We start from the raw sequence: 228317 nt of genomic DNA on the forward strand, positions 1-228317 counted from the left end.
GATGGTGACGAGAAAGCCGGCGCTCAGGATGACGGCCAAGCCGTTGCCGATGCCATAGCGGGTGATCTGTTCGCTCAACCACACCAGCACAAAGACGCCACCGACCATCGAAGCCGTCGCCGTCACCACGAACCAACCGTCGGGATTCCTGACGAGGCCCGGAATGGTCGTCAAGGTCGAGGCGATGCCGAAGGCCTGAAAGGCAGCAAGTGCCAAGGTAATTCCGAGCGTGGCCCGCGCGATCTTGCGTCGACCTCGCTCGCCCGAACGCTCGAGCGAATTCAACCCGCGCCACACCACAGACAGGAGCCGGACGAAAATCGCTGCGGTGAGATAGGGAATGAGGCCGAGCGCAAAAAGCGAAAGCCGACTGATGAAGTCGAGCACCGGCGAGTAGCTCGAGAGATTCAGTCCCGCGACCGGGATCTGCGTGCCGAGCCTGAAAAGGAGCAGCGCGCCAATCGTGAAAGCGATTCGGCGCGCAAGCTCCCTACTCATCTACGGCGGCCGCGCAGCTTCGACTTCCGGATCAGGCCTTCATACTGATGGGCCAGCAGATAGCCCTGCACCTGCGCCACCGTGTCCATGGTGACGCTGACGACGATCAGCAGCGAAGTGCCGCCGAAGTAGAACGGCACCGAGGCGTAGGAGATCAGGATCTCCGGGATCAAGCAGACGATCGCGAGATAGATGGCGCCGAGCACCGTGATGCGCGACAGCACGTAATCGATGTATTCCGCCGTGCGCTCGCCGGGACGGATGCCCGGAATGAAGCCTCCGTGCTTCTTCAGATTGTCCGCGGTCTCGGTCGGGTTGAACACGATCGCGGTGTAGAAGAAGGCGAAGAACACGATCAGCGCCAGATACATGAACAGGAACAGCGGACGGCCGTGGCCGAGCTGGGTGGTGATCCACTGGAACCATTCCGGGCCGCTGCCCGCGTTGAAGTTCGCAACCGTGGCCGGCAGCAGCAGCAGCGAGGACGCGAAGATCGGCGGGATCACGCCCGAGGTGTTGAGCTTGAGCGGCAGATGCGAAGACTGGCCCTCGAACATCTTGTTGCCGACCTGGCGCTTCGGATACTGGATCAGCAGGCGGCGCTGCGCACGCTCCATGAACACGATGAAGGCGATCACGGCGACGGCCATGATGATGACGACCAGAATCAGGCCGGTCGACATCGCGCCCTGACGGCCGAGCTCGAGCATGTTGGCGAGTGCTGCGGGCAGCTCGGCGACGATGCCGGCGAGAATGATCAGCGAGATGCCGTTGCCGATGCCGCGCGAGGTGATCTGCTCGCCCAGCCACATCAGGAACATGGTGCCGCCGGTCAGCGTGATCGCCGTCGACAGGCGGAAGAACATGCCGGGGTCGCTGACGACGTTGCCGGCGCCCTCGAGGCCCACGGCAATGCCATAGGACTGGAACGCGGCCAGAATCACCGTCAGATAGCGGGTGTACTGGTTCAGCGTCTTGCGGCCGGCCTCGCCTTCCTTCTTCAGCGCCTCGAGCTGCGGCGAGACGGTGGTCAGGAGCTGGATGATGATCGAGGCCGAGATGTACGGCATGATGTTCAGCGCGAAGATCGCCATGCGGTGGATGCCGCCGCCGGCGAACATGTTGAACATGCCGAGGATGCCGCCCGCCTGGGACTTAAACACCTGCTCCCAGATGTTAGGATCGATGCCGGGCAGCGGGATGTAGGTCCCGAGCCGATAAACGAGCAGCGCACCCAGAGTGAACCAGATGCGCTTCTTCAGTTCGTCGGCCTTGGCGAACGCACCGAAATTGAGATTGGCTGCCAGTTGTTCCGCTGCAGAGACCATCTTGGACTTTCTCCCGCCGCCTGTTGCGCCGTCATGCCCGCGGCCGGGCTACTTTAGCGGACGCCGGACATTATCTGGGGCTCGGCTTCGATAAGTCCACGTCCCGCATGCGTAAAGGCCCGCGGGGCGCGGGCCAATGACGCAGTTGTTACGCCGCCTCGCCTTCTTCCTTGGCAGGGGCGAGAATCTTCACCGAACCGCCGGCCTTCTCGACCGCCGCGATCGCGGTCTTGGTGGCACCGTGCACTTCAATGTTGAGCTTGGACTTGAGCTCGCCGCGGCCGAGCAGCCGCAGGCCGGCCTTGGCGCGGCGCAGCACGCCGCCCTTCACCAGGGCCTCGACGTTGATGACGCTGCCGGCGTCGATCTTCTTGGCATCGACCGCTTCCTGGAGCCGGTCGAGATTGATCTCGGCGAACTCCACGCGGAAGATGTTGTTGAAGCCGCGCTTGGGCAGACGGCGATGCATCGGCATCTGGCCGCCTTCGAAACCCTTGATGCGCACGCCCGAACGCGCGGTCTGGCCCTTGCCGCCGCGGCCGGACTGCTTGCCCTTGCCCGAACCGATGCCGCGGCCGACGCGCATACGCTTCTTGCGCGAGCCGGCGTTGTCGGCGATATCGCTGAGCTTCATCGCCCTTCTCCTTGTGTCTTGCGCACGATCTTCACCGAAAATCGGGATCGCGCGCCGTTTCTTACTTCTCGTCGACGATGCGGACGAGATGGTGAACCTTCTCGATCATGCCGCGGACAGCCGGGGTGTCCGGCAGTTCGCTGGTGCGGCCGATCTTGTTGAGCTTGAGCCCGATCAGCGTCGAACGCTGCGAGTGATGGCGGCGGATCGCGCTGCCGGTCTGCTCGAGCTTGATCGTCTTTGCGGCCTTGGCCATGGGAGTCTACTCCGAAAAGCTTCCGTTAGTCGGCAGCCGCCTCGGCGTCGCCGCCGATACGGCGGGACTGGAGGGTGGATACCTTGATGTTGCGGCGGGCAGCGACCGAGCGCGGCGAATCCTGATGCTTCAGCGCGTCGAAGGTCGCGCGAACCATGTTGTACGGGTTCGACGAGCCGATCGACTTCGCCACCACGTCCTGGACGCCGAGCGTCTCGAACACGGCGCGCATCGGACCACCGGCGATGATGCCGGTACCGGCCGGGGCGGCACGCAGGTAGACACGGCCCGCGCCGTGACGGCCGGCGATGTCGTGATGGAGCGTACGGCCCTCGCGCAGCGACACGCGGGTCAGGTTGCGCTTGGCGGATTCGGTCGCCTTGCGGATCGCCTCGGGCACTTCGCGCGCCTTGCCGTGACCGAAGCCGGCGCGGCCCTTCTGATCGCCGATTACGACCAGCGCTGCGAAACCGAAGCGCTTGCCGCCCTTGACGACCTTGGCCACGCGATTGATGTGTACGAGCTTGTCGACGAACTCGCTGTCGCGCTCCTCGCGCTCCCTGCGTTCACGTCCGCCGCCGCGTTGATCGCGTCCACCACGTTGTTCGCGTTCTGCCATTTTTCTAATCCTTCAGAGGCTTACGCCTCAATCCTCAAATTCTGTTAGAAGCTCAGCCCACTCTCACGCGCTGCATCGGCAAGAGCCTTGACGCGCCCGTGATAGAGATAGCTGCCGCGATCGAACACGACTTCCTTGACGCCCTTCTCGGCAGCGCGCTCGGCCAGCAGCTTGCCGACCGCCTTCGCCGCATCGATGTCGGCGCCGGTCTTGCCGCCGTCGCGCATCGACTTCTCGAGCGAGGAGGCGGAGGCCAGCGTCTCGCCCTTCAGGTCGTCGATGACCTGGGCGTAGATGTGCTTGGACGAGCGGAACACCGACAGACGCGGGCGGCCGCCACCGGAGCGGCGCAGCTTCAGCCGCACACTCCGCTTGCGCCGGGCATTCGTAACCTTGGCTTTGGACATGACCGGCTCCGTTACTTCTTCTTGCCTTCCTTGCGGAAGATGAATTCGCCAACATACTTCACGCCCTTGCCCTTGTAGGGCTCCGGCGGGCGATAGGCGCGGATCTCGGCCGCAACCTGGCCGACGCGCTGGATGTCGCTGCCGGTCACCGTGATCTCGGTCGGCTTCGGCACTGCGATCGTGATCCCTTCCGGGATCGGATAGATCACGTCGTGGCTGTAGCCGAGCGCGAGCTGCAGGTTCTTGCCCTGCATCGCAGCGCGGTAGCCGACGCCGGTGATCTCGAGCTTCTTCTCGAAGCCCTTGGTGACGCCTTCGACCAGATTCGCGACCTGGGCGCGAGCGGTGCCGTACAGCGCCCGCGCGCGGTTCGTCTCGGCCCGCGGCTTGACCTTGATCTGGCCGCTCTCGAGCTTCACCTCGACGTCGTCATGAACGACGAACTGAAGCTGGCCCTTCGGCCCCTTCATCTTGACGGTCTGCCCATCGACGGTCGCGGTCACACCCGACGGAACCGCCACAGGCCTTTTGCCAACACGTGACATGGATCAAAAATCCTTCTCAGAACACCGTGAAGAGGACTTCGCCGCCCACATTCGCGTCGCGCGCGCTGTGGTCGGCCATGATCCCCTTCGGCGTCGACAACACCGAAATGCCGAGCCCGTTGTTGACCCGCGGCAGGTTCTTCACCGAGGCGTAGACACGACGCCCGGGCTTGGAAACACGTTCGATCTCGCGGATGACGGGCTCGCCGTCGAAATATTTCAGCTCGATCTCGATCTCGCTGCGGCCCGAGGAGTGCTCGAGCGTGGCGTAACCGCGGATGTAGCCCTCGGACTTGAGGACCTCGAGCACGTTCTCGCGCATCTTCGAGCCAGGCGTGGAGACCTTGGTCTTCGAGCGCATCTGCGCGTTGCGGATACGGGTGATCAGATCGCTGATTGGATCGTGCGTAGACATCTAAACGACCCTCCTTACCAGCTCGACTTCACGAGGCCCGGGACCATGCCCTTGGAGCCAAGGTCGCGCAGCGCGATACGGGACAGCTTGTTCTTGCGATAGTTCGAGCGCGGGCGGCCCGACAGCTCGCAACGCAGGCGGATGCGGGTCGCCGACGAATTGCGCGGCATCTCCGCGAGCTTCAGGGTAGCGGCGAACCGCTCTTCCATCGGCAGCGTCTTGTCGGCGATGATCGCCTTCAACCGCTCGCGCTTCGGGGCGGCGTTCTTCACCATCCGCTTGCGCCGGTTGTTCTTCTCGACTGAACTCTTCTTTGCCATGCTTGGCTCCTGGGTATCCGCGTTTGAGAGGCTTTAAGTCAGCGTCTCACTGCCGGAACGGGAAATTGAAAGCGGTCAACAAGGCCCTCGCCTCTTCGTCGGTCTTGGCCGTGGTGCAGACGGTGATGTCCATACCGCGGGCTTCCGTGACCTTGTCGAAGTCGATCTCGGGGAAAATGATGTGTTCCTTGATGCCGAGCGAGTAGTTGCCGCGGCCGTCGAAGCTCTTCGGGTTCAGGCCGCGGAAGTCGCGGACGCGCGGCAACGCCACCGTCACCAGGCGATCGATGAACTCGTACATGTGGGTCTTGCGCAGCGTGACCTTGCAGCCGATCGGCTGGTTTTCACGCAGCTTGAAGGTCGCGATCGCGATACGCGAGTAGGTCACGATCGCCTTCTGGCCGGCGATCTGGGTCAACTCGGCGGCGGCGGTCTCGGCCTTCTTGCGGTCGTTGACGCTGTCGCCAACGCCCATGTTCAGCACGACCTTGTCCAGGCGCGGAACCTGCATCACGTTCTCATAACCGAACTTCTCGGTCATGGCCGTGCGGATCTTCGCGTCGTATTCCGCGCGCAGGCGCGGGGTGTAAGCGGCCTCAGCCATCGATCTCAGCTCCCGAGCTCTTGGCGATGCGGACCTTCTTGCCGTCCGCCAGAATCTTGAATCCGACGCGGGTCGGCTTTCCGTCCTTGCCGACATACGCGATGTTGGACAGTTGGATCGGCGACTCCTTCGAGATGATGCCGCCCTCCTGGGCCTGCGTCTGCTTCTGGTGACGCTTGACCATGTTGATGCCGCGCACGAGCGCGGTGCCGGCGTCGGGGCGAACCTCGAACACCTCGCCGGTGCGACCCTTGTCGCGGCCGGTCAGCACGACGACCTTGTCGCCCTTGCGGATCTTCGCAGCCATCACAGCACCTCCGGCGCGAGCGAAATGATCTTCATGTGGTTCTTGGCGCGCAGCTCGCGCGGCACGGGCCCGAAGATACGGGTGCCGACCGGCTCGGCCTGGTTGTTGATCAGGACGGCGGCGTTGCGGTCGAAGCGGATGACCGAACCGTCGGCGCGGCGGATGTCCTTGCGGACGCGCACCACGACGGCCTTCATCACGTCGCCCTTCTTCACCTTGCCACGCGGAATGGCTTCCTTGATCGAGACGACGATGATGTCGCCGATCGTGGCGTAGCGGCGCTTCGATCCCCCGAGCACCTTGATACACATGACACGGCGTGCGCCAGAATTGTCGGCCACGTCGAGGTTGGTCTGCATCTGAATCATTGATGCACCTCGTCCTCTTTCTAATGCGCCAGCCCAGCCGGCGCTCAACATTTCCCTGAAGTCAGCCGGCTAAAGCCAACAGATCAGGCGCTTTTCTTGTGCTCGCCCCGGATCACGACCCAGCGCTTCAACTTCGAAATCGGCTTCGATTCCTCGATCCACACCACATCGCCCGGCTTGAACTGGTTGCTCTCGTCGTGCGCGTGATAGTTCTTCGAACGGCGGATCGTCTTCTTGTAGATCGGGTGCGTGAAGCGGCGATCGACGCGCACCACGATGGTCTTGGCTTGCTTGTCGCTGACGACCACGCCCTGCAAAGTACGTTTCGGCATCTTCGTAAGCCTCTTACTTCTTCTTCGCGCGCGTCTGCGCGGCGACGGTCTTGATCCGGGCGATGTCACGGCGGGCCTCGCGCAGGCGCGAGGTGTTCTCGAGCTGCCCGGTGGCGCGCTGGAAGCGCAGGTTGAAGCGCTCCTTCTTCAGGTTCAGGATGGCGTCATCCTGCTGGTCGGGGCTCATCGCGCGGATATCTTCGATCTTCATCTGGGCCATGGCCATTACTCCGCAATGCGCTCGACGAAGCGCGTCTTGATCGGCAGCTTGGCCGCCGCCAGGGTCAGCGCCTCACGTGCGGTCTGGGTGTTGACGCCGTCGATCTCGAACAGCACCCGGCCCGGCTTGACGCGCGCGACCCACAACTCCGGCGAACCCTTGCCGGAGCCCATGCGGACTTCGGCCGGCTTCTTCGAGACCGGAAGATCGGGGAACACCCGGATCCAGACACGACCAGCGCGCTTCATGTGGCGGGTCAACGCGCGGCGGGCGGCTTCGATCTGGCGCGCGGTGACGCGCTCAGGCTCAGTCGCCTTCAGGCCGTACTGGCCGAAGGCCAACGTCGCGCCCGAAGACGCAACGCCGTGGATGCGGCCCTTATGCGCCTTCCGGAACTTCGTTTTCTTAGGTTGCATCATGGCTTTAAGCCCTCAAATTCCTGTGCGGCTTTAGGCTGCGGCCGTGTCGCGGCGCTGACGGCCACCACGATCACTGCTGCCGCCGGTCTCGCCTTCGGCCATTCTCTTGTCCTGGGCCATCGGATCGTGCTCGAGGATCTCGCCCTTGAAGATCCAGACCTTGACGCCGCAAGTGCCGAAGGTCGTGAACGCGGTCGCAACGCCGTAGTCGATGTCGGCGCGCAGGGTATGCAGCGGCACGCGACCTTCGCGGTACCACTCCATGCGCGCGATTTCCGCACCGCCCAGACGACCCGAGCAGTTGATGCGGATGCCTTCCGCGCCGAGGCGCATCGCCGACTGAACGGCGCGCTTCATGGCACGGCGGAACGCCACGCGGCGCTCGAGCTGCTGCGCGATCGACTCGGCCACCAGCGTCGCATCGAGCTCCGGCTTGCGGATCTCGACGATGTTGATGACGACGTCGGACGAGGTGATGTCCGCGACCCGCTTGCGCAGCTTGTCGATGTCGGCGCCCTTCTTGCCGATCACCACGCCCGGACGGGCCGAGTGGATGGTGACACGGCACTTCTTGTGCGGACGCTCGATCACAATGCGGGCGACGGCCGCCTGCTTGAGCTCCTTGTGCAGGATCTCGCGGATCTTGACGTCCTCGTGCAGCAGCTTGCCGTATTCCTGCTTGCCGGCGAACCAGCGGGAATCCCAGGTCCGGTTGATGCCGAGGCGCAGACCGATCGGATTGATCTTTTGACCCATCGTGTTCTCCTGCGCCTTAAGCGGCTGCTTCGGCTTCGACCTGACGAACGATGATCGTCAGCTGCGAAAATGGTTTGTAGACACGGCCCGAACGGCCACGGCCGCGGGCGGCGAAGCGCTTCATCACGAGGCCGTTGCCGACGAAGGCCTGCGCCACGACGAGGTCATCGACGTCGAGGTCGTGATTGTTCTCGGCATTGGCGATAGCCGATTCCAGGCACTTCTTCACGTCGACCGCGATCCGCTTGCGCGAAAACTGCAGGTCGGCGAGCGCGGCAGACGCTTTCCGGCCGCGAATGAGCTGGGCGACCAGGTTGAGCTTCTGCGGGCTCACCCGCAGCATCCGGGCGACCGCCTTGGCCTCGTTGTCCGCGAGGCTCCGTTCGCGCTTAGGTTTGCTCATCGTTTAATCCTCAAGCCTTCTTGGCTTTCTTGTCGCCGGAGTGGCCATGGAAGGTCCGGGTCGGCGAGAACTCGCCGAACTTGTGACCGACCATTTCCTCGTTGACCGCCACCGGCACGTGCTTCTGACCGTTGTAGACGCCGAAGGTCAGACCGACGAACTGCGGCAGGATCGTCGAGCGACGGCTCCAGATCTTGATGACGTCGTGACGGCCGGACGCGCGCGCGGCATCTGCCTTCTTGAGCAGAGAACCCTCGACGAACGGGCCTTTCCAGACTGAACGAACCATGTCCGGCGTTCCTTACTTCTTCCGCTTATGGCGGCTTAGGAGAATGAATTTGTTAGTCGACTTGTTGGTGCGGGTCTTCTTGCCCTTGGTCGGCTTGCCCCACGGGGTGACCGGGTGGCGACCGCCCGAGGTACGACCTTCACCACCGCCGTGCGGATGGTCGATCGGGTTCATCGAAACGCCGCGGTTATGCGGCTTGCGGCCCAGCCAACGGTTGCGGCCGGCCTTGCCGATCGAGGTGTTCATATGATCCGGGTTCGACACAGCGCCGATCGTGCCGCGGCAACGGCCGTGCACCAGGCGCTGCTCGCCCGAGTTCAGGCGGATGATCACGTAGTCCTGATCGCGACCGACAAGCTGGGCGTAGGTGCCCGCGGAACGAGCGAGCTGGCCGCCCTTCCCGATCTTGACCTCGATGTTGTGGATGATCGTGCCGACCGGCATGTTGCCCAGCGGCATGACGTTACCCGGCTTCACGTCGACATAGTTGCCGGCGATGATGGTGTCACCCACGGCCAGGCGCTGCGGCGCCAGGATGTAGGCCTGCTCGCCGTCCTGATACTTGATCAGGGCGATGAAGCCGGTGCGGTTCGGATCGTATTCGAGCCGCTCGACGGTCGCGGGGACGTCGACCTTCTCGCGCTTGAAATCCACGGCGCGCAGCGTCTTCTTGTGACCGCCGCCACGGAAACGCACGGTGATGCGACCAGTGTTGTTGCGGCCGCCCGACGAGTGCTTGCCCTCGGTGAGCGCCTTGACCGGCTTGCCCTTGTAGAGGGCCGAACGATCGACCATGACCAGCTGGCGCTGGCCCGGCGTCGTGGGATTGAATTTCTTCAGTGCCATCGTCGTACGACCTTACAGACCGGTGGTGACGTCGATCCGGTGGCCCTCTTCGAGGGTCACGATCGCGCGCTTGGTGTTCGACTGCGAACCGAGATTGCCGCGGAAGGCCTTGACCTTGCCCTTGCGGACCAGCGTGTTGACGCTCTTGACCTTGACGTCGAACAGCTTCTCGATCGCTTCCTTGATCTGCGGCTTGGTCGCCTTCGCGGCCACCTTGAACAGCACCTTGTTGTGCTCCGAGGCGATCGTCGCCTTTTCGGTCACGACCGGCGACAGGATCACGTCGTAATGGCGAGGCTCGATGTTCTTCGTCATTTGAAGCGCGCCTCCAGCGCATCGATGGCAGCCTTGGTCAGAACGAGCTTCTGACGGCGCAGGATGTCATAGACGTTGATGCCCTGGATCGGCAGCACGTCCATGTTCGGGATGTTGCGGGCCGCGGCGGCAAAACCGTTGTTGAGCTCGGCGCCGTCGATGATCAGCGCATTGGTGAGCCCCAGGCCCGAGAAGTGACCGAGCAGCGCCTTGGTCTTGGCGGCTTCCAGCGCGGCCTTCTCGATCACGACGAGATCGCCGTCCTTGGCCTTGGCCGAGAGCGCATGCTTCAGCGCGAGGGCGCGGACCTTCTTCGGCAGGTCGGTGGCGTGCGAACGCACCACCGGACCGAAGGCGCGGCCACCGCCACGGAACTGCGGCACGCGGGCCGAGCCGTGACGAGCACCGCCGGTGCCCTTCTGCTTGTACATCTTCTTGCCGGTACGCCAGATCTCGGCGCGGCCCTTGGCCTTGTGCGTGCCGGCCTGGCGCTTGTTGAGCTGCCACTGCACACAGCGTGCGATGATGTCCTCGCGCGGCTCGAGACCGAAAATGGCGTCGGAAAGCTGGACCGAGCCGGCTTCCTTACCTTCGAGGGTGGTGACCTTCAATTCCATCTCACGCCTCCTGCGCAGCCGGAGCGGCTTCCGCGTCGCCAGCAACCTTGAACTTGCCGGGCTTCGGAGCTTCCTTCGGCAGCGGCTTCTTGACGGCGTCGCGCACGCGGATCCAGCCGCCCTTGGAGCCGGGAACGGCGCCTTCGACGAGGATCAGGCCGCGCTCGACATCGGTCTGGACGACGCGAAGGTTGAGCGTGGTGATGCGATCGACACCCATGTGGCCGGGCATCTTCTTGTTCTTCCAGGTCTTGCCGGGGTCCTGACGGCCACCGGTCGAACCGATCGAGCGGTGCGAGATCGACACACCGTGCGTGGCGCGCAAACCGCCGAAGTTCCAGCGCTTCATGCCGCCGGCGAAGCCCTTACCGACCGAGGTGCCGGTGACATCGACGAACTGGCCGACGACGAAGTGGTCGGCCTGGATCTCGGCGCCGACCGGGATCATCGCGTCCTGGGAAACGCGGAATTCCTCGACCCGGCGCTTCGGCTCGACCTTGGCGACCGCGAACTGGCCGCGCTCTGCCTTGGGCATGTAAACGGTCTTGCGGCTGCCAGAACCAAGCTGGAGCGCGACGTAACCGTTCTTCTCTTCGGTGCGGTGGCCTACGACCTGGCAATTGCCGAGCTTCAGCACGGTCACGGGGATATGTTCGCCGGCCTCCGTAAAGACCCGCGTCATCCCGACCTTTTGTGCGATCACTCCGGAGCGCATCGGCTTGCTTCCTGTTCTTTCTGTCCTTGCGGACTAGCTAATCTTCGTTGTGGGCAAGACCCGGTCCGAGAACCGGTGCCCACTTCTCGGGGTCTTGCTCAGAGCTTGATCTCGACGTCGACACCGGCGGCCAGATCGAGCTTCATCAAAGCATCGACGGTCTGCGGGGTCGGATCGACGATGTCGAGCAGACGCTTGTGAGTGCGCATCTCGAACTGTTCGCGGCTCTTCTTGTCGACGTGGGGCGAACGGTTGACGGTGAACTTCTCGATGCGGGTGGGCAGCGGAATGGGTCCGCGGACCTGCGCGCCGGTGCGCTTCGCCGTGTTCACGATCTCGCGGGTCGACGTATCGAGGATACGATGGTCGAACGCCTTGAGACGGATACGAATGTTTTGGCCGTTCATTGCCGAATCTTTCTTAGTGAGTGGCGAGTAGCGAATAGCGAATAGAAACTATTCGCCACTCGCCATTCCCTATTCGCGTTGTTACTCGATGATCGAGGCGACGACGCCGGCGCCGACGGTGCGGCCGCCTTCGCGGATCGCGAAGCGGAGCTTCTCTTCCATCGCGATCGGCACGATCAGGTGCACTTCCATCGCGATGTTGTCGCCCGGCATCACCATCTCGGTGCCTTCCGGCAGGTGCACGACACCGGTCACGTCGGTGGTGCGGAAGTAGAACTGCGGACGGTAGTTGGTGAAGAACGGGGTGTGGCGACCGCCCTCTTCCTTGGTGAGGATGTAGGCTTCCGCCTTGAACTTGGTGTGCGGCTTGACCGAACCGGGCTTGGCCAGAACCTGGCCGCGCTCGACGTCCTCGCGCTTGGTGCCGCGGAGCAGAGCGCCGATGTTGTCGCCGGCCTGGCCCTGATCGAGCAGCTTGCGGAACATTTCGACGCCGGTGACGGTCGTCTTCTGGGTCGCACGCAGACCGACGATCTCGATTTCCTCGCCGACCTTGACGACGCCGCGCTCGACACGACCGGTCACCACGGTGCCGCGGCCCGAGATCGAGAACACGTCTTCAACCGGCATCAGGAACGGCTGGTCGATCGGACGCTCCGGCTGCGGGATGTACTCGTCGACGTTCTTCATCAGCTCGAGGATGGCGTCGTGGCCGAGCTTCTTGTCCGAATCTTCGAGAGCGGCCAGCGCCGAACCCTTGATGATCGGGATCTTGTCGCCGGGGAATTCGTACTTCGAGAGCAGTTCGCGGACTTCGAGCTCGACGAGCTCGAGCAGCTCCGGGTCGTCGACCATGTCGCACTTGTTGAGGAACACGACCAGCGCGGGCACGCCGACCTGGCGGGCGAGCAGGATGTGCTCGCGGGTCTGCGGCATCGGGCCGTCAGCGGCCGACACGACCAGGATCGCGCCGTCCATCTGCGCGGCGCCGGTGATCATGTTCTTCACGTAGTCGGCGTGGCCGGGGCAGTCGACGTGGGCGTAGTGGCGGTTCGGCGTCTCGTACTCGACGTGCGCGGTCGAGATGGTGATGCCGCGCGCCTTCTCTTCCGGCGCCTTGTCGATCTGGTCGTACGCGGTGAACGTCGCGCCGCCGGCTTCGGCGAGAACCTTGGTGATCGCCGCGGTCAGCGACGTCTTGCCATGGTCGACGTGACCGATGGTGCCGATGTTGCAGTGCGGCTTGTTACGTTCAAACTTTGCTTTGGCCATTTGACTCTCCGTTCAATCGTCAGCTTGAGACCGACGACAATCAGGCAAACTTCTTCTGGACTTCTGCCGACACGTTGGCCGGCGCTTCTGCGTAGTGGTCGAACTGCATGGTGAAGGTCGCGCGACCCTGGCTCATCGAGCGCAGGTTGTTCACGTAACCGAACATGTTCATGAGCGGCACCATCGCGTTGATGACGTTGGCGTTGCCGCGCATGTCCTGGCCCTGGATCTGACCGCGCCGGGAATTCAGGTCGCCGATGACCGAACCGGTGTAGTCTTCCGGGGTCACCACTTCGACCTTCATGATCGGCTCGAGCAGGACGGACTTGCCCTTCTGCAGCGCTTCGCGGAATGCCGCGCGCGATGCGATTTCGAAGGCGAGCGCCGACGAGTCGACGTCGTGATACTTGCCGTCGACGAGCTGAACCTTGACGTCGACCACGGGGAAGCCCGCGACCACGCCAGAGCTCATCACGCTGTTGAGGCCCTTTTCAACGCCGGGGATGTATTCCTTCGGAACCGCACCGCCGACGATCTTGGACTCGAACTCGTAGCCCTTGCCGGGCTCGTTCGGCTCAACCACGATCGACACTTCCGCGAACTGACCGGTACCGCCGGTCTGCTTCTTGTGGGTGTACTTGACCTCGGCCTTCTTGGTGACGCGCTCACGGAACGCAACCTGCGGCGCGCCGATGTTGGCGTCGACCTTGTAGGTGCGCTTGAGGATGTCGACCTTGATGTCGAGATGGAGTTCGCCCATGCCCTTGAGGATGGTCTGGCCGGACTCCTGGTCGGTCGACACGCGGAAGGACGGATCCTCCGCGGCGAGCTTCGCCAGCGCCACGCCCAGCTTTTCCTGGTCGGCCTTCGACTTCGGTTCGATCGCGATCTCGATGACCGGCTCGGGGAATTCCATCTTCTCCAGGATCACCTGCTTGTCGGGATCGCACAGCGTGTCACCGGTGCGCGCTTCCTTCAGGCCGGCCAGCGCGACGATGTCGCCGGCATAGGCTTCCTTGATGTCTTCGCGGTTGTTCGCATGCATCAACAGCATGCGGCCGATGCGCTCCTTCTTCTCGCGCGTCGAGTTGACGACGCCGGTGCCGCTCTGGAGAACACCGGAGTAGATGCGGCAGAAGGTGATGGTGCCGACGAACGGGTCGTCCATGATCTTGAACGCGAGCAGCGCGAGCGGCTCCTTGTCGTCCGCCTTGCGCACGACCTCGTTGCCAGCATCGTCGGTACCCTTGATCGCGGGCACGTCGATCGGCGACGGCAGATAGTCGACGACGGCGTCGAGCAGCGGCTGCACACCCTTGTTCTTGAAGGCCGACCCGCACAGCACCGGATAGAACGCGCCGGTCAGCACCGCCTTGCGGAGCAGACGCTTCAGGGTCGCCTCGTCCGGCTCCTTGCCGTCGAGATAGGCAGCCATGGCGTCGTCGTCGAGCTCGACGGCGGCTTCCACCATCTTCTCGCGGTATTCCTTGGCCTGGTCGACCATGTCTTCCGGAATGTCCACGTAGTCGAACTTCGCGCCGAGCGATTCATCGTTCCAGATGATGCCCTGCATCTTCACGAGGTCGACGAGACCCTTGAAGTTGTTCTCGGCACCGATCGGAAGCTGGATCGCAATCGGCTTGGCGCCGAGACGATCGACGATGTCAGCCAGACACTTGAAGAAGTCGGCGCCGGTCTTGTCCATCTTGTTGGCGAAGACGATGCGCGGAACCTTGTACTTGTCGCCCTGGCGCCAGACGGTCTCGGTCTGGGGTTCGACGCCCTGGTTCGAGTCGAGCACGCAGACGGCGCCGTCGAGCACGCGCAGCGAACGCTCGACTTCGATGGTGAAGTCGACGTGGCCGGGAGTGTCGATGATGTTCAGGCGCTTGCCGTTCCAGAACGCGGTGGTCGCAGCCGAGGTGATCGTGATGCCACGCTCCTGCTCCTGCTCCATCCAGTCCATCGTCGCGGCACCTTCGTGCACTTCGCCGATCTTGTGGCTCTTGCCGGTGTAATAGAGGATGCGCTCGGTGGTCGTGGTCTTGCCGGCATCGATATGCGCCATGATACCGAAATTGCGGTAGTTCTCTATGGCATGAACGCGAGGCATGGGCTGTTCCTTAGATTCCGTGTGTCGCCGTTACCAGCGATAGTGCGAGAAGGCGCGGTTGGCTTCCGCCATCCGGTGCACATCTTCGCGCTTCTTGACGGCGTTGCCGCGGTTGTTCGAGGCGTCCAGCAGCTCAGCCGAGAGCCGCTCAGTCATCGTCTTCTCGTTGCGCTCGCGCGCGGCCGAGATCAGCCAGCGGATGCCCAGCGCCTGGCGGCGGGTCGAGCGAACTTCGACCGGAACCTGGTAGGTCGCGCCGCCGACGCGGCGGGAGCGAACCTCGATCGTCGGCATGACGTTCTCGAGCGCCTGCTCGAACACGCCGAGCGGGTTCTGCTTGGTCTTGGATTCGATGATACCGAACGCACCGTAGACAATGCCTTCGGCGACCGACTTCTTGCCGGCGTACATCACCGAGTTCATGAACTTCGTGACGATGATGTTCCCGAACTTCGGATCCGGGAGAACTTCGCGCTTTTCCGCTGAGTGGCGACGAGACATAGGCTTGGTTCCCGCTTACTTCGGACGCTTCGCGCCGTACTTCGAACGACGCTGCTTACGGTTCTTGACGCCCTGGGTATCCAGAACGCCGCGGAGGATGTGGTAGCGCACGCCCGGCAAGTCCTTGACGCGACCGCCGCGGATCATGACCACCGAGTGCTCCTGGAGGTTATGGCCCTCGCCGGGGATGTAGCCGATCACCTCGAAGCCGTTGGTCAGGCGCACCTTGGCGACCTTACGAAGCGCCGAGTTCGGCTTCTTCGGGGTCGTGGTGTAGACGCGGGTGCAAACACCACGCTTCTGAGGCGACTGCTGCAGCGCCGGCACCTTCTTGCGCGACTTCTGCACTTCCCGCGGTTGAGCGATCAGCTGGTTGATCGTCGGCATCCTGGCCTTACCCTTTGTTCTGCCGCGGCCCCTTCCGGGTCCGCTGTCTTGCCGCGGCCCGTTGCCGGGACCGCAATTTTTTTCGAGCCACCCGCCCGACTGGGCCGCCTCGCGCGGATCAATCCGCACAAAGCGAAATTGCGCCAACCGCTCCATCAACGAGCGGAAAGCGCTTCGACGCCACAGAGGACCGCAGTATTGAGACCGATCAGCGTAATGCCGCGGTCCGCGCACTGAGGTCATGCATCCGAGTTCGATCTCAAGAGAACGTGCTCAAGAGAACTAAAATCGCACTGGCATTGCCTAGCTATGATCGACAGCGTTTGAGCGGCATTCGTCGAGGTTGGTGCCCGCCTTGCGACCCCTTGCGGATCTAGTCCTTGGGGATCAAACGGGTGGCCCGTTCCGACGTTGGCGATGCTCACCGCCTGTCGTTAAGTGAGGCGCTTTCTATAAGTGAGAATCGGTCAAGTCAAGGTGAAACGACAGTCACAAAGCGCTTCTGGCGCCTGTCGAAATCGCTGTTTCCCACCCTCGCCGCGCCTTCCCATATGGGTGCAGAACGCCGCTTGCGCCAGCTTCAAGGCAATTTTTATCCGGGTTAAATATACTTTTACTTCGAAAACCTTGGCGGTTGTCTGGCCGATGCACGAATCCGCGGCCTGCGTGGACCTCCAAGAGCGACGATACCGGTCTCGCGGGTATCGCTGCGGCGGCGCTGACCGATCTATGGACGGCCGCCCCGGTCCTCCAAAGGGTCAAAAAAATCCGCCTTCGGCGCGGCCGAGGTCTCACACCCCAGGAATTACCGCATCCTTGGGAGGCAAAGAATCGGGACGAAGCATTCCCGCCGGCGCCTGACGTTTCCGCTCAATCCTCGTCCTCGCCTTCCTCGTCTTCATCGAGGTCGTCTTCATCCTCGTCGTCATCGTCGCGGTCGTCCGCGTGAGCCACAGCGCCATGCGGCTGGTGAATCTGATCATTCCATAGCTTGCGATAGGTGCCGTTCCGGGCAAGCAGCTCGGCATGGGAGCCGCGCTCGATCGCCCGGCCCCCCGAAATCACGATGATCTCGTCCATCTCGACCACCGAGGTCAGGCGATGGGTCGACCAGATCATGGTGCGGCCCTTGGCAACCTTCAGCAGGGTACGGTTGATCGCGGCTTCCGTGGTCTGGTCGAGCGCCGAGGTGGCTTCGTCCAGCAGCAGCACGGACGGGTTACGGATGATCGCGCGCGCGATCGCGATACGCTGACGCTGGCCGCCCGAGAGCGTGTCGCCGCGCTCGCCGACCGGCGTATCGTATCGCTGCGGAAGGCTCATGATGTAGCGGTGGATCTCGGCCTTCTTGGCGGCCTCCTCCACCTCTTCGTCACTCGCCGCCTCCTTGCCGAGCCGGATGTTCTCGCGGATCGACATGTTGAACAGCATGTTCTCCTGAAACACCACCGCCATGCTCTGGCGCAGCGAATCGAGCGTCACCTTGCGGACGTCGACGCCATCGATGGTGACCCGGCCTTCGTCGGGCACGTAGAGCCGCAAGATGAGATTGAGCAGCGTGCTCTTCCCGGAGCCCGAAGGGCCGACGATGGCGATGCGCTTGCCGGCGTTGAGCTTGAGGCTGAGATTGTCCAGCACCGGCGTCTGGCTGCCCTCGTACTGAAACGTCACGCGGTCGAAGGTGATGTCGTTGGTGATGCGCGGCAGGTCGGGCGCACCGGGCCGATCGGCAGCGCGCGTCGGTACATCCAGCAGTTCCTGGATGTGCCGGATCGCGGCGGCCGAGGAAATCGACACCGGAATGAAATGCATCACATGGGCGATGTTGTAGGAGACCTCCCAGAACGCGCTCTCGAAGGTGACGAAGGTACCGATGGTGATCCGGCCCGTTGTTGCCAGATAGGCGCCGATCGCGAGCACCACGAGGTGCAGGAGGAGAACCGATATGGTGACCGTGCGCTCCACCATGGTCGAGAGGAAGGTGGCCGAGGCGATCCTGTTGCGGGTCTCGTCGTTGCGGAAGCGGAAGAAGCCGAACATCTTGCGCTGCAGGCTGAACGCCTTGATCACGGCCTGCGCCGCCACGTTCTCCTGCACCATGCCGAGCAGCGCGCTCTCGTTCTGCTTCTGCTCGTAATTGGCCTGCACGGCCTTCGGGGTGAGGATGCGCGGCCCGATCAGCGTGATCGGAAACACCAGCAGAGCGACCACGGCGAGCTGCCAGTTCAGGAACAGCATCAGGATGATGCCGGCGATCAATTCCAGGAACGGCAGCGCCGCGCTGTTGACAAAGGTCTTGACCGAGCCTTCGACGGCCGAGAGGTCGACCGAGAAGCGCGACAGGATCTCGCCGCGCTTGGTGCGGCCGAAATAGGCCGCCGGCAGGTCCTGGACGTGAACGAACAGGCGCGTACGGATGTCCGAGATGATGCAGGCAGCCAGCCGCGCATCCCATCGCTCGTACCAGATCGCGACGATCGAGGTGAAGATGCCGGCGACGGCGAGCACGCCGAGGATCTTGTAGAGCGCCTGGAAGTCCTCCTCGCCGAGCGCGTCGTCGATCAGGTACTTCAGGCTGAGCGGCATGATGACGTTGAACAGCGTCTCGACGAAGACGCCGAACGCCACGTAGGACAGCATCCGTTTGTAATTGGTCAGATAGGGCCTGACGAAGCCGACGATGGTGGCGAGCGCCCCGGCAGCCTCGCGCGCGGTGAAGACGACGAGGTCCTCGTCCTCATCGTCGTCATCGAGCTCGTCCTCACCCTCGCCCTCGTCCTCGTCCTCCTCGTCGTTTTCGAGGTCCGGCCTGGCGGCGGCGAGCTTGTCGTCGAGCTCGGCCGCCTCTTCCGCGGCAAGCTTCTGTTTGTCGGGCGGGAGGGGCTTGGACGCCATGAAACCAATCGATGCTGACGGCCGACATGACCGCAGAGAAAGCAGGAATAGCGTCAACCGCTATTGCACCGATTCTATGCGATCAAGATGAATTCGGCAAAGCAATTGGCAAAACAGCCGGGCCCCACGGCCCAGCTAGTCATCGTCCTCGACCTTGTCGAAGAAGGAATAGCGCAAGCTGTCGGCGTCGGCGTACCACTGGCCCGGCCCCTTGTTGGCGGCGAGCGTCGCCTCCCAGAGCGCATCGGTGCAGTCCTTGCGATGCATCGACAGATCGAAGCCGTTGCCGAAAAACAGTTCGGACCATTCCCACCAGGTGCCGAGCTTCTTGACCCCGCGCAGCAGGTCGTAGCGGTCGATCACCACTGAAGCCATATCCGAGGTGATCGAGCCGAACACGAGACCGGACTTGACCACGCGGTTCAGCTCCCGGATCGCGCGGACCACCTGCTTGGGGGAAACGTGGCAGAGGCTGGTCTCGAACACGAAGTCGAACGAGGCGTCCTTGAACGGCATGTCGGTGATCGAACCGAGCTTGTTGTACTTCTTTAGCGCCTTCGGCGTCTTGGCGTGGATGGCGCGATTGTTCTCGATGCCCCATGCATCGATGCCGCGATCGCGCAGCGCACCGACCAACTCGCCGCTGGCGGAGCCCGCGACCAAGAGCTTGGCACCCTTCGCGTTGCCCCACACGATGCCGATCAGCCTGGTGAGATAATCGGGATCCGTGAAGTGGCGCCACGCCTGGTGGTAGGGACCGAGGCCGCGATAGTTCTCGAAAAACTCGCGATCGATCTTGTCCGAGAGCGGCTTGTCGTCCTGCGCACGCTCGCGGCGCAGACGCATCATCTCGGTCAGGATGATGTCGGTGGCCGCGTCCGAGGAGTCGAGCAGGCCATTGAGCGTCGAGTCGAACAGATAGTCGCCGACCACCACGATGCCGGGATGCTCCTTCGGCTCCGGCCGGTGATTGGTCATGACGTCGCGCACGGGCAGACCGCCGGGAATCGCGTTCACCGACGACAGCCAGCGGTGGATCTTGCCCTCCACGAAATGCGAACGCGCGTCGCCGAGCGAGGCCGGCAGCGACTTCAGCGCGGCGTCGATCAGCTCCTGGTCCGACAGATTGGCGAAGGCCAGCGCGTCGGAGCCGGGAATGAGCCAGTTCAAGACGCCGTGCTTGCCGACGTCGTGACGCGCGCCCTCGTTGTAGACGCAGCAGCCGCCAAAGGCCTCCGACATGAACCAGGCGCCGGGAATCTTCTCGCCCCAGAACGGACTGTCGAACAGGATCGAGACGCGCAAGTAGTGGGCCGGACGGTCGAAATAGGAGACGTGCTTGACCATCGACTTGCGCAGCTGCTCGCCTTCCCAGCCGACGGTGGTGAGCCACGAATGCGGCAGGCAGACCAGCACGAGATCGAAATCGCGTGTCTCGGGCCCCTTGCCGTTCATCATCTTGAGCTGGTAGCGGCCGGTCGGTGCCTTTCCGACGGTGAGCACGCGATGATTGAGCTGGACGTCGGCATTGACCTCCGACTGCAGGCACTCGATCAGCTGCTCGTTGCCGTTCTGGATGGAATAGAGGCCGATATAGCCGTCGACATCCATCAGATAATTCTTGAGCGCATTGAGGCCGTTGGTGTTGTGGCTCTCGGTCGCGATATCCGAGCGGGCCATCACCTTGAAGAAGCGCTTGGCCGTCTCGTCCTCGACCTCCTCGTCGAGCACCTGCTCGGCGGTCTTGTAAGCCCAGGGATTCTCGTTGTCGTGCGCGCCGACGCCCTCGTAATATTGGATCGGCGACATCATTTCGGCACAGCGCTTGCGGAACGTTTCGATCGCGGCCGCGGTCTTGGCGCCGTATCTGCGGCGCATGCCGGCGACATCGTTGAGGAGCTCGCCGCCGAACTGCACCTGCTCGGCGTCCATCGGAATGGTCTGGAGCCCGAAATGCTGGATCAGCTCGCGCAGCGGATCGGGACCGGTCATCGAGTAGTCGTAGATCTCGGCAACGCCGGCTTCATACATGGCCGGCGCCGAATCGAATTTGCGCGTGACGATCTTGCCGCCGAGCCGGTCGGACGCCTCGAAGATGGTGACGCGGCAGAGGTCGCCGAGCTTGCGCTTCAGATACCATGCGCTCATCAGCCCGCCGGGGCCGCCGCCTACGATTGCGAGATCAAGCATGTGAGTTCCGTGGTCTCCGGCCCTGCCCCCGTCACGGGACCACCGGTCTAAGTTCCCTTAGCAGAAGCGCTTTTGCGGCTGAAGGAAAGATGAACAAAGGTTGATCCTGCATCGCAGCAAGCAAACAAAGCAGCAAAAAGGCCGGCTTGCGCCGGCCTTTTCATTGTCCTCGGTATTCCTACGGATGAACCATCATTCCGCAGGCGGCAGCGCAGGAAGCTCCGCTTCCGGCGCGGGCGACACGACGGCCGCCTGCTTCTCGCGCTCGTCGAGGATCAGCTTGTCGCGCTTCATGGCGACTTCGCGGATCTTGGCCATGGAGGCGCCGGTGCCCGCCGGGATCAGCCGGCCGACGATGACGTTCTCCTTGAGGCCTTCGAGCGGATCGACCTTGCCGTTGACCGCCGCTTCCGTGAGGACGCGGGTGGTCTCCTGGAACGAGGCCGCCGAGAAGAACGAGCGGGTCTGGAGGCTCGCCTTGGTGATGCCGAGCAAAACCGGCGTTCCCGTGGCGGGCTTCTTGCCCTCTTCCTTGGCCTTCTCGTTCAGCGCATCGAACTCGATCTTGTCGACCTGCTCGCCCGAGATCATGTCCGTGTCGCCCTGGTCGGTGACTTCGACCTTCTGGAGCATCTGACGGACGATCACCTCGATGTGCTTGTCGTTGATGAGCACGCCCTGGAGCCGGTAGACCTCCTGGATCTCGTTGACCAGATAGGCCGCGAGCTCCTCGATGCCCTTGACCGCAAGGATGTCGTGCGGCGCCGGGTTGCCTTCGACGATGAAGTCGCCCTTTTCGACGACGTCGCCGTCCTGAAGGTGGATGTGCTTGCCCTTCGGGATCAGGTACTCGCGCGCCTCCTCGGTCTTGTCCATCGGCTCGATCGAGATACGACGCTTGTTCTTGTAGTCGCGCCCGAACCGGATGGTGCCCGCGATCTCGGCGATGATCGCCGCATCCTTCGGACGCCGGGCCTCGAACAGCTCCGCCACCCGCGGCAGACCGCCGGTGATGTCGCGCGTCTTGGCGCTTTCAGTCGAGACACGGGCGAGGATGTCACCCGGGTTGACCTTGGCTCCGACGTCGACCGAGAGAATGGCGTCGACCGACAGCATGTAGCGGGCATCGCCGCCACGAGGCAGCTTGAGCACCTTGCCGTCCTTGCCCTTGACCACGATGGCCGGACGCAGGTCCGAGCCGCCACGGGTCGAGCGCCAGTCGATGACCACGCGCTTGGCGATACCGGTCGCCTCGTCGAGCGTTTCCGAGATCGACTGCCCCTCGACCAGATCCTCGAAGCCGATCGTACCTTCGACTTCTGTGAGGAGCGGACGGGTGTAGGGATCCCACTCGACGATGCGCTGGCCGCGCTTGACCATGTCGCCTTCGTCGACGTGCAGGCGCGAGCCGTACTGGACGCGGTGCGTCGCACGCTCGGTGCCGTCGGCATCGACGATCGCCACGACCATGTTGCGCACCATCGCGATCAGGTGACCTTCGCTGTTGCGGGCGATGGCCTTGTTCCGGATCACGATCTTGCCGTCGAAATTGGCTTCGACGAAGGACTGCTCGTTGAGCTGCGCCGCACCGCCGATGTGGAAGGTGCGCATGGTGAGCTGGGTGCCCGGCTCGCCGATCGACTGCGCCGCGATGACGCCGACCGCTTCGCCGTGGTTGACCGGCGTGCCGCGGGCGAGGTCGCGGCCGTAGCACTTGCCGCAGATGCCGTTGACGAGTTCGCAGGTCAGCGCCGAGCGGATCTTCACCTCCTGCACGCCACCCTGCTGGATGGCGTCCAGATGGCTCTCTTCCATCAGCGTGTCGCGCTTGATGATCACCTTGCCCGAGCTGTCACGGATGTCTTCGCAGGCCGTGCGTCCCAGGATGCGCGAGCCGAGCGAAGCGACCACGGTGCCGGCATCGACGATGGCGCGCATCTTGATGCCGAGCTTGGTGCCGCAGTCCGACTGCGTGATGATGCAATCCTGCGCCACGTCGACGAGACGGCGGGTCAGGTAGCCCGAGTTCGCGGTCTTCAACGCGGTGTCCGCGAGGCCCTTGCGGGCGCCGTGGGTCGAGTTGAAGTACTCGAGCACCGAGAGGCCTTCCTTGAAGTTCGAGATGATCGGCGTCTCGATGATCTCACCCGACGGCTTCGCCATCAGGCCGCGCATGCCGGCGAGCTGGCGCATCTGGGCCGGCGAACCGCGGGCACCGGAGTGGGCCATCATGTAGATCGAGTTGATGTCGGCGTCGGCTCCGCTCGCCGTCTTCTTGGTGGCAGAGATCTCCTTCATCATCGCCTTGGCGATTTCTTCGGTGGCCTTCGACCAGGCGTCGACGACCTTGTTGTACTTCTCGCCATGGGTGATCAGGCCGTCGTTGTACTGCTGCTCGAAATCCTTCGCCAGCGTACGGGTGGTGTCGACGATCTTCCACTTGCCGTGCGGCACGACCATGTCGTCCTTGCCGAACGAGATGCCGGCCTTGAACGCGTTGTAGAAGCCGAGCGCCATGATGCGGTCGCAGAAGATCACCGTCTCCTTCTGGCCGCAGTGGCGGTAGACCTGGTCGATCACGCCCGAGATCTCGCGCTTGGTCATCAGCTTGTTGATGATCTCGTACGAGATCCGCGGGTTCCTCGGCAGCAGATTGCCGAGCATGACGCGGCCTGCCGTGGTCTCGATCCAGCGCTTGGAGACCTTGCCGGTCTCGTCCATGCCTTCCCACCGGTACTTGATCTTGGTGTGGAGGTGGATGACCTTCGCGTGCAGCGCGTGCTCGAGCTCGGCCATGTCGCCGAACACCTTGCCCTCGCCGGGCAGGCCTTCGCGCATGATCGAGACGTAGTACAGCCCCAGCACGATGTCCTGCGACGGCACGATGATCGGCTGGCCGTTCGCCGGATGCAGGATGTTGTTGGTCGACATCATCAGCACGCGCGCTTCCAGCTGCGCTTCGAGCGACAGCGGAACGTGCACGGCCATCTGGTCGCCGTCGAAGTCGGCGTTGAACGCGGAGCAGACCAGCGGGTGAAGCTGGATCGCCTTGCCCTCGATCAGCACGGGCTCGAACGCCTGGATGCCGAGGCGGTGCAGCGTCGGCGCGCGGTTGAGCAGCACCGGGTGCTCGCGGATCACCTCGTCCAGGATGTCCCAGACCTCGGGCCGCTCCTTCTCGACCAGCTTCTTGGCCTGCTTCACGGTGGTGGACAGGCCCTTGGCGTCAAGCCGCGAATAGATGAACGGCTTGAACAGCTCGAGCGCCATCTTCTTCGGCAGGCCGCACTGATGCAGGCGCAGCTCGGGACCGACCACGATCACCGAACGGCCCGAATAGTCGACGCGCTTGCCGAGCAGGTTCTGACGGAACCGGCCCTGCTTGCCCTTGAGCATGTCGGCGAGCGACTTCAGCGGGCGCTTGTTGGCGCCGGTGATGACGCGGCCGCGGCGGCCGTTGTCGAACAGCGCATCGACCGCTTCCTGAAGCATGCGCTTCTCGTTGCGGATGATGATGTCCGGCGCGCGCAGCTCCATCAGCCGCTTCAAGCGGTTGTTGCGGTTGATGACGCGGCGGTAGAGGTCGTTGAGGTCGGAGGTCGCGAAGCGGCCGCCGTCCAGCGGCACCAGCGGACGCAGGTCCGGCGGGATCACCGGGACCACGGTCATGATCATCCATTCCGGCTTGTTGCCGGAGTGGCGGAACGCTTCCACGATCTTCAGGCGCTTGGCGAGCTTCTTGTGCTTGATGTCGGAGTCGGTCTCCTGCATCTCCGCACGCAGAGAGAGCTCGAGCTTCTCGAGGTCCATGCCCTTGAGCAGCTCGCGGATCGCTTCCGCGCCGATCATGGCGGTGAAGCTGTCCTGGCCGTACTCGTCCTGCGCCTTCAGATACTCGTCTTCCGACAGCAGCTGACGGTCCTTGAGCGCGGTGAGGCCGGGCTCGAGCACGACGTAGTATTCGAAATAGAGGATCCGCTCGAGATCCTTCAGCGTCATGTCCAGCAGAAGGCCGATGCGCGAGGGCAGCGACTTCAGGAACCAGATGTGGGCGACGGGGGCTGCGAGCTCGATGTGGCCCATGCGCTCGCGCCGGACGCGCGACAGCGTGACCTCGACCGAGCACTTCTCGCAGATGATGCCCTTGTACTTCATGCGCTTATACTTGCCGCACAAGCACTCGTAGTCCTTGATCGGCCCGAAGATGCGGGCGCAGAACAGGCCGTCGCGCTCGGGCTTGAAGGTACGGTAGTTGATGGTCTCCGGCTTCTTGATCTCGCCGTAGGACCAGGACAGAATCTTTTCCGGAGACGCGATCGAAATCCGGATCTGGTCGAAGACCTGAGCCGGCGTCGTCGGATTGAAGAGATTCATAATTTCTTGGTTCATCGTCTTCTCCTCGCGTGCCGGTCGCCTCCGGCCGCAAATTCGAAAATCACTTAGCGGGGCGCCCTGCCCTCAAGGCCTCGGGAGGGGCGCCAATGCCCGGCCGCGACGGCCGGGCATGAACAGGTCGAATTACTCGGCCGCTTCCGACGTCGGCGCCGGTCCCATCTTGGAGTTGTGCAGGTCGACGTTGAGACCGAGCGAGCGCATTTCCTTGACCAGCACGTTGAACGATTCCGGAATACCGGCCTCGAACGTGTCGTCGCCGCGCACGATCGCCTCGTACACCTTGGTGCGGCCGGCGACGTCGTCCGACTTCACCGTCAGCATCTCCTGGAGCGTGTAAGCCGCGCCGTAAGCCTCGAGCGCCCACACCTCCATTTCGCCGAAGCGCTGGCCGCCGAACTGCGCCTTGCCGCCCAGCGGCTGCTGGGTGACGAGCGAGTACGGACCGATCGAACGCGCATGGATCTTGTCGTCGACGAGATGGTGCAGCTTGAGCATGTAGATGTAGCCCACCGTCACCTTGCGATCGAACGGATCGCCGGTGCGGCCGTCATAGACGGTCGACTGACCCGAAGCGTCGAGACCGGCGAGCTTCAGCATCTCCTCGATGTCGGCTTCCTTGGCGCCGTCGAACACCGGCGTCGCGATCGGCACGCCGCGGCTGAGGTTATGGCCGAGCTCGATCAGCTCGTTGTCGTTGAGCGTCTTGATCGTCTCGTCCTCGCCGTAGACCCTCTTCAAGGTTTCCTTCAGCGGCTTGATGTCCTGCTTCGACAGGTAGGCATCGACCGTCTGGCCGATGCGCTTGCCGAGGCCGGCGCAGGCCCAGCCGAGATGGGTCTCGAGGATCTGTCCGACGTTCATGCGCGAGGGCACGCCCAGCGGATTGAGCACGATGTCGGCATGCGTGCCGTCTTCGAGGAACGGCATGTCCTCGATCGGCACGATCTTCGACACCACGCCCTTGTTGCCGTGGCGGCCGGCCATCTTGTCGCCGGGCTGGATCTTGCGCTTCACCGCGACGAAGACCTTGACCATCTTCATCACGCCGGGCGGCAATTCGTCACCGCGCTGAAGCTTCTCGACCTTGTCGAGGAAGCGCTGTTCCAGCCCCTTCTTCGACTCGTCGTACTGCTTCCGCATGGCCTCGATCTCGGCCATCAGCTTGTCGTTGGGCGAGGCGAACAGCCACCATTGCGACTTCGGGTACTCCTCGAGCACCGCGCGGGTGATCTTGGTGTCCTTCTTGAAGCCCTTGGGACCTGCAATGCCCTGCCGCCCCTCGAGCAGCTCGGCAAGACGGTTGTAGACGTTGCGGTCGAGGATCGCCTGCTCGTCGTCGCGGTCCTTGGCCAGACGCTCGATCTCTTCCCGCTCGATCGCCAGCGCACGCTCGTCCTTGTCGACGCCGTGACGGTTGAACACGCGCACTTCCACGATCGTGCCCTGCACGCCCGGAGGAACGCGCAGCGAGGTGTCGCGGACGTCGGAAGCCTTCTCGCCGAAGATGGCGCGCAGGAGCTTTTCTTCCGGCGTCATCGGGCTTTCGCCCTTCGGCGTGATCTTGCCGACGAGGATGTCGCCGGCGCGCACTTCCGCGCCGATGTAGACGATACCGGCTTCGTCGAGGTTCTTCAGCGCTTCTTCCGACACGTTCGGAATGTCGCGGGTGATTTCCTCAGGTCCGAGCTTGGTGTCGCGGGCCATCACCTCGAATTCCTCGATGTGGATCGAGGTGAAGACGTCTTCCTTCACGATCCGCTCGGAGAGCAGGATCGAGTCTTCGAAGTTGTAGCCGTTCCACGGCATGAACGCGACCAGCACGTTCCGGCCGAGCGCGAGCTCGCCGAGATCGGTCGAGGGACCGTCGGCGATGATGTCGCCCTTCTTGACGACGTCGCCGACCTTCACCAGCGGACGCTGGTTGATGCAGGTCGACTGGTTGGAGCGCTGGTACTTCATGAGACGGTAGATATCGACGCCCGACTTGGTCGGATCGAGATCTTCCGTGGCGCGGATGACGACGCGGGTGGCGTCGATCTGGTCGATCACGCCCGAACGGCGCGCCGCGATCGCGGCACCCGAGTCACGCGCGACCACGCCTTCCATGCCGGTGCCGACGAACGGCGCCTCGGCGCGAACCAGCGGCACCGCCTGGCGCTGCATGTTCGAGCCCATCAGCGCGCGGTTGGCGTCGTCGTTCTCAAGGAACGGGATCAGGGCCGCGGCCACCGAAACCAGCTGTTTCGGCGACACGTCCATGTAGTCGACCTTGTCCGGCGTCACCGGCAGGACTTCGCCGGCGTGACGGCAGACCACGAGGTCTTCGGTGAAGCGGCCCTTCGGGTCGAGCGGCACGTTGGCCTGCGCGACCGTGTAGCGGCCCTCCTCCATCGCCGAGAGGTACACGACCTCGTCGGTGACGCGGCCGTCCTTCACCTTACGATAAGGCGTCTCGACAAAGCCGTACTTGTTCACGCGCGCGAAGGTCGCGAGCGAGTTGATCAGGCCGATGTTCGGACCTTCCGGCGTCTCGATCGGGCAGATGCGGCCGTAATGCGTCGGATGCACGTCGCGCACCTCGAAGCCGGCACGCTCGCGGGTCAGACCGCCCGGTCCAAGCGCCGAGAGGCGACGCTTGTGGGTGATCTCGCTCAGCGGGTTGGTCTGGTCCATGAACTGCGAGAGCTGCGAGGAGCCGAAGAACTCGCGCACGGCGGCGGCCGCCGGCTTGGCGTTGATCAGGTCCTGCGGCATGACCGTGTCGATATCGACCGAGGACATGCGCTCCTTGATCGCGCGCTCCATGCGCAGGAGGCCGATGCGGTACTGGTTCTCCATGAGTTCGCCGACCGAGCGCACACGGCGGTTGCCGAGATGGTCGATGTCGTCGATCTCGCCCTTGCCGTCGCGCAGGTCCACCAGCGTCTTGATGACGGAGAGGATGTCTTCCTTGCGCAGCGTGCGCTGGGTGTCGGGCGCATCGAGGTCGAGGCGCATGTTCATCTTGACGCGGCCGACCGCGGAGAGGTCGTAACGCTCGGCGTCGAAGAACAGCGACTGGAACATGGCCTGTGCCGATTCCAGCGTCGGCGGCTCGCCCGGACGCATCACGCGGTAGATGTCGAACAGCGCGTCCTCGCGCGTCATGTTCTTGTCGGCCGACAGCGTGTTGCGGATATAGGCGCCGACATTGACGTGGTCGATGTCGAGCAGCGGCAGCTCCTTGTAGCCCTGCTCGTTGAGCGCCTTCATCAGCTTGTCGGTGATTTCCTCGCCGGCCTCGGCATGGATCTCGCCGGTCTTCGGGTTGACGAGGTCCTCGGCGACGTAGTTGCCGACCAGCTCCTCGTCGGCCATGCGCAGCGCCTTCAGCCCCTTCTCCTGGAGCTGGCGGGCGGCGCGGACGGTGAGCTTCTTGCCGGCTTCGAGCACGACCTTGCCGGTATCGGCGTCGATCAGGTCGTTGATGGTCGAATAGCCGCGGAAACGGTTGGCGTCGAACGGAACGCGCCAGCCTTCCTTGGTCCGCTTGTAGAGAATCTTCTTGTAGAAGGTGGACAGGATCGCCTCGCCGTCGAGGCCGAGGGCGAACATCAGCGACGTCACCGGAATCTTGCGGCGACGGTCGATACGCGCATAGACGATGTCCTTGGCGTCGAACTCGATGTCGAGCCAGGAGCCGCGATACGGGATCACGCGGGCGGCGAACAGCAGCTTGCCCGAAGAGTGGGTCTTGCCCTTGTCGTGATCGAAGAACACGCCCGGCGAACGGTGCATCTGCGAGACGATGACGCGCTCGGTGCCGTTGACGATGAAGGTACCGTTCATCGTCATGAGCGGGATGTCGCCCATGTAGACGTCCTGCTCCTTGATGTCCTTCACCGACTTCGCACCGGTTTCCTCGTCGATATCGAACACGATGAGGCGCAGCGTCACCTTGAGGGGCGCAGCGAAGGTCATGCCGCGCTGGCGGCACTCGTCGACGTCGTATTTCGGCTGCTCGAACTCGTAGCGGACGAATTCCAGCATCGAGGTGCCCGAGAAGTCGGAGATCGGAAACACCGAGCGGAACACCGCCTGCAGACCCTCGTCGAGACGGCCGCCCTGGGGTTCGTCGACCATCAGGAACTGATCATAGGACGCCTTCTGAACCTCGATGAGGTTCGGCATCTCGGCGACTTCCTTGATGTGTCCGAAGAACTTGCGAACACGTTTGCGACCGGTGAATGTCTGCTGCGCCATCGTGGCCTCTCATTTCGTCGCCCGCTCTGGGCGCGCCGTCCGGAACGCGGCTGCCACCGCTCCCCGGGTTGAATTTTTCGAACCCGTCTTGGGGGCCGGAAGCTCAGTTTCAGGCTGGGAATGTCCTGAATCTGTTCTTCAGACCTTCAAAACGCAAAACGACGCGCGGGGCGCAGAAGCGCGCCCGCCCGTCACAACCATCCTCTTCACGGACTGCAAAAGCCCGAAATAGCCTGCTCTCCCAACGGCTTACAGGGAAATCCGGCATCCCTGCCCACCGCGCTTTCGTGCTGTCGACCCGATATGGGGCGACAATAGTGGAGATTCGAGGAGTAAACCCTCAAATCCCCACACTTTTTCGTGTTCAGCCTGCGTCGGGACGTTCCGTCGCACGCCTTTTGCATCTCATCCACCCCGTGATGACGAGCGGACCAAGATCCCGGGCCGCGCTGACGCCGCCCGGAACCTCGCCAGTAAGCTGTGCTTACTTGAGCTCGACCTTGGCGCCAGCCTTCTCGATCTGGGCCTTGATCTTCTCGGCTTCTTCCTTGTTCACGCCTTCCTTCAGCGGCTTCGGAGCACCCTCGACGAGGTCCTTTGCTTCCTTCAGGCCGAGACCGGTGATGGCGCGGACTTCCTTGATGACCTCGATCTTCTTGTCGCCGGCGGCGGCGAGAACCACCGTGAACTCGGTCTTCTCTTCCGCCGGAGCGGCGGCAGCGCCACCAGCAGCCGGGCCGGCCACGGCGACAGCCGCGGCAGCCGAAACGCCCCACTTCTCTTCGAGGAGCTTCGCGAGTTCGGCAGCTTCGAGCACGGTGAGGCTCGAGAGGTCGTCAACGATCTTCTGCAAGTCAGCCATTGTTCAGTTTCCTTGAGTGTAAGTCTGGTTCGGGTTTGAGTTTTGCGAAGGGCGTCAGGCCGCTTCGCCCTTTGAGGCATGAGCCTGGATGACGCGCGCGAGCTTGCCCGCGGGCGCGTTGGCGAGCTGAGCGAGCTTGGTCGCCGGGGCCACAAGTAGGCCGACGATCTTGCCGCGCAGTTCGTCAAGCGACGGCAGCGAGGCAAGTGCCTTCACGCCGTCGACATTCAGGACGGTCTTACCCATCGAGCCGCCGATGATGACGAACTTTTCGTTCGCCTTGGCGAATTCGATGGCGACCTTCGGCGCCGCTACCGGATCGTTCGAAGTGGCGATCACGGTCGGTCCCTTCAGCATGGGGCCGATGGCAACGACGTCAGTGCCTTCAAGAGCAATTTTGGCGAGACGGTTCTTCGAGACCTTCACCGAGGCGCCAGCCTGCTTCATCTGCGTACGCAGCTTCTGCATCTGGGCAACGGTCAGGCCGGAATATTGAGCAACGATCGCGACGCTCGTGGTCTTGAAGACCCCATTGAGCTGTTCGACCGCGTCCTTTTTTGCCGCTCGTTCCACAGCAAGCTCTTTCCGGTTGGCGGTCATCGCGAAAGCGGGACCGCCGGGTTGCACCCATCGTCCCGCCCAAACCTGAACCTCGGGGCCAAAACCCTTCAGACACGCCGGGCAAGACGACAATTCAAAGCCTGCCCTCCGGGAGCCCATGGGCCCACGGCGTGTCGAGGTCCGAACCAGACCCTTTCCGCAAGCCAGCCTTCAAAGCTGGATGCGAAGTGAAATCCGGTCTTCACCCGTCTATGCAGGCCATGCGATTAAGCCGTTGAGAAATCGAAATTTCCCGCGGGCGCCTGCAGTCTTGGACAGGACAAGGTCAGCCGGCGAACCGCCTGACCTCTGCCCGCACCCCCACCCAACCGATGAATTTTCCTTCCTTTTCGGGCTAATCCTTGCGGACGTCCTGAAAAGGAATGAACTCCTACATGTCGGGTTTTCGGAATGCGTGCACGAACGTGCCAGCCGAGGCCGACGCGTCCGGAGGCGGTTCTTTAACCGCTCTCGGCCTGCTTGCCAAGAGCAAAATTCGCACCAGTTCCAACCCGTTGCCGACGAGGCTTGACCAGGCCCGATAAGGACCGATTCAGCCCTTTTCGACCTCATAGGGCAGCGGCTTGCCCTCGAAAAAGGCGCTCAGGTTCGCCAGGACACAGCCTTGCATGGCGACGTGCGAGTCCAGGGTGTGGCCGCCGATATGGGGCGCGAACACCACGTTGGGGAGTTCGGTCAGGGCGTCGGGGGCGTGTGGCTCTTTCTCGAACACGTCGAGGCCGGCCCCCGCAATGGCCTTGTCGGTGAGCGCCGCCACCAGGGCCTTCTCGTCGATGACCGAGCCGCGGGAGATATTGACGACATAGCCGTCCGCGCCGAGGCGCTTCAGAATGTCGGCATTGACGGCGTGCTGGGTCTCGGCCCCTGCCCGGACCGCGATCATCAGCACGCTGCTCCAGTCGGCCAGCGCCTCCAGCGACGGGAAATACTGGTAGGGCAGATCGTACCTGGTGCGGCTGAAATAGCCGATTTCGCTCTCGAAGGCCGCACAACGCGTCGCGATCTTGCGGCCGATCTCGCCCATCCCGTAGACGCCGATGCGACGGCCGGGCATGCCGGACTGTGGGCGCATCATCGGCGACTGTTTTGACGCGGCCCAATCGCCGCTGCGGACATACTGGTCGGCGACCAGGATCCGCCGCGTCGTCGCCAGCATCAGCGTCATCGCGATATCGGCGACCGAAGCCGCATTGGCGCCCGGGCTGTGACCGACTGCGATGTTGCGCGCGGCGGCCGCCTTCAGGTCGACGCCGTCATAACCGGTGCCGTAGCAGACGATGGCGCCGAGCTTGGGAAACAGGTCCATCGCCTCCGCCCCGAGCGGCGTGCCGCCCGCCGTCAGCACCGCGCGGATGGCGCCGATCTCTTCAGCCGGAAACACCTCGCCTGCGGGCTTGCCACCGGTGTCGAGCAGCTCGAACCGCTCGGCGAAGCGCGCCATCATCGTCTTGGGAAAGCGCGAATAGATCAGGACCTTGTCAGCCATTGTTCTTGTTTCCGGTGAAAGCCTTCACAAACGACGAGGGGCGGAATCGGTTGCCCAATTCCGCCCCTCGCTTCATGCAATTTCCAAATCTTAGCCGAGAATGGTGCCCGGCTCGACCTTCACGCCGGGACCCATCGTCGAGGACACTGCAACGCGCTGGATGTAGGTGCCCTTGGAACCGGCCGGCTTCGCCTTCGAGACAGCATCGGCGAGAGCCTTGATGTTCTCGACCAGCTTCTCCTCGGAGAACGAGGCCTTGCCGACGCCCGCCTGCAGGATGCCGGCCTTCTCGACACGGAACTCGACCGAGCCGCCCTTGGCACCCTTCACCGCACCGGTGACGTCCATGGTCACGGTGCCGATCTTCGGGTTCGGCATCAGGCCGCGCGGACCGAGCACCTTACCGAGACGGCCGACCAGCGGCATCATGTCGGGGGTGGCGATGCAGCGGTCGAAATCGATCGAGCCGTTCTGCACCTTCTCGACCAGGTCCTCGGCGCCGACGACGTCGGCACCTGCGGCCTTGGCTTCATCAGCCTTGGCGCCACGGGCGAACACGCCGACGCGGAGCGTACGGCCGGTGCCGTTCGGCAGGGTCACGACGCCGCGGACCATCTGGTCGGCGTGACGCGGATCGACGCCGAGATTGATCGCGACCTCGATGGTCTCGTCGAACTTCGCCTTGGCGCGTTCCTTGACCATCTTGATGGCGTCCGCGAGCGGGTAAAGCTTTTCGCGATCAACACCTTCGCGGGCTTTGTTCAAACGCTTTCCGATTGCCATGACCGCTTACCCCGCCACTTCCAGACCCATCGAACGGGCAGAGCCCTCGACCATCTTCATGGCCGATTCGATGGTGTCGCAATTGAGATCCTTCATCTTCTTCTCGGCGATCTCGCGCACCTGTGCCTTGGTCACCTTGCCGGCCTTGTCACGGCCCGGCGCCTTCGAGCCGGACTGGATCTTGGCAGCCTGCTTGAGGAAGAAGGACATCGGCGGGGTCTTCATCTCGAACGTGAACGAACGATCGGCGTAGATCGTGATCACGACGGGAATCGGGGTGTTCTTCTCTTCCTTCTGGGTCTGGGCGTTGAACGCCTTGCAGAACTCCATGATGTTGAGACCGCGCTGACCGAGCGCGGGACCGATCGGGGGCGAAGGATTCGCCGCGCCGGCCGGGACCTGAAGCTTCAGGTATCCGGTCACTTTCTTTGCCATGTATCACTCCTGTTGTGCCGGCATCTCGCCGGCGGTTTCAGGTTCGTGGTCTGGGTCGGATGCGGCTGGCAACCGCCCTCTCCCTCCCACGGCCTCTCTTTGCGCGAAGCTTTTCAGCTTCACGCGCGACCCGATCAGACCTTCTCGACCTGACCGAATTCCAATTCGACCGGCGTGGCGCGGCCGAAGATCGACACCGCGACCTTCACGCGCGAGCGCGCCTCGTCGATTTCCTCGACGACACCCGAGAACGAGGCGAACGGGCCGTCGGCCACGCGCACGTTCTCGCCGATCTCGAACGACACCGACGCCTTCGGCCGCTCCACGCCCTCCTGCACCTGGTGCAGGATGCGCATGGCCTCGCTCTCCGAGATCGGCATCGGCTTGTTTTCGGCGCCGAGGAAGCCCGTGACCTTCGGCGTGTTCTTGATCAAATGAAACGCCTCGTCGGTCAACTTCATCTTCACCAGCACGTAGCCCGGGAAGAATTTGCGCTCGGCGTCGATCTTGCGGCCGCGGCGCACTTCCGTGACCTTCTCGGTCGGAACCAGCACCAGCTCGAACAGCTCCTCGAGCCCGCGCTGCTTGGCCTGCTCGCGGATCGATTCGGCGACCTTCTTCTCGAAGTTCGAATAGGCGTGGACGATGTACCAGCGCTTGTCGGACAATTGAGCGGTTGCTGTTGCCATCAGTGAATGCCCAGAAGGAAAGTGATGAGGTAGCGGATGATCTGGTCGGCGGCGAAGAAGAAGATCGAGGCCACGGCAACCATGACGAACACCATGATGGTGGTGATCGTGGTCTCACGACGGGTCGGCCAGGTGACCTTGGCGGTCTCCGAGCGCACTTCCTGCAAAAACTTGAACGGGCTGACTGCCATCGCTTGATGTCCAACGTCCGTCGCAAGACGGCTACTGATTTCAAAGGGATCCGAACAGCCGCCTTTGGCCCAGCCCTCGTTTGAAGGATGAGCCGGAAACCGGGCTCGATTGTTCGGGGATTTCAAAGCCGCGCCGGAAATCCGCGTCTAACGGGCCGGCTGCGAGTGCCGGGTAGATACTGCGGATGGGGCCAAAGGTCAAGATATAGAGGGGTCGCACTGGGAAGCCGGCGTCCTCAGCAACGTTGCATAGCCCAAGGAGGATCAAGGGCTTATCCACCCGCCCCCTCGGAGGCGAGATCCAGCTTCCGCTCCGGGAACTTTCTAACCGACCCGGCCCGGGTCAGTCGGCCCGGTCGACCATGGAAATACCCGGCAACGGCACCACGAATTTTCCGCCGTCGGCGAAATAACGGGCATGCTTGGACCGGATCGGGTCGACGTAACGCCAGGCGAAGACGACGACGAACGCCGGCTTGCGCTCATACAGGGCCGCAGGCGGCAGGATCGGGATGTCGTATCCCGGTCCGGCCATCACGTTCCCCTTCTTGGGATCGTCGTCCACCAGGAAGTCGATCTTGTTCTCGAGGCCGAACTGCGGCAGCAGCGTCGTGGTGCCGACCGAGACGCCGTAGCCGGCGACCAGCTGGCCGCGGGCATGGGCGGCATCGGCCATCGCGACCAGCTCGTCACGGATGGCGGCGATCCGCTTCACATAGGGCGCATAATAGGCCGGCTGATCGACGCCGAGCCGGTCCTCCTCGGCGATGAACCGCGCGACCTCCGCCGACGGCTTCTTGGCACCGCCCGCGCGCTGGACCGTCACGCGGATCGAGCCGCCCTTGGTCCAGATATGCTGGACGTCGATCACTTCCATGCCGAGCCGGGCGAAGAAGCGCGTCAGCGGCTTGATGTTAAAATACGACAGATGCTCGTGGTAGACGGTGTCGAGCAGGTTCTTCTCGGTGACGTCGACGCCGTATTGCGTTTCGAAGACGAACAATCCGTCCGGCGCGAGCACGTCGCGAACCCCGATCACCAGCGGATCGAGATTGTCGACATTGGCGATCATGTTGTTGGCGATCACGACGCTCGCCGCACCGTGGCTCTGCAGGATGCGGCGCCCAATGGCATCGGTGAAGAAATCGCCGATGGTCTCGATGCCGGCTTCCGTCGCACGCCGCGCAATGTCGACGGCGGGATCGACGCCCAGCACCCGCATGCCGCGCTCCCTAAAGAAGCCGAGCAGCGAGCCGTCGTTGCTGCCGAGCTCGACGACCAGCGAACCCGGCGCGACACCGAAGCGGCTGACGACGTCGTCGGCATAGCCTGCGAAATGCTCCCGCAGACCGAGCGACAGCGAGGTCGTGTAGACGTAGTTGCGGTACTGGATCTCGGGATTGCCGACATGGAGGATCTGGAGGTGGCCGCAATCCCTGCACAGATGCAGCGCCATCGGTACCGCAGCCCGGAAGACGGGATCGTCGACGCTGGCGTCCGGCACCTGGAAGTTCGGCGTGCCAATGGGCATGCCTGCCATCGGGACGACGAGTTCCTGCTTGTCCGAGTGACAGAGTCGGCAGGTATGGCGGACGTAGAACAGGTTTTTCATCATGGGACCGAAAAATGAGATACGCGAGCGAGTGAGGCAATCTCACCCTGTGATGATCGGATCGGCAATGGGCTCGAGCGGGTCATGGGTGGCTCGAGACTTCCTTGCCCCGCCCCAGCGCGAAGCCGGGCGTCTCCTCGGCCGCCTTGGCGGCCTTGTCCGCCGAATACGAGCCGCGCTCCCGGCTCGCCAGCCAGATCACGCCGCCGACGAGGCCGATGATCACGCTGACGGCGCCCAGCAGGAGCGAAACCGACAGCGCTTCCTCGGACGACACCCCTGCCAGACCGAGGCAGGCGACCATCGCCCCTTCGCGAACGCCCCAGCCGCTGATCGAGATCGGAACGGCCGTCAGCAGCACCACCGGCGGAATCAGGATGGCCGCGTCCACCACGGAGAGCTGCGCGCCCACGCCACGCGCCAAGGCATAGCAGGCCGCCGCCGTCACGAGATGGATGAGGAGCGCCGATCCGAACAGCAAACCACGGCGCTCGGATTGCAGGAGAAGAAACCTGACCAGCGTCCCGAACCGGACGAAGCTTGCGATCGCGGGAAGCGCGATCAGGCGTTTCGGCAGACGGTCGAGAGTCAACAGAACAACCGTGCCGGCGACACCGGCGAGCGTCAGTCCGCCGATGGCCAGGATCGCGGCCTGATTGGACACGCGTGACAGCAGGAAGGGCAACCCGGCCACCATCAGCACGATCAGACCGATCAATGCCGTGAAACGGTCTGCCGCGACGCCTTTGACGGCCTCGGGCCACTGCACGCCGCGCTGCCGCAGCAGCCACATCCGTACCGCATCGCCGCCGACCGACGACGGCAACACCTGATTGAACCAGAGGCTGATCATGAGGATGCGCCAACCGGCGAGCCAGTCGAGCGACACGCCGAGCGCGCGCATGATCAGCTCCCACCGGCCGTTCAGCACGAAGGTCTGAAAGAAGATCAGCGCCAGAGCAAGGACGAACAGGAACGGATCGACGGAGACGAGATGGTTGCGCAACTGGCCGAGATCGAGACCGCGCGCGATGTACACCAGCACCGCGACCGACAGCAGCAGCTTCACCGAAAACAGGGCCGCCTGCTTGAACCGCGACTGCATCGGGAGCCCGCCTCAGGATGCCGGATATTCGGCGCGACCGATGACGAGGTCGATCGCGGCCATCATCCAGAACTGGTGCGTGGTCTCCACAATGTTGTAGCTGCGGCTGTCGACCCAGAAATTGACGTCGCCGAGATTGCGCAGGGGATTGTCCGCATTCATGCCCGACAGCGTGATCACGTCGAGCTTCATCGTGCGCGCCTGCGCAACCGCATTGAGGATGTTCTTCGAGCGTCCCGACGAGCTGATCGCGACGAGACAGTCGCCGGCGCGGGCGCTCAGCCGCACCGCATGCGCGATCCAATCCTCGAACCCGTAGTCGTTGGCGAGGCACGACATCATGCTTGCATCGCTGAAGCAGAGTGCAGGCACCGACGCGTTCTTCGCCAGATCGATCGCCAGATGCGAGGCGATGCCGGCGGAACCGCCATTGCCGATGAAGATGACGCGACCGCCCTGCTCGCGCGTCCGCAACCAGGTCGCGCGCGTGGCGGAGATGCTGGCAAAGACGGCGTCATCGACCGCGGTCGCGCGATGCAGGCGCCCCATGTAATCGGCGAGGAAAGCCTTGTGATCGGGATCGACGGACTCGGCAGGCATGGGCTGGCGGCTCGACTGCAACATGCGGCCCTGATACCGGCTATTACCAGGGATTGCAAAGGTATAATGCTTGCAAAAGCGGCGAGCGGCTGGTAGTCGGCTTTTCGGGTTTCACTCAACATTGGCGGCGCCCGCAGGGCATTCGCGCTACGGATGTTCCCTATGAAGTGCATCGTTACTGGCGGCGCCGGTTTCATCGGCAGTCACCTCGTCGATCGCCTCCTCGATGACGGCCACGAGGTGATCGCGCTCGACAATTTCGTCATCGGACGCCCCGAGAATCTCGCCTCGCGCGCCAAATCGGACCGGCTCAAGGTCGTCCGGGCCGACGTCACCGAGCCGGACTCGATCGGGCCGTATTTCCACGGTGTCGACTGGGTCTTCCATCTCGCGGCGCTGGCCGACATCGTCCCCTCGATCGAGTCGCCGATCCCGTATCACCGCGCCAATGTCGACGGCACGGTCAACGTGCTCGAAGCTGCGCGGCACGCGGGCGTCAGCCGGTTCGTCTACGCGGCGTCGTCGTCCTGCTATGGCATTCCCGACGTCTATCCGACGCCCGAGAGCGCCGAGATCCGGCCGATGTATCCCTATGCTCTCACCAAGAATCTCGGCGAACAGTGCGTCATGCACTGGTGCCAGGTCTACAAGCTTCCCGCCGTGGCGCTGCGCCTGTTCAACGTGTACGGGCCGCGCCACCGCACCACCGGCACCTATGGCGCCGTGTTCGGCGTGTTCATGGCGCAGAAGCTTGCGGGCAAGCCCTTCACGGTGGTCGGCGATGGCGAGCAGACGCGCGACTTCACGTTCGTCAGCGACGTCGCCGATGCCTTCGTGACCGCCGCCCGCTCCGACGTCTCGCACGAGATCTTCAACGTCGGTTCGGATAACACCTACAGCGTCAATCGCCTGGTCGAGCTTCTCGGCGGCGACAAGGTCCACATTCCCAAGCGTCCCGGCGAACCCGATTGCACTTACGCCGACATCACCAAGATCAAGCGGATCCTGAAATGGGCGCCGAAAGTGAAATTCGAGGACGGCGTCGCGACGATGCTGAAGTCGATGGACCAATACAGGGACGCCCCCCTGTGGACTGTGGACAAGATCGCCGACGCCACCAAGGACTGGTTCAAGTATCTCGGTGATGGCAGCGATGCGGCGTCGGGCACGCCGCAGAAGGCAGGCCGTTGAGCAGACCTGTTCGACCTCAACGTCCGTGCCGCCAACCGATCATTTCCGGGCCGGCCAGACCGACCCGTGCTTTGGATAATTCACATGGGTAATGCTCCGACTGACCAGCCGGCCGTCCATCCGGCACCGCATCTGAAGATCAAGACTATCGAGGAACTGGGCGAGATCGCGCGGGCCGCGCAGGCCGAGGGCCGTACCGTTGCGCTCTGCCACGGCGTGTTCGATCTCGTGCATCTCGGCCACGTCCGGCACATCCTGGCGGCGCGCAACGAGGCCGACGTGGTCATCGTGACGATCACGGCCGACCGCTTCGTCAACAAGGGCCCGGGACGACCGATCTTTCCGGAGAGCATGCGCGCCGAGATGCTCGCCGCGCTCGGCACGGTCGACTGGGTCGGCATCAACCGGACGTCGAGTGCCGAGCCGATCCTGGATACCGTGCGGCCCGACATCTACGTGAAGGGCTCGGACTACGAAAACCCCGAAGACGACGTCACCGGCAAGATCGCCACCGAGCGTGAGGCGGTCGAACGCCACGGCGGGCGCATCGTCTTCACACGCGACGTGACCTTCAGCTCGTCGTCGCTGATGAACCGCTACTTCGACATCTACGACCCCCCTCTGCGCGACTACCTCCAGAAGGTACGTGAGAGCGGCGGCGCCGAACGCCTGCTGAAGCTGATCGACAAAATCCAGGACATGCACGTCGTTCTGGTCGGCGACACGATCATCGACGAATACCAATACGTCACGGCTCTCGGAAAAGCCTCGAAGGAAAACATCGTCGCGACGCTGTTCAAGAACGGCGAGCAATTTGCAGGCGGCGTGATTGCCGCGGCCAATCACGTGGCGAGTTTCTGCAAATCGGTCGAGATCGTTACGACGCTGGGTGGCAAGGACTACCCCGAAGAGTTCATCCGCGCGCACGTCCGCCCGAATGTCACGCTCACGCCGATCCGCATTCAGGGCCGTCCGACGACCCGCAAATTGCGGTACGTCGAGATGGGCTATCTGCACAAGCTCTTCGAAGTCTACACCATGGACGACACGCCGCTCGACGAGACCGAGCGCAAGGAGATCGACCGTGTCACCGCCGAGCGCGTGCGCGGCGCCGACGTGGTCATCGTCACGGATTTCGGTCACGGCATGATCGCATCCAGCACGATCGACACCCTGATCGCGAACTCCAAGTTCCTGGCGGTCAATGCCCAGAGCAACAGCGGCAACCACGGCTACAATCTGATCACGAAGTATCCGCGCGCCGACTACGTCTGCATCGACGCGCCGGAAGCACGCCTGGCGGCCACCGACAAGTTCAACGACATCGCATCGGTGATCCAGAACGGCCTGCACGCCAAGATCGATTGCGACAACATGATCATCACGCACGGCTCCTTCGGCTGCTACCCCTTCTCGTCGAAGACCGGCGTTGCGCGCGTACCCGCCTTCACCAAGACCGTGGTCGACACGGTCGGCGCTGGCGATGCCTTCCTGACGATCACGGCGCCGCTGGTGGCGGCCGGCGGCAATATCGAGGACGTCGCCTTCATCGGCAATGCGGCAGGTGCGATCAAGGTCGGCATCGTCGGCCACCGCAGCTCGGTCGAAAAGGCGCCGCTGGTCAAATTCGTCACCGCGTTGTTGAAGTGACGCGAACCGGAAAATCTGGAGAACGACAGTGATCGATCAGAAATGGAATGTGATGGTCACCGGTGGCGCCGGCTATGTCGGCAGCGTTCTGGTTCCCCGGCTGCTGGCAGCGGGACACAAGGTCACAGTGCTCGACCTCTTCATGTACGGCGACGACGTCTTCAATGCCGTTCGCGACAATCCGAACCTGCGCCTGATCAAGGGCGACATCCGCGATGAGGCCGCGATCAACGAATCCCTGCGCGGCAACAATGCGGTGATTCACCTCGCCTGCATCTCCAACGACCCATCGTTCGAACTGGACCCGGGCCTCGGAAAATCCATCAACTACGACTGCTTCCGGCCGATGGTGCGCGCCGCGAAGAAGGCCGGCATCAAGCGCTTCATCTATGCTTCCTCGTCGAGCGTCTATGGCATCAAGGACGAGGCCGAGGTGACCGAGGAACTGTCCTGCGAGCCGCTCACGGACTACTCCAAGTTCAAGGCGATGTGCGAGACCGATCTTGCCGACGAGGCCGCGTCCGGCTTCGTCACCTGCACGGTTCGCCCGGCCACGGTTTGCGGCTACGCTCCGCGCCAGCGGCTCGACGTCGTCGTCAACATCCTGACCAACCTGGCGGTCAACACCGGCCGCATTCGCGTGTTCGGCGGAACGCAGAAGCGGCCCAATCTGCACATCGAGGACATGTCCGCGGCCTATCTGTTCCTGCTTCAGCAGGACGACGCGAAGATCGACGGCAAGACCTACAACATCGGCTACGAAAACCACTCGCTGATGAAGATCGCCGACATCGTCAAATCGGTGGTCGGAAACAACGTCGACGTCGCCGTCGAGCCGACCGACGATCTGCGCTCCTACCACGTCTCCTCGGAGAAGATCCGCCGCGAGCTCGGATTTGCGCCGACGCACACGATCGAACAGGCCGTGTCCGGACTCGTGGACGCCTTCAGGGGCGGTCGCCTGCCGAACTCGCTCAACGATCCCCGGTATTTCAACATCAAGATGATGCAGAACATCAGCCTGAAGTGAGCGGCGTGCGGATCGGCATCGATTTCGACAACACGATCATCTGCTACGATAAGGTCTTTGCCGCCGTCGCGCGCCAGCGTGGGCTGGTGCCGGAAGGATGGGAGGGGCTGAAGACCGACGTGCGGGATCATCTGCGGTCCCGCGCGGGTGGCGAGCTTGCCTGGCAAGGCCTGCAAGGCTTCGTCTACGGCAAGGGAATTGGCGGCGCCGAGATCTATCCGGGCGTCCGCGAGTTCCTCTCAGCGTGCCGCGAGGCCGGCGCGAGCGTCTATGTCGTCAGCCACAAGACGCAGTTCGGCCATCAGGACCCCGACCGCGTCGACCTGCGCGAGGCCGCGCGCGGCTGGTTGCGAACCGCAGGCCTGACCGACACCGCCGGGGCGGCGCTGGCCGCGGGCAACATCTATTTCGAGGATACGCTTGCGGCCAAGGTGGAGCGGCTCGCGAGCCTGGGGCTCGATATCTTCATCGACGATCTCGTCGACGTCTTCGAGCAGCCGCATTTTCCGAAGGCGACGCGATCGATCCTGTTCACGCAGTCGCGGCCCCCTCACCCCGCCCATTGCGAGCCGTTCGCGACCTGGGCCGATATCTGCCGCGGAGTGTTCGCGGCATGAGCGAGCCGGACATCAGCGCGCAGGATGCGGTCTCGATCGGCAGCCGCTTGGCCGGAGCGCGGGTCGCGGCCGCGCAACCGGCGCGGTCCGGCGGCAACAACCGGGTGTTTCGGCTCGAGATGGCGGAGGGATCGCCGCTCGCCCTCAAGCATTATCCATCCGACGGGCGCGATCGCCTCGGACAGGAATATGACGCGCTCTCGTTTCTGTCTCGCCACGGCATCACATCGACACCGCGGCCGATCGCGAAGGACGCAAATGCCTTCTGCGCGCTGTATCAATGGTTCGACGGCGATGCGGCCGTACTGCGCCCGCAGGATGACGATGCCGACCAGTTGGCCGATTTTCTCATCGAGCTTCAGAAGTTGCGCGAGGCCGAAGGCGCGCAGACTTTGCGAAACGCCTCGGCCAGCATCTTCTCGCCCGAGGCGGCCATCGCCCAGTACGAGCAGCGTCTGGACGACTTGCAGCACGCATCGCAGGATCACCCGGACTTGCGCGCGTTCGTGGAGAAGAGCCTGGTTCCCAGCACGGCCATCGCGATCCGGCAACTCCGGAGACGCTATGCGGAACTGGGCCGGGATCCCGCAGCGGACCTGGCGCCCGCACATCGCGCCTTGAGCCCGTCGGATTTCGGACTGCACAACGCGTTGCGCGCCGATGACGGCAGGCTGCGCTTCATCGACTTCGAATATTTCGGCTGGGACGATCCGGTCAAGCTCGTGTCCGACACCGCAATCCATCCGGGCAGCGATCTGCCCGAGGCCAGCGCAAATCGATTGATCGAACGGCTCTCGCGTGCCTTCGAAGCTGGGGATGACGCGTTTGCGATCCGCCGTGACGTACTGTATCCTGTGTTCGGGGCGATTTGGTGCCTGATTGTCCTGAATGCCTATTTGCCGGAAAGCCGCTCCCGGCGTGCCCTGGCTGCGCAAGGTGGTGATCTGACGGTCCGCCTTGCCGGCCAGCTCGACAAAGCCCGCCGGCTCCATCAAACGATTTGCCAACGTGATCCAGATCTCACCCCACGCTGAAGCCGCCCTCACCTGCACGCTGGACGAGCGCAGCCTTTACTTGCGCCGCCTGGTACTCGGTTCTGTCCGCTCGGCGGGACGCGGACATGTCGGTCCTGCTCTGTCGCTGATCGAGATGGTCCGCGTGCTCTACGACGACGTGCTGCGGATCGATCCGAAAAATCCGCGCGATCCCCATCGCGATCGCGCGATCCTCAGCAAGGGACACGGTTGCCTGGCGCTTTATGCGCTATTGGCCGATCGCGGCTTCTTTCCGTTGTCGGAGCTCGACGGCTTCTGCGGCCCCGACAGCATCCTGGGCGGACATCCCGAATACGGCATGGTGCCCGGAGTCGAGGCCTCGACCGGCGCGCTTGGCCATGGCCTGTCGATCGGTGTCGGCCTCGCGCTCGCCGCACGCATGCGCGAGCGTACCTACCGGACCTTCGTGCTGCTCGGCGACGGCGAGATCAACGAGGGATCGGTGTGGGAAGCCGCCATGGGCGCGGCCAAGCACGGGCTCGACAATCTGGTCGCGCTGATCGACTACAACAAGCTGCAGAGCTACGGCCCGACCGACTACGTCCTGCCGCTGGAGCCGCTCGCGGACAAATGGCGCAGCTTCGGGTTCGCCGTGCAGGAGCTGAACGGCCACGACGTCGGCGCCCTGCGCACTGTCCTCAAGCAGGTTCCGGCCGTTCCGGGCAAGCCCACGGCGATCATCTGCCATACCGTCAAGGGCAAGGGTCTGCCGCCGGCGGAATCCAACGCCGATTGGCATCACAAGAACAAGCTGACCGACAGCGAGCTCGACGCCATTCGCGTCGCCGTCGGCGATTTTTGATCGGCTCCCCATGCGCAACACAGCCATGAACATGGTCCACAAGCTCGCCGCGCGCGACGAGCGGGTGCTTTACATCGGCTCCGATCCCGGCGCGGGCACCTTGCGCGCGATGAGCAAGGAGTTTCCCAAGCGCCATCTGATCGAGGGCATTTCGGAAGCGCACATCATCGGCATGTCGGCAGGTCTCGCGATGGAGGGCTTCGTGCCCTACGTCAACACCATCGCGACCTTCCTCACCCGCCGCTGCTACGAGCAGGTGGCCGTCGACCTCTGCCTGCACAACCTTCCGGTGCGGCTGATCGCCAATGGCGGCGGGCTCGTCTACGCGCCGCTCGGCCCGACCCACCAGGCGATCGAAGACATCGCGATCATGCGGGCGCTGCCGAACATGACGGTGATCTGCCCATGCGATGCCGACGAAGCGGCGCGCATGATGGAGCAGACGCTCGACTGGACCGGCCCGATCTACATCCGGCTCGGCAAAGGCGGCGACGCCATCGTCTCCAAGGCCGAGCACGGCTTCGAAATTGGCAAGGCCATCCTGATGCGGCCGCCGGGCGACGTCCTCATGGTGACGACAGGCATCATGCTGCAGCGGGCCCTCGCCGCAGCCGACCTGCTGGCCGCGCAAGGCATTCGCGCCGGCATCCTGCACATGCACACGGTGAAGCCGCTCGACACCGCGGCGCTGCTGCAAGCGATCCGCGGCGTCAAGCTGGTGGCAACGCTGGAGGAGCACGTGCCCTCCGGCGGCCTCGGCAGCGCTGTCGCCGAGGCGCTGATCGACAAGCTCGGTTCGGGTCTGCCCGCGATGCTGCGGCTGTCGCTGCCGGACCGCTTCATGCACAATTATGGTTCGCAGGATTCGCTGCTGAAGAAGCACGGCCTTTCCGCGAGCGCCATCGCGACCTCGATCGAGCGGACGCTTGCCGGCTCGCCCACCTCTTCCCCTCAACTTCATTCCACCTGACGGGTCACATGTACGACGTTCGATATTCCTATCTGCTCGAGCAATTCGCCGACCCCGCTCCGATCCTGGCCGAGATCGGCCGCCTGGTGGCGACCGGCGATTTCACCCTTGGCAAGCCGGTCGCCGAATTCGAGCGCCGCTTTGCCGAACTGATCGGCGTGCGTCACGCCATCGGCGTCGGATCGGGCACCGACGCGCTCAAGCTGCCGCTCAAGGCGCTCGGCATCGGCCATGGCGACGAGGTCATCACGGCCGCCAACACGTTCATCGCGACCGTCGGCGCCATCGCGGAGACCGGCGCAACGCCCGTGCTGGTCGACTGCGACGATTCCTTCTGCATGAACGTCGACCAGGTCGAAGCCGCCATCACCAAGAAGACCAAGGCGATCATGCCGGTTCAGCTCACCGGCGAGGTCACCGACATGGGCAAGCTGATGGCGATCGCCCAGCGCCACAATCTCCCGGTCGTCGAGGACGCCTGCCAGGGCATCCTGTCCGAGTTTGCCGGCAAGCGCTCCGGCACCCACGGCATCGCCGCGGGCTTCTCCCTGCATCCGCTCAAGAACCTCAACGTCTGGGGCGATGCCGGCGTCGTCGTCACCAATGACGACGGGATGAACGAAAAGCTCCGCCTCATCCGCAATCACGGCATGAAGAACCGCGACGAGATCGCGATCCTCGGCTGCAATTCGCGGCTGGACTCGCTCCAGGCGGTGGTCGGCAATTGGCTGATCGGCCAGACCAGCGAGATCACGCGGCGCCGGATCGAGAACGCAGCCTATTACGATGCGGGCCTCGCCGGTCTGCCCGGCCTGCGCATCCCGCCGCGCCGGCCCAACGTGAAGCACGTCTACCACCTCTACATGGTGTTCGCCGAGCGCCGCGACGAGCTCTACAAATACTGCCTGGACAACGGCATCGAGGCCAAGATCCACTATCCGATCCCGCTCTATCAGCAGGAAGGCCTCAAGCATCTCGGCTACGCCCCGGGCACCTTCCCGGTCACCGATCGCCATGCGAAGGAAGTCATCAGCTTCCCCGTCGACCAGCATCTGGCACGCGCGCAGCAGGATCGCGTCATCGAAACCGTTCGGAAGTTCTGCCATGGACGCTGACACCGGCCACCGGCGCATCGGTTACGTCAACCTTCCCGCGCAATTCGAGGAAGAACGCGCCGAGATCATGCAGGCAGTCGAGGGCGTGTTTTCCCGCGGCGACTTCATCGGTGGCGCCGCGGTCGGAAAGCTCGAGGAGGAGTTGTCCGCCTATCTCGGCTCGCCGCATGTGGTGACGCTGAATTCCGGCACGGACGCGCTGATCCTCGCCATGCGGGCGCTCGACATCGGCCCCGGCGACGAGGTCATCACCCCGCCGAATTCGTTCGTGGCATCGACCGCCGCGATCATCGCGGTCGGCGCCACGCCGGTGTTTGCGGACGTGCTGCCGGACCAGAACATCGATCCGGCCGCGGTCGAAGCCGCCGTCACCCCGCGGACCAAGGCGATCATGCCGGTGCACCTGACCGGGCGCATGGCCGACATGAACCCACTGATGGCGATCGCGAGCAAGCACGCCCTCGCCGTGATCGAGGACAGCGCGCAGGCCGTCGGCTCGACCTACGACGGCCGCATGAGCGGCACCATGGGAACGTTCGGCTGCTTCTCCGCGCATCCGCTGAAGAATCTCAATGCTGCGGGCGACGCCGGATTTCTCGTCACCGCCGACGCAGAGATGGCCGCGCGCATCCGCCGCCTCCGCAATCACGGCTTGATCAACCGCAGCGACGTCCAGGAATGGGGCATCGTGTCGCGGCTCGACACGCTCCAGGCCGAGGTGCTGCGCATCCGCCTGCGCCACCTGCCCTCCGTGATCGAACGCCGGCGGCGCAACTCCGCGCAATATCGAGCAGAGCTCGACGGCTTACCGCTGTTCATTCCGCCCTGCCGCAACATCGAGTTCAATACCTTCCACACCTTCGTCGTGCAGACCGACCGTCGCAACGACTTCCAGAAATATCTTGCCGACAAGGGCATCGAGACCGCGATCCACTATCCGGTACCGATCCACCTCCAGCCCTCGGCGGCGCATCTGGGGCACGGACGCGGCGCGTTCCCGGTGACGGAACGGCAGGCGGATCAGATCCTCACCCTCCCGATCAACCAGTTCCTCTCGGCCTCCGACATCAGCTATATTTGCGCGACCGCTCGGGAGTATTTTGCATGACGGATACGGCTTTCCTCCAGGCCGACGAGCAGGCGCTGGCGCAGCGTTTCATCGACGACGGCTTCGTCACCACGCCGGCCGACGACCGCGCCGGGCTTGACCGGATCCAGCGCCGGGCCGCCGAGCTCGCGGCGAACTATCTGAAGCTGCCGCACAGCAACGACCCCTACGCGATGCTGGACACCATCCATACGCGCGTGAGCGTGGACGATCTCAACGGACTGCGGCTGCACGTCTTCAACGGCCTCAATGCCGAGCCCTGGTTCCGGCCGACCTATTTCCGCCTCGCACGCTCGACGATCGAAACCATCGTCGGCAACGAGCTCTGCATGCAACGCCGTGTCAACCTCAGCATCCAGATGCCCGGTGACGATTCCTCGCTGCTCGCCACCCATTCCGACGTCTGGTCCGGCGATTCGCCCTTCGAGGTCGTGGTCTGGGTGCCGCTGGTAGACGTCCACCGCACCAAGGCGATGTATCTGCTGCCCCCGTCCCTGAACGGCGACATGCAGGACCGGATGGCAAGCCTGCGCAGCGCCGAGGAGCTGTACAAGACGATCAAGCCGCACGCGACCTTCATCGAGATTCCCTACGGTCACGTGATGCTGTTCAACCAGACCCTGATGCACGGTAATCGCATCAACGAGGAGCCCGGCACCCGCTGGAGCATGAATTGCCGCTTCAAGAGCATCATGTCGCCCTACGCGGACAAGCGCTTTGGCGAGTTCTTCGAGCCGATCCTGCTGCGCCCGGCGACACGGGTCGGCATGCAATACAAGCTGCCGGGAGGCTTCCATGGCTGAGCGAGCCGGCCATCGCGGCTACATCGGCGCCCGGCCGCTGAACGGCAGCCGCACCCCACAGCACGTCCAGAACATCGTGATCCGCGACTACGCGCGGCGGAAAAACCTGCAATACCTGCTCAGCGCCGTCGAACACATCATGCCCGGCAGCTACATGGTGCTCGAGGACATCGTGGACGAGCTGCCCCGCCTGAACGGCCTGATCCTCTACAGCATCTTCATGCTTCCGCCCGAAGAGGCACGGCGGCGGGAGATCTACGAGCGCGTGCTGCGCGAGGGCTGCAATCTGCATGCGGCCGTCGAGGAGATTTCTCTTTCCTCGCGGAACGACATCCAGGCCGTCGAGGACATCCTGCTCGTCAACAAATTCGCGACCATCCTGTGACGATGCTGCGGACCGGTTGACGATCATGGCCGAGATCAACCTACTCCAGCCGATGCACGCATCGACCAAGCGCAACTACGTTCAGCGCGTGGTCGAGCACGACAAGGCCGAATCCGCCACCGTGGCCCGGCAATGGGGCCGCGACTATTGGGACGGCGACCGCCGCTATGGCTATGGCGGCTATCGCTACGACGGACGGTGGCGACCGCTCGCGCAGACCCTGATCGACCGCTACGGGATCAAGCCCGGCATGAGCGTGCTCGATGTCGGCTGCGGCAAGGGCTACCTGCTCTACGAGTTCAGTCAGCTGGTGCCCAACCTCACCATCGCCGGCATCGACATCTCCGACTACGGCATCGCGAACGCCAAGGAGGAGGTGCGGCCGCAATTGCAGGTCGGCAGCGCGGTCGAGCTACCCTACCCCGACCACAGCTTCGACCTCGTGGTCTCACTCGGCGTGCTCCACAACCTTCCGCTCGAGGACGTGTTTCGCGCGGTGACGGAGATCGAGCGCGTCGGGCGCGGCGCCTCGAAATATCTGATGGTGGAATCGTTCCGCAACGAGAGCGAGAAGGCCAACCTGCTCTATTGGCAGCTCACTTGCCTGAGCTTCCACGGTCCGGAAACCTGGGCCTGGATCTACGACAAATGCGGATACCGGGGCGACCATGGGTTCATCTTCTTCGAATGAAGCCGGCCTGCGCCGGCCGACCTCGCTGCGCGCGCAGAATCCGGAAGTCTATTATTCGGACGACGTCATCGTCACGGCGGACGACGCCACGATCGCGGAACTGAAGCGCATCGCCGCCGGCAATCCGCGCCTGCGCAGCCGGCTGTGCACGCATCCGGACCCTTCGTCCGGCCTGCACGAGATGCTGATCGTGCATCATCGCGAGGCCTATGTCCGGCCCCACAAGCATTTTGGCAAACCTGAATCGTTTCACCTGATCGAGGGCACCGCCCAGGTCGTGATCTTCGAGGATGACGGCCGCATTCGCGACGTGCTCGATATGGCGCCCTACGGCCAGGGCGCCCTGTGCTATTATCGGATGCCCGAAAAGGTCTTCCATTCGATCCTGATCACCTCGGAGTGGCTGGTGTTTCACGAAACCACCGCCGGCCCGTTCGATCCCTCCCGGACCGCCTTTCCCGACTGGGCCCCCGACGGCGGCGATGCCGCCGCCGTCCTGGCTTATGTGGCGAAAACTGGCATGCTCGCTGCCGAGCATCTGGCGAGAAAATAGATTTCGACCGCAATCGCTGCCTGATGATTCCGCCGTGAACGATCGAGGACGACACCAGCCCGATGAAGCCGCCGGCAAAAGCACTGGTTACTCTGGCCAAGTTCGCCGTCTCGATCGGCATCCTGGTCTTGCTCCTGCGCAGCCAGGACTTGTCGTCCCTGAAAGCCGACCTCCTCGCCGTCAAATTGGACATGCTGGTGCTTGCAGTGCTGCTGCTGTTCGCCCAGACCTTCATGCTCTGTCATCGCTGGATCCTGATCCTGCGTGCGATACATGTGCCCCTGGATTGGCTGGCAGGTTGGCGCATTCTCATCGTCAGCACGTTCTTCAACCAGGTGCTGCCAGCAGGCGGCGACGCGGTCCGGATCTGGATGTTGCGGCGGCACGGCGCGCAATGGTCGCAAACGATCGGCAGCATCGTGGCCGATCGCTTTCTGGCACTGCTGGCGCTCGGTGCCGTCATATTGGCGGGAATGCCGTTCCTGCTGTCGCGAATCGGTGACAAGTCCCTCCTTTTCGCGATCGTCATCGTTCTTGCATTTGCTTGTTTCGGCCTCGTGGCCCTGGTCACGCTGGATCGCTGGCCATCCCGTACGATCGCCATTCTGCCGGCCCGGATCATGCAATTCGCGATGTTGGTCAGGGCTCCGCTAGCGGCTGAGGGGCGCGGGACGCTGATTGCGACTGCCATTGTCATCCACCTGATCACGGTCGCGGCCAGTTACGTCCTTGCGATCGGCCTCGACGCGCCTCTCTCCGCGCTTGATGCATTCGTCCTTGTTCCGCTTGTCATTCTGTCGTCCGCGGTTCCGATCTCGATCGGCGGATGGGGCGTGCGAGAAGGTGCCATGGTTGCTGCGCTCGGCTTGGTCGGGATCGCTTCCGACAAGGCACTCGCGATATCGGTCTTGCTGGGCCTCGGCGGCCTCGTCGTCGGGCTGTTTGGCGGCTTGGTATGGCTGGTGGCGCCCGAGCGCACCAGCTTCAGCGTAGACCGGGCCCGGGCCGCCAGCGAACGAACGGACGCGGCATCGGTCTAGCCATGGCAGAGATGGATTTCGCTCGAACGAACTTGCGCCGCATCGCCGAAGCACTCGTCTGGCGCGCGCTCATCCTGGCGCCGGCCGTCCTGTCCATTTGGTGCTTGAACCGAAGCGGCACGTACCGAGCACTGATATTCGACGGCGGATGGACGACGCGATTCTATGTTCTCGCCTGGATTGTCCTCACGCCCTATCTCGGCTGGATCGTGATGGCTGCCGGACGCCTCACGTTCTCCCTCATCAAGCACGATGCCGCGCGGCGCATCGATGAGTTCTTCGTTGGCGCATCGACCCTCATACTGGCCGGCCTGACGCTCGGCGCATTTTCCATCCTGTATCCGCAACTCGTTCTTGGCTCCATGCTTGCAATCCTGTTGTGGGATACGCGCAGCTTCAGACAGCCGAAACGAACTGCGACGAACTACGCACTGTTGTTGGTATCGTTGGTCGGCTTCGTGGCTTTGGGAATGGTATTTCTCGATCGCGCGGCAATGCCCGACGTCGTCTCGACCGACGTTCAACAGCTCTATGCGCCCTATCTGGCAGAAGTAGCGCGCAACCACAGCATCTGGCTTGCCGCCGACAATCCGATCTTCTCCGATTTCGAGATCGGCCACGGAAACGGACTTCATCTGTTGATGGCTACGTTTCTGCCTCCCCAGGTGACCCAGATCATTTCATTTCTCTACTACGTCGCAATCGGCGGGGTCATCTTTGAGTTCGCCCGGATGCTCGCTCCGTTGGAGATGTTCGGCCCCCAATGGGACCGCGTGGCAATACCGATCGCGCTCGGTATTGCCATTCTCGGGCTCACGTGGGCACCAGGCCTGCACATCATGGAGTTCGGGAAGTATCATCTTCAGACAGCGGCATTCTTCTCCTATTCGCTGCTCGTTGTCGCCCGATCTCCCAAGGGCCGCGACCAATTTGGCGCCGGGATCTGTGGCTTGGCCCTCGCAGTCTCCTACCCGCTCTATGCGGCGTATATGGTTCTGATCTCGGGATTAGGAGCGTTCACCAAACTGCTCCGTGGAGATCGATCCGGCTTCATCACCAGCGTTACGCTTGGAGTCGGAGCGGTCGCCGGTTGCCTGCTGATTTTTGCCGTCAACTACATCTATCTCGGAATTCCAGCGACCAACCCCTACTCGATCTTCCGCCACGTCGCTTCGACGAACCGCTTTTCACAGTTCGGCAGCCTCGACATCCTTGATTTCTTTGTGTTGTCCCAGTCGCTGGGAGTAAGCGACTTCTCCATCAGAAATGGATGGATCTCCGCAATCGGGCAGGTGAAGGCGCTTGTCAAAGCTGCCTCCCTGCTCGCCATGACTTCTTTGGTTGTCGCCTTCGCGGACTCAAAACTGTTTCCCGCCCGATCGTCTCTATCCAAGGCCGGGCCGACGGGTATGGTGGCGGGGATTTTCATCCTTGTTGCTTACCTGGCCAGCGTCCGGTTTCTCGATTCAACCCTGCAGATCCCGAGCCTGCAAAGGTTGTCCATCCATGTGAGCGCGTTGATCCCGGTTGCGATCATCGCAATGGCCTTCTTCGCGCTGACGATGGCGTGGCGATTGGCACCAAATTGGTTCACCGGCCGCGCCGCTCCGCACATAGCCGTCCTGGGCCTCTCGGTTGTCTGCGCTTCCGTGATTCACGCAGTTCCCTGGAGAAGCTTCCAAGCCGATGGCACTTCGCTCTTTGTCAATGGGCGTCCGCTTGACCAAATGCCCCGCGTCACGCTCGACTGGAAGCGGTGCGACGAGCTACAGCAATCAACAGGTTCCGATCGGGTTCTTGCCCTCAACGGTTACCGGGCGATGGTGCCATGCTATTTCTCGTCGTTGCTCACGCGAGGCAAGATCATTCATACATACGAGAGCGACGTCGCGCGCAATTTCACGAAGATCGCGCTCGGCGACGCCGACACGGCGGAAGCCACGCTTCGATCGCTGGGCGTGAAGCTGTTCTACGTCCAGAAAGGCAATTGTGACTTTTGGCTCAACGGCTTCTCCGACCTGTTCCAAAAGGATGAATTGACGCGACGCTTTGCCATTCATCGAGAGTCCCCGGACTACTGGATATTGACGTGGAAGCACAGCGATCAACCATTGAGTTCTGAGGCTGCGATCGGAATATCGGCGCTAAGGACAAGATCGAAAGATATCTATCAGGAGGCTTACGGCGTGGATCCATTTGAGGTGGTCAAGCACCATCTACCACCGAACGGCAGGCGTGGAGATCTCACGGTCCTCGAACAGCTATCTCGGTGCCACTAATGCGCGGTAGCTGCCTCGACGTCAGCGGAGACATGCTCGAAAAATCGCGGGTTCTCGCTCGACCAAGCAACTTAAGATAAGAATTGTGGCACGGCCCATTGCGCTATATAGGCTTCAAACTGCACCGGGTATTGCCCGGGACGCCGATGTTCCGCTTTCCTGCAAAGAGCTAGACCCGTGACCGACCATTGCCGCCTTTGCCATTCGACCGACCTGCGACCCGTCATCGACCTCGGACCAATGCCGATTGCGCACCGACTTCGGCATAGCCGAAACGCGCAGGAGGAACGGTATGCGTTCGAGGTGCTGGCGTGCGGCGAGTGTGGCCTGCCGCAGATCGTCAAGCCGATCGATCCGGACATCCTGTATCGGCAGTTCAACTACAATTTCAGCAGCTGGAAGCCGGAGCCGCATCAGGTCGACGAGCTCGACACCATCGCGAAGTTCTCGAAGCATCAGTCCGTGTTCGAGATCGGATGCAACGACGGCCTGTTCATGGACAAGCTGCGCGAACGCGGCGCGAAGGTCTTGGTGGGCGTGGAGCCCAACCCCGTGTCGGGCAAGATCGCCCGCGAGCGCGGCATCAAGGTCTATTCCGACATGATCAGCCCGGCGATGTGTCACGATGCGGTCGCCGAGGCCGGCAAGTTCGACCTCGTCGTCTCGCGCCAGGTGCTGGAGCATATCGTCGACTTCGAGAATTTCTTCGACTGCGTGAAGATCGCGCTGCGCGACGACGGGCTGCTGTTCATCGACGTTCCCGATTTCGCTCCCGGCTCGACGGCCGGAGACCTCTCCGTTCTCTGGGAGGAGCACGTCAGCTATTTCACCGAGCCGACCCTGCTCGCGCTGCTGGCGCGCCATGGCTTCGAGGCGGTGTCCGTGAAGAAGTACAATTTCAGCGGCGGCAGCCTCGCCATCGCGGCGCGCCGCGCCGCGCGCGACGTGACGCCGCCGCCTGCTCCGTCCGGGGTCGGCGAGAAATTCGGTCAGCGCGCCAGGGAATACGGCGCGCGTCTGCGCCCGATCCTCGCCAGCGCCCGTACCAATGGCGCAGAGATCGCCATCTATGGCGCCGGCTGCCGCGCCTGCACCTTCACCAATGCTCACAAATTGGCGGATCTCGTCGACCTCTCGGTCGACGACCAGAAGGAGCGCCAGGGGCTGTTCCTGCCCGGCACCGGCATCCCGATCCGCTCGCCCGAGGATCTTGCCGGCAAGTCGGATCCGCTGATCTGTCTTCTGGCCGTGAACCAGGAGAACGAGACCAAGGTCAGCAGTTGGCTGCGCGAGAGCGTAAAGCGCCCGCTGCACATCGTCTCGATCTTCGCGCCCTCCGACATCTGGAGCGAGCTCGATCGCCTCGAGGCGGCCGCAGGATCGCGGCATGGCTGAGGACAAGCTCTTCAATTACTACGAACGTCAGAACGTTCTGCCGACGTTTGGAAATTTCAAGTCGTCCGCCGAACTCGGAGCCTATGCCGGCCAGAGGCGCGAGCTGTTTTCGGACAAACTGATGCTTCCGCAGCCGCTGTTTCGCGACGCCGAGGTGCTCGAATTCGGTCCCGATTCCGGCGAGAACGCGCTGGTGTTTGCCGGCTGGGGCGCGAACATGACGCTCGCCGAGCCGAACCGGCACGCGCACGAAAAAATCCAGGCTTACTTCGCGCATTTTGGCTTGACCGGACGTCTTCGCGAGCTCGCGCTGTCCGATGTCGAAGGGTTTCGCGGCGATCGTCGCTTCGACCTGATCGATGCCGAAGGGTTCATCTACACGGTGCAGCCGAGCGAAAAATGGCTCGGCATCTTTCACCGGCTGCTCAATCCGGACGGTTATGCCGTCGTCTCCTACTACGAACGTTATGGCGGCTTCTTCGAGCTCGCGCTCAAGGCGATCCACGCGGCCGGCAAGGCATTGACGGGCCGCCCCGCGCCGGAGACGGCGAAGATGCTGTTCGAGGCGAAATGGAACAGCATTCCGCACACCCGCGGCTTCGAGTCCTGGCTGATGGACGTGCTCGAAAATCCCTTCGTCCGGCACCGCTACTTCCTCGACGCCGGCGCCTTGTGCGCGGCGGCGCATGAGCAGGGATTCGACATCCATTCGGCGTGGCCGGCCTATCGCGACAGCCTGGACGTCTACTGGCACAAGAAAGTCCTGTCCGACGACGAGAAGCTGCGCCGTGCATCGCGCCATCTCGGCCGCAGCCGTCTGAGCTTCCTTGGCGGACGGAAGCTCTATCTGGTCGGCAACATCGAAGCGGTCGATGCGATCTCGGCGTCGATCGAAGCGCTGGTTCTCGATGTCGACGGAATGATCGACGATCCCTTCGGCAATTGTCTGCCCCGGGTGGTCTCCGGCCTGGCGTCGTTGCGCGAGGCGATCCCGACGAGTGCCATTCTCGCCGACGATGCCGCCGAGATCGACGCCATCCTTGCAACGCTCGACAGCTTCCATCGCATCTTCAGTGCAATCGGGCGACGGGACGCGTCCGCGGTCGCCGCCCTCACCCAGTCCGACCCGGCATTCATCAACACCTGGGGACAGCCGGCGCATTTCCTCGTCATCCGGAAGCGCTTCGAGGGATCCTAGCCAGTGAGGCCAGGCATTGGCATCATCGGAACGGGCATGGTCGGCCAGATGTGCCACCTCGCCAATTTCGCTGCCAATCCCGCCTGCAACGTCGTCGCGATCGCCGATTTGCGGCCCGATCTGGCTGCCGCCGCGGCGCGGAAATTCGGCATCCCCCGGATCTACGGCACGCACCGGGAGCTGCTCGCGGACAGCGCGGTATCCGCCGTCGTCGTCGTAACGAAGCGCCGCGCCACCGGGCCGATCGTCCTCGATGCCTTGAACAGTGGACGGCACGTGCTGTCGGAGAAGCCGATGGCCTATACGACGGTTCAGGCCAAGTCGCTGGTCGAGGCTGCACAGCGGAAGGGCGTCATTTACGGCATCGGCTACATGAAGCGTCACGACGCCGGCGTGGCACGCGCGCTGGTGGAGCTATCGCGCATTCGTGCAGACCAGTCGCTCGGTCGGATCGTCGGTGCGCGCGGGTGGTGCTTTGGCGGCGATACCGGCCGCGCACAGGACAATTTCGTCATGACTGGCGAAGCGCGGCCGGACGGTCTCGAACTATGGCAGGATGGTCCCGACTGGATGCCGGACGCGATGCGACCCGGCTACGATAATTTTCTGAACGTCTTCAGCCATATCATCAATCTGGCGCGCTACGTGCTGGGACCGTCGCCGATCGTTTCCGAAAGCTCCGTCGAGATCTCGGGAGCCGCGCGTGTCACTCTCGACTTCGACGGCATCGCGTGCACGCTCGAGCTCGTAAACGGGTCCGAGGGTGCCTGGCGTGAGGGACTGACGATCGATTTCGAGCGCGGCGCGGTGACCATCGAATTGCCGCCTCCCTTTGCCCAACAAGAGGCGGAGATCATCGTCGATCACAATGGCCTCTCCAGACGGCTGATGCGTGAAACCAGCTGGGCTTTTCGGCGCCAGGCCGATGCCTTTGTCTCCGATATCGTCGAACAACGGATGCCCCTCGCCTCCGGCGCGGACTCGGTGACCGACATCGTGCTTGCGGAGGCAGTCTGGAAGCGGCGCATTAGCGGCTAGGCGTCGCGTCCTTCGCTGCGTCATCGAGCGGTATGACGCCGGCGATCGGCCCCACCTTGATCGTGACCTTTGCAAGTTGGGCCAGAAACTCCCCGACATCACAGCGCGCAAGAAACCGGCACGCATAGTACCTCCGCACCAAAATCTCGTTCGGCGCCGCTCCGGGGCCCGGCTGGAGCAGGATCGTCGCCTGCGGCCCCGAAGGATCGAAGTGATGGAATGCACTTCCCGGTGCCGTCCGCGATTCCTCCATCTCCTGAAGGATGGTGGGCCGCTCGGCAACCAGGGTAAAACCGAAAAAGGGCTGATTGCCCCAGGCGAGGCGCAGCATTCCGGTGACCTCGGCCAGACCGAACGGCACAAACCGTGCCGGGTAATTCTGAAAGCCGTCATCGACCGCATAGACCGTCGCCGGAGGCTGGACTCGGCCGGCAAGGTCACGCGTCAGGGCCTCTTGCTTCAGCATTCTCGCCTGCAGGAAGATGTAGTCGGTCCACAGCAGGCCGATCGAGACGATCATGCCCAATCCGAACACGACCGCGAAGGCGGCGCCGGAGCCGGCCCAACGTTGGGCGTATCGCTTCAATGCAAGCAGTGCCAGCGCCGACGGCACACCGAACATCAGCAGGTGGCGACTCTCGTAGAAATGCGTGGAATAGGGCCGCAGGCCGGCGATCACGTAGGGCGACGACAAGGCGAGGAACAAGGCGGCGGCGAGGATCAGCGGCAAGGCCCTCCCGCTTCTGGACGCGGTCGGCTCTGTACCGGGACGCAGCAGCAGCACGACAATGCCGACGAGGAGCGTGGCCATGACGAAGAGCGCCGGGAGCTGGATCGCCGCTCGGGCAGCGTTTGCCAGGACGTCCCTGTAGCCGGCGACGACGAACGCCCCCCATCCCTTCGCCAATTCACCGAGCGTCGGGAAATGCGCGTTGTAGTGCTGCGCGTACACGCCGATCCGTTTAAACCAGATGTTGAGCGCGCCCCAATAGACCAGGGGAAGCACGACCAATTCCGGATAGCCCACAGCGGAGCGCCAGGCCGCGAGCCACGTGCGGCGAACCAACCCATGCGCACCGTCCGCGCCCCGCCACATCGCGATGAAGAGGCCGAGCATCACGAAGGCATAGAGCATGATCGTCGAGTTGAGCGCGAAGCTCAGCAAGAACACCAGCGCGCAGGCCACGCGAAGCAGCGCGCGAGGCAGACCGCGGGCGCCGAAGGCGAGCGTCAGGAGCCAGGCACCGACGAACGAAAGTCCAAAGCTGAAGACATAGACCGCGTTGGCCTTGCCCGCCCAGAGCTGATAGCCGGGATAGGTCCAGACGACCAGCGCAAAGCCGACCGCTTCGGCGCGATCGAGCAGTTCGAGCCGCGTCGCCGTCAGCACCAGGCACGTCGCGCCCAAGACAACTCCGGCAAACGCCAGCGATACCATCACGGCAACCGGCGCGCCGGTCCAGTTCGCGAACCTGTCGTAACTGTAGAAAATCGGATGGCCGGCGCTGTTCAGCAGAAAATCAATGTCGATGAAATAATCCGGACGTGGCTTGAGCACCAGCCAGTCGTCCATGAAGAGGCCGTGGTTCAGCAGCATCGGTGCATGCGCGGCCAGCAACACCAACAGGAGAACGGCTATCGCGCGCAACAAGGGGGACATGCTCGGACGGGTGAGGAAGGACATCGCCGGCAAGGACTCGCACGGCCGCGTGACCGCTGCAAGAGCGGGATGACCGGCTTCCCTTGACCGGAAATATGCGACCTCCTATAGACTGCCGCTGTGGCTGAGCCCGAGAGGCGTCAGGGACGATTTTCCGCAATGAACATGCTACCCGGCCCGGCGCAGGCCGTTGCGATCTGTCTCAGCATGGCCTTTCCGCTTTTGTTGCTGGGCTATGCGCGCATCGCGGCCACTGGCGGATCCGGCCGCCGCTTTCGGCTCGGCTGCGTCAGCCTCGTCGCTCTTTTTGCAATCGCCTGCATCGTGCTTCCTGGTCAACGTCGTCTCGACGACGTGCTCGGCGGCCTCTTCCTGTTGGCGACGGCGATGATGTTTTGCTACATCCTGTTCAGCCTGCTGGCTTGGGGCTTTACGCTGACGTTGCTCACGGCACTGGTCAAGTCCGGACGTCCCCTCACCATCGAGCAATGGGCTTCGGCCTACACGCAGGGCGGCGATCTCGGCTCCTTCGCGCATAATCGCCTGAAACTGCTGATCGGCTCGGGGCTCGTGGTGACGGCCGACGGCAGGCTGGCACCGACATCCAAGGGGGTGGCGGTCGCCCGTGTCGTCAAGCTGGTTCGTCTGTCGACCGGCCTTGGGTAGGGAGCGCGATGTCCTACGCCATTGGATTGATCGCCGTCGCCGCCTTCGCCGTGATGTCGCCTGTCCTGCAGCTGATGGCCCGCACTTTCGCGTGGTCGATTTCATCGGTGATGCTGCTCGCGATCGCCGCGGTCGTCGCGCACGGTTTCGGCGTGGTGCTCGGCATTCTCGTCGTTCCGACGTTCCAATATTGGGACGCCGCGTCAATTTTCGGATTTTGCGTCATGGCCTATGTTTTCGGCTTTGGCGCGGTCTACAAATCGGTTTCACTGAACATTCTGCTCGGCCTCGTCGACCGGCCGGAACGGAAGGTCCGGATTTCGGACATCGTCGAACAGCAGGTTCCAGATCTGTTCCAGGGGCGTGCCGGGGGTCTCGTCGACGGCGGACTGGTCGAGCAGGCTGGCACCCGCTTTGCTCCGACCGCGGCAGGCCGGAGCATGGCAATCCGCATCGGACGACTGCGCCGCGCCTTCGATATTGCGGATACCAGTCTCTACGATTTTTCCGATTAGTTGCGCAGAACACACACATCGCCGGTTCCGTTTCGTTTGCGGGGATGACCTGCGTGGCCCGTATTGTTCTCCCCCCTCGGATCACCTAGAGTTGTGACTGGGGATGCAACAGCAAGAGTAGCCGGCAACGGCAGCACGCGATGACACCTTCCAGGGCGGCAAAAAGGCTTACGATCGTCATTCCTGCGCTGAACGAGCAGGACAAGATCGCCGATACCATCGGCGGCGTGCTCCCGCTTGCGCGCGAGCTGCTCGATGATTTCGAGATCTTCCTGATCGACGACGGCAGCACGGACGCCACCGGCGCGATCATGGACGAATTCGCGGCCGGCGAGCCGCGCATCGTCGTGCATCACAATCCCGAACGGCGGGGTGTCGGCGCCGGCTTCGAATATGCCCTGTCGCGCGCCAAGTTCGACGCCATCACCCTCATTCCCGGCGACCACGCCTTTCAAAACGAAGGCATTGCCCGGATGTTCAAGGCGGCGGGCGCCGCCGACCTCGTCATCACCTATCGCGACAACCAGTCGGACCGCTCGGTCAACCGCTCGCTGCAGTCGCATTCGCTGCGGCTGATCCTGAACTGCCTGTTCGGCTTCTGGCTCTCCGACTACCACAGCATGATCGTGTACCCCGTGAAATGGCTGCGCCAGATCGCGGTCAAGGCGGACGGCTATGGCTATCAGATCTGTGCGTTGATCTCGTTGCTCCAGCTCGGCCTCACCCACGTTCAGGTGCCGGTCAGCCTGAACGCGGAGCTCAAGGGATCTTCCCGCGCACTTCGGCTGCGGACCTATTTCGAGCTCGGGAGCACCATCATCTCGCTGCTCCGCCGCGTTCCCATCCGCGATGTCGACCTCAGCAAGGTCCCCGCCAACGCCGAGCGGACCCTGGTACGCTAAGCGTTCCGGCAAGCATTGAGGCTGGGCGGCTCGGCCCGGCGCATTGCGATTCGCGGAACGGGGACGCTCGTCCCTATCCCGTCAGCAGCTGATCTAAGTAATTGATTTTGCTGGCAGGAGTGGCAGGGCTCGAACCTGCGACCCCCGGTTTTGGAGACCGGTGCTCTACCAATTGAGCTACACTCCTACAGACCCCGCGTCGCCTTGGGATCAGGGCCGCTTTCAAGCACAGGGGACGGCCGGTTTGCAAGGGTGAACCGCGCCGGCTTCGCTTGTTTGTACCGGGGTTTTTGGGCCACAGTCCGCTACCGACAATCAAGAAACAACCGGGAGAGCCCATGACCGCCACAGCGACCGCTCCAGCCGCCCCACAGGGCACGATCTCCCCGCAGACCCCGCCCCTGCCGGAAGCCCGCCCCGAGACGCTCGGGCTGTCGCGGCCCCGCCTCCAGGCCATGTCGGACGCCTTCAAGCGCGACATCGACAAGGGAACCGTTCCCGGCGTCACGGTGCTGGTCGCCCGCCGCGGCCAGATCGGCTGGTTCGAGGCGCTGGGCCGGCAGAGCCCTTCCGCCGCCACGCCGATGGCGCGTGATTCGATCTTCCGGGTGTTCTCGATGACCAAGCCGATCGTGTCGGTCGGCATCATGGCGCTGGTCGAGGACGGCCACCTGCTCCTCAGCGACGCGGTCGCCAAGTTCATTCCGGAATTCGCCGACCAGAAGGTCGGCGTGGTCAGCGGCGGCAAGCTGGATCTGGTTCCGCCGAAGCGGCCCATGACGGTGCAGGACCTGCTCCGCCACACTTCGGGCCTCACCTATGAGCACCAGGGCGATGGCCCCGTGCACAAGCTCTATCAGGAGTCCCGCGTCCGCAGCCGCAAGATCACCAATGCCGAGCACGCCGCGCTGGTGGCGAGCTTCCCGCTGGTGTGCCATCCCGGCGACGAGTTCAACTACAGCCGCTCCACCGACATCCTCGGCCGCATCATCGAGGTCGTCAGCGGCAAATCGCTCGGCACCTTCCTCGCCGAGCGCGTCCTCGCGCCGCTGCAGATGGCCGAGACCGGCTTTGCGACCGCCGAAGCCAATGCCGGCCGCCTCGCCGAACCGTTCGCGGCCGATCCCTGGACCGGCGACAAGGTCGCGCTCTTCAACATGCTCGAGCAGCCGGTGATGGAATCCGGCGGCGGCGGGCTGGTCTCGACCACGATGGACTATGCCCGCTTCTGCCTGATGCTGCGCAATGGCGGCACGCTCGACGGCAACAGGATCATCGGCCGCAAGACGCTGGAGCTGATGGCGTCCGACCATCTCGAGCCGCACGTCGTGACCAATGGCACGCTGCTGTCGCCCGGCCACGGCTTCGGGCTGGGCTTTGCCGTGCGCCGCGAGGCCGGCATCGCGCCCTTCCCCGGCAGCGTCGGCCAGTATTTCTGGAGCGGCATTGCGGGCACGTTCTTCTGGATCGACCCGAAGGAGGACCTGTTCGCAGTGTTCATGAGCCAGGGTCCGGGCCAGCGCGACTACACGCGGACGCTGGTAAGGGATCTGGTCAACGCGGCAGTGGATTAGTCTCGTGCCCCGGACGCGCTGCAACGCCCTTGGCGTTGCTGCGCAGAGCCGGGGCCCATGCATGCGCGAGTTCGTTCTTGGCCTTCCGGGTCCCGGCTCTGCGGAGCGGTACTGCGTGCCGCACCGCGTCCGGGACACAAGACCATCAACTGATCGTTGCGCCGCCGTCGATCACCATGGTCTGGCCGGTCATGAAGTCGCCGGCCTTCGATCCCAGGAACACCGCAGCGCCCGCGATCTCGTCGGGAATGCCGATGCGCAGGAGCGGCGAGCGCGAGGTCGAGGCCTTCAGGTTCTCCGGATTGTCCCAGAGGGCTTTGGCAAAATCGGTCTTGATCAGGCCGGGCGCGATGCAGTTCACGCGGATATTGTGCTTGCCGTATTCGCAAGCGAGGTTGCGCGCGAGCTGCATGTCGGCCGCCTTGGAAATCGCGTAGGCGCCGAGAATGGTCGATCCCTTCAATCCGCCGATCGAGGAGACGATGATGACCGAGCCGTCCTTGCGCTCGATCATCTGCGGCACCACCATCGAGATCAGCCAGTTGTTGGCGACGATGTTGTTGTCGAGGATCTTCCTGAACTGATCGTCGGAGATACCGGCGAGCGGACCGTAATACGGGTTCGACGCGGCGTTGCAGACCAGCACGTCGATCTTGCCGAACGCACGGTTGCTCTCGTCGACGAGGTTCTGCAGATTCTCCTTCGACGAGATGTTGGCGGCAATCGCGACCGCGGTGCCCTTGCCGAATTTGTCGTTGATGCCTTTCGCCACCTGCTCGCAGACGTCGGCCTTGCGCGAGGAGATCACGACCTTGGCGCCGTGCTCGGCCATGCGCTCGGCGATCGCAAGCCCGATGCCGCGCGTCGAGCCGGTGATGACGGCGACTTTCCCCTTCATGTCGAACAAGGTCATGTTTCTCTCCCAGAGTATGAACTTCGTATTTGATGTCATTCCGGGGCGATGCGAAGCATCGAGCCCGGAATCTCGAGATCCCGGGTCCGGTCCTTCGGACCATCCCGGGATGACAGCTCACTCACGCGAGCTTCTTGACTTCCGGTCCCGCCGGCTGATGCATCGCCGCGTGCGCATCATCCGCGATCCAGGGCTGCTGGTTCACCATCGGCAGACGCCAGACCGAACGCCCGGGGCTTGCGAAATAATCGAGCCTCGTGATCGAGCAATTGTCGATGTCGAACGATAGCGCTCGCTCCACCTGGCCTTCGAGCGCGAGCCCGAGCGCTGCCTTGATGGTGCCGCCATGCGCGACCGCGATGATGTCCTGCCCGCCCGCCTCATTGATGATCCGCTCGATGGTGCGGCGCGTACGGTTGTAGAGATCCATGAAACTTTCGCCGCCGGGCGCGGGCTCGTTGATATCGGCAAACCAGCTCGAGCCGACCGGGCGGCTCGCGATGAACTGCGCGCGGTTCATGCCCTGCCAGCGGCCGAGATTCTGCTCGGCGAGATCCGCTTCCCATGTCATCGATGCAGGCTTCGGATAGCCTGCCGCCCAGATCGCTTCCGCCGTCTGGTGCGTGCGCATCAGATTGCTCGAATACCAGACCGCCTTGCGTGGCAGCACCTTGGCAACAGCGTTGAACACGTAGCTATCGCTGGTGTCGCAGGCGATATCGGACTGTCCGTAGATGTTGCCGCCGTCGTTGCGCACCGGGGCGTGCCGGACCCACCACCACCGTGTGACGACCACCTTTGGCTTGTCTGCGCCTGCCATCGAAACCCTTCCATCCCGTTTGATGTCGCTGTACGTCAGTAGCGAACGTGTCTCAAGACACTTTACCGTTTGAAATCTTGTTTGAAATTCCGTCGCACGGCAAGGGCCGCGCACGAGCCAAAGGGAGAAGCGCATGGGCCGCCTGCAAGGCAAATCCGTCATCATCACCGGCGCCGGCAGCGGCATCGGCCGCGCCGCCGCACTTCTGTTCACCCGGGAAGGCGCAAAGCTGATCGCAGTCGATCGCACCGAGGCGGTGAAAGAGACCGTCGACGAGGTGAAGAAGGCCGGGGGTGTCGCGGAAGCCATGGTGGCGGACGCGGGCTCCGAGAGCGACGTCGTCGCCGTCATCGACAAGGCGGTGAAGACGCATGGCCGGCTCGACGTGATCTGGGCCAATGCCGGCGTCTCCGGCGGGCTCGTTCCGCTCGCCGAGCAGACCGTCGAGCACTGGCAGGAGATCTTGCGCGTCAATCTGATCGGGCCGTTCCTCGCCGTGAAATACGCGATGCCGCACATGGTCAAGCAGCAGTCCGGCGCGATCGTGCTCACCGCGTCCGTCGCAGGGCTCAAGGCCGGAGCCAGCGGACATCCCTATGCCGCGAGCAAGGCCGGCGTGATTAGCCTCGTGCAGACCACGGCCTATTCGCTCACCGGCACCGGCGTGCGCATCAACGCAGTGTGCCCGGGCCTGATCGAGACCGGCATGACCAAGCCGATCTTCGACCGTGCCAAGGAGCGCGGCACCCAGGACAAGATCGGCCAGCTCAACCCGCTCAAGCGCCCCGGCCAGCCGCACGAGCTCGCGGCGATGGGACTGTTTTTGGCCAGCGACGAAGCCTCGTATGTGAACGGCCAGGCCTTTCCTGTCGACGGTGGTCTCACCGCGTCGATGCCGTATACGGGCAAGCCGGTTTAACTCAGGTCTCGTGTCCCGGACGCGCTGCAACGCGCAAGCGTTGCTGCGCAGAGCCGGGACCGAGGAAGCCACGGCACTCGCCGCTGCATGGGCCCCGGCTCTGCTGCGCACCGTCGAAGAGACGCTGCGCTGCGTCCGGGGCACGAGAGCCGGAGGCTGGTTTCGCTGCGCTCGCAATGACGGGTGTAGCGGCGCATCCACCTCCCTCGTGTCCCGGACGCGACGCAGCGCGCAAGCGTTGCGGCGCAGAGCCGGGACCCAGGAAGCCGCGCACTCGCTGCTGCATGGGCCCCGGCTCTGCAGCGCATCACTTCGTGCTGCGCAGCGTCCGGGGCACTAGATTGTTGTTCAACGATAAACATGGCTGCTCATCCTCGCGGCTTGTTTCGCCCGAGTTTTGCTTCGTCGTCTTACCCTCGATTGAAAGAGGGCGCAGGGAAGACCGGGTGCCGGCCGGGCACCCACGGTCCACTGTGCGAAAGGTGGCAACGAGAATCTGCACAGCGGCATACAGGTGAAGCCAAACATCCGGCCTTCCCTGCGCAGTGGTTGGAACGGCGTATGTCGTGCTCTCCCCGGGGAGCGATGCACTATTGCCCCCGTCGCCGTTACGGATGACTGATGCGCGCGCCCGGTTGGGCCGCCACATCACCGCAAGACTTGGCGCACAGACCCCGGGCGCCAGGACGACACGATTTGGCCGTACGCCGATCACACCGGTCGTATGCGCGACGCTTTCGCTCACGGTTTCCCGCCCTGCGAAGCTCTTCGCGCCGATGTGACTGACGTCCACCGCTGTCCCGGCCCGCGTTCGTGACGATCGCGATACGCCCCTCTTCCTTGGGCCGGAGTGCGCGCACTATCCGCCAATTCCGAATTTCGGTAAAGTGGAATATTTTCGACAGTGTGCATTGACCCGCGGCTCGCGTGTTTTGCCCGACGGGCAACGCCAAGTCTTGTAGCCCGGATGGAGCATAGCGTAATCCGGGATCGCATCCGCGGACACAGCGGCCCCGGATTTCGCTGCGGTCCATCCGGACTACGGCACTGTGTTGATTTGCCCATCAGCGCACGACGTTGGTATGGTTCGTGCAGGCAACCTCAGCCTCCCTCTCCCCCGACAAGAAATGACAATGCCCAACCCGATCTTCCCGAGTTCCCGACCCGATCGCATCCGCCACCTTCTCGCCGAGCTCGTCGGCTTCGACACCATCAGCGATCGCACCAACCTGCCCCTGATCGCTCACATCGAGAGCTATCTCGCCTTCCTCGGCATCAAGGGCGAGCGCATCGTCGACGAAACCGGACAGAAGGCTTCGCTTTGGGTCACGATCGGGCCGGAGGATCGGCCGGGCTTCGTGCTGTCGGGTCATACCGACGTCGTGCCCGTCGTCGGCCAAGACTGGAGCCACGACCCGTTCAAGCTGATCGAGCGCGACGGCAAGCTCTACGGCCGCGGCACCACCGACATGAAGGGATTTGTCGCGGTGTGCCTCGCCATGGTGCCGGAGATGCTGGAGGCGACGCTGGCAACGCCCATTCATCTCGCCATCTCCTATGACGAGGAGATCGGCTGCGTCGGCGTGCGGCCGATGCTGCGCGAGGTCGCGAAGAAGAAAGTCATGCCGCTCGGCGCCTTCATCGGCGAGCCGACCGAGATGAAAGTCATCATCGGCCACAAGGGCAAGCACGGTGTGCGCGCGACGTTCCATGGCCTCGCCCGCCACTCCTCGATCGCGCCCGACGGCGTCAACGCGATCGAATATGCCGCCGAGCTGATCGTCGAGATCCGCCGCCGCGCCGTGAAGCTGGCAAGCCAGGCCGAGCGCAACAGCCTCTACGATGTGCCGCATTCGACGCTGCTCACCAGCATCGTGCATGGCGGCGCGGCGCTGAACATCGTGCCCGACACCTGCACGGTGGATTTCGAATGCCGCGGCATCGGCATCACCGAGTCCCGCGAGGTGACGGATGCGATCGTCGCCTGGGCCAAGGCCGAGATCGAGCCGGCGATGAAGGCGCGGCATCCCGATTGCGGCATCGATTTTGAGGAGATCCTCGACTATCCCGCGCTCGACACCGCAGCCGATGCCGCGATCGTCACGCTGGCCAAGAGCCTTGCGGGCCGCAACGACCACGCCAAGGTCGCCTTCGGCACCGAGGCGAGTTTGTTTGCCAGTATGGCCGACATCCCCTCGGTGGTGATCGGCCCCGGATCGATCGCGCAGGCGCATACGCCGGACGAGTTCGTGGAGATGGCGGAGCTGGAGAAATGCGCGGGGTTCGTGGAGAGGCTGATCGCGCACTGTGCGAAGGGGTGATCGTGTCTCGCGCTTGATTGGGTCCCGGCTCTGCGCAGCAGCGTTGCACGCTGCAGCGCGTCCGGGACACGAAGGTTCTCGTCTCCCGGACGCAGTGCGGTGCGCAGTACCGCACTGCAGAGCCGGGACCCAGGGCACTTGGCGATGGCATCGAAACACGCAACTCTAGAGTGCGCGGTCATCGGCACTGGTTGCATGGTTATGCCCTTCTTCGTCTACATCCTTGCGAGCAAACGAAACGGCACCCTCTACATCGGAGTGACGAACGACCTTGTCCGCCGAGTGAGCGAGCACAAGGCCAAGCCCATCCCCGGCTTCACGCGGCAATACGACGTAAACCTGCTGGTCTATTTCGAAACCTTCGAGTCGGTGCTCGAAGCGCGATCACGCGAGCATACGTTGAAGCGATGGCGGCGCGCGTGGAAGCTCAAACTGATCGAAGAACTCAACCCGAATTGGCGTGATCTGACGGATGGGCTGAATACGTTAGCGACGTGACTGGGTCCCGGCTCTGCGGAGCAGCACTTCGTGCTGCGCCGCGTCCGGGACACGAGAGCGGCGCAAGGATGCGCGACGACACAAAACAAAAAAGCGCGGCCATCAGCCGCGCCTTTTTCGTCCCTTACACCGCGCCCGCCTTCTGCGCGTACTCCCATGACGCCTTCGACAGCGGCACGGTGCGCTTGGCGGATTCGAGCGCTTTGGCGTTGGCGGCGGTGCCGTCGCGGACGCGGCCGGCGATTCCTTGCGTGATGCCGGCGAGGCGGAACAGATTGTACGCGAAATACCAGTTCAGATCCGGCACGGTCATCTTAGTGACGTTGCAATAGATCTGCGCGGCCTCGTCCAGGCTCGGGATGTTGAGCGCCTTCAGGTCGACACCATGGAGGCCCGGCATGATCCACTGCATCAGCAGATAGGTGAAGTCGGCCATGGGATCGCCGAGCGTCGACAGCTCCCAGTCCAGCACGGCCTGCACGCGCGGTTCCGTCGCGTGGAAAATCATGTTGTCGAGGCGGTAGTCGCCGTGGACGATCGAGACGCGCGCCTGCTCCGGCACGGTCTTGGGCAGCCATTCGGCGACCTTCTCGAACTCCGGAATGTGCTGGGTCTCGGACGCCCGGTACTGCTTGGTCCAGCGGTCGATCTGGCGTGCGAAGTAATTCCCTGGCTTGCCGAAGTCGCCAAGGCCGATCGCCGTGGGATCGTACATGTGGAGCTTGGCCAGCGTCTCGATCTTGCTGGTGAAGATCTTGCGGCGCGCGTCGTTATCCTGGCTCGGCAGCGCCGGATCCCAGAACACCCGGCCCTCCTCCATTGACATGATGTAGAAGGCCGCGCCGATGACGCCGTCGTCCTGGCACAGCGCGTAGGCACGTGCGACCGGAAAGCCCTGTTTTCCGAGGGCCGCGATGACGCGATATTCACGATCGACGGCGTGCGCGGACGGCAGCAACTTGCCGAACGGCTTGCGACGCATCACGTAGGAGCGGTTCGGCGTGTTCAGCCGATAGGTCGGGTTGGACTGGCCGCCCTTGAACTGGAGGACGACCAGCGGGCCCTCATAGCCTTCGACGTTCTCGCGCATCCAGGCCTCGAGCCGCAGCTCGTCGAAGCGATGCCGCTCCTCGACCGGCTTGGTGCCCGAGAACTCTTCGTCTTTCCTGACGCCGTCAGCCACGGTGACGCTCCCTCTTCAGTTCCGACCTTTTCAGGCCGAGCATGATCCTAATCGGTAACCGCTGACGCACTTGCGTCAAGCGGTCATTCCGAATGGGACCATGCCCTGTCGTTTCTTCAAGTCGGGAGCGCTTCCCGCCTCTCCCGCCCAAAGATTCCGTTCCGATAAATCGGAACGGAATCTCCGGATTCTCGTCTTGACGCGTTTTCTAGCGCGAACCGGTGTCCACTTCGCTTGAAAACGCTACTAGTGCTTGGGGAGTTGGCATACTTCCGAACTTCCAGCCTGGCAATGGCGCGATTATGCACCTCGTCCGGACCGTCGGCGAGCCGCAGCGTGCGGATGCCGGCATAATCCTTGGCAAGACCCGCCTCGTCCGACACGCCTGCGCCGCCGAACGCCTGGATCGCCTCGTCGATGATCTTCAGCGCCATGTTGGGGGCTGCGACCTTGATCATGGCGATTTCGGCCTGCGCGGTCTTGTTGCCGACCTTGTCCATCATGTCGGCGGCCTTGAGGCACAGCAGACGCGTCATCTCGATGTTGGTGCGGGCCTCGCCGATGCGCTGCTCCCACACGGAGTGCTCGACGATCTTCTTGCCGAAGGCGGTGCGCGACATCAGGCGCTTCACCATCTTCTCCAGTGCCTCCTCGGCCTTGCCGATGGTGCGCATGCAGTGGTGAATACGGCCGGGACCGAGGCGGCCCTGCGCGATCTCGAAGCCGCGGCCCTCGCCGAGCAGGATGTTCTCCTTGGGCACACGCACGTTCTCGAGCAGCACCTGGGCGTGGCCGTGCGGCGCGTCGTCGAAGCCGAACACGGGAAGCATCTTCTCGACCTTGATGCCGGGTGTGTCGAGCGGAACCAGGATCTGCGACTGCTGCTGGTGCTTGGCCGCGTTGAAGTCGGTCTTGCCCATCAGGATCGCGATCTTGCAGCGGGGATCGCCGACGCCCGACGACCACCATTTGCGGCCGTTGATGACGTAGTGATCGCCGTCCTTCTCGATGCGGGTCTCGATGTTGGTGGCATCGGACGAAGCAACCGCCGGCTCCGTCATCAGGAAGGCCGAGCGGATCTCGCCGTCCATCAGCGGGCGCAGCCATTTGCGCTTCTGCTCCTTGGAGCCGTAGCGGATGAACACTTCCATGTTGCCGGTGTCGGGCGCGGAGCAGTTGAACACTTCCGAAGCCCAGGAGATGTGGCCCATCTGCTCCGACAGCAGCGCGTATTCCAGATTGGTCAATCCCGCACCGCGGAATTCGTCATCCTCATGCTCGCTCGGCGGCATGAACATGTTCCAGAGGCCTTCGGCCCTCGCCTTCTTCTTGAGGTCTTCGAGGACCGGGATCACCTTCCAGCGGTCGCCGCTCTTGTCCTGCTCGTTATAGATCGGCACCGCCGGACGCACGTGCTTGGTCATGAAGGACTGCACGCGGTCGAGCCATTCCTTCTGCTTCGGGGACAGATCGAAATCCATGGGACGCTCCTCGGTCTCGTTTTGAAAGCCTGTTTTGCGCCGGACTGTCCTCCCGCCTCGCGCGGCTCGCAAGCGCCATTCCAGCTGCTTGCAGATACCGGATGGAACCCGGGCCGCTTTGATGCGGCGCAATTCCATCATGCGGATTGACTTTCTCCGGCCTTCAAACGATAGTTTCATACAAGTGTTTGAATTGCAACTCCCTCAGGGAGAGCGCCCATGCCCAGCGATCATACAAGGTCCGCCATCCTCGCCGCCGCCGAACGACTCTATGCCGACCGCGGATTCGGCGACGTCACGCTGCGCGACATCGTCGCCGAGGCGAACGTGAACCTCGCGGCGGTGAACTATCATTTCGGCTCGAAGGACGAGCTGATCGCGGAATTATTCGTCACCCGCTCGATCGCGACCAACCGCGAACGTCTGCGCGAGCTGAAAGCGGCGGAAGAGCAAGGCGGCGGCCGCGCGCCGATCGAGGTGATTTTGCGCGCGCTGGTGGGGCCGACACTGCGCGGCTGCCTTGGCCCCGAGAACCAGCGTTCGACCGCGGCACGCTTCATGATCCGCGCCTCGATCGAATCCGTGCCGCCGATCCGCCGCATCAAGAACCGCGAGATCGACCATTTGCGGAAATTCGCCGGCGCGATGCGCAGATCCCTGCCCGAGCGCAGCGACGTCGAGATCTACTGGGGCCTGAACTTCGCACTGGCCATGGCGCATCACACCATCCGCGAGAGCGAGCGGCTGACCAAGCTGTCGGAAGGCAAATGCGATCTAAACGACGTCGAGGACGTGGTCGCGCGCGTCGTCAGCGTGGCGACGATGGCGTTGACCGCGGGACGGACGGAGGCAAGATCGCCGTCAAAGGTTGCTGCGCGTTAGCGCCTCACATCATCGCGATGCAGTCGATCTCGACATCGAAAGGGCCGAACCATTCCGGCGTGCAGACGAAGATCCGCGCCGGCGGATCGCGCGGAAAATAGCGCGCATAGACCGCGTTGAAGGCCGCGAAATGTTTGGCCGACGTGCAGTAGACGTTGCACTTCATGACGTTGTCGAGCGAGGCGCCGGCGGTCTGCAGGCACAGCTTCATCTGCTCCATGACGAGCTCGCTCTGCCGCTCGATCGGCACGGAGGCGATCTCGCCCGTCTCGGGGTCGAACGGCGGCAGGCCGGCGACGAAGATCATATTGCCGGCGCGCGTCACCGGCGAGACCGGCGCCTTCGCGCGGTCGAGGAAGGTCGAGATCGGTTCGACGCGGAGCACTTCGCGTGTCATGGTGGCCACCTTTCGAGCGGAAACGATGCCTGGGCTACATCATTTTGTAGCCAGCATGCTTCGTTTCCGAGCGAAGTGTGGTCGTCGTGAGAGCATGACTCCGTCCGGAAGACCGCTTCACGTTTTTCCGGATCAGCTCTGCGGGCTACACCCGCTGCGGCATCTCCTCGGCCTCTTCCTTGGCCAGCAGCAGCAGCATCTCGATGCCCATGTCGCCTTCCTGGGGCGAACGGATGAACTTGATCTCATCGGCACTTTGCCGCAGCGCGGCAACGATGGCGACGGCCTGATTGGCGGTCGCCGCCTCGGTCGCCAGAACGGCCGTCTGGTCCTTCGCTTGGAACCCGATCGTGTAGGACATTCACTTCCCTCCCGAACTCAAGTGGAGAGATCGAAACAGAGTCTCGCGCGGAACGGAAGCCTGTGCGACTACGGATCGTGATTATCTGGGATTGCGCGCAAGCTTCACGCAACGCCGGGTATCGCACGCTGCGGCACGTGCCGGCTAGCCGCGCTTTGCCCTTCGCTTTGGCGCGGCGCGCCTGGTCTTCTTGGCCTTGGCTTTCTTGACTTTGGTCTTTTTAGACTTGGTTTTTTTAGCCTTGGTCGTTTTGGCCTTCTTGGCCTTGGCTTTCTTCGCCTTGGTGGCCCTGACTGGCCTCGGCGGTACCGCGAGTTCGAAAGCTTCGAGGTTGTGATCCGTGTAAGGCTTGCCACTCTCGAACAGACCCCTCACCTGGCCGAGCGTCAGCCCGAGACGAAGCTGGTAGTGCGGCATGTCACGGAAGCTGGTCCAGTCGCCGCCCCATTCGAGGTCGCCGTCGCGCGCCAATTCCGCCAGCTTCTTGTAAGTCTTCGCTTCGCTGGCGGTGTCTCCGGTGAGATAGCGGCCATTCTTGAAGATGCCGACGTCCCACGCAATCGCGAAATTATGGTTGCTTTGTCCGCCTTTCGCATTGGTGACGATGGGGCCGGGACTTCCGCGGCCCTTCCTGTAGAGCAGCTCCTGCTCGGCATAGGTGCGCGTGCCCGAGATGATCTTGACGTCGAAGCCCGTCAGTTGCTTCGCCCGCGCCAGGAAGCCCCGCGCCGCGCGCTGGGTCTGCGGCACCAGCGTCCGGATGTTTCCTTCGGAACGGGAGTCGAATGCGCCGAGCTCGGTGGCGATGCTGCTGAATTCTGCCGCGAACGCCTCATCGGCTGCTTCGACCGCCGCGGTCCAGCGGCCGTCCAGCGCGCCGCCGTAAAATCCACCCACCGAAAGCACGCGCTGATAGAAAAGAACATCGTCTCTGAAAAGAGGAGCACTCATATCGGCCTCCATGCCTGAAAAAAAAGTAGAGCAATGGAGGAGATGATAAACTTCAAGTTGAGTTTCGGGCAAGCGGAAACCGGGCGATGCCGTCACGATTGTCCGCGGCGAAATGCAGCCTAGCGGCGTGCTCCGGCCGTCGTCACGCCAGCCCGAGCAGCCCGCGCGCATCTGCCGCGGTCGCAACGCTAGCGCCCAGGCTCTTCAGGATGCCGGCGGCATGCGCGACCAGCTCGGCGTTGGTCTTCGCCAGCACGCCCTTCGACATATAGAGATTGTCCTCCATGCCGACGCGGACGTGACCGCCGAGCAAATAGGCCTGCGCAACCATCGGAAACTCGGCGCGGCCGATCCCGAAGCCGGACCAGATCGCGCCCGCCGGCAACAGGCTGCGGGCGTAGAACATCGTCTCCGGCGTTGCGGAGAAGCCGTATTTCACCCCGAGCACGAGGGAGAACAGACCCGGCCCCGTCAGCGTGCCGTCGGCGAACAGATCGCGCGCGAGATGACAATCGCCGGAATCGAACAGCTCGATCTCCGGCAGCACCCCGGCCACCTTCATCCGCTCCGCCATGACGCGGACGTTGCGCGGTGTGTTGATCACGACCTCGCCGCCGGAATTCATGGTGTTGAGATCGAGCGTGCAGATGTCGGGCTTCAGGAGCTCGATATGCTCGACGCGCTTTTCCGGGACAAGCAGCGTGGTGCCGGGACCGGCGATACGGGGATCCTCGAGCGAGGGCACGAAGCGGCCGCCGGGACCAGTCGTGAGATTGATGACGAGGCTCTTGTTGCGGGCGCGAATGCGATCCATCACGTCGCGATAGAGTTCGATCGCCATCGACGGCCGCCCGGTCGCGGGATCGCGCACATGGATGTGGGCGATCGCCGCGCCAGCCTCGGCCGCTTCCAGGGCGGATGTGGCGATCTGCTCGGGGGTGATCGGCAGATGCGGCGACTGCTCGGGCTTTGTGAGGTTACCGGTGATGGCGCAGGTGATGATGGTCTTGGTCATGCCGTCCCCGACTTGTCTTGGTGCCGCCGCAAGCCTCGCCGCGACGTCCAGCTAGATGATGCCCTGCTGCTTCAGCTGTTCGATCTTGCCGGCATCATAGCCGAGCTGGCCGCCGAGCACCTCCTTTGTGTGCTCGCCCAGCAGCGGCGGCGCGCGGTAGTCCTTGATCGGGGTTTCCGACAAGGTGAGTGCGTTGCGGACCAGCGACAGCTCGGGCTCGAAGGGATGATCGACCTTCACCCGCATGCCGCGCGACTGCACATGGGGATCGGAGAACACCTGCTCGAAATTGTTGATCGGGCCCGAGGGCACGCCGGCCTCCTCCAGCTTTTCGAGCCAGTAGGCCACCGGCTGCTTCAGGAACAGGCCGGCGAAGATCGCCATGATCTCCTTGCCGTGCACGACGCGGTCGTTGTTCTTGACGAAGCGTGGATCGTTCGCGAGCCCGGGCTCGCCGAGCACGGCACAGGTGCGCTGAAACTGGCCGTCATTGCCGACCACCAGCATCAGCTCGCCGTCGGTGCAGCGGAATACGCCGGCCGGCATGCCGCCATTGCCCCAGGTGCCGCGGCGCGGCGGCGTCTTGCCGTTGACGAGATAGATCTGCAGCCAGTGCGACAGCGAGGCGATGACGGTGTCGAACAGGCAGACGTCGATGTGCTGTCCCTCCCCGTCATTGGCGTCGCGATGGTAGAGCGCCGAGAGAATCCCGATCGAGGAGTTCATGCCGGTCATGTAGTCGACGATCGAAGGGCCGACCTTCATCGGGCCCTCGCCCGGCTCGCCGTCGATATGGCCGGTGACACTCATCAGTCCGCCCATCGCCTGCAGGATCGCGTCATAGCCGGCGCGCGGCGCGTAGGGGCCGGTCTGGCCGAAGCCGGTCACCGAGCAATAGATGATGCCGGGGTTGATCGCCTTGATCGATTCATAGTCGAGGCCGTAGCGCTTGAGATCGCCGACCTTGTAGTTCTCCATGAAGACGTCGACATCCTTGGCGAGCTCGCGGATGATGGCCTGCCCCTCGGGCTTGGCGATGTTGACCGTGACCGACTTCTTGTTGCGGTTGGCGCACAGGTAGAACGAATTGTTGTTGTTCGCCTTCCCTTCCGGATCGGTCAGGTAAGGCGGGCCGAAGGCGCGCGCGTCGTCGCCGGTGCCCGGCCGCTCGATCTTGATGACCTCCGCGCCCAGATCGCCCAGCATCTGAGCCGACAGGGGCCCGGCAAGCACGCGGGTGAGGTCAAGGATCTTGATGCCTGAAAGCGGCAAGGCCGACATGTCGATTTCCTCCGGGAACTGGGATCTTGGCGCGGCGGGCTCGAAGCTCTGGCCGCGCACCCTGCGGATACACCATTTTCGGGGCGGCGAGCACTGCATCCCGGGCATACGGCTATCCCCCGCCCCGGCAGCAGGATCGGTCGTGGACGTCGAATTCCGCGCCGCGAATAGCCTAGGTCAGGACCGCGGCGGCGGTTCGCGGCCGTCGCCGTCCCAGCAGGACCAGGATCAACACTGCCCCACAGGAGCAGACGAAGGTGAGACCGAGCGCACCGCGGCCGCCGAACTGGGTCAGCAGGCCGGCGAGCAGCGGCGGTGAAACCGCGGAGGCGAGATTGAGCGGCAGCGCGATCATCGAAGTTGCCTTGGCGAATTCGGCCTGGTCGTAGAACACGAGCGGGATCGTCGCCCGCGCCACCGCCATCGCGCCGCTGCCGGCGCCATAGAGCAGGATGAAGACCGCGACCGCCCAGGTCGCGCCCTCGCTCAGCATCAGGAGCAGCATGGCCACGGGCAGCGCCGTGCCGGCGACGAGCCCGGTCGTGATCCCGTCCCACCGTCCTCCGCCGAGGAAATCCAGCCCGCGGGCGCTGACCTGGACCACACCGAGCATGGAGCCGAACGCGATCGCCTGCGCCGGCGCCAGCCCCTCCGCCCGTAGCAGCTCGACGAACACGGCGCTGAGGCCGAAAGTGACGAACGCATTGAGGGTAGTCGCACAAACGACGAGGCCGAACGTGCTTCGCGGAGTCCGCGGCACGTCCGCGTGCTTTGCCGGCGTGGCGCCGTCCTCCTTCGCGACGGTCCGGCGCGGTGCTGCGAACGCATAGAGCGGAAGCGAAACGAGAAGCAGCATGGCGGCATAGACAAGGCACGTCCCGCGCCAACCGAGGTGACCGCTGAGAAACGACGTGGTCGGCCAGAAGATGCTGCTGGACAGTCCGGTCACCAGCATCAGCGCGCCAATGGCGCTCCTGGCCTGCCGCCCGGCAACCTCGTTCAGCATGATATAGGCGCCGGTCGAGAGCGTGGCGCTGCCGGCCAGGCCAAAGACGATCCAGGCCGCGAAGTAAAGCATCGGCTCGCGCGCGAAGAACAGAAGCACGAAGCCGGGTACGGTGACGACCGTCCCGATCATCATGACCTTGCGCGCGCCGTGCCGCGCAAAGGCCCTGGCAAGCCAGGGCGCGCACAACCCCATGGTGACATAAAGGACGGAGGTCCCGGCGAACACGGCCGGCAGGCTCATGCCCAGATCCGCGGCAATGTCGCGGCCGACGATCGCAGGTAGCCCGATCGTGCCCCATCCGACCAGTTGGGTAATCGCCAGCACCAGCAGAACCCCGATGAGCCTGCCGTCAGATTTCAAGAGCCGCATTCCAGATATCGCCTGCCCAGCGGGCGCAGATTGCGCCAGCAGGTCGGTCTTACCTGCAGATTCAAGACGCGGAAATGACGGTTCCGAATGGCACTGCGGCGTCAGCCGCAGAGCATGCCCGCTCTAGGATGTGTGGCCGGGATCGGTGTGCCTCGGGGTCTTCTTGGCGCGCTGCGGGGTCATCCTGGCCGGGTCCGGAGCATTCGGCACGCCGCGGGGACTCAGCCAAAATGCTGCGCCGTGGTCGGGCTCTAGATGCCGAGTGCGTTCTCGCCGGCTTCGCGGCCAGGCACGCTGACATGCACTTCATGTCCCTCGCGAAGCGCGAGGGATGCTGCGGCGACCGCCGACTCGAATGCAGCTTCCTTGGTGGCGTACCTGCTCTTGACGTCGCCGTCGTGCAGCACGCCCCATTCGTCCTGCACCGGCACGATGGCATATTGAGCAAGGCCCATGGTCCAACTCCCTGGCGTTCCGAAACCGTCTGCCCGACAACGCGCCGGCGGGCTTAACGTTGCGTCAGTTGCGGATGGGTCGCGGTCACGCGCCAGACCGTGTTGCCGCTGTCGTCGGCAACCAGCAGCGCGCCGGTCTTGTCGATGGCGACGCCGACGGGGCGTCCGCGCGCCTGATTGTCGCTGTCGAGGAAGCCGGTCACGACGTCCTGCGCCGGTCCGCTCGGCTTGCCGTCCGCAAACGGCACGAACACGACCTTGTAGCCGTTCAGAGCCTGCCGGTTCCAGCTGCCGTGCTCACCGACGAACGCGCCCCCCGATAGGAGGCCGGCAGTCCGGTGCCGGTGTTGAAAACCATGCCGAGCGGAGCGACATGCGAGCTCAACGCATAGTCCGGCACGATCGCGTTGGCGACGAGGTCGGGCCGCTCCGGTTTGGCGCGGGGATCGACGTGCCGGCCCCAATAGCTGTACGGCCAGCCGTAGAAGCCGCCGTCCTTCACCGCGGTCATGTAGTCAGGGACGAGATCGGGACCGATCTCGTCCCGCTCGTTCACCACCGTCCACAGCGCGCCGGTCTGCGGCTCGAAGCTGAGGCCGTTCGGATTGCGCAGGCCGTTCGCGAACACGCGCCAGCGGCCGCTGCTGCGGTCGATCTCGAGGATGGCGGCGCGGTTGTGCTCGGCCTCCATGCCGTTCTCGGCGATATTGCTGTTGGAGCCGACACCCGCGTAGAGCTTCGATCCGTCGGGGCTCGCGACCAGGCTCTTGGTCCAGTGATGATTGATCGGCCCGCCCGGCAGCGGCGTCAGCACCCTGCCCGGCGCCGAGATCCTGGTATCGCCCTCGGTGTAGGGATATTTGACGATCGCGTCGGTGTTGGCGACGTAGAGATCATTGCCGACCAGCGCGACGCCGAACGGCGAATTGAGATGGTCGAGGAAGACGCTTTGCGTGTCGGGCACACCATCGCCGTTGCTGTCACGCAGCAGCGTGATGCGGTTACCCGGCCCGGTGTCGCCGCCGCCCGATGTCGCCCAGGACTCGATGTAGCCCATCACGAATTCCTTGGGACGCTTGATCGGAGCCCCCTTCGGCGCCTTGGACTCCACCACCAGCACGTCGCCATTGGGCAGTACGTAGAGAAAGCGCGGATGCTGCAGGCCGGTCGCGAACGCCTTGGCCTGCAAGCCCTGCGCGACGGTGGGCGTCTCGTCCTTCTTCCAGCCGACGATGCGGGCGATGTGGATCGGCGGCAGCAGATATTGCTGGAAGTCCGGCAGCGCCGGATTGGGGCCGATTTGCGCCTTGGGATCGCCACTGCCGTCGTTGCAGCCGCCAAGGCACAGCAATGAGGTGCACAACAGGGCGCGGACAATCGAAGACTTCATCGCGCAACTCCCACGCCGTGCCGATAGACCATGGCCCAGCCGAGCCAGCCGGTGACGGGCAGGATCAGCACGGTGATCACCGAAAGCACGAGCCCGGTCGGCCACACCGAGGTCCAGCCATCGCGCATGTGGATCATCGTGTTGAAAATTGCGAGGATCAGCACCACGGCGTTGCCGATCAGATGCGGCCAGGCCGGCGGCTGTTTCCGGACGAGGCGATTGCCGAGGAAATCGGTCAGGCCTGCGATCGCGGCGAGCACACCGAAGACGACCCCGACCACCAGAAGCCAGGCGGAAAAATCCGCCCACATGATCTCGGCGCTGGCGACATAGGCGATGTCGGTCAGTAACGCACCGGTGAAGCACGCGATCGGGATCGGCACCAGCATCGGATGAATCGGATGACCCGCGATTTGCGCCGTGGAGCGCACGCGCATATCGTCTTGCACGGTCGGCCTCGTGTGACTTTCGCCCTGCCCGACCGGCCAACTCATGCGTGGGATGATGGTTCCTGCAACCGCTCGATGGCACGGGCGGGTTGCTGGGGATCAGATCAGCGGAGGTCCCTGCCGCAGATTCATGTGCCGGTTGACGTCCTTGTAGAGCAGATAGCGAAACCGGCCGGGGCCTCCTGCGTAGCAGGCCTGCGGGCAGAAGGCGCGCAGCCACATATAGTCGCCGGCCTCGACCTCGACCCAGTCCCGATTCAGGCGGTACACGGCCTTGCCCTCGAGGACGTATAGGCCGTGCTCCATGACGTGCGTCTCTGCGAAGGGGATCGACGCACCCGGCTCGAACGTCACGATGTTGATGTGCATGTCGTGCCGCATGTCGGCCGGATCGATGAAGCGCGTGGTTGCCCATCGCCCCTCGGTCCCCGGCATCGCGACAGGTTCAACCGAGTCTGCATGGGTCACGATCGGCTCGGGCTCGGCCAATCCGGGCACGCGCTGATACAGCTTGCGTATCCAGTGCAGCTGCGCCGGCTTCTCGCCGCGATTACGAATGCTCCAGGCGCAGCCAGGCGGCAGATAGGCGAAGCTGCCGGGCCTGAGCTCACGCTCACCGTCCACCAGCTTGAGGATCAAATCGCCGCCGACGACGAACAACGCCCCTTGGGCGTCCTTGTCCGGCTCGGGACCTTCACTTCCTCCGCCCGGCGCGACGTCCATGAGGTAATGGGAAAACGTCTCGGCGAATCCGGAGAGCGGTCGCGCCAGCACCCAGACGCGCGTGCCGTCCCAGTGCGGCAGATGGCTGACGACGATATCGCGCTGCACGCCGCTCGGGATGACGGCATACGCGTTCGTGAAGACCGCCCGGCCGCTCAGAAGATCGGTCTGGGGCGGAAGACCACCCTGCGGGATATGATAGGTTTGCGATGACATCTAAAGCCTCGTTGGACGCTACCGGGGCGAGCTTGCGGCTGTGCCGGGATCGAGCTGGATGATCTCGTCCAGCCAATATTCTTCGAGATTGTCGCCACCGCCCTTTCGATCGACGACGAGGAACGAGCTTGCGTCCTTCAGAACCAGAAGCGGGTGATGCCAGCAGTTTCGGCCATAGTTCACGCCTTGCTTGCCATTGGCCGCGAACGCCCGATAGCTCGACGTCGCGCGCGGGTCCGTGCAAACGACGACCAACCAGTCCCCTCCGTTCAGCGGCATGAACAGCTGGCTTCCAAGCGGATGACGCTCCATCAGGCGAATCGCGATCGGCGCGGGCCGCACAGAGGCGACAAACCAGCTGATGTTGATTTGCCCGCCTTCCGCGCCGACATCGACATTGGCGAGTTCATTGTAGCGCGAGGCATAGCCCTGGTTGATCGACAGCGGTGTCAATCCTTCCGTCTCGACGACCTCGCCGAACGGAGCGAACGCCCGCCTCGTCAAGGGCTCGATCGAAAGTATCGCCATCGTCAGCCAAATTCCGCGCGTTCAAGACGTTTGCAGGCCCGCGACGGGCGCGCTGGCACCGGCCGGGTCGATCTGGAGGGTCTCGCTCGAAGGTACGATCTCGCCATCAAGGATGCGACGCGCCTTCGCGCGATCGAGATCCCCCTCCCCACGCGGCGACCACGACCTTGTAGCCGTTCAGCACCTGCCGATGCAAGCTGCAGTGCTCACCGAGTGCACCGTCGCGATAGGCGGCCGGCAGCCCGTGCGGTGGAGGAAAGCGAAGAGCGGCCTCTGGCGCGGTCGATCTCGAGGATCGCGGCGCTGTCGTGCTCAAGCGGACAATCGAAGTATCGATCATCCGTACAGCGGCATCAGGGGCAGCGGCAATTATAGCCAGCTAGCTGGACAAGCCGGAACACGGTGACGCTAGCTCGTCCAGCAAACACGACTGACGGACCATTGATCTCGGATCTTGGCCCATCGAGACACATTGCGCTGCCGCACGAACCTGGTCGCTATAGGAGCATTGCGACATAGTCACCGGTCACGTAACGCTGCCAAGTTTGCAGGTATACGGCCTAGCAAACCCTCACAGTCACGTAGCTGTAACCATTCCATTGCTGCTGATAACAGGATGAACCGTACGCAGCGGCAGCTCCAAGCGCAGCACCCGCCGCCACACCGACAGCTGCGGCGCCCCAACGGGGACCGTAATAGCCTCCGCGATAGCCGCCACGATAATAGCGACCGCCGCCGGCCCAACGTGCTCCGCCGCCGTGCCAATGCGCACCACCGCCGTGGAAACGTGCGCCGCCCCCGTGGAAATGTGCACCGCCGCCATGGAATCCGCGGCCACCACGGGCGTCAGCCGCGCTGGGAATAGCAGTTGCGGCGGCAGCGACGAAACCGATCGCTAAGAGAACCTTTGTTGGTCGCATCACAGTCTCCTACGGTTACAAGGAGAAGTAATTCACTATGACGTTATTTCGTTCCCGTGCGATTAGGCGGACCATGGGCGAGGCGACGAAGACACCAACCAGTGGCGGCGTTGTGTCCCACCGGTGCGGACACCACGCATGAGGTCCCGGCCGCGTTCACGCGCGGAGAACGCCGTCAGGCCGGAGAGCCGCCCAACAACTCGAACGCTGCATTTGACGAGCGGATGCGCGCCGCCTCACACTTCCAGCCATTGCGCCCGAACGTCGCCGTTCGACTTCAGCTGCTCGGGCGTCCCTTCGAAGACCACGCGGCCGTGTCCCATGACGTAGACGCGGTTGGAGATCTTCATCGCAATCGACAGCTTCTGCTCGACGAGGAGAATCGCGACTCCGGCTTGTGCGATGCGCGCAATGAGATCGCCGACTTGCTGGACGATCAACGGGGCAAGACCTTCGGTCGGCTCGTCGATCATGATGAGATCAGGGTCGCCCATCAGGGTCCGGCAGGTCGTGAGCATCTGCTTCTCGCCGCCCGACAGCACCCCTGCGGGCGTGTCGGCCCGCGCGGCGAGATTCGGAAACATGTCGAGCATGTCCTGAAGCTGCCATTTGCCGGGCCGTCGCGTATCCTTGATGCCGAGGAGCAGATTCTGGCGAACCGTCAGACCCGGAAAGATGTCCCGATGCTCCGGCACATAGCCGAGACCGAGACGCGCGATCCTGTGGCTGGGCAGCCCGGCGATGTCCTTGCCCTTGAAGCGGATCGTACCTTGCGGAGCAACCTCGCCCATGATCGCCTTGACCGTGGTCGAACGCCCGACACCGTTGCGGCCAAGCAGGCTCACGACCTCGCCCGCGGCCACGTCGAGGTCGACGCCCTGGAGAATGTGGCTCTTGCCGTAGTAGGCGTGCAGGTCCCTGACCTCGAGCATCAGTGCGCTTCCTCGCCGAGATAGGCTTCCTTGACCTTCGGATCGCGCCGGATCTCTTCCGGCGTGCCCGATGCGATGATGTGGCCGTAGACCAGCACGGAAATGCGATCGGCGAGTCCGAACACGACGCTCATGTCGTGCTCGACGATGACGAGGGTCTTGCCTTCCGTCAGCCGCCGGATCAGCGACACCGCACGATCGGTCTCGGCATGGCTCATGCCGGCGGTCGGCTCGTCCAGCATCACGACGGTGGCACCGCTGGCGATGGTGATCCCGATCTCGAGCTCGCGCTGCTCGGCGTAGGTCAGCAAGCCCGCCGGAACGTCGGACCGATGCGTCAGATGGATGTCGTCGAGGATCTGCGCGGTCCGCTCGCGCACCTCCGGCAGGCTGTCGACGTTCTTCCAGAAGGCGTAACGATGGCCCGTCGCCCACAGCACGGCACAACGGACGTTCTCCCAGACCGACATGCGCGAGAACACATTGGTGACCTGGAACGAGCGCGACAGGCCGCGCCGGTTGATCTCGAACGGCCTGAGCCCGGAGATCACATCGCCATTCAGCCTCACCTCACCCGAGGTCGGCTTGATATGGCCGCTGATCAAGTTGAACGTCGTGGATTTGCCGGCGCCGTTCGGACCGATGATGGCGTGACGTTCACCTTGCGCGACGCTGAGATTGAGATCGCGGATGATGCCGACATTGCCAAAGCGCTTTTCGACAGCGCGGACCTCGATGGCTGCTGTCATGCCAGGTACCCCCGGTCGCGCGCGACCGTCGCCGCACGGTCCCATGCAGCGGCGACTCGCCGCCAGCTCAGGCGCGCGACGAAGAAGCCGCCGAAGACGAGAAACGCCGCGCTCGCCCATGTCACTGCCGAGCCGGGATTGAAGGCAATCCCGAACAGATGGATCGGATTGCTTTGACCGCCATGCGCCCGCGCGATCGATTCGATCGTCAGGATCACGCCGCAAGCCAGCGCTATGGTTGGTACTGCTGCGACCAGGTAGGACGGAAGCAGCGTCAGTAGAGTTCCCGCGCGCGCCAGCGGCCGGTGCATCATGACCAGTCCGGCGATGCCGCCCGGCGACAGCATCACAATCCCGATGAAGATAATGCCGAAATAGAGCTGCCACACGCCGGTAACGCTGGTCAGCCCAAGCTGCAGATAGGTCACGAGGATCGCACCGAGGATCGGGCCAAAGAAGAAGGCAACGCCTCCGATGAAGGTCGAGAACAGCACGAGGCCGGATTGGATCGCGCCGAGATAGGCGGAGTTGGCGATCTCGAAATTGATCGCAGCCAGTCCTCCCGCGACGCCGGCGAAAAATCCGGCAAAGCAGAAGGCGATGTAGCGGACCACGTGGGGATCGTAGCCGATGAACTGAACGCGCTCGGGATTGTCTCGCACCGCGTTGCTGATGCGCCCCAGCGGCGTCCGCGTCAGCGCGTACATCGCAATCGCGGAGATCACCAGCCAGAACGCTATCAGATAATAGACCTGAAGCTGCGGACCGAACGTCCAGCCGAACATTTTCGGCAAAGCCGTGCGGTCGGTCGAGATCCCGGACTCACCGCCGAACACGGAACGCAAGATCAGCGAGGAGGATGCCACCAATTCGGCAATCCCGAGCGAGATCATCGAGAACACGGTGCCGGCCCGCTTTGTCATCACCCAGCCGATGATCATCGCGAAAACGAGACCGCCGAGCCCGCCGAACAGCGGGATGAACGGCAGCGGGATCGGCCAGCCGTGCGAGACCACCGCATTCATCATATGACAGGCCGCGAAGCCGCCAAGGCCGTAATGCACCGCATGGCCGAACGACAACAGTCCGGTCTGGCCGAGCAGGATGTTGTAGGACAGTGCGAAGACGATCGCGATGCCGATCAGGCTGAAGGACGTCAGCGAGCCGCCGGAGGAGAAGATCATCGGGAGCACGATCAGCGCGGCGATGCCGACCAGCCAGACGCCGTAGAAGCGCAGGCCGTCGCCGGCGGGCTTGCCTGCAATCTTCGATGTCGAAGTCGTCGTGGCGTTCATGATTCGCGCGTCCCCAACAGGCCCATGGGGCGTACGATCAGAATGATGACCAGCAGCAGATAGGGCACGATCGGCGCCACCTGCGCGATCGTGACGTTCCAGATGTCGGTGAGCACGGACGGCCCCGCCGACGGATCGAGCGGACCGAAGGCGCTGGCGAGCGAGCCGTTCAGCGCAACCGCAAAGGTCTGCACCAAACCAATGACGAGCGAGGCGATGAAGGCGCCCGGCAAGGAGCCAAGGCCGCCAAACACGATGACCACGAACAGGATCGGCCCCAGCGCCGCTGCCATATCGGACTGCGTCACCAAGGCCGGACCGGCGATCACGCCGGCAATTCCCGCCAGCGCGCTGCCGACGCCGAATACCAGCATGAATATGAGTCCGACATTGTGACCGAGATGCCCGACCATGTGGGGATGCGTCAGCGCGGCCTGAACGATCAGGCCCACCCGCGTGCGCTTGAGCACGATCAGCAAAACGATGAAGATCAGAACCGACACCGCCAGCATGAAGATCTTGTAGGCGGGATAATTGGTCGAGAAGATCGTGAAGGCCGGAAAGTCGAGCAGCGCCGGCACGCGGTAGTCCACGGGGCTCCTGCCCCACATCATCGCCACGATTTCCTCGATCGCGAACGCGAGACCGAAGGTCAGGAGCAGTTCCGCAACATGGCCGTGCTTGTGCGTGTTGCGCAGGCCGTAGCGTTCGACCGCCATGCCGATCGCGCCGACCAGCAGCGGTGCCAGCAGCAGCGCCGGCCAGAAGCCGATCCATTTGGTAAGCTGAAAGCCGAAAAAGGCGCCGAGCATATAGAAGCTGGCATGGGCGAAGTTGAGCACGCCCATCATGCTGAAGATGACAGTCAGGCCGCTCGACAGCAAGAACAACAGCATGCCGAAAAGCAGGCCGTTCAGTGTCGATATAACGATCAGTTCAAGCACTGCATTCACACCCCTGGCCGGGACCGGAAAGGCCTCGGCAAATTCGTCGGCCCTCCATGCGAACCACGATCTTTCCGCGGCCGTCATCGGCCGCGGAAAGGCAAGGCTTTACGGCTTACGGCCGGGTCATCTTGCAGGTGGTGGGGACCATCGTCTTGGATGTATCGACCTTGGAAACCAAGTGCCATCCCCAGCCGGTGCCTTCCTCGTCGAAGGGCTCGTTTGCAGCGAGCTTGCCGAACGAGGAGATGTAGATCGGCTGGAAGAACTGGTGATCATCCTTGCGCATGACGCCCTCTCCACCATCCAGCACCTCGAATTTGAGATCCTCAAGGGCAGCGGCGACCTTCGCGGGGTCAAGCGAGTTGGCCTTCTCGGCAGCGGCCTTGAACATGCGCATCTCGTTGACCGCGCGCGGATACCACAGCGACATATTGACCTTGGCGCGGAAAGCCTTCTCGAAGTCCATCGCGGACTGGTGGCCCGAATTGGCAAAGCCCTCCGTGATCTGGAACACCTGATGGTCGAGACCGGTCTGCTTGATCGCGGTCGGGCCGCCGGCGCCGCCGGCGTAATAGGTGTACCAATTGACCTTCAGGCCAGCATCGGCAGCTGCCTTGAGCAGCAGTGCGATGTCCTGTCCCCAATTGCCGGTAACGACGCTATCGGCGCCTGAAGCCTTGATCTTCGCGATGTAAGGCGAGAAGTCGGTGATCTTCAGCAGTGGATGCAGTTCGTCGCCGACGATCTGGATGTCTGGCCGCTTGGCGCCCAGCATCTTGCGCGCATCGGCGCGCACCGACTGGCCGAAGGAGTAGTCCTGGTTGATCAAGTACACTTTCTTGATCGCGGGGACATCTTTCATATAGCTGGTGAGCGCTTCCATCTTGATGTCCGAGCTGGCATCCCAGCGGAAATGCCAGTAGCTGCACTTTTCATTGGTCAGGCTCGGATCGACAGCGGCATAGTTGAAGTAAAGGACTTCCTTGCCGGGATTGCGCGTGTTGTTCTTGCTGACGAAATCGGACAGCGCGGCGGCCACTGACGAGCCGTTGCCTTGCGTGATGTAGCGGGCACCGGCGTCGATCGCCTTCTGCGCCTGCACCAGGCTTTCCTGCGGATTGGTCTTGTTGTCGAGGGGAAGAATCTCGATCTTGCGGCCCAGGATGCCGCCCTTGGCGTTGATCTCGTCGGCCAAATACTGGAACGTCTTCAAGCCGCCTTCACCGACGCTGGCGCCGCCGCCGGACAGTGGATCGATGTAGCCGATCTTGATGGTTTCCTGCGCGAATGCCGCTCCTCCGAACACCGTCAGCGCTGCCGCCGCAGCAATTACGAGCTTGTGCATCCTGACCTTCTCCCTTTGCATGTTCTTGTTCCTTGGCGATCGAAGCTGATTCAGAACGTCGGTCGCGCCACCTTCGCTATACCAATATTGAATACTGTGTAAAGTTTTGGTGCAAGCCGTATTCCGCGATTGAACACGAAGATTGTCGCACCCCGGAAATTGAAATCGAGGTCAACTTTCGACGGCCCAGATGACCTTGGCGTACATCGACCTCCCCGGGTGCGATAGAGGGCGCGGAAATCCGGAACTCGGAATCTTCGCTTTAGGCGCGACGACGCGGCTTGAGGCCGCCGAGGAACAGCCGCGAAAAATGATCGGCAATCTGCATCGGTGACCAGCCCCGCACATCTCTGAACCAGATCGGGTACCAATGGCTCATACCAGTCAGAACACGTTCTGCGAAGTAGGTGTCGACGCTGCGGAAAAGTCCCTCGTCGATCCAGCGCTGATGGTTGTTCTGGTCCTGCCCGATGGTTGCGAGCACCTGCTTGACAAAGTGCTTCCGGTCAACGTCGCCGAGATAGTTGATGTTATGATAGGTCGCCTTGGGGCCGCAGGGGGTGTCGTGCAGCATCAACAACAGACGCACGCGCTGAACCATATGGTCGAACGCTCCAAGCTCCAGATCTTGCAGATGTTCCCGGATTCCTATCTCGCCAGCGAGTCCCCTTCGCAGGCAAGCCAGTAAGAGGCTCTCCTTTTCGCTGAAGTGATAGTAGATGCCGGCGCGGGTCATGCCAGCATCCGCCGCGATGCTCTCGAGAGACGTGCCGGACGCCCCCCTTCGATTGAAACTATCCGAGGCAATCGAGAGCATCCTGTCCAGCTTTGCGGCGCGCTTGTTCAGTTTCGCGCGCGCCTGGAGAAAGGGTGCGAGGCTCGGCGGTTCAGGCATGTCCGGCAAAGCAATCTCACGCCGGTAAACCCCATGCGCGATGATGTCATCGATCGCATCAATCGCCTGCTGGCGTGTGTAATAGTCGCGCTCGGAGAGCCAGAACGGAACCCAGTCCAGGATGGAGATGAGGGCGACGGCCGTGAGAAGCGGCTCGTCGCAGGCGATCGAGCCGTCAGCCACGCCTCGTTTCAGAATTTCGGCCAGCAGCGCGGCATTCTGCCAGCGCCTGGCATGGACATCATTGCTGTAAGACGCGGCCAGCGCATCGATATCGGTGAACAGGATCATGCGCTGGCGTTCAGGCCGCAGCCGGGCACGTATGAAGCGTCTGACGACCTCGAGCCCGTCGATGCCGGGCTCAGCGGCGGTCTCGATTTCGTGTCTGTAGATGGCAAGGCCGCGCAGGTAGCAGTGGAAGATCAGCTCGTCCTTGTCGCGGAAATAGTGGTACAGCGCTCCCGGCACCGCTCGAACTGACGCTGCGACCTGCTCCATCGTCACGTTCGCATAGCTGTGGCGGGCAAATAGCTTGGAAGCTGACACGAGGATTTCTTCAGCTCGGTCCGACAGGGCGGCGGGGACTTGCAAGCTCGAATATCCTTCCTGATCGTGGACGGATTCATCCGCGTGAGATGTCCACCACCCGACGCCGGGGTATTGTTACTATCAGATCGGGAGTTCGGCCAGTATGGCCTGAGGGGGCGTGGCCTGTTCGCTGAAAGCACCGGCAAACGCGACGTATCGGAATGAAACGTCCTCGATACGCCAAGCCGTTGAAGGCAATGGAGCGGGTGAAGGGAATCGAACCCTCGTATTCAGCTTGGAAGGCTGCTGCTCTACCATTGAGCTACACCCGCGTAAGCCGCTCCCTAACACGGCCGGACGGCGGTCTCAACTGCCGCGACGACGGCCTTTTCGGCAGCTTGGCGGCCTGACGAACAGGCCCAGGTTCCGGCCGATCGGCCTCCCCTTAACAGCGGCGGCCTTACAGCCTATATTGAAATCTCCCGAAACCAACGAAAGGAGGTGATCCAGTGTCTTTTACCAAGCGCTGTCACCTCGCTGGGATCGCCCGCTAAGCTCTCGATAAAGGCTTGGCATCGGGGCGCTCTCAGCCCTGGACCAGCGAGCAAGAAATCGGGCGCGACGGGGCCTCCCCGCCGCGCCTTTTTCTTTTTGGATTTGCCGTGATCGGAAGGCTGGCGACGGCTCGCCGGCTCAGTTCGTGCGAGACGATTTTTCCGGATCATGCTCTAGAAGCCGAAGATGCCGAACGCGCGCGGGCGCTTGCCGCGCCGGCTCTCCACGATCCGCTCGCCGCCGTTCTCGGCCGAGCTGCCGTAATAGCGGTGATGGCCGGTCTGGTCGTGCAGATCGGCCGGCTCGGATTGCCCCGCCCGCCGTGCGTCGCAGATGATCTTGCAAACGGTCTTGATGGTGTGACCCGACATTGCCGCCTCCAGCGGAAATCTTGTTGTTGTGGTCATCAGTCGCGACCGGTTCCGGCGGCGTTCACACGGCAAGGCCGCAATCGGGTTTCCGGACGGTTTCGTCGCTTGCCGGCCGTGCAATATTTTGCTTTCCGGATTGTCGGCACGAACCGCCGTGCTACGTCCTTGGGACCTGCGCAGAAGAAACGAGGTGCCGATGCTCTACGCCATCCTGGCCTACCATGTGGAAGACGAGGTCATGTCCTGGACGCCTGAACAGGACGCTGCGGTCGTCGCCAAAGTCATCGAGGTTCAGGCGCCCCTGAGGGCCAGTGGACAGTTCGGACCGGCTGCCCGCCTGGATGAGACCCGAAAGGCCCGTACCTTGCGCGGCCCCGGCGCGGGCATGGTGTTGGACGGCCCGTTTGCCGAGACCAAGGAGCAGCTTCTGGGCTTCCACCTGATGGAATGCGCCACCGAGGAGGAGGCCATCGCGGCCGCGCAGAAGCTGCGTGCGGTCAATCCGACCGCGGTCTACGAGATCCGCCCGGTCAAGCTTTACGTGCCGGCCGATGGGTTCGGCGCGACGTAGAAGCGCTGGATCAGGAGCCCCCCGAAGGCGATGAACCACACGAAGGGCGCGATATGCGGTGCAAACGCCGCAACGATCGTGCCCGGGATGAACACGACAAGCGGAAACATCGACGCCATGATCTCGTGGCGCCAGCCGCGCAGGATGATCCACCACAGCCAGGCATTGAGGCCGGCGATCGTGGTCAGGTGCAGGCCATAGAGCACCGCGACCGCGCTGCTCGTGCCGTAATTGGTGTAGAGGCCGTTGGTGACCGGCAGCAGCACGATCGAGAGCAGGAAGAACAGGTTGAGGACGACCATGCCGCGGCTGCCGACGGGCTGGCGTGCCAGCCGGCGGTGATGGCTGATCCAGAACACCCCGGCAATGATGAAACTGAGCGCAAAGCCGGCAAGCTTGCCGGAATAGACCCGGGCGAGATCGTGCCAGTCGGGCGCGGTGGTGAAGACCGCGGCCTTGGGCAGGTCATAGGCCAGCAGCGTCATGGCGACGCCAAAAATGGTGTTGCTGAGCGATTCCAGCCGCCGCATCTCGAACTGGTCAGGCCTGAGCTCGGTCATGTCGCGCGCACTCTTCGGGCTGGAACTTCGGGCCGCCTTTTCCCCCTAAATCCTAAACCCGGCTTCGTCCAGCTGCATTGCGATTCGCGACGGGATCGCCGACTCTCAACCTTTCACCGGGGCGATTCGTGGCGACATATCTGGACACGCTCAATGCGGAGCAGCGCCGCGCCGTCGAGCATGGCGTGGCCGAAGGGGCGACCGTGGGCGCCCCCCTGCTCGTCATTGCCGGTGCCGGCTCCGGCAAGACCAACACCCTCGCCCACCGCGTCGCGCATCTGATCGTCGCCAACGCCGATCCGCGCCGCATCCTCCTGATGACGTTCTCGCGCCGCGCGGCAGCCGAGATGGCCGGCCGGGTGGAACGGATCGCCCGCAAGGTGCTGGGCGAGAACAACGCCGCGATCATGCGCGATGCGCTGAGCTGGGCCGGCACTTTCCACGGCATCGGCGCACGCCTCTTGCGCGAATATGCCGAACGGATCGGCGTCGATCCCGCCTTCACCATCCACGACCGCGAGGATTCCGCCGACCTGATGAATCTGGTCCGGCACGAGCGCGGCCTGTCGAAGACCGAGAGCCGCTTTCCGGCCAAGGGCACGTGCCTGTCGATCTACTCGCGCTGCGTCAACGCCGAGATGGAGATCGAGAAGGTGCTCGGCCAACACTATCCCTGGTGCGCGGGATGGGCCGCCGAGCTTAAGGGCCTGTTCGCGGCCTATGTCGAGGCCAAGCAGGCCCAGCACGTGCTCGATTACGACGACCTTCTGCTCTACTGGTCGCAGATGATGGGCGACGGGCTGATCGCCGACGAGATCGGCGGCCGCTTCGATCACGTGCTGGTCGACGAATACCAGGACACCAACCGCCTGCAATCCTCGATCCTCCTGGCGCTGAAGCCCGACGGCCGCGGCCTCACCGTGGTCGGCGACGACGCCCAGTCGATCTATTCGTTCCGCGCCGCCACCGTGCGCAATATCCTGGATTTCCCGCAGAGCTTCTCGCCCCGCGCCGAGATGATCACGCTCGACCGCAATTACCGCTCGACGCAAGCGGTGCTGGCGGCCGCCAACGGCGTCATTGGTCTTGCGCGCGAGCGCTTCACGAAAAACCTCTGGACCGACCGCACCTCCTCGCACAAGCCGCAGCTCGTCACCGTGCACGACGAGGCCGACCAGGCCCGCTACATCGTCGAGGAAGTGCTGGCCAACCGCGAGCAAGGCGCGCTCTTGAAGCACCAGGCGGTGCTGTTCCGCACGTCCTCGCATTCGGGTCCGCTGGAGATCGAGCTGACCCGCCGCAACATCCCTTTCGTCAAGTTCGGCGGACTGAAATTCCTCGACGCCGCGCACGTCAAGGACGTGCTGGCGCTGTTGCGCTTCGCCGAGAATCCGCGCGACCGCGTCGCCGGCTTCCGTATCCTGCACCTGTTGCCGGGCATCGGACCCGCAACGGCGCAGCGCGTGCTCGACCATATGGCCGAAAGCACCGATCCGCTCAACGCACTCGGCCAGCTTCCGGTGCCCGCACGCACCGGCACTGATTGGACCGACTTCGTCCGCACGACCCAGAATCTGCGCTATTCGGAATGGCCGGCCGACCTGGAACGCGTGCGTCTCTGGTACGAGCCGCATCTCGATCGCATCCACGAGGATTCCGAGACGCGCCGCGCCGATCTGATGCAGCTCGAGCAGATCGCCAGCGGCTATTCCTCGCGCGAGAAATTCCTGACCGAGCTCACGCTCGATCCGCCGGATGCGACCAGCGACAAGTCCGGCCCGCCCTTGCGCGACGAGGACTACCTGATCCTCTCCACCATCCACTCCGCCAAGGGCCAGGAGTGGAAGTCGGTGTTCGTGCTCAACGTCGTCGATGGCTGCATGCCGTCCGATCTCGGCGCCGGCACCAGCGCCGAGATCGAAGAGGAGCGCCGCCTGCTCTACGTCGCGATGACGCGCGCCAAGGACGATCTCCATCTCGTCGTTCCCCAGCGCTTCTTCGTCCACGGCCAGGCCGCCAAGGGCGACCGCCACGTCTACGCCTCGCGCACCCGCTTCATCCCGGAGCAACTGGTCTATCTGTTCGAGCGCACCGCCTGGCCGAAGGCCGCAGCCGCCGGGGCGCGCACCGCCGCGCAGGGCCCGAAGATCGACATCGGGGCGCGGATGCGCGGGATGTGGCGGTAGACACTGGAGGCCAGTCTGCGGACCTGTCAGGATAGCTTGAAGAACCGAGGTCCGACATGAAAGCCGTCGTCGTCGAGCGATATGCCCCTATCGATCAGATCGATTTGAAGGAGGTTGCATCTCCCCGCGCAGAGCCCGGGCAGCTGCGCATCAAAATCGAGGCTGCCGGGATCGGCTTCGTCGACGGCTTGAAGATCGAGGGACGCTATCAGACCAAGGATCCCCTGCCCTTCATTCCCGGGACGGAGTTCGCGGGGTGGTGGCGGACGCGCCCGGCGCACCGGGCAGCTACCGAGCCGGCATGCGCGTGATGGGCATGACGCGGTCGGGCGCCCTCGCCGAAGAGATCGTCGTCAATCCTGAAGCGGTCCATCCGCTGCCCGACGGCGTCGCGCCCGAAGTCGCAGCGTCGTTTCGCGCCAATTATCTGACTGCGCTCTACGCGCTGAGCGCGCGCGCCTCGCTGGTCGCAGGCGAACAGCTTCTGGTGCTGGGTGCGTCCGGCGGCACCGGAATTGCGGCCGTCCAGATCGGCAAGCTGCTCGGCGGGCGCGTCATCGCGGCAGCGTCGACGCCGGACAAGCGCGAGTTTGCGCGCGCGCACGGCGCCGATGCGGTGATCGACTACACGCAGGCCGGCTGGCGCGACGAGTTCAAGGCATTGACCAACGGGCACGGTGCCGACGTGATCTTCGATCCTGTCGGAGGCGAGATCTCGGTGCAGGCCTTTCGATCCATCGCCTGGCGCGGACGCCACCTCGTGGTCGGCTTTGCTGCAGGCTCCATCCCCGCACTACCGTTCAATCTGCCGCTTCTGAAAGGCGGCGCCCTGCTCGGCGTCGACCTCGCACAGATTCCCGTGCGCGAGCCCGACGTGCAGAAGCGCCTGATGTCGGAGTTGACGAGCTGGCTCGCCGACGGCCGGCTGAAGCCCGTGGTCGGCCACGTCTTCGCGCTGGAGGATTTTCGCGAGGCGTTCAGGACGATGCAGACGCGCGCTGCGCTCGGCAAGGTGGTCGTGCGCATGGCGCGGTAGAATCCAGAAACGGAAACCGAGCATTTCCGAAAGCCGCCTTGTTGGACGGCGGCAATCCCCTAGATCTGGCGGATCATCCCACAGAGACATGATCGATGAACGCACCGCTCGAATTCGGACTGGATACCTTTGGCGACGTCACCAGGGACGCCTCCGGCGCGATGCTTCCCCATGCGCAGGTGATCCGCAACGTGGTGGACGAAGCCGTGCTGGCCGACGAGCTCGGCCTCGATTTCATCGGCCTCGGCGAGCATCACCGCGGAGATTTCGCGATCTCCTCGCCCGAAACAGCGCTCGCGGCCATCGCGGCGCGCACCAAACGGATCCATCTCGGGTCCGCCGTGACGGTGCTGAGCTCGGACGATCCCATCCGCGTCTTCCAGCGCTTCGCCACGCTGGATGCGCTCTCAAACGGGCGTGCCGAGGTGATCCTCGGCCGCGGCTCGTTCACCGAATCCTTTCCGCTGTTCGGTTTCGACCTTCGCAAATACGAAGAGCTGTTCGAGGAGAAGCTCGACCTGTTCGCCGCCCTGCTGCCGCAGAAGCCGGTGAGCTGGGAAGGCAAGCTGCGTCCGCCGCTGCGGGATCAGCTGGTCTATCCGCCGGTCGAGACCGGCACGCTGAAAACCTGGATCGGCGTCGGCGGCAGCCCGCAATCGGTGGTGCGCGCCGCGCATTACGACCTGCCCCTGATGCTCGCGATCATCGGCGGCGATCCCGCGCGCTTTGCCCCTTACGTCGATCTCTATCACCGCGCGTTCAAGGAGTTTGGCCGCACCGTGCAGCCGATCGGCGTACATTCGCCCGGCTATGTCGCCGAGACCGACGCACAGGCCCGCGAAGAGCTGTGGCCCGACTACAAGGCCATGCGCGACCGTATCGGCAAGGAACGCGGCTGGCCGCCGATGGGCCGCGACGAGTTCGCGAGCGAGGCCGAGCACGGCTCGCTCTATGTCGGTTCGCCCGAGACCGTCGCACGCAAGATCGCCAAGACGGCCAAGGCGCTCGGCATCTCGCGCTTCCAGCTGAAATATTCAGCAGGCCCCTTGCCGCATGAGAAGCTGATGCGGAGCATCGAGCTCTATGGGCGCAAGGTGATGCCGATGGTGCGGGAGATGCTGGGGTAACGTCTGCCTTCGCCCTACGACGTCGCGCCGGGCTTCATCAGCCCGAGCCGGCTCGCGCCCACATAGAGCGAGAGCACGGCGGCGTTGGAGACGTTCAGACTCTTGATCTCGCCGGGCATGTCGAGCCGCGCCACGACGCTGCAGGTCTCGCGGGTCAATTGCCGCAGGCCCTTGCCTTCGGCGCCGAGCACCAGCGCAAGCGGCTCACGCAGCGCGACGTCGCCGAGGTCCTCGCTGCCCTCGCTGTCGAGCCCGACGGTCTGGAAGCCGCGCTCGTTCAGCGCAGTGAGCGCGCGGGCGAGGTTTTGCACGGTGATGACAGGCACGAGCTCGAGCGCACCGGAGGCGGCCTTCGCGAGCACGCCGGTCGCTTCCGGGCTGTGGCGCGCGGTGGTGACGATCGCCTTCACCGCGAACGCCGCGGCCGAGCGCAGAATCGCCCCCACATTGTGCGGATCGGTGATCTGGTCGAGCACCAGCACCATGCCTTCCTGCTTCAAGGTCTCGATGTCGGGCGACGGCAGAGGATCGGCCTCCGCGAGCAGGCCCTGATGCACGGCGTCCGGCGACAGCAGACGGTCGATTTCCTGGGGCCGGACGATCTCGGGGGCGATGCGGGTTGCGATGTTTTCTTCCGCGAGCCGCCTTGCGGCGTTCTCGGTCAGCGTCAGCTTGCGGATCCGCCGCTGCGGGTTGGCGAGCGCCATCGTGACGGTATGCCAGCCATAGAGGATGACAGGGCCGTCGGATCCCGAATCACGCTCGCGCCAGGCCGGACGGCCGGCCGATTTCCCGGGCCTGTTGAAGGGCTTAGCCCCGCCGCGCGCCCCCTTGGGGCCGAATTTTCGATCCTTCATGGGCCCGCTTGTGTCATGGGCGCCGGAATATGGCAATTTGGGTGGCTTGGGAGGCGATTTTAGCAGTTCGCCTCGGTTGACTTTGCCCCACTGCTTCGCCCATAAACGCGCCCGGTCGCGCCCCGATCCGGGTTGTCGCGGCCTTCACGTTCCATGGCCGTCTTCGGTCCGCCGGCAAGGTCCGGCCCGATTGTGCTGCCGTCGAGCGGGGGAGTGTCCCGAGTGGCAAAGGGAGCTGACTGTAAATCAGCCGCCTCATGGCTTCGCAGGTTCGAGTCCTGCCTCCCCCACCAGCCTTCGCTCGCTTCGCGAGCTTCGGCTTGGCAAGCCAGCTCAGAACATCACCGTGCGAAGCGAACGAGGGCTGCCACGCCGTAGCCGGCAGGCGTAGGCGGGCTGTCGGCTAAAGCGTTTCCGATCGCCACTACGCTCACGCCAAAAAGCAAAACGCCCGTCCGCATCACGCGAACGGGCGTCTCGTCGGCTCGACCGATCAGAGATCAGTAGTAGCGGCGCAACGCGCGGTGACCGCCGTAATACGGCGCGTGGCGGTGGGCATAGCCGTAGCGCGGACCGTAGCCGTAGTGCACGCGCGGCAGATAGCCATAGCGCGGGCCGTAGCCGTAGCGATACGGACGGTAGTACGGGCGGGGAGCCACGGCGGCGCGATAGCCATAGCCGTAGCCGTAATTGGCGGGTGCGACGACCGCGTCTTCACGATAGGTCGGATACGGCGCGAAGGCGCCCGGCCCAGTGTAGGTCGGCCCCTGGTTGACGTAGTAATACTGCGTGGCCGGATCGGCGAGACGCTCATAAGCGCCATAGCCATAACCGTAGCCATAGCCATAACCGCAGCCGGTGTTGCAGCCGGAATAGACGGGCGCGACCGGCGCGCACGTGGTGTAGCCGCACGCCGCGGCGGGCGCGGTAGCGGCGAACATCACGGCAGCGGCCGCGACCAGTCCCGAAATCATCTGACGCATTACTCTCTCCTGTTGATTTCCGTTTTTTGGATTTTCACGTTTCTCAACCCGGCGGCCTGCCGGGTATCTCTGTGCGCGGCCGCGGTCGCGGAGGCCGCGGACGCTCGTTGATCTCCGGCGCGTAGATCACCGGCGGCGGATCGACGGGCACGTCCATCTGCGGCGGCAAGGGCGCGGACGATGCGCCCCAGCTCTGATGATAGCTCTCGGCGGGCTTCGGCAATTTGCGGTTCGCAGGCGGCTCGACCTCGAGCCGGCCGTAGCCGGGCCGCAGGCCGAGCGTCGGATAATAGTGGCCGACGTCGTCGGGCTGCCGCTCGGCGATGTAGCGTCCGCCATAGATCGTGGGCTGCACCTGCTGGTTCTTGCCCAGGCCCCAGGTGCCTTCGACCACGGCGTAGGACGCGTCGATGTTGTTGATGATGATCGGCACGCCGGGACGGCCGGGAACGACGATATCGAAGCCGCCGGCAAACGCCGTCGCAGGCAGTCCGATCAGGAAGGCGGCAAGCGCCACGGCGCGCATGAGGAGACCCCGGTTATCCGGCGACAACCTATCCGAACGCGGCACAGAGAGGGTTAAGGCCTGCTCACCAATTTCCGGTAAGCCTAACACGGAAGGATTCCATGCCCCTCAAATGCCGCAACGCGCACTAGCGAAGCGTTAACGAGGTGTACGCGGCCTGGCCATGGCGAGGACCTCGCGTTCGGGCGGGCCGGTCGGGTTGGTTGCTGGGCACGAAGTGCACATCCTCCGCGGGCTCACGTCGATGTGACCCCGCTCAGACGAAACGAAGGAACGACTCCGCGTTTGCCGCGCTTAGCCACCCGTTGCCAATCAACGTGGAGGAAACGCCATGACGAGCCTCAAACTGATCGGCGCGGTCGCGATCGCTGCATCCGCGCTGGCGGGCCCCGCAATGGGTCAATCAGCCATCACCAATCCCGCCGCTTGCGAATCCATGTTTGCCAGCGCCAATTGTCTGAATGCGGGTGCCGGCAGCCCCTACGCCACCAGCCGCCAAGAGCGACAAAACCGGCGGGCGGCCTATCGCCAGCAGAACCGCTATGACAGCGGCTTCTGGCCGGTCAACACCGCGGGCGCAGTTGCCGGCGCCGCGGTCGGCACCGCAGCAGCCGTTGCAGCGGCGCCGTTCCGCGGCTGGAGCAATTCCTACGCCTATGACACCTCCGGCGGCTATGGCGGCGGCTACAACCGCGGCCAAACGGGTTGGTACGGCAATTGGGATACTTACGCGGCCCGCAACGGCATCGTTTGCCGCCCCGGCACCTGGTACAAGGGCGCGGACGGCCTCCAGCATATCTGCCAATAAGGCGCCACAAGTCTGCTGAAGCGGAACAGGCGGCCCACGAGGCCGCCTGTTCCGTGTCCGCGATACGTCGCGGGTTCTGGCACTTTCCACCCAAGTCTGATATTGCGGCGCGCACAGGCGGACGGCCCCGGCGCATACCGAGCCCTGCCGTGTTTCCAGCGTCGCCGGCTTAGCTCAGCGGTAGAGCAGCGGTTTTGTAATTAGAATTCGGCGAATTTGGTTCGGTTTGGCTCGGTCTAATTGCGGTGACTTTAGCGGTTAAATTGCTGTTGATTCAGTAGTTTATGATTCCGTTGGGCATCGGTTCGTGTATGGTTCGGTCTGCCACGATAAGGCCGCCGGAATTACCCGGCCGGTTACCCGGACAAACCGATGCTCCCCGCACAGCACAAGCGCGCCGCCGCGTTCATCAAGAATTTGAAGACTACCGATGCACGTCAGGAAGTGCCTGACGACGCGGTGAGCGGCCTCTACCTCATTGTGCAGCCGTCTGGAGCGTTGTCCTGGGCCGTTCGGACCAAGCTGGACGGCAAGGCCGCCAAAGTCACCCTAGGCCGCTATGACGAGGAAGGCTCCGGCCTAGAGCGGATCGAGCGGCCATCTAGCAAGCAAGTCCTCAACATCACCGAGGCGCGGGCATTGGCCGAACGCGTGAAAAAAGATGCAAAGCGCGGGCATGATCCACGCCAATCGAAAACCGAGCGCTTTAGCCTCGAATATTGGCTAGATGAATTCATCAAAGCCGCCCGCTCAACCGGGTTCAAAGGGCGTCCCGTCAAAGCATCCACAGCCGACGAATACGAACGCATCATCGAAACGGACATCAAGCCGAACTGGAAGCATATCAGCGACATTCGAACGATCGATGATCGCGACGTTAAAAAGCTGATCGACAAGCTAACGCCCGGCGCGCGACGAAACGCATTCGCTCTGCTGTCAACCTTCTTTCGATGGAAAGCCGTCATTCGCACCATCGGCAAAAACGTGATCGAACTCGCGGACGTCCCTCCTAAACCACAAAGCCGCGACCGCGTTCTTTCTCACGACGAAATCAAAGCTGTGTGGAACGCCGCAACGGCCTGTGACTATCCATTTGGGGCATTGGTCAAATTGCTCTTGTTGACGGGTCAACGACGCGACGAAATCGCGAACCTGAAGTGGTCCGAACTGTCTGAAACGTTTGATACGATCACGTTTGAAGGATCGCGCACGAAGAACGGTCGCGCCCACATTGTCCCGCTTCCGCAACTGGCAACCGCGATTATCAAGACGCTACCGCGAGTGGCAATCTCACCTGACAAGATGTCAGACTACGTATTCACAACGATCGGCACCACGCCATTCAGCGGCTTCTCTAACGGAAAGATTGCCCTCGAAAAGCATTGCAAACCTGCATTGCCAGATTGGCACCTGCATGATTTGCGTCGGACCGTTTCAACCGAACTCGCAAAACTACGCGTAACGCAGGAAGTGACGGAAGCGATATTGAACCACAAATCAGGCAAAGTCAGCGGCGTAGCAGCGATCTACAATCGTTACGAATACGCCGATGAAAAGCGCGAAGCCTTGAAGCTGTGGGCGGATCGGTTGCAGGAAATCGTCACTGATCGGCCGCGTCCAAAGTTGGTCGTGAGCCAGTAACGCGCCTTTGCGCATGGTTCAATAAGGCAGCACCGATTCCCAATCGAAGATCGCTATTGATTGCAACCTTCAACGAGGGCACCTCACCGCAATGAAAGTCTTCGAGTTGACAGATAGAGCTGTCCTAGAAAGCAGCATAGCCAATAAGAGATGCTTTGCATGCGGCGGAGCACCGAGCACCGGCATAGGTGAGCACGTAATCCCAAAATGGCTTCAGACCCAATGCAATCTGTTTGACAAGCGACTGACGCTCTTGAACGGAACATCTATTCCATATCGAAAATTGACCGTTCCGTGCTGCGTTGACTGCAATACTGGGTTCTTATCGACGATTGAAGCCGGCGTTCAACCGATCTTTCATCGCGGCAGCATATCTTCTGACGAGGAGAAGCTTACTCTAGGCCGCTGGCTTTCCAAAATTTTGATTGGAATTCTAGTCAAAGAGACCAGCCTCTTGCTCGACCGGTCAAAACCAAGCAGCAGTACAATCGTTCCCCCTAGCTTCATCGACGAGCTCCAGCATTGTCATTTTGTAATGCAGAGCGCAAGAAAGCCCACATCCTTCAGGTGCATCCACAGTGAATATCCTTTCTCGCTCTATGCCTACACAGTGTCAAATCCCCGAAACAACGCCGAGTTTGATCTCTCAACAAATCTCGCCGGACAGTCGGTTTCTATCAGGATTGGTCAGCTAGGCGTCATATTCATCAACGACGGCGGGTTCCAAATGGAAGTTGGTCCGACGGGACCATTCGGCCTCTTGGGCGCTGAGCTGTCCAGAACACAATTCAGAGAGATATCAGCTCGCGTCCACTACAAAGCCGCGCTCAGAGACGCGACGCACTCCTACTTGACGTTCGAAAGCGACGAATCAATCCAGATTGAACAACTGAACGTTCGGTCCTTTTCAGGATATCTGCCGGGCAGCAACGAACTCCAGATATTCCGCGATTGGAATGAAACCGAACTAAGCTATGCCATGTCGGGATACATGGCCGTTGATCGCTCGATCGTATTCGACGAAGCAGCTCAGGTGTGCCGAACATCGCTCATCGATCAACAAGGCAAGCTAATCGCTGAACCCAAGCCGTAGATCTCCCACGCCTTTGTCAGAACGCGCTCCCGCCGCAACCCAGGGCGTTCACTTCCACCGCTTTGTATCGCCGAGGATAAAATCACCGTTGTTGTCCCACAATACAGACATGTTCCCCGTCAGCACCACCTTCTTCACTTCCTCTTCGGACGCGCCGAGGGACGGGAAAGTTGACCATGCATGACCGATTGCATTCCACATTAATTGCCCGCGCACTTCCAAGTCCCACCCGACTAATTCCGGCCGCTCGGAGCGGCGCGCGATGATCGTGTGCTCTTCCCTCACGGTATCGCAAAGGCTTTGAAAACTTGGACGTTCCTTCAGGTGCCAATTAAGCATCGCGAACTCGACCATAATCTCGCGCACCTGCAATTCAGAAATCGGACCCGTGAGTTTTGGGAGCATATTATGTTGGATGTAGCTCTGCGCACCTCTGGAGTCGTCGAACACAACGAATATGGCGGTACGTCCAAGCCTCAGCATCATCGTCTGCGTAGCGTGAAGATCCCCGAAATCGAACTCGTCGAGACTCCCTTCCGTACGAACCGGATAAACCATAAGCGATCCTATTACTTCCGGCTCTATGATCGTGGGGATGTAGAAGCACCTAATAACGGTGTGGAGATGATGCAGGAGATACCAATCGTAATCGTCGGCGATCATGCCGGCGTCTACACGGGTGTCGAGGACTTTTCTGTTCGTCTTATTCTTTAGGTGTAGCTTCAGATAAATAAGCCCCATCCAAACGAATAAATGCAATCCTTTTCCAGACGCGACAAAGTCCTGAACCGAATGCGGCGAGCCATCCAATGCTGCGCTTATGGGCAGCTCAATTTCCCTTCCCATGAGGGTGTTGCACTCTTCGCAGCACGGAACTGTATGGCGGTCGTAACGAACCGGCCGGCCGTTGGGCAACGTGATCGTGCGCGAAAAGAGATTGTACCTTTGCAGCAACCACCTTGGAAATACGTGCTCGTCATTGAATGGCTTTGTATCCGGCGCAGCGCCGCAGATGAAGCAGCAGTTCCCTAAAGCGATGTCCCTAATAAAACGCTGGGTACTAAAATAGATCACTTTGCTGCCGTCGACGATTGAGCCATCGTCTGTCTTTGTCCACGTCAATGCCAAATCCCCTGTAGCGTCCCATCCTTCGCTGCTATTCTCATATTTCATTCTCGCTTTCTATCCTTTGCGTCCTTCGCGCCCCGCGTCTGTTTGCCTCTTCCGACGTGTTCATCACGGTCTCTGGCAGATGAGCCTCAATGAGCAGATAGAGCAGCAAATATAGAATTTGGCAGCGCGCGGAATCATCGCATTGAAATCGTTGATGTTCGGCGCGGCGACATATTGCCGGGGAAGCCGAGGGGTACGCGAAGCCCCTTCAATGCTGTTGATCTTTACTCATCGTGGCCTTGACGAACCATATTCGTTGAATCAGTTTGTGTAAGCCGGTGATGCGGATGCTCCCGGTGTAAGGGTCGGATGGCCCAAGTCGCGGTAGAGACGCGGCGCGCGGCGGGCGGATGCCTGTGAACCCCGTCAACATCATCATCAGGTCATCCGCCATGACATCAACGGTCCTGCTCGTTGACGCGAGCACACACGCGGCTTTCGCGCCCAGCGACATCCTCGTCAATTCCAAAGCTGCCAGGACAATGCTCGGCAATATCTCGCACGCGACGCTACATTGCTGGCAGCACGGTCTACACCATCGCACGCGCAACAAGATCATCGCCCCGCTCGCGGACTTCCCCGCCCCGGTCATGATCAGCGGTCGGCGCTACTGGCGCCGGTCCGACCTCGAAAAGTTCATCAACGGTCGCGCCAGCGCCGCCTAGCGCCAGAGGAAAAGGCCCCGCCAGCGCAACCCGGCAGGGCCTCTAATCATCGTTCTTTAGGAATAAGCATCATGACTATACACGCCCGCGCCGCGCATCTCAACCGCGCGCTTGTGACACTGCGCGCATTCGATAGCGGAAAGCCGCCTGCAAACCTCGCCGATCCTCTCGCGGGCCTGAAATCCCTTCCGCAATGGGTGCTGTGGCGACTTGAGCAATACGATGGCGAACCGAAACCGCGCAAAATCCCATACGATCCGAAGACACTTCAACGCGCCGACACAACCAATCCGACCACATGGGCGAGTTTCGAAACCGCGACGACCATTGCGACGATCAATCCGGAATTCCGGATCGGCTTTGTTTTCACCTTAAATGATCCATATATCTTCGTTGATCTTGATGCGTGCCGCGATCCGGACTCCGGCACATATAACGACGAAGCAACGCATATTTGCACGCGCTTATTTCCGGGCGTAGCAGCGGAGGTTAGCCAATCAGGAAGCGGCTTGCACCTGATCATGAGAGGCGACAAAACCCAATTCGGCAATCGCCGCAACAAGTGGGGTGGCCGATTTGAGTTTTATCAGAACAACCGCTTTATCGCCATTGCGGGCAGCCAATGGATTGGTAATGCCGACTTAGAGCAGACAGCATCGCTGCAAACCTTCCTTCCGATCCGCGAACACGACCGGGACAATCAAGAAATCGAGACCATCCGCGATCCGAGATGGTCAGGGCCGGAAGACGATCAGGAACTATTGGCCCGTATGTTTGCATCTGATGACAAGATTTCAGACGATCGGCTTGCAGAGTTAAATGACACGATCATGTGCAATCCGAGTGATTGGTTTGCCAAAATCGAATTCGACAGGTTGAGCAAACGAGTTCCGTTCGCCGCGCTATGGAATGGTGATGCTAAAGTTCTGAACCACCTCTACCCGTCATCAACAGGACAGCAATTCGACCACAGTGCAGCTGATTTGGCCCTCATGAACAAGTTGGCATTCTGGACCGGCAAGGATCATGTGCGAATGATCCGGCTTTTCAACATATGCGCGCTAGGCAAGCGCGATAAATGGATTAGGCGCGCGTACTACCGCAACAGAACGGCCAGTAGTAGCAACATAGCCTGTTGCAATATCTATTCCGGCACCGTCGCCGAACGCCGGGAAAAACAACGCAAGGAAAACGAGCGTATCGGTGAACAGCTTGAATTCGACACAACCACGAAGTTGATGACGTTGGTCGAAATGGAAGCAAGCCTATTCTTCGCTAAGACCGGGAACAGCGGCGCAGTTGCCAACGCGATCAACCGCGAAGTGCTGTCGATGAGCGTCGCTCGCAATTCGTACGCGGCATCGCTCGAAACGCTAAAATACAAAGACGGCCGCAGCGGAAAAGAAAAGGAAAAGCCTGTACCCGGCTTAGAACTGTGGTTGAAAAGCACCAAGCGAATGAATGTAGACGCGGTCACTTGGAAGCCGGACGGCGGCCCTATCTGCGAACCGCCAGAGCGACCGGGCGAAAGCGCCTTCAACGTTTGGCGCGGACTGATCAAGCCGACGTTTACCGATCACTTCATCAGCGACGATCGGTTGCGCGACAATTGGTTGCCTGTATGGCGCGAACACCTCGCCTATCTCGTTCCGATCGAAGCGGAACGCACTCGATTTGAACAGTGGCTTGCCCACATTCTGCAACATCCCGGTGAAAAAGTCGAAACTGGCTGGTGCTTCGTCGCAACTCAAACCGGCATTGGTCGCAACTGGCTAAGTGGCGTTCTGTCGCGCGTGCTACGCGGCTACGTGCTCAACAATGCGATTTTGGATACGATCCTTGAGGGTAAATATAACGGCCGCATGTCCCGCAAGCTGCTGATGGTCGTAGACGAAGCACGAGCAGGAATGCGCGGTACCAACAGTTGGGGACTGTCGGAAAAGCTCAAGACAATGGTGAATGCCGATTATCGCGAAATCAACGAAAAGCACGGCTTGCAATGGGTTGAGCATAACGCACTGCGCTGGCTCGTATTCAGCAACAATTGGGACGCGCTCCCGATCGAACAGAACGATAGACGCTGGAACATCATTGAAAACCCGACGCAACCGCAACCAACGAGCTACTACGACTTCATTTACGAACGAATGAGACAGAATGAATTGATAGCCGCAGTGTGGGCGCATCTTTCCACGTTGTCGCTCGACGGGTTCAATGTTGGACATCGCAGCATTGAGAACGACGCGCGCAAAAGGATGCTTTCGAACCTTGCGAATGAGGTTGAACAGGCCTTAGCAGAGTTCAAAGACCATTGGCAGGCGCAAGTGGCGCGTTTCGAGACGATCAAACAATTCGTGAAGCACAGAATTCCGAATGCGAACGAAACTGTCATCCGAAGAAACCTATCGAAACAAGAAATGATCTTCTGCGAAAGGCGCGTCACCAAAGACAACGTTCGCTTGGTGATTATCCGCGATCTGAACGAGCAGCAGATTTACGCCGACCCCGCGCTCTATGTGCAGCTTGCGAACGTCGAAGCAAACAGGTTGCGAACGAACGGGTTTCTCCCCTTCACAGTTGCCGTCGCTTCATAATTTGGAGCGGCGACAACGGCGACAGGGCCTTTATCCTTTAGGAAAAAAGATATCCCCTCTACATCTCTCTGTAGGGCTGTAGAGGGCCGTCGCCGCTGTCGCCATGCTGTTAGGGAGCGCGCCCATAAATCGCCATGTCGGCTTTACTCCTGAAATCAGAAATCGCCGGTCGTCCATGGAACTTTCGGCTTCGGGCCCAATAGCGGACGCCGCCACGCATGCGATGGCGGCGCCGCTCGTGGCTGCGGTAGAGGCGGTTACTATTTCACCATCGCAATCTCACTCGGACGCCATTCCTTGGTGAAGAACGGTTCAAGCGGACTGTAAAGACGCAGGATAGTGAACCAGCCTTTTTTCGGGTCCGTCTGTATCCAGTTGCCACGCTTGACGTCCGCAGGCTGGGTCGGACTGAAATAGATTGTCGTAGTGCCGTCGGCGTCTGCTTCGGCGGCCGGCGACGGATAACTCTGGCTACCAGCGCGAGGGTGGCGCTGCGGCGTGTCAAGCATGGAGCGTGTCTGGTTGTCGTAGACCGTGAACGACCAGAAGTTCGCCTCCGGTATTCCCTTGGGTAGCGTCACTTTGTACGTCTTGGACCCGTCGAAGTAATTCTTGTCGGCATCCAGCATGTTGAGGAGGTATTGCGAGCCGATGCCCGGCACGCGCATCGCCATGGCCGGTGTGATACCGGTGACGTAGTAGAAGAAGGCGGTGCGCGCATCCAACTGCCGGTAGCCGGTCGCTGGGAATGGCTTGACGCCCTCACGAGTTATTTCTGGGATTGGCGTCTCGAACTCGTACCCGGTGACGAACAGAAAGTTCATCCATGCCGAACCGGGATAATAGAACCAGCTTGGATCACGAGGGTTCATGAACAGGGAGCGGGAGGTGGCATTGGCGACCGCAAGCGCTTCGGCGAGAATTTTCTTCATCCGCGCGTCCGGCGCAAACGGTTTGTCTTTGACAATACCGATGGCTGCGACCGACCCCATTTGTTCAAGGTCGAGGGATGTAGCAGGCTCTTGCTGCACGATTTCGTTTAGCATCTCATAGAAACTGAAATCGTTGGGCGGAACGGTGTTCATCACCTTGCCGCTGCCTTCGTGAAACTTGGAAGGCGGCGGGTCTCCGATCCTGCCGAGCTTGGCCTTGCCGCTGAGGTACTCGGCAATGGGTGTTCCGACGCCGCCGGGTTCGAACGGGTAAATCTTGGTCGATTGCTTAATGGATGCGACCGCAGGTTTCGGGTCGTTTTTGTTTTCAAGAAAAGCGCGGCCCATGATTAAGAGCCGGTTTGTCCGGGATCGGGACACGAAGTAGCCGCCCTCCGGCACCGGACCGTCGTAACCCGGTGGCAGGATGAGATACTTGCCACCGAGGCCACGATCAGGGCCAGGCTGGCCAAAATCGGTGACCCAGCGGAACCACATGTCGTCGAGCGCTCCAAGGACCTTGGGCGGCACCTCGAACACCATCGGCCCCTTGGAGACGTCGATGAAGCCAAGGAAGTACACAGTGTCTGCGTTGGCAGTCAGGAAGAGCGACTTTGCATCCATCAACTCGGAAAAAATGAGGATTTCATTGTCCTTGACCCCGGCCTCCAAGAAGCCCCTGCGGGCGGCGACTAAGCTCACCCCTTGCATGGTGTTTGCAAAGGCGTTGTAAGCGTGCGTGAAATCGATGTAATCGTAAGCCTTCTCCAACGTGGCTTTTCCGGGCGCACCATCCTTGAAATCGAACGTGCCAAGCCGCGTCTCGACTTTGTCCGGCGTGATGATTGACGGGGGAATTACCGGTGCCGTTTGGGCGGGGGCAGTCCGAGGCAGTACCAACGTAATGCAAACGACGGCTGCTGTAAGCGAACCTACTGACTTCATTAGTCGCCTCCCGTGATGCTGATTGAACAGTCTTGATGCTACCAGAGAGGGTATTTGGCCACCTATTGGCCCTAGGGTCAAATCAGAAGTGCAATGCCCCTTTCTAAAGAGCTGGTAGCATCGGTGCCCGCATTGGCCGAACGTCTGCTTCGGGTCCGCAACCGGTCATCCCTAATGTTCGGGTGGCGAGTCCGCGTCACCCCCTTAGAGCAGACCGAATTACCCCACAGTGCCCCCTACAAAAACGCGGTCAGTTATCACGTTAATGTTGCGTGCGTTTGGGTTGTCGCATTTCTGTTTGCTGAACCGATGCTCCATTCGCAGCGCGATCATCGCGATTATCGTCGCAATTATCATCGCAAGTAATACCGCATGAACAACACAATATTCATCGCAATATCCACAGCAATAATCAAATGAAATCAAGTACTTAGTGAGGTCGTCTCTTGACTTTACTTTCCGGCTCGGTGTATTCGTTGGCGTGTCGTAAATATTCAGGCGTTTGGAGTGCTGCGCTCCTCGCCGTGTCAAGGAAAGGATTGCTGATGAATGGCATTGCCAAAACGGCGTTCCCGCTGAGGTTCGACAATCAGCCGGATCAGAAACCGTTCGCGTTCGAACTGAACACGACCGAGCGCGGCGTGGTGATGACAGGGCGCTCGGCAAACGGGGCCACAGCGAGCGCCTTGATCACGACACTCGATCCGGCTTCACCACTTGCCGAAATGAACAGCTACATCGGCGAGTGTGCGAAAGCGTTCGTTGCGGACGTTGCGGGATTGCATGAGAGTTTCAAAAACGACGAACTGACCAACCGCATACGGGCCGCCGCTGATTTGCGTTTCGGAAAGACCTGCGGACAACTTCAAAACCGAGGCATCAAGGAAAGCCAGGACGTTGCCGCTTCGCGCGCCGCGCTGATGGCCGTTGATCCTGCAACGGCCGCAAATGCCCACCTGAGAGCGCACGGAATGGCATTATGGCGCAGCGCTGACCGCTCCCGTCAGGAAGCGATGGCGACTAGCGAAAACACGCCGTATGAGACGACGGCCGCATTGATCGAATCTGGTGCACTGACTGGCGTAAGCGAACGCGCACGCGATGCCGCAATCAACCGCTATATGGCTCAACGTCTAATCGCGAAATCTGGTTCAAATGCTGCGCACCAAATCGCACCCACTTACGAACGCCCTCTCGCAACCGGGCCGGACCACCGTGCAGCGCGCGATGCCGCCACGCGCGAACTGGATAAATTGAACGCACGCGCTGAAGCTGTTGCTACCGTCGAAGATATGCTGAGGCGAATTTGCAATGTTGTAGCGACCGCAACCAATCTGTCACCGCACGATATCTACAAAACGTTCGATCGCAAATAACAAGCAGCGCCGGGGAATCTTGTTTGCTTGGCCACTATCATCAACGTGAGTGCTTTGCGATGAGGCGCGGTCGCCGTCCGGATTTTCCGCGCGTTGTAGTGTTACGTGCGACGCCGGAGATTGATGCCGCGACGCTTCAAAATTCTATCATGCGGTCGCGCGCGGTCTTGTCGCGATGGAGAATGGTGGAGAACTTCCCGGCTGCGACACGTCGCGGCAATGTGTGGTGGACATCTACAGCGGCAGTCGCACAGTGGTGTGAGCATAGGCAAATACGAATTTTCTGGACTTAGAGCGATGACCACACCCTCTAACCTCGCCGTTTTTCACGGTAAATCAACGGTTGCGAAGGACGAACGGGGCCGCTTCGTATCCGGCCCGGCCAACACCGGGAGACCGGTTGGCGCTCGTAACAAACAATCCGCTGAGTTGATGAAAATCGTTCGCGCGATGGGCAATCGCGCTGCCGCAAATTTGTCCGATGCTTTAGACGCCAAAGAGCAGTGGGCAACAACTCTAGTGCTTCGTTACTGCCTGCCGAGCGCGCGCACGCAGGAAATGCACGGCGCTGACCCGGAAGATATCAAGGAAGCATTTGTTGCTGGCGACATTTCGGCGGATGAAATGAAAGAAATCGCAACCGCAATTGAGAAACTAAAATCTGTCGCAGATATCGATGATTTACGCAATCGCCTAGGCGAATTGGAACAACTGCTCAATGCCGATAGGTGATCGCGACCGCAACAGGCTTGCTGCACTTATCGCGATCGTGAAGCCTGCCCACAGCATCGCAGCAAAACTGGAAGCGATAACGGATGAACAGCGCGACTCTTACGCAGGATGGGAAGCACGTCATGAACGATGGATTGAGTGGTGCAAAGCGCAGCAAGATGACGAAATCGAAGATGATGATGCACGTCCATACGCCTATTCGCTTCAACGGTACCCACCGCCAACACTACGCCACGAAGTAGAAACCGCGCTTTTCGGCCAAGCGCCAAAAATACCCAAGACGGACACCGAAGCCGACGCCGCCCGCAAATGGATGGATTATTTGCAATGCTTATAGCCGATAACTCGCCGCTTCGCGATGTGCGAATTTACAAGGTGTTTCATCCGCACCCGATCATCTACGCCTTCAATCGCGACGGGTTGATGCACTTTGCGAGCGCGACCGAACACGATCGCATCGAAGGCGAATACGCAACCAACAACAACCGCGTCATCAGGAAGTGCGACGCCCTCTATTTTGACAACTATCAGCGTGAGCCAGTGCGCGAGATACACTTTTTCGCAAATGTGCAAACGCCTAATCTCTCGATTGGTCCCGACACGCTAATTCGGATCATTAGCCTGTACTTGTGGACGACACCCGCTCACGCGTTTGAAACTCCGCGCGACTTCCGGCTGTTCTTCGAGAACGACAACTACTCACTGAATGAGGCCGAGCGTCTGTTCAGAAGCTACGTTGATCAACTAGCGATGCGCTTTCCGGACAAATGCCGCGAACAGCGCAAATAGATCGGCTAATCGGACGGGCCGTCTTTCATCGTCCGAACAACAGAAGGTAACGTTCCCCATGGCAACGAAACTGCTTAGCCACAATTCCCACAGCGAAGCCGGAAAATCGCATCTCGAATATATGCGCGAATTGCTATCGAAGCATGGCGACGAAGCCAAAATCGATCTGCATGCTGACCACATGCGATCCCTGCTCGCGTTCGCATCCCCCGACAAACGCTAATCGAATGCGCCGGCAGAGGTTAGTCGCTTCTCCATTGCCGGTTCATGCTACCCCGGACGCGTTGTCGGAAGTACACAACGCGTCCGGGGAATGTACGCTTCTACGCTGGCGGAATGACCTCTAGCTCTTCCTTGCCGTGGTATCCAATAACCCGATAAGAAACGACCTTTCCGGATGACCGCGACACCACAACGTCTACAAAATAGATCGCTTGGTATGGATTATCCTCATCATCAATCATCTGATTTTTTAGGTGGCTCATTTCGTCGGTAAAGAAAACGGCGTGGGACTTCTCATCTATCTCCTCGATAAGCGCCCGGTCCGGGGTCGTCTTTGCAGCAGACTTAACAGAATCGCGATCAAGTCGCTTCCAAATCATCGGAACGCGCTGCACGATCTCTGCGTTCGGATTTTGAAGTAAAGCTTTTTCTTGGGCAGCAGTTTCAAGGATACTGACCGCTTCCTGTGCTGTGATAGTCAATAGTTGGATCGTCACCGGTCCGTTAATCACATTGAAGGTCTGTGATCCGCCGTGGTTTGCGATGGGCTTAACGATGTTCGTTGCGTCGTCGCAATCCTTGACCGTGATATTGTCACGATCCGTCGTTTCCCTCTTTTTCGCGAAAAGATCGATCAGGGATTTAAGGTGCTTGCCGAACTTTTCGATCAACTCCAATTTGTCGATTAGAGGAGCGAGCAGCGGCCCCGCCATCGCGATCATGGTAGTCAGATCGGGGACCAAGTTGATGTCGATGCTGCCGGGCCTTACAGCCGACACTAAGAGCCGAGCCTCGGAGTTTTTGGAAGCTAGCTCGTTCTCGACAGCGTAGGCTTGATATTGGTGCGCGATAGCTGTTAGCGCGCCGGTTAGTTCGGAAATTTCAATAGGCTCTTCCGGCTCCAAATGGAGCTGAAGGCTCGGCTCAGCGGCGGCCATTTACCCTTCCCCAGACTTCTACCACGGTATTGAACCGTAAGCGCCGACGATTGGCTACCGGAAAGGTTGAGGTGAGTTAATCACTCGCGCGCTGTTCGTTGACGTGATCAAGGGGAAAGCAATGATGGTGCTGGCAGCAGGGATCGAACCCGCGACCCCGTGATTACAAATCACGTGCTCTACCAACTGAGCTATGCCAGCGACGGCCTCGGTCATATCAGAACAGCGACGATCGCGGCAACCACACAGGCCCCTCTTTTTACCCCGTTGGTTACCCGCGCAATTCGTTCGATCCTTATCCCCTGATAATTATAATGAAATTCGGCCGAAGCCACGGTTTTGTAAACCGAAGGTCGGGGTTCAATCCCCTCAGCCGGCACCAGCTTTTGACGCGGCACTCAGCTCGATTTCTTCGGCGCGCTGCTCTGCTGGAAGTGCTCCGCGCCCGCGATCTCCACCCAGGCGTGTTTCGACCGCTCGAAAACCGATCTGACGGGAGCCGGGTAGTTTGGGTCCGCGATCGCACCGACGGCAACGGCGATCATCGTCGGTCGGTTGTCGGCCTTCCAATAGACCGTCGAACCGCAGTCTCGACAAAAATAGAAGCGGACCCTGCTGCCGCTCGCGGCCGCACGAACATATTCCTTCGGCGTTCCCGCGACCGTGACGGCCTCGACCGGATAGAAGGCGCCGACGCCGAACGGCGCGCCGGTTCGTCGCTGGCACTCAACACAGTGACAGGCGGCGACGAGGCTGGATGGCCCCGGAAGCGTCAGCGCAACAGCGCCGCAATTGCATCTGGCATCGATCATGGGCCCTCGCTCTCACTCCTTCCCCACTTCGAACGCCAGCAGCACGTTGCCGGCAACGCCGCTCCATTGGCCGTAGCCGGAATTGGTGTAGAGCATGCCGCCGGCGATCACCGGCCCGGGACCGTCGATCGCGCCGCCATGGGCGGGAACACCATTCACCGCCTTGAAATCCTGCACGGTGTCGAACTCCCACAACAGCTTGCCGTCGGCAGTGGCGTAGGCGCGCAGGACGCCGCTGACGCCGCCGGAGAACACGACACCCGGGATCAGGCTCACCGCCGCCGACAGCGCGGGGCTGCATTGCGGGCGATCGCCGCAGGCGACCGGCGGCACCTCCATCTCGATCTTCCCGGTCGCGAGATCGAGGCCGAACAGGCCGCCGCCCTGCGTGGAATCGAGACGCCGCGTACCATCGCGCATAAACCGCACGTCGGAGTTGGCGACATAGATGCGATCCCCATCCGCGGCCGAGCCCCATTCGCTGCCGCCGAGCGGACCGCCCTTCCCGATCCGCGTCTGCCACAGGATCTTGCCACCATCATCGGGATCGAGCGCGTGCACGACGCCGGATTTCTGCGCGATGACCAGCACGCGTCGGCCGTCGCGCAAGGCGACGAGGATCGGCGACTGGCCGAAATCGTGATCGGGTCCGTGATCGTCAGGGCAATTGGTCCTGTCCGCGCTGTAGCACGCCACGACAAAGGCGTCCTTTGGCGTGGCCTGCTGCTTCCAGAGCAGCTTTCCCGTCGCCAGATCGAAGGCGAGCACCGCATCGGCGGTTGCGGCCGGCGGGTTCGAGTAGGAATTGCTGGTCGCGACATAGATTGCGTTACGCCGCGCGTCGATCGTCGGCGCCGACCAGACGGCGGCGCCGGACGGGCCAAAGAGCTGCGTGCCTCTCGCGTTCTTGCTCGTCGGATGCGGTATCTCGGGGATCGTATAGGCCTGCCAGACCTCCTTGCCGGTCGCAGCCTCCAGCGCAACCACGCTGCCGCGGAAGGTGCAGCATTCGTAATTGGCTTGCGAGCCGGCGGCTTCCTCGAGCGAGGACACCGGCACGTAGAGCACGCCGGAATGCAGCACCGGTGCGCCGGTGATGCGTGCGGCCGCGTGCTCCTCGACTTTCGTCTTCCAGATCAGTGTGCCGGTCAGCGCGTTCACCGCATAGGCATTGGCGCGCAGATCGCCGAAGTAGATCGCGAACTGATCGGTGCCGGCAAGCGGCGCGAAGCTGATCGCGGCGCGCACCGCCGCATCCGTTGCGAACGTCCACAGCGTGCAGCCGCTTCGCGCGTCGAGCGCATGCACCTTGCGGTCGGTGCCGCCGATGAACAGCAGGCCGCCCACGATGGTCGGCGGCGCAAAGGACACCGAGGCGCCGGGAAACGCATAGGCCCATTTCAGCCGCAGGCGCGGCACCTCTGCCGCGGTCAGTCCCGCCATCTCGGCCGGCTGGAAGCGGCTGTTGCCAGCGTCGACGCCCCATCCGTTCCAATGCGGACCGTCGAGCGGCTCCGGAAAGCCGCTGACCTGCTGCGTGCAGCGGCCCTGCGTGTCGGCCGTGCCGCCTCCGGTCGCGGCCTTGCCGGTGACGAAGGCCGCAATCGCGCGGCGTTCTTCGTCGCTGCGGTCCTTCGCCATCGCCGCCATGCTGCCGGAGGTCAGCGTCGCCAGCACATGATCGAACGCCATCGCCTGCATGGCGCTCCGGCCGGGCACGCGGCTCTGGGCATCGCCGCCATCGTGGCACTGTGCGCAATGCGTCGCGTAGAGCGCGGCGCCGTCCTGCTGTGCGGCCGCCGGAGCGCCGCACGAGATCAACAGGGCGACCAAGACAGCACGTGCTCGCATGGTGTGCTCCTGCGTGATCGGCGCGCCCCAGGATCGCGTCGCACAACCCAAAGTGTATCGGCGGCGCGATCACGGAAGCAATGGACGTTCCGTCCGCGCCCATCACACATCCGTGGCCATGCGGACGCGATCGGGCAACCGGTCCAGCCGCCAGAGCCCGAGGCTCTTGTCGCGCCAGCCGCCGCCGCCCTCATCGCAACGCTCGTTGATCAGCGCGAGCGGTGCCGGCAAGTCGAATGGCGCTTTCTCCATGTTCAGCGCACGCCAGTCGCCGTCTTCGCAATCTTGATTTTCCTCCCAATCGGGAAAGGTGGTGACCAGCAGGAAGCGCGCGCCGCTCATCCGGAATTGCGTGAGGGCGCAGTCGATATTGGCAAGGCTCAGATGCACCAGACAGTCCCGGCACAGAATCACGTCAGCGCGCGGCAGCGCATCGCGCGTAATGTCGGCGACGAGAAAACGGCCGGCCATTTCGCCGCGAGATGCGCGCAGGTTGTTGGTTTCGATGAGCGTCGGCACGATGTCGATGCCGGTGTAGTCGACATCGAGCTTGATGCGGCCGATCCATTCGGCATCGCCGCAGGGCGCATCGAGCAGCGAGCGCGCGCCGAGCCGTTGCAGTAGCGCTGGAAGCGCCTCCCGGATCGCCGCGGTCGCGGGATCCTCCGAGCCGAGGCCGGAGACCGAAGTCGCAGCGCCCCAAAGGTTGGTCCGCTCGATGCGCTCGAAGCGGGCGGCGAGATCGAGGCCCGCGAAATTCTCGCGGTCGGCCAGGAAACGCTCATGGGCGAGCACGGGAGGACGATGGGAGATCATCTGACGAGCCTCAAGCCAAGTCGCACGCAGTGTACAGGCGATGCGTCGCGGCCGTCATCGCCATTGGCCATCGATCCTCTCGGAGACGGCCAGCCGGACAGGGCCAGACCGGAACCAAAGACGTGCATCGTACGTTTCCGACCCATGCTGATCCGGGAAGAAAACCGAAACATGTTTCTGCTGGCGACGGTGACGCTCTGCTGTGGCGCCGTGGCCGGGACAGTTGCTCTGTTCGAACAGGTGCCAGCACCCATGGCGTCAGAGCAGGTTGCCCAGCGGACGGCGATCGATGTCACCGCTCAGGCGCCGGTTCGGGTGGTCGGCGCGCCGTTCGAGCCCAACGTCAATCCCCGCCAGCGATAGCGCTCACGTCGGTGAGGTCTCCCTGCCCTTCTGGGGCCGGCCATGGACGCGCGCCAATCCCTCGATGAAAGCGATCACCTCCGCCCGTTTGTCGGGAGGCAACGACAGGAAGGCGCGGACCAGCCTCAAGCCCTCCGCTTCGTCTACCCGTTCGTCTTCGGCAGCCATCCGGCCAATGTCGGCCGATCGGGAAAAATATGCAATCCCCTCCGAACATACCTTGATTCGGTGCAGCCGGTTTGCTGGAATGGGCGACTGAGGTGGATCATGAAATGGATCAGGGAACGCGACGCGCTGATCGCGGAGACAATGGCCTTCGTCCAATCGGTGACCGGCAAGAAGGATGAGGTCCTTCGGCCGGGCGCGCCGCCGGATTCACCCGCGGCGAGCGTCGGGATCGTTGCCGCCACCACCCTTGAGACCGTCGCGGTCGAGATCGCGCCGCCCCAACCCCCTCCGCAGCCTCAAGGCGTTCAGCTCGCTCCCGCGCGGGCGGATGGTGATTTCCGCAGCGAAATGCAGACCCGGATCGCCAATTTCCGCAAGCACCAGGAGCGTTTCGAGCGCGAGCGGGAAGAATATTGCACGGCGACCCTGACCAAACTCCGCGCCGCCATCGGCAGCGCCTCCCCCCGCCCACCGGCCAAAACCTAAGGCAGGGGCTCCAGCGGACTACAGCCAGGACCAGACCAGCCAGAGATTGGCCGCGCAGGCGCCAAACAGCGCCAGCGTCAGGGGCAGTAGCATGTGCCCGCAGGAGGTTTTCAGGTCGCTCGTCATGGCCAAAAACATCCGCTGATTCCGGCCGATGAGTCCCAGGGATTCTTTTTTTCGGGATTCAGGACTCGTTAAGGACTCAGGGCGGGCCGCAATCGATCACGGTTCCGTGATCGACATTGGGGCGGAACCCCTTACCCCGCGAACTCGTTGAATGGCTTTCTTGGAGCGGGAAGAAATGCCCTACGCCCTGTTCTGCAACGACGCCCAGATCAGCAAGGCCTATCCTGATGAATCCGACGTCTGGAAGCTCGCGCAGCGAAGCGGGCTCGTCGTGGACATGATCGCGGACGACGAGCGGACAGGACCGCGCCGGGTGCTGGACAATGATTACGAGATCGCGCCCTGCCAGCTGGCCCAAGGCGAGGATCCCGCCAAGAACAAGGCCGAAGCCGACCAGCAGTCGAGGATGGAGCTTGAGCTGAATTCCTGAGGTCCGACCCGGCGCTCAGGGCGTGGCGGCCACAAGCGAGGCCTGTTCTCCCGGCATAGGCACACAGGCCTTGCGGCGATGCAGCCCGCGAATCGCCCCGGTGACCTTCATCACCTTGCCCGACGGACAGGAGGCATCCTTGACGAAGGCCACCTCATAGGGCGCCAGCATCAGAGGCTCGGATTTAAGGATTGTCTGTGCAGAGCACGGCAAGCCGAAGGAGCACGAAAGCACCACTACCGACACAAGAATACGCATGTCCGTCGTCCCACCAGCCCGATAATTCTCATATAACGCGTTCCGGGGCGCGAGTTCCGTAAATTGCAAAAATTATTTTTGCTTTACCCCGGCCCCATGACGCGCGTGAGAAAGCGCGCCAGCGTCATTTGCAAGCAAATGACGCGCCAGATGGTTCACGCAAAGCAAACAATGGGTCGGCGGGCAAGAGCCCGGCAAACGAAAGGCCGGCGGGAGCCGGCCTTTGTCAGATCGTGGACGCTGGCGGTCGGTCAGTAGCGCGAGGCCGCCGGACCGCCCCAGCCGAACCGGTAGTTCACACCGACCTTGACGGTATGCTCGTCCTCCCGGCCGCGAACGCCGACGATGTCGGCCGGGCCGGAGGTGAAGGTGGTGCTGCCAAAGTTGTAATACTGGTACTCGGCCTTGGCCGACCAGCTCGGCGCGAACATGTATTCGAGGCCGGCGCCGACGGTGTAGCCGTCCTTGCTGTTGCCGGTGGTGGTGAAGGCCTGCGGCACCCCGGCGATGTTCACGCCAAGACCGTTATTGCGCCAGGCATAACCGCCCTTGGCGTAGAGCAGCGTCGGTCCCCAGGTGTAGCCGATGCGACCGGTCACCGACCCGAGCTGGTCGGTATTGGACGTCACCTGCGTGCCCAGCGGGAACGTGACACCGTTGTTGTTGGTCGGCAGCCAGGAATACTGAGCCTCGATACCCACCACCCAGTTGGGCGCGAACTGGTAGTCGAAGCCTCCCTGCACGCCGCCGAGGAAGCGGGCGTCGCTCGACTGGAAGCTGCTGTCGCCGGCAAAGGCGCCGCCGACATGGCCGCCGATGTAGAAACCGGTCCAATTGTAAATCACCTGCGGCGGCGTATAGGCCGGCGCCTTGGTGTAAGGGCGCGGCTGCATGTCGGCCGCTGCGGCCGGTCCGGCCAACGCCAGCAGAGCGACTGCGCCCAGCAAAAACTTTTTCATAGTCATCCCCGTTCTTTCATAAACGACACTCAGGAAACAACGTGGCGTGAATTGGGTTGCTTCGCGACGATGCCGGAACGTTGATCGTTCGTGACTGTGACGGAGTGGCAACAACGCGATTTTGTTCCGTCCCGCCGCCCTGCGCCGACTGTTTTTGTCGTTTGCGCAAGGCTCGGCGTAACGATTTGTCGCAAGGCGAAACCACCTCGTTCAAAGCTCGCCAAAATGTGATCCAGCGGCTCCGGCAGCGCTCGTTCTAGCACCAATCGATGAAGGCCGGCTTTGGGCTATCGCGTCATCTTTTCCAGTTCCGGAAAGGGTGCGTAAACCGCGCCGGCGCAGAGCTCATTGGTGCGGTCGAGGACGCGGTCCGCCCGTCCGTTGACGAAGACGACGGCGCGTTCCCGCATGGCCTTGTAGCTGCCGTCGGACTCGCGCGGCGTAAAGCGGAGGCAGCTCACATAGAATTGCCGGCCTCCGACCTCGCGCTGCACCGGCTCGGCCATGCCGGCGTCCCGCACGCCCACCGGGTTGTTCAGATAGGTCCGCATCAAGGCCAGCGTGTCGCTGCGGAAATTGTCGGGGAACGGCTGCGGGCCTCCGGCCTGGGTCCCGCCCATCAGCGTCGGACGGTCACCGTCGCTGCCGAAACATGCCGCAAGCGCCAACGGCAACGCCAGGGTCACCGCACATCTCGCCAATCGCCCCACAGGCCCCGCTCTCCGCTCGATCAGACTCGAAGACGTTCTAGCCTCAAGCCTGCGCCAAGGGAATTCCGCCAAGGGAATTCGCTTGCAGCGGCGCAATAGCGCACCGGCCCGCCGCCGACACCTCGGCTTTCGCACGAGGCAGGACGAACGGACCGGGCCTGGATTCCGCACGCGGCGGCGGGGCAATGCCAGGGATGCCGCCGCGCGGGATCAGTCGTCAGTTGCGCTTGTCAGACGTCGCCGGCTTGGTCACGTCCAGCTGCGCCTTCTGCGACTGCTTTTCCGAGACCTGCTTGTCCTGGTGGCGATGCTTGCCAACGGTCTTGTGCTCGTCGGGCGTAGCGGCGGCGTTGGCGTTCATCGCGCTCGACTTGCTATCCGCCTTGACGTCGGCAGCCTTCGTGTCGGCCTTCGCATCGACCTTGGCGCCTGCATCCGGTTTGACGGCCGTGTTCGCCGCCTTGGTCTGGCTCTGGTCCGCCTTGATCGCAGGCGCAGTGGTGGTGGTCTTGCCGGCGTCCGTGGCGAAGGCCGGGGCTGCGATCACGGAAGCTGCGAGCAAGGCTGCGGAAATGGTCTTCAGCATGATGGTCTCCTCTTGGAAGGATCTCGAGGCGGCGCCCTCTCGCCCACCCTTCGATCGTGGGTGGGAGCCTAGGGGCTGCGCACTGAACCCGATCTGAAGGCCGTTGCAGGCTTCCGTTCATCTCGATGACAAGTTTGTCATCCGCTACGGGGCGAATAGATCGTGCGAAGCGGGAATGTTTTTGCACCCTGGGTGTTCCGGTCTTCGGGCAATCGTGTAGGATCGCCACGTTCCATACGGGAGAATTTAGATGCGCAAACTCTCAATGCTGCTGGTGCCGGGACTTGTCTCCATGACGCTGGCAGCCGGGCCGGTGCTGTCCAGCGCCTATGCCGCGGGCAGTGACTCGCCCTCGCCGCCGCCGAAGTCGGATAGCTCGCCAAAAAAATCGAAGAAGAAGAGCTCCTCCATCAGCGATCCCAAATTCCTCGCGGCCTATCGCACCGCCTACACTGCGATCTACGACAACCACGACTACACGGGCGCGATCGGCCAGCTGAAGTCGCTCAAACGCGACGACGTTGCCGACGTTGCGAACCTGATCGGCTATTCCTATCGCAAGCTCGGCGACTACCAGTCGTCGAAGGTCTATTACGAGCTGGCGCTGAAGGACGATCCCAACCACGTCCGCACCTGGCAGTATTACGGCCTCTGGCAGCTCGAGCAGGGCAACCGCGAACAGGCGCAATATCACCTGAACAAGATCGCCTCGCTCGCCGGCACCGACAGCTCCGAGTATCGCTCGCTGGCCGCGGCGCTCGACAAGCCGACCGGCGCGACGCTGGTCTACTGAGACGCCGGCCTGCCGAAACGTCGGGATCTTTGCACGAAGCGAACGGGCACAACCTTTGGGTTGTGCCCGTTCCGCATTCTCGGCTAGCTTCGCGCACCAAATCTTCCTCCCGCAAATCGGTGCGCAATGGACAAGTGGCTGCGATCCGCGATCGACTACATCGGCTCCTGGGTCGAATATCAGCTGACGACAATCCAGCAGCCGGGCGTCATCATCGCCTTCGCCCATCGCGGCGAGGTCGTCGCCGAGCACGCGTTCGGCCTCGCCAATCTCGACACGGGCGAGAAGCTCAGCCCGCGTCATCGCTTCCGCATCGCCTCGCATTCGAAGAGCTTCACGTCCGCCGGCATCATGAAGCTGCGCGAGCAACGCAAGCTTCGGCTCGACGATCCCATCGGTCAATATGTCGGCGGCCTCAATCCGGGCGTCGCCGAGACCACGATCGCGCAGGTGCTCTCGCACAGCGCTGGACTGACGCGCGATGGCGCCGATTCCGGCCAGTTCATCGACAGCCGTCCGTATCTGAACGCGGAGGAATTGCTCGCGGAGTTGAAGCTGCCGACCGCGATCGAGCCCGGCACGCGCTTCAAATATTCCAACCACGGTTTTGGCCTGATCGGCCTCGTGATCGAGGCCGTGACGAAGGAGCCCTACCCCGTCTGGATCAAGCGCGAGATCGTCGAGCCGGCCGGATTGCGTGAGACCGAACCGAATGCTCCGCTTCCCAAGGGTGCGCCGTTCGCGCGCGGCCATACCCGAAAGCTTCCATTCGGCGAGCGCTGCGTGATTCCGGGCGACAATCCCGCGCACGCAATGGCATCGGCCGCGGGCTTCGTCGCGACCGCCGGCGACACCGCCCGCTTCTTCGCGCAGCTGGCGCCCAATGCGAGAAAGAGCGTGCTCTCGGCCGCGAGCCGCCGCGAGATGACGCGGCACCATTGGCGCATTCCGCAGAGCTTCGAGGGCTATTACGGCCTCGGCGTCAATGCCGGCAAGACCGACGGCTGGGACTGGTTCGGCCATAGCGGCGGATTCCAGGGCTACATCTCCCGGACCTGCTCCATACCGTCTTGCGAACTCGCGATCAGCATCCTGAGCAACTCGATCGACGGCGCAGCGCCGTTCTGGATGGATGGTGCGATGCAGATCCTGCGCGTGCTCAAGACCCGCGGCGCGCCGGACCGGCGTGGGCGCGACTGGACCGGCCGCTGGTGGACGATCTGGGGTGCGACCGATTTCGTACCCGCGGGCAACCGCGTGCTCATCGCCAATCCGCAATTCAACAACCCGTTCATGGATGCCGCCGAGATCGAGGTCACCGGCCGCGACACCGGCAAGCTGGCCTGGGCCGGCGGCTACTCCAGCCACGGCGAGCCGGTCCGCCGCGTCCGCGACAAGCGCGGCAAGGTCAGTAGCATCTGGATCGCGGGTGCCAATGTGAAGCCCGAGCGCGTCGTGGCGGGCGAGATCGCTCGGAGATACAAGCCACGCAAGCGCCGGCCTACTCCCGGATGAGCGCCTCGACCTCACCGCGCAGCGCCTGCCGCGAGCCGTCGCGCGAATAGAACATGTGGCCGCCGGGATAAACGACGAATTTCACGCGCTGGGTCGCAAACGCCGGCAACTGGTCGAGCACCCGCTTGGATCCGAAATAGGGCGTGGCGAGATCGAACAGACCGTGCGCGACCAGCACGTTGAGCTTCGCATCGGTGGCGAGGATCTGGCGCAGCTCCGACACCGATTGCGGCGGGTTGAGGCCGCGGCCGAAATCCCAGTGACCTTCGACGGAGCCGTTCAGCACTTCATACGAGCCGTCCGGCCGCCAGTTGAGCTTGCGCGAGAGCACGTCGACCGCAGCGCTCGTCAGCGGCGCCTGGAGCGCATCGCCGGAAGGGTCGCCGAAGCGTGAGCTGCTGGAATCCGGATAGGGATCGAAGCCGCGCACGGAGGCATCGTAACGCCCCGTCACCTTGCCGTTCTTGCGGTCGAATTCGCGGCGGAATTCACCGACGTCGAAACGTCCGGCGAGCCTGCGGCTCACGGCTTGGTCGATGCCGGTGAGCTCGGCGACCTTGTCCGCGAGACGATTGGTCGCCTCCTTATCCGCCTCGCCCTTAACGAGGTCAGCCAGGAACTCACCGCGCGCGTATGCCTCGACATCGGCGAGATCGGCGCGCTTGACCGGTCCCTTGGCCTCCCGCGCCACCGCCACATAGCTCGGCAGCGTCGCGACATATTGCAGGAGGCTCGTGCCGGTGAACTCGCGGAAGTCGAACAGCGGCGAGACCAGGATCAATCCCCTGACGCCGACGCCTTGCTGGAGCTGCAGCTGGCGCACCACCTTCGGCCCGCGAATCCCGCCATAGCTCTCGCCCGCGACGTATTTGGGCGAGACCAGCCGGTCGTGCTTCTCGAGCCAGCGGCGGATCACGAGCGCGATCGCGTTGGCGTCGCCATCGACCGAATAGAATGATTTGCGCGCGTCCTCGCCGCTGGCGACGAAGCGGCTGTAGCCCGTGCTGACGGGATCGATGAAGACGAGATCGGTGAAGTCGAGCCAGGTCTCCGCGTTCGGCTTCACCTCCGGCGAGGCAGATGGCGACAACGCTTCGCCATCGATCGGCAACCGCCACGGCCCCGCGGAGCCGAACTGGAGCCACGCCGAGGACGCGCCGGGCCCGCCGTTGAACAGGAACGTCACCGGGCGCGTGGCGCGGTCCGCACCATCGAGCGCGTAGGACGTGTAGGCGATGTCGGCCAACGGCTCGCCCTTGCCGTCGAACACGCGGATCGAGCCGGCGGTCGCGGCGAAGTTGAGGGTGCGGCCCGGCAGATCGAGCGTCTGCTTCGTGGTCGAATCCGGCGGCAGGCGGTGCAGCTCGGCAGCCGGGGGCGAACTTTGCGCGCCGCTGCCGCGCCCGCCCTTCTGTCCGGCTGGCGCCGTCGTCTCCGCGCGCGGCTGCGGCGGATCATCCGCGCGCGCAAATCCTGCAAGCGCGAAAGCCGACACGGCCAGCACCAGGGTCGTGCGGCGGAACGCTTTCACATGCGTGGTCATGATCGTCCTCCCTGCCCGGCTGCGAGAGCCAGTGAAGGCCAGAGCCTAGCGGGGAATTGCGACGGATTGGGGGATCACCGGTCCGGCGCTGCCCGAACCGGCCGATCGGGCTCGAAACCACCCGGTTTTGTCCTCGACCCGGCAGTCGCCCGTTTGCCTTGAAGGGCGGTCGTCCTCGACAATCGAGGCCGACCTCGTATAGACGAGCCCGGCGGAACTTACTCGAGCCAGCGGCACCTGCCTGGGAAGCCATGACCAAGTCCTCGCGATACGACCGGATCGCCTTCGTCGCCAGCCCGAGCAGCGAGGCGCAGGCCGCCTTCGGCCAGCTCACCCGGGAGTACGGCAATTGCGACCCCAGGGAAGCTGACGTCGTCGTGGCACTCGGCGGCGACGGCTTGATGCTGCAGACGCTGCACCAGAACATGCGCACGGGAAAGCCGATCTATGGCATGCACCGCGGCACGGTCGGCTTCCTGATGAACGAATATTCGACGCACGATCTGCGCGCGCGGCTCGAAGCGGCGCATGAATCCGAGATCAATCCGCTCCTGATGCGCGCCACCGATGTCAACGACCGCGTCCACCTGCATCACGCCATCAACGAGGTCGCCCTGTTCCGGCAGACCTACCAGGCGGCGCGCCTGCGGATCCTGATCGACGAGCGCGAGCGCATGCCCGAATTGATCGCCGACGGCATCATGGTGGCAACCCCGGCCGGATCGACCGCCTACAACCTCTCGGCCCAGGGACCGATCCTGCCGATCAACGCCGCGCTGCTGGCGCTGACCCCGATCAGCGCCTTCCGCCCGCGCCGCTGGCGCGGCGCGCTGCTGCCCAACACCGCCTATGTCGTGATCGAGGTGCTGGAGGGCGACAAGCGCCCGGTGGCGGCGGTCGCCGACCACGACGAAGTGCGCGACGTCCGCCGCGTCGAGGTCCTCTCGGACAAGACCATCTCGATGCGGATGCTGTTCGACCCGGGTCACAGCCTGGAAGAGCGGATATTGCGCGAGCAGTTCGGCTACTGAGCCGCGCCGTCCCGCCCTACCGAAAGGCCGATCGCAACCCTTCGTTAACCCCCGCCACGATATGGTTAACGAAGATTGACCGCTTCGGCCCGGGCGCCATGTTCCGCATCGACTTCAACAAGCTGCGCTTTCTCGTCTGCGACGACAATCCGCACATGCGCCGCATCCTGCGGACGCTGCTGCATTCGTTCGGCGCACGCGAAGTCTACGAGGCCGAGGACGGCGCCACCGCGCTGGAAATGTACAGCCATTACGTGCCGGACATCGTCATCACCGACTGGGCGATGCCGATCTTCGACGGGCTCGAGCTCGCTCAGATGATCCGGCAGCCGGAGTCGAAGGGCAACCCTTACGCGCCCATCATCATGCTGACCGGTCATTCCGAGAAGCGCCGCGTGACGGTCGCGCGCGATGCAGGCGTCACCGAATTCCTGGCCAAGCCGATCTCGGCCAAGGGGCTCTATCAGCGCATCCTCAACGTGGTCGCCAATCCCCGCCCCTTCATCAAGACCAAGACCTATTTCGGCCCGGACCGGCGCCGCAACACCAACTCCGCCTATATGGGGCCGGAGCGCCGCGTCGGCGAAAAGCACGAGGTGCTGCAGCAGCCCTCGCTGCTCGACAAGGCCCGCTCCTCCATCTAGCGCAACGTCTTCAGACGAGGCAGGCATCATGGCGAAGAACAGCGCAAAGGACATCGAGGTCACGGCCTTCGCCACGCATCACGTGATCACGCAGCCCAATCCGCTGCGCAAGGTTCTGCGCCGGGTCGAGGAAAAGGACATGGACGATCCGGTCGCCCGCGCCGAGCAGGCGCTGGCGGGCCTGTCCGGCGAGTTCAAGGACTGGATGACGATCGAGGTCCAGAGACTGTCCGCCGCCTGGACTGCCGTGCAGCAGGACGGCTTCGGCAAGAAGCTGCGCGACGAGCTGTTTCACGCCGCCCACGACATCAAGGGCGATGCGGCGACGTTCGGCTTCCCGTCGGCAGCGGGAATCTCCGAGAGCCTGTGCCGTGTCATCGAGCATGCCCCGGATCTTTCGAAGGTGCCGGCCGAGCTGTTCACGCACCACATCAACGCGATCCTCGCCATCGTGCACGAGAACACCAGGCTCGACAGCATCAGCGTCTCCGCCGAGCTCAGCCGGCGCCTGCGCAAGGTCGCCGACGAATACCTTGCCCACGTCAACCGCGACCGCCCCGAGCATCTCGAGGTGATCCTGGCACCGAGCATCGCGCCGGCGGATTAGGGTCCAGCGCTCTCCGCGCGTCATTGCAAGCGCAGCGAAGCAATCCAGACTGTCCTCGCGGCAGGATTTCTGGATTGCTTCGCTGAGCCTGTCATCGGGCCGCGCTCCGCGCGGACCCGGTGGCTCGCAATGACGGAGGTTGTGTCTTCCGGTCTACCCTGTCGCGGGCTTTGAATTACGCCGCGATCAGATCGTCGTAAATCGGATCGATCGCATCGTCCGCGACGACTTCGTCGCAGAACAATCGCGCCTCTTCGCGCGCGGATTCGGTGGCGAAGCGGCGGAGCAGGACCATCAGCGGCTCGGCGGCGCCGCGATCGGTCTCGCAATGGGTGAGCACGCGCTCGACCATGCGCCGGCGCAGCCGCGCCGCACCGTCGTCGCTGTCGACGAACCCCTGCTCGTGGCAGGCATCGAGCGCGACCTGGAATGCGGCGAACGTCGCCTCGGGCAGCCCGGCGCGGCGGAGCAGCGCGTGCAGGCTGTTGCCGCCGCGATCGTGCAGCAGCGCGGAGACGCGCGCGAGCGGTAAATCGGCGAGCTCGGCGAGCGCCGCATCGAACAGATCGAGATTGCTCGACAGCAGTGCGCGCAGGATCAGGCCGGCGGTGAGCTGGCCGGTGACACGCAAATGATGCACCAGGTCCTGCATGTCATCGCCGCGCGAGCGCGCCGCGATGTTCATGGTGGAGCGGTCGCGTGCCTCTGTCGTCATGCGCTCGGCGCGATCGGCGCTCAGCCAGTTGCGGGCCACGACGAACTGGGCCAGCGTCTCCGACAGCTTCGCCACCAGCGCCGCACGCGTTGCGGCCGGTAGCTCGTCCAGCACCAGCATCGCCTCGCGGATCGCGGCGAGATGGCCGTGACGCTCGACGATGCGATTCCAGGAGAACGGCGCGAGCTCGGCATGGGGATTTTCGATCAGCTCAAGCGCAGCAGCCGCACAGCCGACCTCGGCAATGGCCGCGCAGACCGGGACGGGCAGCGCGATCCGGCGGGCGACCGCGCATTGCACCTCGTCGTTGCCGGTCGCGACGATGTCGACGAGATCGGCATCGATCAGCAGCGGAGAATGTTCGAGCACGGGCAGCGCGACCGTCGGCTGATCCGCCGACAGCGCCCGCACGATTGCGGCCGGCGCATCAACACTGCGCGCAAATGCCTCGGCCATCGCCTGCCGCACCAAGGGCGAGGGATCGTCGAGCAACATCAGAAGCGCGCCTTCGGCGGCGACGCGGTCGTCGTGGGATAGATCCGAGATCAGCCAGGCGCGGGCCAATGCCCGCGTCGCCTCGGCCCGCTCGCCGGCAGACGCCGTCCTGATCCAATTAATGAACTGCCGAACAATCATGCTGCTTCCGGCTTACACAACAAACGAAATTGGTGACGGCTCGTCACCTGCAACACAAAATAAACCACGACGCTTAACAAAGCGTTCACCATAACTGGCTGGTATTATTGACGTTTTGTTAAGGGAACAACGCCGCTGGCTACACGTGCCCCGGACGCGGCGCACCGCTCCTTCGGCGATGCGCTGCAGAGCCGGGGCCTGGCTTCAACGGAGGACTTGCGGCGGCACGGGTCCCGGCTCTGCGCAACCGCGCCTCACGCTGCAGCGCGTCGGGGACACAAGACCTCGGCTAGCTCGAGAACGTACCGCTGCGATCGCTGAAGAGATCGAGCGGCTGCGGCGGCCGCACATCCGGCGTTGCCGAGGCGACTGACGTCAGCGAGGCGTTGTTGCCCCACAATTTCTGCACGGTGGTCGAGACCGGCTGCGTGGCGTCGCCGGGCTGATAGATTGAACGAAACACCGGCGTGCTCGGCGCATTGTCCGCGAGCGTCGCTGGCGCCGACGCCTCGACGGGCGTCACCGCGTGCGTGTTCGGAAAGCTCTGGAGATAGGCGGCGTTGTCGATCACCGGCGCGGTGGGCTGCGCGCCATTGGCACTCGCGACCTGCGTGGTCGAGGGCGTGTCGCCATACATCGCCATCGCGCTGCGCGTCGATTTCGCGTTTGCCGCGCTGGCGTAGCGCGCATCCAGCACCGAATAGACTTCCGAGACGCTGCGGGCGCGGCCGTCCTGGGCGTAGAAGATCGAACGGTTGGCGGCGGCTGCGTTGGGGAACAGCCGCGCGCCGGCCGCTTGCGGATTGTCCTCGGCATTGGCGATCAGCTTCGCCGCTCCGCCGACGCCCATGAAATGGGCCATGTAGAGTTCGCTGTCGCTCGGCCTGCGCCCGAGCAGGCCGGTGAGCTTGAAGCTGTTCGACTGCGTCAGCGCCGCCGCCATGCTCGATGCCGCCTCCGGATCATCGCGCAGCTTCATGATCGACCGCTTCTTCAGGGGATCATCGACGGTGTAGGTGCCCGACGAAGTCCTGGTGATGGCGTCGGCATAGCTGCCATAGCCGAGCTGCGCGCCGGCTTCCTTCACCGTGCCGAGCCAGGTCTGGTCAATGAACTGATAGAGCCCCTGCGCGGACGAGGTGGTGGCAGCGGCCGTCGGATTGAAGTCCGATTCCATTTTAGCCGTGGTCAGCATGTACTGGAAGCTGACGCCGGAAATGTTCGACGCCTGCTTGATGGCACCGGCGACGCGTGCGCGCGTCGGGTCGAGCCCGGCCGTCCGCGTCGCACTGAAATTGTCGACCGACATGTTGAGGTGCCCGCCCCGCACGGCGTTGAGCGGCGCCGGCAATTCGGCGCCCTGTCGTCTCACCGTGGGACAAGTATGGTTAATGCGGGGTTAATTGGGCAGCAGCTCCCACTCCGAGTCATTCCGGGGCATCGCGCAGCGATGAGCCCGGAATCCATTCCACCGCACGTGATGCCGCGCGATGGATTCCGGGCTCGCGCTACGCGCGCCCCGGAATGACAGTTTGCTATTTCTTGTAAACCGCGTCCGGATCGAACAGCCGCTCCGCATCGGCGAAGACCAGCTTCGCTCCCCCGCCCTCGGCCTCGACCTTGCGATAGAAGCACGACCGTCGGCCGGTGTGGCAGGCCGCGCCGATCTGCTCGACGCGGATCCAGACCGCATCCTGGTCGCAATCGGTACGCATCTCGACCACGCGCTGGGTCTGACCTGAGGTCTCACCTTTTCGCCACAAGGCATTGCGCGAGCGGCTGAAGTACCAGGCCTCGCCCGTCGCGACCGTCTTGCGCAGCGCCTCCTCGTTCATGTGGGCGACCATGAGCACGTCGCCGGTGGCAACGTCGGTCGCGACGCAGGTCACAAGGCCGATCGCGTCGAACCTGGGCAGGAAGGTGAGACCTTCCTCGATCTCATGGGAGTGAGCGGACACAACGACCTCGCCAGAGCACGATCCGGAAAAGTGCAACGCGGTTTTCCGGAAGGATCGTGCTCAAGAAATGAAACCTCGCGAGGTCAGCGCTGCAGGCCTCGCACCAGGGACAGGAAACGGGCCTGCTCCGCCGGATTATCGCGGAACATGCCGGTGAAGCGGCTGGTGAAGGTGGAGGCGCCATGTTTGGCGACGCCGCGCACCGACATGCAGGTATGCTCCGCCTCGATCAGCACCGCGACGCCGCGAGGCTTGAGGACCTCGTCGATGGCGGCGGCGATCTGCGCCGTCAAATGCTCCTGAGTCTGGAGCCTGCGGGCGAAGATATCGGTCAGGCGCGCGAGCTTGGACAGGCCGACGACGCGCTCCACCGGCGTATAGGCGATATGCGCCTTGCCGTAGAACGGCATCATGTGATGCTCGCATTGCGAGGTGAACTCGATGTCGCGCACCAGCACGAAGTCATCATAGCCCGCCGTCTCGCCGAAGGTGCGGTCCAGGACCTCGGCCGGGCATTGGTGATAGCCCTGATAGAGCTCATCGAAGGCCTCGACGACGCGGCGCGGCGTGTCGAGCAGGCCCTCGCGCTCGGTGTTCTCGCCGATATAGGCGAGCAGCGTCTTCACCGCCGCTTCCGCCTCGGCGCGCGCCGGGCGCGGCTGGTCGGCACGGACGGCGGCCGCGAGGAATTCAGCGGGATCGAGCTCGGCCGGACGGATCTCGGGCTGCTTATTGGGGCGGATCGGCTTGATTGTAGCGTCCATGTCTACTCCGTTCGACGGCCTCAACGGCCGGAGTGTCACCGGCAGACGGGGCGGAAAGCCGCCGGACGCCTGAAGAGAACAACTGAACCCGGCGGAAGAAATCCTCACCACCAGCGCTGGCCACAGGGTCTGGGCCACCCCGCTGGACTGTTTTTCCGCAGGTTCCGACCCTATATAGGACCGTGGACGGCGCGCGCCAAGGCCGATCCGTGCGGAAGTGTTTGGACTCCATCACATGCTGAACGACATCTACAACAAGCGGATCATCGAACTGGCCGGGAATATTCCGCGCCTCGGGCGGCTGTCGGACCCCGACGCCTCCGCCACCGCCCATTCCAAACTGTGCGGCTCGACCGTGAAGGTCGACCTCAAGATGAACGGAGACACCGTCACGGACTTCGCCCATGACGTGAAGGCGTGCGCCTTGGGCCAGGCCTCTTCATCCATCATGGCAAGTCAAGTCGTCGGCTCGACTGCGAGCGAACTCCGTGAGTTACGCGAAACCGTTCGCAAGATGCTGAAGGAGAACGGCGCGCCTCCCGAAGGCAAATGGGAAGAGATCAAGTTCCTCGAGCCGGTCCGCGACTACAAGGCGCGGCACGCCTCGACGCTGCTCACCTTCGACGCCGTGGTCGATGCCATCGGTCAGATCGAGGCCAAGGCGAAGCAGCCGGCAACGGCGCAGGGCTGAGTCATTCCGGAGCGATGTTACTTCTGCTGCGCCGGCGTTGCCGGTGCCGCCACGCCACCCGTCGGCACCAAGGCTTCCGCGGTCTTGGTCGATTTGGCAGGCTGCGTCTGCTCCGGTTCCGCGCCGAACCTTGCCTGCGTCTTCGGTGCAAGCTCCGCCATCGCGGGCGCGGAAATGTCCACGTGAGGCAGCACGTCGGCCATGAGGTCCGTCGTCACGAGATTGGTGAGCTTGAGCTCGCCGGAATCCAGCTGGTGCAAATCTTCCCACGGCGGCACGCTGAGCGCGAGCGACAGCAGATCGCCGGTGCCGCCCATATCGAATGTGTATTTGGCGAGCCGGCCGATGTCGCGTTCCACGATCATCAGGTCCTGCGCGGTGTAGCTCGCAGCCCTCGCATCGTCGGCGCGATCGCCCATCCAGATCTGGTGAACCCGGACATGGGCGGCGTCCGGCACATAGCGCTTCTTGCCGGCCAGCAGCAGGAACACGCACATGGATTCGCAATAGGCCTCGGGCGCGACCGCCGGACGGGCGCCTTGCCCGCCGCGGTTCTGGACGCTGATGCCGACAGTCGTCAGGAGGCCGAGATTGCGGAAGCGCCGGCCGAGGGTGATCGCATCGTTGACCGAACCGCCGCTGGAATCGAGCACCACCGTGGCACCGCCGAGCTGGCGGCCGCGCGAAAACTCCTCGAAATCCTTCGGTGTATCGGCAGTAATGATGCCGACCGCGCTGACCCAGCCGCGGCAGTTCGGCTCGCAGGCGATCCAGCTGAACTTCATCGGGAGCTTGCGCTCTTCGAGAGCGCTCCCCGCGCGGGCCGACGACCCGAATGTCGCGACGGCGCCAGCCAGCACGACTCCACACACGGCGGTTCCCACCAACAACCAGCCGCGAAGGTTGAGCGACGTCAGGAGTTTCAAACTGATCCCTTCCCCAAGCCCATTGGCGCGATTATCCCCGCTTCGCGCTCGATGAGTCCATCATACAGTCGTATGTTTTCACGAGTGTCATGAAAATGGTATCCGGGGGAATACAGCTCGTCTACACGGACTTGCTGCAGTGCTCCCAAAAAGCACGTAAAATATGGCGCGAAAACAACACGTTGCAGTTCCCTGCGTCGGAACCGAGCAATGCGTCGCCCACCATCGCAGCAAAGCGCACATGAAGCATTCAGTCTGCGAGCACTGTTCCAATCCCGTCGCGGGCGCGCTCCGGCTGCCGCGCAGATTCGGCCGCGCGCTGATCTGGCTTTATCGGCACACGCTGTCGCCCCTGGTCGGCTACAACTGCCGGCACCTGCCGACCTGCTCCGTCTATGGCGACGAAGCGATCGAACGGTTCGGGCTCTGGGGTGGCGGATGGATGACGCTTGCGCGGCTGCTCCGCTGCCATCCCTTCGGCACGTCGGGCATCGACAACGTGCCGCTCACGCCGCCGCCGGGCGCCCGCTGGTATCTGCCCTGGCGCTACGGCCGCTGGCGCGGGGTCAACGCATCCTGAGTTTGCGGCGCTTCAGTTTGCTACGGCGCTTGACGCGTCGCTGTCCCGACCGGAACCGGAACCAGCGCCTCGCGTTGAGGTGATGCTCCCCCACTGGGAGGAAACAACAATGCGCTGGAAAATCAGCCCTCATTTTCCCTTCGCGCCCGGGCAACATCCCGGTCGCAGAGGTCATCACGACCCCAGGACCATCGATCTGCTGGTCATCATCGCCCTCCTCCTGCTGATCCTCGGCTCGGGCTGGTATCTGTCGACGAGCCTTGCGACGCCCCCGAGCACGACGTCGTTCATCGTGCCGAGCCAGAGCGTGCACTGGTAGCTAGCGGAACCAGAAGAAGCGGCCGGACTGCGGCGGGATCGATTCCGGCGGGCGCGGCCGCTTCGGTCGCGGCGGCCTTGGCGGCGGCTCCGCGGACGAGGTCGCTTCCGCCGACGGCGCAGTCTCGCCGCCCGGCACTCTCACCGACAGCAGCAGGTTCGACTCATGCGTCCGCCAGCGATAGCCGACGCCGAAATCGATCGGCTGGGCGCGCGAGAACAACTCGGCGTAGCGCTCTTGATGGCGGCCCGGGAATTCGTCGATCGGACCGAGATAGCGGCCGAACGGGAAAAACCGCCATTGCCGTGCATTGTAGTTCGCAAGCGGAATGCCGGAATCGTCCTGGATGATGGTCGCGCTGTTGGTCAGCAGCCACTCGCGAGCGACGGTGAAGTCACTCTTGTGCAGGAGATAGGACGCGCTCTTGAGCAGGCTGTTGCCGGGCCCGAGCGTCTCGCAGAATTTCAGGAATCCCGTGTTGCGCGCGCCGGCATTGGAGAGATCGGTCGAGAAATAATACACCGTGCGCGCTTCGCCATCGCTGCCGGCGAAGGTGATGCGGACGCCGCGCGTCGCGTTCCGTCCCGGATTGTCGCCGCCGACATGTATCCCACCCTTGTCGTCGAGCGCGAGCATCTCGACGTTGCGGATGGTCATGCCGGAACGGGCGAGGAAGACATAGAGGATTGGCAGCGTGCCCTTGACCTGGTTGGCGTGCAGGTCGACCTTCATCTGCTTGGTGATGAAGAAGGAGAAACTCAGGATCGAGCCGAGCGAGCGCTCGACATTGTAGAGCGCAGCGCCGACCGAACCGCGCGGCAGCCGCGTCAGGTCGGGCACCGCGCCGACCGGCTCGAGCGCGCCGAGCACGTAGGTGCTGGCCTTGGCGTAGAAGGTGTTGGCGTAGAGGAAATCCGGACCACTGAACAGGTAGAACATGGTGGGCCGGGGCGCGGCGAGATTGACGTCGGCCCAGCTGCGGATCTTCGAGAGCTGCCGCTGCTCGAGCTGGGCGAAAGCGCCGTCGAAAAATTTCGCGTGGCGCTGCCAGCCCGGGTCCTTGGTGAGCGGCACCAGCGGCGAGTCCGCCGAAGGGTGCATGCCCGCAAGGAAGCGCGCGGTGTCGTCGAAGGTGACCTCCGCGGCATGCGTGGACGAGACGACCGCAGCCAGCAGGGTAAGGGCGACGGCCGCAGTTCTGAAGGGACTGAGCATGTCTATTCGCAATGTGGTGAAGCGGCCGCGGCGACCGGCCGCCTGCGGAACACAGCATAAATCAACAGGCCCGAGAGCATGACGAGCATTCCCGACAGCGACTGCACCGGCCGCTCGGTCAAGAGGTAGTACATCATGAACGCCGTCACGAGCAGGAAAACGAGCGGCGTGAACGGGTATCCCCAGGCGCGATAGGGCCTGGGCAGGTCCGGATCGGTGATGCGCAGCTTGATGACGCCCGCGACGGTGAAGAACGAGCAGAACAGCAGCGCGAACTGGATGAAGTCGAGCACCGCCTCGAAGCTGCGCGTGAACAGCAGCAGGGTCGCGACGGCGAGCTGAAACAGGATGGCATAGGCCGGCGCCCCGTTCGCCGACCTCTGCGAGAACACGCGCAACGCCGGAATGTCCTCGCCCATCGTCATCATCACGCGCGGGCCGATCCACATCATCGCGCTGATCGAGGAGACCAGGCCGACGCAGATCATCGCACCGACGATCCGGCCGCCGAGTTCGCCGAATATGGCGCTGCCGGCGACGCTGGCGACGTCGAGCTGGCCGGCCAGCTCACCGACCGGCGTCGAATAGAGGAACACCGCATTCAGCGCGACGTACAGGACGAGCACGATCAGCGTGCCCACGAGCAACGCGCGCGGCAGGCTGCGCTGCGGCGCGTTCATCTCGCCGATGATGTAGGTCGCGGCATTCCACCCCGAGAACGAATACATCACGAAGACGAGCCCGATCGCGAAGGGCGCGCTGACGATGTGGACAAGATCGCCCGGCTGCGGCGTGAAGGCGATCTGCTGCGGCACGCCGATCGCGAAGCCGGCCACCAGGAAGGCGACGATCAGCACGACCTTCAGAATCGTCGAGATCAGCTGGAACGTCGCGGAGTGCCTGACGCCGGTCAGTTGCACCAGCGAGACCAGCCACACCACGCCGATGGCGAGCGGGATCGGCGGCAGATCGGGCAGCACCGATTTGGCGTATTCGCCGAACGCCATCGCCGCGAGCGCGACCGGCGCCGCAAACCCCACCGTCGCGGAAACCCAGCCGGCGAGAAAGCCGAAGGCGGGATGATAGGCGCGGCCGAGGAAATTGTACTCGCCGCTCGAGCGCGGAAACATCGCGCCCAATTCGCTGTAGGAGAACACCCCGCACAGCGCGACGATGCCGCCGACGGTCCAGAGCAGCAGGATCGAGAAGCCGGACGGGATGTCCTTGACCTGGAAGCCGAGGCTGGTGAAGACGCCGACCCCGATCATGTCGGCAACGACGATGGCCGTTGCGACCGGAACGGAGATTCGCGCCCCGCTTCCAGTCAGCCGGCCAGTCCAGGGCGCGGTACCCGCATCTGATCCCGTCATCGGGGTCCTCAAGCCTCAGGCGTCACACCTCGTGGGAGGCATCGTCCTGATTGAACCAGTCAATTCAAGCAGGGTTAACAAGGGTTAAATGAGGCGGTCCAAACGGGTATTTTGACACCTTTGTGCTTGGTCTTCGGCCATATACCTCCACAAGCCCCGTACAATCCCGCTCTCCTCCCCACAATCAGGACACGATTGCATGGTCCCTTTGAGCGTTCCGGACGTGGGGAAGTTTCTCCGGACGCTTAACGTCACCTAAACGCCAGTCGGCTCAATTGACTAGAAACTGCCGATAGACGTGACTTGATGGATGTCACTTGGGGTCAGGGGTGGATGGTCGGGGCCGTTCCGAAATTGAGAGCTGACACGCGTGCCGCCCGGACAAGGTCCGGCACGCGTGTTCTCATGCTCCGGGTCGGTCTGGTCTCAGCCCTGGTGCCGCTGTCGCTGACGCTGGTTCAGTGCGGCAAGGCGCCCAATCCGGCGGCGCTCGCGGCGAACTCGCAGGCCAACGTGCAGGTGGTCGCAAAGACAAACACGCAGGTGGCGAGCGGCGACACCTTCGAGGATCGCTTCCCCGCCCCGCAGTTCAGGGAGCGTTTCCCCTCGGCGAGCGAAAGCTTGCTGCAACGGCAGATGTCGGACTTCTCGCCCAAGCGCGCCGTGCAACAGCCGCCGGAGCAGGCGCCCTACAAGGTGGCTTCGCTCGAGCCGCAGGTCCCCTACAAGCGGCCGCCCCGCGAGGACCTGACGACGCTTGTCAGCATGAAGTCGTCGGCCTTCCCCTATTTCGGCAACAACCCCGCCTCCGACGCCCCCTTCCTCAACATCTCCAAGGGGGACCGCCGCGGCCATCGCAGCTATTCGGGGCGCGTGTACTGGCAGGACGAGACCTACAGCGACAGCCGCGTGCTGGTGCACGTCCCCGAGCATTTCGACGTCCGCAAGCCGGGCGTGATCGTCGTGTTCTTCCACGGCAATGGCGCCACGCTCGAGCGTGACGTGCGCGACCGGCAGCTGGTGCCGAAACAGATCACCGATTCCGGCGCCAATGCCATCCTGCTGGCGCCGCAGATGGCGGTCGACGCCGCCGATTCCAGCGCCGGAAAGTTCTGGCAGGCGGGCGGCTTCAAGCGCTTCATGGAGGAATCTGCTGTCCACCTGGCCCGGCTCACCGGCGATCCCAACAGTGCGCGCGCCTTCGCCACCATGCCGATCGTGATCGTCGGCTATAGCGGCGGCTTCCTGCCGACGGCCTGGAGCCTGGAGGTCGGCGGCATCAGCGACCGCGTCCGCGGCGTCGTGTTGCTCGACGCGGTCTACGGCGAAATGGACAAGTTCGCCTCCTGGATCGAGAGCCACCGCTCCGGCTTCTTCGTCAGCGCCTACACCCGCTACACCGCGCGGCGCGATCGTGAGCTGATGAGCATGCTGCGGCAGAAGGGCATCAGCGTCTCCGAGGACATGGACGGGCCTTTGCGGCCCGGCAGCGTCGTGTTCGTGGAGACCGGCGAAGGCATTACGCATCGTGACTACGTGACGCGGGCCTGGACGCGGGATCCACTCAAGGACGTGCTGGTCAAGATGTCGGCAACGCCCGCGCTCGCGCTGACGCGCGTCGCGTCCACCAATCCATCCGCATCGAGCCGCTAGGCGCGATGTTTGCCGGCCGGTATCCGGCGGCAATGCCTACAATTCTCTCAGGCCTGGATGAAAATGTGATGTTGATGGCCGGCGTCCCCGGGAGCCAACGGATTGCTTCCGCCCGCAAGGCCCATAATTTGCCGGCCGAGTTGCGAATTCTGCGGGGACAGGCAGTGCGTGAGGGATTGTACAAGGCCGACTTCCACACGGTTCACGGAACCGGCTGCGGCATCATCTACGTGACCAATGGCAAGATGCGCGGCGGCAATTCCGCGTTCGCCTTCATCGGCACCTATTCGGGCCAAGGCGATACCATCAAGGTCAAGATCTCCACGCGGCGCTACAACGATGACCCGTCCTTCAAGGCCCTGTTCGGCGTCGATCGGATCACGCTGACGCTCACCGGCCGGGAGGACGGCGACACCGCGGAATTCGAAGGCAATGCGCTGCAGGTGCCGGGCGTTGCCTTCAGGGCCGTCTTGAGCCGGATCGCGACTGAGCGCTCCGATAGTTAGTTCTTGGGCAGCTTCGGAATGCTCTCGGCAAAGCCGTTGAAGCAGGCCAGCCGCTCGTCCTCTTCCTTGAAGAAACGGCAATCTGCATAGCCCTTGGCTTTCGCCGGCTTCGGCTTCGGCGCCGGCGGCATCACGGCGTCGTAGCAGTTGAGACGGTCCTTGGTGCCGTCATCGATTTCGAGGCAGGCCTGTAACCGCACCGCGATCGATTGCGGCTTGCCCTTCGGGGCGGCGGCGGGCTTGGCCTGGGCCTCTTTGATCCCCTTTGGCTGGACCTGCACCAGCGGCTTGTCCCCCACCATCGGTGGCTTGTCGGCTTGCGCAAATGCGGAGGCTGAATAGAGCACCGCGGCAACCGCCAGAATCATCCTCATTTCAGTCAACTCTCTCTGGTCCCCATGACCGGCGTTCTAGCGCCCTCACGCGCGGTTTGCCAAGCACCTTGCGCACAGGAAACCGCGGGATTCAGGCCGGTGCGGCAGCAGCCGGCCGGGGCCGGGTCAGAACCACCAGGATCAGCGCCGATACGACGAAAGCGACCGCCACGAAGCCGAGCGTGTGCAGGAGCTCGCGGGCGAACAGCAGTCCGCCAATGGCCGAGCCGACCGCCTGGCCGATATAGAGGACGGACGTGTTGAGTGCGACGGTCGCCGATGCCAGCGATGGCGCGGCCGCGACCAGCCGCACCTGCTGCATCGAATTGGTCGAGGCAAAACCGAGGCCCCAGACCGCGACCGCGCCCGCCATCAAGACGAGCGTACCGGCGCCGAACGCCCAGCCCGTGATGCCCGCAAGCAGCAGGGAGGTGAACAGCAGCGAGGTGCGATAAGGTCCCGAGGTGTCGACGATGCGGGTCGCGACGGCGACGCCGAGAAAGCCGCAGACGCCGTAGAGCGCGAACACCATGCCGATGGCATTGGGGCCGGCGCCGGTGAGCTTGTTGAGCAGCGGGCCCATATAGGTGAACACCACGAACTGCCCGGACATTTGCAGCATGGTGATCGCAAGCAGGAGCAGGATGGTCTTGCTCCGGCCGACCGCGGCCCAGGTCGTGATGTCCACCGGCGTGCCCTTGAGGTTCGCCGGCAGGCGCAGCATCAAGAGCAGGACGCTGATGCAACCGAGCGCGCCGATCTCGCCATACGCCGCGCGCCAGCCATAGCGGCTGGCGATGAAGGTGATCAGCGGCAGGCCGACGGCGGCAGCGAGTGACCAGCCGAGGAAGATGTAGGCGATGGTGCTGCCGCGCCGCTCGACCGGCACGATCAGCGCCGCCGTGCCCGCGGCCTGCGGCGTATAGAGCGCGCCGACCGCGAGCATCACCAGACGGATCGCAAGCAGGGTCGCATAGTCGGGTGCAAAGGCCGAAGCGAGATTGCCGACGGCAAGCACGGCCAGGGTCGTCGTGAGCAGCGTCCGCCGTTCAATCCGGCTGGTGAGCCAAGCCGTCAGCGGCGAGCCGATGCACAGCGTGATCGCACCGAAGGTGATCAGGAGCCCGGCCGCATGGATGCTGACATCGAGCCCGGTCGCCAATTCCGGCAGCATGCCCGCCGGCGCCAGCACCGAGCAGCCGGTGACGATGTTGCCGAGCATCAGGGCGGTTGGCGCGAAGCGGGCAGCGCGGGGATTTTCCATGCAAACGCATGTAGGCGCACGGCTGGCCAATGAAAGAGCCTCGGCGAAATAGTTGGCACCGCCACCCGGCTCTGCGCGCGAATTTTCTTGGAAATGCCCGATTGCGCAGGCCGAATCCCCTGATATATCGCTCGTTCCCGCTTACCTGCGCTCGTTCGCAGGAGTGAGCCTCAGGAGTACAGCAATGACCGACCAGCCCAAATCCGAGTCCGGCTTCCAGTACAGCCTCTCCAATTTGAAGCCCGTGACCCCTGCCGCCAAGATCACCCTCACCTTCCCCGACGGTGCCCAGCGCCAGTTCGACAAGAGCATCACCGGCCTCGAAATCGCCAAGGGCATCTCGCCGTCGCTGGCCAAGCGCACGGTCGCGATGGCGCTCGACGGCGTCGTCACCGATCTCAACGACCCCATCGAGGACGACGCGAAGATCGAGTTCGTCAATCGCGACGATCCCCGCGCGCTCGAGCTGATCCGCCACGACTGCGCGCACGTGCTGGCCGAAGCCGTGCAGTCGCTGTGGCCGGGCACCCAGGTCACCATCGGCCCTGTGATCGAGAACGGCTTCTACTACGACTTCTTCCGCAACGAGCCGTTCACCCCGGAAGACTTTGCCGCGATCGAGAAGAAGATGCGCGAGATCATCGCGCGCGACCAGCCTTTCACCAAGGAGGTTTGGGATCGCGAGAAGACCAAGCAGGTGTTCCGCGACAAGGGCGAGGCCTTCAAGGTCGAGCTGGTCGATGCCATTCCCGGCACCGAGCCGATCAAGATCTACTATCAGGGCGACTGGTTCGATCTCTGCCGCGGCCCGCACATGACCTCGACCGGCAAGGTCGGCAATGCCTTCAAGCTGATGAAGGTGGCCGGCGCCTATTGGCGCGGCGACAGCAACAATCCGATGCTGACCCGCATCTACGGTACGGCCTTCGCGAAGCAGGAAGACCTCGACGGCTACCTCAAGCAGATCGAGGAAGCGGAAAAACGCGACCATCGCAAGCTCGGGCGGGAGCTCGACCTTTTCCACTTCCAGGAGGAAGGCCCGGGCGTCGTGTTCTGGCACCCCAAGGGCTGGACCGTCTTCCAGCAGCTGATCGCCTATATGCGCCGCCGCCTGACCGGCGACTACAGCGAGGTCAATGCGCCGCAGATCCTCGACAAGGCGCTGTGGGAGACCTCGGGCCATTGGGGCTGGTATCGCGAGAACATGTTCGCGGCGCAGTCGGCCGGCGACGAGGCCGAGGACAAGCGCTGGTTCGCGCTCAAGCCCATGAACTGCCCCGGTCACGTGCAGATCTTCAAGCACGGCCTGAAGAGCTATCGCGACCTGCCGCTGCGCCTCGCCGAATTCGGCGTGGTGCACCGCTACGAGCCCTCCGGTGCCATGCACGGGTTGATGCGCGTGCGCGGCTTCACCCAGGACGATGCCCACATCTTCTGCACCGAGGACCAGCTCGCCGAGGAATGCCTGAAGATCAACGACCTGATCCTGTCGACCTATGCCGATTTCGGCTTCACCGGCGATCTCACCGTGAAACTGTCGACCCGGCCGGATAAACGCGTCGGCACGGACGAGATGTGGGACCATGCCGAGCGGGTGATGGCCACGGTGCTGCGCGAGATCCAGACGCAGAGCAACCACATCAAGACCGAGATCAATCCCGGCGAAGGCGCCTTCTACGGGCCGAAGTTCGAATATGTGCTGCGCGACGCCATCGGCCGCGACTGGCAGTGCGGCACCACGCAGGTCGACTTCAACCTGCCGGAGCGGTTCGGCGCGTTCTACATCGACCATGACGGCGGCAAGAAGCCGCCGGTGATGGTGCATCGCGCGATCTGCGGCTCGATGGAGCGCTATATCGGCATCCTGATCGAGCACTATGCCGGCAACTTCCCGCTCTGGCTGTCGCCGGTGCAGGCGGTGGTCACCACCATCACCTCGGAGGGCGACGAATATGCCAAGGTGGTGCTGGAGCAGGCGCGCCGCGCAGGTCTTCGGGTCGAGATCGACCTGCGCAACGAAAAGATCAACTACAAGGTCCGCGAGCACTCGCTGGCCAAGATCCCGGCGCTGCTCGTGGTCGGCAAGAAGGAGGCCGAGTCGCAGTCGGTCTCCGTCCGCCGCCTCGGCAGCGACGGCCAGAAGGTGATGACAACGGCCGAGGCGATCGCCGCCCTGGTCGACGAGGCCACCCCGCCGGACGTCCGGCGGGCCCGCGGCGCCGCCTGATCCCTTAAATCGATCTAAGTTCGCTTCCGGTTGCGGGCGTGCATGCCTATCTCGGGTCTGCACGCCCGCCGACCAGCTGAAGAGGATATCGCAGTGCCCGACGCCATCGAACTCCTGAAGACCCGCCGCTCGGTCAAGCCGCGCGAGATGACCGGGCCCGGCCCTTCCGCAGCCGAGCTCGAGACGATCCTCACCATCGGCGCCCGCGTGCCTGATCATGGCAAGCTGGCGCCCTGGCGCTTCATCGTCTTCGAGGGCGACGCCCGCCAGCGCGCCGGCGAGGTGATCGCAAAGGTCTTCGCCCGGAAGAATCCCGGCGCGCCCGCCGCCGACGTCGAAACCGAGCGCAAGCGTCTCCTGGACGCGCCGCTGGTGATCGGCATCGTCAGCTTCACCAAGCCGCATCCCAAGGTGCCGGCCTTCGAGCAGGAATTGTCGGCCGGCGCCAGCGCCATGAACATCGTCACGGCCGCCACCGCCCTCGGCTACGGCGCCTGCTGGCTGACCGGCTGGTTTTCGTTTGACCGCGACGTGCTCGACGGGCTCGGCCTCAAGCCGGACGAGAAGCTCGCCGGCTTCATCCATATCGGCACGCCGACCAAGCCGAGCGAGGACCGCCCGCGGCCGTTCCTTTCGGAAATCGTGACGCGTTTTTAATCGATGCCTTGTTGACGCCTTTGGCGTGTTGCGGCTTTGATCCCGCCCAGGGAGGAAGCCCGGATGAGACGGCGTGAATTTCTGCTCGGAGCCGCGATGCTCGCGGGCTCGATGGCGCGAGGCAGCGCCGCGGACATCCCCGCCCCCTCGCCCGATGGGCTCGACCGCATCACGGCCTATTTCGACAACGAGGTGGGAAGCGGCCGGCTGCCGGGTGCAGTGATCCTGGTCCAGCAGCACGGCAAGCCGGTCTACCTCAAGACCTTCGGCGTGCGCGACGTCACGACCGGCCTTGCCATGACGCCGGACACGATCTTCGCCATCCACTCGATGACCAAGCCGATCACGTGCCTCGGCGCGATGATGCTGATCGACGAGGGCAAGCTCGCGCTGACCGATCCCGTGTCGAAATACGTCCCTCTCTTCGCCGACACCAAGGTGGGCCTGGAGATCACCAAGCTGGACGGCAAGCTGGAGCTCGACCTCGTCCCGCCGGTCCGTCCGGTCAACATCGAGGACCTGCTGCGGCACACCTCGGGCATCAGCTACGATTATATCGGCGGCAAATGGGTCGAGCAGGCCTACAAGGCCGCCAATATCTTCGAAGGTGCCTTCAACAACAGGGAGTTCGCCGACCGCATCGCCCGGCTTCCGCTCGCGCGGCAGCCGGGAACGTTGTGGCGATACGGCCATTCCACCGACGTGCTCGGCAGCATCATCGAGATCATTTCGGGCCAGACGCTCTACGCCTTCCTGAAAGCACGCATCTTCGATCCGCTCGGCATGACCAGCACCAAGTTCGCGCTGGCGACGGAGGACGAGCTCGCGCGGATGGCGCGGCCGCTGCCGAACGATTTCATCCTGCTCGCCGCCGAGCGCGAGCGCCTCGACCATCCCGAATGGCAGTCCGGCGGCGGCGGGCTGCTCTCGACCATCACCGACTACCAACGCTTCTCGCAGATGCTGCTCAATGGCGGCGAGTTCGAGGGCAGGCGCTATTTGAGCCCCGCCGCGTTCAAGGCCATGACGACCGATCACATCGGACCCGGATCGGGCGTCGGACGCGACTATTTCTATTTTCCGGGCGACGGCTTCGGCTATGGCTATGGCCTTGCGGTGCGAACCGATCCCGGCAACGCCAAACCGCCGCCGCCGGGTTCGCTCGGCGAGCTGAAATGGGACAGTGGCAGCGGCACCTATTTCGGCGTCGATCCCAAGCTCGACATGGTCTACCTCATGATGCAGCAGACCCAGAACGAGCGCAGCCGCATCACGCCCGCGTTCAAAGCCCTGGTCTACGATTGCTACCCGCCTGCGCTACGCCGCCCGTGAGGCGCGCTCGCCGAAATCGGCGAGCAGCCTTGCGATCTCGGCGGCGGGCCGCGCCGCGCTGAACAGGAAGCCTTGCACCTCGTTGCAGCCTTCGGCGCGCAGCCAGTCGAGCTGATCCTCGGTCTCGACCCCTTCTGCCGTCGTGGTGATGTTGAGGCTGCGGCCGAGCCCGGAGATCGCGCGCACGATCGCGCTGCAATCGGGCCGCTGCGCCCGGTCCTTGACGAAGGAACGGTCGATCTTGATCTTGTCGAAGGGGAAGCTGCGCAGATAGCTCAGGCTCGAATAGCCAGTGCCGAAATCATCCATGGAGATGGCGACGCCGAGCTCGCGCAGCTGATGCAGGATGGCGAGGTTGGCCTCGGTCTCGGCTAGGAAGATCGACTCGGTGATCTCGAGCTCCAGCCGCTTCGGTGACAGGCCGGACTGCGCCAGGGCCGAGATCACGACTTGAACCAGATTGCGGCTGCGGAATTGCGCGGGCGAGAGATTGACCGCGACCTTGATGTCGACCGGCCATTTGACGGCCTCGGCGCAGGCCTCGCGCAGCACCCATTCGCCGAGCTGGGTGATCAGACCGATGTCCTCGGCCACCGGAATGAACTCGGCCGGCGAGATCATGCCCTTGTCTGGATGACGCCAGCGCAGCAGCGACTCGAAGCCGGAGATGCGATCGGAGGCGATCGACACCAGCGGCTGGTAGTGCAGCTCGAACTCGGCGTTGGCAAAGGCGCGGCGCAGGTCGAGCTCCATGTCGCGGCGCTTCTGCGCCAGGAGATCCATCTCGCGCTCGAAGAAATGGTGCACGCCGCCGCCGTCGGACTTGGCACGGTAAAGCGCCATGTCGGCATTACGCATCAGCTCTTCCGACGTCGTGCCGTCACCCGGTGACAGCGCGATGCCGATGCTGGCGCCGATCACCATCTCCTGGCCATCGATGTCATAGGGCGCCTTCAGCATGTCGATCAGCAGGGCCGCGCAAGCGCTGGCCTCGTTCGGCGAGACGTCGGCCGCCAGGATGACGGCGAACTCGTCGCCGCCGAGCCGGGCCGCGAGATTGGCACCGCGGACCGCGACGGTCAGGCGTTCGGCGACTTGCTTGAGCAGGCGGTCGCCCGCGGGATGCCCGAAGGAATCGTTGATGTTCTTGAACAGGTCGAGATCGACGTAGAGCACGCCGACGCGCTTTCCGCCGGCCTGGTCGAGCGCCTGTTTCAGCCGCTGCTGGAAATATTCGCGGTTCGGCAGGTCGGTGAGCCCGTCATGATGGGCCATGTGGGCGATCCGCGCCTCGGCCTTTCGGCGCTCGGTGATGTCGACCACCGCGACCAGATAACCATCGCGATCGTCGAAGGCGACGCGGCGGCCGAAGGTGAGCACCTCGATCTCGCTGCCGTCGGCGCGCAGGTGTCGCCAGTTGCGCGAGGAATGATAGGTCTCGCCGACGCGTTCGAGCGCCTCGGCGTGGCTCTCCCATTCGTCCTCGGGCCAGATCTCGTGCAGCTTCATGCGCAGGAAGGTGGCGCGACTGTAACCGTAATGCTGGACCGCGGCGTCGTTGACGTTGAGGAATTGCTTGGTCTCGGCATCGAACACCCACATCGGCATCGGATTGTTGTCGAACAAGAGGCGGAACGAGGCGTCGCGCCGCTTCAACGCGGTGACGTCGGAAATCGTCAGCGAGACCACGTCGGCGAAGGCGGTGGCGCCGAGGCGAAGATGTCGTCCGTCGGTCTCGATCTCGAGCTGCTCGCCGCGGCCGCCCGAGACGGCCTTGAGCAGGAAGTCCATGATCTCGGGCGCGGCCAGCAGCGTGCTGCCCTCGCCGATCCGCCGCCACAACAGGCTTCCGGTCGCGGCCTTCAGCAGCGCGCCCGCGCTCTTGTTGTGGTGCACGATCTGGAGATCGAACGGCTTGCCCGCGGCATCGCGCAACGTTGCCAGCGAGACCACCGCGTCATCGGTCGCGGAGAAGATCGCGTCGAGGAGATTATATTGCGTCCCGCGCTCGTTGACGTAGGCGCCGACCAGCGTGGCGCCCCAGCGCGAGGCCGTCGGCAGCGCCAGCACATCGTAGGTCCTGACCATGCCGTCGCGCACGCAATGCGCGCTCGCGCGATGCGGCCGCCCCGTTGCGAGCGCGATGGCCGCGGCTTCCGTCAGCGCCGTGGCGCAGTCGGGCGACAGCTCTGCGACGGGAATGTCCCAGCGCTCCTCGCCGAGCCATTTCTGCACGTAACGTCCGCTGCGCGACAGTTCGAGCGCGCTGTCACCCCTGAGCAGCGCGATATGGTCGGCGAGCCGGCCGAGGCTGCCGAGCATCACGTCCTCGTAGCGAGGCAGCCGTTCGCCCGGCTTCAGTGCGGCATGCCATTTGCGCTGAAGCACCGGTACGTCATCGAACATTTCGGCGGCCGGTTTCCCCGACACTTTCTTCGCGGCAGTCATGGCAGTCCCCAACGCACTTTCCCGGCGCATCCAATGCGGGGGCACTTAACGGCCTGTAAAGAGCGCGCCGGCGCGAGTTCCGTTCGGTGATTATGACAGTTTTAAGTCAGGTGGTGGTTAGCGGGCATTAGAGACTATGACGGTTGTGCAAACTGCATCGCAGCGCGCGATGACGCAGTGTAGCGCGACGTTCACCTCTCCGGTGTCCCGGACGCGCTGCAACGCGCAGGCGTTGCTGCGCAGCGTCCGGGGCACGAGAGCGGGAGGCTGGCGCGAAACTGCTTCCACATCGTCATTGCGAGCGTAGCAACTTGTTCGCCAAAACCTTGGCGAAGGCGGAAGCAATCGAGAATCCCGCGGCGGAGGCAGTCTGGATTGCTTCGTCGCAAGGGCTTCTCGCAATGACGGAGTGTGAGGTGACGACATCGTCTCCTCTCGTGTCCCGGACGCGCTGCAACGCGCAGGCGTTGCGGCGCAGAGCCGGGACCCAGGCAGCCGCGCCCTCGCTGAAGCATGGCCCCGGCTCTGCAGCGCATCACGTCGTGCTGCGCAGCGTCCGGGGCACGAGATTGTTGTTCAACGATAAACATGGCTGCTCAACCTCGCGGCGCATTTCGCCCGAGCTTTGCTTCGTCGCCTCACCCTCGATTGAAAGAGGGCGCAGGGAAGACCGGGAGCCGGTTGGCTCCCATGGACCGCCATGCCAGATGCAGACTGCGTGTGCTTCATGCATCGCGGAGAACAGGGCAACCAGGACATCCCGGCCTTCCCTGCGCGGTGGTTGGAACGGCTTATGTCGTGCTCTCCCCGGGGAGCGATGCACTATTGCCCCCGTCGCCCTGCGGATGGCTGATGCCGCGAACCCGGTCGGGCCGCGACCTCACCGCAAGACTTGGCGCACAGGACCCCGGGCGCCAGGACGACACGATTTGGCCGTACGCGGATCACGCCTGTCATTGGCGCGCCGCTTTCGCTCACGGTTTCCCGCCCTGCGAAGCGCTTCGCGCCGACGTCACCCACGTCCACCGCCGCCCGGTCCGCGTTCGAGACGATCGCGATACGCCCCTCTTCCTTGGACCGGAGTGCGCGCACTATCCGCCAATTCCGAATTTCGGTAAAGAAGAATATTTTCGACGGTGTGCGTTGACCCAGTGCTGGCGTGTTTTGCCCGACCGGCAACGCAAGAACTTGTAGGTGGGATGAGCGAAGCGACAACCGGCATCGCATCCGCGGACAAGGCGGCCCGGATTGCGCTGCGCTCCATCCGGGTTACGCAGCCATAAACGCCGCTAATCCCCGCTCGAGGCCGCGGAGCGCTTGTGCAGATAGGCCTGCGACAACAGAAAGAACAACGCGCGCTCGCCTTGATATTTGGCGGACGGCCGGGTGCGCTCGAAGCCGTCGGCGAATATCTTGCCGGAGTGGTCGCTGACTTGCCAACGCCAGCCGAACCGCTTGCGTCTGGTGAGGATGACTTCGAACATGCCGACGGGCTTGGTCCCCTGCTCCTGCCGGTCTCGCAAGGCGTGCGCCTGCTCCGGCCTCCCCCGTTAGACGGTTGCTCGACATATAACGCAGCAGGATGGAAAGCGAATAAAATTGATGATCGGAAATAGGTATCTTCCACCAACTATGATGAACACGCAGAGCGTGGAATAAGCTTTCCCCACTGGTGTTTCTTCACGTCCCAAAGCCACCTGGGCACGTGACGTGGCGCATTCGAAGCAGAATACAGGGCCTGTCCCGGAGCCTTGTGTTACTGGCAAACATAACGGCGCGCACGACGGTAATAGAGGACGGACGTTCGTGCGCAGAATGAGAATTCTGTTCCGGAAAACGGTTCGGCGTTGCAACGCGGGCCGCGCCGCCGCTGGAGCGCTACCGCGCGACGACCTCGACTTCGCCGTCGACACCGTTCACGACGTTGAAGCCGCGCTCGTAGACCTTGCCCTCGTTCTTGGCGATGGCGCGGTATTCGCCTTCGGAGAGCACGACGCGCGGGAAGGCGCCGATCGATTCCTTGATGACGTCGCCGCCGGGGGTGATCACCGACCAGGCGGTGTTGGCGAGCGCCTCGCCGCCCCTGTCGCTGACTAGCTTGAGCGTGATCACGGCGGCGCGGTGGGTGATGGTGACGTCGGTGAGCTTGCCGGCCTGGACGCGGATGTCCGAGCGCACCACCGAATTGGCGTCGCCATAGTTGGAGATGATGTAATAGGTGCCCTCCGGGATCAGCACGACGTCGCCGGCGGCGACGTTGGGCACCAGCGAGGCGCGCTCGCCGGATTCGAACTGGCTGCCCTTGTAGATCGCGAACGAGATCTGGTTCTGCGGAATGCGGCTGGTGCCGACGCGGCCCTCGATGCGCAGGCCCCCCGCGGGCAGCACGAACGATTCGCGGTCGGTCTCCGCCTTCAGGCTGACGGTGCGCACCGCGCTGACGAGGCCGAAGGCGACGTGCACGACGTAATTGCCGGGCGGCAGCACGATGTTGGGCGTGGCGCTGCGGTCCTCGCGGATCAGCTTGAAGGTGCCGTTCTCGTCCGGGCGGTCGGCGAACACGCGCCAGACCAGGCCGCTGGTGATCGCGGGAGAATCCTTGCCGTATTTCGCGGTCAGCGACAGCACGCCCTGGCCGGGCACGGCCGCATTGAGCGGTGCCGCGGGCGGCACGGTCGTAACCGCGGGCGGCGGCATGCTGGGCGTCGCCGGCTGCATCAGGGTCGGCGGCAGGCTCGGCGGGCCTGCGCCCGGCCCGGAGGGCGGAGCCAGATTGATGGCGCCGCCGGGATCGGGCACCGACGCGGGGGGCACCGGCGGCGGACGGTCGGAGAATAGCTGGGCCCGCGCGGCGTTTTGGCCTGAGACCACGAGGCAGGCGGCAAGCATCAGCGCCGGCAGCAGCCGAACGCCGCGCCGCCATCCGATGATGCCGTCACCCCCGCGTGTCATGCCCCTGCTTTTCACCGAAAACGCGGCAAATTCAAGCCTCGGAACCCCCAACAAATACGGTTCTGGGGAACCCGATTGACGCCTGCGTGATTGAGCCGACGACAACCGGCCCTCGCCACACTACTGCCCCCTGCGTCCCAAACGGTATAAACCATGGTTCGCCCTCGTTATGGCGGAGCGGACGTACGGCGCCTACTCTGGTGGGAGTGCTGGCTCGGGGTAGGAGAGTATCGGTGCTGGATATATTGAAGGGGCGGAGCGCCAGCGGCTCAAATAACGAGAAGGTTGGCGAAAAGGTCGGCTTGGGCAGCACCCGCCGGCCCGTCATCGGCCTCGCCCTCGGCGGCGGCGCAGCGCGCGGCTTCGCCCATATCGGGATTCTGAGAACGCTGATTGCCAACGGCATCGTGCCCGACGTCGTGGTAGGCACCTCCATTGGCGCCGTGGTCGGCGGCCTCCATGCGGCTGGCCGGCTCGATACGTTCGAGGAGTGGGGGCGCAGCCTGCAAGGCATGCGCAACATCCTTGGCTATCTCGATATCCGCCTCAACGGCTCCGGCCTGCTCGGCGGCGAGAAGCTGGCAACCCGTCTCGAGGCGGCGGTCGGACAGGCCCTGATCGAGGACCTTCCGATCAAGTTTGCGAGCGTCGCGACCGAGGTTCGGACCGGCCACGAGATCTGGCTGACGCGCGGCCGCGTGGTCGACGCGATGCGCGCCTCCTATGCGCTACCCGGCATCTTCGCGCCCATGCTGATCGGCGACCGCTGGCTGGTCGACGGCGCCCTGGTCAATCCGGTGCCGGTCTCCGCCGCCCGCGCGCTCGGCGCCGAAATCGTCATCGCCGCAAATCTTTCCAGCGACATCTTCACCCATTCCACGACGATCTATTCGCACGGCGCGCTGCCCGCGCCGGTCGCCGCCGTGCCCGAGGAAGCGACGGTCAAGCGGCGCTTCCCGCGGCTGTTCTCGCCTGAGAAGACCATGAAACGCGAGTTCTTCGGCGGCGGCGGACGGCCCGGCATCTCCTCGGTGATGGTGGATGCCTTCAACATCATGCAGGACCGCATCACCCGCGCCCGCCTTGCCGGCGATCCGCCCGACCTGTTGATCACACCGCGGGTCGGTCAGTTCGGCTGGTTCGACTTTCACCGCTCCGAGGACCTGATCGCGCATGGCACGCGCGCGGCCGAGCGCGCGCTGGAATCGATCCAGGAAGCCATCCACGTGCTGGCGCCGCCGCCCGAAGGCGCCGCGCCGACGGCAGACACGTAAGATCCGCTCAGGCGGTCTTGATGTAGTCGCGCAGGGCTTCCTGCTCGGACTCGTATTCCTGAACGCGACGCTTGACGATGTCGCCGATCGAGATCAGGCCGACCACCTTGCCGTTGTCGATCACGGGCAGATGGCGGAACTTGCCGGAGGTCATCATCTCCATGAGCTCGGCGACCGTATCGGTCTCCTTGCAGGTGACGACCTTGCGGGTCATGACCTGAGCGACCGGCTCTTCCAGCACGCCGGCGCCGCGCTCGCCGAGCACGCGGACGATGTCGCGCTCGGACAGGATGCCTTCGAGCCGGCTCTGGTTCATCACCAGCACCGCGCCGATCTTCTTCTCGCCGAGCAGCCTGATCGCGTCCGACAGCTTGACGTCGGGCTCGACGCTCATGATCTGGTGGCCCTTGGTGTTGAGAATGGAACGTACCGTCATTGTGGCCTCCCTGAATCGGAGCCGTCCGCCTCTTGGGCGGTCGGGACTTGTTCTCGAGTCTTCAACTAACAGTTTCAGCGCCGGTTTCACGCTCGTGCGCTTGTCGAAGCGCTGCCTCTATGGGCCTGCTGCTTCGAAACATTCTTCGCGGCAATGATGGATGAATTCGGGCGGCGTCGCAAGCGAAGCTTCAAATACGGTCTGAAACGTCCCGTGATGACGCATCCGCAGCATCGCTTCGCACCCGCGGCACGGGATCGAACAGCGCGAACAGCAGCAATCCTGCGAAGAAGCCGCCGATATGCGCCTGCCAGGCCACGCTGGTGGTTTCGGAGTCGATGCCGATCGCGCCGACGCCGAAGATGATGTTGACGCCGAACCACACCGCGAGGAAGGCGACCACCCGCCCGTCGCGCAGCGCGCGCAGCAGCGGCAGCGCCGGAACCTTTGCGGCGGTATCGGCATCCGAACGGCTGAACGACAGGAAGCTGCCGCGGGCGAACGCGAAGCGGATCGCCGCTGCCATGGCACCCGACACCGAGGCCGAGGCGCCGATCATCGGCGCCACTGCATGCTCATGGGTGACGAGATGGGCGAGCGCGCCGGCCGCCGCCGTCACCGCCATGAACACGAAGAACCTGACGGCGCCGAACCGCCGCGCCAGGGCGCTGCCGAACGGCAGCAGCCACAGCACGTTGAAGCCGAGATGGGTCAGATTGGCGTGCAGCAGCGAATAGGTGACGAAGGTCCAGACCTTTGCACCCGCCCCGCCCGGGATCTGCAGGTTGAGCAGCGAAGAATCGTAGCGTTTCGGGATGAAGCCGAAGACGTCGATGGTCCAGTTCTCGATCTCCGGCGGCAGCAGCACCCGCAGATGGATCAAAGCGAGCAGAGCGATATAGGCGGTCAGCGCCGCAGGCAGCGTCAGGATCGGCTCGCGCGGAGCCTCCTCATGGACGGCCGGCAGATCCGGAGACTGCTGCGGCGGAGAATTTGGCGGGGAATCCAAGGCAGCTTCGCTTTCAGCGCGATCGGAGCGACATATTGGAGATAGTCGCCTTTGCCGGCCTTGCGCAAGTGCACAAAAGGAAAAGGCAGGGCCCTGGGGAGCCCTGCCTGTCCATGTCGGTCTTCCGGTACTGCAAGGAAATAAGGTGTATCCCCACCCCTCCCCGCGGCCCGTGACCAAACTGTTTGACGCCCTGTGTACAGGCCTCGCCGAGAACCTGGAAAACCGGCGGGGCTTGCGACCGCGGTCACCATAGCAGCGGGGCTGCCGGCGGGAAGCGCATAGTTAATTTAACGTTAACGACGCAAAGACAGCTCCCGGGGGGCCTAAAACGCCCTCGCGGCATGGACGCTGCAAATCCCCTCCTGCACAACAACCGAAGGGATCGCGGGTGCACTGAAGCGGGACAGCTTTGTCCCGCGGGGTTGCACCCCGGGTTAGCGTTCAGTCATGAAACATTCGTCGAGCCGCGAGTTCTTCGCGTATTGGGACAAGAAGCGCGGCACGGCGCGGGCGCCCGATCGGGCCGACATCGATCCGGCCGCGGTCCGCGACCTGCTCGGCGACATCTTCGTGCTGTCCTGCGAGCCAAGTCTCGGCTTCCCGTTCCGCGTCGCCGGCACGCGCGTCTGCGCGCTGGCCGGGAGCGACCTCAAGGACCGGAGCTTTGCGGCGCTGTTCACCCAGGAAAGCCGCGGCGAGATCGAGGAGATCACCACGATCGTCGCCGACGAAACGCTGGGTGCGATTGCCGGCGTCACCGCCGCGCGCGAGGACGGCAGCAAGGCGCATCTCGAGCTGCTGCTGCTCCCCTTCAACGCCCGCCCGCATACGCCCGTCAGTGTGACCGGCGTGCTCGCACCGTTCGACGACGAATGCGGGGCGCTCGGTGCCTTCACCCTCACCTCCTGGCGCTATCTGCATCAGCCGGAGAAACTGCTGCCGCGCGCGATCCGCAAACTGCAGATCGCCCGCGGGCTGATGGTGTATGAGGGCCTGCGCTAGAGTTCGAGAGCGCAGGCGGTGATCGTGTGATGGATCGTCGCGCGGCATGACCGTTTTTGCCGGATTTGCGTCATTCCTGAAGTCGCTCCGACCGGATAGCTTCCGCGCCGCGTGAGACGACGAGCGGGTGACATCATCATGAGCTGGCGCATTCTGGCATGGGCCGCCCTCGGCAGCCTGGCATTGCTCGTGGCGATCGGCGGAACCTGGCTGCTGCTGCTTCCCGGCGCACCGGCATCGGGAACCGCGCCCGCGATATCCAGCGACGAAGCCGAGGCGACGCTGGCCGCATTGAAGCCGCCGAAACGAAAGCGCCCCCTGATCGCCATCGTCGGCATCAACGACATGAGCGAGACCACCGACTATCTGATGCCCTACGGCATCCTCGCCCGCGCCGACGTCGCCGACGTCCTCACTCTGGCGACGCAACCGGGGCCCGTCACGCTTTATCCCGCGCTGAAGGTGCAGCCGCACGCGACGATCGCCGAGTTCGATGCGGCGCATCCCGACGGCGCCGACTACGTCATCGTGCCCGCGATGAGCCGCGACGACGCAGCCGTCTTGCAATGGATCAGGAGCCAGGCCGGCAAGGGCGCGATCGTGATCGGTGTCTGCGTCGGCGCCACGGTCGTTGCCAATACCGGGCTGCTCGACGGCAAGCGGGCCACGACGCATTGGTATTCCGTTCGCGATCTGCAGAAGCATGCGACGATCCGCTATGCGCCGGACCGCAGACTGGTCGTCGACCAGGGCGTCGCAACGACCACCGGCATCACCGCATCCATGCCGATGGCCCTCACCCTGATCGAGGCGATCGCCGGACGGGCGAAGGCCGAGGCGGTCGCCCGTGACATCGGGCTTGCGGCGTGGGATGCGCGCCACCGCAGCGGCGCGTTCAGCTTCACGCGCCCCTTCGCGCTGACGGCAATCGCGAACACGCTCGCATTCTGGAACCGCGAGCAGCTCGGCATCGCGCTGACGCCCGAGATCGACGAGGTCTCGCTCGCGCTGATCGCCGACGCGTGGTCGCGGACCTATCGCTCGCGCGCCCTCACCTTCGCCGCCACGCCGCAGGCGCAGAGGAGCCGCGGAGGCCTCGGCATCCTGCCGGACCGGATCGCCGACGATTGGCCGGCGAGGCAGGCGTTGCCGCGCGCCGTCACCTCACCGCCGGCTCAAGCGCTGGACGAAACGCTCCGCGCAATCGAAACACGCTATGGATCGGGCACGGCCGACTTCGTGGCGATGCAGCTGGAATATCCGAGATAGCCGGTCGCGATGCCGAGCCGGCGCGCCGCTGCATCGACATCAGCGGCGCGCCGGTGCCACAAGAGTTCGTTACGGCATCGCCAGATGCCATGCCCCGTTCAGGAAGCCGTCGCCGGTGACGTCGCCGGGCTTCTGGTCCTTGGCGAAAGTGTAAAGCGGCTTGCCCTTGTAGGCCCACTGCCGGGAGCCGTCATCGCGCGCGATGATGGTGTAGCCGTCGCCGGCGGCGTCGCTCGCCTCGGCCTTCAGCACCGGCCAGTTCGTCGCGCATGGACCGTTGCAGGCGGACTTTCCGTCCGCATCCTTGTCGAAGGTGTAGAGCGTCATGCCCTTGGCGTCGGTCAGCACGGTGCCCTTGTCGGTCTTGCCGGTCTTGGTCGGCGGCGCCGCGAAGGCCGCGGGAACGATCGCGAGCGAAATGGCGAGCGTGAACGCGAGGCGGATCGGGGTCGTGGTCATTGTCACTCCTGTCATGCAATTGGCCTGCAAGGGTAGGACGCCGCGCGAGGCGTGGTATTCCCAAGACGGCGGCAGGGATATTTTTCGCTACGCGCACCGTCGCGGCGGAATAAACTGCAATGAACGAGACGGAACGACAGACCGACATGAGCAAGCCGCATTGGCGTCCCGCACGCGCCTCCGACCTTGCCGCGATCAGCGCGATCGCGGGGCGCATCCACCCTGACCTGTTCGAGCGCACTGAAGTGCTCGCGGAAAAGATGCAGCTTTGTCCCGGTGGATGCCGTGTGCTCGCCGCAGCAGACGCCATCGTCGGCTATGGGCTTGCCCATCCCTGGAAGCAGCATCGCATTCCGCCGCTCGACGGCTTCCTCGGAAGCTTGCCCGACGATGCGGACTGCCTCTACGTGCACGATGTCGCGGTGCTGCCCGATGCCCGCGGCGGGGTCGCGCGGGCTTATGTCGCGACGATCGAGCAACTCGCACGCACTTCGCGCATCGCGGCGCTCGCGCTGGTCTCGGTCTATGACGCGCTGCCGCTATGGGAGCGTTTCGGCTTCCGGCCCGTCACGACCGATGCGGAATTGCGCGCGAAGCTCGCCTCTTATGGCGAGGGCGCGACCTACATGCTTCGCGATCTCGTCGCGACCTGACGCCCCTTCCCGGTCGCGGCTCACGCGGGCGTGAAGCCGCCCGCTCGAACCGGCTTCAGCCGGCCTCCGTCGAAGAACTGTGCGGGCCGTTCCGGTCTCGCCGAACCGAGACTGGAGGTTTTCCATGAAACTCACATTGTCGAAAGTTGCTTTGATCACATTCGTTGCGGCGACCGCGTTCAGCGCGACCAGTGCCAACGCCGCGCAGTACCGGACCTACGGCTGCGAGTTCGCCTTGGTCGAGGGCTGCGGCAACCTGGTCGAGATGCCCAACCAGGGCGGACGGCGCGCTCGTACCGCCCCCGATATCTCGCCCATCTACATGAAGCAGACCGACCCGCGCTACAATTCGACGCTGCATGACGCTGGCGGTGGTGGCGGCGGCGGAGGTGGCGGTGGTGGCGGTGGTGGCGGCGGCGGCCGCTGAACTCACATCGGACTTTTCGGATGATGTCGCCGGTGCTCCGGCGGCATCATCCTTGTCTGAGCAAACGGCGAAGCTTACCCGCGCCGCTTCTTCTTCGCCTTCTTTCCTCCCGCGCCCTTCACGGGCCACGGCGTGACCGAAGGCTCGGGGTGGCCTGGCTTGGTCCGGTGCTTGTTCTTCTTTCCGAAAGTCGGTGCATCCGCGAATTTCGGACCACGCTCGCCGTGAGCCTTGCCACGCGGCTTGAATGTGTTCGTGTCGCGCGCGCCATCATCGCGACGCGGGCGACGATCGGCCTCGCCGCTCTCGCACCGGGGCGCATATGAGCGTTCCTCCGGAGGCGCCGGCCGCTGCGGCGCCTCCGCCATCGGCTCGATGCGGATGCTGTCTTCCTTGTCCGGTCGCTTGATCTTGGCCGCGAAGGACTCCGCGACCCGCTCGGAGATCTCGAACTCGGTGGTGGTGTCCATGATCTTGATGGCACCGATGTCGCGCTTGTCGATGCCGCCGCGGCGGCAGATCATCGGCAGCAGCCAGCGCGCCTCCGCATTCTTGCGCCGTCCGATGGCGGCGCGGAACCAGACGCTTGCCTCCGTCATGCCGTGTTTCGGCGATGTTTTTCCGGACTTCGAGCGGGGCTTGCCGGGACGATCGTCGCCATCCGCGCCTTGAAACCGGTCGCGACCGCGATCCTCGCGCGGCTTGCCGCTGCGTTCGCCGGGATCGATGATGTCTTCGGGCGATGGCAACCGTGCCCGATAGAGCCGCGCGAGCGCCGCGGCGATATCCTCGGGCGAGCGCTCGGCCAAGAGCGCCTGTGCCAGCACCAGATCGTCGGCGGTGGTCTCCTCGGTGAACAACACGTCCTTCATGCGGGCGTGATCGAGCTTGCGGATGTCCTCCGCCTGCGGCGCCGTGCCCCAGGCGGCGTCGACGCCTGCAAGATTGAGCAGCAGCTCCGCGCGCCGCCGTCGTGCCGGCGGCACAAGGAGGACGCTCGTGCCCTTCCGTCCCGCGCGTCCCGTGCGGCCCGAGCGGTGCTGCATGACCTCGGCGTCATTGGGCAGATCGGCATGGATGACGAGGTCGAGGCTCGGCAGGTCGATGCCGCGGGCAGCAACGTCGGTCGCGACGCATACACGCGAACGTCCGTCCCGGAGCGACTGCAGTGCCATGGTGCGCTCGTTCTGCGTCAGCTCGCCCGACAGCGCGACCACGGAGAAGCCGCGCTCCAGAAGCGCCGCCTGCAAATGCCTGACGGCATCGCGCGTGCTGCAAAACACCAGCGCGCTCGGCGCCTCGTGGAAGCGTAGCACGTTGACGACCGCGTGCTCGACATCGCCCGGCGCGATCCGGATCGCGCGGTATTCGATATCGGCGTGGCCGCCTTCGTCGCCGGCGACCTCGATCCGGAATGCGTCGCGCTGATATTGCCTGGCCAGCGCGACGATGCCGCGGGGAAACGTCGCGGAGAACATCAGGGTCCGGCGCGTCTCCGGCGTGGTCTCGAGGATGAACTCCATGTCCTCGCGAAAGCCGAGATTGAGCATCTCGTCGGCCTCGTCGAGAACGACCGCCTTCAGCTCCGAGATGTCGAGACGGCCGCGGCGCAAATGGTCGCAGAGCCGCCCTGGTGTGCCGACGACGATGTGCGCGCCCGCCGCAAGCTCGCGCTGCTCACGCCGGGGATCCATGCCGCCGACGCAGGAGACGACGCGCCCGCCGGCATGCCCGTAGAGCCAGGCAAGCTCGCGCTGGACCTGAAGGGCAAGCTCGCGCGTCGGCGCCACGATCAGCGCAAGCGGCGCTGCGGCCTGCTCGAACCGCTCGGCGTCATCGAGGAGATTTTTGGCGATCGCCAGTCCATAGGCGACGGTCTTGCCTGAGCCGGTCTGGGCCGAGACCAGGAGGTCGCGGCCGGTCGCTTCGTGGGCGAGCACGGCGAGCTGGACGGGGGTCAGTGAATCATAGTTCCGCTCGGCCAATGCGCGGGCGAGCGGCGGGGTCAGGGCCGGAAGAGACACGAGATGGGAAACCTTGGTTAATTCAGGCGCGGAATGGCAACTCGGCGGACCTGAGCTGCGTGCGCGGCAACGGCCCGGCCGCACGCTGGATTTGTTCTGGCGCTCTTTACGCCAAGAGCCCGGAAATCACCATACCTATGATGCATGGCTTGATGAAAAGCACCGCGCCCGAAGGTTGCAGCCGATTTTTGCTCGCGATCCCGGCATCCGTACCATGCGGGGCACCTCAGATCTCGGCGTAGATCTCCAGCAGATTGCCATCGGGGTCGCGGAAGAACAGCGTCCGGTGACCAAAAGGCTGGTTCGTGGGTGGCGACAGCAGCGCCACGCCATGCTGCACGAGTTCGTCGGCGCAGGCATCGACTTCGCTTGCCGACACCTTGAAGGCCAGTTGCAGCGACGCGCTGCCCGCCGGGATCGGCGCATCGGCTGCGGTCCGGCCCGGTTTCGCCAGCGCCAGCGTGTTGGGGCCGAGGCCGTACTCGATCCAGTTCGCAGAGAGCTCGCGCAGCAGGGACATGCCGAGCACGTCCTCGTAGAAGCGGCGCATCGCAGCCATGTCGCGCACGAAGATGACAGTGTAGTCGATCGCGCGGATGGCGCTGAAGGGCGAGCGGGTGTGCGGGTTAGATACGTCTGTCATCGTGGTCTTCATTCCAAGCGCTCGCCCGTAGCCCGCATGAGCGCAGCGACATGCGGGAGACTTATCTCAGCAGATCGCCGCTATAGCGCAGCTCGTAGAGCGGCGCCTCATCATGCCGCGCAATCGTCTCAACACCATGAAAGCGATCAAGTCCGCCATCGACCTCGTTGCGATAGACCATCCCCGCCTGCTCGAACCGGCGCGGCCCACGATAGGGCTCATCGGAGCTTATCGCGAGTAGTGCTTGACGCAGGAACCTGTAGATCGCCAGAAAAGTGTCCCGGTCCATGATCTCCACGCGAACGCCGCCGCTGTAACTCATCGACCAGATAACGCGATCATCGCGCGACACGGTCTCCTGCCCGACGAAGAATCCCATTCCGAAATAGATGTCGCGATAGGCATAAGGCGGGGCGCGATGCTCGAGCTGCTTCGAGCCGGCGAGCAGCGGCGCTGCCACGGTCGCATCATCGTCGAGGCCCGCATAGGTGCGCCGCTTGGCTTCGACCAGGAACGCTGCGAGATCGTGAGGCATCGACGGCATCTTCTAATCCACCAGTTCCGGCCACGGCACGATGGTCGACTTCACCGTCTTCATCGCCATCGCATCCCTCACCGCCTGCGCGACCCCCTCTTCCGTGAACGGATAGATCGTCTGCATCTTCAGCCAGGGATATTTGTCGCGCGTGCGGTAGAGCATGTCGACGCCGAGCGGCAGATCGTTGCCGGTAAAGCCCCAGGATCCCAGAACGTTCAGATCCTTGGTGCAGATCCGGTGCCAGGAGGTCTCGATCGAGCCGGCGTCGGTGAACTGGCCCATCTCGACATAGGTGCCGCCGTCGCGCAGCATCTCGATGCCTTCAGGTCCGGCTGAGGGATGTCCCGAGCAGTCCATCACGAGATCGGCGCCGAAGCCGCCGACGATCTCGCGCACGCGCGCGATGCGCTCTTGCGGCGATTTCAGCTCTTCGATGTTCACGGTCGCCTCGGCGCCGAACTCGCGCGCCAGCTTGAGCCGGGGCGCCTCCGGCGCGCCGACGCAGATCACGCGCCCTGCTCCCATCTCCTTGGCGGCGGCGACCGCGAGAATGCCGATCGGGCCCGAGCCCTGGATCACCACCGTGTCGCCCCAGCTGAAGCCGCCGGCGCGGCTCGCGCGGTTGAAGGCACGGATGCAGGACGTCAGCGGCTCCGACAGCGCGCCGAGCCGCAGCGACATGTCGTCGGGCAACTTGTAGATCTTGGTGCCCGGCAGCATGTCGAGATCGACATAGACATATTCGGCCCAGCCGCCCCACATGTGCGGCGCCTTGTCGAAGCCGAGATAGCGGCCGTAATAGACCGGCGTCAGGCACTTGTTGGCGGTTTGCGGATAATGGATGCAGTAGTAGCAGCGTCCGCACGGCATCAGCGGCGGGATCATCACCTTCGAGCCGACGGACAGCGGCTTGCTCATGAAATCCTCGGCGAACTCCTCGCCGCATTCGACGATGATTCCGCCGAGCTCGTGGCCGAGCGTGAACGGCCAGGGCAGCGGCTTCGGCCAATGGCCCTTCAGGATGTGCAGGTCGGTGCCGCAGACTCCGCATGCCCCGACCTTGATCAGCGCGGCCTTCTTGCCGACCTTCGGCCACGGCACGGTCTTGATCACAGGCTCCGAGCCCGGTCCTGCGTGGGTGCAGACGCGGATCTGTTCCATGGGTATTTCCTCGCTGCCCGCTTGTTGTGATTGATCGGGTACGGGCTGTGGAAAGCGTATGTGAGATGGGCGCTCGTGCCAAGCGGGGCAGCCTCGTAGCCCGCATGAGCGAAGCGATATGCGGGGACGGAGCTCCCGGATGTCGCTGCGCTCATCCGGGCTACGCGATGCAAGCATCGCGAATGGGCCTCCCGCGATGACGCGATGAGTGTGGCAGCAGTGCATGGCTGGTGTCCGGCACACCCTGGCATCTTGAGCCTTCACCGATGAGCGTGTATGGCCGGAACAAGTCCTCTCCTGGTGCTCGCTTGAACCCCCTTCTCCAAAATCCCGTGGCCGCGTCCGGATCGTTCGCGGCGATGAAGTCCGTGCCGTACCGGCTGCAGTTCATCGCCTATGTGCTGGCGATGATGGCCGACAACATCGAGCATGTGATCAGCTATTGGGTGGTGTTCCAGAAATTCCATTCACCGACGCTGGGCGGCTTTGCCGTGCTGTCGCACTGGCTGCCGTTCCTCTTGTTCTCGGTCGCGGTCGGCGGGCTAGCCGACCGGTTCGATCCGCGCCGCATCATCCAATGCGGCATGCTGCTGTTCATCGTCGCCTCGGCCGGGTGGGGATTCTTCTTCCTCACCGACACCATTGAGATGTGGCACGCGATGCTGCTGCTGGTGATCCACGGCTGCGCCGGCGTGCTCTGGCAGACGCCGAACCAGCTCCTTCTCTACGACCTCGTCGGCCCCGCTGATCTGCCGAGCGCGGTGCGGCTCAACGCGATGGCGCGCTATCTCGGCATTCTGGTCGGGCCTGCGGTGGGCGGAATCATCATGCTGACGCTCGGCACCTCGCACGGCATCATCTTCAACACGCTGTTCTACCTGCCGATGCTGCTCTGGCTGTTCTGGGCGCCGGTCCGCGACGGCAGCGTTGCGGTGCGGCGCTTCGCGGTGCGCGGCCTTGCCGACATCGTGCTGACGATGCGCGCGATCGGCACGCAGCCGGTGCTGTCGGCGATGACGTGGCTCGCCGGCCTCACCTCCTTCATGATCGGCAACGCCTATCACGCCCAGATGCCGGGCTATGCCGGCGATCTCGGTCATGGCGATCCCGGCGTCTCCTACAGCGTGCTGCTCGCCGCCGACGCCGCCGGCGCGCTGCTGGCCGGTATCGCGCTGGAATCCTGGGGGCGCCTCAAGGGCACGCCGCGAACTGCGATCATGCTGGCGATGCTCTGGAGCGTGGCGCTGCTCGGCTTCGCTGTGGTGCGGATCTATCCGGTCGCGATCGTGCTGCTGTTCTTTGCCGGCTTCTTCGAGCTCTCCTTCAACACCATGGCGCAGGCGCTGGTGCAGCTGAACGCACCGCACGACATCCGCGGCCGTGTCGTCGGCCTCTATAATATGGCCGGGCTCGGGATGCGGGCCTTCAGCGGCATCACGGTCGGGCTATCAGGCGCGGCGATCGGCATTCACTGGTCGCTCGGCCTGTCGGCCGCCGTATTGCTTGCGCTGCTGTTTCTGCTGCAACTGCGCGCGGCGAAGCCGACATGACGAAGCGAGCCGGTTGACTCCCGCCTCTCGCCGCCGCACGCTCGCCGCGGCGGCCGGGGAGATGACACGTTGCGCAATCGCTGGGGCATTCTTGCGATCCTGTTCGTCGTGCGCCTCACCATCGCATTTCAATTTCAAAGCGTGGCCGCGGTCGCGCCGCTGCTGCAACAGAGCTTCTCCGTCGGGCTCGCCGATATCGGCATCCTGATCGGGCTCTATTTCACGCCCGGCATCGTGCTGGCACTGCCGGGCGGTGCGATCGGCCGGATTCTCGGCGACAAGCCAACGACGATCCTTGCCCTCGTGCTGATGACGGCCGGCAGCCTGATCATGGCCACAACCGACATCTGGGGCTGGCAGATGGCCGGCCGCCTTACCTCGGGCGCCGGCGGCGTGCTGCTGACGGTGCAGCTCGCCAAGATGGCCACCGACTGGTTTGCCGGCAGGGAGATCGCGACCGCGATGGCGATCTTCGTCAACTCCTGGCCGGCCGGCGTTGGGATCTCGCTTCTGGTGCTGCCGGCGATAGGCACCGCCTATGGCGCAGACGCCGTGTTCCTGGCAACGGGCGTGCTGACCGCGATCGGTATTGCGCTGATCATGTTCTACCAGCCGCCCCGAGGGGTAACGGCCGGCGCGGCCACCTCGGGGCGGCCCGATGCTCTCGCCCTGCTGGCAGTGATCGTCGCGGGCATGATCTGGGGCCTCTATAATGTCGCCTTTGCCATGATCTTCTCGTTCGGCCCGACGATGCTGACCGAGCGCGGCTGGAGCATCGCGACGGCGGGCTCGGCGATCAGCGTCGTGATGTGGCTGTCGGTGATCTCGGTGCCGGCTGGTGGCTACCTCGCCGATCGCGGCAAGCCCTTTGTTCTGACGATCGCGGCCAGCCTCGTCGTGGCCGCCCTGCTGGCCTGCCTGAGCCGATCCGATGCCGTGATCACCATCCTGATCCTGGGCGGACTGGCCGGCGGCCTTCCGGCCGGCCTGATGATGAGCCTCGCCGCCCGCGTGCTTGCGCCGGAGACGCGCGCCCTCGGGATGGGCGTGTTCTACACTCTCTTTTATGCCGCGATGATGTTGGGGCCGGCGGTGGCGGGCCGGCTCGCCAAATCGGCCGGCACCGCCGCGGTCGCGCTCGACTTCGGCGCACTGACGGTGCTGGCCTGCCCGCCCTTGATGTGGCTTTTCGAGCGCATTGTGTCTGTCCGCAACCGGCGCGCCCGATCCTAACGCGGCATTAACCCTATGCACCTTAGGGTCGTCGCGGACTCCGCCCGGGCGGGGGTCGGGTGTTGAAAATGGCGTTGGCGAACAAAAAATTTCTTCCGGCCGCCGAGGAGCGTCGGCGTTTCCAGCGGGTGAAGGTGCACCTGCTCGGCCGTTACATGCTGCCCGACCGCCGTGAATTCCCCTGCCAGGTGATCAACATGTCGCCGGGCGGGCTGGCCCTGCTGGCCCCCGGCATCGGCAATGTCGGCGACCGCGTCGTCGCCTATCTCGACCATATCGGCCGGGTCGAGGGCAAGATCACCCGGATCATCGACAATGGCTTCGCCATGACGATCGGGGCGACACCGCGCAAGCGCGACAAGCTCGCGGCCCAGCTGACCTGGCTCGCCAACCGCGACATCCTCAACCTGCCCGAGGACCGCCGCCACGACCGTATCGTGCCGCGCAACCCGATCGCCGTGCTGACGCTCGAGGACGGCACCAAGATGACCTGCCGCATCATCGACCTCTCACTGTCCGGCGCCGCCATCGCCGCCGAGAACCGCCCGCCGCTGAGATCGACGGTGTTCCTCGGCCGGGTCCAGGGCCGGGTGGTCCGAAACCTCGAAGACGGCTTCGCGCTCGAGTTCATGCACGAGCAGCCGATCGAGACACTCGAAGAGAGCGTTACCGCGCGGTAAAGCGCGACGGCGTCAAAACCACTGTATTTTCAGCCTCGAAGGCGGTCTCCGCGATGCGGACGCCGCCTTTTTCGTGCGCGGCGACCGGTCCCAAGCGGGTTAACGCAAGGGCTGCGGTTGCGCGCAAACGACGGTTCCGGCAGCGTTTGCGCGTTAACAGATAAAATTTGATTCAATTGCAGTCATTTCAAATTTTATGAGAATTCGATTCAAGTATAGATCGAATTCGTCGCGCCTTTTACTTGTATTCGTCTCGACTTGACTTGGCTGACTTAGCGGCAACTCAAAAGCTCCATGCGAAATGTGGTCCCAACAAGAAACGGGGGCCGCAATGTTTGATTTCAGGGGACAGGGGAAAGGGCTGGCGCTGGCCGCCATGCTCTTCGGGATCAGCGCAGCAGCGCAGGCCGGCGAAAGCCGACTGCTCTATGCGAGCCTCGGCGACACCACGCGTGCGCCGATCGGCTGGGTCGAGTTCTGTGCGGACAATGCCGCTCAGTGCAAGGGCGCGCCGACGCAAGCACGCGACATCGTGATGTCGCAGGCGGCCTGGCGCGATCTCGTCAAGGTCAATCGCTGGGTCAACGAGACCGTGAAGCCTTTGACCGACCAGGAGCACTGGGGCGTGATCGAGAAGTGGTCGCTGCCGACGGACGGCTACGGCGACTGTGAAGACTACGTGCTGTTGAAGCGCAAGATGCTGATCGATGCCGGATGGCCGCGCGAGGCCCTGCTCATCACCGTCGTGCGCGACAAGAAGGGCGAAGGCCACGCGGTGCTGACGGTGAAGACCGACAAGGGCGAGTTCGTTCTCGACAATCAGAACGAGACCGTCGTTGCCTGGACGGAGACCGGATACCGCTTCGTCAAGCGCCAGTCGCAGAACGATCCCAATGTCTGGGTCTCGCTCGGCGATACCAAGCCGGCGGTCTCCACCGCCAGCGCAAGAGATTAGCAGGAACGAGACGACGAGTTACGCGACCCGGTCACATCCCCACCCCTCCCCGTCCCAGACCGGTTCGCGCGCGGCCAGGCTTCCCCCAAAGCCTGGCCGCAACTTTTTTGGGACACAGGAGCGCGATCCGTCCGTCTAGGCTGCCGCCCATGGCAGGCGCGCCGCGGTGAAATCGCGCCACGTGCTGTGCAATGACGGCTGGACGCCGATCGAGGCGCGCGCCTGCCAGCCGGCGATGGCCGCAGCGGCGACGGCGCTGTCGGGCTCGGCATTGAGTCCCTCGAGCAGCGATGCCGTGACCGCCATATCGTTGAACGCGCCGAGCTCTTCCTGCAAGGCTGCAAGCCGGCGCGCGAAGCGCCTCGTGGATTTGCGATCCTCATACAGAGGCAGCAGGAATTCGCTGAGATAGCGCAGCCGTTTGGTCGCGAGCCGCAGGCGGTGCAGCTCCTCCGCCGCACGCGACTTGAAGCGGCGGCCGCGCTTGAGCACCTTTGCATGTTGCGCCGACAGAATCCGCTGCGCGAAATTGACCGCGGGCTCGGCGAGCCGGCCGAGATCTTCGGCGGCGACATCGCTGCGCCAGCCCCGCGTCTCGATCCAGTTGCCGAGGCCGATCAGGAACAGTGCACAGCGGCGATCGGCGAGCGCATGGTGCGCCTTGCCATACGCCTCGGACTTGCGCCTGGCCGCAGCCCGGCCAAGCGCATCGAAGCCCGCGACGGAAGGACAGGCCTGCGCGATCGTCGGCAGGGTGTCGAGCTGGAACACGTCCCAGTCGCGCGCCGCGGAAAGATCCTGTGCCAGCCATTTTGCTTCCGAGCGCAGCGCGTCGAGATTGCTGAGCGATCCGACCGATCCCATCAGGTCGAGCGCCGACCGCAGGCGGCGCAGCGCCACGCGAAGCTGATGCACGCCTTCCGGGTTGCGGCCGTCCTCGGCCGCCGGAAGCGACTGCAGCAGATGGAGAAAACAGGAGCGCAGGATCGTCGCGAAGGCGTCATCCAGCGCGACCGAAGGATCGAGGCGAAGTTTTCGCGGACGGCGCGCCGAGGGCGGCACGCCAGCGACAAGGTCGAAGCCGCGCGCCGACTTGGTGCGGATCGTCGGCCTCACCGCCCCGTGCTCCGCCAGCCGCAACGCGATCTCGTAGATCGTGCTCGCGCTGCCGCCCTTGAGTTCGAGCTCGATCTCGCTCACCGGCAGCGACCGATCGCCTGCCGTCAGCTCGCCGTGGTCGAAGGCGACCTCCACCGTTCCCGACGGCAGATCGACGATCCGCGCGTGGCGATGGATGTCGGCGGTGAAGACCGCTTCGAGCGGCTGCGCTTCGAGATCGCCGCGAAGCTCCTCCGGAATGAACGGCATCGCCAAGGCAAGATCGGGCGCGAGCGAGGGGACGCTCGCCTCCCACTCGCCGCGGCGCAGCGGATCATCCGCAGCATCGGTCTTCACAGTCTGCACAAAGCGCGCGCCGCTCTGGCGCACGCGCAGGCTGAGGCCGTTGCGTCGAAGCGTCCGTTTGGGCGTGTCGTAGTAGACCGATTTGAGATGTTTGCGCGAACCCTTGTTGCGCGCGTGCGCCGCGATGACAGGCGCGGCGTTGAAATGCGCCATGCGATCGGCATCGACGCCGAGCTTGAGCTCGATTTCGCCGTCGGGCCGTGCGGCGGCGGTCGACTGAGCGGGCGTCGCGTCTTGCGATAGCGCCTGATCGATCACAGCGCCCTCGACCTTCGCGGGTTCCGCGCCGTCCTCAATCTGCTGGAAGCCTGCGGCGACTTGCGTTCTCTTGTTGTCCTTTGGCGCAGGCCTCTGGTCCGGCGCGCTCGGGGTCTTGCGAGCCGGCACTGGGTCTGACTTTAGCATTTGCGATAACATGACAGTTCAATGACAGAGCAACAGCATATAGCCGGAGCCGCATGCAAAGAACAGTCGTTACGTCGCATGCGTAAATCGTGCATGCGACGCGCCCGACAACTCCAAAGTTTGTCACAATCCCGCGCGACGCGGCGCATCAAGCCCCGTTCCGGTCCGGCAGGCGATCGAATCGACAGCGAATCCCGCAGTTCCCGAAACCGAGACGAACGCGTCAGCGCGTTTCGCTCAGCCGTTCGAGAGATTCTCTCTGATCCTGTAAGGCCTTAGAAGCCCACGTCCAATGGCAGGGCGAAGTCTGTGACAGGCCCATGCTGCTCCCGTCATGCCCGGACATCGCAACGAATCCGCGTCGCAACAACCGACTCCCGAAGATAGGACCGGAAGCGCTCCGTTTTTCGCCGGATCGGCGCGCGCGGACACGCGTCAGTGTGCGAGTGTGTTCTTGTAAATCCTGCCGTCCTTCATGATCACCACCAGATTCTTCGCCGGATCCTCGACGAGCCTGATGTTGTCGAGCGGATTGCCGTCGATCAGCAGGAGATCGGCGAGCGCGCCTTCCTCCACCACGCCGAGCCGGCCCGGGTAAGGATTTCGCGGACCGGAAAGGCTCAGCAATTCCGCATTGGTCGATGTTGCCATCGTGAGCGCTTCGGCCGGCGTGTACCAGCGCGTCAGTGCGGCCAGCATCGCGCCCTGCCGGTCCGCCAGCGCCTTCGAGAACAGGACGTCGGTGCCGAAGGCGGTCTTGATCTTGTACTTCTTCGCCAGCGTATAGACGCGGTCGGTGCCCGTCACCACCTGCCGCATCTTGTCCTGCTCAGCAGGCCCGAGCGCGGCGGCGCCGGCGAGATCCAGGAACGGCTGCGTGCTCAGCCAAATCCCTTTCTCCGCGATCAGTCGCGCACTCGCCTCGTCCATGAGATGGCCGTGCTCGATGCATCTCACGCCGGCTGCGACCGAGCGCTGGATCGCAACCGGCGTATAGGCGTGGGTCGCGACATAGGTGCCCCAATTGTCGGCCGCTTCGACCGCCGCGCGCAACTCGGGCTCGGTGAAGGTGGAGACGTCGAGCGGACTGAACGGCGATGCGACACCGCCGCCGGCCGTGAGCTTGACCTGCGAGGCGCCCTGCATCAGTTGCTCGCGCGCGCGCACGCGGACCTCGTCCGGACTGTCGGCGACCATGCTACCGCCGATCCGCTCCATGCGGCTCAGCATGCCGCCGATCGTGCGCGGCAGATCGGAGAGCTGCCGGAAGTCGCCATGGCCGCCCGTGATCGTGATGATCGCGCCGGATGGATAGATGCGAGGTCCCGCGACGAGATTCTCGTCGATGGCCTGCTTCAACCCGAAGGTGGGGCCGCCCATGTCGCGCACGGTGGTGAAGCCGCGCATCAGCGTCGCGGTCGCCTCGGCCGCAGCGAGCAGATTGTTGTAACCGACGTCCCCCGCCATTGCGGCCATCGGTGTCGGGCGCACCAGCATCGCATGCCAATGCGCGTCGATCAGCCCCGGCATCAGCACGCGGCCGCCTGCGTCGATCACTTGCGAGGTGGCGGCGATGTCGCCGGTCGAGATTTTCTCGATCGTCTTGTTCCGGACGAGGACGCTGGATGGCGCGGAGAGCGACGCGGTCTTGCCATCGAATATCCTGACGTTGCGGAACAGGACCGTGGAGTCCTGCGCCGATGCCGACGACGAGAGACCGAGGACGCTTCCGGCAAACCAGAGCGCGGTGGCGGTTCGCACGAACGCCACCAGCATACGCCAACCCGACATCTTCGACCTCCGCCGCGCTATGCGGTCTTTGCCACGGGAAGCCACGCAAAAGTCAGCCACCCGATGCCGTGGGACAGAAGGTCGATTCCGAGCAGCAGGCCCAGCACCCAGAGACCCGTCATCGGGAAGCCCGTGAGGATGACGAGCCCCGCCAGCACGCCAAACAGACCGGACGCGACCATGATCCCGCCGCCCTGCTGCCACCGGCCGATGCCGATCAGCATGCGCACGACGCCGGAGATCAGCAGCGCGATGCCGAGGACATAGGTGAGAAGGAGCGCGCCGGTCAGAGGCTGGCTGATCAGCACGATGCCGAAGGCAATGTAGAGGATGCCGAGGATGACCTGCCAGACGAGGCCGCCCCAGCCCTTGGTCCAGAACGCATGGAATATCTCGAAGGCGCCGGTGGCGATGGCCATCCAGCCGATGAACAGCGCACTGATCACGGTGAAGAATGCGATGTCGCCCAGCACCATCAGCCCCGCGAACGCCATGAAGAGACCGAGCAGCACACAGACCCAGCGGGGCGGCTGCGGAAGGCCGGTCGCGCCCATCGGCGCGCTATGATCATAGATCGTCATGTCATCCTCCTCCTTTTATCGCCAGCGCCAACCACAATGACGGCGGCCACGATGCCACCAGCACTCCCAGCGCCGGCGCCGCCGGTGCCAGGACGGCGGACGGTGCGGTGGCCGGTGTGGCGGCCGATGCGGTGGACGATGGCCCGGTGCCGGGAGCGGACGGGCGCTCTGCTGCGCAAAGGCGCGGGTGGCAGACTCGTGCCCGCCGGAAACGGGACGTTCGCTTGGCGACATCTCCGGCAAGGCCACGGCGTCTTGCGGCCACAGGCTCACGCCTGCGCCGGCCACGATCACGCCTCCCAACAAAGTGCGTAGCGCACCACGCCGATCCAGCTCACTGACTGATTTCATTCCCGGGGTTCTCCTTCGAAATCCCCTGCCCCGTTCAATCAACTCGGATTTTTCGCCGCGGCCTCATCGCTAGGAATTTCGCCCGGCAGATAGTTTGGGAGCCGCCCCGCCGGGATGATCGCGATCAGCGCGAGGCCGGCCATAATGAGAAGCCCTATCTTGAGCGCACGCAGCCGCGCCTCGGTGTTGACCTGCACGGCTTCCGCAATCTGTTGCGGCGATCCGCGCGTGCCTTCGAGCACGCTGCGCAGGCGGTCGTTGCTGACGAAGGTGATGTTGTCGAGATCGACCTGCGCCTGAAGCTCCGTTGTCAGCAGGGGACTGGCAGTGATCTTGCCGAGCGCGATGGTGCTGAGCAGACCGACGAGAAGCGCGCCGGCCACTGCGGTTCCGACCGCGGCGGCGAGATTTTGCGTCGTACCGCGCAGCGAGCCGACATCTCCGGCGAGTGCCTTCGGCGACGCCGTGACCAGCACGTTGAACAGCAGCGTCACCAGCGAGCCCTGGCCGATGCCGAACAGGACGAGCCCGAACAGCACCGGAATCTCGCTCCAGTCGTTGCGCACGACGAAGGCGAGCCAGACCAGCGCGATGGTGCAGCAGGCAAAGCCGTAGCGGCCGATCTGGCGGGGCGTCAGCCGCTCGTAGACATTGACGATCAGCATCGCGGAAAAGAAGACCGTGAGATTGAACGGCATCATTGCAATTGCGGTTGCCAGCGGCGAACGCCCCTGCACGATCTGAATGTAGAGCGGCACGGTGAAATTGAGCGCGGCCTCGAGCGCGACCACCGCAAACAGCGCGAAGACCGCGCAACGCTCCTGCGGCGAATCGATCACCTCCAGCGCCAGCAGCGGCGTCTTCCCCGCGGCCTGCCGCCGGTGCGTCCAGAGCAGGAACGACTGCCCCAGCACGATGCCGAGTACGATCATGACCGGCGCGGGCGACAGGCCAAACAGATCGAACGGCGCATTCGCTGTCGCAACCGCAAGGCCCCAGCCGTTCAGATTGTTGAAGCCGAAGCTGATCAGGATGATCGCGCTCGCGGCGAGCGCCACGCCGACGAGATCGATCTGCACGTCGGGCCGGCCGCGGTCGGGCTTGAGGCGGAAGCTCATCAGGAAGACGATGGCGGATGCCGCAATCAGGATGCCGAAGGCCGGCCGCCAGCCGATATAGGTCCCGAACACGCCGCCGATGATGAAGGCCAGGACGCCCGCGGCCGCACGCGCCGAGCCGAGCGCGCCCAGTGCTGTCGCCTGCTGGCGGCCGGCATAATTCTCGGCGATCAGGGCGACCAGCGAGGGCACGATCACCGAGCCCGAGACGCCGCACAGCGCCTGCGCCGAAATCATGACAGCGGCCGACGGACTGAATGTCATCATCACCTGTGAGACGAAAAACAGCACGACGGCGCCGCGGAACACCTGCAGCGCGCCAAAGCGCTGGGCGAGCTTGGCGCCGAGCATGACGAAGCCGGCAACCAGCATCGAATACGCGACGATACCCGTTGCGACTGTCGTCGGCGCCACACCGAAGCTCGTGACCATGCCGCCCATCGCCACCGGCAGCGAAGCCACGTTGAACGACATGATCATCTGGCCGAGCGCGATCGCGATCATGGGAACCCAGGATGCGCGCTCTTCCCCATGAACCGCACCGATCGACATCGTCTGCGTGGCCATGACGTCCTCCGGCTTGATCGGCGTTGCGATCGGCCAAGCTATCAGCCTGCCGATCCTCCCGGCATCCATTCACTCTTCTGGTTTCGACACGAACAGATCCATTCCCAGCCGCTGCGACAGAAACTTTGCCGCGAGCTGCCCCCGCACGCTGTTGCCGGCGGCATCGAGCGGCGGCGCGAAGGTGCCAAAGCCGCCCTTGCCCGGGGACACCGCGACGATGCCGCCGCCGATCCCGCTCTTGCCGGGCAGTCCAATGTCGTAGAGCCAGTCACCCGAGGTCTCGTAGAGCCCGGCTGTGATCATGACGGCGAGCGCATAGTGGCAGACCGAAGCATCGACCACGCGCTGCTTGGTGACAGGGTTGACGCCGCCGTCGGCCAGCGTGGCCCCCATCACGGCGAGGTCACGGGCACTCACGTTGAGGGAGCACTGCCGTGTGTAGAGGTCGGTCGCTTCCTTTGCGTCGCAATAGATGCGATCATAGCTCTCCAGCAGCCGTGCAATGCTGCGGTTGCGGAAGTTCGTCTCCGATGCCGACGCGTAGACCTCTTCGTTGAGCGGCAGCCTGCGACCGGCAAAGCGCGACAACCCGTCATGGATGAAGGCCCACCGCGCTGCGGCATTTGCGCCGGGCGCGAGGCTCGTCGTGGCAATCGCGCCGGCATTCACCATCGGGTTGGTGCGCCCGCTGCCCTGCTCGATGGCGGCGAGCGAGTTGAACGGGAGGCCGGTCGCATTGGCGCCGAGCCTGGCGCGGGCCTCCTCAGGCCCGATGGTCTCGCAGACCAGCGCGAACAAGAACGGTTTTGACACGCTCATGATCGAGAATTCGTAGTCGACCTCGCCGGCGCCGTAGACCTGCCCGCCGGTTCCGACGACACAGACGCCGAACAGCTCGCTCGGGACACGTGCAAGCGCGGGATAGACCTGCGAGTTGGTTCCGTCACGGTTTGACTGAAAGCGTCGCCGCGCCTCGGTCACGAGCGTCTGCACGGTCTCTGCACCGGGCAGATGGCCGGTCGAGACGTAAGCCGTCTCTCCTTCGTCAGCCAGAGGACGCGCCATGACACCACTCAGCAGAACGGGTTCAACCGATGTCGGCTCCGTCCTAGAACTCGACGCTCCAGCGCAGTTGATTCCGCAAGCCCGGTGAAGTCAATTTGCAACCATAAGGCGATTCTGCAACACTGCCATACGGCTCCAGGAGAGACTCGCGAGCAGCCATGCAGCAGGAAAATCCGGCATATACGTAAGGAACACTGTCGCGCATGCATCGAAACTTGATTCAAACTGGCAAGATGAGCCAGATGACGATCAACGCCAGATTGCAATGCGCCGGCGCTGGAGTACGATCATGCCACGGGCTGCGAGAGGATCATGGGGCATAGGGCAGACGCGACGGCAGTCCGCATGACGTGAACGAGGCCTAACATGGTGGCACAAACGAGTGACGGACATGTCCTGCTGGTCAAGAAGCTCGGCGGACTCATCGCAATCATCGTCGGATGCTTGCTGACCGCGGTCGGAGTGACCTTCGAATCCGGCGGCATGAGCTTCCTTGGCGTTCTCTTCCTGGTGCTTGGTGCGGGGTTGCTCGTACTGAAGATCGTCAAACGAAACGAAGGATCTTCGTTGCCATAGGCAACGACGCGCTTCGCTTAGGCGTCGAGCACGTCGGCGAGCCGCAGTTCGTCGGCGGCGGGATCCTTCAGGAACAGTTCGGCCTCGATCTCGGTCAGATGCGACAGCATCTGCCCGCGCGCAGTCTGTTTGTCGCGTTTGCGGATCGCGGCGACGATGCCGGCATGGTGATCGGTGCCGCAGGCCGGCGTATCGTGGCGGCGGTAGAGCAGAATGATCAGCGAGGAGCGCGCGATCAGCTCTTTCAGGAAGCCGAGATAGATGCTGTGGCCGCTCATCTCGGCGACGAGCTTGTGAAACTCGCCGGAGAGGCGAACCGAGGCGCGCGCATCGCCACGCAACTCCGCCTCACGCTCTTCGGCAAGATGCGCCTGAAGGCGATCGAGCCAGGCTGGTGAAACCGCATCACAGGCATGGTCGACGATCGTGGGCTCGATCAGGCGGCGCGCCTCGAACACCTCGCGGGCGTCGGTGGGCGTCGGCCTCGCGACGAAGGCGCCGCGGTTCTTCTCGATGTTGACGATGCCTTCATGCGCGAGCTGCTGAAGCGCCGTGCGGACCAGCGTGCGGCTCGCGCCGTAGATGTCGCCGATCTCGTCCTCGCCGAGCTTCGTGCCGGGCAAGAGGCGGTGCTCGAGGATCGCCGCGGTCACACCCTCCCTGATACGGCTGACGCGATCGCTGGCGTCAGGCGCGTCGGACTTCGGGCGGGACTTGGCAGCCATCGGTGTCAGGGCTCATCGCGACATTCGAATGGGATGTTAGCGGACGAGCTGTATCCAATCACAGGCGAAACTTTATACAATGTTCGCTTGTTTTGTGTGCAGATGATCTCGCGGATGACCGCCAGCCCGGACGGGCGGCATTCGATCTAACGATCTGACTCCGTTGCACAGTTTCGAGAATTTGGCGGGCCGAGTGCCGTTGGCACGGAGCTTGCGGAGAGACGCGGAAGCATCGCCCTCCCGTCGGACACGCCATGGCCACTCCCGCCGCTCTCGAACTGGTCGCCGTCACCAAGCGCTACGACACCACGCTGGCGGTCGATAACGTCAACCTGAAGATCCCCGCCGGCACCTATTGCTGCCTGCTCGGCCCCTCCGGCTGCGGCAAGACCTCGACCCTGCGCATGATCGCGGGGCACGAGGCGGTCAGCGCGGGCGACATCATCCTCGGCGCGCAGAACGTCACCGATCTGCCGCCGGCCGAGCGCGGCACCGCGATGATGTTCCAGTCCTACGCGCTGTTTCCGCATCTCAGCGTGATCGACAACGTCGCCTTCGCCTTGAAGATGCGCGGCATCGACAAGCCGACGCGACACAAGCGCGCCGGCGAACTGCTCGGGCTGGTCGCGATGAGCCAATATGCGGGCCGTCTCCCGGCGCAGCTCTCCGGCGGGCAACAGCAGCGCGTCGCGCTGGCCCGCGCGCTGATCACCGAGCCTCAGATCTTGCTGCTCGACGAGCCGCTCTCCGCGCTCGATCCGTTCCTGCGGGTGAAGATGCGTGGCGAGCTGAAGCGGCTCCAGCGTGAGCTCGGCATCAGCTTCATCCAGGTCACCCATGGCCAGGAAGAGGCGATGGCGCTTGCCGACCACATCGTGGTGATGAACCACGGCCGGATCGAGCAGCAGGGCACGGCGCGCGAGATCTTCCACCATCCCCGCACCGAATTCGTGGCGCGCTTCATCGGCGGCCACAACGTGCTCAGCGACGCCGGCAAGCTCATCGCCGTGCGCGCCGATCAGCTCGGCATCGTGCCATTTGCTGACGGCGCCTTCGGCGCGCCGGCGCTGCTGACCCAGACCGAGTACCAGGGCTCCTACATCGCCGTCTCGCTCACGCTCGACGACGGCACCGCCCTGTTCTCCCACGTTCCCGAGTCCACCTTCGACGTCCACCCATTCCGTCCGGGCGATCGCGTGCTGGCCACCTGGGATCCCGCCAAGGCGCAGCGCCTGCAATAGCGCCCTGCACGACAGAAAATGCGCAACAGAGGAGTGAGCGAAATGACCGAGACGACCAGGAAGACCGGCGTCAGCCGCCGCACGCTACTGAAGGGCACCGCAGGTCTCGCCGGCCTCGCCGCCGGCTCCGGCGCGATCACCGGCTTTCCCTATGTGAAGTCGGCCGATGCGAAGGTGCTGCGCTATCTCGGCACCGCCGTGAACGAGGGCGACGACATCGCCAAGCAGTGCCTGAAGGACACCGGCATCAAGATCGAGTACATCACCGCGACCACCGACGACGTCACCAAGCGCGTGATGACCCAGCCGAACTCCTTCGACGTGCTGGACACCGAGTATTTCTCGCTGAAGAAGATCGTGCCGTCGGGCAACATCCTTGCGCTCGACGCCAGGAAGATCAAACAATTCGACAACATCACGCCCGTCTTCACCAAGGGCGAGACGCCCGGCGGCAAGAAGATCGGCGGCCAGGGCACCGCGCCCTGGAAGGTGCTCTATCTCGAAGGCAAGGATTCCAAGAAGTTCGCGACGTCGGCGACCGAATTCGTCACCCTGATCCCGACCGTCTACAACGCCGACACGCTCGGCATCCGCCCCGACCTGATCAAGCGCCCGATCAGCTCGTGGTCCGAGCTGCTGAACCCCGAATTCAAGGGCAAGGCCTCGATCCTCAACATCCCCTCGATCGGCATCATGGACGCCGCGATGGTCGTGGAAGCCTCCGGCAAGTACAAATATGCCGACAAGGGCAACATGACCAAGGAAGAGATCGATCTCACCATGAAGGTGATGACCGAGGCCAAGAAGGCCGGCCAGTTCCGCGCGTTCTGGAAGGACTTCAACGAGAGCGTCAACTTGATGGCCTCGGGCGAGACCGTGATCCAGTCGATGTGGTCGCCGGCGGTGACGAAGGTGCGCTCGATGGGGATCGCCTGCACCTTCCAGCCGCTGAAGGAAGGCTACCGGTCCTGGGCCTCGGGCTTCTGCGTCTCCAAGGGCGTTTCGGGTGCGAAGCTCGAATGGGCCTATGAGTTCGTGAACTGGTTCCTGTCCGGCTATGCCGGCGCCTATCTCAATCGCCAGGGCTACTACTCCGCCGTGCTCCCCACCGCAAAGGCGCATATGGAGCCCTACGAGTGGGCCTACTGGATGGAGGGCAAGCCGGCCGAGAAGGACATCAAGGCACCCGACGGCTCGCTGCTGGAGAAGGCCGGTGCGGTGCGCGACGGCGGCTCCTACGAGGACCGCATGGGCGGCGTCGCCTGCTGGAACGCGGTGATGGACGAGAACGACTACATGGTCCGCAAGTGGAACGAGTTCATCGCGGCGTAACGGTCATGTCGGAAGAAGTCCTGCAACAGGCATCCCCGGGCTTGATCCCGGGGTCGGGCACTGCGCGCGCTGCGAAAGCGACGCGCCTGTCGCCGTCCTTCATCTCCTGGCTCCAGGCCGGGCCGATGATGCTGGTGTTTCTCGCCTTCTTCCTCATTCCGCTGGTGTTCGTCGTCATCGTCTCGTTCTGGGATTACAACGAATACCAATTGCTGCCGCACTTCTCCGGCCGCGGCTACACCGACACGTTCGAGGGCTGCCTTGCGCAGCTCCCCGATCTCTGCACGATCGGCAAGACCTATCTGAAGACGCTGAAGCTCTGCTTCATGGTCTGGGCGATCACGCTCTTCATCGGCTTCTGGGTCGCCTATTTCCTCGCCTTCCACGTCAGGTCAAAGACCTGGCAGATGGGATTGTCGCTGCTGTGCACGATCCCGTTCTGGACCTCCAACGTCATCCGCATGATCGCCTGGATTCCGCTGCTGGGCCGCAACGGCCTCGTCAATTCCGGCCTCGTCAAAACGGGCCTGATCAACCATCCCGTGGAATGGCTGCTGTTCTCCGAATTCTCCGTGGTGCTGGCGCTGGTGCATCTCTTCACCTTCTTCATGGTGGTGCCGATCTTCAACTCGATGGTGCGCATCGACAAATCGCTGATCGAGGCCGCCTATGACGCCGGCGCCACCGGCTTCCAGACGCTGGTCAACGTCATCATTCCGCTGGCCAAGCCCGGCATCGTGATCGGCTCGATCTTCGTCATCACCATCGTGATGGGCGACTTCATCACCATCGGCGTGATGGGCGGCCAGCAGATCGCCGCCGCCGGCAAGATCATCGAGACGCGGGTGAACGCGCTGCAGTTCCCGGCCGCCGCGGCCAACGCCGTCATCCTGCTCGCCATCACCTTCCTGATCATCACCATGATGTCGCGCATCGTCGACATCAAGAAGGAGCTCTAGCGCATGAAGGAGGGACGCCCGCGCTCATTTTATGTGCTCGCGATCTTCTTCGCGGCCTATGTGCTGTTTCTCTACGGGCCGATGATCGCGATCTACGTGCTGTCGTTCCAGGGGCCGCAGGGCGGCCTCACCTTCCCGATGAACGGCGTGTCGACCTTCTGGATCGCAAAGCTGTTCCAGGGCACCGGCATCGTCGATCTCGGCGCGGCCTTCCGCCGCTCGCTGCTGCTCGGCGTGATCGTGATGATCGTCACCGTCGTGCTGTCGGTCGCCGCAGGCATGGCGTTCCGCCGCAAGTTCAAGGCGCAGAGCCTCCTGTTCTACTCGGCGATCGCCAGCCTGATCGTGCCCTCGATCATCACCTCGCTCGGCATATCCCTCGAATTCCGCATCATCGACGATCTGATCAAGGCGCACTGGAACGAGAGTTTCGAGACCTCGATGGGCCTGCTCACCTCCGGGCTTGGTGCGCACCTGACCTGGACGCTGCCGTTCGGCCTGCTCATCATGTTCGCGATCTTCAACCGCTTCGACCCGCGCCTCGAGGAAGCCGCGCGCGATCTCGGCGCGACGCCATGGCAAACCTTCCGCCACGTCGTGCTGCCGATCATCCTGCCGTCCGTGATCGGCATCGGGCTGTTCGGTTTCACCCTCTCCTGGGACGAGCTCGCCCGCTCCAGCCAGGCGATCGGGGCGGTGAATACGTTGCCGCTCGATCTGCAGGGCCTCACCACCACGGTGACGAATCCCGACATCTATGCCCTCGGCACCGTGATCTCGGCGGTCTCGTTCACAGTGATCACGCTTGCGCTCGGCACCATCCACGTGCTCAACAAGCGGCAGGCGGCCAAGGGCTCGGACGCCGGCAAGGGACTGGTCTGAGAAGGGACTTGTCTAAGCAGGGACTCGTCTGATCCGATGCGGCTTCACATCGTCAATCCCAACACGACGGCGTCGATGACGGCGAAGATCGCCGCTGCCGCGCGCGCGGTCGCACTGCCGGACACCGCGATCGATGCGCGCCAGCCGGCGATGGGCCCGGTCTCGATCGAGGGATTCTACGACGAGGCTTTTGCGGTCCCCGGCATGCTCGGCTGCATCCGCGAAGCCGATCGCGACGGCGCGGATGCGCACATCATCGCCTGCTTCGACGACACCGGCCTCGATGCCGCGCGCGCCGCTGCCAAGGCGCCCGTGATCGGCATCGGCGAAGCCGGCTTCCACACGGCGAGCCTAATCGCCGCACGCTTCGCCGTGGTGACGACGCTCGGTATCTCCATCGTGCCGATCGAGCACAATTTGCGGAAATACGGCCTCGCCGAGCGTTGCGCCCGCGTCCGCGCCGCCGAAGTTCCGGTGCTCGCGCTCGAGGAGCGCAATGCCGATGCGCTCGGCAAGATCTCGGCGGAGATCACCGCCGCAATCCGCGACGACCGCGCTGAGGCGATTGTGCTCGGCTGCGCCGGCATGGCCGATCTCGCCGGCGAGCTCGCCGCCGCGCACGGCCTGCCCGTGATCGACGGCGTCGCCGCCGCCGTGACGCTGGCCGAATCGCTGGTGCGGCTGGGACTGACGACGTCCCGGCTCGGCCCCTATGCGGCGCCGCGGGCAAAGGCCTATTCCGGGCCGTTTTCACCGTTTCAGCCCTGATCCCGTCCCTGCGGAGCCCCTCAGAGGTCGTTAAAGCCCGCTGATCGTTGGATTTTTGCCGTTAGGCCTCTTTTTGGTCCCATTCCTTGCGGAAACCTAACGCTTTCGGGACGCCCCGGCCGCCCAAGGGTTGCCGGTCTTCGCCACTCACCAAGTTTCAATTTGGGTTTTGTCAGCGATGATCGATCTCGCTCAGGACACACCGTCCAATCCCCTGCTCCGCCGCGGGGCCCAGCCGATCGCGCTGACCGCCGCGGCTCTCCTTTTGTTGGTCGCCGGCGTGACCTCGATTGCGATCTGGCGCACCTATACCGGGGTAGCTCCCGAGACCGACCGGGTGGTGGCATCGCGGCAGCTTCAGGCCCGTACGGCACAGGTGTCCGAGCAGCTCGTCGAGAAGACCAAGGGGCTGGAAGCGACCCAGCAGGAATCGATCGATCAGCTCCAGGCGGTGCAGGACCAGCTCCAGACCATGAAGCGGCTGATGGCGGCGCAGCAGGCCGACACCAAACGCCTGTCTGAGCAGGTGGCGTCGTTGAACGAGTCCATCGACGGCTTGCGGCAGTCCTTTGCCAGCGCCCGGACCACCGAGGCTGAAACCCCCTCGGTTACCCGCAGGAAACCGGCACGGCACCGCGCCTATGCCAGCGCGCGCAAGCGCACGCGCGGCTGAGCAGATCACGCCTCACCCCGCTTTATTTTCTCGACTTGTGAACTGGATCACATTCGCCCGTATGATTCCGCGCGATGCTCGCCCTTACCGGATGGCGTGAGCCGATTTCAATGTCCGGGGCTGGCAAGGTCGTTGACGGTATACTGCGTCAACGGCCTTGTTTTTTGGTCGGTTCGGCCGATCTGCCGATCTCACTCGCAGACGTCGACGTTGCGGTATCGCCATCCTGAAGGCGTCATCACGCGCTTCCGGGCGACGTAGCAGCCGCCGTAGCCGTCATTATAGCCGGTACCATAATAGTAGGGATCGCCGTAATAGGGATAGCCGTAGCCATAGCCGTAATAGCCGCCGTAGAGGCCAGCGCCGGCAATGCCCGCCCCGATCGCGACACCCGGCCAGAAGCCGCCGCCGCGCCAGTGGCCGCCACGGCCCCAGCCGCCGCCATGTCCCCAGCCACCGCCGTGCCAGCCGCCACCACCGTGGCCGAAGCCGCCCCGCGCCTGGGCCGCTTGCGGGGCCGCTAGTCCAACGGCCGCGACGGCCAGCGCCGTCATCATCATCTTCCGTAACATCACTCGATCCTCCGCGTGGATACGCTCCACGCTTCAAAGCAGGACCAAGCTAACGTCAGTTGGGCATTCCTGACAGCCACGCTGTCTCACTTCCGCGCGAGCGTCAGCAGCCGCGGCAGATGCTCTTCATCTTCTTGTCGAGCTGCTTGTTCTCGGCGTTGACGGTGGCATCAGCCGCTCCACCGGCGCCGGTGCCGGTCGTGATTCCGGAGCCTCCGCCGGATGATTGAGCCGTACCCAGGCTGTTGGTCCCGGGCGGCGGAGCCGGCGCGTTGGCGACACCTCCGGTCGATCCCGCAGGGCCTCCGGTCGACCCGCCAGCGCCGCCGGTCGCTTGCGCGAACGATACGGCCGGCATCGCCGCGAGTGCGAAGATCACGATCATGGTCTTGATTGAACCGCTTGCGGACGATCGGGCCATCGGAATTCTCCTTTCCCGGTCAACCGCTGCGGCGGAGACCGGTTCCGGAACCAATGGCGTCACATCAGCTTGACAGCGAGGAGGCCAATCACGATGACCGATCGCGACCCCTTTGCCGAAGGCGAACGCGCCGCGCGCGAACGTGTGCGCGGTCATCTCAGCCGATCCGCTTCAGGCCCTTCTGGAAACGCGGACCGTTGGCCACGTAGAACCTCGCCGCGCTCCCCATCTTCTGGACCTGCGCGTCGTCGAGCGTGCGGATCACGCGCGCCGGCGAACCGATGATCAGCGAGCGCTCGGGGAACTCCTTGCCCTCGGTGATGACGGAGCCGGCACCGACGATGCTGTTGCGGCCGATCTTCGCGCCGTTCATCACGATCGAGCCCATGCCGACCAGCGCGCCTTCCTCGATGGTGCAGCCGTGCAGGATGACGTTGTGGCCAATTGTGCAGTTCCTGCCGATGACAAGCGGAAAGCCGAGATCGGTGTGGCAGGTCGAGCCGTCCTGCACGTTGGCGCCCTCGCCGATCTCGATCCACTCATTGTCGCCGCGCAGCACCGCGCCGAACCAGACGCTCGCGCCCGGCTTCAGGCGGACCCGGCCGATCACGGTGGCGGTCTCGGCGATGAAGTAATTGCCGTCCGCGGGAAGCTCGGGCGCCTGCCCGTCGAGTTCGTAGATCGCCATGGAGGTCTCCTGTCAGGATGATCCCGACATAGCGAAACGGCGGCCTGGAGGCAAAGGGCCGGCCGCCGGGGCGGTCGAGGAACGGCGGCGTCCCGGGAGACTGGCGGGCGTCAGCCCAGAACGCCGGCCGCGCGCAGCGTCATCAGGATGAACGTGCCGCTCATCATGCTCCAGAAGCCGGCGATGACGGTTGCCATCATCACGAACTCGGCGCGGCGGCTCTCCACCTGCAAGCCGCGCAGCGTGTTGCGCATGATGATGAAGGGCGCGGCGAACACCAGGAACGGCACCGCGGCGAAGGTCTTCGGCGCCACGCCGTCCTGCAACAGGCCGAAGCCGGCGGGACGCTGCGCGAACGCCTGGTATCCGTTCGCGAGCGCGCCCGCGAGCGCGAAACCGATGCCAATCGCAAAAAAGGTATTGAGAGCTTCAGGTGTCATCGGAACGGTCCGCCCTTACGCAACGCCACCGCCTTCCTGTGACAAAGAGTGCGGGTTAACGCTACATTATCCTTAAGGGAAGGTTAACGCCGCCGGCCGGCCCGCGCAGAGCCCCCTCTCGTCCCTGCAGCCGGGAACGCTGCGCGAAATCGCCGCCGCATGGCATATTCGCCGCTGATTCGTCGGCCACCGGCCGACATCAGGCTTTCTTGCGCTAGCTCATGACGGTGTTTTCGGCAGCCTCTCCTCGCTCTCCACGGACGCGCACCCGCGCGCACGTCGTCCCGATCGTGCTTGGCGGCATCGCCGCGGCATGCGCGGTGGCGCTCGTCGCCTATCTGCTGTGGCCGACCTGGGGCACGCGCGGCGCGAACGCCCCGGACAAGCTGCCGGTGAGCGTCGGCGACACGCTGTTCAACCTGCCTGTGACGGCGATCCGGATGAAGATCCAGCGGCATTCCGGACCGCAGGAGCGCATCGATCTCGATTTCCTCTACCCCTCGCTAGAACCGCCCGGCACACCGAGGCACGTCACCGCAGACACGGTGGAAGCGGCGGTGCAATCGATCGACCGCATCTTCCTGTCGATCGCGGCGCATCACGATGCGCTCGCACCCGAGCAGCGAGCAGCCACGATCTATCCGCGCTATCTCGACCCGGCGGCAACCCAGCCCGAGGAAGGCCTGACGATGCGGATGTTCCGCGCCGAGACGCCCTACGGCAGCGAGGACCTTTATTCCGCCGCAAGCCCCGCACTGAGCGCGCGCTGCACCCGCGATGCGGCGACACCGGGCATGTGCCTGTCCGAACGCCGCGTCGGCGGCGCCGACCTCACCTTCCGCTTCCCGCGCAGCTGGCTGTCGCAGTGGCGCGAGGTGGCGGACGCGATGGAGAAGCTGACGGCGCAGTTGCGCGGGCCGAAGGGCTGAGCGCGGTCGCTCGGCTCCGCCTTCAAAATAAACGTCGAAACAACCCCATGCACAGTAGCCAGGCCCCGGACGAGATTCGTATTTTTCGAAATCAAGCTTGACCCGTCGGGCAAAACAAGTGCATGATGTCATCATGCGCTATCTGGCAGAAGCACGGGGACTTGTGCCGCCACGCGCGTTTGGTGGCATCGGGGATAGTTGATTTAGATCAAACCCCTCAGCAGGCGTAGCACTGCTTATCGCCATGGCGGGTACTGCCACTCGCGATCTGTCGTCGAAGCCTCTCTCGTCGAGGTCTGCGCGCGGGGACTGGGTCGCCGGAGCGGCCGTACGAGGGGGGCGCGGAATGCTTGCCTGGCTTGAGCAGTTTCTGGTCCGCTATCCGGAACTCACGCTGTTCCTGGTGATCGCCGCGGGTTACGGGATCGGAAACATCAAGATCGGCACCTTCAGCCTCGGCCCCGTCACCGGCGCACTCTTTGCAGGCCTGTTCATCGGCTGGCTTGCGCCAGTCCCTGTCGCAGGCATGACGAAATCTTTTCTGTTCCTGCTGTTCCTGTTTGGGATCGGCTATTCGGTCGGTCCGCAATTCATGCAAGCCCTGAAGCGCGACGGGCTGAAGCCCATGCTGCTGGCCGTCGTCGTGTGCATCACCGGTCTTGGTACCTCGATCGTCGTGGCAAAGGCACTTGGACTGGACCCGGGATTTGCCGCCGGCCTGATGTCGGGCGCCCTGAGCCAGAGTGCTGCGATTGGAACGGCAACGGACGCGGCAAATGGATTGGCGTTGCCCGAAGCGGACCGTGGATTGATCATCGCCCACATCGCCGTGGCTCATGCGGTCTGTTACATTTTCGGTTATGCCGGCGTCATCATCTTCAGCACCACGATCGCGCCGGCCCTCCTGAGGATCGACCTCAGGACGGAGGCGCTGAAGCTGGAACAGAGTTTGGGAATGAGCCGCGCCAGGCCTGGCCTGGCATCGGCCCTGCGAAAATTCGAATTGCGCGCCTATCGATTGACTGAAGATTCCCCTCTTTGCGGACTGACCGTAGCCGCCGCGGAGGCTCGCATTCCTGAGCATCGACTGTTCTTGCATCGGATACGGCGCCGAGAGCGCATTCTCGCGGCAGATCCTGCCGTGACGATCGCGGCAGGCGACGTCGTTGCACTCTCTGGGCCGCGCGAAGCGATCGTTGAACTGACGAGATCCCGCGCCCACGAGATCGACGACAAGGAGCTTCTCGACGTACCTCTTTTGGCGGCAGACGTTCTTCTGATGCGTGCAGAACTCGCCGGCGCAAGTCTCGCGGACATATCAAGGAAGGACTGGGCTCGCGGTGTCTACTTGCGATCGGTCAGCCGCGGCGGGCAGGAGATCCCTGTGGCAGGCGGAGTTACGCTACAGCGTGGAGATTTGCTTCGCATCATTGGCCCGGAGACGCTCGCGCAGAACGCAGCCGAAAGGATCGGAACAGTCGTCGCTCCGGACGCGAGCATCGATTATTTCGTGCTGGGTCTCGCGATTTTCCTTGGTGGCGTAGTCGGCGTCCTCATGACCGTTTCCATCGGACACGTCACGCTGTCACTAAGCACAAGCGTGGGCACGCTACTGGCGGGTCTTTTCGTTGGACATCTCCGAACTCATTTTCCGCTGTTCGGGCGGATTCCCGGAGGCGCCGTCGCCCTCATGACCTCGCTTGGCCTGTCCGCCTTCGTCGGACTCACCGGCATCCAGGCGGGCCCGGTCTTCTTGTCGGCCCTGCGAGAGGTCGGCGTCGGGCTCCTATTCGGCGGCGTGGTGGTGACCCTCCTGCCGCAGATCATTGGTTTGTTCTTCGGCTATTTCGGCCTGCGGATGAATCCCATCCTTCTGCTCGGCGCCCTGACCGGCGCCCAAACTGCAACAGCGTCGATGGCCGCAGTCCAGGAGCGCTCAGGCAGTCCCGTCGCGGTGCTCGGCTACACGCCGGCTTATCCGGTCGCGAACATTCTGCTGACGACCTGGGGCGCGCTGATGGTTCTTGTGTTTTCAGGTTGAGCGCTGTCGCTTGATCTAGATCGCCAGTGTTGGAACATCGGAGCCAACGGTCAACCACGAAGCCAACGTTGGTCGATTACGCGCAATCCACCAAGCCAGCAACAGAGCTGCCGTAAGCACGTAGCCGGCACGCTTCAGCCAATAAGCCAGCGTCGGTCCAGCGATCCCCGCGCCCGGAGATCGGCACTGTTCGCATGAAAGAGACATGGGAAGAGCGACGATCGATTGCGCCGCCGCGTCAACCACCAAATGGTGAGAGCGGAGGTTCCGCTTCACGCAAGCCGGCGCTACTCCTGATCGACGAGATCGTCCTCGAGGATCGCCATCTGGAACTGGAACGAGCGATCGTCGTCCTCGTCATCGACGAAGAGCACGCCGATGAACTCCTCGCCGATATAGACCTCGGCGGAATCGTCCTTCTTCGGCCGCGGCACGACGCGGATCTTGGGATTGCCGAACACACGCTTCAGATACGCGTCGAGCTTTCTCACTTCCTTGACGTCCACGGCAAGTCTCCAATCGAAATCTGGGTTGGCGGGGTTTTAGGACGAGACGCGACGAACCGCCAGCATGAATTGCCAAACAATTTGGGGACGAAAAAAGGGCGGAGAATCCGCCCTTTTCGCGAGCTCAGAGCCCCATCGCGTTGATCATCTGATCCATGGTGCGCGATGGTTCGGCGCAGCCGGCTTCGCCGACGATCTTGGCGGGGACGCCCGCAACCGTGACGTTGTGCGGCACCGGCTTGACCACGACGGAGCCCGCCGCGATGCGCGCGCAATGTCCGATCTCGATGTTGCCGAGGATCTTTGCGCCGGCGCCGATCAGGACGCCATGGCGGATCTTCGGATGACGATCCTCGTTCTCCTTGCCGGTGCCGCCGAGCGTGACGCCGTGCAGGATCGAGACGTCGTCCTCGATCACCGCCGTCTCGCCGCAGACGAAGCCGGTGGCATGGTCGAGGAAGATGCCGCGCCCGATGCGCGCGGCGGGATTGATGTCCGTCTGGAACACCGCGGACGCGCGGCTCTGGAGGTAATAGGCAAAGTCCTTGCGGCCCTTCAAATAGAGCCAGTGCGCGAGGCGATGGGTCTGGATCGCGTGGAAGCCCTTGAAGTAGAGCAAGGGATCGATGAAGCGCGAGGTCGCGGGGTCGCGGTCGTAGACGGCGACGAGATCGGCGCGAAAGGCGTTGCCGAGATCGGGATCGTCGCGCAGCGCCTCGTCATAGGTCTGGCGCACGAGATCGCCGGACAGTGCGGAATGATCGAGCCGGTCGGCGAGACGGTGAATCACGGAATCCTCGAGGCGGCTGTGATGCAGCACGGTCGAGTAGATGAAGGTCGCAAGCTCCGGCTCGCGATGGACGATGTCCTCCGCCTCGCTCCGGACCCGGTCCCAGATCGGATCGAGCGATGCGAGCTTTCCTCCCGGATTGACCTGATGCACTGCCATGGGAACTGCTCTTTCGAATTGGCTCGTAGTGTTGGTTCTATAGCACAGTCTAGGCGACAAAGTCCTGACGGGCTTGCCTGAGAGTGAACAGTGCCTTGCCCGGGGAGAGCAAGCCAAAGCATTGATACGTAATACTTTTTCTGACGCCCCCAAGCGGCAAGGTCGGCTCAAAGTGGTCAGAGTTTTGCCAAATTCAAGCCGGGCCACGTCAAACTATTGGTGAATTCTCACTCAAGCGTTATTGCGGGCATGATCCGAACGGGGGCAGACCAGATTTGAGCATCACCACCGACCAACTGCGCGCGCGCGCCGCCGACACGTTCTGGCTGCGGCTGGCCGCAATGGCCCTGCCCCTGCTGATGATCGCGCCGGCGTTCTGGAACGGCTATCCGTTGTTGCAATGGGATACCGGCGGCTATCTGGCGCGCTGGTACGAGGGCTATCTCGTCCCGAGCCGCTCCACCGTATTCGGCATCTATCTTCATTATGGCGAGAGCTTCGGGTTCTGGATCAACCTCGCGGTCCAGTCGCTGGCGACGCTGTGGCTGTTGCAGCTCAGCCTGCGCGTGCTCGGCCTGATGCAGACCTTCCGCTTCGTCGCGATCAGCCTGCTGCTGATGCTGTCGACCGCCCTGCCCTGGCTCGCGAGCATGCTGCTCACCGACATCTTTGCGGGACTGTCGGTGCTGTCCTTGTTCCTGCTGGTTATCGCAGGACGCCGCATCTCGGTGCTGGAGAAGCTCGCGCTGTTCGTGTTCACGGCCTTTGCGGCCGCGACCCATAGCGCAACGCTCGGCGTGCTGCTCGGCCTGTGCGCCGCCGGCTGGATGGCGCGGCCGCTGCTCGGGCCCCGCCTTCCGCTGGCGGGATTGGCGCAGGCGAGCCTCGCCATCGTCGCGGGCGGCCTGATGCTGATCTCGGCGAACTATGCGTTGTCGGGCAAATGGACCTGGACACCCGGCGGCTACGGCGTCGCCTTCGGCCGCATGATGCAGGACGGCATCGTTGCGCGCTATCTCAACGACCGCTGTCCGCGCGAGCACTTCAAGCTCTGCCCGTATCGCAACGAGCTGCCGGCGAGCGCAGACGAGTTCCTGTGGGGCAAGAGCATGTTCAACACGCTCGGCCGCTTCGAAGGCATGAACGAGGAGATGGGCTACATCGTCGTGCATTCGCTCGCCGACTATCCGGCATGGCAGGCCGGCGCGGCGCTGCGGGCGATGGGCCAGCAATTGCTGCATGTCGCCACCGGCGAAGGCACCAATGGCTGGATCCCGCACACGCGCGGCATCATCGAGCGCTACATTCCCTCACAGGCCGCGCCGATGCGCGCGGCGCGGCAGCAGCATTGGGGTGTCAATTTCGACACCATCAACTGGCTGCACATCCCCGTCGCGCTGGCCTCGATGGCGGCGCTCCTCGGGCTGCTCGCGCATGCGCTCGCCAGGCGCCGGCTGGACGACCTGACGCTGCTGGCGGGAACGGTGACGCTGGCGCTGCTCGGCAACGCCTTCATCTGCGGCGTGATCTCAGGCCCGCACGACCGCTATGGCGCTCGGATGGTGTGGGTCGCGACCTTCGTGGTGCTGATAGCGCTGGCGCAACGTTTTGGGGACGATGTTAAGGAGCGATGAGATTGTAAGGCAGCGTTCTCTGAGCCTGGAGTCCGATCACAGCCATTAGAGGACACTGGCGAATGTCGGGCGGCTCGCTTGAACGTCCGCTTTTGACCCAAAGCCGGCTCCAGCGCTGCGCACAGCAGATCAGAACCGCGCTGCCACGGTCAGCCTCACAGCGCGCGGCTCCGCGGGATGAATGTGACGATCGGCGACACCGTCGATAGGCTCGCCCGGGAGCCGCGAAAGGTAGTAATATTCGATCTGGTTTGTCTGTGCGTTGAAGAGGTTGAGCACATCGAGCTGAACGCGCAAGCCATTGTCGAACCGGTAGCCCGCGCGCGCATTGAAGATGAGAGAAGCCAGGGATTTGACACTGTCGTCCTCGATCAGCGGTCTCGGTCCAAAATAGCGCGCCTTCAGCGCCCCGAACCAGCCGGTCTCGTGGCCGAAGGTGATTGCGGCGCTTCCCACCCAGGCAGGCGCGCCCGGAATGCGGTCGCCCGCAGGGTCGAAATCAGTGAAGCGCGCCTTGGTATAGGCGACGTCGAGATCGAAGGAGAGCCAGGGCAGCGGCCTATACTGGTTAACCCACTCGACGCCTACGCGGCGGCTAGGGCGGCTCGGCTCCGTCGTTCCGGCATCGCCGACGAACAGTAATTCGGAGTCGAAATCGAGAACGAAGAGCGCGACCGAACTGGAGAGACCCTCAATCGGCCTGGTGCGAACGCCGACCTCTGCGCCGCGTGACCGCACCAGAAGGGGCACGCGATCAAGCGGCGTCACCTTGTCGTTGGGATCGACCGTGATGGTGGCCCCCCTGATATCGTTGCTGTGCAGACCATAACCGGCGTTACCGTAGAGTTCTGTCTTGAACCATGGGCCGAGCACGATGCCCGCCTTCGGGCTCATCATCGACGCCTGTGCATTTCCAGAGTTTTCCGGTGTATCGCTCAGCACGCGTCCAGCGAAGAAATCCTCGCGGAGGCCAACCGTCGTGCGGAGCCAGTCAGTCCAGCGCGTGGTGGAGTCGGTCCAGATGCCGACATTGCCCTCGCGCACGCTATCCTCTCGCACCGTCGACAACCAGTTGCGCTGCTCGGTCTTGAAGAGGCCGACCCGGATGTCATCGTATCGGGTTTGCATGCCGATGCGGGTCTGTGTCTCGAAGCTGCCGAACCGCCAGTCAAATGCGTGTCGCGCGTCGAAGCCGCTGACCGTCCGCTGATCGAGCTGATTGAACTGGTCGCCATTGACGGGATTGTCCAGGAAGTACGTGAAATTGTTGTAGAGCTGCAAACTCGAGCGAATTGCGTAGGCGGTGATCTTGGTCTGGCCGTACTCGCTCGAATACGCAAAGTTGCCGGACAGGCTGAACCGGCTGGAGACGCCGCCATCGGTCGGATCGAGCGAGCCGAGACGGGTGATGATGCCCTGATCAATCGCACGCTGGGCGACCTGATCGGTGGAGTTCCAGCCGTTGGAATAGGCCATGCCGCTCAGGGTGAAGCCATCGGTCGCCGTGCCCTGGCTGTAGCGCAGCATGCCATTGATCTTGCGCACGTCGTCCGGCACGTCCCACGGGCCGTCGTACTTTGTCCCTTCGATAGCCGCCAGCAACGTGCCGTCACCGACAGCGGTGGAGCCTGCAGCGATGCCGCGACGATATCCGAAACTGCCAAAGCTCACTTCGGCAATGTTTTTCGGCAGCTTGTTGACATAGTCGATGCCGACGGCTCCGGCCGAACCAAAGTCGCCAACATCGGCGAAGTACGGCCCCTTGCGGACGTTCACCGACTGGATCAACTCGGGGATCAGGAAGTTGATGTCGGCATAGCCTTGTCCGTGGCCGTGGGTCGGCATGTTGACGGGCATGCCATCGACGGTGATGGCGAGGTCGGTGCCGTGGTCGAGATTGAAGCCGCGCAGGAAGTACTGATTGGCTTTGCCTTCTCCTGAATGCTGGGTGACGATCAGGCCGGGCACAATTTCCAGCGCCTCACCGGGCCGCGTGAAGGGCACCGCATTTACCTCGGCTCCGGTGAAGCGGATCGCGCTGGCGGCTGTGGGAAGCAGGCCGGTAGCATCATCGGAAGACGCAGGCGTCACCCCACTTGAACCCGCACTCGCTGCTTCCTGCTGCTGCTCGGGTCGAGCCACGTTTCTGGCGCGCTCGCCTCGATTTGGCAGAGGCTTCTGCCGGGCGGCGCGCCTTAGCGGTTTTGCATCGGTCGCGGTTACGGTGACTGGTGGGAGTTTGTCCGGCTGCTGCGCCGAACGCTCTTGCGCTTCAGCAGGAAGCACCAGAGCAGCAGATGAAGTCGTGGCGAAAAATATCCGCAACCAAACCCTGCGCACCGATACGTCCCCGAACGATCATAGTCGCAGTCAACGCAAACTGCATTTCAACCCGGCGCCGCACGCTAACAGCACAAGTATGATCATTCAATAGATTTGTCATACCAAGGACGTCATGTCCTGAAAACAGCATGGTAGTCCAAAGGGTTAGCGTGAACGCGATGTCGGCTTGTGGCTCTCGCCGACATTCTTGTCCGCTTCGAGCTGACGTCCGATAACCGCCCCTATCAGACCTCAGAGAAACGTGAAGGCGCGGCCTACGTTCAACTCGCGCACTCGCGCAGCAGGTTTGTGATCTTCTCATCGAGAGCACGGGCGACGGCAAGGGCCTCGGAGCTGCCGTAGCCCAGCAGACAACTCTCCATTTTGTCATAGGAGACGTGAACACCATCGGGACGCTCGTCGATGAGGACTGTGACTGGCGCGTAAGATCCGGCGTCGGGCACGTGCTTGACCATTTCCTTCATGATGAGTGGATTGCCGACCACAAGCCGGATGATCTTCGGCGTCCTGGATCCGGATTCGCGACGCAGAATGTCGCCCAGGTCGAATTGCGCGAAGAGCATGAGGTCCGTCCGGCCGAGACCACGTTCTACAACGCGCGCCAAATCCTCGAAGGAACTTGTCGCCCTCGTCTCCTTGAAAAATTGGACAATGTCAGGCTGACCGACCGCGGACTTGAAGGCAGCCACAACAGCGTCGAATGGTTTCGAGCTCGTGAGGCTGAATCGTTCCACCTCGACTTTGGCGATTGTCATTTGGTCCTCTAACAACTCATTGGTTTGACGCGTCCGATGGAGTCGGAACTCGCCGGATTCATGCAGTCGCGGGCTGCGCTTCCAGGAAGGTCCGGACATGGCTGACGAACGTCTCGTGGTGCTGAAACAGCGCGCCGTGGCCTGAATCGGGATACAGGATCAACTGAGCGTTGCTGAGCTCCTTGAACATCGTGTGGGCATTGTTCGCAGGCAGCATGGTGTCGTGGCTGCCGCTGACCACGAGTGTGGGCTGACCGATGGCGCGCAGAATGGCGTGCCCGGGATCAGGTGTGGCACACCAGCCGATCAACGCCTTGGCCTGCGGATCGGTGACTGCGCGACCGTTATCGGTGTCCCGATCGTCCTTACGCACCTTCGTCCTTTGGAGGAAGGCCAGGCCTGAGGACCGGCTCGCAGGAGAATTGGTGAAGAACAGCGGCAGGCGGGGGTCCGGCGCGTCGGTTTGGGAAAACGCCTGCTGCAGAACCGCCAACAGGTGCTCCTCTCCGCCTTTCGGTGCGGTACCGACCAGTATGAGCTTGCGGACAAGCTGTCCCTGCTCGGCGGCGATCTGCTGAGCGACGCACCCGCCGAGAGAAAAGCCCAGCAGGTCGACTTCAGAAAAGCCGAGTAGATGGATGAAGGCGACGGCATCTCGCGCCATCGCTTCAACATTGTCGGGCGTTTGGCCGGTCGAGCGGCCGACCCCCGCATTATCGAAAGCGAACACCGGGCGATCAGCGGCCAGAGCGTTGACGACGGCGGGATCCCAAGCGTCGATATTGCCAGAGAAGTGCTGCAGAAGAATCAGCGGTGTTCCGTCTGCCGGGCCGAGACTGCGATAGGCAAAGCGGATCCCGTTGCCTTCGACATAAAGGGTTGGCGCCGTTTCGAGTGTGGTGGCGTCCTGGCTCGCGATGTCGCGATGAGTCATGTCATCCTCTGGATTGGCATAAGAAATCAAGTGTGCGAGGCGCTATGGCGCAATGCCGGAGGCTTCCGCCAGGTGGCGCTCACACCTCCGCGGCTTGCCGGGTTTCGCCATTGCGGTCTGAGCGTTCTGCTTTCCACGAGCGAGGTAATGCGCTCCCGACGCGGAAGCGCCGGGAGCGGTACCGTCATTTCGCGAGCGCTGCCTTTTCGATGACTTCAGCGACTTGCTTGGCATGGACAACGAGCGAGGCATGGCTGCCGGCGACTTCCGTCTTCTGAGCCTTGATCCTGGCTGCGAACGACTTCTGGGCCTCGGGCGCGAGGACTTTGTCCTTCGTGCTGACGACATAGAACGTCGGCTTGTCATGCCAGGCCGCAATGGTGACGGGGGCTTCAAACGCAACGTGGTGCAACGGAAGCTGCGAGTTGGCGAGGTGCTGGGCGATTTCCGGAGGAAGGTCAGCCGCGACGGCCGAAGGAAACACTTTGGGGTCGATGTACAAATTGCCTTTCGCGTCCGGATGGATCGCGCTGCCACCTTCGGTCGGGGGACCGGCCTTTGCCAGCGATGCCAGTGATTCACCGACGTCCGGCGCAAAGGCGGAAACATAGACCAGTGCCGAAACCTTGGGATCGTTGCCGGCTTGCGTAATCACCACGCCGCCCCAGGAATGGCCGACCAGAACTGTCCTGCCGTCCTGCTTCGCAAGCGCCTGTTTGGTGGCATCAACGTCGGCGGCGAGCGAAGTGAGCGGATTTTCCACGAGTGTGACGTTGTAGCCTTTCTTCGTGAGAATATCGGCGACAGGCTGCCAACTCGTCTGGTCCACGAAAGCGCCGTGGACGAGTACGATATTGTGGGCTGCTCCCTTGGGCAGTTCGGCGGAATGGGCGGAGCCAACCAATGTCGATCCGGCCAGAATCACAGTGGCAGCTGAGAAAAGGATATTTCGCATCGCTTGTTCCTGTAGGCATGTCGGACGAACAAAGTCCGGGGGAATGGACAGGCGTTTCCGGTGAGATCGCGGTTCTTCCATCTGCCGTCGGCGAAATGGTCGCCGCTCGTAACGTCGGCCCGCCGTGCCATGACCTATTCCGCAAGCCTCCCGGACGATAGGGCTCAATCGTCCGGATGTTGTGTCGTATCGTCCACAGGTCTAGTCTCGGCGGCATGGATATGCTCGCCCAATTGCTCGACCGCGTTCGTCTCGGCGGGACGCTGCTCTTTCACTTCGAGCTCGGCCATCCCTGGCATCTTGAGTTGCCGGCGCGCCCCTACGCGCTGTTTCACTATATCAGCCGAGGATCGGCGACCCTTGCGCTCGAACAACGACAAGACATGCAGTTAACCGAGGGCGATCTTGTCGTGATCACGCGCGGTGAGCCCCATGTGTTTTATTCGGATCGCCGGGCCAAGCCTTTACGGATCATAGATATCGATCGGGCGTCGTCGCGGTTTGGCGTCATTCGTCACGGCAGCCGTGCAAAGCCGCACGCGACGATGATCTGCGGCAATTTCACGATATCGCGGCCGCTCTTTGGCAACGTGCTCGAGCTGCTACCGCCGGTACTCCTGCTGAAGCCGACAACGGACGGTGGTTGGCTTGAAGCGATCCTGCGTCGCATGGTCAGCGAATCTGCGCTCGAGCGTCCCGGCCAGCGCGTTGCGCTCTCGCGACTGACGGAGGTGCTCTTTGTCGAAGTCCTGCGAAGCTGGATTTCGTCTCTCAGTCCCGGACAAGGCGGCTGGCTCGGAGCCATTTCTGACCCGCATATCGGACCGGCGCTCAAGCTCATTCACGAAAGCCCGGAGCGTCCCTGGACCCTGAGCGATCTCGGCCGCCGCGTCGGGCTTGGTCGCTCGGCATTTTCGGCACGCTTCACCAAACTCGTCGGCCAATCCGTGCAACGCTATGTGATCGAACGCCGGATGGCGGAAGCGGCGTTCCTGCTCGAAACAAGCGATGAGCCCATCGCACGGATTGCCAGCCGGGTCGGTTACGAGACAGCAGCGGCATTTTCGAAGCTGTTTCACCGGCACAACGGAGAGTCGCCAGGCCGTTACCGGGCCGCTCGACGCGCCGACGGAACCCATGCGCAGTTGGACGGATCGGAAATGCAAGTATCCGATTGACCTCGATCATGCGGTCGTCTTGGTGCCGTCACCGTGGCTGACAACGTCCTTGCCTCAGCCAACGTCGCCTCACCCGCGGCGTGACAGAAAATCCAGCACGCCGGTCTTGTAGACCTTGTCGCCGACCGCGCGCATGTGGTCGCGGCCGGGGATGTCGAGCACCTGCGCGCCCGGGATGATCGCGCCGAGCGCGCTGGCAGAACCCGCGACGTCGTCGCTGGTGCCGACCGCGATCAGCACCGGCACTTCGATGCGCGCGGCCTGCTGCCTGGTCATGAGGTCGCGCGTGCCGCGCAGGCAGGCGGCGAGCGCGCGATGGTCGGAGCGGGTCTGGTCCGCGAAGGCGCGAAAGGTGCGGCCCATGGGATCGGTGACATCGTCCAGCGAGGGCGCCTCCAGCGCCTTCGCGACGTTCTCGCCGGGGCCGGTGCCCTCGATCAGCCCGCCGATGCCGATGCCGCCGAGGATCGCCGAGCGCAGGCGCTGCGGCTCGTTGAGCGCGAGCCAAGCCGTCATCCGTCCGCCCATCGAATAGCCCATGATGTCGGCCTGCGGGATCGCGAGATGATCCATCAGCGCGAGCACGTCGCCGGCCATGACAGGGATCGAGTACTGCGCGGGCTCGTAGAGTTTCGCACTCTCGCCATGACCGCGATTGTCGAGCGCGATGACACGGCGGCCGTTCTTGCGCAGCTCCGAGACCCAGGTCGGATAGACCCAGTTCACGTTCTTGCTGGAGGCAAAGCCGTGCACGAGAATGATCGGGTCGCCCTCGCCTTCGTCGAGATAGGCAATTTCAACGGCGCCGTTGTGGAAGCTCGGCATCATCAGTTCCGTGAGGTCTTGAGGGGAAAAAGTCGATCTTAGAGCAGGATCCGGAAAAGTGTGCAGCGGTTTTTCCGCACGAGAAACGCGCAACGCGTTTGCGCGGAGATCGTGCTCAAACAATGGCCTGCAGCGCGCTTCTCTGGATTACCCCGAGTTTATCGCGCTTTAGGCCCTGACGGCAGCATCCGCCAGAGCGGCCTCGGCGGCGATTTGCGCCCGGCGGAGCCGCCGCGCACGTCTGCGATCGCACCAGGCCTGGGTCAGGCGCTCGGTGGTGGCCTTGATCGACGACAACAGGCCGAACAGCGTCAGTGCCGCGCCAAACAGCCAGAGCGTCAAATTGAATGCGCCGGTCGCAAGCAGCAGCGCGCCGCGGCCAAGCAGTTTCATGATGGCGCGCGTCTTGCCGCCATGGGCTTCCGCAAGCCGCGCCGCGCGCGCGACGTCCTTCGGACCGTCGGCGATGCGCAACGTGTCCATCGCTCCCCGCGTGCCGGTCTTTCCGGCAACGCGTGTCACGTCCTTGCCGAGCCGAACCAGCGCGCCGGCCTTCTCGGCCCGGAACGCGGCCTTGATCGCGCTCATGGTCTCGCCCGGCCGCAGCACCGAACCCCTGGCGACCGCGTTCTGGAGCATCGGCGTGTCGACGACCTCACGCGCGGAACGGCCGGCCCATGCGGCAAGCCCCTCGCCGAGCCGTCCCACCTTGCGCGCGTCCTTCACCAGCGACAGCCCGGCGCGCACCGGCGCGGCACCGCCAACGGACACGTAGGTTGCCGCGGTCACCGCAAGGCCCGCCGCCGCAAGTCCCAGCACGAGGCGGTCGGTGTCCTCGCCCATGGCGAGGTGCTTGCCCTCGCGGACGACGTCCCTGATGTCGCCGAACACGAAGAGATCGCCGGCCACGGTTCCCGACAAGCTCGCGACGTCGTCGGCATTGCCGGTGACGAGGCCGGTGGCAAATCGCTTGGCGAAATGGGAGGTGGAACCCTCGACCTTGACCGCATCGCTGACGCGGCTGATGAGATCGTCCGGCAACGCGATGTTGCGGTCACGCGCGAGCGCGACGAAACTGTCGGCGAGGTCGGCGTCCCCGGCGGCGAGCGCGGCCTCGATGTTGTCCTGAACCAGGCGATCGTTCTGCCGCAACAGCGCATCGAGCTTGAGTTCGGAGAGCACGGCCGGATCGTCCTGAGCGGCGAGGATCGCGCCGGCCTCGCGGGCGTGCGGTGCTACCTGCGCGAGCATGAAGCTGCATGCCGCGACACCGGCCAACGCTGTGCTGATTCGCAGCCATTTCATGCGGAAAACCTGGAGGGTCCTGAAAGCGTTGACGCCTGACGATTCGGTCTTTGGTCGCAATTGCGCTCGCCCACAGACATAGTATGCCAAAATTGCGACACAACGTCCCCGACGAAAGAAGGGCTTCTCTCAGGCCGCAAGATTGTGTCGAATTTGCATGAGCAAATGAGCATGGGGCAATTGCGGAGCTTTCGGTTCCGCTGGACTAGCAATCATCCACACCCGCCAGTATGGTCCGCGGCGCCTTACTAAAGCCGCGTCAGTTGTGATTGTATCTGCCGCCATTGCCACTCCAGGATGAGTTACGATGTCCGACCATGTCGTCCCGCACTTCCATAACGATGCCGGTGTCCCCGTCATCGAGATCGGCTCGCAAGAGTTCATGTGCGTGGGCGCCAACCCTCCCTTCGATCATCCGCACGTCTTCCTCGACCTCGGCAACGACAACGAGATCATCTGCCCCTACTGCTCGACGCTGTACCGTTTCGCGGCCGATCTGAAGGCGGGCGAAGCGCGCCCGCCGGAATGCGTGCTGAAGGACAAGGTGGCCTGACCGGTCCCATCGGTCAGGGGTGGCGCTCTCCCGAACGATTGTCATCGCCGGTGCCGGCATCGGTGGACTGACGGCCGCGCTGGCCCTCGCGGCCCGCGGCTTTCGCATCGTCGTGCTGGAAAAGGCCGAGCGCCTCGAGGACGTCGGCGCCGGCCTGCAACTCTCCCCCAATGCCAGCCGCGTGCTCGTCGAGCTCGGCCTTGCCGAACGCCTCAACGAGCGCGCCGTGACGCCGGAGGCGGTCTCGATCATGAGCGCCAGGGCCGGTGGCGAGCTGCTGCGCATGCCGCTCGGTGAAGCCGCATCCTCGCGCGCCGGCGCGCCCTATTGGGTGGTGCACCGCGCCGATCTGCAATCGGCGCTCGCCGGCGCCGTCTCCGACCATCCCGACATCGACCTGAAGCTGGGTGCGACCTTCGAGGACGTCGCGCCTCACGCCAAGGGGCTGACGGTGGTCCATCGCAGCGGCACGATCCGCCGCAGCGATCTGGCGAGCGCGTTGATCGGTGCCGACGGCATCTGGTCGACGGTCCGCCAGCATCTCTTCCCCGAAGTGCAGCCGCGCTTCTCTGGCCTGATCGCCTGGCGCGGCACGCTCGATGCCACGCAACTGCCGAAGGATTACACCGCGCGCCGGGTCCAGCTCTGGATGGGGCGGAACGCCCATCTGGTGGCCTATCCGATCGCGGGCGGACGCCAGATCAACGTGGTCGCGGTGCTGCCCGGCACCTGGAACAGGCCGGGCTGGAGCACGCCCGGCGATCCCTGCGAGGTCATGGGTGCCTTCGCCGCCCCGCACTGGCCCTCGTCGGCGCGGATGATGCTCGCCGCGGTCGACAGCTGGCGGAAATGGGCGCTGTTCGGCGTGCCCGATAGCTGCCCATGGAGCAAGGGGCCGGTCGGGCTGCTCGGCGATGCCGTGCACGCCATGCTGCCGTTCGCGGCGCAGGGCGCAGGCATGGCGATCGAGGATGCCGCCGTGCTCGCCCGGCATTTGAGCGTCGAGGCGGCCGAGAGCGCCGCGGACATCACGGCCGCGCTGACGCAATATGGCCGTGCACGCCAGGCGCGCGTGCGGCGGGTGCAGCGGACGGCGCGGCAGCAGGGCCGCATCTATCATCTCAACGGGCCGCTCGCGATCGCGCGCGATCTTGCCATCCGCGCGCTCGGCCCGGACCGCATGCTGGCGCGGCAGGACTGGATCTACAATTGGCGGCCGTGAAGCGTGCGCCGTTGGCGCGGCTCAGCGCACGGCGCTGCCGGATCTCGGGGCCGGCTTGATCACCGGCGGCTGCGGAGCTGACGCCGGCGGCGCGGCGTTCGGCGGCGTTTCCCGGCACCTGTTGCGGCGCCAGGCGTCCTCGACGAGTTGCGACTGGCCCCGCAACGCGATGTAGTCGTTGCGATAGGCGAGCTCGGACACGACCGCCCCACCGGCGCCGGTCTCTGCCTTGTCCATCAGTCTCTGCAAATCGGCCGTGCGGACGGCGAGCGACTTGCGCTCCGTCTCGAGCTGCTTGCAGTCGTACAATTCGTATCTGCCGGGATCGGCAAAAGCCGGCGCGATCGTCTCGCTCATGCCGGCGCAGCCGGACAGCGCGACGCCCACCGCAAGCGGCGCCAGCAGCGCGCCGAAGCCGCGCAGGAAACATGAATACGAAGCAGCCATGCCGGATGAATAGTCCCCGTGGATTGAGAATGCCTAAAGCAACAACACTTGTCCGGATTGAGGCTTTGCCTTGTGCGCCCGGCTCGCTTAAGGAAGAACCACCCATCCGGCCCGCAAACGCGCCAATTCCAGACGGCCGGCTAGGACTTAAGTGATTGATCTCGTTGGATCAAGCGGGCATGGCGGAATTGGTAGACGCAAGGGACTTAAAATCCCTCGGCGCGCAAGCGCTGTGCCGGTTCGACCCCGGCTGCCCGCACCAGCAGAGTTGATCGGGCGACCAGCCTTTACTCGGCTTTAGGCCGTCCTCCCCTAAAGCGAACGAGTCTGCCGGCTATCGATGCAGACCCAAGAACTTCCAGCCCCAGGGACATGCAGGGCCTGGACCTGGTGGCTGCGATGGTGAGAGCCCCGATGGACGCGCGCGAGAATTGGTCCGGGTCCGGGATTGGCGGAGCGGCCGCCGCATTCGGACGTCGCCCGCACGGGTTCGAGGTCTACGTCTTCCTCATCGCTTTCCTCGGCGTGTTCTATCTGTCGAACGGTCCGCTCCTGCTCGGCCATTATGACCTCGGCTGGCACATCGCCGCCGGAGATTTGATCAGGCAGCGGGGCGAGGTGCCGTTTCAGGATCCCTGGGCATTCACCCTCGGTGACAAGCGCTGGTACAACCTGTCGTGGCTGTGGGACGTGGTGGCCAGCGTGCTGTACCAGCACACGGGATTTGCCGGCATCGTCCTCATGGTCGTCGCCTCCGGCGCGATCATCGCCGGCTACCTCGCCTTCTGCGCCCTGAGCAGCGGCGCTTCGCCGCTCGCGGTCTCGATCGCGGTGTTCGCCGCATGCCTGCTCTATCCCTGCTACGAAGCCTCGCCGAACATGTATCTGGCGGCGTCGCCGAACATCGCGACTATGCTGTTCGCGGTCATCTTCTACGCCGAATGCCTGCGGCGGGGCCGCTGGTTCCTGCTGCCGATGTTGATGGTGCTGTGGGTCAACCTGCATGGCGGGTTCATGCTGGCCTTTCCCATCATCGGCGCCTTCTGCGGCATCGCCCTGCTCCGGCGGGACTGGACGAGCTTTCGGAATTACGCTCTTGCCGGCGCCGGGTGCTTCGTCGCGATCTTCGTCAATCCGCTGGGATGGCATGTCTATGACGGCGTGACGGCGACGCTCGGCCATTTCGTCCAGGCCGACATCGGCGAATGGCGCTCCTATTGGCAGAACATGGTGATGCCGGGGAGCATTCCCGGCATCGTCTACGCCTTGAGCTTCGTCGTGCTGGAGCTGCGCTATCGATCTTCGACGCGCGTTCCCCTGGAGACGCGCGTGCTGGCGTGGCTGTTCCTGGGCCTCGGTCTCTATCAGTTCAGGTACGCCGCGTTCTTCTTCATCTTCTCGAGCGTCCCGATGGCGCTCCACATCGACCGGCTGTTGCCGGAACGCCTTGCAGGGTTCGACGTCCAGCGCGCGATGCTGGCGGCCGGAATCGTCGGCGTGCTGCTGCTGCCGCTCACCTTCATCCAGGTGAGACCGGCGCTGGCATTGCCGGACATGCTCTCGGAGGAGGATGCCAATTATCTCAAGGCGCATGCCTCGCACGCGCACCTGCTCAACCACTGGAACATCGGCGGGCTGCTGATCTTCCGGACGCAGGGATCGGTGCCGGTGTTCGTGGACGGCCGCGCCGCGACCGCCTATCCGGACGATCTGCTGCACGACTATCTCAAGCTGGTCCGGTGGGAGATCGACGCAGCGACCTGGGACAAGGTGATCAGCAAATACAAGATCGATGCGGTGCTCTGGGTCCGAGGGCACGAGCAGCTGCGGCACTTCCTCGTCGGCGAGAGAGGCTGGAAGGAGGACTATACCGGGGCCTATGTCAGCCTCTACACCCGGCCACAGGCCGCGCCCTGATAGGCCCGCGCGGGACCACCTCTTCCGAAGCCTGACGCGGCAGCATGAGCCAGAAGCAGATCAGCGCGATCGTGAGCTGGCCGAACCCGCCCATGAACGCGATGCCCATGACCGACGCCAGGGTCGGGATGGCGACGCCGATCGTCAACACCGCCGCCATTGTCGCCGCAGGCAGGCTGGCGATGAGAACGGCGGCGTAGAGCGCGACCTCGAAGAAGGCATATTCCTTCACTCTGGGCGCGCAGAGATAGAGCGCGTACATCGTGAGCACGGTGATGCGCATCGCGGCGTCAGGATGATTCATCAGCCAGTCGTCGAGCGCCCGCAGCGGCGCGGCCTTGCCGAAAAAGCGCTGCGCGCCGACCGTGCGCCACACCGCGATGGCGAGCGGCGCCAGCACCAGGGCGATCGCGATCAAGCCATAGAGCACGGCGACGATCGGCTTGCTGCCGGCGAGCCCGACACGATCGGCAAGCGTGAGCGAAAGGAAGAGCAGCGAGGGGTTGACCTCGTTGCCCGGCGCATGCTGTCCGGGGATCTGGCCGAAGATCGCGCTCAGCCAGCTCTTCGACAGCTCCGGATAGAACACAAGCGAGACCAGGATCGGCAGCGCGAACATGGCGGCCGCCACCGCGATCAGGAGAAGCTTGCGACGGCGCGGCTGCGGCAGGAAGTAGAGCGCGGCGAGGACCGGAAAGAACACCAGCTTGAACGAGGTAACGAGGCCGAGCACGGCCGCACCGGCAAGCTGCGGCGCTAGGCTTGCCGATTGCGCGGGACGCAGCAGCAGGGCCAGCGAAGCGGCGGTCAACAGGCCGCTCAGGATCGCGAAATTCCCGGTCGCCATGATCCATTCGAAGCCGAGCAAGCCGCCCAGCGCGAACACCACCCGCAACGCGACATCCTGCAAGCCCGAACGACCGAGACCGGGCAGCAGCAGCGCACAGAGCAGCGCCAGGACGAGATAGATCGGCTTGTAATGCGCAACCAGAAAGCCGCCGGCACAGAGCGGCCGGAACGCATCGAGGGTGACGGGAAGATAGGGGTAGGACAGCTTGGTGTCCTTCAGGTTCTTGACGAAGTAGGGATCGAGCCCCTCGCTATGCGCATCCACGGCCGCGCAGTTCACGCGCGCGTCCCAGCCGAACGTCTCGTCCATGCCAAGGTCGATCGCGACGGCGGTGGCGACCAGGATGGCCAGAGCCAGGATGAGGCGGGTCATCCAGCTTTTTCCCGAAGCAGCAGCGGCCATGCTCCGCCCCTCTCCGGCATCCGCGGATGCGGCGACATCGGTCATGATTGCGCGCCTTTCAGCTCGAGGCGGTTCGGCTGGTCGCGAAAATCGAGCAACAGGATCCAGAAGCAAATCAGCGACACGAAGAGGAGAATGAAGCTCCCCTCGAGCGGGGTCCCCACCAGCGAGATCAGCGCCGGCGCGAGCAGGCCGACGGAAAGACAGACGGCGAGCGCGATGGCCGGAAGGTCGACGACGAGGATGGCGGCATAAAGCGCGAGCTCGAAGAAGGCATATTCCTTCAGACGCGGCGAGCTGAGATAGAGCGCGAACATGGCCAGCACCGTGACGCGCATGGCCGTGCGGGGATGCTCCATCAGCCAGCAGTCCAGCCGCATCAGAAGCGATCCCCCTTCCCGCGCGGGCCGGCTTGCGGCCACTCGCACAACGGACAGGGCGAACGGCACCAGCACGAGCACGAGTGCCGCGACCGCATAGGTCGCAAACAGCGCCGGCTTGCTGTCGCCGAGCCCGGCATGGACCATGAGGTCGCGTGCCAGCAGCAGCAGCGATGGATTGATCTCGACGAGGTCGACGGCGTGCTGGTTCGGGATCTGCCCCGCAATCGCAAGCAGCCAGCTCGCGAACAGATCGGGATACAGCAGCCGCGACATCAGGACCGGCAAGGCGAAGCCGACCGCCGCCACGGCGATCAGCGCCAGCTTGCGCCAGCGCGGCAGCGGCAGGAAGTAGAGCGCCGCCAGCACGGGGCAGAACACCAGCTTGAACGAGGTCACGAGGCCGAACAGCGCAGCGCCGGCAAGACGCCAGGAAAAGCTCGCATCGTCTCCAGGGGAGACCGGACGAAGCAGCAGCGACAACGCGATCGCGGTCACGAGGCCGCTCAGGATCGCGAAATTTCCCGACGCCTGCACCCATTCGAAACCGACGAACGCGCCGAGCGCGCAGAGCACCCTCAGCGCAATGTCGCGCGCGCTCGGGCCGGTTCGGCCGAGCCCTGGCAAGAGCAGGCCGCAGAGCACGGCGACGACGAGAAAGATGCTTCTGTAGTGATCGACCAGAAATCCGCCCGCGCACAGGGGGCGGAACACGTCCAGCGTCACCGGCAGATAGGGATAAGAGAGTCTGGTGCCCTTCAGGTTCTTGACGAAATAGGGATCGAGTCCCTCGGCATGTGCATCGACCGCCGCGCAATTGACCCGGACGTCCCAGCCATATTTCACGTCGAGCCTGGCGTCGTTGACGAGGTTGCCGAGCACCAGCAGCGCCGTCAGCGCGATCAGGCAGACGAGCCAGATGTTCCGCCGGCCCGCCGTGCCGGCTGCGGGCTCCAACCATCGTGCTGTACCGGACATGTCGGACACAGGCGGATACCTTGCTTGGCTTGGGTTTCGCTCGGCGCCGCTGCGGCAGCGGAGCCCATCTCAGCCGCACTGTGGGGAGGATGGGTTTCGGTTTCATCCTGCCGGACCGACCGGCTGCGCCGGGGCGCGATCTTTAGGAAGGGATGGTGAATCGCTGGTTTCCGGCCAGTGGGGATTGCACGATCCCTGAGACCCCGGCCGGCAGGAAAAGGGGTTCCTCACCAATTCTTGTTCGTCCCGGGCCTGCCTGACAGCCATCCCGAAACATGGGTTGTGCAACGCAGCATAGACTTGGATAAAGCCTCCGCATTTCAGAGGTGAGCTGCTTGTCCGACGTCAATGCCGACGATTGGGTGTCCTCCGGGCACCGTCCCATGGGTTTTCCAGAATTTGTTATCGTGATCGCGTCCATCATGGCGCTGAATCCGCTTGCGATGGACATGATGCTGCCGGCGCTGCCCAACATCGGCACCGCCTTCAATATTCCGGTCGCCAACCATCTCCAGCTGGTGCTGTCGACCTTCTTGGTCGGCTTCGGCGCAGGCCAGTTCGTCATGGGCCCGTTGTCGGACCGCTACGGCCGCCGTCCGGTGCTGCTCGGCGGCATGGCGGTGTACGCGGTAGCGAGCGTGCTGGCGGTCGCGGCGCCTTCGTTCGAGACGCTGCTGCTGGCGCGCGCGCTGCAAGGGCTCGGCACCGCGGCGACACGCGTGATTGCGACCTCGATCGTGCGCGACTGCTATGTCGGCCGCCGCATGGCGAGCGTGATGTCGCTCGCGATGATGGTGTTCATCGCCGTGCCCGTGATCGCCCCCTCGTTCGGACAGGCGGTGCTGCTGGTGACCGCGTGGCGCGGCATCTTCGTCGTGCTGATGCTTTACGGCCTGCTCGCGCTCGCATGGTGCGTGCTGCGGCTGCCTGAAACCCTGCCCGAATCCGAGCGCAGATCGCTGGCACCGGCCGCGGTGCTGTCGGCCTTCCGGCAGACCGTGACCAATCGCCAGACGATCGGTTATGCCACGGCTGCCGGCAGCGTCATCGGCGCGCTGTTCGCGTACGTCTTCTGCGCCCAGCAGGTCTTCACCGGCATCTATCATCTCGGCCATTACTTCCCGCTCGCCTTCGCGGCGATCGCGGCCGGCACCGCCATCGCCGGCTTCCTCAATGCAAGGCTGGTCGGACGGCTCGGCATGCGCGTGATCTCGCACGGGGCGCTGGCGCTCTACACTGCGGTCGCCGGCGTGATGCTGCTGACCGAAATCCTCGGCGTGCTGCCGCTGTCCCTGTTCATGGTGCTGTCTGCGCTGATGATGTTCTCGTTCGGCATGATGGTCGCCAACTTCACCGCGCTCGCCATGGAGCCGCAGGGCCGCATCGCCGGCACCGCCTCCTCGCTCTACGGCTCGATCACGACGCTGATCGGGATCGTGGTCGGCATGGCGATCGGCCAGAGCTTCGACGGCACGCTGCTGCCGTTCTCGGTCGGATTCTTCCTGTCGACGATCGCCGCGCTCGCGATCGTGCTGGTGGTGGAAAAGGGGCGGCTATTCAGGCCGCATCATCGTCCCATCGGCTAAAGCGCGATGAGATCGGGATGAAATCGTCATCGCGCTCGAGCTTATTGTTTGAGCATGATGATTTCGGCAAACAGCCGCGCACTTTTTCGGACCGTGTTCCAGGAACCTCTCGCCCCTGTTGATGTTGTACTGCAGCAATTCAGAGGATTGGCGAGATGGAACAAGACAATAGACCGGATCAGCCCGCGTGGGAGGTCGAACGGCCAGCTTCAGCGCAACGTTCGTCCGGTGAGCGGCCGGACACCAGCCTGCCATTCGCGAGCGAAGGGCTCGAGCAGTTGCGCGACAGCCACTGCTAGGCCAGGTCGACCAGAGACGGCTTCATAAAAAACGGCGCCGCGGTGAACTCGCGGCGCCGTTCGTTTTTCACACGCAGGCGTTCCGCCTACTCCGTCTTGTCCATGTTCCAGAACACGGGCGTCGCGGGACCGTCGAGCACGCCGCTCAACGATGTGCGCCAGCCGCTCGGTCCGAGATACTGCCCCAGCGGAATGTAGATCACTTGCTCATAGGCTTGCTTCTGGATGTCGGCGGCGATCTTCTTCTGCTCGTCGATCGAGGACGCGCGGACGAAGGCATCCTTGAGCTGCTCGATCTTGGCGTCTTCCGCCCAGCCGAACCAACCCTTCTTGCCCTGGCCGCCGATCGAGAGATTGGCGATCGGGTTGGAGACGTCGGCCGCGACCCAGTTGGTGAAGAACATGTTCCAGCCGCCTTCCTTCGGCGGCTTCTGGCTGGCACGGCGGCTCACCACCGTCTGCCAATCGGTCGCCTGCAGGTCGACCTTGAAGCCGGCCTCGCGCAGCAGCTGGGCCGCAACGATCGGCTGCGCCTTGAGTGTCGTGACGTCGCCCGGCGCCATGATGACGATGGGTGTTCCGTCGTAACCGGACTCGGCAAGCGCCTTCTTGGCTTGCGCCATGCCATTGCCCTTGACCAGGGTTTCGGCGCCGACGTCAGTCTCGAGCGGCGTATCGCACACGAAGAAGGCGCCGCAGATCTTCTGATATTTGGCATTGCCGACCAGCGCGTCGAGAACGTCCTTCTGGTTCATGGCCAGGAAGGCAGCACGGCGCACCTTGACGTTGTCAAACGGCGGATGAAGGAAGTTCATCCGGCCTAGCGTCTGGAAGCCGAACTTGTTCAAGACCTCGATCTTGATCTCTTTGTTCGGCTCCAGCACCGGCAGCATGTCGTAAGGCAAGTTTTCCATGAAGTCGATGTCGCCCGACTGCAACGCGTTCACCGCGGTCTGCGAGTCCGGCATGGTGATCCACTCGACGCGATCGACCTTCACGACCTTGCCGCCCGAGGTCCAGCTCGCGGGCTCCTTGCGCGGCACGTAGTCGGTGTTCTTGACGTAGACCGCCTTCACGCCCGGCTGGAATTCCGACGCCACGAACTTGAAGGGACCCGAGCCGATCTGCTCCGGAATCTGCTTGTCCGGCGGCGTCTCAGCGAGGCGCTTGGGCATCATGAAGGCGACGCGCGAAGATGGTTTTCCGATGGAGTCCAGCACGAGGCCGTAGGGCTCCTTCAGCTTCAGCGTGATGGTCTTGGGGTCGGTCGCCTCGATGCTCGCGGTGAAGTCCATGAGCTTCTGGCCCATGCCGTCGACAGCGGCCCAGCGCTTGAGCGAAGCGACGCAGTCTTCCGCCGTCACCGGCGCACCGTCGTGCCACTTCAGGCCGTCGCGCAGCGTGAAGGTGTAGGTGAGCTTGTCATCGGAGATCTTCCAGTCCGCCATCTGCGGCTGGATCTTGAAGTTGGAATCGGTGGCGACCAGCGTGTCGTAGACCATGTAGCCATGGTCACGCGTGATGTAGGCCGTGGTGAAGATCGGATCGATGATGCGCAGGTCCGAATGCAGCACCGCCGTGATGGTCTTGCCGGCGGCAAACACCGGCGAGGCCATCGCTGCGGACAGCGCGACGACCGACAGCGCAAGTTTGGAGGCGAACGCGCGAGGCCTCCGGCGCAAGAAGTTGAACATGGAAAGTTTCTCCTGACGTGAAACTGTTCAAAGGCAGATTATTGGTTGAGCATCCGGTTCGTTCTTTGGGCGAACTAACCCCATGCAATGCCTTTATCTTTCGAGACTTGCAGACAGTGCTGAGCGCGTCAATCCGGTTTCGCTGCAAGCCCTCGCGGCGTGCGCACGGGCTCCACAAGGATCGGTTTAGCTCTACAACTCTCTCCGCTCGTCCTGCCCCGCGCTGATGCAATGCGCGTTCCATCTTTCGAAGCTTGAGAGACATTGAGATGAATCCAGCTAATCTTCCTTTCGATTCCGAGGCCATGCTCCAGGGCCTGCGCAGCTGGGTGGAATGCGAGAGCCCCACCTGGGATGCGGATGCCGTGAACCGCATGCTCGATATCGCAGCGCGGGATATGGCCATCATGGGTGCGACGATCGAGCGCATCGCCGGCCGCGAGGGCTTCGGCGGCGTGATCCGCGCGCGCTTTCCCCATCCGAAACAGGGGGAGCCGGGCATCCTGATCGCCGGACACATGGATACCGTCCACCCGGTCGGCACCATCGAGAAGCTGAAATGGCGGCGCGAGGGCAACAAATGCTACGGCCCCGGCATCTACGACATGAAGGGCGGCAATTATCTGTCGCTGGAAGCGATCCGGCAGCTGACGCGCGCCGCCTTCACCACGCCGCTGCCGATCACCGTGCTGTTCACGCCGGATGAGGAAGTCGGCACGCCCTCGACTCGCGACATCATCGAGGCGGAGGCCGCGCGCAACAAATACGTGCTGGTGCCCGAACCCGGCCGCGCCGACAACGGCGTCACCACCGGACGTTATGCCATCGCACGTTTCAATCTCGAGGCGACGGGACGGCCGAGCCACGCCGGCGCCACGCTGTCGGCGGGACGCTCGGCGATCCGCGAGATGGCCCGGCAGATCCTCGCGATCGACGCGATGACCGCGGACGACTGCACCTTCTCGGTCGGCGTCGTGCATGGCGGACAATGGGTCAATTGCGTTGCCACGACCGCAACGGGCGAAGCGCTGTCGATGGCCAAGCGCCAGGCCGATCTCGATCGCGGCGTCGAGCGAATGCTGGCGCTGTCGGGCACCGCCAATGACGTGACCTTCAAGGTCACCCGCGGCGTGACGCGGCCGGTGTGGGAACCGGACGCCGGCACCATGGCGCTCTATGAAAAGGCCCGCGGCATCGCCAAGTCGCTCGGCGCCGAACTGCCGCATGCCAGCTCCGGCGGCGGCTCCGACGGCAATTTCACGGGTGCAATGGGGATCCCGACGCTCGACGGCCTGGGCGTGCGGGGCGGCAATGGACACACGCTCGAAGAGTATATCGAGGTCGAAAGCCTGGTCGAACGCGGCCGGCTGATGGCGGGGCTGCTGGCGACGCTGGAGTGATCAGATCGTCATTCCGGGGCGGTCCAAAGGACCGAACCCGGAATTTCGAGATGCTCGCGCCTTCGACGCGCCGACGCGACAGTACGCTTCTCAAAACGACCGGCCGCCCTGCAAAAGCTGTGGCCCGGATGGCACGGGAATTGCTGAAATGTTAGGCTGATGGCAGGCTTGCCGAAGGCCCCGCCGAATTTGACCCTAAACTGACGGATTCAACTTGCTCGGATATCTCGTTCGCCGAATCTTCGCCGCCGTGCCCGTGATGGGCGTCGTCGCGCTGTTCGTCTTCCTGCTGCTCCGCCTCACCCCCGGCGATCCCGCCGCCATTCTCGCCGGCGACAACGCGACACCGGAACGGCTGGAACGCATCCGCGCCTCGCTCGGCCTCAACGAGCCCTTGATCGTGCAGTTCGTCACCTGGGTGAACAAGCTGCTGCACGGCGACCTCGGGACCTCGCTGATCTCCAACCTGCCGGTGATGAAGATGATCGCCCAGCGCGTCGAGCCGTCGATCTCGATCGCGCTGTCGACCATCATCCTCGCCGTCGTCGTCGCGGTACCCCTGGGCGTCATCGCGGCGTGGAAGCACGGCACCTGGATCGACCGCTTCGTGATGGGCCTTTCGGTGCTCGGCTTCTCGGTGCCGGTGTTCGTGGTCGGTTATGTCCTGATCGAGATCTTCGCGATCAATCTGCGCTGGGTGCCCGTGCAGGGCTTCCGCAGCATCTTCAACGGCTTTGGGCCGTTCTTCGAACGCATCATCCTGCCGACTTGCGCGCTCTCCTTCATCTACATCGCCCTGATCGCGCGCATGACGCGCGCGGCGATGCTCGACGTGCTCGGCGAAGATTACGTCCGCACCGCGCGCGCCAAGGGCATCACCGAGGTCGCGGTGATGATGCGGCATGCGCTGCGCAACGCCGCCGTGCCCGTGATCACCGTGATCGGCACCGGATTTGCGCTGCTAATCTCCGGCGTCGTCGTCACCGAGAGCGTGTTCAACATTCCCGGCATCGGCCGCCTCACCGTGGATGCGGTGCTGGCACGCGACTATCCGGTGATCCAGGCCATGATCCTGCTGACGTCGCTGATCTATGTCGTCGTCAATCTTCTGATCGACGTCGCCTATACGCTGCTCGATCCCCGGATCCGGTACTGAGGCAAGGGTACGAACAAGAATGTCCATCGATAGCCTTCCCCAGTCGTCCATTCCGATCACGTCGCCGCTGCGGCCGCGCTTCGGATTCCTCACCTCGACGCCGATCATCGCGACGGCCACGGTCCTGCTCGCGCTGATCGTGGTGATCTCGATCCTGGCGCCCCTGATCGCGCCGCATGATCCGATCCAGCTCGCGCCCTCGCAGCGGCTGAAGCCGTCGTCGACGCAGTTCCCGCTCGGCACCGACGCCTACGGACGCGATCTCTTGTCGCGCGTCATCTATGGCGGCCGCATCTCGCTGCTGATCGGCATCGGCTCGGCAATCTTCTCGGTCGCCATCGGCCTTGCGATCGGTCTCGTCTCCGGCTTCTTCAAGCTGGTCGATGCCGTGATGATGCGGATCATGGACGGCCTGATGGCGATGCCGAGCATCCTGCTCGCGATCGCCGTGGTGTCGCTGTCCGGTGCCAGCCTCTGGACCGTGCTGATCGCGATCACGATCCCGGAGATTCCGCGGGTGGCGCGCCTGGTCCGCTCGGTGGTGCTGTCGGCACGCGAGGAGCCCTACGTCGAGGCCGCGATCTCGGTCGGCTCCAGCCTGCCGAAGATCATGTGGCGGCATCTGATGCCGAACACGGTCGCGCCGCTGATCGTCCAGGGCACCTATGTCTGCGCCTCCGCGATCCTGACCGAGGCCATCCTCTCCTTCCTCGGCGCCGGCATCTCGCCGGAGACGCCGACCTGGGGCAACATCATGGCCGAGGGCCGCCAGTTCTTCCAGATCAAGCCGTCGCTGATCTTCTGGCCGGGCCTGCTGCTTTCGATCGCCATCCTCAGCATCAATCTGATCGGCGATGCCGCCCGCGACGCCCTCGATCCGCGCATGAAGCAGCGGGAGGGGAAGTGAAACCATTTATTCCGTCATTCCGGGGCGCGTCGAAGACGCGAACTATGGTGTGCCCTTGCGCACCTGAGAATCTCGAGGTTCCGGGTTCACGCTTGCGCGCCCCCCGGAACGACGGTGGAGACCTTGCATGACCAACACCATCCTCGACATCAACAACCTCGTCGTCTCCGTCGGAAAAAAGCCGGGCGGGACGAAGATCATCGACGGCATCTCGATCCAGGTGCGCGAACGCGAGACGCTGTGCCTCGTCGGCGAAAGCGGCTCGGGCAAGTCGGTGACGTCGCTCACCACGATGGGCCTGTTGCCGAAGGGCACGCTGGTGCCGACCGGTGGCAGCGTCAAGCTGGTCGGCGAGGAGCTGCTCACGGCGACAGACCGCCGCCTGCGCCAGCTCCGCGCCACGCAGATGGCGATGATCTTCCAGGAGCCGATGACCGCGCTCAATCCGGTGGTGCCGGTCGGCCGCCAGATCGACGAGGTGCTGCGCGCCCATACCGATCTCGACGCCAAGGCGCGCAAGAAGCGCATCCTCGACATGATGGAGCATGTCCGCCTGCCCCAGGTCGAGCGCATCTTCGCCTCCTACCCGCACCGCCTCTCCGGCGGCCAGCGCCAGCGCATCATGATCGCGATGGCCCTTGTGCTGGAGCCGAAGCTGCTCATTGCGGACGAGCCGACCACCGCGCTCGACGTCACCACGCAGAAGCAGATCCTGACGCTGATCCGCGACCTCCAGCGCGATCACGGCACAGCGGTGCTGTTCATCACCCACGACATGGGCGTTGTCGCGGAGATCGCCGACCGCGTCGCCGTGATGCGGCAGGGCCGCCTGGTCGAAACCGGCCCGCTCGAGACCGTGCTGCGCAATCCGACCATGGAATACACCCGCAACCTGCTCTCCTCGGTGCCGAGCCTGGTGCCGCGGCCGCCGCGCGAGCAAAGCCGCGAGCCCGTCGTGCTGGAGGCCAACGACCTCAGCAAGGTCTACAAGGAGCGCGCCTTCTTCGGCAAAGGCCGCGAGGTCGTCGCCGCCGACAAGGTGACGCTGACGCTGCGCAAGGGCCGCACGCTCGGCATCGTCGGCGAAAGCGGCTCGGGCAAGTCGACGGTCGCGCGTTGCATCGTGCGCCTGATCGATCCGACCTCCGGCGGCGTGCGCCTCGCCGGCCGCGAGATCGCCGATATCTCGCGCCGCCTGCTGCAGCCGCACCGGCAGAAGATCCAGATCGTGTTCCAGGATCCCTATCGCTCGCTCAATCCGCGCGTCACCGTCGGCGAGAGCATCGCGGAAGGCCCGGTCAATTACGGCGTGGCGCACGCCGATGCCATGAAGCGGGCGCGCGCGCTGCTCGAACTCGTCGGCCTGCCGGCCGATGCGGTGTCGCGCTATCCGCACCAGTTCTCCGGCGGCCAGCGCCAGCGCATCGCCATCGCGCGTGCGCTCGCGCTCGATCCCGACGTGCTGGTCGCGGACGAAGCCGTCTCCGCCCTCGACGTCTCGGTGCAGGCGCAGGTGCTGGAACTGTTCGACGAGATCCAGAAGCGGCTCGGCATCGCGATCCTGTTCATCACCCATGACCTTCGCGTCGCCGCGCAAATCTGCGACGAGGTCGTGGTGATGCAACACGGCCGCGTCGTCGAACAGGGCCCCGCCGCTGAAGTGCTGACGCATCCCAAGGAGGCCTACACCAAGGCGCTGCTCGATGCGGCTCCGGGACGCGACTGGGATTTTGCGAACTTCCGGCCGGTGTCTGAGGCTGTGGGGGCGACGGTGTAACAACACCCACCGCTGTCGTCCCGGCGAACGCCGGGACCCATACCGCGGAATCTATCGATCTCGTGCGGCGCTAATCCCGAACGACCAGCCTTCGCCAAACCGCTCCCTGGGGTTATGGATCCCGGCTTTCGCCGGGACGACACCGAGAATGTGGTTGGCGGAGCGGCTGACATACTCACCGCATCCGCAGCATTCCCAAAACACCCTGACCCTATGCGTGGCGCGATTGCTTCCCGCCTTGCTCTTGCAGCAGGGCCGAGGCTAACGTCGCGCACTCCTGATCGACTGGACCGGAATTGATGACACGTATCGCCGTCGGCGGCTTCCTGCACGAGACCAACACCTTCGCTCCAACGAAGGCGACGTTCGCCGATTTCCAGCATGGCGGCGGCTGGCCGGCGATGACTGAAGGGGCCGACGTCCTGAAAGTGATGCGGCGCATCAATGTCGGCCTTGCCGGCTTCGTCGACAGCGCTGGCGAGCACGGTTGGGAACTCGTTCCGACGATCGCCTGCGGCGCGAGCCCGTCGGCGCACGTCACCAAGGACGCCTTCGAGCGCATCGTGAAGGTGATGGTCGACGGCATCGCGGCCGCCGGTCCGCTCGATGCCGTCTATCTCGATCTGCACGGCGCCATGGTGACCGAACATCTCGACGACGGCGAAGGCGAGATTCTTTCGCGCGTGCGCCGCGTCATCGGCAAGGATGTTCCGCTAGTCACGAGCCTCGATCTGCACGCCAACGTCACGCCCGAGATGATCGCGCATGCCGATGCGCTGATCGCCTACCGCACCTATCCGCATATCGACATGGCCGAGACCGGCCGCGCCTGCGCAAGACATCTCGCGTTGCTGCTAAATTCGAAGCAGCGCTTCGCGAAATCGTTCCGTCAATTGCCGTTCCTGATCCCGATCAGCTGGCAATGCACCAACGACCAGCCCACCAAGGGCATCTACGAAAAACTCGCCGCGCTGGAGAGCGACGCGGTTCCGACACTCTCCTTCGCGCCCGGCTTCCCCGCCGCCGACTTCCGCGATTGCGGACCGAGCGTGTTCGCCTATGCTGCGACGCAAGTCGACGCCGACCGCGCGGCCGACGCGATCGTCAAGCTGATCGAGAGCCACGAGGACGATTTCGACGGCAGGATCTGGTCGCCTGACGACGGCGTGCGTCATGCGATGGAGCTTTCCAGGAACGCAAGCAAGCCGATCATCATCGCCGACACCCAGGACAACCCCGGCGCCGGCGGCGATTCCGACACGACCGGCATGCTGCGAGCACTGGTGCGCAACAAGGCCAGCGCCGCGACGGGAGCGATCTACGATCCGGTCTCGGCCAAGGCGGCGCATGAGGCCGGCGTCGGTGCCACCGTGACGCTGTCGCTCGGCGGCAAGTCCGGTATCGCCGGTGACGAGCCCTATACCGAGACCTTCGTCGTCGAAAAGCTCTCCGACGGCCGCTTTATCGCGCCCGGCCCCTATTATGGCGGCCGCGCGATGGAGATGGGTCCCTCCGCGTGCCTGCGCATCGGCGACGTCCGCGTCGTCGTCTCCTCGCACAAGGCCCAGCTCGCCGACCAGGCGATGTACCGCTATGTCGGCATCGAGCCGACGCGCGAGAAGATCCTGGTCAACAAGAGCTCGGTGCACTTCCGCGCCGATTTCGAGCCGATCGCCGAGACGCTGATGATCTGCGCCGCGCCCGGCGCGATGCCCGCCGATACTGCCACCCTGCCCTGGACGCGCCTGCGGCCGGGCATCCGCATCAAGCCGAACGGCCCCGCTTTCACGCCTCCCTCACGCTAACCGGACAGAACAGATGCCCACGATCGACCGTATCGACGGCTTTGCCGACGAACTCACCGCTATCCGCCGCGACCTCCACGCCCATCCCGAGATCGGCTTCGAGGAGGTGCGCACCTCCGGCATCGTCGCCGACAAGCTGGAGAGCTGGGGCATCGAGGTGCATCGCGGTCTCGGCGGCACCGGCGTGATCGGCGTCATCAAGGGCAAGGGCACGGGCGGCAAGCGCATCGGCCTGCGCGCCGACATGGACGCGCTGCCGATGGAGGAGAACACCAATCTGAAATGGAGCTCGAAAATTCCCGGCCGCTTCCACGGCTGCGGCCATGACGGCCACACCACCATGCTGCTCGGCACCGCGCGCTATCTCGCCGAGACCAGGAATTTCGACGGCACCGTGCATTTGATCTTCCAGCCGGCCGAGGAAGGCCTCGGCGGCGCCCGCGCCATGATCAAGGACGGCCTGTTCGAGAAATTCCCCTGCGACGAGCTCTACGGCCTGCACAACGCGCCCGACCTCAACCATGGCGAGATCGCGATCCTGCCCGGCCCGGCGATGGCCAGCGCCGACTTCTTCGACCTGCGAATCACCGGCTATGGCGCGCATGGCGCGATGCCCGAGCGCTCCAAGGACGCGGTGATCATCGCGACCACGCTGGCGCAGGCGATCCAGACCATCGTCAGCCGCAACGTCGAGCCGCTGCAGGCCGCCGTCATCTCGATCACCCAGATCCATGCCGGTTCCGCCTACAATGTCATCCCCGGCGACGCGCATCTGTGCGGCACTATCCGCACCTTCTCGAAAGAAGTCCGCACCCTGATCGCCGAACGCATTCGCACGATCTGCGCCGGCATCGCGAGCGCCTATCAATGCGTGATCGACGTTGACATCCGCGACACGTTCGACGTGCTGATCAACCAGGTCGAGCAGTCCAAGGTGGTCGAGGAGGTCGCGCGCACCATCGTCGATCCCGCCAACGTGATCACCCGCGCTCAGCCGAAGATGGGCAGCGAGGATTTTGCCGACATGCTGCAAACCATTCCCGGCGCCTATTTCTGGGTCGGGCATGACGGCTCGGTGCCGGTGCACAATCCCGGCTTCGTGCTCGACGACAAGATCCTGCCGATCGGCGCCAGCATGTTCGCCCGCATCATCGAGACCCGGATGCCGGTGGGTGGCAATGCATAAGAAGAGCGTCGAAGAGGCGGTTACCTCGCTGCACGATCTGTCCGCGGTCGATCTGATCGCGGGCTATCGTGCCAAGCAATTCTCGCCGAGCGAGGTGCTGGAGGACGTGCTCGCGCATGTCGCGGCGTGGGAGCCGCATCTGAAAGCGCTCTATGCATTCGATCCCGACAGCGCGCGTGAGGCCGCCAAGGCCTCGACCGCGCGCTGGTCCGGCGGCGAACCATCAGGCGCGCTCGACGGCGTGCCTGTCACGGTGAAGGACAACATCGCGACCAAGGGCGTGCCGGTGCCGCTGGGCGCCGCCAGCGTCAAGCTGGTGCCGGCCGAGAAGGACGCCCCGCCCGCCGCGCGGCTGCGCGAGGCCGGCGCGATCATCTTCGCCAAGACCACCATGCCCGATTACGGCATGCTGTCCTCGGGGCTCTCCAGCTTCCACGCGCTCGCGCGCAATCCGTGGGATCTCTCCAAGAACCCCGGCGGCTCCAGCGCGGGCGCAGGCGCGGCCGCTGCGGCCGGCTATGGCCCGCTACATCTCGGCACCGACATCGGCGGCTCGGTGCGCCTTCCCGCGGGCTGGTGTGGCCTCGTCGGATTGAAGCCAAGCTTCGGCCGCGTGCCGATCGACCCCGCCTATGTCGGCCGCGTCGCCGGGCCGATGACCCGCACGGTCGACGATTGCGCGCTGATGATGAGCGCGATCGCAAAGCCCGACCGGCGCGACGGCATGAGCCTGCCTGCCGAGCCGCTCAACTGGAAGGGCCTGGAGAAGTCGCCGCGCAAATTGCGCATCGGCCTGATGCTCGATCCCGGCGTCGGCCTGCCGCTGGACAAGCCGGTGCGCGAGATCGCGGTGAAGGCGGCGAAGGCGTTCGAATCCGCCGGCGCCGTCGTGACGGAGGTCGACGGCATCCTCACCCGCGAGATGCTCGACGGCCTCGACAATTTCTGGCGCGCGCGGATGTGGGACGATCTGTCCAGGCTGACGCCGGCCGAGCAGGAAAAGGTGCTGCCCTATATCTTCAAGTGGGGCGAGTCCGGAGCCAGGCTCTCGGGCCTCGACGTCCTCCGCGGCTTCAACCAGACCATGGCGATCCGCGCCGCGGCGGGAAAGCTGTTCTGCGAGCTCGACTATGTGATCTCGCCGACCGCGCCGAACGTGAACTATTCGGCGGAATGGGCCTCGCCGACCAACGATCCGATGAAGCCGTTCGAGCACATCGCCTATACCGTGCCGTGGAATATGTCAGAGAACCCGGCGATCTCCGTCAATGGCGGCTTCGACGCCAAGGGTTTTCCCATTGGCGTGCAGATCGTCGGCCGCCGCTTCGACGATACCGGCGTGCTCGGCATGGCCAAGGCATTCGAGGGCCTACGCGGCGCGCAGCGCCCCTGGCCGGCCCCGCCGGCGAAGTAGCGTCTGAGCACAAGCGCGGGCTCGCCCTGCGCATCCATCCTCTTCAAGAAAGATGGATTGCCCGGTCAAGCCCGGCAATGACAGAATTGATTCAAAGAATGACAGGGAAGGAAACCACCATGGCGTATGAGACGATCAAATACGAGGTCGCCGAGCAGATCCTCACCATCACGCTGAACCGGCCCGACAAGCTCAACGCCTTCAACGCGCAGATGCAGAGCGAGCTGATCGACGCGTTCGACGCCGCCGACAAGGACGACAATGTCCGCGCCATCATCGTCACCGGCGCCGGCCGCGGCTTTTGCGCGGGCGCCGACCTTTCCTCCGGCGCCGACACGTTCGACCGCGATGCGCGGCGCGGGCCGGTGAAGCGTCTCGCCGACGGCAAGGTCGATTACAGCGATCCGCAAGTGCGCGACGGCGGCGGCCAGGTGACCTTGCGCATCTTCAAGTGCCTCAAGCCCGTCATTGCCGCGGTGAACGGCCCGGCTGTTGGCATCGGCGTCACCATGCAGCTCGCGATGGACATCCGCATCGCCTCGGATGCCGCGCGGTTCGGCTTCGTGTTCTCCCAGCGCGGCATCGTGCCCGAGGCCGCCTCGAGCTGGTTCCTGCCGCGCATCGTCGGCATCTCGCAGGCGCTGGAATGGTGCTATTCCGGCCGCGTCTTCCCGGCGCAGGAAGCGCTTGCCGGGCGCCTCGTCAGCAAGGTTGTCGCGCCAGACGATCTGCTCCCCACAGCCCGCGCGCTCGCCAAGGAATTTGCGGCGAAGACCGCGCCGGTCTCGGTGGCGCTGATCCGCCAGATGATGTGGCGCATGATGGGCGCCGACGATCCGATGGAGGCCCACAAGGTCGACAGCCGCGGCATCTATGCCCGCGGCCGCTCGGAGGACGTGAAGGAAGGCGTGGTGTCGTTCCTGGAGAAGCGTCCGGCGCAGTTCAAGAACAAGGTGTCCAGCGACATGCCGGACTATTTCCCGTGGTGGACGGAGCGGGAGTACAAGTGAGGTTCGCGTAGGGTGGGCAAAGCGAAGCGTGCCCACGTTCTTTCGCGATCATCAAGAGATGGTGGGCACGGCGCAAGAGCGCCTTTGCCCACCCTACGGCACCGTCATCGCGGCTTGCTTACTCCATCACCAGCGCGACGCGCCCGATCGCCTTGCGGTCGAGCAACAGCCGCATGGCCTTGGCATAGTCCGCCAGCGGCAGGCGGTGCGAGACGTTGGGGCGCAGCTTGCCTTCCTCCGCCCACCGCAAGAGCGCCTTCAGGCGCACCTCGCCGAGCGCGGGATTTTTCCGCACCGCTTCGCCGGCGCGCACGCCCAGCACGCTGGCGCCCTTGATCAGCAAGAGGTTGGTCTTGGCCGAGCCGATGCCGCCGGTGAAGCCGATCACGAGCAGCCGCGCGCCCCAGGCGATACAGCGCATCGAATCCTCGAACACCTGGCCACCGACCGGATCGAACACGACGTCCGCACCGCGGCCGTCGGTGATGCGCTTGACGGCATCACGGAACGGCTCGCGGTCATAGCGCACGAGATGATCGGCGCCGCGCGCCTTTGCGATGGCCAGCTTCTCATCACTGGAGGCGGTCGCGATCACGACCGCACCCAGCATCTTGCCGATCTCGACGGCGGCAAGGCCGACGCCGCCACCGGCGCCATGCACCAGCAGCACCTCGCCCGGCTCGACCCGGCCACGATCGATCAGCGCATGATAGGCCGTGCCGTGGCCGGCGAGATAGGTCGCGGCCTCCGCATAGTCGAACGTCGACGGCATCGGGGTCAGTTGCGCGGGCGTGACGACCGCTTCATCCGTGAATGCGCCATGGCGCATCTTGACGATGACCTTGTCGCCAACGGCAACGCCGCTCGCCTCCGCGCCGACCTCCGTGACATCGCCGGCGGCTTCCATGCCCGGCGTGAACGGCAGCTCCGGCTTGAGCTGATACTCGCCCGCGGCCATCAGCACGTCGGGAAAATTCAGCCCGGCAGCGCGGATCGCGACGCGGACCTCGCCCGGCCTCAGAGCCCGCGACGGAAACTCTTCCAGCCGCAATGTCTCGGGCGCCCCGAGTTCGCGGCAGATGACGGCGCGCACCATCAGGCTGCACTCGCCTTGCGGCGCTTCAGCGCCTCGCGGATCAGCGGCAGGCGGTCGTTGCCGAAATACATGTCGGTCTTGCCGACGAAGATGGTCGGCGAGCCGAAGCCGCCGCGCGCGACGACCTCTTCCGTATTCGCCTTGAGCTGGTCCTTGATGCCCTGCTCTGCGATGCCGGCGAAGAACTTCTGCTCGTCGATACCCACCTTCCTGCAGATTTCGGCCAGCACTGCGTCCTGCGAGATGTCCTTGTCCGCACCCCAATAGGTCTCGAACACGGCGGTAGCGAACGGCACCATGTCCTTGCCAAGCCAGATGCAGCCGCGCATCGCCTTGACGCTGTTCACGGGAAACACCGTCGGCGGCATCTTGATCGCAAGGCCGGCCGAACGCGCCCAGTCCTCGAGATCCTTCTTCATGTAGCGCGCTTTCAGCGGTACCGGCTTCTCCCGCTGCGCATAGACGCTCGGATTGACGGTGTTGAAGATGCCGCCGACCAGGATCGGCCGCCAGACGATCTCCTCACCGAGCTCTTTCGCGAGCGGCTGGATGTTGTGGAAGGCGAGATAAGTCCAGGGGCTGGAACAGTCGAAGAAAAATTCGATCATGGGGTTCCCTTTGTCGAGTTTGTCCCGCTCTTTCCCCGTCATTGCGAGGAGCGGAGCGACCAAGCAATCCAGCGTGTTTCCACGGAACCAGTCTGGATTGCTTCGCTTCGCCCGCAATGACGGCGGGGCGAGCAGCCTATTTCCTGCCCAGCACTTCCTTCGCACGCTGGCCGAACATGATCTTGCGTGATTCCTCGTCGAACGGCTCCTTGACGAATTTTCCGATCGCAAGGCCCGCCTGCACCTGCGGCCGGGCACGCACCTCGGCATACCAGCGCTTCACGTTCGGATAGTCGTCGAGTGTGAAGCCTTGCGCCTTGTGGGTCATGGTCCAGGGAAAGCAGGCGATGTCGGCGATTGAGTAGTTGCCGGCGATATAGGCGCCGGTCTTGCCGAGCTGCCGGTCGAGCACGCCGTAGAGCCGCGCCGCCTCGTCGCGGTAGCGCTCGATCGCATAGGGGATTTTCTCTGCCGCATAGAGCGCGAAATGACCGTGCTGCCCGAGCATCGGCCCGAGACCAGCCATCTGCCACATCACCCATTGGATCGTGGTCGAGCGGCCGCGCAGGTCCGCCGGCAGGAACCGGCCGGTCTTCTCCGCCAGGTAGATCAGAATAGCGCCGGTCTCGAATGCCGAGAACGGGGCACCGCCATCAGCGGGCGCGTGGTCGACGATCGCAGGGATGCGATTGTTCGGGGAGATCGCCAGAAATTCGGGGCTGAATTGCTCGCCAGCGCGGATGTTGACGGGCTTCACCGTGTAGGCAAGCCCGAGCTCCTCCAGCATGATCGAGACTTTCCAGCCATTCGGCGTCGGCGCGTAATAGAGGTCGATCATGACCTTTCCTTCGGACCTTTCCTTTGGGCCTTCCCTGTCGTCGCCGCTGGAATAGAAAGCGACTTTTGTTGTTCTGTACCTCGACGTTAAGACATGGCAGGAAGGGGCGCAACACAACCTGCCGGGAGGGCCGCCATGCTGTTTCCAACCACGATCGCCGGCTCCTTGCCGAAGCCGGAATGGCTTGCCGAGCCCAACATGCTGTGGGCGCCCTGGAAGTCGCAAGGCGAGGAGCTTCTCCGTGCCAAGCGCGATGCGACGTTGCTCGCCGTGAAAGTCCAGGAGGATGCCGGCATCGACATCGTCACCGAGGGCGAGCAGGCCCGCCAGCATTTCGTGCACGGCTTCCTGGAGAAGGTCGAAGGCATCGACTTCGCCCACAAGGTCGAGATGGGCATCCGCAAGGACCGCTACAAAGCGATGGTGCCGCAGGTGGTCGCTCCGCTCCGGCTCAAGGGCCGCGTTCATGCGGACGAGGCACGCGTTGCGCGCTCGCACACCCAGAAGAAGCTGAAATTCACCCTGCCCGGCCCGATGACCATCATCGACACGATCGCGGACCGATACTATGGCGACCGCGTGAAGATGGCCTTTGCCTTCGCCGAGCTCCTCAACGAAGAGGCCAAGGCGCTGCAGGCCGACGGCGTCGATCTCGTGCAGTTCGACGAGCCCGCCTTCAACGTCTACATGGACGAGGTCAACGACTGGGGCATCAAGGCGCTGGAGCGCGCGGCGCAGGGCCTGACCTGCACCACCGCCGTGCACATCTGCTACGGCTATGGCATCAAGGCCAACACCGACTGGAAGGAGACGCTCGGGAACCAGTGGCGGCAGTACGAGCAGATCTTCCCGGCGATCGACGCCAGCCCGATCCAGCAGGTCGCGATCGAGTGCCGCAATTCGAAGGTGCCGCTCGACCTGTTGGCGCTGCTCAAGACCAAGATCGTGCAGGCCGGCGTGATCGACGTCGCCAGCGACACGGTAGAGACGGCCGAGGACGTCGTGAAGGTGATCGACGCCGTGTCGAAATTCGTCCCCAAGACCAATATCATCGCCACCACCAATTGCGGCATGGCGCCGATGCGCCGCGAGATCGCCGAGGCCAAGCTGATGGCGCTCGGCGCAGGTGCGGCGCTCGCGCGCGAGAAGCTGGGGTGACCGGCAACGGACGCGCTAGGGCAACGCCGTCGGATGCAGCACTGGCGAATAGCCCGCGTTTAAGGTGCGCAGCGTCGAGGGCGGCGTCAGCAGCGCCGCCTTGTCAGGCTCACGCTCGACCGCACTATAGCCCGCCGGCGACCACAGCAGCGCCCTTCCCTGCGTGACCAGGAAGCTCTCCTCTCCCTGCTGAACCATCGCACCTACGGGAAGCTGCTCGAGCGGCATGAGCAGTGCGTGCAGCCGTTTCTCGCCGTGATCGAGCCGCTCGTGATGCAACACCGTGTCGATATCGTGCATGCGGACACCTTGCACGCGATTGCCCTTTTCCCAAGCGGCCCGGAATAGATTGGCATCGTCGCGGCGGCAATAGAAGCAGGGGCGATGGCCGGCGGCAAGCGCAGTGGCCTCGTCCAGGAAGAACAGCTCGGTCCAGCTCCGCTGCGCCATCACCTCGCGCCGGCGGCCGCGGAATTCGCAGGTACAAGTGAGCCAGGCCGGCGACGACCAGCGCTTCCTCAGCAGCGTCTTCGTGGCCGGATCATGGATGATGCCGCGATTGCCGGTGAACAGGCCGCGATGCGGCGTGGCGATGATGTCGCCGGTTGGCGTGACGCGGTTTTGCAGGGGCATGGCTGCCTCCACCCGTCATTATGAGGAGCGAAGCGACGAAGCAATCCAGACTGACTCCGCGGATACCTTTCTGGATTGCTTCGCGGAGCCTGTCATCGGGCCGCGCGTCGCGCGGGCCTGTTGGCTCGCAATGACGGGGATGGTCACGCCGCCCCGTCGCGCAGCGGCGGGTGGTAGGACAGCGCGGTGTCCCAGGGGAAGAAGATCCAGGTGTCCTGCGACACCTCCGTGATGAAGGTATCGACCAGCGGACGACCCATCGGCTTGGCGTAGACCGTGGCGAAATGCGCATCGGGCAGCATCTCGCGCACCAGCTTGCCGGTCTTGCCGGTGTCGACGAGGTCGTCGACGATGAGCAGGCCCTTGCCGGTGCCGCCGCCGAGTTGCATCGCCGCCTCGGAAATGCCCTTGAGGACCTGGAGCTCGCCCTGCTTGTCGTGGTCGTAGCTGGCGATGCAGACCGTATCGATGACGCGCACACCAAGCTCGCGCGCAACGATCGCGGCCGGCACCAGGCCGCCGCGTGTGATTGCGATCACCGCATGGAACGGGCCGACCTCGTTGAGCCGCCAGGTCAGCGCCCGGCAGTCCCGGTGGAACTGGTCCCACGAGACCGGGAAGGCCTTGCCGGCCCGCTCCTGCGCGCTGAGTTCCGGTGCTTCACCCGCCATTGCCGTCTCCTGCTTCGTCCGTCGACCGTCAGGTGCTAACGGCTGACGTTCAATCCCGCCAGCATTTCCTTCACCGCCGCCATGGCGGATGCGAGCTTCTCCGCATCGCGCGAACGCACCACGAGATTTGTGTTCGGCTTCTGCTCCTCGTCCATGAATGGATAGCTGCCGATGATGGTGTCGGGGTGGGCTTCGGCGATCGCGCGCAGCGGGCTGCCGATGTCGCCCTCCCGCGCATTGGCGCGGACCGATTCGGACAGCATGCGCACGCCCGATTTCAGCTTGGGCGAGACGATGTCCATCATCGCCTGCATGATCGAGGGCACGCCGGCCATCACGATGACATTGCCGATCTTGAAGCCGGGGGCGAGGATGGTCGCGCTCTGGATCAGCTCGGCACCGTCGGGGATGCGGGCCATGCGCAGCCGAGCCTCGTTGAGGTCCTGCTCGCTCCAGCGCTCGCGGAAGCGTGCAACCACCTCCGGGTGATGATCGATGCCGACGCCGAACGCCTTGGCGACGCTGTCGGCGGTGATGTCGTCATGGGTCGGGCCGATGCCTCCTGTCGTGAAGACATAAGTGTAGCGATGCCGCAGCGCATCCAACGCGGCGATGATGTCGGCCTCGTCGTCGGAGACGACCCGGACCTCCTTCAGGTCGATGCCGATATTGGTCAGATATTCGGCGATGAAGCCGATGTTCTTGTCCTTGGTCCGGCCGGACAGGATTTCGTCCCCAATGACCAGAATGCCCGCCGTGACGATCTCGCTCATAAAACTGTCCCTCACCTGTGGCGCCGACTTTGCCGAGGTAACGCGTTGAAGTCACGCGGTTTTGCTGCCGAAATAAGCAGTCCTCAGCCATTTTTTCAGGCACGCCGCCGGCCATCCCCGGCAATTGCCCATCCTCCATGCTTATCGCGCTGGCCCGCCCCTTGCTACCACATGAAAGTCATGCACTCTTGCCGCATGGCCACAGGACGTTGCGGTCTTCACCAAGCCTCGCGGACTGTCCAATGGTGCAACGCGTTGCGGAGACAAGTCGGTATCTATGGCAGTCGCGTTTGATGAAATGAATATTCCCGGCGGGGACCTTCGCCCCGCCTATCAGGAGCTGGCGCGCTGGCTCAAGGAGACGCCACCCGAGGCGCTCGAATATCGCCGCCAGGAAGCCGAGCTCCTGTTCCGCCGCATCGGCATCACCTTCGCCGTCTACGGCGATTCAGAATCCACCGAACGCCTGATCCCCTTCGACGTGGTCCCGCGGATCATGTCCGGCAAGGAATGGGCGCTGCTGGAGAAGGGCCTGAAGCAGCGCGTGCGCGCGCTGAACATGTTCCTGCGCGACATCTATCACGGCCGCGACATCCTGCGCGCCGAGATCGTGCCCGACGACCTGATCTTCCAGAACCCGGTCTTCCGTCCCGAGATGAACGGCCAGCAGGTGCCGCACGACGTCTACGTGCACATCGCCGGCATCGACATCGTCCGCGTCGATGCCGAAGACTTCATCGTGCTGGAGGACAACGCCCGCACGCCCTCGGGCGTGTCCTACATGCTGGAAAACCGCGAGATCATGATGCGGCTGTTTCCGGACCTGTTCGCCCGCCACAAGGTGGCGCCGGTCGAACGCTATCCGGACGAGCTGCTCGCCGCGCTGCGCTCGGTCGCGCCGCAAAGCGCATCCGGCGAGCCGACGGTCGCCTTGCTCACGCCCGGCGTCTACAACTCGGCCTATTACGAGCACTCCTTCCTTGCCGACAAGCTCGGTATCGAGCTGGTCGAGGGCCGCGACCTCATCGTCAAGAACAACGAAGTGTTCATGCGAACGACCGAGGGGGTCAAACGGGTCGACGTGATCTATCGCCGCGTCGACGACGACTTCCTCGATCCCCTCACCTTCCGCCCCGATTCCGTGCTCGGCGTGCCCGGCCTGATGTCGGCCTATGCGGCCGGCAACATCACGCTCGCCAACGCCGTCGGCACCGGCATCGCCGACGACAAGGCGATCTACTCCTACATGCCCGACATCGTGAAGTTCTATCTCGGCGAAGAGCCGATCCTGAAGAACGTCCCGACCTGGCGCTGCCGCGAGCCGAAGGACCTCGCCTACGTGCTGGACAATCTCGGCGAACTCGTCGTCAAGGAAGTGCATGGCTCGGGCGGCTACGGCATGCTGATCGGCCCCGCCGCGACGAAAGCGACCATCGAGGCCTTCCGCGAGAAGCTCAAGCGCGAGCCGGAAGGTTTCATCGCGCAGCCGACGCTGGCGCTCTCGACCTGCCCGACCTGCACGGCGTCAGGGCTTGCGCCGCGCCATGTCGATCTGCGGCCCTTCGTGCTCACCGGCAGCAAGCGCACCACCATCGTGCCGGGCGGGCTGACCCGCGTCGCGCTGAAGGAAGGCTCCCTGGTGGTGAATTCGAGCCAGGGCGGCGGCACCAAAGACACCTGGATCCTGGACGAGTAGAGCGAATGCTGTCGCGTACCGCCGAAAACCTCTACTGGCTCGCCCGCTACGTCGAACGGGCCGAGTACCTCGCGCGCACCATCGATGCGACCTTGCGCGTCACCGCACTTCCCGCCGCCTATGTCGGCAAGACCAACGAGTGGGATTCGGCGCTGCTCACCGCCGGCGTCGCCGGCAGCTTCTATCAGCAATATGAGGAAGCCAACGAGCACAACGTCGTCGATTATCTCTCGTTCTCGGCGGACAATCCGTCCTCGATCAGGAACTGCATCGAGGCGGCGCGGCTGAATTCGCGCTCGGTGCGCACCGCTCTCACCAGCGAGATGTGGGACACCATCAACTCGGCCTGGATCGAGCTCCAGGCCGTCTGGAGCAAGGGCACCTCCACGCGCGAGGATCTCGCGAAGTTCCTGCGCTTCGTGCAGGAGACCTCGCTGCGCTTCGACGGCTCGGCCTACCGGACCATGCTGCGCAACGACGCCTACTGGTTCTCGCGGATGGGCGTGCATCTGGAGCGCGCCGACAACACCGCGCGCATCCTCGATGTGAAGTATCACGTGCTCTTGCCCGAGGAAGAACATGTCGGCGGACCGCTCGACTTCTATCAGTGGAGCTCGATCCTGCGATCGGTCTCGGCGCTGACCGCCTATCACTGGGTGTATCGCGAGACGCTGAAGCCGTGGCTGATCGCGGATTTGCTGATCCTGAACGACACGCTGCCGCGCTCGCTCGCAAGCTGCTACGGCAATCTCGTGCGCAACCTCGACCAGATCGGCGTCGCCTATGGCCGCCAGGGCCCGGCCCAGCGCCATGCCCGCGGCATCCGCAACCGGCTGGAACACAGCAATATGAACGACATTTTCCAGCATGGCGTGCATGAATTCATTCAGGAATTCATTGCCGACAATTCCAGGCTGGGCGAAATCATCACGAAGCAGTATTTGATCTGACCTTCGGTCATTCCGGGGCGGGCGTCAGCACCGAACCCGGAATCTCGAGATTCCGGGTCTGGTCCTTCGGACCATCCCGGAATGACGGAGCAAGTTACCACCATGCGCCTGCGAATCCAGCACACCACGACCTATCGCTACGAGCCGCCGGCCACCAGCGTGATCCAGATCTTGCGCATGACGCCCGGCAGCCATGACGGGCAATATGTGGCGGACTGGCAGATCGACGTCTCGACCGACACCAAACTCGACACCCACGAGGACGCGTTCGGCAACGTCACCCATGTGCTGTCCTGCGGACCCGTCGGCGACATCAAGATCATCGCCGAGGGCCTGATCGAGACCCACGACACCGGCGGCGTGCTGCGCGGCACGGACGAGCGCTTTCCGGCCGGCATGTTTCTGCGCCCGACCGACCTCACCTCGGTCAATCCGGCGATGCTGGCGGTTGCGCGCCAGCTGCGCAGCGAGTCCGAGAGCGACACGCTCGGCTTCCTGCACACGTTGATGACCGAGATCGGCGATCACATGACCTTCGACGAGGACCCGACCAACAGCGGGACCTCGGCGGCCGAGGCGTTCGCCCTCAAGCGCGGCGTCTGCCAGGACTACGCGCATATCTTCATCGCCTGTGCGCGCAGCGGCGGCGTGCCGGCGCGTTTCGTCTCCGGGCACTTCCTGCGTTCGGACGGCACGGTGCACCAGGACGCCGGCCACGCCTGGGCCGAGGCCTATGTGCCCGATCTGGGCTGGGTCGGCTTCGATCCCGCCAACAGCATCTGCGCCACCGACGCCCATGTCCGCGTCGCGATCGGGCTCGACTATCTCGGCGCCGCGCCCGTGCGCGGCACCCGCTATGGCGGCGGCACCGAGACGCTGACGGTCGCGGTCAAGGTCGAGCAGGCCGGCCGCGGCGGGCAGTCGCAATCGCAGCGACAGAGCTAGAAGCAGCGTTACAGCTGTAATCGGCGACCGCCGCGCTGAAACCACTCCGTAGCGCGGCACCTCCAATTCCTGTTGCGATCCGTCCTTGCAACAGAGGTTGAGACAGATGCGGCTTCAAGAAAGACTCAGCGACCACTTCGCACTGCGCGATCCCCATACAGCCATGCTCGTGGGCATCCGGGAGTTGGCTCCAGAGATCACGGCACGCGCCGCCGAGATCGAAGCTGCGCGCCGTGTCCCGCCTGACCTCGTGGACCGGTTGCGGTCGATCGGGCTGTTTCGGATGTTCGTCCCGAGGAGCCACGGCGGGCTGGAGTTCGATCTTCCGGCCGGAATGGAGGTCATCAGGGCACTGACCCGCCTCGACGGCTCGATCGGCTGGATTTCGATTGTCGGCGGTGTCGGCGCGCTTTTCGCCGCCGCGGCACGCCCTGAATTGTATCAGAAAATGTATCAGGACGGACCTGATGTCGCGATCTGCGGCTCCTCGCAGCCGGCCGGAACGGCGGAGCGCGTGTCGGGCGGCTATCGCGTCAAGGGCCGGTGGCCGTTTGCCAGCTCTTGCACGCATGCCGACTGGATCGGCGGATTCTGCATCGTCACCGAAAATGGCAAGCCCGTCCCCGGCCCGCACGGCAAGCCGCAGGTTCGCGCCGTGGCGCTGCCGGCGCGCGACTGGGAGATCGAGGACACCTGGCACGCCGCCGGGCTCAAGGGCACCGGCAGCCATCACATCACGCTTCATGAGAGGCTGGTTCCTGAGATCCATATCTTCGATCTCGAAGCAGCCCCCCGCCTGTCCGGTCCGCTCTATCAGGCGCTACGGCAATGGCTGCCATTGCTTCACGGCACATTTTCGGTGGGGCTCGCCGAAGGTACGTTCGATGACCTGCTCGCGCTGGCCCATACCGGGCGGCAGCAACTATATGCGACCACGTCGATGCGGGACTCCGAGGTCTTCCAGTACGAGGTGGGGCGGATTTCTGCCGACCTCAGCGCCGCGCAGGCCTTTCACGAAGTCCAGGTCGCCAGCCACTGGCGCCGCGCACTGGCCGGCACGTTGAACGACGAAGATCTCTTGATCGAGAGCGCGAGATCCGCAGTCTGGCTGGCCACGACCTGCGTCGGCATCGCAGACGCGAGTTTCGCGCTTGCCGGAAGCAGTGCGGTCTACGACAGCTCGCCGCTGCAGCGTCGCCTGCGCGACCTTCATATCGGCGCACAGCACGCCCATGCACAGCAAAGGCAGTATGTCGATGTCGGCAAGCTGGCCTTGCGCCGCTCGGCCGAACTCTGACCACATCGGCCGTGCTACACTTACGGGATCAGACCCGACCCTGCGAGGTACCCCATGGCGACTGTGAAACTGCTTTCGGATGACGAGCTCTCCAGCGAGGCCCGCGCCGTCTTCGACGATATCCGCAAGGTGCGGAAATCGGATTTCGTCAATAATTTCTGGCGCGCGCTGGCGCATGATCCGAAGACGCTGCGGCGGACCTGGGAAAGCATCAAGGAGGTGATGGCTCCCGGCACGCTCGATCCCAAAGTCAAGGAGATGCTCTATGTCGCGGTTTCGATCGCGCATGGCTGCAGCTACTGCATCCATTCGCACACCGCCGCCGCACGGGCCAAGGGCATGAGCGAAGCCGAATATGGCGAGCTGCTCGCCATCGTCGGCATGGCCGCGGAAACGAACCGGCTGGTCACCGCGCTCGGCGTACCCGTCGATGAGGCATTCCTCGTCGACGCCGCGGATTGAGCTGGGTAGTCGCAGCGGCAAAACTCAGATGTCATTCCGGGGCGCGACGAAGTCGCGAGCCCGGAATCCATTCATCCACCAACTCTGCGGCCCAATGGATTCCGGGCTCGCGCTGCCGCGCGCCCCGGAATGACGGCCTTGCCCCCGGGAATCGGGGGTTGGACCGGCCCCCGAAATTGGCTAGTAATTCCGCGCAAACGCGTTCGGGGACGGGAAATGACCTATTGTTGCGGAATCCTGGTTCGGGACGGTCTGGTGATGATCGCCGATACCCGCACCAACGCCGGTCTCGACAACGTCTCGACCTTCCGCAAGCTGCACATCTTCTCCAAGCCCGGCGAGCGCATCATGGCGATCGCGAGCGCCGGCAATCTCGCCATCAGCCAGTCGGTGCTGTCGACGCTGACCGAAGGCCTGGAGGATCCCAACACGGGCGAGATCGAGACGCTGATGAACGCGCCGACCATGTTCCAGGCCGCCCAGCGCATCGGCCGGGCGATCCGTGCGGTGCACGCGACCGAAGGGCCGGCGCTGAAATCCGAGGACGTCTCCTTCGACGTCTCCTTCCTGTTCGGCGGCCAGATCAAGGGTTCCCGGATGCGCCTGTTCATGATCTACACCGCCGGCAATTTCATCGAATGCACCACCGACACGCCGTACTTGCAGATCGGCGAGCACAAATACGGCAAGCCGGTGCTCGACCGGGCCATGCATTACGACGTCGAGCTCTATGAGGCGCTGAAGACCGGCCTGATCTCGATGGACTCGACCATGCGCTCCAACCTCGGCGTCGGCCTGCCGATCGACGTGCTGGTGGTGCGGAGCGATGCCTGCGATGCCGATCTCAACCATCGCATCGAGGCCGGCGAGCCCTATTTCCACGATCTGCGCTCGCGCTGGTCGGCGGCGCTGCGCGCCGCGCATCAGAACATCCCGCGGCCGCCCTACAAGAACGAAAAAGAATCCAAAACCTGACAGCTAAGAGAAAAGGCGGGAAACGATGAGCGAAGCAAAGAAGATCGCACTGGTGACGGGCGCCGGCACCGGCGTCGGGCGCGCGGCGTCGCTGGCGCTGATGAACACCGGCTTCACGGTGGTGCTCACAGGGCGCCGGCTCGACATGCTCGAGGAGACGGCGAAGCTCGGCCCCGCCGGCAAAAGCCTCTGCGTCACCGCCGACATGACCAAGCCGGATTCGATCGCCGCGCTGTTTGACAAGGTGAAGGCGACCTACGGCCGGCTCGATGTGCTGTTCAACAATGCCGGCATGGGCGCCCCCGCCGTGAACTTCGAGGACCTCAGCCTCGAGCAGTGGCAGGCGGTGGTGAACACCAACCTCACCGGCCCGTTCCTGTGCACCCAGCACGCCTTCCGCATCATGAAGGGCCAGACCCCGCGCGGCGGCCGCATCATCAACAACGGTTCGATCTCGGCGCATGCGCCGCGACCGTTCTCGGCGGCCTACACCTCGACCAAGCACGCCATCACCGGCCTGACCAAGGCTTCGAACCTCGACGGCCGCATGTACGACATCGCGGTCGGCCAGGTCGACATCGGCAATGCCGCAACGCCGATGACCGACCGCATGGTCAACGGCCCCGGCGTGCTGCAGCCCGACGGCACCACCAAGCACGAGCCGCGCATGGACGCCAAGGCGGTTGGCGATGCCGTCGCCTACATGGCCGGCCTGCCGCTGGACGCCAACGTGCTGACCATGACGGTGATGGCGACCAAGATGCCGTTCGTGGGGCGGGGCTGAACCGTTATTGGGCCTTGCCTAACGCTTCCGACACGAGATGAAGCCCGCGATCCTTGGCCGCGATCAACCGTCGTTGAAATGCGGCCAAGGTTGCCTCTTGGCTGTCGGGCGCAAGATCGCCGGCCAGGGCAGCGAAGTGACTGTCGGCCTCGTCAAAGCGGCCGAGGCGCCGTAGCATCTCGCCGGCCAGAAGCCGATCGGCGACGCGCGCTTCCGCGCTCCTCGTCGTGTCGACAACGTCCGCCGCCAGCCGGGCCAGCAGTTCACTTGCATAGCGAGTGTAGCGTTCGCCGGTCGTGCCCTCGGCCATCAGGTGCCGGACGAGATCGCGAGCATCCTTCGCAGAAATGCCGGGCGTGTTCGCGCGGATGCGCTCGCCAAGCTCGGTCCGCCCGGCCTCCCACGTTGCCTGCAGCAACAAGTTCGATACTTCCGCGTGAGAGGCCCCTGTGCGCTCCATGATCCAGGAGGCGCGGTAGTAAGGCGCCTCGCTCCTGATGGCTTGAAACTCCGCTGACAGGATCAAAGGCCGAAGCCGCTCCAGTTCGTCGTCCTCGTACTTCGCCTTGACGAAAACAAACCCGTTCGTGGGACAACTCGCCAGCGGCCAGGGACTTTCAATGGCGCCGACCGGCATCCCATCGAGCTGCTTGCCGAAAGAGGTGCCGGAATTTTGCGCATTGAAGGTGAATTTGACGCCGTCATAGGGACAGGTCATTTCGACCGTGCTTCTGGTCATCGCCTGAGCGGTGAGCGCGCCATTGGCCAGAGCGAACCACGCCAAGACTAACAATCGTGACCGCTGGCCCATCTTCCCCTCTATTTCAAGTAGAGACCGATCCTTCGGACCAACTTGCCGTCGGGATTGCGCCGTTCGTGTGGCAATGCTGAAAGCGGCAAAAGCGAAGCAATCGAGACTGCCGTCGCGGCATGATACTGGGTTGCTTCGCTGCGCTCGCAATGACCGCGCAGAGACCTTCCCCTACTCCAGGCTCTCCACCTGACGCAGGCTTGGGAAGAGCTTCATCCAGAGCAGCGCGATGCCGACAGTGGCAACGCCGCCGAGCACGGCGGCCGGCATGGCGCCGAGCAGCGCGGCTGCGACCCCGCTCTCGAACTGGCCGAGCTGGTTCGAGGCGTTGATGAACAGGAAATTGACCGCGCCGACCCGGCCGCGCATCTCGTC

221 protein-coding genes, 5 tRNA genes and 3 pseudogenes (2 of these 229 cut by a window edge) are annotated in these 228317 nt (G+C 63.7%); 98 read left to right on the plus strand and 131 right to left on the minus strand.

All coding sequences use genetic code 11. The features are described from left to right. The 41 genes from HAP40_RS23695 to HAP40_RS23895 form a co-directional block, all read right to left on the minus strand. Positions 1–498: the 5' portion of a preprotein translocase subunit SecY gene (locus HAP40_RS23695; protein ID WP_166815450.1), read on the minus strand. It extends 714 nt beyond the left edge of the window; only the first 498 of its 1212 coding nucleotides appear in the window; its start codon is at positions 496–498; its stop codon lies beyond the left edge, outside the window. Next, positions 495–1826, minus strand: coding sequence for a preprotein translocase subunit SecY (secY, locus tag HAP40_RS23700; RefSeq protein WP_166815449.1), 1332 nt, complete (start codon positions 1824–1826; stop codon positions 495–497). The genes HAP40_RS23695 and secY overlap by 4 nt, the downstream gene beginning before the upstream one ends. Positions 1827–1974: 148 nt before the next feature. Beyond that, entirely contained in the window at positions 1975–2460 is a 486-nt protein-coding gene (gene rplO, locus HAP40_RS23705; protein WP_166815448.1) for a 50S ribosomal protein L15, read from the minus strand. Positions 2461–2521: 61 nt separating this feature from the next. Next, the gene (rpmD, locus tag HAP40_RS23710; RefSeq protein ID WP_011088137.1) at positions 2522–2716 is read right to left on the minus strand and encodes a 50S ribosomal protein L30; all 195 of its coding nucleotides are present in this window, start codon (positions 2714–2716) and stop codon (positions 2522–2524) included. 25 nt (positions 2717–2741) lie between these two features. Beyond that, positions 2742–3335 (minus strand): 30S ribosomal protein S5, encoded by a 594-nt coding sequence (gene rpsE / locus HAP40_RS23715; RefSeq protein WP_025036985.1) that lies wholly within the window; start codon positions 3333–3335, stop codon positions 2742–2744. 44 nt (positions 3336–3379) lie between these two features. After that, positions 3380–3742 (minus strand): 50S ribosomal protein L18, encoded by a 363-nt coding sequence (gene rplR, locus HAP40_RS23720; protein ID WP_007603036.1) that lies wholly within the window; start codon positions 3740–3742, stop codon positions 3380–3382. An 11-nt stretch (positions 3743–3753) separates the two neighbouring features. After that, a complete protein-coding gene (gene rplF, locus HAP40_RS23725; protein WP_166815447.1) occupies positions 3754–4287 on the minus strand; it encodes a 50S ribosomal protein L6 in 534 nt (177 codons plus the stop codon). A 16-nt stretch (positions 4288–4303) separates the two neighbouring features. Then, positions 4304–4702, minus strand: coding sequence for a 30S ribosomal protein S8 (rpsH, locus tag HAP40_RS23730; RefSeq protein WP_018322269.1), 399 nt, complete (start codon positions 4700–4702; stop codon positions 4304–4306). A gap of 14 nt (positions 4703–4716) precedes the next feature. Further along, positions 4717–5022 carry a 30S ribosomal protein S14 gene (gene rpsN / locus HAP40_RS23735; protein WP_057745473.1) on the minus strand — a complete coding sequence of 102 codons (306 nt, stop codon included), beginning with the start codon at positions 5020–5022 and terminating at the stop codon, positions 4717–4719. Positions 5023–5068: 46 nt separating this feature from the next. Next, positions 5069–5626 (minus strand): 50S ribosomal protein L5, encoded by a 558-nt coding sequence (gene rplE / locus HAP40_RS23740; protein ID WP_166815446.1) that lies wholly within the window; start codon positions 5624–5626, stop codon positions 5069–5071. After that, positions 5619–5933, minus strand: a complete 315-nt coding sequence (gene rplX, locus HAP40_RS23745; protein WP_007603031.1) for a 50S ribosomal protein L24 — start codon at positions 5931–5933, stop codon at positions 5619–5621. The genes rplE and rplX overlap by 8 nt, the downstream gene beginning before the upstream one ends. Then, on the minus strand, positions 5933–6301 hold the full coding sequence (gene rplN / locus HAP40_RS23750; protein WP_008549246.1) for a 50S ribosomal protein L14: 369 nt from the start codon (positions 6299–6301) through the stop codon (positions 5933–5935). The genes rplX and rplN overlap by 1 nt, the downstream gene beginning before the upstream one ends. Before the next feature lie 83 nt (positions 6302–6384). Beyond that, on the minus strand, positions 6385–6633 hold the full coding sequence (rpsQ, locus tag HAP40_RS23755) for a 30S ribosomal protein S17 (protein ID WP_008549247.1): 249 nt from the start codon (positions 6631–6633) through the stop codon (positions 6385–6387). A gap of 13 nt (positions 6634–6646) precedes the next feature. After that, positions 6647–6853 (minus strand): 50S ribosomal protein L29, encoded by a 207-nt coding sequence (gene rpmC / locus HAP40_RS23760; protein ID WP_011088144.1) that lies wholly within the window; start codon positions 6851–6853, stop codon positions 6647–6649. Positions 6854–6858: 5 nt separating this feature from the next. Continuing rightward, entirely contained in the window at positions 6859–7272 is a 414-nt protein-coding gene (gene rplP, locus HAP40_RS23765; RefSeq protein WP_008549252.1) for a 50S ribosomal protein L16, read from the minus strand. A 30-nt stretch (positions 7273–7302) separates the two neighbouring features. After that, positions 7303–8028 (minus strand): 30S ribosomal protein S3, encoded by a 726-nt coding sequence (rpsC, locus tag HAP40_RS23770; RefSeq protein WP_080137238.1) that lies wholly within the window; start codon positions 8026–8028, stop codon positions 7303–7305. 16 nt (positions 8029–8044) lie between these two features. Continuing rightward, positions 8045–8431, minus strand: a complete 387-nt coding sequence (gene rplV / locus HAP40_RS23775; RefSeq protein ID WP_008549264.1) for a 50S ribosomal protein L22 — start codon at positions 8429–8431, stop codon at positions 8045–8047. 10 nt (positions 8432–8441) lie between these two features. Next, on the minus strand, positions 8442–8720 hold the full coding sequence (gene rpsS / locus HAP40_RS23780; protein WP_008136357.1) for a 30S ribosomal protein S19: 279 nt from the start codon (positions 8718–8720) through the stop codon (positions 8442–8444). 12 nt (positions 8721–8732) lie between these two features. After that, a complete protein-coding gene (gene rplB / locus HAP40_RS23785; RefSeq protein WP_166815445.1) occupies positions 8733–9566 on the minus strand; it encodes a 50S ribosomal protein L2 in 834 nt (277 codons plus the stop codon). 12 nt (positions 9567–9578) lie between these two features. Beyond that, a complete protein-coding gene (locus HAP40_RS23790) occupies positions 9579–9881 on the minus strand; it encodes a 50S ribosomal protein L23 (RefSeq protein WP_018647244.1) in 303 nt (100 codons plus the stop codon). After that, on the minus strand, positions 9878–10498 hold the full coding sequence (gene rplD, locus HAP40_RS23795; protein WP_018647243.1) for a 50S ribosomal protein L4: 621 nt from the start codon (positions 10496–10498) through the stop codon (positions 9878–9880). Before rplD ends, HAP40_RS23790 begins: the two co-directional genes overlap by 4 nt. Before the next feature lies 1 nt (position 10499). After that, a complete protein-coding gene (gene rplC, locus HAP40_RS23800; RefSeq protein WP_166815444.1) occupies positions 10500–11213 on the minus strand; it encodes a 50S ribosomal protein L3 in 714 nt (237 codons plus the stop codon). Positions 11214–11311: 98 nt separating this feature from the next. Then, on the minus strand, positions 11312–11620 hold the full coding sequence (gene rpsJ, locus HAP40_RS23805) for a 30S ribosomal protein S10 (protein WP_002712302.1): 309 nt from the start codon (positions 11618–11620) through the stop codon (positions 11312–11314). Between the two features lie 81 nt (positions 11621–11701). Continuing rightward, positions 11702–12892 (minus strand): elongation factor Tu, encoded by a 1191-nt coding sequence (gene tuf, locus HAP40_RS23810; RefSeq protein WP_074116743.1) that lies wholly within the window; start codon positions 12890–12892, stop codon positions 11702–11704. 40 nt (positions 12893–12932) lie between these two features. Further along, on the minus strand, positions 12933–15005 hold the full coding sequence (fusA, locus tag HAP40_RS23815) for an elongation factor G (protein ID WP_166815443.1): 2073 nt from the start codon (positions 15003–15005) through the stop codon (positions 12933–12935). Positions 15006–15035: 30 nt separating this feature from the next. Further along, positions 15036–15506, minus strand: coding sequence for a 30S ribosomal protein S7 (gene rpsG, locus HAP40_RS23820; protein ID WP_008136420.1), 471 nt, complete (start codon positions 15504–15506; stop codon positions 15036–15038). Positions 15507–15521: 15 nt separating this feature from the next. Beyond that, the gene (rpsL, locus tag HAP40_RS23825; protein WP_007603006.1) at positions 15522–15893 is read right to left on the minus strand and encodes a 30S ribosomal protein S12; all 372 of its coding nucleotides are present in this window, start codon (positions 15891–15893) and stop codon (positions 15522–15524) included. An 870-nt stretch (positions 15894–16763) separates the two neighbouring features. Next, complete coding sequence (locus HAP40_RS23830; RefSeq protein ID WP_166815442.1) at positions 16764–18788, minus strand: ABC transporter ATP-binding protein; 2025 nt, start codon at positions 18786–18788, stop codon at positions 16764–16766. Between the two features lie 135 nt (positions 18789–18923). Continuing rightward, a complete protein-coding gene (locus tag HAP40_RS23835; RefSeq protein ID WP_166815441.1) occupies positions 18924–20978 on the minus strand; it encodes an FAD-dependent oxidoreductase in 2055 nt (684 codons plus the stop codon). A 192-nt stretch (positions 20979–21170) separates the two neighbouring features. Next, positions 21171–25367, minus strand: coding sequence for a DNA-directed RNA polymerase subunit beta' (gene rpoC / locus HAP40_RS23840; protein ID WP_166815440.1), 4197 nt, complete (start codon positions 25365–25367; stop codon positions 21171–21173). A 129-nt stretch (positions 25368–25496) separates the two neighbouring features. Next, positions 25497–29615: a DNA-directed RNA polymerase subunit beta gene (gene rpoB, locus HAP40_RS23845; protein ID WP_166815439.1), complete on the minus strand. Its 4119-nt coding sequence runs from the start codon at positions 29613–29615 to the stop codon at positions 25497–25499. Between the two features lie 484 nt (positions 29616–30099). Continuing rightward, positions 30100–30477, minus strand: a complete 378-nt coding sequence (gene rplL, locus HAP40_RS23850) for a 50S ribosomal protein L7/L12 (RefSeq protein WP_166815438.1) — start codon at positions 30475–30477, stop codon at positions 30100–30102. Positions 30478–30531: 54 nt separating this feature from the next. Further along, a complete protein-coding gene (rplJ, locus tag HAP40_RS23855) occupies positions 30532–31050 on the minus strand; it encodes a 50S ribosomal protein L10 (RefSeq protein ID WP_166815437.1) in 519 nt (172 codons plus the stop codon). A gap of 580 nt (positions 31051–31630) precedes the next feature. Then, a complete protein-coding gene (locus HAP40_RS23860; protein WP_166815436.1) occupies positions 31631–32584 on the minus strand; it encodes a 2-hydroxyacid dehydrogenase in 954 nt (317 codons plus the stop codon). A gap of 90 nt (positions 32585–32674) precedes the next feature. Then, positions 32675–33367 carry a 50S ribosomal protein L1 gene (gene rplA, locus HAP40_RS23865; protein WP_014494487.1) on the minus strand — a complete coding sequence of 231 codons (693 nt, stop codon included), beginning with the start codon at positions 33365–33367 and terminating at the stop codon, positions 32675–32677. Between the two features lie 6 nt (positions 33368–33373). Continuing rightward, entirely contained in the window at positions 33374–33802 is a 429-nt protein-coding gene (gene rplK / locus HAP40_RS23870; protein ID WP_008136439.1) for a 50S ribosomal protein L11, read from the minus strand. 134 nt (positions 33803–33936) lie between these two features. Continuing rightward, positions 33937–34491, minus strand: a complete 555-nt coding sequence (gene nusG / locus HAP40_RS23875) for a transcription termination/antitermination protein NusG (RefSeq protein WP_008136441.1) — start codon at positions 34489–34491, stop codon at positions 33937–33939. Next, positions 34491–34682 (minus strand): preprotein translocase subunit SecE, encoded by a 192-nt coding sequence (gene secE, locus HAP40_RS23880; RefSeq protein ID WP_007611620.1) that lies wholly within the window; start codon positions 34680–34682, stop codon positions 34491–34493. Before secE ends, nusG begins: the two co-directional genes overlap by 1 nt. Before the next feature lie 343 nt (positions 34683–35025). Further along, positions 35026–36213 (minus strand): class I SAM-dependent methyltransferase, encoded by a 1188-nt coding sequence (locus tag HAP40_RS23885; protein ID WP_246741324.1) that lies wholly within the window; start codon positions 36211–36213, stop codon positions 35026–35028. Positions 36214–36376: 163 nt separating this feature from the next. Continuing rightward, positions 36377–37399 (minus strand): lysylphosphatidylglycerol synthase transmembrane domain-containing protein, encoded by a 1023-nt coding sequence (locus tag HAP40_RS23890; RefSeq protein ID WP_166815434.1) that lies wholly within the window; start codon positions 37397–37399, stop codon positions 36377–36379. 12 nt (positions 37400–37411) lie between these two features. Further along, a complete protein-coding gene (locus HAP40_RS23895) occupies positions 37412–37999 on the minus strand; it encodes an SIS domain-containing protein (protein ID WP_246557111.1) in 588 nt (195 codons plus the stop codon). A gap of 162 nt (positions 38000–38161) precedes the next feature. On the opposite strand from HAP40_RS23895, the gene HAP40_RS23900 reads away from it, so the two are divergent. The 18 genes from HAP40_RS23900 to HAP40_RS23985 all read left to right on the plus strand — a co-directional run bounded on the left by HAP40_RS23900 (position 38162) and on the right by HAP40_RS23985 (position 56919). Next, on the plus strand, positions 38162–39190 hold the full coding sequence (locus HAP40_RS23900; RefSeq protein ID WP_166815432.1) for an SDR family oxidoreductase: 1029 nt from the start codon (positions 38162–38164) through the stop codon (positions 39188–39190). Positions 39191–39274: 84 nt separating this feature from the next. Beyond that, on the plus strand, positions 39275–40840 hold the full coding sequence (locus tag HAP40_RS23905; protein WP_166815431.1) for a PfkB family carbohydrate kinase: 1566 nt from the start codon (positions 39275–39277) through the stop codon (positions 40838–40840). 28 nt (positions 40841–40868) lie between these two features. Next, on the plus strand, positions 40869–41870 hold the full coding sequence (locus HAP40_RS23910) for an NAD-dependent epimerase/dehydratase family protein (protein ID WP_166815430.1): 1002 nt from the start codon (positions 40869–40871) through the stop codon (positions 41868–41870). A 5-nt stretch (positions 41871–41875) separates the two neighbouring features. Continuing rightward, complete coding sequence (locus HAP40_RS23915; protein WP_246741323.1) at positions 41876–42487, plus strand: hypothetical protein; 612 nt, start codon at positions 41876–41878, stop codon at positions 42485–42487. Continuing rightward, positions 42484–43521, plus strand: a complete 1038-nt coding sequence (locus tag HAP40_RS23920) for a phosphotransferase (RefSeq protein ID WP_166815428.1) — start codon at positions 42484–42486, stop codon at positions 43519–43521. Before HAP40_RS23915 ends, HAP40_RS23920 begins: the two co-directional genes overlap by 4 nt. Further along, positions 43496–44344, plus strand: coding sequence for a transketolase (locus HAP40_RS23925; RefSeq protein ID WP_208024899.1), 849 nt, complete (start codon positions 43496–43498; stop codon positions 44342–44344). The genes HAP40_RS23920 and HAP40_RS23925 overlap by 26 nt, the downstream gene beginning before the upstream one ends. Before the next feature lie 10 nt (positions 44345–44354). Next, entirely contained in the window at positions 44355–45314 is a 960-nt protein-coding gene (locus HAP40_RS23930) for a transketolase family protein (RefSeq protein ID WP_166815427.1), read from the plus strand. Between the two features lie 8 nt (positions 45315–45322). After that, positions 45323–46429 (plus strand): DegT/DnrJ/EryC1/StrS family aminotransferase, encoded by a 1107-nt coding sequence (locus tag HAP40_RS23935; RefSeq protein ID WP_166815426.1) that lies wholly within the window; start codon positions 45323–45325, stop codon positions 46427–46429. Next, positions 46419–47537, plus strand: coding sequence for a DegT/DnrJ/EryC1/StrS family aminotransferase (locus tag HAP40_RS23940; protein ID WP_166815425.1), 1119 nt, complete (start codon positions 46419–46421; stop codon positions 47535–47537). Before HAP40_RS23935 ends, HAP40_RS23940 begins: the two co-directional genes overlap by 11 nt. Next, a complete protein-coding gene (locus HAP40_RS23945; RefSeq protein ID WP_166815424.1) occupies positions 47534–48340 on the plus strand; it encodes a sporadic carbohydrate cluster 2OG-Fe(II) oxygenase in 807 nt (268 codons plus the stop codon). Before HAP40_RS23940 ends, HAP40_RS23945 begins: the two co-directional genes overlap by 4 nt. Further along, positions 48333–48725 carry an LIC12192 family sporadic carbohydrate cluster protein gene (locus HAP40_RS23950; RefSeq protein WP_166815423.1) on the plus strand — a complete coding sequence of 131 codons (393 nt, stop codon included), beginning with the start codon at positions 48333–48335 and terminating at the stop codon, positions 48723–48725. Before HAP40_RS23945 ends, HAP40_RS23950 begins: the two co-directional genes overlap by 8 nt. Before the next feature lie 25 nt (positions 48726–48750). Continuing rightward, positions 48751–49416: a class I SAM-dependent methyltransferase gene (locus HAP40_RS23955; RefSeq protein WP_166815422.1), complete on the plus strand. Its 666-nt coding sequence runs from the start codon at positions 48751–48753 to the stop codon at positions 49414–49416. Continuing rightward, positions 49394–49969 carry a WbuC family cupin fold metalloprotein gene (locus tag HAP40_RS23960; RefSeq protein ID WP_166815421.1) on the plus strand — a complete coding sequence of 192 codons (576 nt, stop codon included), beginning with the start codon at positions 49394–49396 and terminating at the stop codon, positions 49967–49969. Before HAP40_RS23955 ends, HAP40_RS23960 begins: the two co-directional genes overlap by 23 nt. 62 nt (positions 49970–50031) lie before the next feature. Further along, positions 50032–51009 carry a lysylphosphatidylglycerol synthase transmembrane domain-containing protein gene (locus HAP40_RS23965; RefSeq protein WP_166815420.1) on the plus strand — a complete coding sequence of 326 codons (978 nt, stop codon included), beginning with the start codon at positions 50032–50034 and terminating at the stop codon, positions 51007–51009. A 2-nt stretch (positions 51010–51011) separates the two neighbouring features. Then, positions 51012–53288: a hypothetical protein gene (locus HAP40_RS23970; RefSeq protein ID WP_246741322.1), complete on the plus strand. Its 2277-nt coding sequence runs from the start codon at positions 51012–51014 to the stop codon at positions 53286–53288. 177 nt (positions 53289–53465) lie between these two features. Further along, positions 53466–54683, plus strand: coding sequence for a class I SAM-dependent methyltransferase (locus tag HAP40_RS23975; protein ID WP_166815419.1), 1218 nt, complete (start codon positions 53466–53468; stop codon positions 54681–54683). Next, entirely contained in the window at positions 54676–55881 is a 1206-nt protein-coding gene (locus HAP40_RS23980) for a class I SAM-dependent methyltransferase (protein ID WP_166815418.1), read from the plus strand. Before HAP40_RS23975 ends, HAP40_RS23980 begins: the two co-directional genes overlap by 8 nt. A 3-nt stretch (positions 55882–55884) precedes the next feature. Continuing rightward, positions 55885–56919, plus strand: a complete 1035-nt coding sequence (locus HAP40_RS23985) for a Gfo/Idh/MocA family protein (protein ID WP_166815417.1) — start codon at positions 55885–55887, stop codon at positions 56917–56919. On the opposite strand, the gene HAP40_RS23990 is transcribed toward HAP40_RS23985, so the two are convergent. Continuing rightward, positions 56909–58579 carry a hypothetical protein gene (locus HAP40_RS23990; RefSeq protein ID WP_166819387.1) on the minus strand — a complete coding sequence of 557 codons (1671 nt, stop codon included), beginning with the start codon at positions 58577–58579 and terminating at the stop codon, positions 56909–56911. The genes HAP40_RS23985 and HAP40_RS23990 overlap by 11 nt on opposite strands. Positions 58580–58738: 159 nt before the next feature. On the opposite strand from HAP40_RS23990, the gene HAP40_RS23995 reads away from it, so the two are divergent. The 3 genes from HAP40_RS23995 to HAP40_RS24005 all read left to right on the plus strand — a co-directional run bounded on the left by HAP40_RS23995 (position 58739) and on the right by HAP40_RS24005 (position 60662). Next, on the plus strand, positions 58739–59245 hold the full coding sequence (locus HAP40_RS23995) for a hypothetical protein (protein WP_166815416.1): 507 nt from the start codon (positions 58739–58741) through the stop codon (positions 59243–59245). An 8-nt stretch (positions 59246–59253) separates the two neighbouring features. After that, positions 59254–59760 carry a hypothetical protein gene (locus tag HAP40_RS24000; protein ID WP_166815415.1) on the plus strand — a complete coding sequence of 169 codons (507 nt, stop codon included), beginning with the start codon at positions 59254–59256 and terminating at the stop codon, positions 59758–59760. Positions 59761–59900: 140 nt separating this feature from the next. Continuing rightward, positions 59901–60662 carry a glycosyltransferase family 2 protein gene (locus HAP40_RS24005; protein WP_166815414.1) on the plus strand — a complete coding sequence of 254 codons (762 nt, stop codon included), beginning with the start codon at positions 59901–59903 and terminating at the stop codon, positions 60660–60662. Positions 60663–60773: 111 nt separating this feature from the next. Here the strand turns inward: HAP40_RS24005 and HAP40_RS24010 are convergent. Further along, positions 60774–60849 (minus strand) — tRNA-Trp (locus tag HAP40_RS24010). Positions 60850–61000: 151 nt separating this feature from the next. Between HAP40_RS24010 and HAP40_RS24015 the strand changes: the two genes are divergently transcribed. Beyond that, positions 61001–62236 (plus strand): serine hydrolase domain-containing protein, encoded by a 1236-nt coding sequence (locus HAP40_RS24015; RefSeq protein ID WP_166815413.1) that lies wholly within the window; start codon positions 61001–61003, stop codon positions 62234–62236. 145 nt (positions 62237–62381) lie between these two features. Here HAP40_RS24015 and HAP40_RS24020 read toward each other — a convergent pair whose 3' ends face one another. Then, positions 62382–63149 (minus strand): SDR family NAD(P)-dependent oxidoreductase, encoded by a 768-nt coding sequence (locus HAP40_RS24020; RefSeq protein ID WP_166815412.1) that lies wholly within the window; start codon positions 63147–63149, stop codon positions 62382–62384. Between the two features lie 121 nt (positions 63150–63270). Then, positions 63271–63969, minus strand: coding sequence for a histidine phosphatase family protein (locus HAP40_RS24025; RefSeq protein ID WP_166815411.1), 699 nt, complete (start codon positions 63967–63969; stop codon positions 63271–63273). A gap of 133 nt (positions 63970–64102) precedes the next feature. On the opposite strand from HAP40_RS24025, the gene HAP40_RS24030 reads away from it, so the two are divergent. The 3 genes from HAP40_RS24030 (at position 64103) to HAP40_RS24040 (ending at position 67707) form a co-directional block, all read left to right on the plus strand. Beyond that, on the plus strand, positions 64103–64888 hold the full coding sequence (locus tag HAP40_RS24030; RefSeq protein WP_166815410.1) for an SDR family NAD(P)-dependent oxidoreductase: 786 nt from the start codon (positions 64103–64105) through the stop codon (positions 64886–64888). Positions 64889–66021: 1133 nt separating this feature from the next. After that, positions 66022–67209, plus strand: a complete 1188-nt coding sequence (gene argE, locus HAP40_RS24035) for an acetylornithine deacetylase (protein WP_166815409.1) — start codon at positions 66022–66024, stop codon at positions 67207–67209. A gap of 201 nt (positions 67210–67410) precedes the next feature. After that, entirely contained in the window at positions 67411–67707 is a 297-nt protein-coding gene (locus HAP40_RS24040; RefSeq protein ID WP_166815408.1) for a GIY-YIG nuclease family protein, read from the plus strand. Positions 67708–67831: 124 nt separating this feature from the next. On the opposite strand, the gene HAP40_RS24045 is transcribed toward HAP40_RS24040, so the two are convergent. Together HAP40_RS24045 and HAP40_RS24050 are read right to left on the minus strand one after the other, a co-directional pair. Further along, positions 67832–68890 carry a phosphotransferase family protein gene (locus HAP40_RS24045; RefSeq protein WP_166815407.1) on the minus strand — a complete coding sequence of 353 codons (1059 nt, stop codon included), beginning with the start codon at positions 68888–68890 and terminating at the stop codon, positions 67832–67834. Positions 68891–69144: 254 nt separating this feature from the next. Further along, positions 69145–70371: pseudogene (locus tag HAP40_RS24050) on the minus strand (acyl-CoA dehydrogenase family protein); the annotation flags it as partial. 219 nt (positions 70372–70590) lie between these two features. Here HAP40_RS24050 and HAP40_RS24055 point away from each other — a divergent pair. Further along, positions 70591–71253, plus strand: coding sequence for a TetR/AcrR family transcriptional regulator (locus tag HAP40_RS24055; RefSeq protein WP_166815405.1), 663 nt, complete (start codon positions 70591–70593; stop codon positions 71251–71253). A gap of 4 nt (positions 71254–71257) precedes the next feature. On the opposite strand, the gene HAP40_RS24060 is transcribed toward HAP40_RS24055, so the two are convergent. From HAP40_RS24060 to HAP40_RS24150, 19 genes and pseudogenes are all read right to left on the minus strand, one after another. Continuing rightward, positions 71258–71650 (minus strand): RidA family protein, encoded by a 393-nt coding sequence (locus tag HAP40_RS24060; RefSeq protein ID WP_166815404.1) that lies wholly within the window; start codon positions 71648–71650, stop codon positions 71258–71260. A 145-nt stretch (positions 71651–71795) separates the two neighbouring features. Next, positions 71796–72011 carry a hypothetical protein gene (locus HAP40_RS24065; RefSeq protein ID WP_166815403.1) on the minus strand — a complete coding sequence of 72 codons (216 nt, stop codon included), beginning with the start codon at positions 72009–72011 and terminating at the stop codon, positions 71796–71798. 144 nt (positions 72012–72155) lie between these two features. After that, positions 72156–73058 carry a M15 family metallopeptidase gene (locus HAP40_RS24070; RefSeq protein WP_208024898.1) on the minus strand — a complete coding sequence of 301 codons (903 nt, stop codon included), beginning with the start codon at positions 73056–73058 and terminating at the stop codon, positions 72156–72158. A gap of 46 nt (positions 73059–73104) precedes the next feature. After that, positions 73105–73977, minus strand: coding sequence for a 3-keto-5-aminohexanoate cleavage protein (locus HAP40_RS24075; RefSeq protein WP_166815402.1), 873 nt, complete (start codon positions 73975–73977; stop codon positions 73105–73107). 51 nt (positions 73978–74028) lie between these two features. Further along, entirely contained in the window at positions 74029–75258 is a 1230-nt protein-coding gene (locus tag HAP40_RS24080) for a CaiB/BaiF CoA transferase family protein (RefSeq protein ID WP_166815401.1), read from the minus strand. Positions 75259–75430: 172 nt separating this feature from the next. Next, positions 75431–76636: an MFS transporter gene (locus HAP40_RS24085; protein WP_166815400.1), complete on the minus strand. Its 1206-nt coding sequence runs from the start codon at positions 76634–76636 to the stop codon at positions 75431–75433. Between the two features lie 251 nt (positions 76637–76887). After that, positions 76888–77091, minus strand: a complete 204-nt coding sequence (locus HAP40_RS24090) for a hypothetical protein (protein ID WP_063682698.1) — start codon at positions 77089–77091, stop codon at positions 76888–76890. 53 nt (positions 77092–77144) lie between these two features. Continuing rightward, positions 77145–78481, minus strand: a pseudogene (locus HAP40_RS24095) (PQQ-dependent sugar dehydrogenase). After that, entirely contained in the window at positions 78478–78930 is a 453-nt protein-coding gene (locus HAP40_RS24100; protein ID WP_166815398.1) for a DUF2231 domain-containing protein, read from the minus strand. The pseudogene HAP40_RS24095 and the gene HAP40_RS24100 overlap by 4 nt, the downstream one beginning before the upstream one ends. A 99-nt stretch (positions 78931–79029) precedes the next feature. Next, positions 79030–79869, minus strand: coding sequence for a bifunctional allantoicase/(S)-ureidoglycine aminohydrolase (locus tag HAP40_RS24105; RefSeq protein WP_166815397.1), 840 nt, complete (start codon positions 79867–79869; stop codon positions 79030–79032). A gap of 18 nt (positions 79870–79887) precedes the next feature. Further along, positions 79888–80397 (minus strand): ureidoglycolate lyase, encoded by a 510-nt coding sequence (locus HAP40_RS24110; RefSeq protein ID WP_166815396.1) that lies wholly within the window; start codon positions 80395–80397, stop codon positions 79888–79890. 1156 nt (positions 80398–81553) lie between these two features. Next, positions 81554–82249 carry an ABC transporter ATP-binding protein gene (locus HAP40_RS24115; RefSeq protein ID WP_166815395.1) on the minus strand — a complete coding sequence of 232 codons (696 nt, stop codon included), beginning with the start codon at positions 82247–82249 and terminating at the stop codon, positions 81554–81556. Continuing rightward, on the minus strand, positions 82249–82998 hold the full coding sequence (locus HAP40_RS24120) for an ABC transporter ATP-binding protein (RefSeq protein WP_166815394.1): 750 nt from the start codon (positions 82996–82998) through the stop codon (positions 82249–82251). Before HAP40_RS24120 ends, HAP40_RS24115 begins: the two co-directional genes overlap by 1 nt. Continuing rightward, a complete protein-coding gene (locus tag HAP40_RS24125) occupies positions 82995–84293 on the minus strand; it encodes a branched-chain amino acid ABC transporter permease (protein ID WP_166815393.1) in 1299 nt (432 codons plus the stop codon). Before HAP40_RS24125 ends, HAP40_RS24120 begins: the two co-directional genes overlap by 4 nt. Next, positions 84290–85237, minus strand: a complete 948-nt coding sequence (locus tag HAP40_RS24130; RefSeq protein WP_166815392.1) for a branched-chain amino acid ABC transporter permease — start codon at positions 85235–85237, stop codon at positions 84290–84292. Before HAP40_RS24130 ends, HAP40_RS24125 begins: the two co-directional genes overlap by 4 nt. A gap of 115 nt (positions 85238–85352) precedes the next feature. Then, positions 85353–86585: a branched-chain amino acid ABC transporter substrate-binding protein gene (locus tag HAP40_RS24135; RefSeq protein ID WP_166815391.1), complete on the minus strand. Its 1233-nt coding sequence runs from the start codon at positions 86583–86585 to the stop codon at positions 85353–85355. 262 nt (positions 86586–86847) lie between these two features. Continuing rightward, positions 86848–88071 carry a TetR/AcrR family transcriptional regulator gene (locus HAP40_RS24140; RefSeq protein ID WP_166815390.1) on the minus strand — a complete coding sequence of 408 codons (1224 nt, stop codon included), beginning with the start codon at positions 88069–88071 and terminating at the stop codon, positions 86848–86850. A gap of 195 nt (positions 88072–88266) precedes the next feature. Beyond that, positions 88267–88340: transfer RNA gene (locus HAP40_RS24145), tRNA-Gly, on the minus strand. A gap of 396 nt (positions 88341–88736) precedes the next feature. Further along, entirely contained in the window at positions 88737–88934 is a 198-nt protein-coding gene (locus HAP40_RS24150) for a hypothetical protein (RefSeq protein WP_166815389.1), read from the minus strand. Between the two features lie 196 nt (positions 88935–89130). Here HAP40_RS24150 and HAP40_RS24155 point away from each other — a divergent pair, with 196 nt between their 5' ends. Continuing rightward, complete coding sequence (locus HAP40_RS24155; RefSeq protein ID WP_166815388.1) at positions 89131–89505, plus strand: YciI family protein; 375 nt, start codon at positions 89131–89133, stop codon at positions 89503–89505. On the opposite strand, the gene HAP40_RS24160 is transcribed toward HAP40_RS24155, so the two are convergent. Continuing rightward, positions 89472–90065 (minus strand): TMEM175 family protein, encoded by a 594-nt coding sequence (locus tag HAP40_RS24160; RefSeq protein ID WP_166815387.1) that lies wholly within the window; start codon positions 90063–90065, stop codon positions 89472–89474. The two genes, HAP40_RS24155 and HAP40_RS24160, sit on opposite strands and share 34 nt — an antisense overlap. Before the next feature lie 128 nt (positions 90066–90193). Here HAP40_RS24160 and HAP40_RS24165 point away from each other — a divergent pair, with 128 nt between their 5' ends. The 3 genes and pseudogenes from HAP40_RS24165 (at position 90194) to HAP40_RS24175 (ending at position 94414) form a co-directional block, all read left to right on the plus strand. After that, positions 90194–92251, plus strand: coding sequence for an ATP-dependent helicase (locus HAP40_RS24165; RefSeq protein ID WP_166815386.1), 2058 nt, complete (start codon positions 90194–90196; stop codon positions 92249–92251). 56 nt (positions 92252–92307) lie between these two features. Beyond that, positions 92308–93287, plus strand: a pseudogene (locus tag HAP40_RS24170) (NADPH:quinone oxidoreductase family protein). A gap of 95 nt (positions 93288–93382) precedes the next feature. Then, positions 93383–94414, plus strand: a complete 1032-nt coding sequence (locus HAP40_RS24175) for an LLM class flavin-dependent oxidoreductase (RefSeq protein ID WP_166815384.1) — start codon at positions 93383–93385, stop codon at positions 94412–94414. A gap of 14 nt (positions 94415–94428) precedes the next feature. On the opposite strand, the gene rlmB is transcribed toward HAP40_RS24175, so the two are convergent. After that, positions 94429–95271 (minus strand): 23S rRNA (guanosine(2251)-2'-O)-methyltransferase RlmB, encoded by an 843-nt coding sequence (gene rlmB, locus HAP40_RS24180; RefSeq protein WP_166815383.1) that lies wholly within the window; start codon positions 95269–95271, stop codon positions 94429–94431. Positions 95272–95478: 207 nt separating this feature from the next. Here rlmB and HAP40_RS24185 point away from each other — a divergent pair. Then, positions 95479–95564 (plus strand) — tRNA-Tyr (locus HAP40_RS24185). A 207-nt stretch (positions 95565–95771) separates the two neighbouring features. On the opposite strand, the gene HAP40_RS24190 is transcribed toward HAP40_RS24185, so the two are convergent. Both HAP40_RS24190 and HAP40_RS24195 read right to left on the minus strand, forming a co-directional pair. Next, entirely contained in the window at positions 95772–96254 is a 483-nt protein-coding gene (locus HAP40_RS24190; RefSeq protein WP_166815382.1) for a hypothetical protein, read from the minus strand. Between the two features lie 43 nt (positions 96255–96297). After that, on the minus strand, positions 96298–96780 hold the full coding sequence (locus tag HAP40_RS24195; protein ID WP_166815381.1) for a hypothetical protein: 483 nt from the start codon (positions 96778–96780) through the stop codon (positions 96298–96300). A 331-nt stretch (positions 96781–97111) separates the two neighbouring features. Here HAP40_RS24195 and HAP40_RS24200 point away from each other — a divergent pair, with 331 nt between their 5' ends. The 3 genes from HAP40_RS24200 (at position 97112) to HAP40_RS24210 (ending at position 100322) form a co-directional block, all read left to right on the plus strand. Continuing rightward, positions 97112–97588, plus strand: a complete 477-nt coding sequence (locus tag HAP40_RS24200) for a hypothetical protein (protein WP_166815380.1) — start codon at positions 97112–97114, stop codon at positions 97586–97588. Between the two features lie 372 nt (positions 97589–97960). After that, a complete protein-coding gene (locus tag HAP40_RS24205; protein ID WP_166815379.1) occupies positions 97961–99229 on the plus strand; it encodes a tyrosine-type recombinase/integrase in 1269 nt (422 codons plus the stop codon). 91 nt (positions 99230–99320) lie between these two features. Then, positions 99321–100322 (plus strand): hypothetical protein, encoded by a 1002-nt coding sequence (locus tag HAP40_RS24210; protein ID WP_166815378.1) that lies wholly within the window; start codon positions 99321–99323, stop codon positions 100320–100322. A 48-nt stretch (positions 100323–100370) separates the two neighbouring features. Here the strand turns inward: HAP40_RS24210 and HAP40_RS24215 are convergent, their stop codons facing one another. After that, positions 100371–101495, minus strand: coding sequence for a hypothetical protein (locus HAP40_RS24215; protein ID WP_166815377.1), 1125 nt, complete (start codon positions 101493–101495; stop codon positions 100371–100373). Between the two features lie 356 nt (positions 101496–101851). Between HAP40_RS24215 and HAP40_RS24220 the strand changes: the two genes are divergently transcribed. Together HAP40_RS24220 and HAP40_RS24225 are read left to right on the plus strand one after the other, a co-directional pair. Continuing rightward, the gene (locus tag HAP40_RS24220; RefSeq protein ID WP_166815376.1) at positions 101852–102160 is read left to right on the plus strand and encodes a helix-turn-helix transcriptional regulator; all 309 of its coding nucleotides are present in this window, start codon (positions 101852–101854) and stop codon (positions 102158–102160) included. A gap of 71 nt (positions 102161–102231) precedes the next feature. Further along, positions 102232–104754, plus strand: coding sequence for a DUF5906 domain-containing protein (locus tag HAP40_RS24225; RefSeq protein WP_166815375.1), 2523 nt, complete (start codon positions 102232–102234; stop codon positions 104752–104754). Positions 104755–105014: 260 nt separating this feature from the next. On the opposite strand, the gene HAP40_RS24230 is transcribed toward HAP40_RS24225, so the two are convergent. Then, positions 105015–106631, minus strand: coding sequence for a DUF1254 domain-containing protein (locus tag HAP40_RS24230; protein ID WP_166815374.1), 1617 nt, complete (start codon positions 106629–106631; stop codon positions 105015–105017). Positions 106632–107176: 545 nt separating this feature from the next. On the opposite strand from HAP40_RS24230, the gene HAP40_RS24235 reads away from it, so the two are divergent. From HAP40_RS24235 to HAP40_RS24255, 5 genes are all read left to right on the plus strand, one after another. Beyond that, positions 107177–108007: a hypothetical protein gene (locus tag HAP40_RS24235; protein WP_166815373.1), complete on the plus strand. Its 831-nt coding sequence runs from the start codon at positions 107177–107179 to the stop codon at positions 108005–108007. 297 nt (positions 108008–108304) lie between these two features. Next, the gene (locus tag HAP40_RS24240) at positions 108305–108739 is read left to right on the plus strand and encodes a hypothetical protein (RefSeq protein ID WP_166815372.1); all 435 of its coding nucleotides are present in this window, start codon (positions 108305–108307) and stop codon (positions 108737–108739) included. Then, on the plus strand, positions 108726–109076 hold the full coding sequence (locus tag HAP40_RS24245; protein WP_166815371.1) for a hypothetical protein: 351 nt from the start codon (positions 108726–108728) through the stop codon (positions 109074–109076). The genes HAP40_RS24240 and HAP40_RS24245 overlap by 14 nt, the downstream gene beginning before the upstream one ends. After that, positions 109067–109528: a hypothetical protein gene (locus HAP40_RS24250; RefSeq protein ID WP_166815370.1), complete on the plus strand. Its 462-nt coding sequence runs from the start codon at positions 109067–109069 to the stop codon at positions 109526–109528. Before HAP40_RS24245 ends, HAP40_RS24250 begins: the two co-directional genes overlap by 10 nt. Before the next feature lie 58 nt (positions 109529–109586). After that, positions 109587–109751, plus strand: coding sequence for a hypothetical protein (locus HAP40_RS24255; protein WP_166815369.1), 165 nt, complete (start codon positions 109587–109589; stop codon positions 109749–109751). A 100-nt stretch (positions 109752–109851) separates the two neighbouring features. On the opposite strand, the gene HAP40_RS24260 is transcribed toward HAP40_RS24255, so the two are convergent. The 5 genes from HAP40_RS24260 to HAP40_RS24280 form a co-directional block, all read right to left on the minus strand. Further along, positions 109852–110688: a hypothetical protein gene (locus HAP40_RS24260; protein ID WP_166815368.1), complete on the minus strand. Its 837-nt coding sequence runs from the start codon at positions 110686–110688 to the stop codon at positions 109852–109854. 125 nt (positions 110689–110813) lie between these two features. Continuing rightward, positions 110814–110889 (minus strand) — tRNA-Thr (locus HAP40_RS24265). A 197-nt stretch (positions 110890–111086) separates the two neighbouring features. Next, positions 111087–111500, minus strand: a complete 414-nt coding sequence (locus HAP40_RS24270) for a GFA family protein (protein WP_166815367.1) — start codon at positions 111498–111500, stop codon at positions 111087–111089. Between the two features lie 12 nt (positions 111501–111512). Then, entirely contained in the window at positions 111513–113351 is a 1839-nt protein-coding gene (locus HAP40_RS24275) for a PQQ-binding-like beta-propeller repeat protein (protein WP_166815366.1), read from the minus strand. A gap of 102 nt (positions 113352–113453) precedes the next feature. Then, entirely contained in the window at positions 113454–114167 is a 714-nt protein-coding gene (locus HAP40_RS24280) for a class I SAM-dependent methyltransferase (protein WP_166815365.1), read from the minus strand. Positions 114168–114311: 144 nt separating this feature from the next. Between HAP40_RS24280 and HAP40_RS24285 the strand changes: the two genes are divergently transcribed. From HAP40_RS24285 to HAP40_RS24295, 3 genes are all read left to right on the plus strand, one after another. Beyond that, complete coding sequence (locus tag HAP40_RS24285; RefSeq protein WP_166815364.1) at positions 114312–114530, plus strand: hypothetical protein; 219 nt, start codon at positions 114312–114314, stop codon at positions 114528–114530. Positions 114531–114572: 42 nt separating this feature from the next. Then, on the plus strand, positions 114573–115184 hold the full coding sequence (locus HAP40_RS24290) for a hypothetical protein (protein ID WP_334270710.1): 612 nt from the start codon (positions 114573–114575) through the stop codon (positions 115182–115184). A gap of 301 nt (positions 115185–115485) precedes the next feature. Further along, positions 115486–115740, plus strand: a complete 255-nt coding sequence (locus tag HAP40_RS24295; RefSeq protein ID WP_166815362.1) for a hypothetical protein — start codon at positions 115486–115488, stop codon at positions 115738–115740. A gap of 15 nt (positions 115741–115755) precedes the next feature. Here HAP40_RS24295 and HAP40_RS24300 read toward each other — a convergent pair whose 3' ends face one another. The 4 genes from HAP40_RS24300 to HAP40_RS24315 form a co-directional block, all read right to left on the minus strand. After that, on the minus strand, positions 115756–115998 hold the full coding sequence (locus HAP40_RS24300; protein ID WP_166815361.1) for a DUF6719 family protein: 243 nt from the start codon (positions 115996–115998) through the stop codon (positions 115756–115758). A 251-nt stretch (positions 115999–116249) separates the two neighbouring features. Beyond that, on the minus strand, positions 116250–116957 hold the full coding sequence (locus HAP40_RS24305) for an outer membrane protein (RefSeq protein ID WP_166815360.1): 708 nt from the start codon (positions 116955–116957) through the stop codon (positions 116250–116252). Positions 116958–117244: 287 nt separating this feature from the next. Continuing rightward, on the minus strand, positions 117245–117667 hold the full coding sequence (locus HAP40_RS24310) for a hypothetical protein (protein WP_166815359.1): 423 nt from the start codon (positions 117665–117667) through the stop codon (positions 117245–117247). Between the two features lie 217 nt (positions 117668–117884). Next, complete coding sequence (locus HAP40_RS24315) at positions 117885–118253, minus strand: His-rich protein BRANT (protein WP_166815358.1); 369 nt, start codon at positions 118251–118253, stop codon at positions 117885–117887. 250 nt (positions 118254–118503) lie between these two features. Between HAP40_RS24315 and HAP40_RS24320 the strand changes: the two genes are divergently transcribed. Then, positions 118504–119046 (plus strand): tetratricopeptide repeat protein, encoded by a 543-nt coding sequence (locus HAP40_RS24320; protein ID WP_166815357.1) that lies wholly within the window; start codon positions 118504–118506, stop codon positions 119044–119046. Between the two features lie 126 nt (positions 119047–119172). Next, positions 119173–120561 (plus strand): serine hydrolase domain-containing protein, encoded by a 1389-nt coding sequence (locus HAP40_RS24325; protein WP_166815356.1) that lies wholly within the window; start codon positions 119173–119175, stop codon positions 120559–120561. Here HAP40_RS24325 and HAP40_RS24330 read toward each other — a convergent pair. Continuing rightward, on the minus strand, positions 120548–122104 hold the full coding sequence (locus HAP40_RS24330; protein ID WP_166815355.1) for a S10 family peptidase: 1557 nt from the start codon (positions 122102–122104) through the stop codon (positions 120548–120550). The genes HAP40_RS24325 and HAP40_RS24330 overlap by 14 nt on opposite strands. A gap of 251 nt (positions 122105–122355) precedes the next feature. Between HAP40_RS24330 and HAP40_RS24335 the strand changes: the two genes are divergently transcribed. The 3 genes from HAP40_RS24335 (at position 122356) to HAP40_RS24345 (ending at position 124386) form a co-directional block, all read left to right on the plus strand. Then, positions 122356–123135 carry an NAD kinase gene (locus HAP40_RS24335; protein ID WP_166815354.1) on the plus strand — a complete coding sequence of 260 codons (780 nt, stop codon included), beginning with the start codon at positions 122356–122358 and terminating at the stop codon, positions 123133–123135. A gap of 98 nt (positions 123136–123233) precedes the next feature. Beyond that, a complete protein-coding gene (locus HAP40_RS24340; protein ID WP_008549760.1) occupies positions 123234–123779 on the plus strand; it encodes a response regulator in 546 nt (181 codons plus the stop codon). A 28-nt stretch (positions 123780–123807) separates the two neighbouring features. Continuing rightward, a complete protein-coding gene (locus HAP40_RS24345; protein ID WP_166815353.1) occupies positions 123808–124386 on the plus strand; it encodes an Hpt domain-containing protein in 579 nt (192 codons plus the stop codon). Positions 124387–124561: 175 nt separating this feature from the next. Here HAP40_RS24345 and HAP40_RS24350 read toward each other — a convergent pair whose 3' ends face one another. From HAP40_RS24350 to folE, 4 genes are all read right to left on the minus strand, one after another. Then, positions 124562–125737: a DUF2336 domain-containing protein gene (locus tag HAP40_RS24350; RefSeq protein ID WP_166815352.1), complete on the minus strand. Its 1176-nt coding sequence runs from the start codon at positions 125735–125737 to the stop codon at positions 124562–124564. Positions 125738–126026: 289 nt separating this feature from the next. After that, positions 126027–127088 carry a transglycosylase SLT domain-containing protein gene (locus tag HAP40_RS24355; protein WP_166819386.1) on the minus strand — a complete coding sequence of 354 codons (1062 nt, stop codon included), beginning with the start codon at positions 127086–127088 and terminating at the stop codon, positions 126027–126029. Between the two features lie 184 nt (positions 127089–127272). Beyond that, a complete protein-coding gene (hisI, locus tag HAP40_RS24360; protein WP_166815351.1) occupies positions 127273–127695 on the minus strand; it encodes a phosphoribosyl-AMP cyclohydrolase in 423 nt (140 codons plus the stop codon). A gap of 83 nt (positions 127696–127778) precedes the next feature. Then, positions 127779–128459 carry a GTP cyclohydrolase I FolE gene (gene folE / locus HAP40_RS24365; protein WP_166815350.1) on the minus strand — a complete coding sequence of 227 codons (681 nt, stop codon included), beginning with the start codon at positions 128457–128459 and terminating at the stop codon, positions 127779–127781. Positions 128460–128694: 235 nt separating this feature from the next. Here folE and HAP40_RS24370 point away from each other — a divergent pair, with 235 nt between their 5' ends. Further along, positions 128695–129150, plus strand: coding sequence for an iron-sulfur cluster assembly scaffold protein (locus HAP40_RS24370; RefSeq protein ID WP_166815349.1), 456 nt, complete (start codon positions 128695–128697; stop codon positions 129148–129150). Positions 129151–129167: 17 nt separating this feature from the next. On the opposite strand, the gene HAP40_RS24375 is transcribed toward HAP40_RS24370, so the two are convergent. Next, a complete protein-coding gene (locus HAP40_RS24375; protein ID WP_166815348.1) occupies positions 129168–130076 on the minus strand; it encodes a hypothetical protein in 909 nt (302 codons plus the stop codon). 241 nt (positions 130077–130317) lie between these two features. On the opposite strand from HAP40_RS24375, the gene yidD reads away from it, so the two are divergent. Together yidD and HAP40_RS24385 are read left to right on the plus strand one after the other, a co-directional pair. Next, positions 130318–130656 carry a membrane protein insertion efficiency factor YidD gene (yidD, locus tag HAP40_RS24380; RefSeq protein ID WP_166815347.1) on the plus strand — a complete coding sequence of 113 codons (339 nt, stop codon included), beginning with the start codon at positions 130318–130320 and terminating at the stop codon, positions 130654–130656. Positions 130657–130765: 109 nt separating this feature from the next. Continuing rightward, the gene (locus HAP40_RS24385; protein ID WP_166815346.1) at positions 130766–130975 is read left to right on the plus strand and encodes a hypothetical protein; all 210 of its coding nucleotides are present in this window, start codon (positions 130766–130768) and stop codon (positions 130973–130975) included. Here HAP40_RS24385 and HAP40_RS24390 read toward each other — a convergent pair whose 3' ends face one another. Together HAP40_RS24390 and HAP40_RS24395 are read right to left on the minus strand one after the other, a co-directional pair. After that, the gene (locus HAP40_RS24390) at positions 130976–132190 is read right to left on the minus strand and encodes a hypothetical protein (RefSeq protein ID WP_166815345.1); all 1215 of its coding nucleotides are present in this window, start codon (positions 132188–132190) and stop codon (positions 130976–130978) included. A gap of 2 nt (positions 132191–132192) precedes the next feature. Beyond that, positions 132193–133560, minus strand: a complete 1368-nt coding sequence (locus tag HAP40_RS24395) for an APC family permease (protein ID WP_166815344.1) — start codon at positions 133558–133560, stop codon at positions 132193–132195. A 333-nt stretch (positions 133561–133893) separates the two neighbouring features. Between HAP40_RS24395 and HAP40_RS24400 the strand changes: the two genes are divergently transcribed. Further along, positions 133894–135213 carry an alpha/beta hydrolase gene (locus tag HAP40_RS24400; RefSeq protein ID WP_166819385.1) on the plus strand — a complete coding sequence of 440 codons (1320 nt, stop codon included), beginning with the start codon at positions 133894–133896 and terminating at the stop codon, positions 135211–135213. A gap of 164 nt (positions 135214–135377) precedes the next feature. Continuing rightward, positions 135378–135719 carry a GrlR family regulatory protein gene (locus HAP40_RS24405; protein WP_166815343.1) on the plus strand — a complete coding sequence of 114 codons (342 nt, stop codon included), beginning with the start codon at positions 135378–135380 and terminating at the stop codon, positions 135717–135719. Here HAP40_RS24405 and HAP40_RS24410 read toward each other — a convergent pair. Together HAP40_RS24410 and HAP40_RS24415 are read right to left on the minus strand one after the other, a co-directional pair. Next, positions 135716–136093 (minus strand): hypothetical protein, encoded by a 378-nt coding sequence (locus HAP40_RS24410; RefSeq protein WP_166815342.1) that lies wholly within the window; start codon positions 136091–136093, stop codon positions 135716–135718. The genes HAP40_RS24405 and HAP40_RS24410 overlap by 4 nt on opposite strands. A gap of 91 nt (positions 136094–136184) precedes the next feature. Further along, positions 136185–137357 (minus strand): MFS transporter, encoded by a 1173-nt coding sequence (locus tag HAP40_RS24415; RefSeq protein ID WP_166815341.1) that lies wholly within the window; start codon positions 137355–137357, stop codon positions 136185–136187. Between the two features lie 184 nt (positions 137358–137541). On the opposite strand from HAP40_RS24415, the gene thrS reads away from it, so the two are divergent. The 3 genes from thrS (at position 137542) to HAP40_RS24430 (ending at position 141573) form a co-directional block, all read left to right on the plus strand. Next, positions 137542–139584 (plus strand): threonine--tRNA ligase, encoded by a 2043-nt coding sequence (thrS, locus tag HAP40_RS24420; protein WP_166815340.1) that lies wholly within the window; start codon positions 137542–137544, stop codon positions 139582–139584. A gap of 93 nt (positions 139585–139677) precedes the next feature. After that, positions 139678–140241, plus strand: coding sequence for a nitroreductase family protein (locus tag HAP40_RS24425; protein WP_166815339.1), 564 nt, complete (start codon positions 139678–139680; stop codon positions 140239–140241). A gap of 63 nt (positions 140242–140304) precedes the next feature. Beyond that, on the plus strand, positions 140305–141573 hold the full coding sequence (locus HAP40_RS24430) for a serine hydrolase domain-containing protein (RefSeq protein WP_166815338.1): 1269 nt from the start codon (positions 140305–140307) through the stop codon (positions 141571–141573). On the opposite strand, the gene HAP40_RS24435 is transcribed toward HAP40_RS24430, so the two are convergent. The 3 genes from HAP40_RS24435 to HAP40_RS24445 form a co-directional block, all read right to left on the minus strand. Beyond that, on the minus strand, positions 141559–144021 hold the full coding sequence (locus HAP40_RS24435) for a putative bifunctional diguanylate cyclase/phosphodiesterase (protein ID WP_166815337.1): 2463 nt from the start codon (positions 144019–144021) through the stop codon (positions 141559–141561). The genes HAP40_RS24430 and HAP40_RS24435 overlap by 15 nt on opposite strands. Before the next feature lie 1289 nt (positions 144022–145310). Then, positions 145311–145544, minus strand: coding sequence for a hypothetical protein (locus tag HAP40_RS24440; protein WP_246557080.1), 234 nt, complete (start codon positions 145542–145544; stop codon positions 145311–145313). Between the two features lie 355 nt (positions 145545–145899). After that, a complete protein-coding gene (locus HAP40_RS24445; RefSeq protein WP_166815336.1) occupies positions 145900–146973 on the minus strand; it encodes a hypothetical protein in 1074 nt (357 codons plus the stop codon). A 233-nt stretch (positions 146974–147206) separates the two neighbouring features. Here HAP40_RS24445 and HAP40_RS24450 point away from each other — a divergent pair, with 233 nt between their 5' ends. Continuing rightward, entirely contained in the window at positions 147207–148247 is a 1041-nt protein-coding gene (locus HAP40_RS24450) for a patatin-like phospholipase family protein (RefSeq protein ID WP_166815335.1), read from the plus strand. A 7-nt stretch (positions 148248–148254) separates the two neighbouring features. Here the strand turns inward: HAP40_RS24450 and HAP40_RS24455 are convergent, their stop codons facing one another. Beyond that, positions 148255–148683, minus strand: coding sequence for a CBS domain-containing protein (locus tag HAP40_RS24455; RefSeq protein WP_166815334.1), 429 nt, complete (start codon positions 148681–148683; stop codon positions 148255–148257). Between the two features lie 190 nt (positions 148684–148873). Next, complete coding sequence (locus tag HAP40_RS24460; RefSeq protein WP_166815333.1) at positions 148874–149692, minus strand: rhomboid family intramembrane serine protease; 819 nt, start codon at positions 149690–149692, stop codon at positions 148874–148876. A 450-nt stretch (positions 149693–150142) separates the two neighbouring features. On the opposite strand from HAP40_RS24460, the gene HAP40_RS24465 reads away from it, so the two are divergent. Both HAP40_RS24465 and HAP40_RS24470 read left to right on the plus strand, forming a co-directional pair. Then, positions 150143–150697 (plus strand): PAS domain-containing protein, encoded by a 555-nt coding sequence (locus HAP40_RS24465; RefSeq protein WP_166815332.1) that lies wholly within the window; start codon positions 150143–150145, stop codon positions 150695–150697. Between the two features lie 138 nt (positions 150698–150835). Continuing rightward, the gene (locus tag HAP40_RS24470; protein WP_166815331.1) at positions 150836–151966 is read left to right on the plus strand and encodes a DJ-1/PfpI family protein; all 1131 of its coding nucleotides are present in this window, start codon (positions 150836–150838) and stop codon (positions 151964–151966) included. A gap of 69 nt (positions 151967–152035) precedes the next feature. Here the strand turns inward: HAP40_RS24470 and HAP40_RS24475 are convergent, their stop codons facing one another. Further along, on the minus strand, positions 152036–152425 hold the full coding sequence (locus tag HAP40_RS24475) for a hypothetical protein (protein WP_166815330.1): 390 nt from the start codon (positions 152423–152425) through the stop codon (positions 152036–152038). A gap of 146 nt (positions 152426–152571) precedes the next feature. Here HAP40_RS24475 and HAP40_RS24480 point away from each other — a divergent pair, with 146 nt between their 5' ends. Together HAP40_RS24480 and HAP40_RS24485 are read left to right on the plus strand one after the other, a co-directional pair. After that, the gene (locus tag HAP40_RS24480) at positions 152572–153078 is read left to right on the plus strand and encodes a GNAT family N-acetyltransferase (protein WP_166819383.1); all 507 of its coding nucleotides are present in this window, start codon (positions 152572–152574) and stop codon (positions 153076–153078) included. Between the two features lie 124 nt (positions 153079–153202). Next, the gene (locus tag HAP40_RS24485) at positions 153203–153505 is read left to right on the plus strand and encodes a hypothetical protein (protein ID WP_166815329.1); all 303 of its coding nucleotides are present in this window, start codon (positions 153203–153205) and stop codon (positions 153503–153505) included. Positions 153506–153579: 74 nt separating this feature from the next. On the opposite strand, the gene HAP40_RS24490 is transcribed toward HAP40_RS24485, so the two are convergent. The 4 genes from HAP40_RS24490 to HAP40_RS24505 all read right to left on the minus strand — a co-directional run bounded on the left by HAP40_RS24490 (position 153580) and on the right by HAP40_RS24505 (position 157871). Next, positions 153580–155529 (minus strand): DEAD/DEAH box helicase, encoded by a 1950-nt coding sequence (locus tag HAP40_RS24490; protein ID WP_166815328.1) that lies wholly within the window; start codon positions 155527–155529, stop codon positions 153580–153582. Between the two features lie 226 nt (positions 155530–155755). Further along, positions 155756–156172 (minus strand): VOC family protein, encoded by a 417-nt coding sequence (locus HAP40_RS24495; protein WP_166815327.1) that lies wholly within the window; start codon positions 156170–156172, stop codon positions 155756–155758. Positions 156173–156233: 61 nt separating this feature from the next. Beyond that, a complete protein-coding gene (locus HAP40_RS24500; RefSeq protein WP_166815326.1) occupies positions 156234–156716 on the minus strand; it encodes a DUF5680 domain-containing protein in 483 nt (160 codons plus the stop codon). A 3-nt stretch (positions 156717–156719) separates the two neighbouring features. Then, complete coding sequence (locus HAP40_RS24505; RefSeq protein WP_166815325.1) at positions 156720–157871, minus strand: zinc-binding dehydrogenase; 1152 nt, start codon at positions 157869–157871, stop codon at positions 156720–156722. 359 nt (positions 157872–158230) lie between these two features. Between HAP40_RS24505 and HAP40_RS24510 the strand changes: the two genes are divergently transcribed. The 4 genes from HAP40_RS24510 (at position 158231) to HAP40_RS24525 (ending at position 162289) form a co-directional block, all read left to right on the plus strand. After that, the gene (locus tag HAP40_RS24510) at positions 158231–159421 is read left to right on the plus strand and encodes an MFS transporter (RefSeq protein ID WP_166815324.1); all 1191 of its coding nucleotides are present in this window, start codon (positions 158231–158233) and stop codon (positions 159419–159421) included. A gap of 69 nt (positions 159422–159490) precedes the next feature. Next, entirely contained in the window at positions 159491–160654 is a 1164-nt protein-coding gene (locus HAP40_RS24515; protein ID WP_166815323.1) for a CynX/NimT family MFS transporter, read from the plus strand. 68 nt (positions 160655–160722) lie between these two features. Continuing rightward, positions 160723–161334, plus strand: a complete 612-nt coding sequence (locus tag HAP40_RS24520; protein WP_166815322.1) for a PilZ domain-containing protein — start codon at positions 160723–160725, stop codon at positions 161332–161334. Positions 161335–161665: 331 nt separating this feature from the next. Continuing rightward, positions 161666–162289 carry a transglutaminase-like cysteine peptidase gene (locus HAP40_RS24525; protein ID WP_166815321.1) on the plus strand — a complete coding sequence of 208 codons (624 nt, stop codon included), beginning with the start codon at positions 161666–161668 and terminating at the stop codon, positions 162287–162289. A gap of 135 nt (positions 162290–162424) precedes the next feature. On the opposite strand, the gene HAP40_RS24530 is transcribed toward HAP40_RS24525, so the two are convergent. The 5 genes from HAP40_RS24530 to glsA form a co-directional block, all read right to left on the minus strand. Beyond that, positions 162425–164158: a CYTH and CHAD domain-containing protein gene (locus HAP40_RS24530; RefSeq protein WP_166815320.1), complete on the minus strand. Its 1734-nt coding sequence runs from the start codon at positions 164156–164158 to the stop codon at positions 162425–162427. A gap of 435 nt (positions 164159–164593) precedes the next feature. Next, a complete protein-coding gene (locus HAP40_RS24535) occupies positions 164594–165934 on the minus strand; it encodes a metal-dependent hydrolase family protein (RefSeq protein ID WP_166819382.1) in 1341 nt (446 codons plus the stop codon). Positions 165935–165966: 32 nt separating this feature from the next. Further along, the gene (locus tag HAP40_RS24540) at positions 165967–166530 is read right to left on the minus strand and encodes an HdeD family acid-resistance protein (RefSeq protein WP_166815319.1); all 564 of its coding nucleotides are present in this window, start codon (positions 166528–166530) and stop codon (positions 165967–165969) included. Positions 166531–166919: 389 nt separating this feature from the next. Continuing rightward, positions 166920–168566, minus strand: coding sequence for an MFS transporter (locus HAP40_RS24545; RefSeq protein WP_246741321.1), 1647 nt, complete (start codon positions 168564–168566; stop codon positions 166920–166922). Positions 168567–168635: 69 nt separating this feature from the next. Next, complete coding sequence (glsA, locus tag HAP40_RS24550; RefSeq protein WP_166815318.1) at positions 168636–169631, minus strand: glutaminase A; 996 nt, start codon at positions 169629–169631, stop codon at positions 168636–168638. A gap of 366 nt (positions 169632–169997) precedes the next feature. Here glsA and HAP40_RS24555 point away from each other — a divergent pair, with 366 nt between their 5' ends. Continuing rightward, on the plus strand, positions 169998–170207 hold the full coding sequence (locus HAP40_RS24555; RefSeq protein ID WP_166815317.1) for a hypothetical protein: 210 nt from the start codon (positions 169998–170000) through the stop codon (positions 170205–170207). A 17-nt stretch (positions 170208–170224) separates the two neighbouring features. Here the strand turns inward: HAP40_RS24555 and HAP40_RS24560 are convergent, their stop codons facing one another. Continuing rightward, positions 170225–170932 (minus strand): GntR family transcriptional regulator, encoded by a 708-nt coding sequence (locus HAP40_RS24560; protein WP_166815316.1) that lies wholly within the window; start codon positions 170930–170932, stop codon positions 170225–170227. Positions 170933–171186: 254 nt separating this feature from the next. Between HAP40_RS24560 and HAP40_RS24565 the strand changes: the two genes are divergently transcribed. The 6 genes from HAP40_RS24565 (at position 171187) to HAP40_RS24590 (ending at position 176787) form a co-directional block, all read left to right on the plus strand. Next, entirely contained in the window at positions 171187–172173 is a 987-nt protein-coding gene (locus tag HAP40_RS24565; RefSeq protein ID WP_166815315.1) for an ABC transporter ATP-binding protein, read from the plus strand. Between the two features lie 42 nt (positions 172174–172215). Further along, on the plus strand, positions 172216–173505 hold the full coding sequence (locus HAP40_RS24570) for an ABC transporter substrate-binding protein (protein WP_166815314.1): 1290 nt from the start codon (positions 172216–172218) through the stop codon (positions 173503–173505). 5 nt (positions 173506–173510) lie between these two features. After that, complete coding sequence (locus tag HAP40_RS24575) at positions 173511–174464, plus strand: ABC transporter permease (RefSeq protein WP_166815313.1); 954 nt, start codon at positions 173511–173513, stop codon at positions 174462–174464. Between the two features lie 3 nt (positions 174465–174467). Further along, complete coding sequence (locus tag HAP40_RS24580) at positions 174468–175346, plus strand: ABC transporter permease (RefSeq protein ID WP_166815312.1); 879 nt, start codon at positions 174468–174470, stop codon at positions 175344–175346. A 36-nt stretch (positions 175347–175382) separates the two neighbouring features. Further along, on the plus strand, positions 175383–176114 hold the full coding sequence (locus HAP40_RS24585; RefSeq protein WP_166815311.1) for an aspartate/glutamate racemase family protein: 732 nt from the start codon (positions 175383–175385) through the stop codon (positions 176112–176114). 178 nt (positions 176115–176292) lie between these two features. Continuing rightward, positions 176293–176787, plus strand: a complete 495-nt coding sequence (locus HAP40_RS24590) for a hypothetical protein (protein ID WP_166815310.1) — start codon at positions 176293–176295, stop codon at positions 176785–176787. Positions 176788–176978: 191 nt separating this feature from the next. Here the strand turns inward: HAP40_RS24590 and HAP40_RS24595 are convergent, their stop codons facing one another. From HAP40_RS24595 to HAP40_RS24610, 4 genes are all read right to left on the minus strand, one after another. Beyond that, positions 176979–177359, minus strand: coding sequence for a hypothetical protein (locus HAP40_RS24595; RefSeq protein WP_166815309.1), 381 nt, complete (start codon positions 177357–177359; stop codon positions 176979–176981). A gap of 103 nt (positions 177360–177462) precedes the next feature. Next, positions 177463–177780: a hypothetical protein gene (locus HAP40_RS24600; RefSeq protein ID WP_208024897.1), complete on the minus strand. Its 318-nt coding sequence runs from the start codon at positions 177778–177780 to the stop codon at positions 177463–177465. Between the two features lie 157 nt (positions 177781–177937). Further along, entirely contained in the window at positions 177938–178468 is a 531-nt protein-coding gene (locus HAP40_RS24605) for a gamma carbonic anhydrase family protein (RefSeq protein WP_166815308.1), read from the minus strand. Between the two features lie 110 nt (positions 178469–178578). Then, the gene (locus HAP40_RS24610) at positions 178579–178908 is read right to left on the minus strand and encodes a DUF6949 family protein (protein WP_166815307.1); all 330 of its coding nucleotides are present in this window, start codon (positions 178906–178908) and stop codon (positions 178579–178581) included. 221 nt (positions 178909–179129) lie between these two features. On the opposite strand from HAP40_RS24610, the gene HAP40_RS24615 reads away from it, so the two are divergent. After that, positions 179130–179837, plus strand: coding sequence for a hypothetical protein (locus HAP40_RS24615; RefSeq protein ID WP_166815306.1), 708 nt, complete (start codon positions 179130–179132; stop codon positions 179835–179837). A 346-nt stretch (positions 179838–180183) separates the two neighbouring features. Further along, entirely contained in the window at positions 180184–181878 is a 1695-nt protein-coding gene (gene aspT / locus HAP40_RS24620; protein ID WP_166815305.1) for an aspartate-alanine antiporter, read from the plus strand. Between the two features lie 287 nt (positions 181879–182165). Here aspT and HAP40_RS24625 read toward each other — a convergent pair whose 3' ends face one another. After that, the gene (locus HAP40_RS24625) at positions 182166–182384 is read right to left on the minus strand and encodes a DUF3126 family protein (protein WP_007602550.1); all 219 of its coding nucleotides are present in this window, start codon (positions 182382–182384) and stop codon (positions 182166–182168) included. A gap of 124 nt (positions 182385–182508) precedes the next feature. Further along, positions 182509–183333, minus strand: a complete 825-nt coding sequence (gene cysE, locus HAP40_RS24630; protein WP_166815304.1) for a serine O-acetyltransferase — start codon at positions 183331–183333, stop codon at positions 182509–182511. Positions 183334–183608: 275 nt separating this feature from the next. On the opposite strand from cysE, the gene HAP40_RS24635 reads away from it, so the two are divergent. Beyond that, the gene (locus HAP40_RS24635) at positions 183609–184967 is read left to right on the plus strand and encodes a hypothetical protein (RefSeq protein WP_166815303.1); all 1359 of its coding nucleotides are present in this window, start codon (positions 183609–183611) and stop codon (positions 184965–184967) included. 129 nt (positions 184968–185096) lie between these two features. Here HAP40_RS24635 and HAP40_RS24640 read toward each other — a convergent pair whose 3' ends face one another. The 4 genes from HAP40_RS24640 to HAP40_RS24655 all read right to left on the minus strand — a co-directional run bounded on the left by HAP40_RS24640 (position 185097) and on the right by HAP40_RS24655 (position 189954). Then, a complete protein-coding gene (locus HAP40_RS24640) occupies positions 185097–187307 on the minus strand; it encodes a TonB-dependent receptor (protein WP_246741320.1) in 2211 nt (736 codons plus the stop codon). 263 nt (positions 187308–187570) lie between these two features. Then, positions 187571–188065, minus strand: coding sequence for a DUF302 domain-containing protein (locus HAP40_RS24645; protein WP_166815302.1), 495 nt, complete (start codon positions 188063–188065; stop codon positions 187571–187573). A 58-nt stretch (positions 188066–188123) separates the two neighbouring features. After that, positions 188124–188999 carry an alpha/beta fold hydrolase gene (locus HAP40_RS24650; RefSeq protein WP_166815301.1) on the minus strand — a complete coding sequence of 292 codons (876 nt, stop codon included), beginning with the start codon at positions 188997–188999 and terminating at the stop codon, positions 188124–188126. A gap of 184 nt (positions 189000–189183) precedes the next feature. Next, on the minus strand, positions 189184–189954 hold the full coding sequence (locus HAP40_RS24655) for an alpha/beta fold hydrolase (RefSeq protein ID WP_166815300.1): 771 nt from the start codon (positions 189952–189954) through the stop codon (positions 189184–189186). Between the two features lie 215 nt (positions 189955–190169). Between HAP40_RS24655 and HAP40_RS24660 the strand changes: the two genes are divergently transcribed. After that, positions 190170–191132, plus strand: a complete 963-nt coding sequence (locus HAP40_RS24660; protein WP_166815299.1) for an AraC family transcriptional regulator — start codon at positions 190170–190172, stop codon at positions 191130–191132. 69 nt (positions 191133–191201) lie between these two features. Here HAP40_RS24660 and HAP40_RS24665 read toward each other — a convergent pair whose 3' ends face one another. Continuing rightward, on the minus strand, positions 191202–191957 hold the full coding sequence (locus tag HAP40_RS24665; protein WP_166815298.1) for an alpha/beta fold hydrolase: 756 nt from the start codon (positions 191955–191957) through the stop codon (positions 191202–191204). 168 nt (positions 191958–192125) lie between these two features. Beyond that, positions 192126–193262: a hypothetical protein gene (locus tag HAP40_RS24670; RefSeq protein WP_166815297.1), complete on the minus strand. Its 1137-nt coding sequence runs from the start codon at positions 193260–193262 to the stop codon at positions 192126–192128. 307 nt (positions 193263–193569) lie between these two features. On the opposite strand from HAP40_RS24670, the gene HAP40_RS24675 reads away from it, so the two are divergent. Beyond that, positions 193570–193815 carry a zinc-finger domain-containing protein gene (locus tag HAP40_RS24675; RefSeq protein ID WP_007602543.1) on the plus strand — a complete coding sequence of 82 codons (246 nt, stop codon included), beginning with the start codon at positions 193570–193572 and terminating at the stop codon, positions 193813–193815. 19 nt (positions 193816–193834) lie between these two features. Beyond that, the gene (locus HAP40_RS24680) at positions 193835–195037 is read left to right on the plus strand and encodes an FAD-dependent monooxygenase (protein WP_166815296.1); all 1203 of its coding nucleotides are present in this window, start codon (positions 193835–193837) and stop codon (positions 195035–195037) included. Between the two features lie 21 nt (positions 195038–195058). Here HAP40_RS24680 and HAP40_RS24685 read toward each other — a convergent pair whose 3' ends face one another. Continuing rightward, the gene (locus tag HAP40_RS24685; RefSeq protein WP_166815295.1) at positions 195059–195484 is read right to left on the minus strand and encodes a twin-arginine translocation pathway signal; all 426 of its coding nucleotides are present in this window, start codon (positions 195482–195484) and stop codon (positions 195059–195061) included. A 173-nt stretch (positions 195485–195657) separates the two neighbouring features. Here HAP40_RS24685 and HAP40_RS24690 point away from each other — a divergent pair. Together HAP40_RS24690 and HAP40_RS24695 are read left to right on the plus strand one after the other, a co-directional pair. Continuing rightward, positions 195658–195746: transfer RNA gene (locus HAP40_RS24690), tRNA-Leu, on the plus strand. 110 nt (positions 195747–195856) lie between these two features. Then, complete coding sequence (locus tag HAP40_RS24695) at positions 195857–197401, plus strand: hypothetical protein (RefSeq protein ID WP_334270711.1); 1545 nt, start codon at positions 195857–195859, stop codon at positions 197399–197401. Here the strand turns inward: HAP40_RS24695 and HAP40_RS24700 are convergent. Then, the gene (locus HAP40_RS24700) at positions 197367–198623 is read right to left on the minus strand and encodes a glycosyltransferase 87 family protein (protein ID WP_166815294.1); all 1257 of its coding nucleotides are present in this window, start codon (positions 198621–198623) and stop codon (positions 197367–197369) included. The genes HAP40_RS24695 and HAP40_RS24700 overlap by 35 nt on opposite strands. Before the next feature lie 71 nt (positions 198624–198694). Beyond that, positions 198695–200011, minus strand: a complete 1317-nt coding sequence (locus HAP40_RS24705) for a hypothetical protein (RefSeq protein ID WP_166815293.1) — start codon at positions 200009–200011, stop codon at positions 198695–198697. A gap of 335 nt (positions 200012–200346) precedes the next feature. Here HAP40_RS24705 and HAP40_RS24710 point away from each other — a divergent pair, with 335 nt between their 5' ends. Further along, entirely contained in the window at positions 200347–201597 is a 1251-nt protein-coding gene (locus HAP40_RS24710) for a multidrug effflux MFS transporter (RefSeq protein ID WP_166815292.1), read from the plus strand. A 385-nt stretch (positions 201598–201982) separates the two neighbouring features. Here the strand turns inward: HAP40_RS24710 and HAP40_RS24715 are convergent, their stop codons facing one another. Then, complete coding sequence (locus HAP40_RS24715; RefSeq protein WP_166815291.1) at positions 201983–203590, minus strand: ABC transporter substrate-binding protein; 1608 nt, start codon at positions 203588–203590, stop codon at positions 201983–201985. Between the two features lie 269 nt (positions 203591–203859). On the opposite strand from HAP40_RS24715, the gene HAP40_RS24720 reads away from it, so the two are divergent. From HAP40_RS24720 to HAP40_RS24755, 8 genes are all read left to right on the plus strand, one after another. Beyond that, entirely contained in the window at positions 203860–204990 is a 1131-nt protein-coding gene (locus HAP40_RS24720; RefSeq protein WP_166815290.1) for a M20/M25/M40 family metallo-hydrolase, read from the plus strand. Between the two features lie 214 nt (positions 204991–205204). Next, complete coding sequence (locus HAP40_RS24725; protein WP_166815289.1) at positions 205205–206146, plus strand: ABC transporter permease; 942 nt, start codon at positions 205205–205207, stop codon at positions 206144–206146. 19 nt (positions 206147–206165) lie between these two features. Further along, positions 206166–207053: an ABC transporter permease gene (locus HAP40_RS24730; protein WP_166815288.1), complete on the plus strand. Its 888-nt coding sequence runs from the start codon at positions 206166–206168 to the stop codon at positions 207051–207053. Between the two features lie 127 nt (positions 207054–207180). Further along, complete coding sequence (locus HAP40_RS24735) at positions 207181–208830, plus strand: ABC transporter ATP-binding protein (protein ID WP_166815287.1); 1650 nt, start codon at positions 207181–207183, stop codon at positions 208828–208830. 299 nt (positions 208831–209129) lie between these two features. Next, a complete protein-coding gene (locus tag HAP40_RS24740) occupies positions 209130–210635 on the plus strand; it encodes a M81 family metallopeptidase (RefSeq protein WP_166815286.1) in 1506 nt (501 codons plus the stop codon). A gap of 13 nt (positions 210636–210648) precedes the next feature. Beyond that, positions 210649–211821, plus strand: coding sequence for a M20 aminoacylase family protein (locus HAP40_RS24745; protein WP_166815285.1), 1173 nt, complete (start codon positions 210649–210651; stop codon positions 211819–211821). Continuing rightward, the gene (locus HAP40_RS24750; RefSeq protein WP_166815284.1) at positions 211814–213235 is read left to right on the plus strand and encodes an amidase; all 1422 of its coding nucleotides are present in this window, start codon (positions 211814–211816) and stop codon (positions 213233–213235) included. Before HAP40_RS24745 ends, HAP40_RS24750 begins: the two co-directional genes overlap by 8 nt. A gap of 119 nt (positions 213236–213354) precedes the next feature. Next, positions 213355–214245 (plus strand): crotonase/enoyl-CoA hydratase family protein, encoded by an 891-nt coding sequence (locus HAP40_RS24755; protein WP_166815283.1) that lies wholly within the window; start codon positions 213355–213357, stop codon positions 214243–214245. A 118-nt stretch (positions 214246–214363) separates the two neighbouring features. Here the strand turns inward: HAP40_RS24755 and HAP40_RS24760 are convergent, their stop codons facing one another. The 3 genes from HAP40_RS24760 to HAP40_RS24770 form a co-directional block, all read right to left on the minus strand. Beyond that, positions 214364–215341 carry an NADPH:quinone oxidoreductase family protein gene (locus HAP40_RS24760; RefSeq protein ID WP_166815282.1) on the minus strand — a complete coding sequence of 326 codons (978 nt, stop codon included), beginning with the start codon at positions 215339–215341 and terminating at the stop codon, positions 214364–214366. Further along, positions 215341–215949 (minus strand): 2-hydroxychromene-2-carboxylate isomerase, encoded by a 609-nt coding sequence (locus HAP40_RS24765; RefSeq protein ID WP_166815281.1) that lies wholly within the window; start codon positions 215947–215949, stop codon positions 215341–215343. The genes HAP40_RS24760 and HAP40_RS24765 overlap by 1 nt, the downstream gene beginning before the upstream one ends. 136 nt (positions 215950–216085) lie before the next feature. Beyond that, entirely contained in the window at positions 216086–216787 is a 702-nt protein-coding gene (locus tag HAP40_RS24770) for a glutathione S-transferase N-terminal domain-containing protein (RefSeq protein ID WP_166815280.1), read from the minus strand. A gap of 135 nt (positions 216788–216922) precedes the next feature. On the opposite strand from HAP40_RS24770, the gene HAP40_RS24775 reads away from it, so the two are divergent. Beyond that, positions 216923–217945: a methionine synthase gene (locus HAP40_RS24775; RefSeq protein ID WP_166815279.1), complete on the plus strand. Its 1023-nt coding sequence runs from the start codon at positions 216923–216925 to the stop codon at positions 217943–217945. Between the two features lie 15 nt (positions 217946–217960). Here HAP40_RS24775 and HAP40_RS24780 read toward each other — a convergent pair whose 3' ends face one another. The 3 genes from HAP40_RS24780 to HAP40_RS24790 all read right to left on the minus strand — a co-directional run bounded on the left by HAP40_RS24780 (position 217961) and on the right by HAP40_RS24790 (position 220022). Then, positions 217961–218578, minus strand: a complete 618-nt coding sequence (locus HAP40_RS24780) for a hypothetical protein (protein WP_166815278.1) — start codon at positions 218576–218578, stop codon at positions 217961–217963. Between the two features lie 143 nt (positions 218579–218721). Further along, on the minus strand, positions 218722–219249 hold the full coding sequence (gene gpt, locus HAP40_RS24785; protein WP_166815277.1) for a xanthine phosphoribosyltransferase: 528 nt from the start codon (positions 219247–219249) through the stop codon (positions 218722–218724). 35 nt (positions 219250–219284) lie between these two features. Further along, positions 219285–220022: a competence/damage-inducible protein A gene (locus HAP40_RS24790; protein WP_166815276.1), complete on the minus strand. Its 738-nt coding sequence runs from the start codon at positions 220020–220022 to the stop codon at positions 219285–219287. Between the two features lie 277 nt (positions 220023–220299). On the opposite strand from HAP40_RS24790, the gene HAP40_RS24795 reads away from it, so the two are divergent. From HAP40_RS24795 to HAP40_RS24825, 7 genes are all read left to right on the plus strand, one after another. Beyond that, entirely contained in the window at positions 220300–221718 is a 1419-nt protein-coding gene (locus HAP40_RS24795) for a circularly permuted type 2 ATP-grasp protein (RefSeq protein WP_166815275.1), read from the plus strand. Positions 221719–221723: 5 nt separating this feature from the next. Then, a complete protein-coding gene (locus HAP40_RS24800) occupies positions 221724–222668 on the plus strand; it encodes an alpha-E domain-containing protein (RefSeq protein WP_166815274.1) in 945 nt (314 codons plus the stop codon). Between the two features lie 102 nt (positions 222669–222770). Further along, positions 222771–223613, plus strand: coding sequence for a transglutaminase family protein (locus HAP40_RS24805; RefSeq protein ID WP_166819377.1), 843 nt, complete (start codon positions 222771–222773; stop codon positions 223611–223613). Between the two features lie 163 nt (positions 223614–223776). Continuing rightward, complete coding sequence (locus tag HAP40_RS24810) at positions 223777–224910, plus strand: acyl-CoA dehydrogenase family protein (protein WP_246741319.1); 1134 nt, start codon at positions 223777–223779, stop codon at positions 224908–224910. Between the two features lie 54 nt (positions 224911–224964). Further along, a complete protein-coding gene (locus tag HAP40_RS24815) occupies positions 224965–225372 on the plus strand; it encodes a carboxymuconolactone decarboxylase family protein (RefSeq protein ID WP_166815272.1) in 408 nt (135 codons plus the stop codon). A gap of 216 nt (positions 225373–225588) precedes the next feature. Next, the gene (locus tag HAP40_RS24820) at positions 225589–226347 is read left to right on the plus strand and encodes a proteasome-type protease (RefSeq protein WP_166815271.1); all 759 of its coding nucleotides are present in this window, start codon (positions 225589–225591) and stop codon (positions 226345–226347) included. Positions 226348–226372: 25 nt separating this feature from the next. Beyond that, positions 226373–227131, plus strand: coding sequence for an SDR family oxidoreductase (locus HAP40_RS24825; protein WP_166815270.1), 759 nt, complete (start codon positions 226373–226375; stop codon positions 227129–227131). Between the two features lie 4 nt (positions 227132–227135). Here the strand turns inward: HAP40_RS24825 and HAP40_RS24830 are convergent, their stop codons facing one another. Then, a complete protein-coding gene (locus tag HAP40_RS24830; RefSeq protein ID WP_166815269.1) occupies positions 227136–227915 on the minus strand; it encodes a hypothetical protein in 780 nt (259 codons plus the stop codon). A gap of 198 nt (positions 227916–228113) precedes the next feature. Then, positions 228114–228317, minus strand: the 3' portion of a protein-coding gene (locus HAP40_RS24835; RefSeq protein ID WP_414645339.1) for an MFS transporter. It continues 1035 nt past the right edge of the window; 204 of the gene's 1239 nt are visible here — the last part of the coding sequence; its start codon lies off the right edge, out of view; its stop codon occupies positions 228114–228116.

Source organism: Bradyrhizobium sp. 1(2017) (assembly GCF_011602485.2).
Lineage (GTDB): Bacteria > Pseudomonadota > Alphaproteobacteria > Rhizobiales > Xanthobacteraceae > Bradyrhizobium.

Coding starts and splice junctions, on each gene's coding strand:
- rpsE (WP_025036985.1), bottom strand. CDS start 3,335: ATGGCAGAACGCGAACAACGTGGTGGACGCGATCAACGCGGCGGCGGA.
- HAP40_RS23935 (WP_166815426.1), top strand. CDS start 45,323: ATGTACGACGTTCGATATTCCTATCTGCTCGAGCAATTCGCCGACCCC.
- HAP40_RS23980 (WP_166815418.1), top strand. CDS start 54,676: ATGGCTGAGGACAAGCTCTTCAATTACTACGAACGTCAGAACGTTCTG.
- HAP40_RS24175 (WP_166815384.1), top strand. CDS start 93,383: ATGAACGCACCGCTCGAATTCGGACTGGATACCTTTGGCGACGTCACC.
- HAP40_RS23995 (WP_166815416.1), top strand. CDS start 58,739: ATGAACATGCTACCCGGCCCGGCGCAGGCCGTTGCGATCTGTCTCAGC.
- HAP40_RS24770 (WP_166815280.1), bottom strand. CDS start 216,787: ATGATCGACCTCTATTACGCGCCGACGCCGAATGGCTGGAAAGTCTCG.
- HAP40_RS24775 (WP_166815279.1), top strand. CDS start 216,923: ATGCTGTTTCCAACCACGATCGCCGGCTCCTTGCCGAAGCCGGAATGG.
- HAP40_RS24585 (WP_166815311.1), top strand. CDS start 175,383: ATGCGGCTTCACATCGTCAATCCCAACACGACGGCGTCGATGACGGCG.
- HAP40_RS23900 (WP_166815432.1), top strand. CDS start 38,162: ATGAAGTGCATCGTTACTGGCGGCGCCGGTTTCATCGGCAGTCACCTC.
- HAP40_RS24595 (WP_166815309.1), bottom strand. CDS start 177,359: ATGTTACGGAAGATGATGATGACGGCGCTGGCCGTCGCGGCCGTTGGA.
- rplB (WP_166815445.1), bottom strand. CDS start 9,566: ATGGCACTGAAGAAATTCAATCCCACGACGCCGGGCCAGCGCCAGCTG.
- HAP40_RS24530 (WP_166815320.1), bottom strand. CDS start 164,158: ATGCTAAAGTCAGACCCAGTGCCGGCTCGCAAGACCCCGAGCGCGCCG.
- HAP40_RS24665 (WP_166815298.1), bottom strand. CDS start 191,957: ATGCCGAGCTTCCACAACGGCGCCGTTGAAATTGCCTATCTCGACGAA.
- HAP40_RS24255 (WP_166815369.1), top strand. CDS start 109,587: ATGGCAACGAAACTGCTTAGCCACAATTCCCACAGCGAAGCCGGAAAA.
- HAP40_RS24745 (WP_166815285.1), top strand. CDS start 210,649: ATGCCCACGATCGACCGTATCGACGGCTTTGCCGACGAACTCACCGCT.
- HAP40_RS23940 (WP_166815425.1), top strand. CDS start 46,419: ATGGACGCTGACACCGGCCACCGGCGCATCGGTTACGTCAACCTTCCC.
- rplL (WP_166815438.1), bottom strand. CDS start 30,477: ATGGCTGACTTGCAGAAGATCGTTGACGACCTCTCGAGCCTCACCGTG.
- HAP40_RS24295 (WP_166815362.1), top strand. CDS start 115,486: ATGCCCTACGCCCTGTTCTGCAACGACGCCCAGATCAGCAAGGCCTAT.
- HAP40_RS24390 (WP_166815345.1), bottom strand. CDS start 132,190: ATGCTCAGTCCCTTCAGAACTGCGGCCGTCGCCCTTACCCTGCTGGCT.
- secY (WP_166815449.1), bottom strand. CDS start 1,826: ATGGTCTCTGCAGCGGAACAACTGGCAGCCAATCTCAATTTCGGTGCG.
- rlmB (WP_166815383.1), bottom strand. CDS start 95,271: ATGAAGGATCGAAAATTCGGCCCCAAGGGGGCGCGCGGCGGGGCTAAG.
- HAP40_RS23835 (WP_166815441.1), bottom strand. CDS start 20,978: ATGCTTGATCTCGCAATCGTAGGCGGCGGCCCCGGCGGGCTGATGAGC.
- rplN (WP_008549246.1), bottom strand. CDS start 6,301: ATGATTCAGATGCAGACCAACCTCGACGTGGCCGACAATTCTGGCGCA.
- rplK (WP_008136439.1), bottom strand. CDS start 33,802: ATGGCAAAGAAAGTGACCGGATACCTGAAGCTTCAGGTCCCGGCCGGC.
- HAP40_RS24815 (WP_166815272.1), top strand. CDS start 224,965: ATGGCGACTGTGAAACTGCTTTCGGATGACGAGCTCTCCAGCGAGGCC.
- rplF (WP_166815447.1), bottom strand. CDS start 4,287: ATGTCACGTGTTGGCAAAAGGCCTGTGGCGGTTCCGTCGGGTGTGACC.
- HAP40_RS24455 (WP_166815334.1), bottom strand. CDS start 148,683: ATGACGGTACGTTCCATTCTCAACACCAAGGGCCACCAGATCATGAGC.
- HAP40_RS24015 (WP_166815413.1), top strand. CDS start 61,001: ATGACCGCCACAGCGACCGCTCCAGCCGCCCCACAGGGCACGATCTCC.
- thrS (WP_166815340.1), top strand. CDS start 137,542: ATGACCGACCAGCCCAAATCCGAGTCCGGCTTCCAGTACAGCCTCTCC.
- HAP40_RS24285 (WP_166815364.1), top strand. CDS start 114,312: ATGCTGATCCGGGAAGAAAACCGAAACATGTTTCTGCTGGCGACGGTG.
- HAP40_RS24290 (WP_334270710.1), top strand. CDS start 114,573: ATGGACGCGCGCCAATCCCTCGATGAAAGCGATCACCTCCGCCCGTTT.
- HAP40_RS24110 (WP_166815396.1), bottom strand. CDS start 80,397: ATGGCGATACTTTCGATCGAGCCCTTGACGAGGCGGGCGTTCGCTCCG.
- HAP40_RS24055 (WP_166815405.1), top strand. CDS start 70,591: ATGCCCAGCGATCATACAAGGTCCGCCATCCTCGCCGCCGCCGAACGA.
- HAP40_RS24150 (WP_166815389.1), bottom strand. CDS start 88,934: ATGTCGGGTCACACCATCAAGACCGTTTGCAAGATCATCTGCGACGCA.
- rpoB (WP_166815439.1), bottom strand. CDS start 29,615: ATGGCGCAGCAGACATTCACCGGTCGCAAACGTGTTCGCAAGTTCTTC.
- HAP40_RS24090 (WP_063682698.1), bottom strand. CDS start 77,091: ATGGGCCTTGCTCAATATGCCATCGTGCCGGTGCAGGACGAATGGGGC.
- HAP40_RS24535 (WP_166819382.1), bottom strand. CDS start 165,934: ATGCTGGTGGCGTTCGTGCGAACCGCCACCGCGCTCTGGTTTGCCGGA.
- HAP40_RS23860 (WP_166815436.1), bottom strand. CDS start 32,584: ATGGCTGACAAGGTCCTGATCTATTCGCGCTTTCCCAAGACGATGATG.
- HAP40_RS23970 (WP_246741322.1), top strand. CDS start 51,012: ATGGCAGAGATGGATTTCGCTCGAACGAACTTGCGCCGCATCGCCGAA.
- HAP40_RS24545 (WP_246741321.1), bottom strand. CDS start 168,566: ATGGCCACGCAGACGATGTCGATCGGTGCGGTTCATGGGGAAGAGCGC.
- HAP40_RS24385 (WP_166815346.1), top strand. CDS start 130,766: ATGCGCTGGAAAATCAGCCCTCATTTTCCCTTCGCGCCCGGGCAACAT.
- HAP40_RS24280 (WP_166815365.1), bottom strand. CDS start 114,167: ATGATCTCCCATCGTCCTCCCGTGCTCGCCCATGAGCGTTTCCTGGCC.
- HAP40_RS24200 (WP_166815380.1), top strand. CDS start 97,112: ATGACGAGCCTCAAACTGATCGGCGCGGTCGCGATCGCTGCATCCGCG.
- HAP40_RS24225 (WP_166815375.1), top strand. CDS start 102,232: ATGACTATACACGCCCGCGCCGCGCATCTCAACCGCGCGCTTGTGACA.
- rpsH (WP_018322269.1), bottom strand. CDS start 4,702: ATGTCTACGCACGATCCAATCAGCGATCTGATCACCCGTATCCGCAAC.
- HAP40_RS23955 (WP_166815422.1), top strand. CDS start 48,751: ATGGCCGAGATCAACCTACTCCAGCCGATGCACGCATCGACCAAGCGC.
- rplP (WP_008549252.1), bottom strand. CDS start 7,272: ATGATGCAACCTAAGAAAACGAAGTTCCGGAAGGCGCATAAGGGCCGC.
- HAP40_RS24195 (WP_166815381.1), bottom strand. CDS start 96,780: ATGCGCGCCGTGGCGCTTGCCGCCTTCCTGATCGGACTGCCTGCGACG.
- HAP40_RS24155 (WP_166815388.1), top strand. CDS start 89,131: ATGCTCTACGCCATCCTGGCCTACCATGTGGAAGACGAGGTCATGTCC.
- HAP40_RS24235 (WP_166815373.1), top strand. CDS start 107,177: ATGAATGGCATTGCCAAAACGGCGTTCCCGCTGAGGTTCGACAATCAG.
- yidD (WP_166815347.1), top strand. CDS start 130,318: ATGAAGCATTCAGTCTGCGAGCACTGTTCCAATCCCGTCGCGGGCGCG.
- HAP40_RS24810 (WP_246741319.1), top strand. CDS start 223,777: ATGCTCGTGGGCATCCGGGAGTTGGCTCCAGAGATCACGGCACGCGCC.
- HAP40_RS24415 (WP_166815341.1), bottom strand. CDS start 137,357: ATGGAAAATCCCCGCGCTGCCCGCTTCGCGCCAACCGCCCTGATGCTC.
- secE (WP_007611620.1), bottom strand. CDS start 34,682: ATGGCAGTCAGCCCGTTCAAGTTTTTGCAGGAAGTGCGCTCGGAGACC.
- HAP40_RS24435 (WP_166815337.1), bottom strand. CDS start 144,021: ATGACTGCCGCGAAGAAAGTGTCGGGGAAACCGGCCGCCGAAATGTTC.
- HAP40_RS24645 (WP_166815302.1), bottom strand. CDS start 188,065: ATGACAATCGCCAAAGTCGAGGTGGAACGATTCAGCCTCACGAGCTCG.
- rplE (WP_166815446.1), bottom strand. CDS start 5,626: ATGGCTGAGGCCGCTTACACCCCGCGCCTGCGCGCGGAATACGACGCG.
- HAP40_RS24485 (WP_166815329.1), top strand. CDS start 153,203: ATGAAACTCACATTGTCGAAAGTTGCTTTGATCACATTCGTTGCGGCG.
- HAP40_RS24675 (WP_007602543.1), top strand. CDS start 193,570: ATGTCCGACCATGTCGTCCCGCACTTCCATAACGATGCCGGTGTCCCC.
- HAP40_RS23965 (WP_166815420.1), top strand. CDS start 50,032: ATGAAGCCGCCGGCAAAAGCACTGGTTACTCTGGCCAAGTTCGCCGTC.
- HAP40_RS24135 (WP_166815391.1), bottom strand. CDS start 86,585: ATGCACAAGCTCGTAATTGCTGCGGCGGCAGCGCTGACGGTGTTCGGA.
- HAP40_RS23895 (WP_246557111.1), bottom strand. CDS start 37,999: ATGCCTGCCGAGTCCGTCGATCCCGATCACAAGGCTTTCCTCGCCGAT.
- HAP40_RS24160 (WP_166815387.1), bottom strand. CDS start 90,065: ATGACCGAGCTCAGGCCTGACCAGTTCGAGATGCGGCGGCTGGAATCG.
- HAP40_RS24190 (WP_166815382.1), bottom strand. CDS start 96,254: ATGCGTCAGATGATTTCGGGACTGGTCGCGGCCGCTGCCGTGATGTTC.
- HAP40_RS24075 (WP_166815402.1), bottom strand. CDS start 73,977: ATGACCAAGACCATCATCACCTGCGCCATCACCGGTAACCTCACAAAG.
- HAP40_RS24575 (WP_166815313.1), top strand. CDS start 173,511: ATGTCGGAAGAAGTCCTGCAACAGGCATCCCCGGGCTTGATCCCGGGG.
- HAP40_RS24735 (WP_166815287.1), top strand. CDS start 207,181: ATGACCAACACCATCCTCGACATCAACAACCTCGTCGTCTCCGTCGGA.
- HAP40_RS24580 (WP_166815312.1), top strand. CDS start 174,468: ATGAAGGAGGGACGCCCGCGCTCATTTTATGTGCTCGCGATCTTCTTC.
- rpmC (WP_011088144.1), bottom strand. CDS start 6,853: ATGGCCCAGATGAAGATCGAAGATATCCGCGCGATGAGCCCCGACCAG.
- HAP40_RS24125 (WP_166815393.1), bottom strand. CDS start 84,293: ATGAACGCCACGACGACTTCGACATCGAAGATTGCAGGCAAGCCCGCC.
- rpsS (WP_008136357.1), bottom strand. CDS start 8,720: ATGGTTCGTTCAGTCTGGAAAGGCCCGTTCGTCGAGGGTTCTCTGCTC.
- HAP40_RS24000 (WP_166815415.1), top strand. CDS start 59,254: ATGTCCTACGCCATTGGATTGATCGCCGTCGCCGCCTTCGCCGTGATG.
- rpsJ (WP_002712302.1), bottom strand. CDS start 11,620: ATGAACGGCCAAAACATTCGTATCCGTCTCAAGGCGTTCGACCATCGT.
- HAP40_RS24700 (WP_166815294.1), bottom strand. CDS start 198,623: ATGACCCGCCTCATCCTGGCTCTGGCCATCCTGGTCGCCACCGCCGTC.
- HAP40_RS24215 (WP_166815377.1), bottom strand. CDS start 101,495: ATGAAATATGAGAATAGCAGCGAAGGATGGGACGCTACAGGGGATTTG.
- HAP40_RS24430 (WP_166815338.1), top strand. CDS start 140,305: ATGAGACGGCGTGAATTTCTGCTCGGAGCCGCGATGCTCGCGGGCTCG.
- HAP40_RS24570 (WP_166815314.1), top strand. CDS start 172,216: ATGACCGAGACGACCAGGAAGACCGGCGTCAGCCGCCGCACGCTACTG.
- HAP40_RS24655 (WP_166815300.1), bottom strand. CDS start 189,954: ATGCGAAATATCCTTTTCTCAGCTGCCACTGTGATTCTGGCCGGATCG.
- rpsL (WP_007603006.1), bottom strand. CDS start 15,893: ATGCCGACGATCAACCAGCTGATCGCTCAACCGCGGGAAGTGCAGAAG.
- HAP40_RS24065 (WP_166815403.1), bottom strand. CDS start 72,011: ATGTCCTACACGATCGGGTTCCAAGCGAAGGACCAGACGGCCGTTCTG.
- HAP40_RS24790 (WP_166815276.1), bottom strand. CDS start 220,022: ATGAGCGAGATCGTCACGGCGGGCATTCTGGTCATTGGGGACGAAATC.
- cysE (WP_166815304.1), bottom strand. CDS start 183,333: ATGGCAGTGCATCAGGTCAATCCGGGAGGAAAGCTCGCATCGCTCGAT.
- fusA (WP_166815443.1), bottom strand. CDS start 15,005: ATGCCTCGCGTTCATGCCATAGAGAACTACCGCAATTTCGGTATCATG.
- HAP40_RS24520 (WP_166815322.1), top strand. CDS start 160,723: ATGGCGTTGGCGAACAAAAAATTTCTTCCGGCCGCCGAGGAGCGTCGG.
- glsA (WP_166815318.1), bottom strand. CDS start 169,631: ATGGCGCGTCCTCTGGCTGACGAAGGAGAGACGGCTTACGTCTCGACC.
- HAP40_RS24475 (WP_166815330.1), bottom strand. CDS start 152,425: ATGACCACGACCCCGATCCGCCTCGCGTTCACGCTCGCCATTTCGCTC.
- HAP40_RS24540 (WP_166815319.1), bottom strand. CDS start 166,530: ATGACGATCTATGATCATAGCGCGCCGATGGGCGCGACCGGCCTTCCG.
- HAP40_RS24730 (WP_166815288.1), top strand. CDS start 206,166: ATGTCCATCGATAGCCTTCCCCAGTCGTCCATTCCGATCACGTCGCCG.
- HAP40_RS24800 (WP_166815274.1), top strand. CDS start 221,724: ATGCTGTCGCGTACCGCCGAAAACCTCTACTGGCTCGCCCGCTACGTC.
- HAP40_RS24085 (WP_166815400.1), bottom strand. CDS start 76,636: ATGCGGCTCTTGAAATCTGACGGCAGGCTCATCGGGGTTCTGCTGGTG.
- HAP40_RS24020 (WP_166815412.1), bottom strand. CDS start 63,149: ATGACCTTGTTCGACATGAAGGGGAAAGTCGCCGTCATCACCGGCTCG.
- HAP40_RS24080 (WP_166815401.1), bottom strand. CDS start 75,258: ATGTCGGCCTTGCCGCTTTCAGGCATCAAGATCCTTGACCTCACCCGC.
- HAP40_RS24300 (WP_166815361.1), bottom strand. CDS start 115,998: ATGCGTATTCTTGTGTCGGTAGTGGTGCTTTCGTGCTCCTTCGGCTTG.
- HAP40_RS23885 (WP_246741324.1), bottom strand. CDS start 36,213: ATGCCCATTGGCACGCCGAACTTCCAGGTGCCGGACGCCAGCGTCGAC.
- rplC (WP_166815444.1), bottom strand. CDS start 11,213: ATGCGCTCCGGAGTGATCGCACAAAAGGTCGGGATGACGCGGGTCTTT.
- HAP40_RS24685 (WP_166815295.1), bottom strand. CDS start 195,484: ATGGCTGCTTCGTATTCATGTTTCCTGCGCGGCTTCGGCGCGCTGCTG.
- aspT (WP_166815305.1), top strand. CDS start 180,184: ATGCTTGCCTGGCTTGAGCAGTTTCTGGTCCGCTATCCGGAACTCACG.
- HAP40_RS24370 (WP_166815349.1), top strand. CDS start 128,695: ATGCTGAACGACATCTACAACAAGCGGATCATCGAACTGGCCGGGAAT.
- HAP40_RS24260 (WP_166815368.1), bottom strand. CDS start 110,688: ATGGCCGCCGCTGAGCCGAGCCTTCAGCTCCATTTGGAGCCGGAAGAG.
- HAP40_RS24695 (WP_334270711.1), top strand. CDS start 195,857: ATGCAGGGCCTGGACCTGGTGGCTGCGATGGTGAGAGCCCCGATGGAC.
- HAP40_RS24005 (WP_166815414.1), top strand. CDS start 59,901: ATGACACCTTCCAGGGCGGCAAAAAGGCTTACGATCGTCATTCCTGCG.
- HAP40_RS24795 (WP_166815275.1), top strand. CDS start 220,300: ATGGCAGTCGCGTTTGATGAAATGAATATTCCCGGCGGGGACCTTCGC.
- HAP40_RS23905 (WP_166815431.1), top strand. CDS start 39,275: ATGGGTAATGCTCCGACTGACCAGCCGGCCGTCCATCCGGCACCGCAT.
- HAP40_RS24610 (WP_166815307.1), bottom strand. CDS start 178,908: ATGACACCTGAAGCTCTCAATACCTTTTTTGCGATTGGCATCGGTTTC.
- rpoC (WP_166815440.1), bottom strand. CDS start 25,367: ATGAACCAAGAAATTATGAATCTCTTCAATCCGACGACGCCGGCTCAG.
- HAP40_RS24395 (WP_166815344.1), bottom strand. CDS start 133,560: ATGACGGGATCAGATGCGGGTACCGCGCCCTGGACTGGCCGGCTGACT.
- HAP40_RS24600 (WP_208024897.1), bottom strand. CDS start 177,780: ATGGCCCGATCGTCCGCAAGCGGTTCAATCAAGACCATGATCGTGATC.
- HAP40_RS24780 (WP_166815278.1), bottom strand. CDS start 218,578: ATGCCCCTGCAAAACCGCGTCACGCCAACCGGCGACATCATCGCCACG.
- rpsC (WP_080137238.1), bottom strand. CDS start 8,028: ATGGGTCAAAAGATCAATCCGATCGGTCTGCGCCTCGGCATCAACCGG.
- HAP40_RS24765 (WP_166815281.1), bottom strand. CDS start 215,949: ATGATCGAATTTTTCTTCGACTGTTCCAGCCCCTGGACTTATCTCGCC.
- HAP40_RS24025 (WP_166815411.1), bottom strand. CDS start 63,969: ATGGCAGGCGCAGACAAGCCAAAGGTGGTCGTCACACGGTGGTGGTGG.
- HAP40_RS24615 (WP_166815306.1), top strand. CDS start 179,130: ATGACGGTGTTTTCGGCAGCCTCTCCTCGCTCTCCACGGACGCGCACC.
- HAP40_RS24505 (WP_166815325.1), bottom strand. CDS start 157,871: ATGGAACAGATCCGCGTCTGCACCCACGCAGGACCGGGCTCGGAGCCT.
- HAP40_RS23890 (WP_166815434.1), bottom strand. CDS start 37,399: ATGCAGTCGCGGTTCAAGCAGGCGGCCCTGTTTTCGGTGAAGCTGCTG.
- HAP40_RS23960 (WP_166815421.1), top strand. CDS start 49,394: ATGGGTTCATCTTCTTCGAATGAAGCCGGCCTGCGCCGGCCGACCTCG.
- rpsN (WP_057745473.1), bottom strand. CDS start 5,022: ATGGCAAAGAAGAGTTCAGTCGAGAAGAACAACCGGCGCAAGCGGATG.
- HAP40_RS24740 (WP_166815286.1), top strand. CDS start 209,130: ATGACACGTATCGCCGTCGGCGGCTTCCTGCACGAGACCAACACCTTC.
- HAP40_RS24060 (WP_166815404.1), bottom strand. CDS start 71,650: ATGACACGCGAAGTGCTCCGCGTCGAACCGATCTCGACCTTCCTCGAC.
- HAP40_RS24825 (WP_166815270.1), top strand. CDS start 226,373: ATGAGCGAAGCAAAGAAGATCGCACTGGTGACGGGCGCCGGCACCGGC.
- rplR (WP_007603036.1), bottom strand. CDS start 3,742: ATGTCCAAAGCCAAGGTTACGAATGCCCGGCGCAAGCGGAGTGTGCGG.
- HAP40_RS24760 (WP_166815282.1), bottom strand. CDS start 215,341: ATGGTGCGCGCCGTCATCTGCCGCGAACTCGGGGCGCCCGAGACATTG.
- argE (WP_166815409.1), top strand. CDS start 66,022: ATGCCCAACCCGATCTTCCCGAGTTCCCGACCCGATCGCATCCGCCAC.
- HAP40_RS24250 (WP_166815370.1), top strand. CDS start 109,067: ATGCTTATAGCCGATAACTCGCCGCTTCGCGATGTGCGAATTTACAAG.
- rplA (WP_014494487.1), bottom strand. CDS start 33,367: ATGGCAATCGGAAAGCGTTTGAACAAAGCCCGCGAAGGTGTTGATCGC.
- HAP40_RS24510 (WP_166815324.1), top strand. CDS start 158,231: ATGAAGTCCGTGCCGTACCGGCTGCAGTTCATCGCCTATGTGCTGGCG.
- HAP40_RS24480 (WP_166819383.1), top strand. CDS start 152,572: ATGAGCAAGCCGCATTGGCGTCCCGCACGCGCCTCCGACCTTGCCGCG.
- rplX (WP_007603031.1), bottom strand. CDS start 5,933: ATGGCTGCGAAGATCCGCAAGGGCGACAAGGTCGTCGTGCTGACCGGC.
- HAP40_RS24350 (WP_166815352.1), bottom strand. CDS start 125,737: ATGATTGTTCGGCAGTTCATTAATTGGATCAGGACGGCGTCTGCCGGC.
- rplD (WP_018647243.1), bottom strand. CDS start 10,498: ATGGAATTGAAGGTCACCACCCTCGAAGGTAAGGAAGCCGGCTCGGTC.
- HAP40_RS24340 (WP_008549760.1), top strand. CDS start 123,234: ATGTTCCGCATCGACTTCAACAAGCTGCGCTTTCTCGTCTGCGACGAC.
- HAP40_RS24445 (WP_166815336.1), bottom strand. CDS start 146,973: ATGACACGCGGGGGTGACGGCATCATCGGATGGCGGCGCGGCGTTCGG.
- HAP40_RS24650 (WP_166815301.1), bottom strand. CDS start 188,999: ATGACTCATCGCGACATCGCGAGCCAGGACGCCACCACACTCGAAACG.
- HAP40_RS24345 (WP_166815353.1), top strand. CDS start 123,808: ATGGCGAAGAACAGCGCAAAGGACATCGAGGTCACGGCCTTCGCCACG.
- HAP40_RS24030 (WP_166815410.1), top strand. CDS start 64,103: ATGGGCCGCCTGCAAGGCAAATCCGTCATCATCACCGGCGCCGGCAGC.
- HAP40_RS23790 (WP_018647244.1), bottom strand. CDS start 9,881: ATGACGAAGAACATCGAGCCTCGCCATTACGACGTGATCCTGTCGCCG.
- HAP40_RS24245 (WP_166815371.1), top strand. CDS start 108,726: ATGCCGATAGGTGATCGCGACCGCAACAGGCTTGCTGCACTTATCGCG.
- HAP40_RS24305 (WP_166815360.1), bottom strand. CDS start 116,957: ATGAAAAAGTTTTTGCTGGGCGCAGTCGCTCTGCTGGCGTTGGCCGGA.
- folE (WP_166815350.1), bottom strand. CDS start 128,459: ATGGACGCTACAATCAAGCCGATCCGCCCCAATAAGCAGCCCGAGATC.
- HAP40_RS24270 (WP_166815367.1), bottom strand. CDS start 111,500: ATGATCGATGCCAGATGCAATTGCGGCGCTGTTGCGCTGACGCTTCCG.
- rpsQ (WP_008549247.1), bottom strand. CDS start 6,633: ATGCCGAAACGTACTTTGCAGGGCGTGGTCGTCAGCGACAAGCAAGCC.
- HAP40_RS23920 (WP_166815428.1), top strand. CDS start 42,484: ATGAGCGAGCCGGACATCAGCGCGCAGGATGCGGTCTCGATCGGCAGC.
- HAP40_RS24400 (WP_166819385.1), top strand. CDS start 133,894: ATGGTCGGGGCCGTTCCGAAATTGAGAGCTGACACGCGTGCCGCCCGG.
- HAP40_RS24330 (WP_166815355.1), bottom strand. CDS start 122,104: ATGACCACGCATGTGAAAGCGTTCCGCCGCACGACCCTGGTGCTGGCC.
- HAP40_RS24805 (WP_166819377.1), top strand. CDS start 222,771: ATGCGCCTGCGAATCCAGCACACCACGACCTATCGCTACGAGCCGCCG.
- HAP40_RS24605 (WP_166815308.1), bottom strand. CDS start 178,468: ATGGCGATCTACGAACTCGACGGGCAGGCGCCCGAGCTTCCCGCGGAC.
- HAP40_RS24590 (WP_166815310.1), top strand. CDS start 176,293: ATGATCGATCTCGCTCAGGACACACCGTCCAATCCCCTGCTCCGCCGC.
- HAP40_RS23945 (WP_166815424.1), top strand. CDS start 47,534: ATGACGGATACGGCTTTCCTCCAGGCCGACGAGCAGGCGCTGGCGCAG.
- HAP40_RS24470 (WP_166815331.1), top strand. CDS start 150,836: ATGAGCTGGCGCATTCTGGCATGGGCCGCCCTCGGCAGCCTGGCATTG.
- HAP40_RS24750 (WP_166815284.1), top strand. CDS start 211,814: ATGCATAAGAAGAGCGTCGAAGAGGCGGTTACCTCGCTGCACGATCTG.
- HAP40_RS24500 (WP_166815326.1), bottom strand. CDS start 156,716: ATGCCGTCGATGCCTCACGATCTCGCAGCGTTCCTGGTCGAAGCCAAG.
- HAP40_RS24040 (WP_166815408.1), top strand. CDS start 67,411: ATGCCCTTCTTCGTCTACATCCTTGCGAGCAAACGAAACGGCACCCTC.
- rpmD (WP_011088137.1), bottom strand. CDS start 2,716: ATGGCCAAGGCCGCAAAGACGATCAAGCTCGAGCAGACCGGCAGCGCG.
- HAP40_RS24240 (WP_166815372.1), top strand. CDS start 108,305: ATGACCACACCCTCTAACCTCGCCGTTTTTCACGGTAAATCAACGGTT.
- HAP40_RS24705 (WP_166815293.1), bottom strand. CDS start 200,011: ATGTCCGGTACAGCACGATGGTTGGAGCCCGCAGCCGGCACGGCGGGC.
- HAP40_RS24660 (WP_166815299.1), top strand. CDS start 190,170: ATGGATATGCTCGCCCAATTGCTCGACCGCGTTCGTCTCGGCGGGACG.
- HAP40_RS24275 (WP_166815366.1), bottom strand. CDS start 113,351: ATGCGAGCACGTGCTGTCTTGGTCGCCCTGTTGATCTCGTGCGGCGCT.
- HAP40_RS23830 (WP_166815442.1), bottom strand. CDS start 18,788: ATGGCGTCCAAGCCCCTCCCGCCCGACAAACAGAAGCTTGCCGCGGAA.
- tuf (WP_074116743.1), bottom strand. CDS start 12,892: ATGGCCAAAGCAAAGTTTGAACGTAACAAGCCGCACTGCAACATCGGC.
- HAP40_RS24555 (WP_166815317.1), top strand. CDS start 169,998: ATGGTGGCACAAACGAGTGACGGACATGTCCTGCTGGTCAAGAAGCTC.
- HAP40_RS24715 (WP_166815291.1), bottom strand. CDS start 203,590: ATGTTCAACTTCTTGCGCCGGAGGCCTCGCGCGTTCGCCTCCAAACTT.
- HAP40_RS24560 (WP_166815316.1), bottom strand. CDS start 170,932: ATGGCTGCCAAGTCCCGCCCGAAGTCCGACGCGCCTGACGCCAGCGAT.
- HAP40_RS24105 (WP_166815397.1), bottom strand. CDS start 79,869: ATGTCATCGCAAACCTATCATATCCCGCAGGGTGGTCTTCCGCCCCAG.
- HAP40_RS24205 (WP_166815379.1), top strand. CDS start 97,961: ATGCTCCCCGCACAGCACAAGCGCGCCGCCGCGTTCATCAAGAATTTG.
- HAP40_RS24670 (WP_166815297.1), bottom strand. CDS start 193,262: ATGAAATGGCTGCGAATCAGCACAGCGTTGGCCGGTGTCGCGGCATGC.
- rpsG (WP_008136420.1), bottom strand. CDS start 15,506: ATGTCTCGTCGCCACTCAGCGGAAAAGCGCGAAGTTCTCCCGGATCCG.
- gpt (WP_166815277.1), bottom strand. CDS start 219,249: ATGGCGGGTGAAGCACCGGAACTCAGCGCGCAGGAGCGGGCCGGCAAG.
- rplV (WP_008549264.1), bottom strand. CDS start 8,431: ATGAGCAAACCTAAGCGCGAACGGAGCCTCGCGGACAACGAGGCCAAG.
- HAP40_RS24755 (WP_166815283.1), top strand. CDS start 213,355: ATGGCGTATGAGACGATCAAATACGAGGTCGCCGAGCAGATCCTCACC.
- nusG (WP_008136441.1), bottom strand. CDS start 34,491: ATGGCAACAGCAACCGCTCAATTGTCCGACAAGCGCTGGTACATCGTC.
- HAP40_RS24410 (WP_166815342.1), bottom strand. CDS start 136,093: ATGAGGATGATTCTGGCGGTTGCCGCGGTGCTCTATTCAGCCTCCGCA.
- HAP40_RS24495 (WP_166815327.1), bottom strand. CDS start 156,172: ATGACAGACGTATCTAACCCGCACACCCGCTCGCCCTTCAGCGCCATC.
- HAP40_RS24115 (WP_166815395.1), bottom strand. CDS start 82,249: ATGCTCGAGGTCAGGGACCTGCACGCCTACTACGGCAAGAGCCACATT.
- HAP40_RS24565 (WP_166815315.1), top strand. CDS start 171,187: ATGGCCACTCCCGCCGCTCTCGAACTGGTCGCCGTCACCAAGCGCTAC.
- HAP40_RS24465 (WP_166815332.1), top strand. CDS start 150,143: ATGAAACATTCGTCGAGCCGCGAGTTCTTCGCGTATTGGGACAAGAAG.
- HAP40_RS24325 (WP_166815356.1), top strand. CDS start 119,173: ATGGACAAGTGGCTGCGATCCGCGATCGACTACATCGGCTCCTGGGTC.
- HAP40_RS24210 (WP_166815378.1), top strand. CDS start 99,321: ATGAAAGTCTTCGAGTTGACAGATAGAGCTGTCCTAGAAAGCAGCATA.
- HAP40_RS24820 (WP_166815271.1), top strand. CDS start 225,589: ATGACCTATTGTTGCGGAATCCTGGTTCGGGACGGTCTGGTGATGATC.
- HAP40_RS23990 (WP_166819387.1), bottom strand. CDS start 58,579: ATGTCCCCCTTGTTGCGCGCGATAGCCGTTCTCCTGTTGGTGTTGCTG.
- rplO (WP_166815448.1), bottom strand. CDS start 2,460: ATGAAGCTCAGCGATATCGCCGACAACGCCGGCTCGCGCAAGAAGCGT.
- HAP40_RS24230 (WP_166815374.1), bottom strand. CDS start 106,631: ATGAAGTCAGTAGGTTCGCTTACAGCAGCCGTCGTTTGCATTACGTTG.
- HAP40_RS24120 (WP_166815394.1), bottom strand. CDS start 82,998: ATGACAGCAGCCATCGAGGTCCGCGCTGTCGAAAAGCGCTTTGGCAAT.
- HAP40_RS24720 (WP_166815290.1), top strand. CDS start 203,860: ATGAATCCAGCTAATCTTCCTTTCGATTCCGAGGCCATGCTCCAGGGC.
- HAP40_RS24320 (WP_166815357.1), top strand. CDS start 118,504: ATGCGCAAACTCTCAATGCTGCTGGTGCCGGGACTTGTCTCCATGACG.
- HAP40_RS23930 (WP_166815427.1), top strand. CDS start 44,355: ATGCGCAACACAGCCATGAACATGGTCCACAAGCTCGCCGCGCGCGAC.
- HAP40_RS24315 (WP_166815358.1), bottom strand. CDS start 118,253: ATGCTGAAGACCATTTCCGCAGCCTTGCTCGCAGCTTCCGTGATCGCA.
- HAP40_RS23950 (WP_166815423.1), top strand. CDS start 48,333: ATGGCTGAGCGAGCCGGCCATCGCGGCTACATCGGCGCCCGGCCGCTG.
- HAP40_RS24335 (WP_166815354.1), top strand. CDS start 122,356: ATGACCAAGTCCTCGCGATACGACCGGATCGCCTTCGTCGCCAGCCCG.
- HAP40_RS24525 (WP_166815321.1), top strand. CDS start 161,666: ATGTTTGATTTCAGGGGACAGGGGAAAGGGCTGGCGCTGGCCGCCATG.